We start from the raw sequence: 229,625 nt of genomic DNA, 5'->3' as shown, positions 1-229,625 counted from the left end.
ATTTCTTTTCCTTCCAAGTGCTCTAATAGTTCGGAAATGTAAGTTGAACTAATATTATGGCCTGCATAATAAATTTGGGTATTTCCTTCCATTTGGTTATGAAAGGTATGGGACAATGCATCAATTACTGCCCTGGCACCCAAATAAGAGCCGCCAATTCCAATGACAATTAGAGCATCGGAATTTTTTCGAATCCAGCCTGCAGCTTCTTTTATTCCCTCAAATTCTTCTTTATCATAAGAAATTGGCCAATCTACCCAGCCAAGAAAGTCAGATCCGGATCCGTGCTTTTCATGTAACATGGAATGGGCTGTTTTCACAAATTCACTTAAATGTTCTACTTCATTTTTTTTCATAAATGTTAATGCTTTGGTATAATCAAAAGAAATTGCCAATTTTTATCTTCTCCTCCCCCAAATTTATATATCAAATTGGTGATAAAATATTATTTACCACCAATGAAATCCATCCTCGGCTAATAATTGCTGTGATTCATCCGGACCCATTGAACCCGACTGATAATGATGCAATGGGAGGATATTTTCTTCAAATGCTTTCAAAATTGGTTGTACCCACTTCCAAGATAATTCCACTTCATTCCAATTCGCAAAGAATGTCTGGTCGCCGCGCAGTGCATCAAAAATTAACATTTCATAGGCTTCCGGCACATTTTTTTCTGTAGATAAGAAATCCACTGTAAAAGGCTCTAACTTTCCATTATTTAATGGATTTTTACTATTCAGTTGGAAGGAAACACCTTGATTCGGACTAATCTCTATCATTAAAAGGTTTGGAGGGATTTCTTCATTGCGGTCCATGTATATATCCTTTTTCGGATTTTTATATTCAATTACAACCCTTGTCGATTTGTCCCGCATTCTTTTACCTGTCCGAATATAAAAGGGGACACCTCCCCAAAAAGAATTATCAATCCACAATCGTGCTGCAATAAATGTATCGCTAGTGGAAGAATCTCGAACCCCCGGTTCTTCTTGATATCCTACAACCGGGTCACCATCAATTTTCCCCGCAACATATTGTCCGCGAACTACATTTAAACCCACATCACTTTTTTGTAAAGGTCTTAATGATTCGATAACCTCTCTTTTAACATTTCGGATTTCCTTTGAGTTCATCCGGTTAGGCAGGTGCATGGCTGTCATCATCAAAATTTGCAGCATATGATTTTGAAACATATCCCGAATTGCCCCTGCCTGGTCATAATAGCCCGCCCTCTCTTCTACCCCAACTGTTTCACTTGCTGTTATTTGAACATTTGCAATGTGTTGGTTGTTCCATAAGGTTTGCAGGACTGGATTAGCAAATCCTAAGGCCTCTAAGTTCTGAACCATTGGCTTTCCAAGGTAATGATCAATCCGAAAAATCTCTTCCTCTTGAAATGCTTTCCTTAATTTTTGATTAAGGATTCTTGCTGACTCTAAGTCATGTCCAAACGGCTTTTCAATTATGAGACGTTTCCAGCCTTTTGATTCATCGAGTCCACTTTCCTTGATATTAGTTGTAATGATATCAACAAATTTTGGTGCAACAGATAAATAAAATAAACGATTTTCCGGAATATTAAACTCTTCCTCGCGTTTTTGAATGGCATCGATTAGCGTTATATACCCATTTGTATTCGTGACATCTAAAGAGCAAAAATGAAATAATCGGAGAAACTTTTCCGTTTTCGCAGTATCATTTTCAAAACGTCTAGAAAACGTTCGCAAGGATTCTTTTACATAATTTCGAAATATCGCATCAGACCAATCCCTCCTGCCTATTCCAACAATAGAGAACGAGTTAGGCATTTTTTCATCTAAAAATAAATTATAAAGCGCAGGGTATATTTTCCGCTTTGCTAAGTCCCCCGATGCTCCAAATAGAACAAAGGTCATCGAGTCCAGTTTCAAATTCTTAATGTCATCGAGAGCATTTTCATCACAATAAACGTCTCGATGAATTGTTACGTCATTCATTCGATTCCCTCCTAATTTTTTCTTAAAAGGCTAAGAAAGTGATAGTTTTGTAAAGTTTCTTACCTATTAAGTTTTCAGCATATTCAGTATAATTTGGTTATGAAAGATTTGTAAGTACGCACTTTAATCTCATATAGTGACAAAATGTATACCATTAAGAAAATTAGGAGGGAATAAAATGGGTCATATTTGTGGAAAATCATATAACTGTGAAAAGGAATTAACACTCGCTATTATAGGGGGTAAATGGAAAATGCTTATTATGTGGCATTTAGGCAAGGAAGGAACAAAGAGGTTTAATGAATTAAGATCACTTATTCCTGAAATTACGCAAAGAATGCTTGTAAACCAATTACGAGAACTGGAAGAAGACCTCATTGTTTCTAGAAAAGTGTATCCTGTTGTTCCTCCTAAAGTGGAGTATTCACTAACAAAACAAGGGGAAACCTTATTGCCCATTCTTGAGTCAATGTATAATTGGGGGAAAAATTATTTGGAGAATGTCATAGAAAATCCAGAACCATTGAGAAAGTCTATGAAAAAAATTTAAATCTAAAAAACCACATGCAGCTAATCTGATATTAGCAAACATGTGGTTTTTTTGTGTCTATAAAGCATACGTCTTTATATAATTTTCATCAAAAAACACCTCTAACTTCTTAATATTCCACTTCTCTAGGTATACTTTTTAGCACTATATGAGTTTAAAGTGCGTACTTCCTTTTTCGAAAAGTCAAATCTAAAATAAAGGTGTGCTAGAAGATTTTGAAAAATAAAAAAACAGGAGTGAAGAATTCATGGAACTACAATTAGCTTTAGATCTTGTTAATATCCCAGAAGGTATCGAGGTGGTAAAAGAAGTAGCAGCGCATATTGATATCGTCGAGATTGGTACACCTGTTGTCATTAATGAAGGGCTTAGAGCTGTAAAAAAAATTAAACAAGCATTTCCATCTTTAAAAGTTTTAGCCGATTTGAAAATTATGGATGCAGGTGCATACGAAGTAATGAAGGCTTCAGAAGCAGGTGCTGATATTATCACTGTTCTAGGTGCTACAGACAATTCAACCATTAAAGGTGCTGTAGAAGAAGCAAGAAAGCAAGGTACCAAAATCCTTATCGATATGATCAATGTTAAAAATCTAGAACAACGGGCAAAAGAAGTTGATGAATTAGGTGTCGATTATATTTGTGTGCACACAGGCTATGACCTTCAAGCTGAGGGAGAAAGCCCGTTTGAACAGCTTCAGACTATTAAGCGCGTTGTAAAAAATGCAAAAACAGCTGTAGCAGGCGGCATTAAATTAAATACACTGCCTGAAGTTGTACAATCCCAGCCAGACCTTGTTATTGTCGGTGGCGGTATTACAGGCCAAGAAGATAAAAAAGCAGTGGCTGCCAAAATGCAAGAATTAATCAAAGAAAAAGCTCATGCATAAAAAGGAAGATGAGTCATATGCAAACGACTGAATACTTAAGTGAAATTATTCAAGAGTTACATCAAACCTCTTCCTTAATCGCAGATGAAGATGCCGAAAAGTTAGTAAAGGCTATTTTTGAATCTAAGAAAATTTTTGTAGCAGGAGCAGGCAGGTCTGGATTCATGTCCAAATCCTTTGCAATGCGGATGATGCATATGGGGGTAGATGCCTATGTGGTCGGGGAAACTGTAACAGCAAACATGGAAAAAGATGATTTATTAATTATTGCATCCGGCTCAGGAGAAACAAAAGGTTTGGTTTCAATGGCTGAGAAAGCAAGGAAAATTGGAGGAAAAGTCGCTGCTGTAACGATTTTTCCTGATTCAACGATTGGAAGTTTAGCGAATTTCGCTGTTAAATTGCCCGGGGCCCCAAAAGACCAGTCCGAAAGCGACTTTAAAACAATTCAGCCGATGGGATCATTATTTGAACAAACACTTTTATTATTCTTTGATGCCGTTATTTTAAGATTTATGAACAAAAAAGGTCTCAATTCTCATACAATGTATGGAAAACATGCTAATCTTGAATAAAAATTAACTCTTTACAAAAAGCTCTCGCTAAAAAGCGAGAGCTTTATTTTATACGGCGCTGACTATATATTTTTGTATCAAAACCTCTTTGGTTTAACCAATGGTAGGTATGCCCGGTAATCATTACAGGAGCACGTTGTAATTCTGAAATAGATTTTGCCCCAATTGCGGTCATAATCATCACTAAATCCTGGTGAAAGCGATGAATCTCTTCCTGTAGTGCTTCTCTCCCGTTCTTTACGAGTAATCGCAAAAAATGACCAGACATCCCAACTGCATTAGCTCCAATAGCGAGCCCTTTTGCAATGTCATGACTGGAGCGAAAACCACCCGAGCCAATAATTGAAATTGGGTTTGAATGGTTAGATGCTTCAAGGATTGAGATAGCCGTAGGGATCCCCCATTCATTGAAAAAAGGAAGCGGTTTCCTATTACGCTTATTTTCGATTTCTGCAAAATTTGTCCCGCCAAAACCGCCTACATCTACAGCTGAAACCCCAATAGATGAAAGCCTTTCAACTGTTTCTTTACACATTCCAAAGCCAACTTCTTTCGCAATTACAGGTACACCAACCGCTTCCACGATCATTTCAATCCGTTTCATCGCACCAGAAAAATCCCTGTCTCCTTCGGGCATGGCTAATTCCTGGATAACATTTAAATGAATTTGCAAGGCATTAGCATCAATCATTTCAACAGCTTCTTTTGCCTGTTCTGGTGTGGCTTCACTGCCAAGATTGGCAATAATAATCCCTGTTGGATTTTCCCTCCGAACAACCTCATAGGTATATTGCTGCTGTTTGTCTTTTAACGCAGACATTTGCGATCCTACAGCCATTGCTATACCCGTATTTTTTGCTACAGCAGCGAGCTCTTTATTAATTTCAAAGGTTTTTTCACCGCCACCGCCCGTCATGGCATTGATAAAAATTGGCGAACTTAAAGAAAGTTCGCCAATTGAATGGTCTATTCGAACATCGGACACATTTATATCCGGTAAGCTCTGGTGAATAAAATGAATATCTTCAAATGCTGCTGAGCGTTCCTGCCTGTTATCTAAGGCATAGCGTATGTGGTCCCATTTTCGTTCAAATCTAGACAAGTAAAATCACCATTATTTTCTAAGATTCTTTAATTGTTCTCCAATTACTTCTCCAAGCTGAAAACCTTTTGACTCCTCAGGAAGTTCATAGTCGAAGTTTTCTTCGACATCTTTTTCAAGAAGTTCTTTAATGCTTAAAGATAGACGCTGTTCTTGTTCATTTACTTCAAGAACTTTAACTTTCACTTCCTGGCCTTCTTTTAATACTTCATGTGGTGTGGCGATATGCTTATGGGCAATCTGGGAGATATGAACAAGGCCCTCCACTCCAGGAAAAACTTCAACAAATGCACCATAAGATACAATTCTCTTCACTGTACCTTCAAAAACACTACCCTTTGGCGCTCTTTCTGAAATATTAGCCCAAGGTCCAGGCAATGTTTCTTTAATGGATAAAGAAATTCGTTCATTATCACGATCAACGTTTAGTACCTTTACTTGGACCTTTTGCCCTTCCTGAACAACATCTGTTGGTCTGTCAACGTGTTCGTGCGACAATTGTGAAATATGAACAAGTCCATCAATACCACCGATATCAACAAAAGCACCGAAATCGGTAATTCTTTGAACTGTTCCATCAATCACTTGTCCTGCAGTTAAGGAGTCAAGTAGATTTTGCTTTTTCTTCCCTTTTTCTTCCTCTACCACAGCACGATGAGAAAGGATTAAGCGATTCTTTTCTTTATCAAGTTCAACAATTTTAAAGGTAAGATTTTTTCCTTTATAATCCGAAAAATCTTCCACGAAGTAAGCCTCTACTAATGAAGCTGGAACAAAACCACGAACTCCAAGGTCAACAACAAGTCCACCCTTAACAACATCTTTAACCTCGGTTTCAATAATCTCGCCATTTTGGAATTGCTTTTCGAGTTGATCCCAGGCTTTTAGAGCATCTACTTTTCTTTTGGAAAGAATCAAGGCATCCTCTTCCACTTTGAGTACCTCTAGTTCGAGTTCATCGCCTTCTGAAACAACATCTGAAGCTTTTTCAATATGCAGGCTAGAGAGCTCACTTATTGGAATAATTCCATCAAGTTTACTGTCCCGAAGGTTTACTACTACCTGCTTTTCTTCTACTTTTGAAACTTGTCCTGTAACTTTATCACCAACTTCAAAAGATCTTACTTCTACTTGATTCATTTCTTCCGACATATGTATTCCTCCTTAATCCAATTACTGCAAAAATCTATAGATTGGGGTGTTTTCTCCATCCCATTAAAAAAACACACTTCATAAAATAAGCTTGAGAATATTCAAAAAAAAATCTCTTTTATTTAACTTCTTATAAATAGCTTATTTTGTCAAGTAGAACCTATCGGTACTCTATAATAAGTTTATGAATTTCAGCCATAATCAATTCAGTCACTTCTTCAGGGGATGCTTTTGCCTTTCTGAGTTCATCCATTTGCATTGGCTTTCCATAAACAACTTTTAATTTCCGAAAGGCTTTATATGGACCAATCACCGCACATGGAACAACCTGTGCATTCGATCTTAGGGCAAAAAAACCGACTCCTGCAAGACCTTTTCCCAATTCCCCTGTTTTACTCCTTGTTCCCTCAGGGAAAATCCCAAGAATATGCCCTTCTTTTAAAACACTTAGACCTTTTCTTAAGGCATCTCGATCACTCATACCTCTTTTTACCGGAAAGGCATTACATCTCCTTATAATATCCCCTAATATTGGAACCGCAAATAATTCTTCCTTTGCCATAAAATAAACCGTTCTAGGAATCATAATACCGACAACGGGTGGGTCAAAGTTATTGATGTGATTAGAACATAAAAGAACACCACCCTCTTTAGGAAAGTTTTCGGTTCCAATCGCTTCTATCCGATATAAAGGCTTTAAAATTGAATAGGCGACAGACTTAGCGAAAGTATAAAATTTCACCCTTAACCAACCCTCTCCTGCACTAGTTCCATTATTTTTTCAACTACTTCAGGAATGGTCATCGAGGTCGTATCTATTTCAACTGCATCGTCCGCTTTTTTCAGTGGTGCAATCTCTCTTTCAGAATCAATTTTATCTCTAAGAGCAATTTCCTGCTTTAATTTTTCCAAATCGGAAGAAAAGCCCTTTTCAAGATTTTCTGCATGACGTCTTTCAGCTCTTTCATCCACACTGGCCAGTAAAAATACTTTTACTTCTGCGTGGGGCAAAACATGTGTTCCAATATCTCTTCCGTCCATCACAACACCGCCATTTGAAGCAAGTGCCTGTTGTCTTTTTACCATTTCTTCACGAATTTTTTGTTGTTTCGCAACGATTGAAACGGAGTTGGTAACTTCGGCAGAACGAATGGCGGTTGTAACATCGCTCTGGTCAAGATAAACTAATTGACCATTTTCAGACGGTGCCAATACAATTTCGGTTGTGAGAAGTGTATCGTATAGGGCTTCTTCATCTTCCAAATTTAATTTTTTCTGGATTGCTTTATATGTTAAAGCCCGATACATTGCGCCTGTGTCTATGTATATATACGATAATTTTTCTGCTGCAATTTTTGCTACTGTACTTTTTCCGGCTGCAGCAGGACCGTCAATTGCGATTGAAATCTTCTTATTGTCCATAAATCCTCCTAAAACTTCATGATCCGTTAGGATCTCTACTATTATTTATTTTACCATAAGAAAATAAGATACTTCCCTTTTTTACTCCTTAATATTTGAATTTCTTACAAGAGCTATTCTTTTATAAATAGAAAAAGAAAGCAAGTAAACCTGCTTTCACAGATTTTCGAGAAAGGGAATTTTTTATTATGTTTGAATCTAAACTACCGTTTTTTTTATAAATATATGTACATGCTAACTGGCCTGTTGAAAAGCATATATATTAATATATGTTACAATAAATTAACGCGGTGTATTATTAAATAAGAGGAATAAAATAAAAGACTATCGAATATTTTTCGACAGCCTGAGAAAGCAAGTCAACCTGCTTTCATTTTCCGGATAGGGTTTGAATAATTTCAGTAAATGAATTTTCACTAACACCTTCATATTTTGTTAATTGTGTTAACTCTGGAAAGATACCATATTGGTGTAATAAAATCTGAGTTAAGATAAGGAACACAAATTGGATTATTACCATTTTTATAAGTACTCTTTCTATTACTTTCATAGAATCACTCCAATAATAACTTATTCCTATTATTGGAGTGATTATTAACTTTTATTCAGTTATCGTTTTCCTAACTTTACAGGACATCATTATAAACCGCTTCTGCATTTTTCAGCTTTTCTACATCTTCCTCAATTCCGTTTTTTGCATTGATGAAAATTCGGTACGTGTCATCCCCAATTGTGCCGAGGAACTCATAACACAATACCTCTTTATTTAGATCGTTCACTATAATGGCCTCACGGTCTTCCATTACCTTAAAATTAGGATTGACCTTTGAACGAGCTTGTTTCATTGTAATCGCAGGTGAAGGAATTTTTCGATCATGATGTGTTTTTAAATACTCTTCAGCAGAAACGCCGATAATATCTCCATTATCAAGGGCAACCTTAACCTTAATGGATTCTGAATAAACCCTTACCTTGTTAAGATTTGTTACAAAATTTAAAACACCGATATTATCATACTGTGTGCTTTCAAACAACTCTAAATTTTTAAAGCCCTGATCCTTTAAAAATTTTGCTGCTCGATTTCCCGCATCATTTAAGCTAATCGCTTGTTTTTTTACATCCCGGTGATTAATAAACCAAATCGGAAATCCACCCTTTTTGGTAACATCCATGCTTGCCTCTTGACCTGTCCTGCTATTTTTAATGGAAACACTATAAAATCCATAATCTGAACCCTTTCCATTTTCAGTAACCTTTACCTGAGAGTTCCCATCAAAATTCATATATTTTTTTGCTTCACTTACTGCTTCAGATCGTGTAATTTTCTTTCCTTTAATATTTTTAAAATTTTCATCCTTTTTTTGCATATTGGCAAAGGTTGGCCCTAAATCCGTTTCATCATAGCCTGTAACTGTTTTTTCCACTGTTTTAAGACCATCAATAATAGTATTGTCTGTCATTTCCTTGCCGGAAGCTAATGCGAGTTCAACATCCATCCAGCGTAGATTGTTTTTTAATACCATTGCTTGAACATTCCGAAGTTCGTTTTGAATTTCTCCTGACTGTTTATAAAGAACCTTCAAGGAGTTATATTCTTTATCCGTAAGTGGTTCCTTATCTAAATCTCTAATCGCTGTACGATAACTAAAATTCCCTATATTCGCTAAGAATTCTTCCGTTTTATTGAAGGGAAGCAATGTTAGTGGCAATTGTCCAACGTCATTATGGGCCTCTGAAGTAATTCTCCATACCTCTGCAAGAGATGGAGATAATGAGTGTCTTGAATTCATCGCAAGGGTGGTTCCGATTTTATCGTGCAATAGATCTACTTGATAGGTAAGACCATGAAATGCTCGTTGGTAGTTATTTTCAGCATTTAAAAGGACTGCATTTTTTTCCTGGTGTTCTTGATACCCCCAAAAGGCAGTTCCGGCAACACCAATGGTCAAAACCCCGATTAAAATTCCTCTAATCATCTCTACACCTCCTTATTTGCAGAAAATATGTTTCCCAATTCTTTTAATTTGTGGTCGTGACCAAATCCAAGGACTTGTTGCCGTTGCAGGATTAAAATAATACAAGGCTTCACCTGTTGGGTCCCAACCATTGATTGCATCGATAACCGCTTTTTTCGATGTTTCATTCGGGGTTAGCCATATCTGGCCGTCTGCTACTGCTGTAAAGGCCCCAGGTTCAAATATTACCCCTGAAACCGTATTGGGGAAATTCGCGCTATTCACTCGATTTAAGATCACTGCTGCGACGGCAACCTGACCAATAAAGGGTTCTCCCCGTGATTCACCATGAACAGCATTGGACATCAACTGTATATCATTTTGAGAAAATCCATTTGGAGTATTCGATGCAGTTGGCTTTTGGGTAGTATTTTTTTTTGCCGGTGTATTGTTTTGATCAACATTCGATCGATTATATTTAGTTGATTTGACCAATTTAGCTTTCGTTGATTCACCTGCAAGCCCATCAATAGGAAGCCCAAATTCATATTGAAAATTCCTTAAGGCCCAATATGTACTCCATCCAAAAACTCCATCAATTTTACCGTGGTAGAAACCGATATATTTAAGCCGTGATTGAAGCTCAATTACATCTTCCCCTGCTGCTCCTTGCTGGATGACTTGGTTGCTAAAAGCTTTCGTTTTGTTCGGTTCCATCAACGAAAATATCATCATAAAAAAAAAGCTAAAAATGAAAATTTTCATTAGGATTTTTTTCTTTTTCATGGAATTGTAACCCCCAGATGTAAATCTTTTTACAGTAATCCTATTTTTTGTATTCATGGAAATTTTATTCATAGAATTGTTTGGCTACTTCTATGCAAAAAAAATCCCTTCATTAAGACTGAAGGGATTTTTCAACAGAGTATTTCTTTTTAAAATGATTTGCACTAAGTATTTTCGCCGTTTTAACCTTCCTTAACCCAAACCACCAAAGAAAAATCATAAAAGGAAAGATAATATAGATCCAGTTTTCTTGGGTTAATAAAATATAATCATAAACACCATGAAGAATAAAAGGTAAGAGCAATGAAAGAATGATCCATTTCATCTTCAAACCCTCTATAAATTTTGCCTTTCCAATATAAAAACCCATAATAACACCAAAAAGGGCATGGCTTGAAACCGGGAGTAATGCCCTTGTTACAGCATGCTCTATTCCATTAGCAACTAAATAAAAAATATTTTCTACAGTGGCAAACCCTAAAGAAGCTGCAGCTCCATAAACGATTCCATCAAAGGGTTCGTCAAATTCAACATGTGAGTATATGGCATAAAAAAGAATAAACCACTTGAAGAATTCCTCCAATAGGCTTGAACTCAAGAAAGCATCAATCACTTCAGACTTTATGAGGTGTTCCGTTTCAAATACGTGCTGGATAAACATAATAGGGAAAACAAGAAGAGCTCCATACATAAAGGTTCTCAGAACAACAGAAATAGGTTCCGTTTCATATTCATCTTTTAAATAAAAATAACTTAATAAGGCTAACCCGGGAGCAATTCCCGCTGATAAAATTGCCAGCATCGAGGATCCTCTTTTCAATCCGTTTTTTATATCGTATCATGTAACGAACGTAAATGAAATGAAAGATTCTTCTAGTTAAGTATAATTATTTGTTTTCTTTTTTCATAATGGATTTTGCAATGAGCCCCCCGTGGAAACGGCCATTTTCAATAAATATTTCATTTGCATTGTTACCCGCAGCAATGACTCCAGCGATAAAAATCCCGCTTATGTTTGTTTCCATCGTATCTGGATTATAGCAAGGCCTCCCAGATTCGCTATCAATATCAATCCCCATCGTTTTTAGAAAATGATGGTCCGGATGGTAACCGGTCATAGCAAAAACAAAATCATTGTCTATTGTATGCTCTACACCATCCTTTACATAGATCACTTGCTTTTCAGTAATTTCTTTTACATGTGCCCTAAATTCCATCGAAATCATTTCATTACGAACCAATGCTTCGAATTCAGGAAGGATCCAAGGTTTAATACTTGGAGAATATTCATGCCCTCGGTATAAAACTGTAACTCTTGCCCCGGCTTTTTCAAGTTCGATCGCAGCGTCCACACTGGAATTTTTACCACCGATTACACAAACTTCTTTATCAAAATAAGGATGTGCTTCTTTAAAATAATGAAAAACCTTTGAAAGATCTTCACCAGGCACATTCATATAGTTGGGATGATCGTAATACCCCGTTGCAATGATTACGTATGGAGCCTGGTAGGTGCGTTTATCCGTCTTAACGATAAACCTTTCTCCCTGTTTCATGACATTCGCTACTTTTTCGTATGCATGAACACGTAACTTTTTTCTTTTTACAACCTCCCTATAATAAACCAATGCCTGATTACGGCGCGGCTTATAATTTTCTGTTAAAAAAGGAACCTCACCAATTTCTAATTTCTCACTTGTACTAAAAAAAGTCTGATGTGTTGGATAATGATAAATCGCATTTACAACATTCCCCTTTTCAATTACAAGTGGATTTTTTCCTATTTCTTTTAATGAGATGGCTGCAGCCAGGCCGCATGGACCTCCTCCGACAATGATTATATCTTCATTTTGCATAATGAATGCACTCCTTAACGAGAAAAGCGGAAGCGCCTTGCCCAGGGGCGACGAGCATAAGTCGAGCCGGCGAGAAGGTTGCTTTTTAACCTTCTTAACGGATTGGCTTAGACCAAAGAGCCCCTAGGCGCTGAAGCTAGACAATTCTCAAAGTCATTTAATTTTAAATAAAAAAACTCCCATCGTCTATGATAGGAGTTTTTTTATGATGTTTCAATGTTTAAACTTAAATCCAGCCTCTGAAACGGCTTGCCTCCGCCATTTTTCTTACGCCAACCATATAGGCTGCAAGGCGCATATCGACACGACGTGTTTGTGCTGTATCATAAATACTGTTAAATGATTTTACCATGATTTTTTCAAGCTTTTCTTCTACTTCTTCTTCAGACCAGTAGTAACCTTGGTTATTCTGTACCCACTCAAAGTAAGAAACTGTTACACCGCCGGCAGATGCTAATACGTCAGGTACAAGCAGGATACCGCGATCTGTAAGGATTTCAGTTGCTTCAAGTGTTGTTGGACCGTTTGCTGCCTCAACAACAATCTTAGCACGAATATCGTGAGCATTATCCTTGGTAATTTGATTTTCAATTGCAGCAGGAACAAGAATATCACATTCAAGTTCAAGCAATTCTTTATTTGAAATCGTATTATTAAATAATTTAGTCACTGTTCCAAAGCTGTCACGGCGATCCAATAGATAGTCAATATCAAGTCCATTTGGATCGTAAAGAGCTCCATATGCATCTGAAATCCCTACTACTTTAGCACCCGCATCATGCATGAATTTTGACAAATAGCTTCCTGCATTACCAAAGCCCTGAACAACAACCCTTGCACCCTCGATTTGGATACCTTTCTTTTTCGCAGCTTCGCGAATACAGATTGTTACGCCCTTCGCTGTAGCAGAATCACGGCCATGGGATCCTCCTAGAACAAGTGGCTTTCCTGTAATAAAGCCAGGTGAGTTAAATTCATCAATTCGGCTATATTCATCCATCATCCAAGCCATAATTTGCGAATTCGTAAATACGTCTGGAGCTGGAATATCTTTTGTAGGTCCAACGATTTGACTGATTGCACGCACGTAGCCACGGCTTAATCTTTCAAGCTCTCTAAAAGACATATCGCGTGGGTCACAGACGATTCCGCCTTTACCGCCGCCATATGGAAGGTCAACAATACCGCATTTCAAACTCATCCAAATCGAAAGGGCTTTCACTTCTGTCTCTGTCACACCTGGATGGAAACGAATACCGCCCTTTGTAGGACCAACAGCATCATTATGCTGGGCACGATGGCCAGTAAATATTTTTATTGAACCGTCATCCATACGAATTGGAATTTTCACTGTCATCATGCGTAACGGTTCTTTTAATAGTTCATATACCTCTTCAGGATAACCTAGTTTTTCAAGGGCTTTGTGAATAACGGTTTGTGTAGATTTTAACACATTATTCGTTTCCTCTTGATTAGTCTTTTCAGTACCATTTTCGGCTACCATTTGTAAACCTCCTAAGAAATCTCTTTTACGAATGTTGTCCGCTTTCAGACACAAGTATACACTACTAAATGATTAATGCAAGAAGAAAAATATACTTTTCCTCTTTCTCAAAAGAATTTTTTGTAAACGCTGCCACTTTTATGTATTAGGGATTTTTTGGAATCTGAATATCCAATTCACAATTTGGGCAGAAAGAAGCGGTGGCCCCCCTCCTAAACAGGCTAAAAACCTATTTAAAAAAATGGAGGATGGTTTCCACCGCTTTTTTTTCAATTATTTTTTTGCCGTATTCCTCAAGCATATATGGACTAAGTATAGAAGGCTCTCCATATTCAGATAGCAGAGATGCTGCTCGTTCATTTGTTATCGCATCCAATTTGTTGATAAGTAAATAATAACGGTCATTCATCGAAAACAATGTACCAGCCAAAATATTAATTAAACTAAGCCTTTTCGAAAGATTTATGATATCTTCAAAACTTGCAAACTCATACAAAAGATCTTCAGATCCTTCAACCCTAACCTGCATTTCAATAAAGCCATCGAATAATGCTTCCTCATCTTCAGCCGTTTCATCGACGGTAATAATCATAATCATTCCCTGAGCCTGTAAAGAAAAAATTTCCACTGCAACTGAACCCTGTATCTCTACATCAAATTCCTCACTTGCCTCTTCCAGCATATCATGAAAGAGCTGATGCCATTTTATCGAGTCCTTCCAAATATCCTCCTTGGAAAGGCCTCTTTCAAATAAATCATCAGAGGTTAAGAAAATTTTAATTTTATTGGCTGTTAAGCGTTCTAAGCGCATGCTTTTGCCCCCTGCCGTGACCTAACTCTTGTGTTTAGTGTATGTCATCGCCGTTTAATGGTGAATTGTCTACCTCACCAATCGCTTAGATTCCTTTTTTCAGTGTAATTAAATGGCTTTCTGCAGGTGCCCCCAGCCTTAATGGAACAGTTGTTGTCCCGTAACCGTTACTGATCAGGAGCGTGGTATTCTCTAACCTTTTCAATTGCCCTTTTTTGAATGGACTATATCCAAGAATATGAATTTGCCCACCATGGGTGTGTCCGCTTAAAACCAGTCTAATTTCATGTTGGTCTTTAATTTTATCCGTTATATTTGGATAATGACTGGCAAGAATTTTAAAGCTATTTGGATCCGCATCCATAAGTGCAAAATCCAGCCGGTCACGATCTTGACTTAAATCATCAACACCTAATAAACATAATTTATCTCCTTCTCCTGATTCAAAAGTTACAGCTGTATTATCGAGAACCTTAACCCCTAAGTCCAAGAAGAGCGCATCTAACTCATGATAATCCACTTCATAATCATTATTTCCCCAAACAAAATAAACTGGTCCAAGGCTTTTTAATTTTTTCAGATTTTCCTTTACTTTTGAAAAAGGTACACCTTTTTCTGTTAAATCCCCTCCGATAATGACAATATCGGTTCTACCTTTTACTGCATGAATAATTTTGTCCGAAATACTGCGCCGGTGTATATCGGAGATAAAGAATAAAGAAACCTTACCAAATGATTTTGGAAAATCACTGAATTCAATTTCCTCTTCCCTTACTTGATTTAGAAATGCTTCTCTGAACATATATAACAAAAGGCAAATTCCTACTAACAAAACAATAATAATTATAACCATTTTCAAAGCTTCCCCTTTACACGTTCTAACGTTCTACGGAAATCATACCATAAAGAAAACTTAAACTAAAAAAGAGAAGGGTCAGCTCAGGTCCTATATAAAAAAGCACAGAAAAGATTAGCAGTAAGCCTTTTAATGCAACAAGTACTTCCCATCCCCTGCGTTTTTGCTCTTGAAGCTGTTTTTTCTTCAATATGGTCTCACGTATGTATCGAGCATTCACAACGAGCCCAATAAAAAATGCAATCGATCCCGCAAAAAATTCTAATGGCTTAACGATAAATCGAATAAGGAAATCAGTTAAAATAAAGGGGTGGTTTATTGGAAACCATTTATTTATAAGGTATCCACAAAAAAAAACTATGCAAAGCTTCCAAATATTCGCTGCCAAAAAAATCCCTCCCATACCAATGTATGAGAGGGAAATAATTTCTTTACTAAGACCATATTATTCATCTTCTTGAATATTTAAAATTCTAAACCCATGCTCTTCCAGTTTCTTTGTAAACTTATCTATATTATCCTTCTTTTCAACCTTCATTACTATTCTGCGAACAAGTTTATCGGTTTCATCAAATGTAACGAGAGAGATAATGTGCTCGTGGAAATGATGGGCAATTTCTGAAAGGCGGGCGATTCGGCCCTCCGTTTCGACCGATGTAAAGGCAATTCGGACACCTGGGCGTTGTACGCCAAATGCACTTTCAAATGCACTTAACACATCTGAACGTGTGACAACACCAAGAAAGTTACCACTTGAATCTACAACGGCCAGTAGTGGAAAATCTTTAAGTTCCAGAAGTGTCTTTTCAAATACTTCTCCACCTTCCAAGAAATCATCTTGGTGTGTTGCAACTTCATTTACCGTCGTGGTAGATAGATAGTCATCACGCTGTTGATTGGATTTAAAAAAGTTTTCGTATATCCCATATCGAGTGACAACACCTGCATACTTTGCTCCATTGAGTACCGGTAAACCATCAATTTGCTGTTCTTCTAATTGCGTCAATGCTTGTTTCAATGTTTGATTATGTTGAACCGTAAAACACTCGTGTTTAGGTATCATCATATTTTTTACGAACAATTCCATCACCTCGAGACTTTTAATCCTACATCATTATTATAGTTCAACAATCCCGTCCAAAACCCTACTTTGTTGTTAAAGTTTAGTGTCATGTTTCCCAATTAACATCATATATTTATCTATGATGTTAAAACAGGGAGGGTTAATATGAATACTCATAACAAAACCTATCATCCTTATGCAAGCCCGTTCGACCCTTGTACTCCGATTACAGTAAAAACCTATTCGACCCCGCCACATTTATATATGGGATTTCAACCGCCAAATTTACCACAATTTTCACCCATGGAGGCGCTTAGGGCAGGGACATTATGGAAAGATTTTTATGACCCATACTATAACTCTTATGAAAAATCTAAAGGAGGAATGCCTTCATGAAACAGGTCCCTCCTGAATACTATCAATTGATGGAGCAGCTGCAAGCAGTGGATTTTGTTTTAGTAGAACTCACACTTTACCTTGATACACATAATGACGATCTTGAAGCCATTAACCAATTTAATCACTATGCAAAAGAAAGGAAGCGTTTGAAAAAAGCCTTCGAAAGCCAGTTTGGCCCACTATTGCAATTTGGCAACAGCTACTCCAGTCACCCCTGGAATTGGGATGATACACCTTGGCCATGGCAAATTTAAAAGCGGAAGCGAAGCAACTTCTTGAAAATCATCATGTAATACTTCAAAGAAAATGCTTCATGCAGCTTTGCGACGAGCTGAACAGCAGCTTCTTCGAATATGCTATGGCGCAGGAGCACTTTAAGCAAATTTGTTGATGACTTACTATTAGGATAGCAATTTACGCTGGAGCTAGATAGTGATCTAAGTTCAAAGTGATAACCAATTTCAGCACATGAGGAGGGTGATTACATGTGGATTTATGAGAAAAAATTGCAATACCCCGTAAAAGTAAGTACCTGTAATCCAACATTAGCAAAGTACTTAATTGAACAATACGGAGGCGCTGATGGGGAATTAGCTGCTGCCTTAAGATACTTAAATCAACGGTATACCATTCCTGATAAAGTAATTGGCCTTTTAACAGATATTGGAACAGAGGAATTTGCCCATCTCGAAATGATTGCCACAATGGTGTATAAACTAACAAAAGATGCCACACCTGAACAATTAAAAGCAGCCGGGCTCAGTGGCCATTATGCGGATCACGACGGGGCATTATTCTACCATAATGCTGCAGGGATACCTTTTACCACTCAATATATCCAAGCAAAAGGAGATCCCATTGCAGATTTGTACGAAGACATTGCTGCAGAAGAAAAAGCCCGGGCTACCTATCAATGGTTAATTAATTTAAGTGATGACCCGGATATTAACGACAGTCTTCGATTTCTGCGTGAACGGGAAATTGTACACTCCCAACGTTTCCGAGAAGCAGTAGAAATCCTTAAAGAAGAACGTGACCGTAAGAAGATTTTCTAATCTAGATAAGAAGCAAGCCTATTGGCTGCTTCTTATTTTTTCGCATGATAAAGATTAATGTCATAGGTTTTTTTTATGATTTCAAAATCAACATGGCGATTTTTCCATTGTTCTTCCTTTTTCCATAAATCCTTACTTCTGTCTACAATTTCACATCGTAAATCATGATATTCTTTTTCGAACTTGTCTTTTTTTTGCTTTAATACATTCATCCATCCATACATTAAGATGGTCATGGCTAATAAAATTAAATTTTTTAAATCGCTGACTGAAACAGAAAACATGGCAAAAAAGGAATAAGAATATTGTTTTCCTATCGTAATATAGAAGTAATACAGATATATAAATGACACGACAAGGGTTGCCATGATCCAGTAATTATGCAGTTTTTTTGCATCGTCAAACTTTTTCTTTCTTTTTCGGACATTTTCAAGAATTTGTTTCGTGGTTTCATCAGTATATTGTAATTTAAGGATTGGAGTATCCAATTCATCCCCTCCATTTCTCTTTATAACAATATGAACTTGTCCTTCCATTTATGTTTGAAATATTAAAAAACCAATCAGTTTTTCTCTGATTGGTTAGTTATTTAATGGGATTTTTAGAACTTGTCCCGTATAAATTTGATTATTCTGAAGATGATTCGCATCTCGAATGATGTTAATCCCTGACTTAGAATGATAATAGTTCATCGCAATTCTAAAGAGTGTTTCCTTTGGTTGAACGGTATGATAAACTAATTTACTTTTCTCAGCCGGAGCAGCCGTTTTAGGCTGATCAGTTTTATTTTTTTCCATTTCATTTTGCCCAGTTTGACGCTCAACTGTTGTGTTCTGTTCAGGTTTTTTGGGCTCTTCACTTTTTTCCGGCAACTGGCTGGATGCTGGTTCCGTTTTATTATCGTCACTTTTAGTGGTTGAGTCACTACTATCTTTTTTTAATTCCTGCTTTTCAGACTCGGAAATGTTCGAATCAGCCTCTTTATCTTGCTGTGACGTTTCCAGTTTGATGGATTCAAACCCTGATTGATTCCCTGAGACTTTCTCTGCTCCGTTTATCTTTTTTCCATGATAGTAAGAAATGATGCTGAAACAGGTGATTGGGAGAAGGATAAACAATAAAACCAATAGTCGGATTATCGGATATTTTAATTTTACCTTGGTTTTCTTCGGTTTTTGACGGTGAAGCTGGCCTCTTGGAGGTAAACGTTCTCCATTTTCCGGCTTTTCATTTATTTTTTCAATTCGGCGTTTTAATCGCTCAGCCTGATCTCGATATGGTTCCTCTGGATTCATGGTGCGTCCCCTTCCCATTCGTCATACTTCTTCTGTCTAATTTTTATATACATCCCCAATAGAAAATCGATTATGAAATGCATCACAATTGTAACCGCAAAATTATTTGTCCACTCATATATAAATCCAATAAAAAAGCTTAACAATACTATATTAGAAAATAAATACCAATTAAATAGATACCGATAGTGAATCACGGCAAAAATAACACTTGCAAAAATCAATCCAATCTTTGTTTGAATAATCCCCCTGAATAATAATTCCTCACTAAAAGCCACAAGTGCAGCAATCCAGATAATTTGAAGTATATTTTTATTTTTAAATATCCGCTCATTGAGCCCGCCATCGTCATAAAAAGAAGATGGCAGCCATTTCATTAAGATAATATCTACGATTACAACCAGGATTCCAGCGGGCAGGCCTATATTGACAATCCTAATGTCATTCAAGCGGAAATAGCTTAAAAAAGAAAAATGATCAAATAATAAAATACCTAAAATAATTGAAATGGTTAATAGAATAATTTGAGTCATATACAGATGGAATAGTAATTCTCGATCTGTTAACCCCCTGATTAAATCATTATACTTATTTTTCATTCACTCATCTCACTATTGATTAAAATTTTCTCAAGATATTCTTTCCACTTCTTTTGGTTTTTGTCCTTAGAATCCTTTTTATCAAAGGATTGATAATTGAAAAGGTCCATCCCACAACAATCACAACAAGGCTTTACCTTGTTTGGAATCGGTGTCTCCTCAAAATAGTTTAAAATAAATTCCCTTCTGCAAGTGTCGGTTTCCACCCATTTTTTCATTAGATAAATATTACTTTTTTTAAATGTTCGTCTTTCCATTACATAATCCGATATGATTCCCTTTAATTCATCCGGTCCTGTTACTTCCTTGTATTGCTTAATGAAGGTTTGAATGATTCGCCACTGAATTTCCGAAAATCCACCATTTTCCATTAATTGATGACTCTTATCTGAAAAATCCGGATAAGTATTAAAATCTTGTCTTATCCTGGTGAACAGCCAGTCCAGCTGCTGTTCTGAAGGAAGTTCTCCTTCTGCGAGCTGTAACGGAAGCTGTTCATCCCAAGGGGAGTATAAAAATATCGCAATACTTGGTAAACCGTCTCTCCCTGCCCTGCCGATTTCCTGAAGATACGACTCAAGCTGCATGGGCATATGAAAGTGTATAATAAACCTAATATTTTCTTTATTTACTCCCATTCCAAATGCACTCGTAGCACAGATGACATCTAGTTGACCGTAAATAAATTGCTGTTGTATTAAAATTCTCTGCTCGTGATCCAGCCCACCGTGGTAAGCCATTACTTTTGCTACACCATTCTCCACCAAATAGGACACCATTTTTTCTGCAGCTTTTTTACTTGAAAAATAAATTATACCTGGTGTTTGCAGTTCTGAAACGAGCTCTAGCACCCGCCGTTGTTTTTCAGAGATATCTGCTATTTTTTCTACATAATAGGCAATATTTGGGCGATCAACTGTGGACTCAATTATTTCAACCTCTTGAAGATTCAGGGATTGGACGATATCTTCCTTGACCTTCTTGGTAGCAGTTGCAGTGAGAGCAAGCGTAAGGGGATTCCCTAATTTCTTTCTAATATAACCTATTCTTGAGTAATCAGGTCGAAAATCATAACCCCATTGGGAAATACAATGTGCCTCATCAATAACAAATAGCGAAATTGAAAGCTCTTGAAGTTTACGAATCATAAAATCAATGCCGAGCATTTCCGGTGAAATAAAAATATACTTGTATTTTCTTAGGTTTTGTAGAACATTTTTTCGCTCTTCAGGGGAAAGAAAGGAATTTAAGGCTACTACTCGTTTTTCACCCATCTGCATTAACTGTTCAACCTGATCCTGCATAAGCGATAAAAGCGGCGATATAATAATAATTTGTCCGTTTAGGACATATCCTGGGAACTGGTAGCAAAGAGATTTTCCCGTACCGGTAGGAAGAATACCTAAAGTATCATTGCCGGCTAAAATCGATGAAATAACTTCCTTTTGTCCCTTTTTAAAAGTATCAAATCCAAAATGCTTTTTTAATAATGTTTCTAATTCCATTGCAATTCACCATACTTTGCCAACACAAGGCGAATTTGAAAATAACTTGCCTGGGTCAAACTATTCCTGATTATTTTCAACTGCCTTGTGTGTAATTGAAAAGCAAGATTCATGATTTTATTCTGCAATTCTTTATCCACATATCTTTCGATTGAAAAATCATCTATATTTAAGGCAAATTCCACAAGATGATCTTCAATTGTACTTTGTTTTAAATGGCGCAGCTGTACAATTTCATCGATGCTATACCCTTTTTTCAATAAGTCCCAAGTTTTACGTGCAGAGATCGTTAACGAATCATTTTTCCTAAGTCCATGAAAAATGGATGATAAAAGTGGATAACGTTCAAAATTGGCCTCAATCGTTTGGATTAAATAATGAATGATATTGATAAATTCAATATGATACTCAAGGTTTTCCATATTTAACATTTTTGCGTTTTGTCCTGCTGTTAAACCAATTTGCCGATAACCAGTTAATCGATATATCAGTACATCCGGATTAATGTCCGGCGATGTTTCAAAGACATCAGTTAATTCTAAAAAAAGCAATTTTCCTAAGTCATCTCGAGAATGTTTAAATTTTTTTACAACCGCTTTCAACCATAAATGAGTATCTTTGTTTTTTTGTATAGGAATATAGCGGCTTTCTTGATGAACTAGATTGGAAATAACCTGAACAAGTAAGGAAAGTCTTTCCCAAACAGGATAAGAAAAGTGTTGATATTCCCAGCCTTTCAAATAGCAAGGCAAGGGATGATTTTTCAAATGAAGTTCACCGGTGGATGTAAGTAAAAAGTGATGGTCACCACTCGGATTAATCCATCCTGCTTCAAGAAGCCTTTGAATAATGATATCAAAGGATTCTCTTGGAAAAGGTTCAATAATCCTAAAAAATCCTTTAAGTGAATATAGGTGTGCATCTTGGATGGTTTGTGATGTTTTTTTTCCATTTAACAGATGGTAAATGGAATAAATGGTCCGTTCCCCATTTAATTGCTTTAGGCAATAAAGAATAATGTTTTCTAAGGATTGCATCCGGCTCCACCACTTTTTTGAATTCGTCGACAATTTTAGTCATTTTTCTTTTATATTCTACCATGAAATGAACAATCTGGTTTCATGAAAATGTTGAAGAATATTGGGCATGCTAAAACAGCCATTGATTTGTAACCATTTTTCTATTGAAAAGTTACACATACAGTTTTACAATAGGAATGAGAAATGCTTTTCCATTTATAGTGGAAAAGAGTAATATTAATTTTTGTTATTTTTTGGGAGGTTTTTTTTCATGGCGAAGTACACAATTGTTGACAAAGAGACTTGCATTGCTTGTGGTGCTTGTGGAGCAGCTGCACCAGACATTTATGATTATGATGATGAAGGCATTGCATTTGTAACTCTTGACGATAACGAAGGGATTGTTGAAATTCCGGATGTATTAATCGATGACATGATGGATGCATTTGAAGGCTGTCCAACTGATTCAATTAAAGTTGCTGAAGAGCCATTCGATGGCAATCCAACTAAATTTGAATAAACCAGTTAACATTGGTTAAGCTACTAACCCTCTCTAGAACAGAGAGGGTTTTATGCATGAAAAAACCCGCTGGTTTGCGGGTTTTTTTATTCCGGAACAATCAATATTTGTTTTGGTTTAATTAAATCTGATTTAAGCTGATTCAGATTTTTAATTTTTTCAATGGAAAGGTTTCTTTTTTTGGCAATCGAGGTCAAGGTGTCACCTTTCTTGACAATATATTGATATACATTTACCCGGGATTCACGCAGGTAATTTGAGCTTGCGGCTACGATACTGTCCCGACTGCTTGCAATCCCCCCTTGGACGTTTTCGCCTACCTCAGCCTTTCCTAATAGCCTTTCAGGATCAAAAGCATTTTTTTTATCATAGGTCCAGGCTGATTCATGTGTTTCAAAATGAAGGTGAACACCAGTAGCCTGCCCCGTTCTACCCATTTTCCCAAGCATTTTTCCTTGTTTGACAGCTTGTCCTTCTGTTACAAAACGCTGTAGTAAATGAGCATAAACGGTAACCAATTGATTTGGGTGTTTAATAAAAACCACATTTCCATATGTATTAGAGTAGTAGGATTTGACCACTACTCCATCGTCAACAGCTAAAACAGGAGAATTTAATTTACCTGCTATATCAATCCCTTTATGTTTCCCAAATCTTGTTCCATATGTATCAGAAATAACACCATCTGCAGGCCAAATCCAATCAATTTTTACTTCATTTGCCTTTAGCATGCTAGCTTCAGTATGCCTTCCCCCTAAAAATAACAAACTGACACAAACCGCCAAAATAGCTGCAATCAAAAACCTTTTAACATAATCCAACATTACTAACTTTCCTCCTTAAATCTGTTCCTCTCCAACACACCATATGTTATTTAGATTCCATTTAGAACCTCCTTGTGAGAGGAATGGTAAAGCATACTTGTTATAATTTGGATTGGTTTATCTTTTTATACATTGAAAAAGATCAACCTATTGGGTTGATCTTTAATACATTAAGGTGTAGACCGTAAATTGGGCGCCAGGGGCACCTTAATTTCTTTTGTTAAATCAAAGTTGCCTACTCGTTTTAATGGCGCATTAAGTATGAAAACGGATTTTATTCCAAACTCTTTTGCCGTTAATAATAAAGCCTCAATCGAATAAATCGTATTCTGTGAATCCTCCAGCATTGATTTTTCTTTTAGTGTTAGAAGTAGGGTATTCTTTCTTATTAACATCTTCTTAAATTTTATTGCAGGTAAAATAGAAGCCTTTAATCCCCCTTCAGATTGATCCTTTTTCATTGCCACAAATGCCGCTTGTAAGGTATTATATTGTCCTTGTGAGGGAACTAAAAAAGGTTTATCCTGATTTTTGGGAACATAAAGGAAAAAAGCCCTTTGCCTTTCATTTTCAGCATTAAGTTCTTCCAAATGACCATAATTACCTAATTCAATGCCGGGTTGACGATTGGTTGAAAATCTTATTCTTTTTACATTACTGTTCGTGGAAATATCCTTTTTTATTGCGTTTACAAAAATAGTTTCATTTGCCCCTTGGCCATATGGATGGTCTTTCGGAACGTCTACATTCACACTATCGCCCTTTTCATTTAAGGATAGCGTTGCATTCATAGGGTAAAAATCACTTAACCCCCATTTTTCCTCTTTTAACTGAACCATATTTTCATTGAATAGGCTCATCCATGATTGCTTATTCTTTCGATTCACGATTGTGGAAACAGGAATCAAAATTTGACCTTGATGGTCTGGTATCCAATAGGTTAAAACCTTTCTATTTCCAACATCCCCTTCATAAGCAGCTGTATTCGGATTCATCCCTCTCATAAGTTCATACTTCTCTGTCCCTGATGAATCCAATGCTTTCGAAGAAGATTCGCCTTTTTTCATCTCAATTGTCTTTTCTTGTTTATCTGATAAAAGTTCCATTTTTTTGCTGGATTTTTCATCTGCTTGATTCATGGGAATCTGATTACCAACAAGGATTTTAGGAATTAAAATTACGATGAGCAGTACTGCTGCTGCTGAAGCTATTGCGGGTAAAATCCAAGCTGGCTTCTTCCGCCTTTTTAAAGAAAGGTTTTGGTAAATGTCACGAGGATTGCGATCATCTTTTATTTTAGGCATTTGCCGTAGTAGTTCTTCGAGCTGCTTATCGCTCCACTCTGACTTTTTCACTTTTTAATCCCTCCTTTTCAGAAAGTAAATCCATCTGTTTCTTTAAAATCTTTAAGGAACGGTGCTGGGTAGTTTTGACCTTGCTTTCCGTCCAGCCAAGTGTTTCGGCGGTCTCTGCAATTGATAAATCATGGATATAACGAAGAATAATAACAGCTCTTTGATCGACAGTGCAATATTCCAAACATTGGTATACACTCATGATTTCTTCTTTTTGAACCGTTATCTCCTCCGGAATAGGGTATTCGTCCCTCACTTGGCTTGTTGACCAATCAAACTTTTCTAATAAACGGTCCTTCCAGCCTTTTTGCTTACGGAAAAAGTCGATGGCAACATTTCTGGCAATTGAATATAGCCATGTCTTTTCACTGCTTTTCCCCTCAAAATGGCTATAAGATTTATATACGCGAATATAGACCTCTTGGACAAGATCCTCGGCATGTTCTTTATTTCTAACCATATAAAATAGAAATTGAAATACGTCATGATGGTATTTATGATATAACTCATCGAAAACGGAGTCCATCTATTCCCCTCCCCGTTCAAAAGATTAGTCGACATTTATGTATAAAAAGTTTCATTATTAAATATAGACTTTTTCCCGTAAAAATGGAAGGAATTTCGTAGAGGTTAATACCTATTACAATTCTGTTAAAATAATTTTTCGAAACAAAAAACTCATCCATTTTTGATTGGATGAGTTGAAATGTTTCTTGTGTATCAAGAACAATCGTCAAAATATTCACTCTCTTCCCTGTTTTTGGGGAAGGAAGAAGGAAAATGTCGTTCCTTGACCGATTTTACTATGAACGGAAATATGTCCGCGATGGGCTTCAATAATATTCTTGGCAATAGCAAGTCCTAACCCAGTCCCAGATCTTCCACGAGTACGGGCTTTATCCGCCTTATAAAAACGTTCAAAAACGAACGGTAAATCCTCCTCAGGAATACCAGAACCTGAATCAGCAACTTCCATGACAATTCTATTATTCTCCTCGGAAACTTTTAATGTAACTCTTCCATCCTTTGGGGTATGCCTGATGGCATTATCAATCAGATTGGTTAACACCTGTTCAATGCGATCTGGGTCGAAAGAAATTGGACTGACTATATTTCCGATATTTGAACTTAATAAGATTTCATGATCTTTAGCAAGACCTTGGAATTTATGAATAATCCTATTTATAAATGAAGAAAGATTAACTTCCTCTATCGTTAATTGAATATGTCCCGCTTCCATCCTTGCTAAATCAAGAAGTTCATTCACAAGGCGTCCCATTCTTAATGATTCGTCATAGATTACTTTTGCCATCTCTTTTTTCTCTTCCTGTGTTTCCGCAATATCATCGACAATTGCTTCACTATACCCCTGTAGCATCGAAATAGGTGTTCTTAGTTCATGTGATACATTAGCAATAAAATCTCTTCGCATTTTTTCAAGCAGCCGTTCTTCCGTCATATCACGCAAAACCGCGACAGCCCCCCGTATAAACCGGTTGCTGTATAGCGGACTAACTAATATGACCCAATGCCGGCCCTGAAGAGAAATTTCACCAATTTTCTCTTTTTCGGTATCAACAGCTTGTTGGAAAAGTTCCATAACTTTCGACGGAATTGCCTCTGAATGGGACGATAGACCTTTTTCATAGTACCAGTATTGAAGAAACCGGTCTGCAGGCGGATTGGTAATTAAGATGGTTCCATCACGATTAAAGGTAATAACCCCATCTGCCATACTGCTCAGGATGCTTGCAAGCTGTTCTTTTTCTTGGTTAAGTGCATTCATGTTGAATTTTAATTGTCTTCCCATCTGATTAAAAGCCGTTGCTAACTCACCAATTTCATCATGGGTGAGTATTGGAACCTTTGTATCAAACTTCCCTCTCGCGACTTCAAATGCCGCCTCTCGCATCTTTCGCAGTGGCGCTGTAATTCGCGTTGATAAAAAGAATGCAAATATAGTAGTTAAGATAATAGCAACTCCAGCGACAAGTAAAATAAATCGTGTTGTCGAATGGGTTGTTTCCTGCATGTCCTTTAAGGACTGATAGATGAAAACTGCGCCCATTTTTCCATTTGGTAAATGAAGCGGCACTCCAATAATGGAATAGCTCGCCTCTTGATTATCGTCACTTTGGTCTCCCGCAAAATCCGAAATCTTTTCTACCGTTTTATTTTCTTTAAAAACCTTTGCCAATTCAGTGTCTTTTTTAATATCCGTAATGGTCAATTTCGTTGCTTTTTTTGTATTTGGTGAGTAGTAAATCTCATGATCATTTTTAACAATGATTACTTTTGTAACGTCATCGATTATTTCCCATGATATCTCCAATGCAAGCGAAAATTGATCATTTGGATGCTCTTCCAATACACGGGCAATTTTTTCTGCAGAATGGGTTAATTTATCCTTTGTTTCAAGAATGTTTTGGTTTTGAAAAAATTCGAGGAGCATCACTGTTAAAATAAACAGTACAACTGACACCAGTAATAGAATGGTAATCCAAAGTTTACCTACTACACTTCGTAGAAAGGTCATCCATTTACAACCTCGAATTTATATCCGACACCCCAAACGGTTACAATCATTCTGGCAGCCTGTTCAGATACTTTGTTTAATTTCTCTCGAAGACGTTTTACGTGAGTATCCACCGTCCTCAAATCTCCAAAAAATTCATAATGCCATACTTCTTTTAATAATTGTTCTCGGTCAAAAACTTTATCGGGAGCTTTTGCTAGGAAATAAAGTAATTCATACTCTTTTGGTGTTAAACTAACTTCTTTTCCCTCTGCAGTCACTCTATGTGCATCATTATCAATTGTTAAAAATGGAAATACAATAACGTCTTTTGTGGTCGTTTCGGTTTGTAAATAAGTTGTTTGCGACGATCTTCTTAATAAAGCTTTTACACGCAGGACAACTTCCCTAGGGCTAAAAGGTTTTACAATATAGTCATCTGTCCCAACCTCGAAGCCTTGCACTCGATTGATCTCTTCACCTTTTGCCGTTAACATAATGACAGGGGTCGCTTTCTTTTCCCGCAGTTCACGGCAGACCTCAATACCATCCTTACCAGGCATCATAAGGTCAAGAAGAATTACGTCATAATCATTCTCTATCGCTTTAGACAAAGCTTCTTCTCCATCTTCAGCTTCGTCAATCATATAATTTTCACGCTCTAAATACATTTTTAAAAGTCGGCGAATTCTTTCCTCATCATCTACAACTAAGATTTTCACGTCTTTTTCCATTAAATAATCCCCCCATGTTGTTATTTTACAAAATGAGTTTATATTTTGCTATATTTTCAAAAGAAATGCTTTCCTAAAAGTGTCAAAATTATGACAAGGTATAATAATTATTATTAAAAATAGCCTTCACTAACCAATCGTGAAGGCTATAAGATTAAATCTAATTTTTATTTATTAGCCAGCATATGAATGAAGACCTGCAATTACTAAGTTAACCGCTACAAGATTAAACATGATAATTACAAAGCCAATGACTGCAAGCCATGCTGATTTTTCACCATGCCAGCCTTTTGACAGACGGAGATGTAAAAAGGCGGCATAGAATAACCAAGTAATTAGAGCCCATACTTCCTTCGGGTCCCAGCCCCAGAATCTTGTCCATGCGACCTGCGCCCAAATCATTGCAAAAATGAGAGCACCCAGTGTAAATACAGGAAAACCGATTAATACAGAACGATAGCTAATTTCGTCAACAAAATCGAGCTTAATATTTCTTACAAACGGCTGAAGTGCTGCAGCAATCCGTTTTCGAAGCACTAAGCGAATGATACCGTAAAGAATCAGTCCCCCAACAAAGGACCACATAACCGTGTTCATTTTTTTAGCATTGATCATTGCCGGCATTTCTACAACTGGTTCAAAACCACTCTTTGTTACTAATTCTCCCTTATGAGGCCCAATAACAGCAGGCATTGTGTATTCAACTTGCACCTGATTTTTATTTTTATCAACCCAGTTGAATTTCTCATGATAACCGATTCCTGAAAAAACGGAAGAAACTAAAACAAATCCCAATGTGGTAACAAGCCCAAACATGACAATTTCAAGCCAAAAGGTTTGTTTACTAGATTTCGATTGATTAACCGCCTTTACAAGATAGATTAAACCTGCCGCAAAGCTAATGGCTAAGATCGCTTCACCAATTGCAGCTGTGGTCACATGGATATAGAGCCAATAACTTTGTAATGCTGGTATTAATGGCGTTATATCACGCGGAAACATACTTGCGTAAGCAATGACTAGAATAGCTACTGGCATGGTAAACAATCCAAGAAGGACGGCTCGGTAAATAAAAAAGATAACAATAAATGCCCCGACAAGAGCCATACCAAAAAAGGTTGTAAACTCAAACATATTACTTACTGGTGCATGTCCAGAAGCAATCCATCTTAGAATAAAGTAACCCAATTGAGAGATGAAACCAATAATCGTTAAAGTTACAGCAATTTTCCCCCACTTATTGGTTCCTTTTTTCTCATTTATATTTTTTTTCGCTTTAATCGCTCCCCCATAAAATAAGGTAGCAATTAAGTAAAGAATAAAAGCAATAAACAGCAAATTACTACTTAGTGATACCAACTATGCTTCCTCCTTCTCCGTCCTATCTTTTTGCAGCTGATCCTCAGGCATGGTAAAATGTGTATCCGCTAAAACCGTTTCCATTTCGCGTTTAAGACCGTACCAGTTTTTATTTGTATGGGCTGCAACCCATACCTCGCCATTTTTATGTTGAATCCAGATTCTACGATGATTCCAATAAGCGCCTTGGACAACCCCAATCATAAAAACAATACCGCCCAAGATAATGGCCCAAATCGTTAAATCCTTTCTAACTGTTAAACCGGAAACATTTTTTGTTTCGATGCCTCTAAATGTCATTTTATACTTATTATTACCAAAAGGCTCAATATTTTGTCGGATTGCAACAAAACTCGTTTCCCCTTTTGGTTTATCTGGTGTAATCATTCGAAACACAAATGCAGGATTGTTGGGAACTCTCGATTTCGTAGTAGGTTCCCCGCCTTTTTCAAACTCAAAATCGGGAAAATAGCTTAGAATTTTCACAGAATACCCATTACCAAGATCATAAACAGGCTTAGGATTATAAAGATTGATTTTTAAATCCCCATAGGATTTTCCGGTCGCTTTATTCGTCAATGCAAAAGACATAGACTGCAGTTCATCAAGCTTGTAATCGACCTGATAGACTGAATACCCGTTAAAGGATAATGGATCATTAACACGAATACCATAGTCTTTAACCTTTTTTAGCTTCGGCTTTTCACCCGGAATGTTTTCGCCGACTCTTTCGTAGAGAACAACATTAGATTGATAATTTTTAGCCACTTGGTTGACTCTATTAAGAGCCTGATTAAATTTTTTGTCTTTGTCCTTATCATATAGCTGTAAAATAAATTTTTCATTCTTCAGATAGTATTTACCATCTGTTTCAGGAATGACAGCTGTTTCTCCTTCGCGAATCCACAAGGATTTATCAATATACATTCCAGGAACAAAACGAAGCATTGCACCAATTAAAAAAATGATCAAACCTACATGGTTTACATATGGGCCCCAGCGGGAAAACCGTCCCTTTTCTGCTAACAAATCCCCATTTTCTTCACGAACATGATAGCGCTTCGCCTTTAAATGTTCTTTTACCTTTGTGAAATCATCTGTATTAATGGATGTATTGACTCCGAAAACACGTTGACGGTTTAAAAAACCTTCATGTCTTGTAACATTTTGAGCTTTTAAAGCTTTATATAAAGGCACAACCCTGTCAAGACTGCAAATAACCAAGGAAATCCCAATCATCGCAATCAATAATAAATACCACCATGAACCATATAAATCATTAAAGCCAAGCTGGTAATATAATTTCCCCATCCAGCCATATTCCTTCTGATAATACTCATCTGCCGGCATTATTTGCGGTATATACTCTTCCTGTGGAAAAATCGTCCCAACTGCAGAAGCAATTAAGGTAATGACAATAAGCCACACCCCTACCTTTACGGAAGAGAAAAAGTTCCATATTTTGTCAATAAAGGTTTTATTGTAGGTTTGCGAGCGGCGTGCACTTCCTTCATAGCGCATGTCAACTAATTGTTTTTCTTTCTCCTGTTCGTCCAATACCTTTCCGCACGCTTCACACAACACGGTTCCATGGGGATTCACATGTCCACATTCACATTTTACATCTTTCATGATAAAAACTCCCAACAACCTTAAGGTTTAATTTTCTCCATAAATTCCCTTACCCTGTCCTCCGTTAATTGACCAGTGAAATATTTTACTACATTTCCATCTTTATCAATTAAAAATGTCGCTGGAAGCGGATCAATACCATAGACGTTCATCACTTGTTTATCCTTATCAATGACGATAGGAAAATCAAGGCTATAGCGGTCCGCAAATTGGTTTACGGCAATATTCGACTCGTTAATATCAACCGCGAGAACCTGTACACCTTTGTCTTTAAATTGCTGGTATTGATTATTTATGTAAGGCATTTCTCTTTCACATGGTTTGCACCAGGTTCCCCAGAAATTTAGAAATACTCCCTGTCCTTTATAATCGGATAAACGATGTTTTTTCCCCTGCATATCGGTCAAAACAAAATCCGGTGCAGGTTTTCCAATTGCTACTTTTTGCTGATCGTCCTTGGTTAAATTTTGATATAGCGTATAAGCAACAGCTAACCCAAGAACAAGCAGTATAATGGTTCTCATCACTAAACGCCGTTTTTTCATTTATACCCCTCCAGAAACCCCTTTTGACGCAGTTTGTCTAAATTATATCATTTTCCAACACCGTGCTATTGTTAACAAAAACGAGCAAATGTGAAACTTCTATGAATTTTTTTTTGTAGATTCCATTGCAAGTGCCCTTAGCTGCTTAACTTCATGCGGAGTTAATTCTCTTGCATCACCTGCACTTAGTCCATTTAATGTTAGAAAGCCATAACGTTCACGTTTCAATTTTATTACCTCATGTCCAATTGCTTCGAACATTCTTTTAACTTGGCGGTTTCGGCCTTCATGGATAATAATTTCAACAATGGCTGTTTGTTTCTTTTTATCTAATGAAAGCATTTTCACCTTTGCAGGAGCGGTTTTCCCATCCTCGAGACGAATGCCCTTTTCTAATTTTCTTAAACTTTCTTTTTGTGGAATCCCTTTTACTTTTGCAACATAAACCTTTTCAATTTCATTCCTTGGATGCATCAATAAATTAGCAAATTCTCCATCATTCGTCATTAGTATAAGACCAGATGTATCATAATCTAGACGCCCTACAGGATAAATTCTCTCATTAAATTCTGAAAAAAAATCTGTAACCACTTTTCTTCCCTTATCATCACTAACGCTTGAGATCACACCGCGCGGTTTGTACAATAGAAAATAAACTGGCACTTCCCTTTCAATTGGTATTTCATTAACTTCTACTTTATCGTTTGCAGAGACCTTTAAACCAAGTTCGGTAACAATTTTACCATTTACCTTCACTTTTCCTTCTTTGATTAATTCTTCTGATTTCCTTCTTGAAGCAATACCTGCTGCGGCCATTACCTTTTGCAATCGTTCCATTTTATATTTCACCTCGGGGATTTTACTTTAAAACAATTAATAAGGAAGCAATTAGTTTTATTCCATCCTAATGAATTATGACATAACTTCGACATTTTTCAAAGCTAATGATATACCAAAATAAAGAAAGCAAGCCCCTCTCGCAGGAACTTGCTTTCTTTATTTTTATTTTATCCCTATTTTGCTCCAAAAATAAAAGCAACCACAATGATGGCAACAACAATTCCAACTACATCAGCTAAAAGGCCCACCTTTAAGGCATCCCCCATTTTTTTGATTCCAACCGCACCGAAATAGACGGTTAAAACATAAAAAGTAGTATCCGTGCTTCCCTGCAAGACGGATGCCAGCCTGCCAATAAAGGAATCAGGACCGTAGACTTTGATTAAATCACTTGTCATTCCCAGCGCCGCTGTTCCGGAAATGGGTCTGATAAACAATAAGGGAACAATCTCAGCAGGGATTCCGATTGCTTCCATTGCCGGTCGAATCCATTTCATTAAGGCATCCAGCGCACCTGATGCCCGGAATACCGTAATGGCAACGAGCATCCCAACGAGGAAAGGAATAATTGAAACCGCAATTTTGATTCCTTCCTTTCCCCCTTCTACAAAGCTTTCATAGGTAGGAACCTGTTTGAACGTTGCATAGAGTAAAATAAAACCTATTAAAATAGGAATAAAACCAAGAGAGATACCCGAGATCAGCTCCATGTCCTTTTCATCCTTTTCGGCTTCTTCGATAATAAAAATAACGGTCAATCAGGATTGCACCAAATGCTGATAAAATAGTGGCAATTAATGTTGGAACAACTATTTCTGTAGGGGATGCTGAGTTGTAGGTCATTCTGATGGCAATAACTGTAGTGGGTATAATCGTGATACTTGCTGTATTTATTGCTAAAAAGGTAACCATAGACCTGCTGGCTGAATTCTTGCCGCCATTTAATTTTTTAAGCTCCTCCATTGCTTTAATTCCAAGAGGAGTTGCCGCATTTCCCAGTCCAAACATATTGGAAATCATATTGGACAATATATACCCCATTGCCGGGTGATTAACTGGAACCTCGGGAAACAAGCGTTTTACCAACGGCTGGAATAACTTGGATAGTTTCTCAAGAAGCCCTGCTTCTTGAGCAATCCGCATCATTCCGAGCCAAAACACGAGGATACTAATTAAACCAATACAAAGAGTTACAGCATCTTGCGCACCTGAAAAGATCGCCTTATTTACATCCTCCATTTTCCCGTTGATCAATGCAAACACAATACCAATGATGGTCATACCAACCCATATATAGTTAACCATTTGTTTTCACACCAATAATCGAGAGAAAGATCTCTTTCACAAACTCGAATAATCCATCCTTATTAACCTTGATGCCCTTATAATAGATTGGTACTTCTTTCACAACCCTGCCATCCAAAAAAACCATCGCTTTACCGATTTTTCTGGTTTTCTTCGAATCCAACCATTTTTTAGATGGCTTGTTCAATTTATATTTAACACTAAATAAATCCATTTCTTCACTTGTAGCTGGATAGACAACTGAATTTTTTATATACAAATGGTTCTTATAGATTTTATTAGTAGAAATATCAAGCTTTCCTTTAGGGATAACCTCTGTCATATCAAAGCCTTTAAAACCACTTTCATACATGGCGATATGATCGTCCCAGTCATTTGAGTCATTCAATGTTACTGCAATGAGGTCCATATCTCCTTTAGTTGCTGATGTAACGAGCGTTCTTTTCGCGAGCTTTGTATACCCGGTTTTTCCGCCTGTGCAATATTTATATTTTGTTAACAAACGATTTTTATTTTTCCATACGCGGTCCCAATCTTCTGTTGGATTTGGCGCCCGATGTACCTTTGTACCGGAAATTTCTCTGAACTGTTTATTGTTCATTGCGTAGCGCATAAGCAACGCCATATCATAGGCAGATGAATAATGTTCCGGAGAATTATCGAGTCCATGTGGATTCGAAAAATGGGAATCAAACATGCCGATTTCTCTTGCTTTTTCGTTCATTAAGAGTGAAAAGCCTTCAACGCTCCCACCAACATTCTCTGCAATCGCTACAGCTGTGTCATTCCCGGACCTAAGCATTAAACCATAGACTAAATCCTTTAATTTTATTTTTTCGCCCGGTTTTAGGTAAACAGATGATCCTTCTGTCCTGACAGCCTGATCACTTATCTTCACGTATTTATTCATTTTTCCTGATTCAATCGCTAGAATCGCCGTCATAATCTTGGTTATACTGGCAATCCTTCTCTTTGTGTGTGCATCCTTTTCATAAAGGACTCGACCCGTTTTTTGTTCCATTAAAACCGCACTGGCAGCACCTACGGAAACGGAAGCATCCACCTTTTGAGGAATGTTAGCAATGAATAGTGTGACCACGAGAGAAAAAATAACTAGCTTCCATATCATTCTCATTAGATTTACCTCGTCCCCTTCTTTAATTTCTTTTACAATTTTATGCAGGACAAGGCTTGTTATGCATCAATGAGAAAAAAAACGAAAGCAATCGCTGGATATGCGATTGCTTCTATAAATTAAATTGCTGTCCATTTAATATCTGCCGCTTTTTCGAAGCGCATTCCTACGTCATGCCAGTTGACGATGTTCCACCAGTTTTCCACATACTCAGCACGCTTATTTTTATACTGGAGATAATAAGCATGCTCCCATACATCAAGAACGAGCAATGGAATGGTATTCCATTGAGTTAACAGCATGTGTCGCTCTGTTTGCAGTACTTCGAGATGCCTTGCCATCGGTGACCAAACGAGCAAGGCCCAACCTGATCCCTCAACCTGTTTTGCAGCCTCGCTAAAATGCTTCTGGAAGCTTGAAAAACTCCCAAAATAGTTCTCAATCTCGTCCTTTAGAGGTCCCTGTGGTGTGCCCCCACCATTTGGACTCATATTCTTCCAAAAAATCGTATGAAGATAATGCCCCGAACCATGAAAAGCTAGTTCTCTTGACCAATGCTTAATTAGAGAAAATTCATTACTTTCCCGTGCTTTTTTTAGGTTTAATTCAGCATTATTTAAGCCATTCACATATGATAGATGATGCTTTCCATGATGCAGCCTCATAATCTCTTCAGAAATGTATGGCTCAAGTGCATTATAGGGGTAGGACAGTTCCGGAAGTGAATGGCCTCCAGGAGCGAGTGACTTCTCTAATAACCAAATATTTCCAACATCCTGTTTTCTTTGAAAATAAATTTCCAATTGTTCATGAATGGACTCAGCCTTCGACTGCAAGCTAAGAAGTTCAGCATCCGATAACTCCCGATTTGTGTTCTCGATTAAATCACTAAAGTCATCAAGATTCTTCCATAAATCTGAATCTGCTTCAACCTTTTCCATTTCTAAAAAATCTCTCATTTGCTCATTCCATTCAAAGAGCTCATTTACATATTTTCTAAATTTGCTCATGGTCTCCCTCATTTCAAACAGATCATTTATAGAATCGAATCGAAGTCTATCTAAATGGTATGTTCCGAAACTCTTAATAATGCAAAAAAGGCTATTCCTAAATATAAGGAATAACCTTTTCTTTTATTTAGACTGGGCCATTTTTGTACGATAATCTGTTTCGTAAAATTCCAGCTCTTCTCGAATCCGTTGGAAATCACCTTCTAAACCTTTAATTAGATTTTGAATGGTTTCCGGTACGGGTTGATAATATTTAATTGAATTTTTTCCTGTATACGCAGATCTGCTGTCCTCATACCATGCATCGTTTTTTGGAGAAAAGAATTCTTCGATACATTGATGATAAATACGGTACAGTGTTTTTTCTGCTGCAGCCTTTTGAAACGGCTCACTTTGAAGGATTAACGCACATGTCTCGATGCTTTCCTCACTGTACACGAGCAGTTTCCGCATATTTGAAACAATTAATTTAAGGTAATTTCGTTTTTCCTCAGTTTCGGGATTAAATTGTGAAATCGTTGTTTCATTTAAGAAACCTTCCAGTGTCTGAATAGTCTCTTTTAAAAACCCCTTGACATCATTAAGTTGTGATTCTACTAAAGTATTCCCCATATTTACACCCCCGGATTTTGTCCAATCTAATATTATTTTGGCTGCATAATAAAGGCAAGCGGTGATTTTAATTCATAACTTTTGTTTTGTTTAAGAGATTGAAAAATTTCAGGCAGCTTATTAAAATCAATATCCTGGAAATAGGCTGCAAACTCATGCTTAGAATTAATGTATACACGTTTACGATGGCGCAGTCCTGGATTTTTAATTAGGCAAACAAGGGCAACAATTTCCTTGAATTCTACTTCATCAAAAATCGGGTCCTGTTGATAGGGAGTGAATTCATTGAACATTTCATCAAAGTACCTTAGATAGAGAACGTGTAGGGTTTTTTCCTCTCCCTCATCCACAAAAGTTACTTCACTTCTGTTAAAGAAATCTTCAGAGGTATTTGATTTTTCCTTTTCTAATTCATACCCGCCGGATTGATTAATTAGCACCTTAATCCCACTCCTAAACAATAAGAAATTAATGAAATTTGAAAGCTATTTCTATTTTAACATAAATATTCCTTTATGTTTCCTATTTATTCTATGATTCAAGTGTTTCTTGAAACTTCTCAAAAAATAAATCCGCTTCCTCTTGGACAAATTCTTCTTCTGCTTTTTCAGGCAGCTTTGGTAATTCCTTAAGACTCTTTAAACCAAAATAGTCGAGAAATTCCTTCGTTGTTCCATATAATATGGCTCTACCTGTACCTTCTGCACGTCCAACTTCTTTAATAAGTGCCTTTGAAACAAGAGTATGAAGCGGCCTCTCTGTTTTTACCCCCCGAATTTCCTCTATTTCAGCACGGGTTATCGGTTGTTTATAGGCAATAATTGCAAGTGTTTCTAATGCTGCCTGTGATAGCGCGGACGTATTTGGAGAGTCAACCAATTTTTTCAAATATAATGCATTTTCTTTCTTGGTAGCTAGCTGAAACGTCCCGGCAAGCTGTACAATCGTAACTCCTCTTTGTTCGTTACGCTCATATTCTTGGATCGACTCTTCTATTATTTCACCAGCCTTTTGCTCGTCTACCTCTAAAACCTCGGCAATTTGTTTTAATGTCAATCCTTCATCACCGGCTGCAAACAATAGACTTTCTAAAATACTGCTCCAATTAATGATTTCCAACCACTTCTCTTCCTTCCTTAATTGCCTCTACAAAAATATCACCAAAGTTTTCCTGTTGTTCAACATCAATTTCTTTTCTTTTAATCAGTTCTAAGATAGCCAAAAAAGTTACCACAACATGCTCTTTCTCCGGGTTGGGAAAGAGGTCATTAAAGTTTTTGCGCCCTTTTAAATGCTTTAACTCATCCATGATTTCGGACATTCTTTTCTCAATCGAAATTTCCTGACGTGTAATTTTTGTTGACATTGGACGCTGAAGCTTTTTTCTTCTTAGCAGTTTTTGAAACGCTGCCAGCATATCATAAAGCGAAACATTAAGCTCTGCTTTTTCCGGCTGTTTTTCTTTTGCAAAATCCGATAAATCACTAGGCGGCTTAGTATACATGAGGCCGCGTTCTTCTTCCATTGATTTTAAATCATTGGCTGCTTCTTTAAATTTTCGATATTCAATCAGCCGTTCAACAAGTTCGTCCCTTGGATCTTCTTCATCATAGTGTGCTTCGGTATCCATATCTTCCATTATCTCTTCATTTTTTGGTAAGAGCATCTTGCTCTTGATTGCCAACAATGTAGCAGCCATTACTAAAAATTCACTTGCTATATCAAGTTTCAGTTCCTTCATTGTATGAATATATATTAAGTACTGCTCTGTAATTTGGGCAACAGGGATATCATATATATCAATTTCGAGCCGATTTATTAAATGCAGTAATAAATCCAAGGGCCCTTCAAACGCATCAATTTTAACCTTGTATGGCATTGTTATTCACCAGTATTCCTGAAAAATTCGTCGGACTTTTTTCGACTATTATAAGTATAGAGGAATCAGTTTCGTTATCCAATAGAAAAATCCCCCTTCTAGAAGCGATATTAACCAAAACGTGATGATTGCCCAAACACTGGACAAATTCTCTACATATGATGTCATTGAACAAAGCAAATAACATTTAGGAGGTATTGAATATGGCTGACGGTTTTGGTGCAGGATTTGCGTTAATCGTAGTTCTATTCATTTTATTAATTATTGTTGGTGCTTCTTGGGTTTGGTAATGAATTAGAATAGCGGAAGCGCCCAGCCTGCCATTTGGCAGGCTTTTTTATTTTAACCCTATAAAGCTTCTATAAAGCAAGGATAACCTTAAATATGATAAACTAAAAAGACGAAAAAGGCTAAGGGGGATGAAAGTTGTATCCAAAAGAATTTATTGAATACATGGTTCATTTTCATGGTGACCGTGATTATTTTGAATGCCATGAAATTCTTGAAGAATATTGGAAAAGAAAAGACCCGGGGAATAAAGAATCCATTTGGGTTGGATTTATCCAACTGGCTGTAGCAAATTACCACCATCGACGGACCAATTTTATTGGAGCAAATCGAACTTTGGAAAAAGCCATTTCCATTTTTAAAAGCCAACCTGAAGCAGTTACCCAAGCGGGCTTGAAATATACCCTCTTAATTAAGGAATTGAATGACCGCTTATCAGAGATTGAAAAAAGAGCCCCCTATGTTAGCATGCTGCTTCCTATTCAGGATCCCATCTTGCTGAATCAATGTATACATCTATGTAGACAAAAAGGATTCAACTGGGGGAGACATAGTGATCTTACAAAAGCTTCATTGGTCCATCGACATAAATTGCGTGATCGAACAAGTGTAATTGCAGAAAGAGAACATGCAATTAAATTAAAGGCTGTGTTAAAGGACAATGTTGATTTTGAAAAACGTTAATTGGAGCGGAAATCAACAACCAAGTTTAACAGAGCTAAATTAAAAAAAGGCAACGATAAAATGTAATCGTTGCCTTTTTTTGATGATTTAACATATATCACATTTTTCAACAAAAGCTTGAGTTTGTTCATTAGAAGTAATGTTTTTTTCAGGGTACATTTCCTTGAGTGCTTTAACCATTTTTTTACCGACCCCTTGATAACGATGAGAAGGGTTCACAGAAATATGCTGTATCTCTAATTCATTCGATGTATCAAGATTAATTACCCCAAGAAGACCAATAATGTCTTCTTCCTTCCACAAAAACAACTGCCTAAATTCTTCTGTCTCATATTCCTTCATTGTTTGCTGGAGTTTTTTTAAGTCCTTTTCATTTGGCATAAAGGACAATAAACCCATCGCAATTTTTTCGAAAGCTTTTTTATACCGAATTAACATATTGATCCCTCATTATATTAAATAAACCCCGCAATTATGTTCTATCTCTACAAAAATTCACTAATTACAATTTATGTATTATATGTTTTAACAGCCCTGGTTGCGCTCTTGTCAATCATACAAAATAAATGCTTATTCATCAATCCCAAATATTAGGGATGTTTCGGACCAATAAAAACCCAATAAATAATCCCCCATATTATAGATAGGGCAATTAGGATACCAAACAATAGCCAATTACTTTTTTTCATTCAAGACTTCCTCCAAAAGATTGAAGATGCTTTCTACATTCTACACTATTTGACAAAAATAATCTATTTCTCTTTTGAACCGATAAAGGAATAAGCCGCCCGAAATGGGCAGCTTATCACTTGAGCGGCAAATCCAGTCTGATTAAATCTTCATAGGTTTCCCTTTTAACAACAAGTGCAGATTTGCCGTTTTCAACAAATACAACGGCCGGTCTTGGCAGACGGTTATAATTGTTTGACATAGAATAGCCGTAAGCACCTGTACAAAAAACTGCAAGGATGTCTTCATCCCCCTGTTTTGGAAGTGGTAAATCCCAGATGAGCATATCACCAGACTCACAGCATTTTCCAGCAATAGAAACGGTTTCATCCGCTTTCTCCAATGGTTTATTTGCCAGCACCGCTTCATACTTGGCTTGATAGAGTGCAGGTCGAATATTATCACTCATTCCCCCATCAACAGCCAAATATTTTCTAACTCCCGGAACTTCCTTTGAGGATCCGATTTTGTATAAAGTAATCCCAGAATCTCCTACAAGTGACCGACCCGGTTCAATCCATATTTCCGGCATTCTGAGCGAATAGCCGCTTACTAAGCTTTTTACTTCTTTAATAATTTCACTTACATATTGATAGGGAAGTAATGGTTCATCTTCCTTCGTATAGCGGATTCCGAAGCCTCCGCCTAAGTTCAGAACCTTTGCTTCGAAAGATAATTTGTTTTTCCACTCACTTAATTTTTCAATTAATTTTTCAGCTGCCAATAAAAATCCGGTTGTCTCGAAAATTTGTGAGCCAATATGACAATGGATTCCTAAAACATCAAAGTTTTTAAATTGAAGTGCTGCTGATAATGCCGCCTCTGCTTGCCCATTTTGGAGGTCAAACCCAAATTTAGAATCTTCCTGCCCTGTTAAAATATAATCGTGTGTGTGAGCTTCAATACCCGGGGTAACCCTTAATAAAATCTTGACCATCGTATTTTTCTCATTACAAATTAATTTCAAGAGATCCAACTCATAAAAATTATCGACGACTATGCAGCCTATCCTATTTTCCAAAGCCATTTCCAATTCTTCTCTACTTTTGTTGTTTCCGTGAAAATGAATTCGTTCAACCGGAAACCCGGCGGCTAAAGCTGTATACAATTCACCACCTGAGACAACATCAAGTGATAAACCTTCTTCCTCTGCAAGCTGAAGCATGGCAATCGTCGAAAAAGCCTTGCTGGCATAAGCAACCTGAGCTTGAACCTTTTGCTCCTCAAAGGCCTGCTTAAATCCCCTGGCTCTTTCTCTAATTAATGCTACATCATAAACATAAAGAGGGGTACCGTACTCTCTTGCCAAATCAATTGCATCGAGGCCGCCTATCTCTAAATTCCCCTTACTATTTATACCCGTAGAACCATAAAAATGCATTATCTCCCTCTCCCCGCAATGACTCAAATTCAAATGGCATCAATAAATAAATAGACAGGATCTGCAAAAGATACTGCCTATTTTTACAATTTTAAATTAAAATTACTTTAGCATAACAACGAAAAATCTGCAATTTTTTTTAATTTATACATTCCTTCACTCTGGGGGCTGGCGATACCTGTTGCGCGGATGAACAATACTTGGTCTAAGTAATGAACCTGGAACGGCCCTTCGTAAAATAATTTGTAAAAACCCTTTAGGTTCAAATGGCAGGAATGGCCAGAAATATGGTGTATTAAACGCACGCATTTTAACAAGGAAAAGAAATAAAAGTGTTGCACCAATAACAAACCCGGGTGTATGAAAGAAAGCAACCAGCAACAGTAGCGTAAGCCTACCAATTTTATTCGCAACGCTTAATTCATAACTAGGTGTCGTAAACGTGCCTATCCCTGAGACCGCTACATAAAGAATAACTTCCGGTACAAACAGACCGACACTAATTGCAATTTGTCCAATTAACACAGCTGCAATTAAACCCATTGCTGTTGATAGCGGTGTCGGAGTATGTATGGCAGCAATCTTTAAAAATTCAATCCCAAAATCCGCTAAAAATATTTGAATAATTACTGGAATATTGGTCTGATCATTGGGACCAATAAACGAAAGCTTTTCAGGCAATAATGATGGCTCCAGTACGAAAAGCAGCCATAAAGGCAGTAAGAAAATAGATGTCAGGACACCTAAGAACCTGGTCCACCTTAAAAAGGTACCCATAGCAGGAGATTCGCGAAATTCTTCAGCATGCTGCACATGATGAAAAAAAGTAGATGGCGTTATGATTACACTAGGTGATGTATCTACAATAATAATTACATGACCTTCTAATACATGTGCAGCAGCCACATCAGCCCTCTCAGTATACCGTACAAGTGGAAAAGGGTTCCACCCCTGCTTTAAGATAAACTCTTCAATCGTTTTATCAGCCATTGGGACTCCATCTACGTCAATCGACTTTAATTCTTTTCTAAGAATATTTAATAAATCAGAGTCTGCCACATCTTCTAAATAGCATAAAGAAACATCTGTTTTTGAACGTTTCCCAACCTTAATCATTTCATATCGAAGACGTTCGTCCCTTATTCTCCTTCTAATTAAAGCAGTATTAAGAATAATATTTTCGACAAAGCCATCCCGTGCTCCCCTTACAACCTTTTCTGTATCTGGCTCCTGCGGAGAGCGTCCAGGGTAACTTCTTACATCGACAACAAATCCGGTACTTTCCCCATCGATTACTACAACAATTAATCCAGAAAGGATATAGTCGACCATTTCGGTTAGTAATGTGATTGGTTGTACCGATTGGTTAACGAGTCTGTTTTCAATAATTTTAAAAAGATCTGTAGATAATTTTTCATGGTCATTAATTTCAACTAATTCTTCAACCAATTCAATCGCAAATCGGGTATCAACCAATCCACTTACAGAATATATGTGTACATCTTTTTTCAAAACCTTTAACTTTCGAATATTTAAATCGAAGCTTACTCCTAAACCAACCTTTTGTTTCATATAATGTTCAACTTCACTCACTGATTTCGGGATTGGCCATTGTTGCTCCGTACTATTTGTCATGAAAACCACTCCTTTCGAGAATAAGATCCACCGCTTTTTTCGTAATCGGTGAGCCGATCCTGTAGTCGTCCCGCCTTGCCATTTTTCCGATATCGCCGATTCCAACAATTAGCGGGACATCCAATTCGTCAAGACAGTAAACGGTATCTCCATTTATTCTGCCAATTTCAAGTTCCGGTATACCAAATTTATCTACTCCATAGGGAGTTATTTCACCATCGCGGTCAATACTTACATCAATCCTCGCCCATTCTTCATGTCTTGACTTTGCAGCTACTGCGATAATACCCAGTACCTCAATATCCTTATGTAATGCAACAAATTTCAGGGCATTTTCACCCGCACCCTCACCCACAATTCCACTATCATCAAACATCACCAACACCGGATCATTTGGAGCTTTTTTTATTAAATGGATAAGTTCAGGACCTTTTAATTTGGAAGGATTCCCATGAGACATAGAAATGCAGCGACCGCCCACTTCCTTAGCAACATGCTCGACAGCTCTTCTCGCATAATCATCTCCATCAGTAATTAAAATGACACGCCTCCGAATGCTCATGATTGTGATGTCCTTTCATGGCTAGATTCATGTTAATGATGAATAAAATAAACCCATTGAAATAGGGAGCCTGCAACTTTCCCAAGAACTATAGCCATTATTAAATAGATAATTTCTTCATCCAACCGGATTCTTTTTGCAAGAATTGGAAGCACATTTAATACTTCAGTTAATGCACCTGCAAGCATTCCCACATAGACTCCCTCAGTTAAACCAAGAGGAATCAAAAAATAAGCTGAAATTCCTAAAGTTGGATCTCTGAGACTTATAGCAACCCCTGCAAGGGCACCGATGACAACAGCCCATTCATATTGTTGTATCATTTTTTGTGTTTTTGATAATTGTGTTAATCTTGGAATAATCCCAAGTACAGTTAAAAAAGCTACAAAGCCAGAACCAACAGCCAATCCGCTTGCTAAACCAAAAAAGAGTATGGCTAAAATTTTAATTGTCATCAAGTTTCTTCATACTTTCTTTGTTTTCATGAATGACTAGGTAATTATCTAAATCCATTTGATAATTAAACATTTCGACTTCGAGTGGACTGGGCTCATCATTGATTCGCTTTTTAAACACATGATTAAAAAATAAAATCATCCCCAATCCTAAACCAATGGAATAAGGAATTTGAAATAACCATGGCTTTGCAACTTTTCTACCGGTAATAATGGTATAAATTTTTTCCTGAACACTTCTCATGCTGACATCATCATGAAAATTCATGATGGCCATAGCTGAACCAAAGAATAATAAAAACCAAATTAACAGAAATAAAGGAAGAGAAACTCCTTTTTTCTTTGTAATCACTTCGATAATCGTTTGTGCTGGTCCAACTGTTTGGACTTCCATTTCAGGAAATTTTGCCGTTATTTGAGTAATTACTTTCATTACATCAATAACGACGATATTCCGATCTTTATCAGATATTCGATGTATGACGGTATTTTCCAATTTAGTCATATCAGTTTCCGGGGCAATGATTTGAGCCACATCCTTCAGTATAATTACATCTTCCGGATTAGTTTTCACACGATTCCGCATGCGGATGTAGATTGTTTTTTCCAAAACATTCACTTCCCACACATTGATTTCCTCGTATAAGTAGTATGGTTAATTGTTTCCCTTTTAATGAAACCCAAAAAATGGTACAAAAAAAAGACCGGATGAATCATTGATCCATTCGGTCTTTCATTTGCATCAATATTTTTTTCTCGAGCCTTGAAACTTGAACCTGAGAGATTCCCAGCCTTAATGCGACTTCTGATTGAGTTTGATCCTTATAATATCTTAAATAAACAATTAATCTTTCGCGCTCATCCAATTCACGAATTGCTTCTTTTAAGGCAATTTTATCAAACCATTTTCCGTCGTTGCCATCATCAATTTGATCAAGGAGAGTGATGGGATCCCCGTCATTTTCATAGACTGTTTCGTGTATAGAAGATGGTGTCCTGCTGGCTTCCTGGGCAAGAATGACGTCTTCTGGTGATAAATCAAGGTACTCCGATATTTCATTCACTGTCGGTATCCTGCCGAGCGTCTTCGATAATTCGTCTTTTGCCTTTCGAATTCGGTTGCCCATTTCTTTTAACGATCGGCTCACTTTAACCGTTCCATCATCACGGATAAATCGTTGAATCTCGCCAATAATCATCGGAACAGCATAAGTTGAAAACTTTACATCATAAGAAAGGTCGAATTTATCCACTGACTTCAATAAGCCAATACAACCAATTTGGAAAAGATCGTCCGGATCATAGCCCCGATTTAAGAAACGCTGAACAACAGACCAGACAAGACGCATATTTTTTTCAACAATTAACTCCCTGGATTCCTGGTCCCCATCTTGGCTCTTTTTAATCAATTCTTTTACTTCATGATCCTTTAAATACGGCCTGCTTTTATCGTTTTTGACCTCCACATCCATCGGCAAGTCTCCTTAATTGCACAGCATTTTGCGAGATTGTAAATGCTTTCGTAATCTTACTTCGGTTCCTTTACCTGGCTGCGTGAGAACCTCGACCTCATCCATGAAATTTTCCATGATGGTGAATCCCATACCGGATCTTTCCAAGTCCGGTTTTGTTGTAAATAATGGCTGACGAGCTTCCTCCACATCTACAATTCCAATTCCTTTGTCTCGAATCGTCATATCAATTACATTATCCTCGATGCTAACGTCAATATAGACAATTCCTTTTGAATCATTTTCATAGCCATGAATAATTGCATTCGTTACCGCTTCTGATACAACTGTTTTAATTTCAGTCAGTTCATCCATTGTCGGATCAAGCTGAGCAATGAACGCGGCAACGGTTACACGCGCAAAAGATTCGTTTTGACTTAACGCACTAAATTGAAGATTCATTTCATTTTTCATTTTTATGCAACCCCCAATTTTTGCAATGCGCAGTTTTCAGTCGGTTCCATTTTAATAATCTTAAATAAACCCGACATATCGAATAACCTTTGTATTGCAGGGGAGATTGCACAAACAACCATTTCACCGTGCACCTGCTTAATTTGTTTGTATCTTCCTAAAATAACTCCAAGTCCTGAGCTATCCATAAAGGTCAACTGTTCCAAATTTAAAACAATATGACGAATTTCATTTCTTTCAATCGTATTTGCAGCCTGCTCACGGAGTTCGTCTGCTGTATGGTGATCTAGTTCACCGCTTAATCGAATACATAAAACATCATGTTTTATTTCTAATTCAATGTTAAGACTCACTATCCCTGGCCTCCTTAATCTGGTATAGTGAGTCAATTCGATGGAGGGGCATACATTTCCTCCTATCGGGACAAAACTAGTCGTAATTCGCCAAAACTAGTGAATAATTCTTTATTTTCGACATATGTTTATTTACCGGATTTTGTAAACATCCCAAATGCACGTTTATAAAGAGTCCACCAGCTTGCTTCTTTAACATCCGTTTTAGCCACTAGAGGACTTTCCAAAACTACTTTTCCATCCTTAATCAGTTTAATGGTTCCTATTTTGTCACCTTTATGGATAGGAGCATCTAAACCTTTCTCTAGAATGACCTTTTGTTTTACATCTTTCGTTTTTTCACCCTTTTTAGTCAATAAAGAAAGTGGCTCACTTGTTACGGCCTCCACCGTCTTTTCCTTCCCTTTACTTACATGTGTTTTGCTTATGACCTGATTCCGCTTATACATTGGATGGGTTTGATATTGATTGAAAGCATAATTTAGCATTTTTGTTACCTGAGCATTCCTATCCTTCGATGTTGGAGCACCAAATACAACGGCTATGACGCGCATTCCATCCTTTTGGGCTGTTGCTGTTAAACAATATTTGGCTTCTGCGGTAAAGCCAGTTTTTAAGCCATCCACGCCGGGATAAAAGCGGACAAGTTTGTTCGTGTTAACGAGCCAAAATTTTTTGTCTGTATTTTCGCGAAGATATGCTTCGTACATTCCCGTGAATTTTGTGATGTCCTCATATTTTAATAGTTCTTTTGCCATAATCGCCATATCATATGCTGAACTATAATGACCGCTTACTGGAAGCCCCGTAGTATTTTTAAAGAAAGTATGTTTTAATCCTAACTCTTTAGCTTTTTTATTCATCATGTCGACAAATGCTTCTTCAGACCCACCGATTCTTTCGGCCATTGCTACAGAAGCATCATTTCCGGAACCAATTGCAATTCCTTTCAGCATTTCCTTTGTAGTCATTTCTTCGCCTGGCTCAAGAAAAATTTGTGAACCTCCCATAGAGGCAGCATATTCACTTGCTCGAATTTTTTCATTCCAGCTCAATTTTCCTTGATCAATTGCTTCCATAATTAACAGCATTGTCATGATTTTTGTCATACTTGCCGGCGGTAGCTCTTCTTGACTATTTTTCTCAAAAAGGACTTTTCCCGTATCACGTTCAATTAATACCGCTGATCTAACATTATTAACGAGCTCGGTGCTATTCTTTTCTTCAGCCGCAAAAGCGGAAGGAATCCATAAACTTGTAACCAAAAAAGATATCATCATTAAAGAGACGATTCGTTTCATCGCATAACCCTCCATTCTTTATATAGATAACATTTTTTCCAAATCAAACAACTTTATACAATAATTTCCTACGTATACAATAAAAAAAGTCCAGGTTTCCCCCGGACTTTTCAAACCAAACATTATTCAGTAATCTCTTCGTGAATTAGGATTGGCGCTTCTATTATTGAAGATGAAATCTTGATATTTTCGTAAAGTTTATTTTTCACTTCACGCACATCTTCAAAATTGCTGTAAATCGTAACCAACGATTGACCTTTTTTCACCTCGTCGCCGATTTTTTTCCTTAGGACTAGCCCGACAGCTAAATCAATTACAGATTCTTTTGTTGCTCTGCCGGCACCTAACAACATCGCAGCTGTTCCAACTTCATCAGCAATAATTTCGGATACATACCCATCTTCTTTTGCTTCCAATTCAAAAATAAATTTTGCCTGAGGCAATTTGGAAGGGTCATCCACGACAGATGCATCCCCGCCTTGGGAACTTAAAAATACCTTTAATTTTTCAAGTGCCTCTCCGTTTTTAATCACGTTTTCAAGCATTGTCCGGGCTTCTGTTAAAGAATCTGCCTTTTCAGCTAAATAAACCATATGGCTTCCAAGTGTTAAACAAAGTTCTGTTAAATCATCAGGGCCTTCCCCTTTTAACGTATCAATGGCTTCTTTTACTTCAAGCGCATTGCCAATGGCATATCCAAGCGGCTGACTCATGTCTGAAATAACCGCCATTGTTCTTCTACCAACATTATTCCCAATTCGAACCATTGCTTTGGCCAATTCTCTGGAATCATCCAATGTTTTCATGAACGCGCCTGCACCTGTTTTTACATCTAGGACAATGGCATCAGCACCTGCTGCAATTTTTTTACTCATTATGGAACTTGCTATAAGAGGAATGCTGTCGACTGTAGCTGTTACATCCCGAAGAGCATAAAGCTTCTTATCAGCAGGGGTCAGATTTCCACTTTGACCAATTACCGCGATTTTATTATTATTGACGAGATCAATAAATTCCTTGTTTTCAATTTCCACATGGAATCCCTTAACTGCCTCCAATTTATCAATGGTGCCTCCTGTATGGCCAAGGCCGCGCCCGGACATTTTGGCAACCGGTACTCCAAGGGCAGCCACAAGCGGACCGAGGACGAGTGTGGTGGTATCACCAACACCGCCGGTGGAGTGTTTATCTACTTTGATTCCTTCTATTTTTGATAAATCAATTTGATCACCGGACTCCACCATTGCCATTGTTAAATCTGCTCGTTCTTTTTCTGTCATCCCTTGAAAATAGATGGCCATTGTCCATGCACTGATTTGATAATCGGGAATAGAGCCATCCGTGTAACCATTTATAATAAATTTAATTTCTTCTGTTGATAATTCATGCCCATCGCGCTTTTTTTCAATTAAGTCGACCATTCTCATTATTCATCACCACTTTACGAGTTTAAAATACAGGAAATTAAGCGATCCCTTTCACAATTTCCTTTATATATAAAAGAAAGTTTGCTTTTACCTTTTCAGTCGTCTCAATCACTTCATCATGGCTTAATGGCTGATCTAGGATTCCTGATGCCATGTTAGTGATACAAGAAATCCCCAAAACCTTTAAGCCGCCGTGGCGTGCCACAATTACTTCCGGAACTGTCGACATTCCAACTGCATCACCGCCAAGCACCCTAGCCATTCTTATTTCAGCAGGGGTTTCATAAACAGGGCCAGTAAAGCCCACATAAACACCTTCCTTGACCTCGATTTTTAGACTGCCGGCAATTTCCTTTGCAATCGCCCGTAATTCTTTTGTGTACGCCTCAGACATATCCGGGAAACGAACGCCAAGCTTGGAGTCATTCGGACCAATTAACGGATTTGTTCCCATAAAATTAATATGATCCGTAATAATCATTAAGTCTCCTGGAGAGAAGCTTTCATTGACACCACCCGCTGCATTTGTCACAATCAGCATTTCAACTCCAAGTTCTTTCATCACCCTTACTGGAAATGTCACTTTATCCATACTGTATCCTTCATAAAAATGAAAACGTCCCTGCATGGCGACAACCTCTGCCCCGCTTAGGGAACCAAAAACTAATTGTCCTGCATGGCCCTCAACCGTGGAGACCGGAAAATCCGGAATCTCATGATAGGGTATTTTAACCGGCTGGGCGATTTCATCTGCTAATACACCAAGACCTGAACCCAATATAAGGCCAATTTTTGGGGTTTTTGAATATTTTCCTTTTAAAAATCCTGCCGCATTTTGAATCTTTTCAATTTCCATTTTTCATTCCCCTTCTATTTCAATTCGCTTAAAAAGCTTTGACCATAGTTCGGCATCTTCACATGGAAGTTTTCAGCAACCGTAGCCCCAATATCTGCAAATGTTTTTCTTAATGGAAGTTCTCTTCCTTGTTCCATGTTCTTAGCGTATACAAGTAATGGGACATATTCTCTTGTATGGTCTGTTCCGGGTGCTGTTGGGTCGTTTCCATGGTCTGCTGTAATGAGGAGCAAATCCCCTTCTTTCATTTTTGCAAACACTTCAGGCAGACGTGTATCATACTCTTCTAATGCTTTGCCGTATCCCTCAGGGTCACGGCGGTGTCCATAAAGGGCATCAAAATCAACTAAATTCAAAAAACTAATTCCAGTGAATTCCATATCCAGGGTTTGAACTAACTTATCCATTCCATCCATGTTAGAAACGGTCCTTAAGGATTGTGTTACCCCTTCCCCGTCATAAATATCGGAAATTTTCCCAATCGCAATTACGTCAAACCCAGAGTCTTTTAACTCACTCATCACTGTTCGGTCAAATGGTTTTAATGCATAATCATGGCGATTTGCGGTACGCTTAAAATTACCAGGTTCGCCTATAAACGGACGAGCAATGACCCGGCCCACCATATATCTTTCATCGAGAGTTAATTCGCGTGCAATTTTACAAATTTTATATAATTCTTCAAGAGGTACCACCTCTTCATGGGCAGCTATTTGAAGCACGGAATCAGCAGATGTATAGACAATTAGTGCTCCCGTTTTCATATGCTCTTCCCCAAGTTCAACTAAAATTTCTGTTCCACTCGCAGGTTTATTTCCAATTACCTTTCTTCCCGTTCGTTTTTCCAGTTCTGAAACAAGTTCATCCGGAAAACCTTCAGGGAATACACGGAAGGGGGTCTGAATATTTAAGCCCATGATTTCCCAATGTCCTGTCATCGTATCCTTGCCGTTAGAGGCTTCCATCATCTTGGTATAAAAAGCAAGTGGTTTTTCCGCTTTTGGGATACCTTTGATTTCGCGGATGTTGCTTAAACCCAACTTTGCCATGTTTGGCATATGAAGACCGTTCATTTTTTCTGCAATATGACCATAGGTGTCAGCCCCTTTGTCGCCAAACCGTTCGGCATCGGGAGCTTCGCCAATTCCTACTGAATCCATCACGATTAAAAATATCCGTTTATATGTATTTGCAGTCATAAATTTTCCTCCTTGTTTCGTGGTAAACGGTTACACTCAAAACAAAATAATAAGCAATCATATGTTGCCCTTTTTCATCCAGATTAACCATGAAAGCACATTCATTCGTCAGAAGTCTGACATCTCTATTTTACTAAAAGATTAGGAAAATACAAGAAAAAGAACTGCCTAAAATTAGACAGTTTTTTGAACAAGAAAACTATAATTCTATTATGCACGGGGAAAGAATTTACTATAAACATCCTTTAATCTTGTTTTGCTCACATTTGTATAAATTTGTGTCGTGGAAATATCAGCATGTCCGAGCATTTCCTGCACTGCTCTTAAGTCTGCTCCATTTTCAAGCAGGTGTGTTGCAAAGGAATGTCTAAGTGTATGAGGGGTTAACTCTTTCTCAATTCCCGCTTCTTTTGTGAGCTTTTTTAATATTTTCCAAAAGCCCTGCCGTGTTAACCGTTTTCCTTGATGATTTAAAAATAATGCGCTATCCTGATTTTTTTGGGTAACAAAATGCCCTCTCCCATACTCTAGGTAACGCTTAATAGCTTCTGCAGCTGTTTTGCCGATTGGTATAATCCGTTCTTTTTCCCCTTTTCCGATGCATCGAACAAATCCCATTGTTAAATGAACATGGTCAATATCAAGATTAATCAGTTCACTGACACGGATTCCGGTTGCATAGAGGAGTTCCAGCATGGCCTTATCTCTAATTCCAAAATGATTATTTTCCTTAGGCGAATCCAACAATATTTCTACTTCTTTCAGACTTAATACCTTCGGAAGCGACCTTTCTAATTTTGGAGTTTCGATTAGGACAGAGGGGTCTTGGTCTGTTGCTTTATCCCTTAATAAAAATTGATGCAGGGCTCTTACGGAGGCAATATGTCTCGCAATGGTTTTTGATGATTTCCCTTGTTCTTTTAAAAAACCGAGAAATTGAACAATATGCACACGCTGGACAAGATTAAAAGAGGAGATCCTTTCAACATGTTGTAAAAAGCGGATATAACTCTTCAAATCTCGTTCATAAGACATAATCGTATTCTTGGCCAAGCCTTTTTCTACTATTAAAAATTCTATAAAATCTTTTAATTGATTCTCCATCATCTATTTACTCCCCATTTAAATAAAACAATATCAACCGGTTTAACCAGCCTGGATTTTCATCCTTTACCTCACTGGATACCTTTAACGCAGCTCCCTCAGGCGCATCATAGTGATGGTAATTTTGATATTCCTGACTTACCCACATAATACCATAATAAAAGAGAATCGTGCATCCAGTGAAAATGATAAAAACCTTTATGGTTTGAAGTGCGACTTTTATAAAAGAAACCATTCTCTTCTTCCCCCAAATTGCTTCATAATAGTAAAAGGTATGCCAAATTGTACAAGTTTTATACCTTTACAGTAAGAAATGGGGAAATTTATTTATAATAGAAAAAGTCCTTTTCATTAAAAAGGACTCGTTTATTCTTATTCTGTTTTTTCTTGTTCCGTTTTTTTATCTTGGCAGCGATAGCAGATGCCATGAAAGGTGAGGCGATGATCTTTAATTTTAAAATTCCATCTGCGTTCAACCGTTTCTTCAACATCTTCAAGAAGATCCTCTTGAATTTCATCCACTGCACCGCACTCAATACATACGAGATGATGATGAAAGTGTGCTGCTCCCTCCTGACGAAGGTCGTAGCGTGATACTCCATCACCAAAATTAATTTTATCGACAATTTTTAATTCCGTTAGAAGTTCCAAAGTCCGATAAACAGTTGCTAAGCCAATTTCCGGCGATTTTTCTTTAACGAGGAGGTACACATCTTCCGCACTCAAATGATCCTCTTCATTTTCAAGTAAAACTCGAACGGTTGCTTCTCGTTGAGGTGTCAGCTTATAGCTCGATGAGTGCAACTGTTTTTTTATTCTTTCTATTCTAGTTTCCATCCCGAAGTCCCTCCCTCGCCACTGTTAATTCTCATTATAACAGATGGGAAAAGAGATTCAAAATAAAATAATTATAAACAAGAGTTTATATCGATTATTATTATATAATTATTTTAAATTAGCAGAACTAATGATTGTTTTCATTAACCATGGCGACATATAAGCTTCAATTCCAGAAGCGGCGGAGATGAAAATGACAGCTGCCAGTAAAGCAAAAATATATCGTTTGAAAAAGGGCATAATCGGCTGTCCATACTTTTTTAAAAACTGCTTTTTAATCATCCTAATTGAAAAAATAACTGAAAATGCCGCCATTATGATAAATACCGGAATGATAATCAAATTTTGCGGAAGGATGGATACAAATGCAAGTAAAAATCCATTCCAGCCCATTTGACTGACTAAAAAACCAACCGTAAAACCAACTACCATACCCTTTAAAAATAAAAGAATGAGAATGATTGGTAAACCAATAATGGAAATCCCCAAGATCCACATGAGTCCAATAAATTTGCTGTTATGAAAGAAGCTTTGGAAAAATAAATCATTTGTTTCTGCCACTTTCCCATTAGAAATCTGGCCAAAAAATTGCGACAAATAGTAGAATAGATCTTCTTTTTGCGTAATTCCCATGCTATTTACGACAATAGCTCCAAAAATAACACCCATTAAAAATAACACGATAATAAATAAAAAAATTGAGGAATGCTCACGGAAATAACTGGCGGCATCGGACTGGTACAATCGTTTCTTCATTTGCGTTTCCTCCCTATTCGGACAATCAATTATTACATACTATGCTTGTCTATCTTTTCTATGACCAAAAATTATTAGATAATATAAAAGGGTCTGACCCTATGGAGTCAAACCCTAATTATTTATTGATCCGCGATTTTCCCGTATTTGCCACCGCCGCCTGCAGATAGATGAATTTCTCCTTCTCTCGCCTTCATAATTAATTCAGCAATTTTGGGAGGAACGACTTCTTTTAATGATTCTGCCGGGACTTCATGCAAAATCGCCATTTCACTTCCAAAATGATTGACAAGTTTTTCAAGCAGCTTCGGCCCTAACCCTGGGATAAACTCCAGCGGTACTTGGTGAACATATGGCGGTCTATTTGAAGGGCCCTCTTCTGCTGTTTTTAATTCTAAAATCCTATCTGCTACACCTTTAATGATTTTTTTGTTCCCGCAAAGTGAACAAATTTGATCATCTTCACCCGCCGGATGTAAGCATTCTGCACAAACAGTTTTATGGTATTTGCCAAGGAGCGGATCAAGCCCGTAATTGGCAACAATTCCACGACCATCCTCACCGTTTAATGCTTTTTGCAATTCCTTAAAGGTCGGCTCTTCCATTGCGATTACTTGATATTCTCGGGCAATCTTTGCGAGGGAATGGGCATCCGAGTTTGTAACAAACGTATATTTGTGAATTTCCCCAATTTGATCCGCCATGTCAGTGTCTGAACTTAAACCAAGCTCAATCCCATCAATTAGGTTTGGGTCAAATACCTCTGTTAAGGAACGATTAACCCCTTTCCCATATAAGCTTTTAAACGGGGTAAAAACATGGGCCGGGATGAAAATCCCTCCTAAGTCTTTAATCTTTTTTTGCAGTTCGAGACCTGTAGCATATACCCGTTGTGAGCTTAGCTGGACATTTTTTAGATTTTTTGAAAGCCAGGATGAAAATTCCCTCATGATGGCTAGTGTCGGGAAAAAACCTAGTATATGGATTGGCCCATTGCACTGTTCATCATAAATCTCCAATTCTGACCCAGGAATCACCGTTAAATCTCCAAATACTAAACCGCCATCAGGATGTTCGAAAAGATCTCCACTTTCAATTAGACTTTCCATTTCCAAAATAACCTCCGGGGAATGGCTGTCAATAATCCCCACCATATTTAAACCTTTTTCATGCCTCGCATGTTCAATAATATTTGTAAAGGTTAACGATTTGGCACCGGTAATTTTGACAGGCTTACCCGTCCAGGTTCTGCCAATATGAATATGTAAATCCACATAATAATTTTTCATTATTTTGCTAGTGCCTCTTGTAATTGCAAATATTGAATGGCATAAATTGTTTTGGCATCGTAGATTTTTTGATCTTTCATATATTGAATGGCCTCATCAAGGGTCAATTCCTCAATATTTACAAATTCATCTTCATCGAGAGCGGCTGAATTCTCTTTTTTCGAAAGTCCTTTTGCAAGGTAAACATGAATGATTTCATCGGCAAAACCTGGTGAGGTATAAAAAGATGTCAGCAGTTCAAGGCTTTCACATACATAGCTTGTTTCTTCCTCAAGTTCCCTGTGGGCACAAAGGGCCGGGTCTTCTCCTTTTTCAAGCTTTCCCGCAGGAATTTCAACGATCGTTCTTTCCAAGGCTTTGCGATATTGCTCTACCATGACGATTTTATTTTCATTGGTGATGGCGATGATCGCCACTGCACCAGGGTGTTTGATAATTTCACGTTTCGACTTTTTTCCGTTAGGTAGTTCAACCTCTTGTATTTGCAGGCTGACGACCTTGCCAGAAAAAATTTCTTCACTATGGATTGTTTTTTCTTCAAGATTGCCCATAATTGTCACTCCTGTTCTAATCCGCTATTCATTGCTCATACATTTTACCATACTTTATTTGGAGGGGTATGGGATGAAGGTGTACGTACACGAAAAGGGCGTCATCCTTGTCGGCAAAGGCTGGGAAGTACTGCAAAAGCTTAAGGTATATAATAAAGAATTTGTTAATGTTTCGGATTGGGTAAAGGATGTTTCCCAAAAATAATCGTTCCATTTGTAGTCTCCCCTATTCTTTTATAAAATTGTAGGAAAAAGAACGGGGTGGTTTTTTGAAAAAAAGACAACTTGGGAACTCTGATTTGTTTGTGACTGAATTGGGCTTAGGGTGTATGTCAATTGGCACCGATGAAAAAGCAGCCCGCTATATTATTGATACTGCTTTGGATGAGGGGATTAACTACTTTGATACCGCTGATTTATACGATTTTGGAGTAAATGAAACACTGGTCGGTGATGCTTTAAAGGCTGTCAGAGATAAGGTGATTCTTGCTACAAAAGTAGGTAATCGCTGGAGAAAGGACCGGGCCGGCTGGTCTTGGGACCCATCCAAGTCTTACATAAAGGAAGAAGTAAAATACAGCTTGAAACGACTTGGTACCGACTATATTGACCTTTACCAGCTGCACGGCGGGACCATTGAAGACCCAATAGAAGAAACCATTGAAGCATTTGAGGAATTGAAGGCAGAGGGCTATATTCGCTATTATGGGATTTCATCGATTCGACCAAATGTCATTCGTGAATTTGTAAGGAAATCCAAAATGGTTTCAGTAATGATGCAATATAGTATTTTGGATCGCCGTCCTGAAGAAGAGGCATTGCCACTGCTTGCTGAGCATGGGATTAGTGTTGTTACCCGTGGTCCTCTCGCCAAAGGTCTTCTCAGTGATAGAATGCTTGAAAAGGCTTCGGGAAAAGGCTATTTGGATTATAGCCTGGAGGAGTTGCAAGAAGTATTGCCATTGTTGAAGGAAAAGGTTGCTTTGGGACGTTCTTTTACAGAAGTCGCACTCAAATATAATTTAACCAACCCAACTGTTGCATCAGTGATTACCGGTGCGAGCAGTCCGGAGCAGGTGCGAAGCAATGCGGCGGCGGCAAGGAGCCGGGCACTGTCAGATGAGGAGATTAGCTTTATTAGAAAGCTGACAAAGGCAAGCGTTTATCAGGAGCATCGGTAAAAGAAATCCCACTGGGAGTTGTCCAGTGGGTTATTTGTGGGTGGATTATTGATACTAGAAGAATATGAAGGACGTTTTGTTGGGAACCTTGGTGAGTTTTGGCCTTCATCGACCTTATGAAGGACGTTTCACCGGGGCCCTTGATGAGTTTTGGCCTTCATCGATCTTATGAAGGACGTTTCACCGGATCCCTTGATGGGTTTTGGTCTTCATCGACCTTATGAAGACCATTTCGCAGGTTCCTTTACGAGTTTCGGCCTTCATCGACCTTATGAAGACCATTTTCGCAGGTTCCTTTACTAGTTTCGGCCTTCATCGACCTTATGAAGACCATTTCCGCAGGTTCCTTTACGAGTTTTGGCCTTCATCGACCTTATGAAGACCATTTCCACAGGTTTCGCTACGAGTCTTGGTCTTCATAGCGAAGAATAAGGACATTTCTATCATTCTCAGATCACATTTTGGCCTTAAAAAACTTTTTTGGAACATTTCTCTCGCTGTCAGATTGAATTTTGTCCTTAAAATTCTTTTTTAGGACATTTTCTCCGCCCACCAACCAAATTTTGTCCTTAAAATTCTTTTTTAGAACATTTTCCTTGCACTACCACCAAATTATGTCCATAAACCTGCAACAAAGACAGTTTCCACTTTCTAAGAGCCCTATTTAAATTCTTTCCAGTTCATTCCGCTTTCATTTAACAGCTCTTCAAAGGATTTGTTCTTTTCCTTTAATCTTCTTTCTTCTCGCTTTTTAAACTCCTCTTCAGCTCTTTTATTCTCTTCCTCTATCTTTAGCTTCTCCTGCTGCTCTTTTAGCTGCTTTAGTAAATTGGGATCCATCATATCCTTCAGCGTAACGACGGATTCATCTTTTTTCGGTTTCTGTTTCGGCTGCTTTTTCACGGTTTTGGCTCCCCCTTCATAATGAATTTGCCACTATTATACCACTTGACGCAATAAAACAGCTTTAGATTTACCTCAAAAAATAGGCGGGGAATTAGAAATTCCTCCCTCCCTATTAATAGCCTGCTTTCTTTTTCTTAATAAGCCTCAAGTAACACATTCTCATCCACCCTTAATGCCGCTTCTGTTGAATTTATAACCTCTTCAACCGTGAATCCTTTTGCCACTTCAACAAGTTTTAGCCCGGAATCGGTCACGTCCATTACCGCCCGCTCTGTAATAATACGATTGACAACTCCTTTTCCTGTTAACGGAAGTGTGCATTTCTTTAAAATTTTCGATTCCCCGCGTTTATTGACATGTTCCATTATAACAATGATTTTTTGAGCCCCATGGACAAGATCCATTGCCCCTCCCATGCCCTTAATCATTTTTCCAGGTATCATCCAATTTGCTAGATCACCGGTTTCAGAAACCTCCATTCCCCCAAGAATGGCTAGATTAATATGCCCGCCCCGAATCATCGCAAATGATTCAGCACTGTCAAAAAAAGCGGCGCCGCTAATGGTCGTTACCGTCTCTTTTCCGGCATTAATTAAATCTGGGTCGACCTCATCCTCCTTTGGATATGGGCCAATTCCAAGCAAACCATTTTCCGATTGCAGAACCACCTGTTTATTTTCTGACATGTAGTTGGCTACAAGAGTTGGCATACCGATTCCTAAGTTGACGTAGAAGCCGCTTTCGATTTCTTTCTCCGCCCTTATCGCAATTCTCTCCCTGACTGAGGCCTTTTCATTTGCCATTTCTCTCTCTCCTTTCGATTTCACTAGTTTTACTAAAGGATACTCCCCTTTGCCCCATCCAATTAAATTTAACTCCTTATATGAAAGTATGAATGTTAGAATGGGAAAATGATGCTGAATTTCCTTTAAAAAATCACATTGATTGAATCTATACCTTTTATGAATAATCATACTTCCATTCATGCATCTTATAAGGTGAAACCATCTTGAAGGGAGTACCAATGATGAGCAAGAAACGCGAAAAAGGAAACAGCCAAAAGGGAAAAAACTATGCTGACTCTGCAGGCGGGGGCCAAAGAATGATTGCCGCGGAAGAAGTGGAAAAAGCAACACACCCAACCAAGAGGCAGAATGCCGAACAATAAAATAGTAAAAGCCGCGAATGGAGTTTGCGGCTTTTTTTATGTTAATATAACGCTAATAGGAAAATATTGTTGAAACATTTCGGGAGGTGCCCTGTTTGAAAAAGGCATTTCGGACCTTGTTTATTTTGTTATCTTTTTGGCTCGCACTTGCAATTTATTTTACCAACCGGCTGATGTATATGAAAAAAAAGGATGAAGAATTTATTTTAATGCGGGAAAAAGAAGCCGGCAGATATAATCCTACACAATTAAAAACACTGCCGAAACGAAAAATCGAGATTCCTTCACCCTTTGGTTACGAGATTAAAGCAGTTCTTGTTGAACCGCACCAAACAGACCGTTATATTATTATTTCACATGGTGTAACCGAAACGAAAATCAATTCAATCAAATATATGAATCTGTTCCTTGAGCGCGGTTTTAATGTGCTAATTTATGATCACCGGCGCCACGGAGAATCCGGGGGAAGAACCACGAGCTTCGGTTATTACGAAAAATTCGATTTAAAAGCCGTTGTTGACTGGCTGAAAGAGGAAAAAGGAACGAATCTTTTGCTGGGGATTCACGGTGAATCCATGGGAGCTGCAACGATGCTGTTGTATGCAGGAATGCTTGAGGATGGTGCTGATTTTTACATCGCCGACTGTCCATTTTCAGATTTCAGGGCTCAGCTTGCTTATTTGATTAAAAAGGATTTTAAGCTTTTTCCTGGAATTTTATTACCGATTGGAGACCTTATATTACGGCTTCGGGATAAATATTCAATCCGGAATGTCTCACCGATCTCGGTTATTGAAAATATTCAACATCCAGTCTTGTTCATTCATAGCCGTAAGGATGATTATATCTTGCCCTCGATGACGCAGGATTTATTTGAACATAAAAAAGGGCCTAAAATGCTCTATATTGCAGAAAAAGGGCGGCATGCCCAATCCTTTAATGAAAACCGCACTGATTATGAACGAGTGATTGATGAGTTTTTACAAAAATATGTAAATCCGGAGCCTTCTCGTTAAACAGACTGTCCAATTGGAGCAGTCTGTTTTTTTATTTGATGATAAGGCTCATATGCCCGTTTAAAATTTGCTGCGGGCTTTTTAATTGAAAGCAATTTGATACAGTTGAAAAGTCAATTTTCATTTTTTCATCAAAGAAAACCGCTTTTGCTTTTTCGATATAAACCGGTACGTCATTCGATTCAATCTGAATGTCGTTATCATCCAATTCTGCTACAAACCACAATACTGCTACGCCATTTACCGCACAACCGCAGCCGTCTGTATCATATTTTAGCTTTAAATAGCCCGTGCGGCCCTCTGTTCTCGTTTTTATTTTTTCAGCAGCCGCTAAGGTAATTTCTATTTTCATGTTTAAAAGCCCCCTTTGTTGACATATGATGATTGTATCATATGTTTTTTTAAGCTCTTATTTTTCTGCCTAAGGTTTTTCAAGTTACAAATATAATAAATATTTCTTAGGGAGTGTTGGGAATGTCAAAAGTTCAAATCAAAGTAAATGATAACGGATCCTATCGAATTACAGGTGATGTGGAATTAATTGATGGTTCAGGAAATATTTATACAACAAAGCCATCCTTTTCCCTTTGCCGCTGCGGATTATCGAAAAATAAACCTTTTTGTGACGGCTCACATAAAGGTAATTTCGAATCCCAGGTTCGGGTTCCTCAAGAAGATTAATTATTGAGAGCGGTTGTCATCAGCCGCTCTTTTTTATTTCGTTTGAAACTACACATCGGTCAACCGGATGTCGGCAATTTCGCGAATGGGGATACGATGCGCTCCTTCAAAACGGTCAACGACATGGAGCTTTTGGGTCATTTCGTCCCAGTAATGGATTTTCCCGATAACAATTTCATAGTTGCGATTCCGGTAATAGGTAATCGTAACAAACTGATCGAACTCAATTGCCTCGAGCAGGATTTCATTCATTAGCTCAAGCTGCTGCTCATCCATTTCTTTTCTATTTTCATATCCGTCTTCCTTTACCCAATCCCTTAGCAGTTTGACATGCTCGGGAAGCATCATCGATGTCCATTTGATTCTTCCACGGTCACGAATCATCCGCCTCTCCTTCTTTCATAGATAAATCAAAATAGTATTTTTACATTTTATGCCCGCCAACGAGTGTAGCCCGATGCTTGGCGGTTCCTGCTGCCGTGTAGGAAACAGCCCGCAATAAGGAACCTGCCCCAAAACGGCTGCGAATGGAGTCTACTACATAACCCAAATCTCGCTTTTTGTATGCATCCATATCAAACAAATCAAGCTGAAGCTCCTTGTCATCGACAATATTGCCGAGTGCGAGCGAAATTTGCCTTACGGTTTTTCCATTATAATGCTCATGAAACAACTCAAGACAAACGCGGTAAAGCTCCATTGTCACATTCGTCGGCTGTGCAATCGTTCTTGAGCGGTAGAATCCTCCCCCCAATTCATCCTGACTGTAACCAATTCCAAGGCTAATCGTTCGCCCGACCTTTCGATGCATTCTAGCCCTTCGCGCCACTTCCTCACACATTTCTAAAATCACATGCTTGATTTCCTCTTCCTCTTTATAATCCCTTAAGAGAATTTGGCTTTTTCCAAAACTGATTTGTCCTTCGACAATTGGTGCGCCTAACTCCGAAAGGTCAATTCCCCAGGCATGATAGTAAAGCTGGTTGCCCATAATGCCGAATTTCTTTTCTAACTTTTCTAAATCATAACGGGCCAGCTGTCCGACTGTAAAAATGCCCATTCCATTTAATGTTTTTTCAACCCTTCTGCCTATTCCCCACATTTTCCTAAGCGGCGACACACTCCACAGCTTTGTCGGTACATCTTCATACGTCCATTCTTCAACCCCTTTTTTCTTTGCATCCAAATCAAGACAAAGCTTCGCCATTAACATATTCGGCCCGATTCCAACCGCACATGGCAGCTGGAACTCCCGCTCAATGTCACTCTTTATTTTTTGGGCAATGGTATGGGCATCCCCCCAAAGATGGATGGCACCATCCACTTTTATAAAACTTTCATCCACGCTATACGTATGAATGGCTTCCTTTGGAACATAGCGATTGAAAACACGGCTAATTTCTGTGGAAATTCGTAAATAAGTAGCCATTTTCGGCTCAACTACTTGAATACGCGGATCATTGGGAATCTCGAACAGCCTAGAGCCAGTTTTAATACCAAATTCCTTTTTCACCCTTGGTGAGGCTGCAAGTACCACACTCCCCTGCCGATCATGATTGCCGGCCACAACTAAATAGCACTGCATCGGATCAAGGCCGTAAATGACAGCTGAACAGCTTGCATAGAAGCTCTTCATGTCTACACATAGAATTTTATTTTGCGGTGCTGTGCTGTAATCGACCATATTTCTTCCCTCCATGGTCATAAATACGAACGTTAGTTCCTTTATATTATACTCTTTATATTAAGCGAATATGCGTTCGTATTCAATGGGAATTTAATGACAATTTTCCAATGTGGTGATGAAGCAAAAAAACAGTATAATGGGATTGAGGTGCATAGCCGTGGATAAAAAACTGGTAATCAAAATGATAAAAAATTGTTTTAAACAGTACTATACCGAGGTAGATTCATTGCCAATGAATGAAAGAGAATTAGAAGAGCTTTATTATCGGGTACTAGAGATGAAAACAGCAGAACCGGAAGCGGATTTGTATGAGGTAATCAATGATACGGTGTATGAATTTTTAACAGGTTAATTGGAAAAGAAAAACCGCTGGACGCAGCGGCTTATTTTTGATTAAATGCCTTTTTCCCAATTCGTTCAAATAGCCTTGGAAAAAGAACGTAGACAACGCTGCCCATATTCATCCAGCGCGGTAGGTTAATTTCTCTCGTTTTTGTAAGCATGCTGTTAACCACTTTCTCAGCAACGTACTCCGGTTTAAGCATAAATCGCTGAACATTTTTCACATAAGTTCCTTTTTCGTCAGCAATATTAAAAAAGTTGGTAGCAATCGGACCTGGATTCACCGAAGTGACTTGAACATTATAATCAGCTAATTCCATCCTTATCGAATTCGTATAACCAAGAACAGCATGCTTTGTTGCCGAATAAACGCTTGATTTTGGTGTGGCAATTTTCCCTGCTTGGGAGGCAATGTTGATAATATGGCCGAAACGCCGCTCACGCATTTTCGGCAGCACCATACTTGTGCACGCCATTAACCCAACCACATTTACCTCAAACATCCCCTTGATTTCATCCATTGTCGCCGCGTGGGCTTCACGAAAAACTCCAAAGCCGGCATTATTCACAAGAATATCGACCGAACCAATTTCCGCAAAAATGTGCCGAAAAACTTCTTGAACTTTTTCGGTATCAGACACGTCAAGCTGAAAAATAACCACTTTGACATGATGTTTCTGCTGTAATTCACTTTGCAGCTGTTCCAGCTTTTCGATGCTTCTTGCCAAAAGGACAAGATTGGCTCCGCTTGCAGCGGACAACTTAGCAATTTCCGCACCAATCCCCCCAGAGGCGCCTGTGATGATAATATTTTTTCCTTTTAAATGTTCCCTAACCATTTTATCACCTCATCTGGCCTGAAAAAGAACAGGCTGCGTGTCTTTATTAGTAATTTCACCAATGGATGATAAATAGTCAAGCTGTCCAACGGTCTCTGATATCGTCAACATCAATTCACGTTTATAGACGGCCGGAAAAAGCCGTTTGCAAATTTCAAACACACTTAACTCATCTTCCCTTAACCAGTTAAGAACCGTCATGGCCCGTTCATGCTGCCGGGTAAGCCTTTTTTCGATTAGCTCCTTTAATTGGGAAACCTCTTCCCCATGCCCTGTGTACACAACTGAAATCGGATAAGATAACAATTTTTTCATGGATTCATTATGCTGCAAGAGTGGCTTGGGCCTTTCTGTTTCTCCCAACAGCGGCGGCTCAAGCAGCGGATTTGGGGAAATATGGGCTAAAATAAGATCTCCGCCAATTAAAACACCGTCCTTTTCACGAAAAAGCGCAATATGACTTTGAGCATGGCCAGGAGTTTCAATAACCTTCCAATCGGGAAGTCCCGGAGGTGTCATCCCTTCATGTAAATGTCCGGTCAGTGAACGATTGCATGAATATTTTAACGTTTTTCGCAAATTTTCAAGAGAAGGTAAAAATTCCTTGGGCAACCCAAATTGATGGAACAACGCAGTAAAAAATTCCTCCTGCACCTGAAAAAATTCTTCTGTCGGATGAATCCATCGCTCATTTAACGGGTGGCCGAGCAGTTCAATTGAATCGGGTAAAAAATCAAGCATACCGACATGGTCGGGGTGATGGTGAGTCAAAATGACTTGTTCAATATCATCAGGACTTACATGTAAATCAGCCATTTGCGCTTTTAGCGAATTCCAGCATTCTTTCGTTTTTACTCCTGCATCAACAAGCGTTAACCGCTCTCCCTTAATCAAATAGGCATTTACATCTCCTACCTCAAACGGAGTCGGCAGTGTAATTTTAGCAATACCCTCTTTCCATTCTGTCATTTTCAGTCCCCCTTAACATTATTGTTATAAAATTTCCGAATGTTAAAATTTGATTATAAAATAAAGTGTACCGACTTTTTCAGAAAATGTCATTATTTTCACATAACTTTTTAGAAAAAATAAAAAATTCAATAAATTAATTTCTTGACAGACAGGCTATTTATAATGCATAATCACAATTAAAATTTGATTCGTTTAAAGCGATGAATAAGACCAGTAAATGAGAAACGGTGAAAGAGAGTGAAGCTCTAAAGGCTGGAAGGCTTCACCACCCTCTTAATCATTGAACCTACCTTATGAGCTTTTAGGAAAACCTAACGCAAATCCGGCGTTATCGGAGTCGAGTGACCTTTTTGTATTTTAAAAGGGGTCAATGAAGGTGGTACCACGGAAGATAGACCTTTCGTCCTTTACGGATGAAAGGTCTTTTTGTTTTTTAAAACGTTATCGTAGACAACAAATTAAGAAGGAGGATTAACATGAGAAAAATGGCAGTTATTGGAGCAGGTTCTATGGCTGAAGCATTTATTTCGGGCGTTCTGGAAAATGGGTTAATCGAAAGGGAAAATATTTGGGTAACTAACAACTCAAATGAGGAAAGGCTGCACAAGCTTCGTAATCGTTATGGGGTAAGTGCTTCTTACGACATGTGTGCACTCTTTGACGGAGCGGATATTGTAATTTTAGCAATGAAACCTAAGGATGCCGCAACTGCAATAGCTAAGATTCGCGACTACCTAACGGAACAAATGCTGGTGATTTCAGTTCTCGCCGGGGTTTCAATCAAAACAATAGAGGTTTTAGCTAAAAAACCAATGGCGATTATCAGATCGATGCCAAACACGTCAGCAACAGTTGGATTATCAGCGACCGCCATTGCAGTCAATGAACGTGTGTCAGATCAGCAAATGGAAATGGCAAAAAAACTTTTCAACACAGTGGGATTAACCACTATTGTTGAAGAAGAACATCTTGATGCTGTAACAGGACTTTCAGGAAGCGGCCCTGCCTATATTTATTATCTGATTGAAGCGATGGAAAATAGCGCAGTAGAAATCGGCCTAAATAAGGAAACGGCTCAGGAGCTAATTGTGCAAACGTTAATTGGAGCGGCAGAAATGGTCCGGAAATCGATAAAACCACCTGTACAGCTGCGCAAGGATGTAACCAGTCCGGGGGGAACGACTGAAGCCGGTATTCGAGTCCTTGAAGAAAATGGCGTTCAGCAGGCATTTATTGAGTGTATAAAAACAGCCACTGCTCAATCAAAAAAAATGGGGAAAGCATTAAGCACCCAGCTGGAAACAGCAGAACAGCTCCTATAAATTGGATGTTTCCCGAGAGTTCTTATAAAATGTAAAAAAAGGACTGGGAAGTGTCATACATGTTAACCACGTTACTTTCATTGGGGATTGTTGTTTGGATTGCGTTTATATTGGATGCCTGGGCCGGTTTACGAAATTTAGATTTTCTCGAAAATGAAACAGGTCTAGTAGATGGGGAGTTATTGACAGTCATTGTCGCAGCAAGAAACGAAGAACAACAAATAAAGTTAAGTATCCAAAGTCAATTGCAGCAAACCTATGAAAATGTCGAATGGATTCTGGTAGACGACCGTTCAACAGATCATACTGGAAAAATTATTGATGAGTTAGCTAGATCGGACCAAAGAATAAAGGTCATTCATATACAAGAATTACCGGAAGGCTGGCTTGGTAAAAACCATGCATTATATACAGGTGCCAAACAGTCTTCCGGTAAATGGCTTTTGTTTACGGATGCAGATGTTCGCTATGAAAAAGAAGCATTTGCAAAAGCGCTGCATTACTTTAATAAAAATAAACTTGACCATTTAACCGCAGCACCGAATTTAAATGCCCGCAGCTTTTGGCTCAAGTCATTTGTTGCCTTTTTCCTGTTTGGATTTTCCTATTTTAAACGGCCTTGGCGGGCGAATAACCCTAAATCCAAAATCGGTACGGGAATTGGTGCTTTTAACCTTGTATCAAACAAGGCTTATGAAGCGTTCGGCACCCATGAGAGGATTAAAATGCGCCCAGACGATGATCTTCAATTGGGAATGAGAATGAAAAAGGAAGGCTTTTCGCAGAGGATTGTCACCGCCCTCCATTTAATTGAAGTAGAATGGTATGGCAGTTTAAAGGAGGCCTTTGTCGGGCTCGAAAAAAATACGTTTGCAGGATTGAATTACCGTATCAGTATGATTTTTTTATCAGTTTTCGGAATCCTATTAACCCACTTTCTTCCCTTCTTTACCATTTTTTCAAACAGCAAAACCATTGCCCTGCTAAGCTTAGGTAATATTATAACCAGCGGGATTCTTTATGCTATTGTAATCAAAAGAATGACATTATTTTCTCCAATCCTATTTCTTGTTTTCCCAATCACTGCGTTATTTTTTATTTATTCTATCATTCGAGCAAGCCTATTAACTTTTATACGGGGCGGTATTGTCTGGAGAGGAACGAAATATCGCTTAAGAGATCTTCGAGAAAAAGAGTGAAGCAGAGTTTTTCGTTTAAATGAAACCTTTTGATATACTAAATTATGGATTTAAATAGGAATTCAGGAGGTTTACAAATGTCGGTAGAATTATTCTCTCCCTATACAATTAAAGGGGTTACGTTAAAAAACCGTATTGTTATGTCCCCCATGTGCATGTATTCCAGTCATAACGAAGACGGGCATATTCAAAACTGGCATCTTACCCATTACACAAGCAGAGCGGTGGGTCAGGTTGGACTGATAATTGTTGAGGCCACTGCTGTTACTCCACAAGGCCGCATCTCCCCTCAGGATTTAGGAATTTGGAGCGATGAGCATGTTAAGGGATTTAAGGAACTAGTTGGTCTGATGAAAGAGCACGGAGCTAAAACGGGGATCCAACTCGCCCACGCCGGCAGAAAAGCTGTTTTAGAAGGGGAAATCCTTGCGCCTTCAGCACTTGCTTATAATGAAAAAAGTAAAACCCCAAAGGAAATGACCGTGGCAGAAATTGCCGAGACTGTTGATGCATTCAAAAAAGGGGCAGAACGGGCGGCAAACGCCGGATTTGATGTGATTGAAATTCACGGGGCTCATGGATATTTGGTTAATGAATTTTTATCACCTCTCTCTAATAAACGAACCGACGAATATGGCGGTTCAGCTGAAAACCGCTACCGCTTCCTCCGCGAAGTGATTGACGCTGTTAAGACTGTATGGGATGGCCCATTATTTGTGCGAGTCTCCGCTCATGATTACAATGAGGAAGGCTTGATACCGGAGGATTATGTAACCTTCAGTAAATGGATGAAGGAGCAAGGTGTTGATTTAATCGACGTTAGTTCCGGTGCTGTTGTACCTGCTCGCATTAATGTTTACCCTGGTTACCAAGTGAAGTTTGCTGAAACGATTAAGCATGAAGCAGTGATTGATACAGGTGCAGTCGGGTTGATTACCTCGCCGATTCAAGCTGAGGAGATTTTGCAGAATGACCGAGCTGACTTAGTTTTCTTAGCACGGGAATTGCTGCGTGATCCTTACTGGCCAAGAACGGCAGCCAAAGAGCTGGGCGAAGAAATTGAAGGGCCTGTACAGTATAAACGTGGCTGGCTATAAATGAATAGAAATGTCCTTCACCCACAGGATGAAGGACATTTTTAATTACTTGGGATTGTTTTCGTTCATTTTAATGGAATATTAATTTCTTTAAAATCTTCCGCAATATCCGTATTCGGAAAAATCTCACGTGCCTCTTCTACTAATTCCCTTGATGCTTGCCGGTCATAACGTGAACTGATATGGGTCAGGCATAGCTGTTTACACCCTGACATTTTCGCAATTTTCGCTGCCTGGTGTGTGGTGGAATGAAAATAATCAAATGCAAGCCTTTCCTCTCCTTTTGAGAAGGTAGCTTCGTGCACTAACAAGTCTGCATGTTCCGCCAAGGAAATCGCCTGTTCACAATACCTGGTATCCCCTAAAATGGTTATAATCCTTCCCTTTTGGGGCTGACCAAGGAAATCTGCCGGATGAATCGTTCTCCCATCTTCAAGAGTAACCGTTTCGCCATTTTTGATTTTCTTAAAAACTGGCCCAGGACGAACACCTATTTCCACCAACTTATCAGCAAGCAATGTTCCCGGCCGATCCTTTTCAATAATTCGGTAACCATAGGACGGAATCCCATGTTCTAAAAGGCTGGCTTCTACGATAAACTGTTCGTCTTCAAAAATAACCCCATCCTCAATCTCAATGACAGTGATATTATATTTTAAATAGGTTTGACTCACAGAAAGACTCACATCAATAAATTCCTTAATTCCCTTTGGACCATAGAGAGTGACTTCCGATTCTCCCCCCTGAAAAGAACGGCTCGATAGAAGCCCGGGCAGACCATATATATGGTCACCATGAAGGTGAGTAATAAAAATTTTTTCAATTCTTCGCGGTTTAATTGCAGTATGTAAAATTTGATGCTGGGTTGCTTCTCCAGCATCAAATAGCCAGATTGCCCCCCGCTCTTCTAGTAATTTTAGGGCAATGGATGTAACATTGCGAAGCTTTGCCGGCATTCCTGCGCCCGTTCCTAAGAAAAAAATATCCACTCGAACATACTCCTTTCAAAAAACCCCGTACTTATTATTAGCTTTACTATAGCACAAACCAGTCTTTGAAAATAAATTGATTTTTACATGATTGCTTTTTATTTGCGAATTATATAGTAAACAGATAAAATTTAATACTTGGTAAGACGATGTTATTTTTTACGATACATACTGGAAAAGAGGTATTTTTAGTGGAACATACTGGAAGCACATCTTCACTTATAATGATTTTTGGTGCAACTGGCGATTTAGCCAAACGGAAGTTGTTTCCTTCGCTATACCGGCTATTTGAAAAGGGCCGACTATCCGATCAATTTGCCGTAATTGGTGTGGCAAGAAGGTCAATTTCGAATGATGAATTTCAACAATCCGTAAAAGAATCTGTTCTTTCTGCTCTAGGAAGAGATAAGAATATTGATGAATTTATTTCCCATTTTTACTATCAGGCACACGATGTGCAGGATTCTAGTTCCTACCTTGCTCTGAAAAAATTAGCAGATGAGATAGATGAACATTATAATTTAGAAGGAAACCGAATTTTTTACCTCGCCATGGCACCTGAATTTTTTGGACCGATTGCCCTTCATTTAAATTCAGACGGTTTAACAGATGTAAAAGGATACAAACGACTTGTCATCGAAAAACCATTCGGACATGACCTTGCGTCTGCAAAAGAATTAAATAAGCAAATTAGAACAGCTTTTTCAGAGGAAGAAATTTATCGGATCGACCACTATCTTGGTAAAGAAATGGTACGAAACATTGAAGTAATCCGTTTCGCCAATGCCATTTTTGAACCATTATGGAATAACCGATATATTTCCAATATTCAAGTCACTTCAAGTGAGACACTTGGAGTAGAGGAACGAGGACGCTATTACGAAAAAAGCGGTGCATTAAGGGATATGGTCCAAAACCACATGCTGCAGATGGTAGCCCTCCTTGCAATGGAGCCTCCGATTAAGCTTACAACGGATGAAATTCGTTCCGAAAAAGGAAGAGTATTCAGAGCCATTCGTAAGATTGAAGGCGAAGAAGTAAATGATTATTTTGTTCGCGGGCAATACGGCGAAGGGGAAATGGATGGAAAAAAGGTTCCGAAATACCGGGACGAACCAATGGTGGACAAAGAGTCCAATACAGAAACTTACGTAGCAGGGAAAGTTATGATTGATAATTTTCGCTGGGCTGGAGTACCTTTTTATATCCGAACAGGAAAAAGACTTAAGGTAAAATCCACCAAAATTGTCGTGCAATTTAAAGATATACCAATGAATTTATACTATCAAACGGAAAAAATGTTAAACCCTAATCTCCTTGTTATCCATATCCAGCCGGAAGAAGGAATTACGTTACATTTAAATGCCAAAAAGGCAGGCGGTCATCTCGATGCCCAAGTGGTGAAATTAAGCTTTGCCAATACGGGAATCCATGCGATGAATACTCCGGAAGGTTATGAAAAGCTTCTATATGACTGTATGCAGGGAGACGCAACAAACTTTACCCATTGGGATGAGGTAGCTTATTCCTGGAGCTTTGTTGATAAAATCTCTGAAGCCTGGAAAAATAGTAAGGACGAAAGCTTTCCAAATTATGAATCAGGTTCAAGAGGCCCTGATGCAGCAGATCAATTATTAGAAAAAGACGGTTTCTCCTGGTGGCCAGTTACCGAACTTGAAGTAGAAAGTTGCAATTAAAAAATTCAAAAAGCTCCGCTTTGTTATCACAGCAAAGCGGAGCTTTTTTATATTTCGAAAAGTAAAAATTTTGTAGGTCGAAATGTAAATATTCCTCTGATTTTTCGACAGAGTCTTTAATAGATTAAAATTACAATAGAATTGCATTAGAATTTAATGAGAATACGGAGGTGAATTAGCATACATAGGTTCCACCTAGTGCTTTAGTATTCAATTATTCTAAAACTATTATAGGGGCGGATGAAAAGAAATGAAGAGAAAGAAAACGGTTGCTAGTCTTTTAACAATAGGCTTATTTACAACAACGATCCCTTTTACTGCAAGTTTTGCCGAAGGACCGAAGTGGACGAATGTCAATGTTTATGAAGAACAAGATGGAAGCAAGTTTAATAGTGAAACCTATAAGTTTGTGAAGTTCTCTCAAATCGGCGCAAAACTAAAAGATATTGAGAAACAATCAAACCGTGTGAAAGTTGAGGTCCGAGGAACATCAGCTAAAGGGAATCCGCTTTATGTCGTAACGATCGCAGATCCGACAACACAAGGAAAATTCGGAAAAATTCAAGCGCTAAGAAAACAAATGTTTAAAAACCCGGGCAAGGCTCAAGATTGGATTGAAAGTAATCCTGATTTTAAAGTTCCTATCATGATAAATGGATCTATTCATGGTACAGAATTCGTGGGAAGTGATGCCATTCTTCAATTAATTGAACGCTTTGCCAAACAAAATGACCAGGAAACGAAAAACATTTTAGCGAATAATATCCTTATATTTAATGTAGTGCAAAATCCTGACGGGCGTGTCGATGCTACAGGTTTTAACGGTGAGGGAATTGACTTGAACCGTGACTTTATTACCCAGTCTCAGCCAGAGACAAGAGAAACCGTTGGACTAATTAAGGAATGGAACCCGATGGTCTTCCTTGATACCCATGGATATGTAAAAAATTACGCTCCAAACCGCCAGGGCTTAATTGAGCCATGTACACCACCACATAATCCAAACTATGAGTATGATCTCTATAATAAGTGGGCTTATAAGCAAGCTGAGGCAATGGAAGCGCAAATTATAAAAGAAAAAAATAAATTCTCAAGTAATAGCCTCTATCAAGATATGCAAGGTGTATATGTTCCGCAGCGTGATGATGCTGCAGGCTGGGACGATTATCCGCCAATTTTCACACCGATGTATGCAATGTATCATGGTGCTTACGGTCACACACTAGAAGCACCAACAAATGATTTGGACGGGGTACTTTGGCAATACAACGCCATAATGGGAGCACTCCAATTTGCAACAGAAAACAAACAGGCAATGATTACCGATCAAATTGAAATGTTTAAACGTGGTATAAATTTTGACCATCCTTTTCATCCGGATGGATTTTTCCCGAAAGCTTATATCCTCCCTGTTAATGAAAAGGACCCAACTGTAACTCAAAAAGCTGTGAATCACTTACTCAACAATGATATTGAAGTGGAACAAGCTGTTAAAGCATTTACAGTTGAAGGAGTGACATACCCTAAGGGGACGTATCTCGTAAAAATGGACCAAGCAAAAGCGGGATTGGCCAATACTATGCTTTGGGATGGAGAGGATATCACAGACGATACCCCAGCAATGTATGATATATCTGCCTGGAGCTTACCGGAGCTTTGGGGCTTTGAAGCAGTAGCAACACAAAATTCTATTAATGTAACTGCTACAAAAGTGAATCAGGTTACTGGCCAAGGAGCTGTAACAGGCAAGGGTCCATTCCTAATTCCTAATAGTTCTGTAAAAGCTGTTAATCTAGTAAATACATTACTTCAAGAAGGGGTACCTGTAAAAAGGGATGCTGAAGGTAATTTCTACGTTGAGGCAGCCGCAAATGCTATTTCTGCTGCTGTAAAAGAATCCGGCCTTCAGATAGAATCAGTTGCTACAGTTCCAGCAGAAGCATCAGCATTAACGAGCTTAAAGGTTGCAATCTTAAAGGATGGCGGTATGGGTAAACAACAATCCCACAGCGGAACAAAGCTAGCTCTTAAGAGACTTGGATTCCAGGTGACAGAGGTGACGCCTGTCGAGGTAGCTAAAAATAGTCTAAGTGGTTTCCATGTATTTGTATACAGTGGAACAGAAAGTCTTATTTCTACAAATTTATCTGCTGCTAACAAAGAATTTGGCTTCCAAAGTGAAGACCAACTAAATACCTTTAAAGATCATGTTTCAAACTTTGTTGATCAAGGAGGAAAGTATTTAGCTATTGGAGCAGGAGCATCAAGAGCAACAAAAACATTAGGTTTAACTGACGATTCAATCAATGTTGGCGGATCCAACTATAATGGAATCGTAAAAGTTGACTACGAAGGAACTGGTTTAACAGCTGGCTATAGCCAAGATGATTTAGGATTTGTTTACCGTCCAGCTTGGTATACAGGCACTGAAAATGATAAAGTAACTGCAACCCTAGCAAACTCTGATGATTTCTTCGTAGCAGGCCACTGGAAAAATAATATTGCGGCTAAGGGGAAAGCAGTGATTGTAAGAGAACAAGATAAAGACGTAACCCTAATTGGCCTAGAAGCAGGTTTCCGTGATCATACCGATTACCTGTTCCGTCTACTATCCAATGCTATCTTTGAAAAATAAGCTGCATACTTGCTAAATTTTAATAAAAATAAAAGCTCCGCTTTGTTATCACAGCAAAGCGGAGCTTTTATTCGTCTTTATGTTTTTCCGGAAACGACCGTAAAAAATCCTTATTGAAGCTTGTTTCAGTTCCAACTTTATGGTCGGGGTCAATCGGTCTTTGCGATGAGGCCGTTTCGACAATGTGCTTGCCGTATTTTTCTCGAAGGGTGGATATTGTATTAAGTAATGGCTCCTTTTTCGCATCCTTTTCATAGGAAAATAGGTCAAGCTGCTTATAGGCATCATCATGATCCAGTATATCAGATCCTGTAATCCCCAGTAATCTTACAGGGTTCCCATTCCAATGCTTAATAAATAACTGCTTCGCAGCAGATGAAATAGCATCCTTTTGATGAATAGGATTCGAAAGCTTTTTGCTTCTTGTAATCGTTTTGCGATCTTTGAAACGAATGGTAATACCCAACGTAGAGGCAAGAACATTTTTCCGCTTCAGTCTCACAGAAACCGTTTCGGCTAATGAATCTAAAACAGCAAAAAGCTCTTGCTGATTGCTTATATCCCTTGGGAGAGTCGTAGAATTGCCAATACTTTTAAACTCTGCGACTGATTCCGGATCAACGGGCCTTGAGTCAATTCCATTTGCACGATCTTTTATCCGAAGACCATTTATTCCTAACAGCGTTTTGAGCTGAAATTCATTTCCCTTTGCCAAATCACCAATCGTATGAATGCCAATTGTTGTTAGCTTTTCTGCTGTCTTTCTGCCAACCCCATGCATCTCATTTGTATTTAACGGCCAAAGAACTAAAGGAATATCCCTTTTACGAAGAATCGTAATCCCCATTGGCTTTTTCATATCAGAAGCCATTTTGGCTAAAAATTTATTAGGGGCAATTCCAATGCTGCAGGGTAAATCAAGCTGCTCAAGAATTCTTTTTTGAATACTTTCGGCTATTCCAATAGGACTGCCAATCTCATAGGATTCTGTAATATCCATATAGCCTTCATCAATCGAAACAGGTTCAACCAGCTCTGTGTATTGCCTTAGGATTTCAAACATCCCCATCGAAGCAGCCCGGTATCGGTCAAAATTAGGAGATTTTACAATTAGCTTCGGGCATAGCTTTTTCGCCTCCCAAAGCGGCATCGTCGTTTTCACTCCAAATTTTCTTGCCTCATAGCTGCAGGTGACAATAATCCCTCTTCGTTCTTCCACATTCCCGGCAATTGCGAGTGGTTTCCCCTTCAACTCCGGGTCATAGGCCATTTCCACAGAAGCGTAAAAGCTATTCATATCAACATGTAAAATGACCCTTCCGTTTTTCGGATACATTTCCTTCATGTCCCGCACTTCCTAACAACCTTTTATACCTAAAGTATAACAAAAAGGAGAGCTGCCCGCTCCCCTTCAAGCCATACTATTGATTTGTCACTTCATCAATGATGGCAAGTGTCATTTCCGCCAATTTGTATAATTCCTCAACCGGCATCCGTTCGTTTGTGGTATGAATTTCTTCATAACCAACAGCAAGATTGACTGTTGGAATGCCAAAGCCTGCAATCACATTGGCATCACTTCCGCCACCACTATGCTGTAATTCACAGCTGCGGCCAATTTTTCCTGCAGCTTTACAGGCAATCTCAACGACTTGATCTCCCTCACCAAATTTAAAACCTGGATACATAACTTCGACGTTAACTTCTGCTTTTCCGCCCATTTCTTTCGCTACGGTTTCAAAAGCATCTTTCATTTTTTGAACCTGTGCCTGCATTTTTTCAGGGATTAACGACCGGGCCTCTGCTAAAATATCCACTCGGTCACACACGATATTTGTCGCCTGCCCACCTTCAAACCGGCCAATATTTGCAGTCGTTTCTGAGTCGATTCTTCCTAAAGGCATTTTTGCAATGGATTTAGCCGCAATGGTGATGGCGGAAACCCCTTTTTCAGGTGCAACACCAGCATGAGCTGTTTTTCCATAGATCACCGCTTTCACTTTTGCCTGTGTAGGAGCAGCAACGACAACATTTCCAACTAAACCATCACTATCTAGGGCATAGCCAAATTTTGCCTTCATTAGGGAAGGATCTAATGCCTTTGCCCCAACAAGACCTGACTCTTCTCCAGCCGTAATGACAAATTGGATTAATCCATGGTCAATATTTTGTTCTTTTAAAACACGAATCATTTCAAACATGGCAGCTAAACCAGCTTTATCATCAGCACCAAGAATGGTCGTACCATCGGTTACCACATAGCCGTCCTTAATCGATGGCTTTACACCTTTTGCTGGAACTACTGTGTCCATGTGGGATGTGAAATAAATCGGGTCTACACCTTCTTTTGTGGCAGGAAGGGTACAAATTAAATTCCCTGCTCCATGACCAGTTTGTGCTGTCGTATCATCCTCGAAAACTTCAAGACCTAATTCTGAAAACTTCTGCTTTAAAACTTTCGCTATTTCCGTCTCATATTTCGTTTCTGAGTCGATTTGTACCAGTTCCAAAAATTCGTTCAAAAGACGCTCTTGATTAATCATCTAGCCGAACCTCCATTATATGTACTTCATTCACTATTTTAGTATACCTTTTCGTATAGATGTCATCAAATGAAAGAATTGCGAAAACACAAGATTAAAGCGGTATATTTCCATGTTTTTTATAAGGCCTTGACTCTTTCTTTGTCCGCAGCATTTCTAGTGATTGAATAATTTTTATTCTTGTTTCACGAGGATCGATGACATCATCCACCATTCCCCTGCTTGCTGCCACATATGGATTCGCAAATTTATCACGGTATTCCTCAATCTTTTGTTGTCTGAGCGCCTCAGGATTCTCGCTATTTTGAATTTCTTTGGCGAAAATAATATTTGCCGCCCCCTGGGGACCCATCACGGCAATCTCTGCATTTGGCCATGCAAAGACAAGGTCAGCACCAATTGACTTACTGTTAAGCGCAACATAGGCGCCGCCATATGCTTTTCGCAATATAATCGTAAGCTTAGGAACGGTAGCCTCAGAATACGCAAATAAGATTTTAGCTCCGTGGCGAATGATTCCTCCATGTTCCTGCTTAATACCTGGGAAGAAGCCGGTAACATCTTCAAATGTAATGATTGGAATATTAAACGAATCACATGTGCGAATAAACCGCGCTGCTTTATCAGAAGAATCAATATCTAATCCCCCGGCCATTACCTTTGGCTGGTTGCATACAAGACCCACGGTTTCCCCTTTAATTCTTGCAAACCCAATAACAATGTTTTTTGCAAAATCCTTTTGAATTTCCATAAAAGAATCTGAATCGGCAACCTGCTCAATCACTTTTCTCACATCATAAGGACGAACGGTATCAAATGGAATCACATCCGTTAAGTCCGGACGATAATCGTCTTCTTTCTCAACCTCAAGTATTGGCGCCTTTTCCTCATTATTTTGCGGCAAAAACAAAAGCAGCTTACGAACGTTTTGTAGAACCTCGGCTTCTGAATCGGATTGGAAGTGAGCATTACCGCTGATGGTATTATGGACATTCGCCCCCCCTAAATCCTCTGCAGAAATCTTCTCCCCTGTAACGGTTTCAATGACCTTTGGACCGGTAATAAACATCTGGCTCGTTTTTTCAACCATAAATACAAAATCTGTGATTGCCGGTGAATAAACGGCACCACCCGCACAGGGCCCCATAATCACAGAAATTTGCGGAATCACCCCTGAATATATAGCGTTACGGTAAAAAATATGACCGTATCCATCTAGTGAAACGACCCCCTCCTGAATGCGGGCACCACCGGAATCATTTAGACCCACAAACGGTGTACCGTTTTTAGCCGCTAAATCCATAACAGTGGCTATTTTTTTTGCGTGCATTTCTCCCAAGGCACCACCAAATACAGTGAAATCTTGGGAGAAAAGATAGATTGGACGACCGTTCACTTTCCCGTAACCTGTTACAACCCCATCACCGGGTCCCTTTTGTTCATCAAGTCCAAAATCATGCGTTCGGTGCTCGATAAAAGGATTTAATTCGACAAAAGTTCCCGGATCCACTAAAAGCTCGATTCTTTCTCTGGCCGTCAGTTTTCCTTTTTCATGCTGCTTCTCAATTCTTTCATCACCGCCGCCAAGTTCGACCTCTCTGCGCTTATCATATAATTCATTTATTTTTTCATAGATGTCACTCATGCTATCCCTACTTCCCCTTTTTTTCACAAAGTTCGTACAATACACCGAAGGTCGATTTTGGGTGCATAAAGGCTACATGCGCCCCTCCTGCCCCAATCTTAGGCTCATCCGATATCATGCGAATCCCATTTTCCTTCATTTCCCTGATGCGTTCCTCAATCGATTCAACCCCAAGTGCGACATGATGAATACCCTCACCGCGTTTTTCGATAAACTTAGCAACCGTACTCTCCGGTGATGCCGGCTCAAGCAACTCTATTTTTGTTTCACCAGCACTTAAAAAGGCTACTCTTAATTTCTCACTTGCCACTTCCTCAATAGCGATTAAAGGCAGTTTAAGTACCTCCGTATAGAAAGGAAGCGCTTTCTCAAGCGATTGAACTGCAATCCCAATATGGTCGACTTTTTTAATCATTCTTATCCCTCTGATCCACTATTAAATTAATTCGACAATTATCTTATTCGCTAAAAAGTTCATAAATCCTTCCTAAAATTGAGCAGTTGCTCAGTTGTCCAATTGGGCTTTTCCCTGTAAAATAAGAATATAGTAATCATAAGGGAGGAATTCTCATTGTCTAAAAAGAAGAATCAAAAAATAATTGTTTTTTTAATGCTTTTTGCCATGCTTGCCTCAACCCTCCTAATTGGAATTGGACAATTTATTCGTTAGACATATAAAAAGGGACTGTAAACAGTCCCTTTTCTTCACTTAATTGCTCCATTTTCTACCGCTAACTTTTCAAATGATTTTTTTGTAGATATCACTAAAATTTTTGTTCCAAGTGGAATGAGAGGAAATAGTGATGTAATAACCTCATTTTGCATACGAATACATCCCTGTGAAACATACTTCCCTATTGATGCTGGTTGATTGGTCCCGTGAATTCCATAGATTCGTCCATCGGTACCCTTCGCATCAAATCCAATCCATCTTGACCCTAGTGGATTTTTAGGACTTCCGCCGGGAATATCTTTTTTACGATAATAGGGATCTTTTGCTTTGACTGTTACTGTGAAAAGCCCCTCTGGTGTGAGTTCCTGTATTTTACCAGTTCCAACACTAACCACCGTTTGCACCTTATTATCATCAATAAAAGCCATTTCATTTTTGCTCTTATTTACAATAATAAAGGGATCTCCTGACAATGGGTTGGGACCTAATGGCCAGAGCGGCGAAATGAAAAAAGCAATCAGGATGGGTGAAAAGATTTTTATCATAAATATTCCACCTGCCTTTTTCTTCCTAGTTTGCATCTTTTTTCTGCCCTTCATGCACAAATAAAAAAAAGATGATCGAGTGATGACCATCTTTTTTTTACATATTAAACTTCTTCACAGTATTGATCGAATTCTTTTTGCAATTTGCCAACGACATTCATTGGATCAAAACCTTCGATTTGATGTCTTTCAATCATTGTGATAATTTTACCATCTTTTAATAAGGCAAAAGACGGAGAGGATGGTGGATAGCCGGTGAAATAGCTTCTTGCCTTTTCGGTAGCTTCCTTATCCTGACCGGCAAAAACGGTAACAAGCTGATCAGGACGCTTATCATAATGAAGGGCATGTGCTGCTGCAGGACGAGCCACACCACCTGCACAACCGCAAACAGAATTAATCATGACAAGAGTTGTCCCCTTTTGCTCAAGGGCCTTTTCCACTTCTTCAGGTGTTTTTAATTCTTGATAACCAGCTGACACGATTTCTTCGCGTGCTTGGCGGACAATATCATTCATAAAAAAATTAAAATCCATGCTCATTTTATCACTCCTAACTAAAATATACCTATATCTACATATTAACAGTAAAAATGTAGGGATATCAAATGATAAATTTCACTCAATATAAAGAAAAACAAGGAGCCTTCCTTTTGACTCCCTGTTTTTACTATTTTTACATTATTTTTTCTCCGCCTTGAAAGTGATTGACACTTTGCCGCTTTCTGCATGTTTAGAGCGGATGATACTTACATATACCTTACCTGATTTTTTTCCTAGTTGCTTTACAGTTAAAACAGCAGTTCTGCCTGTTGACTCTTTTGCAGCAATCAATGATCCTGTTTTGCTGTACACCTTAATTACTTCACCTTTTTTAAGGCTCTTGACTGTGATTTTATCCGCTTTTTTACCTTTATTATTGGTTACTTTGACCTGTGACTTTTTCAATGCTTTAGATGGTGAATACATTAACGATGTCATCGCAGAATAAAGAACACTTTTCTTTTTATCTAGAGTCGCTAAAAATTGTTCTGGAGTTGCATTTTCGTTAAGATACTTGGAATATTTTTTGATTTTTGAAGCTTTTACCTTTTTATTAATATTCCAGGTTTCATTTTTGATTTTTAGCGTAACACCAGTTAGACCTTCACCATCAGGAATACTGCCAATATTTAGGGTTGTATATGATTTTCTCTCATAATAATGTTTGTCTAAGAAAATATCTGTTTTTACATTATTTTTGCTTGTTAACAATGCTTTAAATTCTGGGTCAGTTTTAAGTTCCGGCAGCATTTGCTTAAACTCTTCAATCCCAGCTTTGAGATTCTCCACGGTCATTTTTGTGTCATCGCCGGCTACTTTATTAATTTCATTTAAAGCATTTACGATATCCGCGATTGCCTTTTCATCCTTTGATAAATTGTCAAGGAAAGACTCAAGTAGCTTTGGTACTTCATTTGCGTATACCTTTGCTTGAACACGATGACCTTTTACTTTAACTCCATGGACTTTATCCGTGGTATTTGCCGTTACCTTAAGATGGGCCGGGAAAGGATTTGGCAAATTCCTTACAACCGGAGCCATTAACTTTGTTTGCACATCTTTAATCAATTTTTGATCTGGTGAAGTTCCATTATCCATCGGAACACGAACTGGTTTCTTGGCATTATCAAGTTGAATCACCGTATATTTTTTGTCCATATATAATCGTAATGGAATTTTGCCTTTATTATGAAGAATGATGTTTCCGGTAATGGATACAGTGTTGGCATCTTGCATTTTTGTGTAAACTTCTAATTTTGCATTATCGAGAAGGGTAAGTACTTTTAGAAAATCCTTATCTTTTACTTTCGATTTTGCGTATTTTAAATCTAATGAAGCAGTTGTTTTGCTCTCAGCGGAATTAATTTTTGAACTGCTAAGAACCAACTTGTTCAAATCTACACCCTTAACCGCTTGGCACCCAGTAATAAATAATACGGAGGCCATGATCAATAATATAAGTTTTTTTAACATGTTTCACTCTCCAACTATCATTCTATTTTCTCTGTTTTAAATAAACAATTCTTTATGTATCCCCGCTATTTTCCCTATCAATCCACCATTCTATGTTTTGTTCTTGAAACTAGAATATTACCAAATTAATATTACCACTTTTTGTATGAAATGGGTGAATATTTCACTATTTTTTCAAAAAGTTCATAAGAAAAAAGACGGTAATCAGCCAATACCGTCAAATCGTTGAATCAAAGAATGTCCGAAAAAGACTTTCCACTGCCGAGGCTACTGTTTTTTCTCCGGCAATCACTTCATTTTCCAATTTTGGCAGTTGGTTCTTTACCCCTGGATGATGGTAAAAATGGTAATGAAGCTGATCACTAATTAATGCATAAAGCCATTCCCGTGATTGCGCCTTTCTGCGCTCGTTAAAAACTCCTGAGGATTTACCCTTCTGCTCGAAAGATTGAATCATTTCCCAAATTCGACTTATGCCCTCCAAGGTTAACGAGGAGCAGGTATATGCTTTGGTGGGCCATCCTTTTGTTGCAGGCTGAAGAAAATGAAGAATGCGGTTATAGTCATTTCGTGTTTTTTCCGCTATGGGCTTATTCTCACCATCTGCCTTATGAACAACAATGGCATCGGCCAGCTCCATAATCCCTTTTTTCATTCCCTGCAATTCATCACCGGCACCTGTTAATACTAGAAGCATGAAAAAATCGACCATATCCCTGATAATGACTTCACTTTGCCCAACGCCAACCGTTTCGATTAAAATCACATCAAAACCGGCTGCCTCGCAAAGCAGCATGGATTCCCTTGTTTTTCGGTGCACACCGCCAAGCTTTCCTGCAGATGGCGACGGCCGGATAAAGGCGCGAGGATTTCTTGATAATTGCTCCATCCGTGTTTTATCGCCTAAAATACTGCCGCCGCTAATGCTCGAGCTCGGATCAATCGCTAAAACCGCCACCTTTAAGCCTAAGCTGCAGAGATACTCTCCAAACGCTTCAATGAAAGTACTTTTCCCGGCACCGGGCACTCCGGTAATTCCAATCCGAATTGAGTTTCCAGAACAAGGTAACAGCTTCTGCAGCAGTTCCTGTGCTTTTTGAAAATGATGTTCGGCATTACTTTCCACAAGCGTGATGGCCCTAGCAAGAATGCTTCGATTTCCCTTCAATACTCCGTTATACAAATCATCTACGGAAACCTCTTGAGTATTGCGCTTTTTGAAACGAGAACTTTTTTGAAGGGATGTCGCTTGACCTTCAAGCTCTTGCCCCTTTCTTACTACACTTGAACATAAATCTGGATTTGATGGATCGCTCCATTCCGGTTTTTGATCAGCCGCCATTTATTCCGCCACTTCCTCATAGCCGAGCTGTTGATAGATTGCCTTAATAACCTTTTGTGCTGCTACCGGAATGACGGTTCCAGGTCCAAAAATTGCTGCAGCACCGTGATCATATAAGAATTGATAATCCTGGGCCGGGATGACTCCTCCTGCAACAACTAAAATATCCTCCCTGCCCAGCTTTTTCAATTCGGCAATGAGTTGTGGGAGTAATGTTTTATGTCCGGCAGCAAGTGAACTCATCCCAATAACGTGGACATCATTTTCTACTGCCTGCAAAGCGGTTTCTTCCGGTGTTTGAAACAATGGACCGATATCGACATCAAACCCAAGGTCTGCAAAGGCTGTTGCAATCACCTTTGCCCCCCGATCGTGGCCATCCTGACCCATTTTGGCAATCAAAATTCGTGGTCTTCTTCCTTCATTTTCAAGGAACTCGTCGGCCATATCCTTCACAACCGTGATTTCCTCTTCGTTGCTAAAGGCTGAGCTGTATACACCGCTAATGGAATAGATGATTGCTTTATGCCTATTGGCCACTTTTTCGATGGCATCAGAAATTTCTCCGAGCGTTGCTCTTGCACGTGCTGCCTTTACCGCGAGCTCTAATAGATTTCCTGCACCTGCTTCTGCTGCTTTCGTCAAGGCATTAAGTGATTCCTGTACCTTTTGATCATCCCTGCTTTGCTTTAACGTATTTAATTTTTCGATTTGCTTCAAGCGAACAGCCGTATTATCAATATCTAAAATATCAATTGGCTCTTCTTTCTCTAAACGATAACGGTTTACACCAATAATGGTTTCTTTACCGGAATCAATTTGCGCCTGTCTGCGTGCGGCTGCCTCTTCAATTCTCATTTTTGGAAGACCAGTTTCAATCGCTTTCGCCATTCCGCCAAGCCCTTCAATTTCTTCGATATGCATCCAAGCTCTCTGTACCAATTCATCAGTCAGCTTCTCAACATAATAGGATCCTGCCCAAGGGTCAATTACCTTCGTAATTCCTGATTCCTCCTGAAGAAATAGCTGTGTGTTCCGAGCAATTCGCGCGGAGAAATCAGTCGGCAAAGCAATCGCTTCATCTAGTGCATTGGTATGCAGGGATTGTGTATGCCCCATAGCTGCAGCATGCGCTTCAATCAATGTACGAGTCACATTATTAAATGGGTCTTGTTCTGTCAAACTCCAGCCGGAAGTTTGTGAATGGGTTCTTAAGGCTAATGACTTATCATTCTTAGGATTAAATGATTTCATCATTTTTGCCCAAATTAACCGTGCAGCGCGCATTTTTGCCACTTCCATGAAATAATTCATCCCAATTGCCCAGAAAAATGACAATCTTGGTGCGAATGAATCGATTTCAATCCCGGCTTTAAGTCCTGTCCGAACATATTCCAATCCGTCCGCTAGTGTGTAAGCAAGCTCCAGGTCAGCAGGAGCACCTGCTTCTTGCATGTGATAGCCGGAAATACTGATACTATTAAACTTTGGCATATATCTAGACGTATACTCAAAAATATCTGCGATTATTTTCATCGACATTTCAGGTGGATAAATGTAAGTGTTTCGCACCATATATTCTTTTAAAATATCATTTTGAATCGTTCCGGAAAGCTTTTCCTGACTTACTCCCTGTTCCTCGGCGGTAACAATGAAGAAAGCTAGAATTGGCAGGACCGCCCCATTCATCGTCATCGATACTGACATTTGATCAAGTGGAATTCCGTCGAAAAGTGTTTTCATATCAAGAATCGAATCAATTGCAACTCCGGCTTTTCCAACATCGCCGACAACCCGGGCATGGTCAGAATCATAGCCGCGATGGGTTGCCAAATCAAATGCAACCGACAAGCCCTTTTGTCCCATTGCCAAATTCCGACGATAAAACGCATTACTCTCCTCAGCAGTTGAGAATCCGGCATATTGCCTTACCGTCCATGGCCTGTTGACGTACATGGTTGGATACGGGCCACGTGTATACGGTGGAATCCCCGGCAGATCGTCTATATGCTCCAAGCCTTCCAAGTCCTCTTTTGTATAAAGAGCCTTCAACTTGATTTGTTCATTGGTTTCAAAAAGTAATTCTTCGATAGAAGAATCCAGCTCTTGTTTCACTTTTTCTTCCCATTGTTCTTTACTGTTGAGCGGTTGCTCAGTAAAAAGGCGCAGGTTTTGAAAATCAGGCTTTTGCATCGGCCTTCACCTCCATTTCGGTAAGTATATGAGAAAGTGTTTCATAGCAATTGCTTTTTACATGAACGAACTCTTCAATACCTTCATGCTTCCACTGCACTTGTTGATCCTTACCTGGTAATCCAGCTAAATAAAAGAGCTTATCCGGGAACTTAGCTTTTAGGAATTTTAAGATTTCATGACCAATTGTCTCATATTGTTCGTTACCGCCGCATAGACAAAAATGCTGCGTATCTTGACTTGCAACAAACTCTTCTGCTAATTCCCTTGAAAAAATTGGCTCACTTCCAACTGCTTTAATTCCTCCAGCAGATACGAATCCTCTCATAAAGTCAAATCTTGCTTTATATTGCTTTAATTCCCCAAGACAAATCATCGACATAATCGGTGCAGAACTCGACCTTTCCTCGATTTCCTTTGCCTTTTTCCTTAGTCCCTCATAAGGCTCTGCCAATCTTTGTTTCACTAAAGGATTCATTTCAATCGCAGACTCTATTTTATTTATCTGTAAAAATTGAGGCTCTGTCCCGTTTAATAAATCTTCGAATGATTGCGAAACTAGATATGCCGCTTCTTTTTCCTTTTTGAGAGCAGGAACGGTTTCATCCAGATTTGCATACACATTTGTACCTACAATACTCTGTTTTCTTGTAAAAGAATCTTGCATTCTTTTGTTTCTAACTGCTGCGATCTCATTTTGGAGCCAACCGGTTTGCAATACCTTCAGAATTCCGCCATTTATTTCAATCTGCTGAAAGAATTCCCATGCCTTTTCAGCCAATTTTGTTGTTAATTCTTCGACATACCAGGAGCCGCCCGCTGGATCAATAATATTTTTCAGATGGGCTTCATTTTTTAAAATTAGTTGTGTATTTCTTGCGATTCTTTCTGAAAAAGAATTGGAAGCTGTAATTTCATCAAAAGCACCAACATGCAAATACTGTATGCCCCCAATTACAGCTGCAAACGCTTCATTGCCGGCACGAAGAAGGTTAACATGTGGATCATAGATGGTTTTTGTGAATGTAGAGGTTTCTGCAGCAATTTCCATACCCCTGTTATTTTTATGTGTTCCATATGCTTCCGTTATTCTACTCCAGATCATTCGTGCTGCCCTGAGCTTAGCTATTTCCATAAAAAAATTGCTGCCAATGGAGAATTGAAAAATCATTTTTGAAAGAATTTTCTCAAGCTTCATACCACTCTCAATAAACTGTTGGAGATAGAATACCCCTGTGGCTGCAGCAATTCCCAGTTCTTGAACAGCATTTGCCCCGCTGTTCTGATAGATGGATGTGTTAATCAGGATCGTTCGTAAATTTGGAAAAACTTTTTCCGCTGTCTTGATATTTTCTACCCACGCAGGGAGCAATTCTTTTGAAAAAGTTCCTTCTTCGGCAAAAAGTGAAATGGGGTCAGAACCAATATATCCGGTAATTTTTTCGTTATTTCCTTTAGATAATTTTGCTAGTAAGGCTGCCTGCAAACCTTTTGAATCAATGGCAATTGGAAAGTTTTCGGCTAAATCCATGAACAAACTAGCTACATCAGCACCGGATTCAAATAAAGCTTTTGAAACTTCAAACGAAATGGCCGTTTGCCCTTTACTGACGACAGTTATGAGTTTTTCTCTTAGTTCATGAATAGTTGAATAAGAAATCCGCTGAGCCACCTTCCAATCATTCATTACATATCCAAGCGGGTATGTACCGCGTCTAAAATCCGATTCGCCCGGATACTCAGAGGGTGTTTTCTGATCTTCTTTAGAATAAAGCGGTTTCAAAATAATGTTTTCATATGTTGGGCTTTGCAAGGACTCAACTGTTTTTCCTTTCAAGGATTCTTCGGCTTTAGCTTTCCAATCAAGTTTTGTTTTTGAAGGAAAAGACTGATTGCACAAATTTTCCAAAATTCACAACCCCCCCATGTAAAATAATAAATATTCAATTAATTCTATTTTATGGTAACACGTTACAATCAATAAGAAAAGTACCGCCAGAAAACACTGGCGGCACATTTTAATATATGGATGTTGTAGATTGTGATATATTTTCAAGTATTTCTTTTACTCTCTGTAAGAATCTTCCGCAAACAAGTCCGTCTAAAACTCGGTGGTCTAGAGACATACATAAATTCACCATATCACGTACGGCAATCATTCCATTATTCATGACTACCGGACGTTTCACAATTGATTCAACCTGCAGTATAGCTGCCTGCGGGTAATTGATAATGCCCATGGATTGAACAGATCCGAATGAACCGGTATTGTTGACGGTAAATGTTCCACCTTGCATATCATCGGACTTTAGTTTTCCGTTCCTAACCTTAACAGCAAGCTCGGAAATTTCACGAGCAATTCCTTTAATAGTTTTTTCGTCTGCCTGCTTAATAACAGGAACGTATAACGCATCATCAGTTGCAACGGCAATCGAAATATTTATATCTTTCTTTTGAATAATTTTATCTCCTGCCCACATTGAGTTGATTTGCGGGAATTCCTTCAACGCCTGAGCAACTGCTTTTACAAAGAAAGCAAAGAAAGTTAAATTGAAGCCCTCTTTTTTCTTAAACTCATCTTTAATAGAATTGCGGAAGTCTACCAAATTTGTGGCATCGACCTCAATCATTGTCCAGGCATGCGGCACTTCGTGTTTACTGCGCAGCATGTTAGCCGCAATCGCTTTACGGACACCCGTAACAGGTATTTCAATGTCTCCTGTCTCAACCGGCACATTTACGGTAGGAGCAGCCTGTTTAGGCACAGGTTGAGCCGTTTCCGGCAAGGCAGAAGGCTGAATATCATACCCCTTGATTGATTCTGTCTTTGAAGATGCAGCAGGTATGTTCCCGGACTCAATCAATTTTTGCAAATCTTTTCTAGTAATTCTGCCCCCGGCACCTGTTCCTTGAACTTGAGCCAAGTCAATTCCATGCTCCTGAGAGAGCTTTAAGACCGCGGGTGAGTATCGGCCAACATTTCCTTTATCCGCTGCCGTATTGCCCGTATCGGCTGATTTTTCTTCTACAGGAGCTGCTTTTGCTTTTGCCTCACCATTCGTTTCGCTGCCCTCTATCTCAATCGTACAAATAATTTCACCAACAGACAATGTGTCGCCTTCTCCGGCAATTAGTTCTTTAATCATCCCTGTAAATGAAGATGGGACCTCTGCATTTACCTTATCTGTCATAACCTCTGCAAGTGGATCATATTTATTTACCTTATCCCCAACAGAAACAAGCCATTTACTAATGGTACCCTCTGTAACACTTTCACCTAGTTGAGGCATTTTTATTTGTTCAACTGCCAATGCATAAAACCTCCTTAGTGCATTTACTACTGTGGATTATTCTTCAGCCAAAAAATTGCACTTTAAAATTCTGCTAATTCTCTCATTGCTTTTTCAACTTTATCAGGATTTACCATAAAGTATTTTTCCATCGTCGGCGCATATGGCATGGCCGGTATTTCCGGTCCTGCCAAGCGTTTAATAGGAGCATCTAAATCGAATAAGCAATTCTCAGCAATAATGGCAGATACCTCCCCCAAAATACTGCCTTCTTTATTGTCCTCTGTAACGAGCAGAACCTTCCCAGTTTTGGAGGCAGCTTCAATAATCGCTTCTTTATCCAGTGGGTAAACAGTTCTTAAATCAAGAATATGGGTTGAAATTCCGTCCTTAGCCAGTTTTTCGGCAGCTTGGAGGGCAAAATGAACACACAGACCATAAGTAATGACCGTAATATCATCGCCTTCACGTTTCACATCAGCTTTCCCAATTGGAAGCGTATAATCATCAGTCGGAACTTCTCCTTTAATCAAACGGTAGGCCCGTTTATGTTCAAAGAAAAGAACAGGGTCATTATCACGAATAGCTGCCTTTAATAAACCTTTTACATCATAAGGAGTGGATGGCATAACAATTTTTAATCCAGGTTGATTCGCAAATACTGCTTCAACAGATTGAGAGTGATACAATGCACCGTGAACCCCTCCGCCGTATGGAGCACGAATAACAATCGGACAATTCCAGTCATTATTTGATCGATAGCGAATTTTCGCTGCCTCTGAAATAATTTGGTTTACAGCAGGCATGATAAAGTCAGCAAACTGCATTTCTGCAATCGGCCGCATACCATACATGGCTGCACCGATTCCTACTCCTGCAATGGCTGATTCAGCAAGTGGTGTATCAATTACCCGCTCTTCTCCAAATTGTTCATACAATCCTTGGGTAGCCTTAAATACGCCACCCTTTTTCCCAACATCTTCCCCAAGTACAAACACCTTTGGGTCTCTTTCCATTTCTTCACGAATGGCCATTGTTACCGCATCTATATAAGAAATTACCGCCATGTTACATCCCCCTTACATTTCCCCATAAACGTATTTCATTGCATCCTCAGGTGCAGCATATGGGGCATTTTCAGCATAGTCAGTTGCCTCATTCACCAGTTTCATTACACGGTCATTGATTTCTTTTTCCAAGTCATCATTCAAGACACCCGTTTCCTTTAAGTAAGCACCAAATGTAATAATCGGATCCTGGGTTTTGGCTTTTGCTACCTCATCAGGTGCCCGGTAAGAACGGTCATCATCATCAGAGGAATGTGGTGTCAAACGGTAGGAAACTGTTTCAATTAAGGTTGGTCCAGCACCGCTGCGGCCGCGGTCAGCAGCCTCTTTCACTACTTTATAAACTTCTAACGGGTCGTTCCCATCCACTGTGAACCCTGGCATTCCATAGCCAATTGCACGATCTGAAACTTTCTCGCATGCTAATTGTTTTTCAATTGGAACGGAAATAGCATACTTATTGTTTTCACACATAAAAATAACAGGAAGTTTGTGTACACCGGCAAAATTTGCACCTTCATGGAAATCCCCTTGGTTGGATGAACCTTCACCAAATGTTACAAACGTAACAAGGTCTTTTCTTTCCATTTTCCCAGCCAAAGCAACCCCAACAGCATGAGGTACTTGTGTTGTAACAGGCGAGGAACCTGTAACAATACGATTTTTCTTTTGTCCAAAGTGTCCAGGCATTTGCCTTCCTCCTGAATTAGGGTCTTCTGCTTTCGCAAATCCGGAAAGCATAAGCTCCTTCGTCGTCATACCAAATGTTAAGACTACTCCCATATCCCGGTAATAGGGAAGCACATAATCTTTATCCTTATCAAGTGCAAAAGCTGCCCCGACTTGGGCCGCTTCCTGGCCTTGACAGGAAATAACAAATGGGATTTTCCCAGCTCGGTTTAATAACCACATCCGCTCATCAATCCGGCGGGCTAAAACCATTGTTTCATACATTTCTAAAACTTTTTCATCACTTAAACCTAATGCCTCATGTCGTTTTTCAGCCATTAATTTGTTACCTCCCTATTGTTCGCATTGATACCAAAATGGCGTAAGTTTAACCGTGTAGTGCTCTGCCATCAACTGCAAGTGCAGCTTCCCCAATTGCTTCTGACAAGGTAGGGTGAGGATGGATGGTGTGAGCCACTTCCCATGGGGTTGCATTTAATACCATTGCAAGCCCAGCTTCTGAAATCATATCGGTAACATGAGGACCAATCATGTGTACCCCTAAAATGTCATTGGTCTCTTCATCGGCCACAATTTTCACAAATCCATCCGATTCACCGAAAACCAGCGCTTTACCAATGGCACGGAATGAAAATTTGCCCACTTTTACTTTATGCCCTCTACTTTCCGCTTGCTCCTCGGTAATACCAACACTAGAAACCTCAGGATTACTATAAATACATTTTGATATTAAGTTATAATCGATGGGTGAAGGATCCTTTCCTGCTATATGCTCAACAGCAACAATTCCTTCATGGGATGCAACATGGGCGAGCTGAAGGCCGCCAACAACATCTCCAATTGCGTAAATATGGGATTCCTTTGTTTGGTAAAATTCATTTGTGACAATATTTCCTTTTTCAAGCTGAATCTCCGTATTTTCAAGCCCGATTCCTTCAGTATTCGCTTGACGTCCAACGGAAACAAGCAGTTTTTCAGCCTTAAATTCTTTTAAACTGCCTTTTACTTCAGCAGAGATTGCTACACCTTCACCTTTCACTATTGTTTCAGGAAGGACCTTTGCGCTCGTTACAATTTTAATTCCTTTTTTCTTCAATAACCGTTGCATTTCTTTTGAAATATCTTTATCTTCTGTAGGGATAATTCGTTCTGCGTATTCGATCACCGTAACGTCTACCCCAAAATCGGATAACATTGAGGCCCATTCAATCCCAATTACTCCGCCGCCAACAATGATAATAGAAGATGGTAAGTTTTCCAGTTCTAATGCTTCATCAGATGAAATGACCTGGTCGCGGTCAATCTCAAGCCCTTGAAGGGTTCTTGGCCTTGAACCTGTCGCAACAATTACATTTTTAGGGATAAGCATTTCATTTTCTTCACCGTTATTCATTTCAACAGATATGGTTCCTGGCATTGGTGAAAAGATGGAAGGACCTAAAATCCGTCCTAATCCTTCATAAACATCGATTTTCCCTTGTTTCATTAAGTGCTGTACTCCTTTATGAAGGGTATCGATGATTTTCGTTTTTCTTTCTTGAACTTTAGTAAAATTAAAAGTTACTTCGCCAGTTATCACGCCAAAGTCTTCACTATGTTTTGAAGTAGCATACACTTCTGCACTTCTTAGCAGGGCTTTACTTGGTATACAACCTTTATGTAAGCATGTTCCACCGAGTTTTCCTTTTTCAACAATTGCTGTTTTTAAACCTAGCTGTGAGGCACGGATTGCAGCAACATATCCACCAGTGCCACCCCCGAGAATAACCAAATCATACTCTTGTGCCATTTTATTTCCTCCCCAACTACTTAAATTTTTGCTGTTTTAAATGAACTAGGATATATTTTAACTTCCTCTTCGCCACGCAAGACGCGAAGGGCTCCTTCTGCTAAAGCTTGAAGTTCATTTTCCCCAGGATGAATGATACAATCAGCAATCCAGTTCACTCTATTGGTGATCGATTGTACAAAATCTTTTCCATAAGCGAGTCCGCCAGTTAAAACAATTGCATCTACCTTACCTGAAAGTACTGCACTAGCTGAACCAATTTCTTTTGCAACCTGATAGGCCATGGCATCATAAACAAGCTTGGCTTCTTTATTTCCGGCTTCAATCATCTCTTCTACCTTCACAGCGTTATTTGTGCCAAGGTAACCGACTAGACCGCCCTGCCCTACTAGCATTTTCATGATTTCTTCCCGGTAGTATTCACCAGAAAACGAAAGGGAAATTAAATCTCCGGCTGGAACAGTTCCAGCACGTTCCGGACTAAAAGGCCCATCACCGTGAAGACCATTATTAACATCAATAACCTTACCCATTTTATGGACACCGACAGTTATTCCGCCCCCCATATGGGTAACAATTAAATTTAATTCTGAGTATTTTTTACCTAATTCCTTTGCTACTCTTCTTGCAACAGCTTTTTGATTCAACGCATGAAAAATACTTTTTCGTTCAATTAATGGGAAACCGGATATCCTTGCAATCGGGTCAAGTTCATCGACAACTACTGGGTCCACAATATAGGACGGGATATTAAGACCAGATGCTATTTCATATGCTATTATACCACCTAAATTGGATGCGTGTTGTCCAGAATACCCATTTCTTAAATCCGTCAACATTTTGTCATTAACTGTATAGGTTCCGCCTTCGATCGGACGAAGCAATCCTCCCCGCCCACAAACCGCAGACAATTTTGAAATATTAATACCTTCTTGGTCCAATGTTTCTAAGATGGTGTTTTTCCTGAATTCATATTGATCTATGATATTTGGGTAAGAATTTATTTTTTCAGCTTCGTGGCGAATCGTTTTTTCCAAGATGGAAATTTCATTATCGAAAACCCCTATCTTAGTAGAAGTAGAGCCAGGGTTGATGATAAGTATTCGATATTCTCTTTCTTGCACGTTTTGACCCCCAATTTGGTTTATCGAAAGATTAAGACGGTAACTTTCATAAAATTTTTCCGTCGATTTACCCCACTTATTCAACTAAGTAATGTTCAATAATTGAGTGGTCACTATACTTAAAGTAATTTCTAAAATGATCAAATTTTAAACAATATGAGGTAAATCACTACCTAGGAAAGCGCTGAATTTTCATTCAGCGCTCTAATTTTATTGCAATTTTTTATTTTCTACGGCTTAAAATATGATGTCCATTTTGAAGGAATTGACTGCGGGAATTGCGCATTCTTTCAATCCGTTCCTCTACCATGCGATCTGCTGCAAGATAGGTTGGGATTCCATCACGCTTTGAAATTTCAATGATTCTTTCAATACTTGTGTAAAGCTGTTCAACCTTTTTCAGGGCACGTTCATGATTATATCCATAAAGCTCATCGGCTACGTTGATTACACCACCAGCATTTATTACATAATCCGGAGCGTATACAATACCCATTTCATGAATGATGTCTCCATGACGTGTATCTTTTAATTGATTGTTCGCAGAACCAGCGATTACTTTTGCCTTCAACTGCGGAATTGTGTCATCATTGATTGTTGCTCCAAGAGCGCATGGCGCATAAATATCGCATTCCACACCGTAAATTTCATTTGGGTCGACAGCACGCGCACCAAAGTCTTCCACTGCACGCCCGACCGCTTCCTTATTAATATCTGTCACAATCAGTTGCGCGCCTTCTTCATGCAAATGTTTACAAAGCGTATAAGCTACATTTCCAACGCCTTGGACAGCTACTACTTTTCCTTCTAGTGAGTCTGTGCCAAATGCCTCTTTGGCTGCCGCTTTCATTCCTAAATAAACACCATACGCGGTTACAGGGGATGGATTTCCAGATGATCCAAATGCCGGGGAAATCCCTGTAACATAATCCGTTTCTTCATGGATTAAATCCATATCCGCCACAGTGGTACCTACATCTTCAGCTGTTATATATCTTCCATTTAGCCCTTGAATATAACGTCCAAAAGCGCGGAACATTTCTTCATTTTTATCCTTACGAGGGTCGCCTATGATTACCGTTTTGCCACCACCAAGATTTAAACCTGCCGCAGCATTTTTATAGGTCATTCCTTTCGCCAATCTTAATGCGTCTTCAATCGCGGCCTCTTCAGATTCATATGTCCACATACGCGTTCCGCCTAATGCCGGTCCTAAGGTTGTATCATGAATTGCAATAATTGCTTTTAATCCCGAAGATTTATCCTGACAAAAAACCAATTGCTCGTAATCATATTTTTCTAAATACTTGAAAATTTCCATTTTAATATTCCTCCTAATAATGAAAAAACTAGTTTGCCACAGAACATATTGCTAATGCAAGAGAATACAACTTGCTCTCTGCGGAGTCGGCTCTAGAAGTTAACACAATCGGCGCTTTAGCACCGGCAATTACAGCACCAACCTTTGCATTGGCGAAATAAACTAACGATTTATACAATACGTTTCCAACCTCAATGGCAGGAACGACTAATATATCGGCTTTGCCCGCTACTTCACTTTGAATACCCTTATGTTCGGCAGCTAAGATCGAAACAGCATTATCCAATGCAAGCGGACCGTCAACGATGCAGCCATCGATTTGCCCGCGCTTGTTCATCACCGTTAATGCCGCTGCATCCACAGTCGCCTGCATAGCGGGATTAACCACTTCAACGGCAGCAATTGGTGCTACCTTTGGCGTTTCAATTCCAATTCCTTTAGCAACCGCAACAGCATTTCTAATGATTTGTGCCTTTTGCTCCAAATCCGGGTTAATGTTCATGCCCGAATCTGTTACGATTGTAAAACGGTCCCGATTAGGGATTTCAAATACAGCAACATGCGAAAGAATATTTCCTGTTCTTAGACCATATTCTTTATTCAATACAGCCTTTAGAAGAACATTCGTCGGGATATTCCCTTTCATTAGTACATCCGCTTCTTTATTTGAAACCGCCTTAACGGCTAATTGGGCAGCTAATTCATTTGTGTCCGCATGAACGATTCTGAGGCTTTTCACCGGATTTACTTTGTTTTGTTCAACCTCAATCATTCGATTAATGATTCCCTGATTTCCAAATAAAATAAAATGAGCAAGATTTCGTTCAATTGCATCCAGAACTGCTTTTATAACAACGATATCTTCCGCTACTGCGACAGCAACAGTATTCTTTTTAAGTTGGGTTGCTCTGTCAATTAGTGAATCCAGCAACAAGTTGTCATCAACCCTTCCACAGCAAAATCAAATTCCAATAAATTAACTAGCAAGATTCATGCCAACAAAAGTCCTTGTAAGCGCTTTATTTTACTGGTTTTGCGCCTGCAGCTTTTTTCATACTATGAAATTTACTGCATGCCGTTATTTTCAAGTTTATACTTTTCAAGTTTGTAATATAAATTTCGAACAGATAAACCAAGTGTTTTAGCTGTTAACGTTTTGTTTCCGTTTAAACGATTAAGTGTATCGCGGATGATCTTTGCTTCATATTCTTCGACCATTGCTGATAACGGCCGTTCTCGAAAATCAAAATTCTTTAATGTCCCTAATTCCCTGCTAATCGATTTATTATCGTTAAGTTCCGGCAGGTGTTTTACATCGATATAGAATTCGTTAAATTTCATAAAAATAATGGCCCGCCCTAGGATATTTTCTAGTTCTCTTACATTTCCCGGCCAATCATACTCCACTAGCCCTGCCATCGCAGCCTCTGTTACTCCTTCAACATTCCGTCCATAATCACGATTAATTTTTTGAATAAGCCGATGGCATAATAAAGGGATTTCCTCTTTTCTTCTTTTAAGCGGGGGAATATGTATCGGCATTCGATTTAAACGATAGTATAAGTCTTCCCTAAAAGTACCCTTAGCAATCCCTTTTTCAAGGTTCACATTGGTTGCAGCAATGACCCGGACATTAATCGCAACAGGCTTCGTTCCGCCAACGCGGATGATTTCATTTTCCTGTAAAACCCGGAGCAGCTTTGCCTGAGTATTTGCCGGAAGTTCACCAATTTCATCAAGAAAAATACTTCCGTTGTTTGCCTCTTCGAAAAACCCTGTTTTCCCGCCTCTCTTCGCCCCGGAAAATGCTCCTTCTTCATAACCGAACAATTCACTTTCTAACAAAGATTCCGATATAGCTGCACAATTAACACGAATAAATTTGTTGTATTTTCTGTCGCTTGCATTGTGAATTGCGTGGGCAAATAATTCTTTCCCCGTTCCGGATTCGCCGCGAAGAAGGACAGTAGCAGGAGTTTTTGCCCCGAGCTTCGCCTGCTCAATTGCCAGCAGCATTTCCTCAGACTTTCCGATAATATCCTCGAAGGTATATTTTGCTTCAAGTGTTCGGATGATTTGCCGTGCACGATGCAACTCCCTGCTCAGAGATTTAATTTCAGACATATCATGAATAACACCCACACTGCCCTTAAGTTTTCCCTTTACAATTACCGGTGCGACATTAACGATTACTTCCTTCTTGCTTGGCCCAACCCTCATAGCGACGCCGCGGACAGCTCTTCTCGTCTGTAAAACCTTCATATGCATGCTTTCACCTTCTGAGATATCGGTCGTCGCAGGCTGTCCAATTACCTGTTCTTCTGTCAGTCCGGTTAAACGGGTATAGGCCCGATTAATAAGGATCCCCCGGCCCTCTTCATCGACAACGGATATCGCTTCATCACTGGATTGGATAATCGCTTGCAGCATCGTTTGAATTTCTTTTAAATTCGTAATTTCTTCCGCTAAGTTAACAACTTCCGTGGTATCTTTAAACACGGCAAAAGCACCCATGAGTGTGCCATTTTCTTCAATGATCGGAATCCTTGTTGTAATAATTTTTCGTCCATTACCTAAAACCATCTCTTGGTTTGCTTCAATTCTTCTCGTCTCTAATATATGAGGGAGCCTGCTTTCCGGTATCACTTCACAGACATATTTTCCTACCGCATTCTCTTTTTTTACTCCCATCATTTCTTCCGCTCGACGATTAAAGAGAATGACCATACCGTTTTTATCAATTACCGCCATCCCATCATTTGTGGAGTTAAAAATCAACTCTTGTTGATAGGAATCATTTTGATGCCTTTTTACCAGATCTTCCTTTTCTTCCATTAGTTTTGAAACGAGGAAAGCAACACTTCCGGGAATTAAAATCGTACTACTTGGTTTTGTCCGCCTTATTTCGTGAAATGTAGTCTCATCACCTGTAACCTCAATAATTATATCGATGTTTTTAGATAAAAAGGGATGCCAGTCCGTTCCCGTTTTAATTCCTTCTTTTTGTGCCAATTGGATACCAGGTGCATCTGTATTTCGGTCAACAACTGCCTTTACATTTAAAACCTCTGTTTCTTTTAAAATTTTTAAAATCGCCGTTCCACCTTTTCCGGCTCCGACAATCATTACATTTTGCATTTTCTAGCCTCCATTCTTTAAATCAGGAAACTTTTTTCATATGCTCATAGTGAGTCATGCAATTTTTTTCATATTTATTGTATAGTGAATGGTTCAGCTTGACAAATATATTCATTGTACTATTATTTTCGTGAGAAGCTTTTTCTTTTCAATTGGCTCTGTTAAACTTAGTTGTTGATTTTCGCTCCAATCAACATTTATGTACTTTAACACAGCCTTTCAATTAAAATTCGGAAGGAATTTATTATGCAGCGGATTATTGCACTGATTATATTATTGATTCCGGGTTTCTTAGCTGCTTTCGGTATTAAGCTAATGCGTGATATGACCTTTGGAATCCTGCAGCCGCCTATTCCCTATTTATCTCTGCAATTTTTGATCGGACTCATACTCTTTCTTGGCGGTTTAGGGTTTGTTGCGGGATTTATTTTTCATCGTGACCGCAAAAGAAACAAAGTTCAATCACGTTTCAGAGGTCCTGGAAACCCACGGTCTAACGACGGTAAAAAACCCAACTAAAAAGAGACCGCTTAGGGTCTCTTTTCATACTGTTTTCTTATTCTCAACGCCTTGACAGGGTCATCGGTAATGACGGATGTACAGTTAATCCTAAATAACCGATGAAGATCAGCATCATTATTAACAGTATAAGGCCTTACGGCAATTTCATTCTCCATTGTCCTTGTAATGATTTCATCACTGAGAGTTGAATACTTAGGATGGATCCCTTTTGCTCTGATGGATTGTGCATAAACCCATGGCATAAATAGTCCTTCTAAAAAGAGCGGAGCGGTTTCAATTTCCGGGCCCAGCCTGTAACAATGAACAATACTGTAATGATTAAAAGAGGAAATAATGATTCTATCCGTTAAGCCGTAATTTTGGATAAGCTCAATTACTTTTTCCTCCATGCCTTCGTAGGCAATAAGACCATTTTTTAATTCGATATTACATAGCAGCGTATTTGTCTGCATCCATTCAAGAACCTCGATTAAGGATGGAATGGTTTCTTTTTTTATGCCTTTTTTATTGGCGTTGAGCTTTCGAATATCTTTAAATAAAAAATCTTTTACAAACCCGTTTCCACTAGTGGTCCTGTTCACCTTTTCATCGTGGATGACGACGAGTTCACCATCTTTTGTCAATTGTACATCGAGTTCTAACCCATCCGCTCCTGCCTTTTCCGCTTCATAAAAGGCACTCATGGTATTTTCTGCGAATAGGGAGGAATAACCACGGTGAGCAAAAATTTCTGTCATGCCGTCACTTCCTAACTACTTATTAAATTGGAGGAATTTTATATGAAACCTTTACAAATAACCCCTGAAACAGCGATTAAACTTTCGGAAAAATTAAACGTTCCCATTGAACAAATTATGCATATGCCACAGCATATCCTTATCCAAAAATTAATGGAATTGGACAAGGAGCAAAAAAAGTAATTTTTAATCTACAGTCCTATCATATGCATTAAAATTTTGATAACCACCATATAAGAACGAAAAAAGCCCTCATTTTCAATAAATGAAGGCTTTTATTTATAGTTTTAAACGTTTCATGAAGCCATATGCTCTAATCGCAACTTATCTGCTACCATCGCAATAAATTCAGAGTTGGTTGGTTTTGCTTTTGACATGCTGACAGTATAGCCAAAAAGTGATGAAATGGAGTCAATGTTTCCACGGCTCCACGCTACTTCAATGGCATGACGAATCGCACGCTCAACACGGCTGGCTGTCGTGTTATATTTTTTGGCAATATCAGGATATAAGACCTTTGTAATCGATCCTAAAAGTTCAATGTCATTATAGACCATGGAAATCGCTTCACGTAAATACAAATACCCTTTAATATGGGCAGGTACACCGATTTCATGGATAATGCTCGTAATGCTGGCATCAAGGTTTTTTGGCTTTTGTTCCGCTTGCACACGGTAAGCTGAAGAAGGAGGTGCTTTTCTTGTTATCGCAGCATTTCTGCCGCTGACTTGACGAATGTGGTTACCCAGGTTTTCCATATCAAAAGGCTTTAAAATAAAATAAGATGCCCCCAGTTCAACGGCCTTCTTGGTAACATCCTCCTGACCAAAGGCAGTTAACATGATCACATTTGGCAAGGCACCTTTCTTTAAATCACGAAGGCGTTCTAAAACAGCTAAACCATCCAAATGGGGCATAATAATATCTAATACTAGTACGTCAGGATCTACTGACCCCAATAAATCTAAACATTCTTGACCATTATGAGCAATCCCTGCAACTTCCATATCTTCCTGGGATGAAATATATTCCTCTAATAATCCAACTAATTCCCTATTATCATCAACGACGCACACCTTTATTTTCTTCAACACCGTATTCCTCCTCAAATCCAATTGGTAAGTTCCATCTGTAGTCTCTATTTTCTATTGTAAATTAGAAATTCGACAATGCAACTAAAATTCCTTTCCTTTTTTTAATATTTCTTAAAATAGTGAGGAAATCTCAGTTTTTCTTAATTTTTCTCTTATTTTCGACGAATTTCGCCTTTTTGTCGAAAAATCTTTAAACTCGTAAAAAACAAATAGGCGAAACCGCCTATTTGTTTTTTATTATCAACTTTACGCCAAGGCACTTCTGCTTTTTAGCTTGCTTTTTCTTTCGGTGTATCATATATGTTAATTCCTGCTTCATCCAGCATCCATTCTATATGCACTCCGTATCCAGAGGTAGGATCGTTTACAAAAACATGGGTTACAGCACCGACAAGCTTCCCATTCTGGATAATTGGACTTCCACTCATCCCTTGAACAATTCCGCCTGTTTTTTCTAGAAGCTTTGGATCCGTTACTTTTATGACCATGCCTTTTGTTGCTGGAAACTTTTGCGGAATTGTGTTCACAATTTCAATATCAAATTCTTCAACCTGATCATTATTAACAACTGTCAAAATTTTTGCAGGGCCTTCTTTTACTTGATTCGATAATGCAATTGGCAATGGCTTATCCATTATACCATTTTTCAACGGTTTATTTAATTTCCCAAAAATGCCAAATGGGCTATTCTTTTGTATATTCCCAACAATTTCATGGTCTGAAGAAAAACGTGCAAGTTTTTCACCAGGGTCTCCGTTACTACCTTTTTCAATCGACGTAACGGTTGAACGGACAATCTGACCGTCTTCCACCACGATTGGCTTTTTCGTATCCATATCTGAAATCACATGTCCTAATGCACCATATTTTTTGGAATCTGGATGAACAAAGGTCATCGTTCCGATTCCTGCTGCCGAGTCCCTAATATATAATCCCAGTTTGTATGTGTTTTCCCCTTTGTCCTTTAAGGGGGTAAGTTTTGTCGTAAATTTACCGCTTTCACGGCTGATCACCAAGTTTAAAGCTTTACCATTTTCTCCTGCATCCTGTACAAATGGTGCAACATCTGCCATTTTTTCAATTTTAGTTCCATTAATTTTTGTAATAATATCTCCAACTTTAATACCAGCCATTTCACCAGGAGATTTTTTTCCATTTAACGTATTCACTAAATGATGCCCGACCACTAAGACACCTACGGTATTTAGTTTCACGCCAATTGACTGACCACCTGGAATTACTCGAAAATCTTTTAAAACCTTTACATCGACCTTTTTAATGGGGATTCCTGCAAACTCTAAAAGCATTTCATTACTGCCTTTTTCCTTTGCCTTTAAAGAAACTGAATGTTTATCCTGTGCAAGTGCGATACTTGAATTGTGAGAAACTAAAGCGGCTGACACCGGAGCAGCCTTTTGAAAATTATAATCTTGCCCTTCAAAGACAGTGATTGTCTTTGGTATTTCGAGGTATTGTTTAAGCGGTTGATTGAAAATAAAACTGATTAATGAAACAAGGAGAATTCCACCAATGATTTTTCTAATTATATCTAAATTCAAATCTTTTCACTCTCCTCGCTTCTTGTCCACAACTTCGAAATGGCTACATCTATAATTTTGCCTCGTTGACAAGCATTTATAACCTTCCTTCAATATAAAAAAGCTCCCCCTATTGGGAAGCTTTTCAATTTTTCTTATTTTTTGCAGCCATTAACAATAATTCCTCAGCATGTTTCTTTGTGAGGTCGGTGATTTCGACTCCGGAAATCATCCTTCCGATTTCTTTTATTTTTTCTTCGGCTTTAAGCGGTGTCACAGATGTCTTGGTCCTGCCACCCTTCGTAACCTTCGAAATAAACAAATGGGTGTCAGCCATAGCAGCAACCTGCGGTAGATGGGAGATACATAAAACCTGCGATGAATGTGCGACTTTATAAATTTTTTCAGCTATTGCCTGTGCGACCCTGCCGCTAACTCCTGTATCCACTTCATCAAATATAATTGACGTGACACCTTGATGTTTTGAAAAGATACTCTTTAAGGCAAGCATAATTCGTGAAAGTTCTCCCCCGGAAGCAATTTTCGATAATGGTTTAAGCGGTTCCCCGGGATTTGTCGAAAGATAAAATTCGATATGGTCGGCACCATTTTTTGCAAAATGCTTTATATCCTTCTCAAAGCGAATTTCAAAAATCGTTTTTGCCATATATAAATCCTTTAGTTCCTTATGTATAAGCTTTGTCAGCTTTTCCGCATATTTTTTACGAAGCTCAGTTAATTGCTTTGCTTCAAGAACTAAATCCTTTTGGATAGAGGCTAATTCTTTTTCTAATTTGTTAATATGTGTTTCTTTATTTTGTAATGTTTCAATTTCTTCTTCAATTTTCGCTGCATATTCTAAAATTTCCTGGATTGTCTTTCCATATTTTCGTTTCAACTGGTTTATTTCATTTAATCTGTCTTCGATTTCATTTAATCTTTGCGGATCGTATTCCAATTCATCCAATTCATTTCTTAATGCATGTGCAGCATCCTCAAGCTGATAGAAGCTGTTTGAAACTGCCTCATATAAATCTTTGTATTCTGTGTCTAGCCCTGCTGCATCCTCCAGATGCCCCATTACCATACTAATCCAATCCAAGCCCTTTTGTTCACCACTTAAGGCTGAATAACTGGATTGTATCGCTTCGAAAACCCGTTCAAAGTTTCCAAGCTTCCGTTTTTCCTCAAGTAACTCATCATCTTCATTAAGCTTTAAATTGGCATTTTGAATTTCGTTCAATTGAAATTGAATTAAATCAAGACGGTGTGCTGCCTGCTGCTCATTTTCACTTAACGCCTTTAGCTTTTGTAAAGTGTGTTCATATCGATGGAATACTTCCTGGTACTCACGGAGGGAGGAAAGGATTTCCTCGGAGCCGAATTGATCAAGCAATGATAAATGCTTGGTTTCATCCATTAATTCTTGGTGCTCATGTTGTCCATGGATATCAATCAATGTCGAACCGATTTCTCTTAAAGTAGAAATCGTCACAAGCTTTCCATTTATCCTGCAAACGCTTTTTCCGGAACAAGAGATATCCCTCCGTAAAACTACCATCCCTTCTTCAATATCAATCCCAAACTCCATTGCCTTTAAATAGCAAGGATGCCCATCATGATCTAATTGAAAAAGTCCTTCAATCTCAGCCTTTTCTTCACCATGCCGTACGAATTCTGCAGAACCTCTCCCGCCAACCAATAAATGTATCGCATCAATGATGATGGATTTTCCTGCTCCTGTCTCACCAGTTAACACCGTCAGGCCTTTTTCAAATGAAATGGAAGAGGCTTCGATAATGGCAAAGTTTTTTATCGATAGTTCTGATAACAAGGAACATTCCCCCAATTAAAGCATATCAAGAAACCTGTTTGTAATGATTTCTGTTTGTTCAGGTGTTCGGCAAATTATTAAAATGGTATCATCTCCACAGATGGTTCCCAGTACCTCATCCCAATCAAGATTGTCTAAAAGTGCCCCAATAGCCATTGCATTACCAGGTAAACACTTCATCACCAGTAAATGTCCAGCCGAGTCAATTCGAATAAAAGCATCCATTAAGGATCTTTTTAGTTTTTGAAGCGGATTAAATCGTTGATCAGCAGGAAGGCTGTATTTGTAACGGCCATCCAGCAACGGGACTTTCACCAAATGCAATTCTTTTATATCACGGGAAACAGTGGCCTGTGTTACATTGACGCCCGAATTTCTTAGTTCATCCACTAAATCATCCTGTGTTTCAATGTCATTATTGGCAATAATTTCCCTAATTTTAATATGGCGCTGACCTTTATTCATATTTTTCACCCCATAAACAGTAAAAACCATTTAAATATTATGTACAAAAATGTCGCTTCTACCCTTATGTTAGCCGATTTTGTAAGAGTTGTCATTTATTTTCCCAAAAACAGAAGGATAAGCGTATATTGCCTATCCTTCACCCGTTTGCTTTGTATGGAATTCCTGATGTGCAAGTTTAACAACCTTTGAAGGGTCCACAGGTAAATGGGTATTTTCTTTGTTTTCCTCTCCCCACCAGGAAAGATGAAGAAGGAATTCAATATTCCCGTCTCCTCCAGTAATAGGTGAAAAAGATAAATTTTTAACCCGATACCCTTGCTCAAGTGAAAAATTAATGATTTTGGTTACAACCTGCAAATGGACCTTTTCATCGCGAACAATTCCCTTTTTGCCAACTTGCTCCCGTCCTGCCTCAAATTGCGGTTTAACAAGTGCAATGATATCACTTTGAGGTACTAAGAGAGTTTTGAGCACTGGCAAAATCAAGGTCAACGAAATAAATGATACATCGATGGTTGCAAAATTCGGCATTCCTGCTATTAAATCCGCCGGAGTCACATAGCGGAAATTTGTTCTCTCCATTACGACCACACGGTCATCCTGCCGGAGTTTCCACGCTAACTGGTTATAACCAACATCCAGCGCATAGGACATTTTTGCTCCGTTTTGCAGGGCACAATCAGTAAATCCACCTGTAGATGCACCAATATCCAATAAAATCTTATCCACAACTGAAACATCAAATACTTTCAGGGCCTTTTCAAGTTTTAATCCTCCGCGGCTTACATAAGGAATAAGGTTTCCCTTAACCGTAAGTGGGATATCTGTGTTTACTTTTTCCCCGGGTTTATCTAAGCGTTCCTCATTTGTATAAACAAGACCGGCCATAACTGCTCTTTTTGCTTTTTCCCGTGTTTCTATAAGTCCTCTTTCGACCAGTAAAACATCTATTCGTTCTTTATTTTTCATGATCTAAGCCCTTTGTTGTTTTTTTCGTGCCAGAATGGTTAATCTTTTAACGACTTCCTTGGTAGTCATGCCGATTTCCTCAAGCAGGGAACCAACATCTCCATGTTCAATAAATTGATCCGGAATTCCAATCCTATCAATTACGTGACTGTAATAACCATGGTCATGAGCGAATTCAAGTACTGCACTGCCAAAACCACCTTGAAGTACTGCTTCTTCTATTGTTAACAACGGTATATTTTTATCTAATAAATTTGTCAGTATTTTTTCATCAAGAGGTTTTATAAATCTTGCATTGACTACATTAACTGAAATTCCTTGTTTTTCAAGATTATCCGCAGCCTCCATTGCCATAGGAATTGTTGTACCAAAGGTTAATATCGCCGCATCATCGCCTTCCTTTAGTACCTCCCACGTTCCAATCGGGATATTCTTAAATTGTTCATCCATCGGTACGCCTAGACCATTTCCACGCGGGAACCTCATAGCAATTGGGCCATTATCATATTGAAGTGCTGTATAAACCATGTGCTGGCCTTCATTTTCATCCTTTGGCATCATCAAAACAATGTTCGGAACATGCCTTAAAAAGGCAATATCAAAGACACCTTGATGTGTCTCGCCATCTGCACCAACAAGACCAGCGCGATCTATTCCAATAAAAACATTTAAGTTTTGACGACAAATATCATGAACCACTTGATCATAAGCACGCTGTAAAAAGGTCGAATAGATTGCTAAAAAAGGCTTCATATTTTGTGTTGCCAATCCTGCAGCAACTGTTGCGGCATGCTGCTCGGCGATTCCCACATCATACATCCGTTCAGGGAATTCACTTGCAAATCCTTCCAGTTTGGACCCAACAGGCATTGCCGGGGTAATTGCCACAATTCTTTTATCTTCCCGTGCCAGCTTACGCACCGTTTCACTGACCAAGCTGCTCCATGCCGGAGGTGCTTTGTCCGGTTTGACAAACGCTCCAGTGTCCATTTTATATGGGCCAGTTCCATGCCAAGTCCCTTTTGTATCTCGTTCTGCAGGGGTATACCCTTTCCCTTTTTTTGTAATCACATGGAGAAGGACTGGTCCCTCTGTTTTTTTAGCATAACTAAAATTATCGAATAAATCTTCAAAGCTATGACCATCGACTGGACCCAGATAGGTAAAGCCGAGTTCTTCAAAAAACACTCCAGATACAAGCAAATATTTTAAGCTGTCTTTAATTCTTTCGGCAGTTGCCGCAAGTACACCGCCAACAGCAGGAATCTTTTTCAATAATCCTTCAAGTTCGTCCTTAGCCCATTGATATTTTCCAGCTGTGCGTAATTGTCCAAGAATATTGTGAAGTGCACCAACATTCGGTGCAATGGACATTTCATTATCGTTCAAAATAACAATCATATCTTTCTTTTCGTGGCCAATATGATTTAACGCCTCTAAGGCCATACCGCCTGTTAATGCGCCGTCCCCAATCACCGGTACTACAAACGATTTTTCCTTTTTTAAATCGCGAGCAATCGCCATACCCATAGCGGCAGAAAGTGATGTCGAACTATGCCCGGTTTCCCAAACATCATGTTCACTTTCCACACGCTTAGGGAATCCACATAATCCTTTAAATTGTCTTAATGTATCGAAATCACATGCCCTGCCGGTTAAAATTTTATGAACATAGGACTGATGTCCGACATCCCAAATAAGTTTATCTTTAGGACTATCGAAGCATTTGTGTAATGCAATGGTTAATTCAACTACACCTAAATTCGGTCCAATATGGCCTCCCGTAACAGACAGCTTTTCAATCAAGAATTGGCGAATTTCTTGACTCAAAACCTCCAATTCTTTATTTGACATCCCTTTTAAAAAGGAAGGGTCTTTAATTGATAACAGATCCATTTGGGACCACTCACTTTCATCCTTTTTCTATCTAAACATTTTAGTAAGGTTTGTTTTCACTAGAAATTTTCAACTATTTAAAAATAGCCGCTAACACACAAGTGATAACGGCATTGTCAACGTTTTCTTCATTAAAACACATTATATCATAACGAAAAGAATGCCTCAAATACCTATAACGACTCACGATGCTGCTGCAGCATCTCCGCTTTTTAATGGTCTCTAGAAGCCACTAAATCGGTTATTTCAATAAGAAGGGATGTATTCAAGCCCGTTCGTTCCAAGTAACGCTTCGACTCGTCAATATGATGATGCAATGCCTTTTTTGCCCCATCCATTGTTAATAATTGTGGATATGTGCTTTTATGGTTGGACGTATCACTTCCGACCGGTTTGCCTAGTAATTCCGGATTACCTTCTAAGTCCAAAATATCGTCCTGAATTTGAAACGCCAATCCAAGATGATGCGCAAAAGCTCTCAAATTCTCCAATTGATCCTCGTCTGCTTGTGCAAGTAATGCACCAGCATGAACACTGAAGCCTAAAAGCTTACCTGTTTTATGAATATGTATATACTCCAGTTCTTCAAGAGAAAGCTCTTTATTTTCCCCTTCCATATCAGCGACTTGCCCGCCTACCATGCCTTCCGCTCCCGCTGCTTTCGCAAACTCAACCATCAATTTTAATTTTGTATCTGAACTGGCCGCTTCATTTGGAATCATTCCCAATACTTCAAAGCTATAGGTTAAAAGAGCATCCCCTGCCAAAATCGCAGTAGCCTCACCAAAAACCTTATGATTAGTCAGTTTACCGCGCCTATAATCATCATCATCCATACTTGGCAGATCATCATGGATTAAGGAATAGGTATGAACCATTTCAACAGCTGCTGCAGCTAGCAGCCCTTTTTTCGGGTCATTGTCAAATGCAGCGAGAGTTGCAAATAATAATAGCGGACGAATCCTCTTTCCTCCAGCTTCGAGGGAATAGTGCATTGCCTTTTTTATGATAGGGGGTGCTTCAAGCCAGTCAACTAATTTGCGGAGTTCCGCTTCAAGCAGATTTTTATATTCATTTGCAAATTCATCGAGTAACCGATTTCCCACAATTTATTCCTCCTCTTTGATTGAAAAATTTTCCGTTCGCCCATCCTCCGTAATGATCTGTGTTAATTGTTCTTCAACATTTTTTAATTTGTCGTGACATAACTTAGAGAGTTCCATTCCCTCTTTATAAATAAGAATGGCCTCTTCTAACGGAACATCTCCTTCTTCAAGCCTATCCACAATTTGCTCTAATTTATTCATTGCTTCTTCAAAGGATAATTGTTTTTCATTCACCACTTTTTTCACTCTCCCTCTTATCCTCAACCTTACAAACTAAACTTCCATCCGCTAATTGGATTTCAACTGATTCATCTTTATTTACCTGATGAACACTCTTAACCAGTCTGTTGTCATCTGTATAAACAAGACTATAACCCCGTTCCATTATTTTTAAAGGGCTTAAAGCTTTTAATGTTGAAATCATTCGATCAAATTCTGTTTGTTTTTTCATTAAGATTTGCATCATCGCTCGATTGATTTCTTTTTGTGTCCGGTTAAATTGTTTTTCCGCTTCCAGTACTAATACTTTCGGAGATTTTAGCTGCAGTCTCTTATAAACCGTTTCGTATTGTCCTGATTTTAATGCTGACAGACGGGTAAGACCACGTTCAAGCGATTCCGTTAATTTATCCACTTGCTCCAGCTTTTGTTCATAAAGTCGAAGTGGATATCGAAAAGCGTAGGATTTTTGCACACGAGAAAAACGCTGCTTTTCTGTCCGGAATTTTTCATTCATTGCTCTTAAAAGCCGGGTTTGACGCTGCAGAACCCTTTCCATAAGCTCCTCAATATGAGGGACTGCGAGTTCCGCAGCAGCCGTTGGTGTAGGTGCGCGCAGGTCGGCCACAAAATCTGCGATGGTAAAATCCGTTTCATGTCCTACAGCAGAGATAACCGGTATAGAAGAAGCATAAATCGCCCGGGCAACTAATTCTTCATTAAAGGCCCATAGCTCCTCAATCGAACCTCCGCCACGGCCGACAATGAGTACATCAATCGCTTCGAGTTTATTTGCTTTTTCAATCGCTCCAGCAATCGAGGGTGCAGCGTTTTCACCTTGTACAAGCGCTGGAAAAACAAGGATTTTGACTATGGGATAACGCCTTTTTATGGTGGTAATAATATCCCTGATGGCCGCTCCTGTTTGGGAGGTGATGACCCCAACCGTTTTTGGATAGGCTGGAATCGGCCTTTTTTTATCTATTGCAAATAATCCTTCCGATTCAAGCCTTTTCTTCAGCTGTTCATAGGCTAAAAATAGTTCTCCAATACCGTCAGGCCGCATTTCCTTTATATAAATTTGATATTGTCCGCTTGGTTCATAGACAGATATGTCCCCTTTTACAATAACCTTCATCCCGTTTTCAGGTGAAAATTTCATCGCTCTTGAATGGCTAGAAAACATAACAGCCAGAATGCGTGCTTTTTCATCTTTTAAAGTAAGGTACATGTGTCCGCTTGAATGCTGCTTAAAATTCGAAATTTCACCGCGAACATGAACATCCTGTAAATGGGGATCAGCATCAAATTTTCTTTTTATGTATTTGGTTAAGGCATTAACTGATAAGTACCTTTGCTCCTGCATAGCTAACTCCTTTAGAGTTTTTAACATAACCATAAAACTGTCCTTACCCATTATATATATAGTTCTCCATTTTGTCCGCAATCTACGGGAAATGAAGGAAAATATACATGAAAGATAAGGACCATTGGGTATATTCTTTTATTTACTTTGTTTTGTAAACTTATTCATTCGGAAGCTTTTCTTTCACTTTTGAAAGAACGCCATTGATAAAGCGGCTTGATTGTTCATCACCGTAAATTTTTGAGATTTCAATTGCTTCATCTAAAATGACATTTTCCGGAACTTCGTTTCGTGCAAAGTTTAATTCGTATACAGCGATTCTCAGTAGGTTTCGGTCAACAACAGCCACGCGGTCTAATGTCCACTTTTCTAAGTTTTCTTTAATCAATTGATCAATCGTATTTTTTTGTTCTACGACTCCTAAAACAAGTTTGTTTAAATAGTCGTCATTCGTTTCCCCGTCCAAAACATGTTCGATTGCCGATTCCGGGTCCACATTGCTTACATCGATTTGGAAAAGGGCTTGTAATGCCTTTTCTCTAGCTGTTCTTCTTTTCATTATACAGTTAACTCCTTTTAGAGACATTGATAAAAGTCTGTCCATTCATGTTCCATTATTTTAGTTTGTAATCACATAAAAAATATAATAGCATAACTAAAAATGATTCGCACTGTACGAGCAAATTTTTTTAAAATTAAGCTCTGTTAATAGTTGTTGATTTCCGCTCCAATCAACGTTGTTCAAAAATCAACATTGTCCTTTTCACAGCCTTAAATTAAAAAACCAAAGGATTTCTCCTTTGGTTTTGGCTATTATAGTTCTTGTTCGATTTCTGGTTCGCTTTTTTGATTTTCAAATTGGATACCAACTACGTGAATGTTGATTTCTTCCGCATCTAAGGCGGTCATATTTAACAAGGCTTGTCGGATATTATCTTGAATCTTTTGTGCAACTGCAGGAATGGACACCCCAAATTTCATCACACAATAGACATCTACTTTGATTCCTGATTCGGTTAATTCGACTTTAACACCTTTTCCATGATTCTTTTTCCCTAACCGCTCTACTACACCTGCGGCAAAGTTTCCTCTCATGGAGGCTACGCCTTCTACCTCTGAAGCAGCAATCCCTGCAATTACTTCAATCACTTCCGGTGCAATTTCCACTTTACCAAGTCCGTTGTTTCCTTGCTCCATTTCCAAGATACTAAACTCACTCATTTTTAGAACACCTCCAGATTTTAGACTGACTTCATCACATCGTGCAATTCTAAAAACTTCGTATTGAACTGGCCTTCTACAAATTTTTCATGTTCAAGAAGTTTTAAATGAAACGGAATTGTCGTATGGATTCCTTCAACAATAAATTCGCTTAATGCCCGTTTCATTCTTGCAATTGCCTCTTCCCTGGTGTTTCCATATGTGATGACTTTCGCAATCATGGAATCGTAGTAAGGCGGAATTGAATATCCCGGATATGCAGCAGAATCAACCCGAACCCCTAAGCCGCCAGGAGGTAAATACATATGGATTTTTCCTGGGGATGGCATAAAATTCTTCTCCGGATTTTCTGCATTAATTCGGCATTCAATTGCCCAACCCGTGAAGGTAACATCCTGTTGTTTCAAAGATAATTTTTCTCCGGAAGCTACTCGTATTTGTTCTTTAATGAGATCTGTTCCAGTGACCAATTCAGTTACAGGATGCTCTACCTGTATTCTTGTATTCATTTCCATAAAATAAAATTTTCGATTGCGGTAGTCATATATAAATTCTACCGTGCCTGCACCAGAATAATCAACTGCTTTCGCCGCTTTTACTGCTGCATTACCCATTTCTTCACGAATTTCCCCGTCCAAGGCAGGTGAAGGGGTCTCTTCAAGTAATTTCTGCAGTCTCCGTTGGATGGAACAATCCCTTTCACCCAAATGAATGGTATTGCCATAATTATCTGCAAGCACCTGTATTTCAACATGGCGGAAATCCTCAATATATTTTTCAATATATACACCAGGGTTACCAAATGCTGTTAGGGCTTCCTGCTGGGTGATATTAATTCCCTTAATTAATTCTTGTTCATTCTTGGCGATCCGAATTCCTTTTCCACCGCCCCCGGCTGTTGCTTTAATGATGACCGGATAATTTATCTTTTCTACAAGTTCAAGCGCCTGTTCAATATCCTCTATGATTCCAGTTGAGCCGGGAACAATTGGAACGCCTGCTTCCCGCATGGTTTCTCTTGCGATGTCCTTTGTTCCCATTTTTGTGATGGCTTCAGGGCTTGGGCCGACAAATGTGATATTGCAATCACGGCAAAGCTCAGCAAAAGCTGCATTTTCAGCAAGAAAACCATAACCAGGGTGAATCGCATCACAGGCAGTTAATTTTGCTACACTTATAATATTTGTAAAGTTTAAATAACTATCTTTTGATGAGGTGGGTCCAATACAATAGGCCTCATCCGCTAATTGTACATGCAGTGCTTCACGGTCTGCTTCGGAAAAAACGGCAACTGTTTCAATCCCCATTTCCCTGCAGGCGCGAATAATTCTAACTGCAATTTCTCCTCTGTTTGCAATTAACAGCTTTTTTATCATTCTGTTACCGCTCCTTATTCAGGCTTTACTAAAAATAATGGCTGTCCGTATTCCACTAATTGTCCATCTTTCGCAAGAACTTCGACAATTTCTCCGTTTACTTCTGCTTCAATTTCATTGAATAATTTCATCGCCTCAACGATACAAACAATGGAATCCTTAGAAACCTTTGAACCTGCTTTAACATAGACATCAGCATCTGGTGATGGGGAGGCATAGAAAGTCCCTACCATTGGAGAAGTAATTTTGTGAAGGTTGGAAGTATCCGCTTGAACAGGAGCTTCTGTTACCGGTTCTTGTTTGATTTCTTGCACCGGTGTAACTGGTGCTGCCGGTTGTACAGGCGCTGCTTGAACAGGTTGTGCTGCAGGAACTTCAGTATGTACGACTGGTTGAACCGTAGTGACGACAGAAGTCACATTTTTCTTCATTTGAATTTTTGAACCTTCATTTTCATAAACAAATTCATCAATACTGGATTGATCAACTAATTTAATTAACTCACGAATTTCTTGTACCTTTAACATTGAGTAACACTCCTTGTACCACTATATTAAGACTAGCTACTAATACTATACGATACTATCTTATAAAAGTTCAACAATCTATATTTTTTCTCCTTCTTCAATAACCTTCAAATTCATTTTAATCTTTATTTAACTAAAAGTAAAAAAAGGGTGGGAAAGTGGGTGACAGGCACCGCCCGTGGACTTTTCAGCAAAAGTGTCCGCACCAGGTGGACACTCTACAAACCAAAAAGAAGGAAAGCTTTGTACTTTCCCTTCTTTGGTTTGGTTCTTATTTTGTTGGCTGGAATTCAACGGCAACGTAATTGGTATCGCCAATTTCCTTTTTAACCTGTTGAATGATATCGTTTGCTGCAGTTGCTGATGGTTGTTTCTTTGATTTTACTGTCACGCGGACTTGGTTTCCTTCGGCTCTGACAAGAGCATCCTCATATCCCATCGTTTTAATTAGTGTTTCAAGAATTTCTTCTTTTTGAGCTGTTTTATTTAGTTCTTTCATTTGATCCATCGCTTCGCTTCTTTTATCGGCAGGAAGATCTGTACTAGCCATTTGAGCTGTTAAATCTTCTTGTAATTGACTGCGTTCATCTTGCAATTTTAAACGAAGTGCTTCAAATTCATCATCACCGGCAATCTGGGAGATAATGGTCTTATCATCTTTAGCATTTGTTTTAGCCGTGGATTTTGAATTCATTTCTTTTTGATCCATTTGATCTTTTGCTTTTTGTTGTACAGCTGTAAGTTCATTACTATTTTTTTGCTCTGGTGAAGTAATATAATACACCGATAATACAACCACCAAACTTAACATTGTTAATAACCAAACCGTTTGTTTTTTCAATAGCATGAATAAATCCCCCTCTTATTTTTTTGGCATGACAGCAACTCGGTGGCTTGGAACCCCAAGCGCCCTTGTTACTGCTTCAATAATCCATTTTTTCACTTGAATATTTTCTGCACCTCGGGCAACAACTAGTACACCGCGAATTTCAGGCTTTTTTGTTTCTGTCACAATTGGAGTCTCTTTTTCGCCGTCTCGGATGATAACAAGCTGTTCATCTGTAGAAGATTCCTGAACCTTTCGTTGTCCACCTTCACGATCGGTTTCTTCTGTTGTTTGCGATTTTGTAACCCTATTCTTTTCAAGCACTCGCTGATCTGTAGAGTCAATATTTACAACGACAGTGACATCTTTGACTCCAAGCATATTCTCTAGAGCCTTCTTCAACTGCTCCTCATAAGCTTGTTCATATTCATGGATGGTTTTATTTCCAGTTGATTTTCCCAATCCAAAGGCCGGTACATCACTCGCTGGCTGGTTATCACTTTTCATAGCTGGAACATCCGGTGCCGCTGAGTCCGTTTTAAATAGGACATTCCCAACAAGCATAAAGGCTGCTCCGATACAGAGAACCAGGAGCATATACTGATATTTGCCTGCTTTTTTATTAGTGCTTCCGTCTTTTTTAAGTAAATTCTTTAACCATGTTAATGGTCCTTGGTTTTTATCCATTTTTGTTATTAATCCCCCCTTCAATCGAAACTTCTAGTGATTTCTCAGCAACATCCCATTTCTTAGAAAGAAATGCAGCAACCTTTGCTGTGTCTTCTGCTGAAACATTGGATGAAAGAGGTGTTTCTGTGTTGATGTCCACTTGTTTGATCGCTTCGACTGTCTGTTCCGATGTTTCTGGATGCTTCAGAAGAACCGTTATCTTTTGGATGTTTTCAGGGAAGGCTTGGTCACTTTCTTTATTCGTTGCAATGTCTATGTCTGCAATTTCTAATCCGTAGTTTTCCATCAACTCCTCCTTAACGTCCTTTTTTAATTGGACACGCATTTGTTCTAAAATATATGCATGTTGAGAGTCTTGTATTTCTTTTTTCTTTGAATCTATTAAATTTTTTATATTTTTTTCTCCAGGCGTTTGATTTGATGGGATGGACACAAGCGTTGTTTCAAAGTCCTTGGAGATTAATTTAAAAATGGGGGTAAGGATAATGGCGATTAACAATAATCCTGTTACCATCTTTACGTACTTTTGCATACTGGAATTGGGTAGAAGCATATCGATTACAGTTGCCAGGAGGACAAATAGAATAATATTTGTTACCCACTCTTTTATAAACTCCATATCGCTCCCCTCCCTATCGCATCATCATGGTCAGATTTCCTGCCGCCACTATTACCGTTATACTTAAAAAAAACATCAATGAAACAATACCCAATGCAGCAAAAACATAGATTACACTTTTGCTGATAATATCAAGACAGCTGATTATTGGACCGCCGCCCAATGGCTGTAAGATAGCAGCTGCAAATTTATAAATAAACGCAATCATTAGTATTTTTAGAGCCGGGAATGCGACGATAATTAACAGGATTGCCACACCGGCTATTCCGACCGTATTTTTTAGCAGAGTTGAAGCACTGATGATTGTGTCAGAAGCATCAGTAAAAATTCTGCCAATGACGGGGATAAAGTTCCCCGTTATAAACTTTGCTGTTCGAATTGCGACACCGTCAGTAACTGCAGCCGATGCCCCTTGTACGGAAATAACTCCAAGAAAAACCGTTAAAAAAAGACCCATTAATCCAATACTCCAGTTTCGAAGCAGCTGCGCAAGCTGAGTGACCTTATATTGATCTGACATGGTGCTAACAATACTTAGCAATGTCGCCAAAAAAAGAAGCGGAAGAATCACATATTGCATAAACAAACCACTTGTATTCATTAAAAAAAGGATCACCGGATGAAAAAATGCTGCTGAAACAACCCCGCCTGTAGCGGCAATTAGAGCTAATAGAAGCGGAATAAGGGCCAGTACAAATGAAATCATCGTCCCAATGGCTTCGTTTGTATAGTTGATCACAACATGAAAACTATTTAAAGCAAGAATCACCATGACCATATAAACGATCGCATAAGCTACTTTACTGATGGCACTTTTCTCAAAAGCATTCTGCATGGACTGTAGAAACATACTGAAAACGGTAAGCATGATGATTGATCCAAGGAGCTTCCCGTTGGCAACAAATTCATGGAATGCAAACTTTAAAACTCCTTGTCCCCATTGCTTGAAAGAAAACTTTTTTTCTCCTTTGATAAAATCATATAGGCTGCCTTTTTGGCTTTCTGGCAGAAATCCGTCATATTTGGTTTGAATATCTTCCCAAAATTGCTTCAACTCTGTTAAATCCATTGATTTTAACTGGGAATCTACCAATTCTTGAGGTGCAAGAGGTGTTGACGTTTCTTTTGTATCCTGCGATGGATCCTGTGAGGCTTGGACATTTGGAACATGTAAAAAAAATACGAAAAGAATAATAATAGGAATAATCTGCCACCATTGCTTCATTTAGAATTTCACCTCAATTTAATGGCATCTTTAACTGGGAATCAGTTTTATAATCGTTTCAATCATGACAGTTAGAATCGGTATGGCCATAGCAAGGATCAAAATTTTCCCTGCTAATTCAATTTTTGAAGCGAGTGCTCCTTGGCCTGCATCCTTTGTAATTTGCGAAGCAAATTCAGCAATATAAGCAATACCAATGATTTTCAAAATGGTTTCCACATAAACCAGATTTACATTTGCATTTACAGCCAGCTTCTCAAGCATATGGATAATTTCGTAAATCTTGTCTACTAAAAATAAAAAAATGGTACAGCCAACAAATACGATTAAGAGAAAGGCAAAATTGGGTTTCTGCTCTTTAATGATTAAGGCAAGAAAGGTTGCCACTAGAGCTAACCCGACTATTTTTACGATTTCAATGGCAGAGCCCCCCTTTCTATTGGAACAAGAAGACAGATTTTATTTTTTGGAAAAGATCATCCACGATGGATGCCACTTGAAATAAAATATAGATAAAACCAAATAACGTCACCCACTGGGCGTATTCCTTTTTACCAACCTGGTCTAGGACTGTATGCAAAAAGGCAACAACAATCCCCACCCCAGCGATTTTAAAAATAATATCCACTTCTAACCCCATTGCAGCTCCCCCTAGAATAATAAAATGATTAATAATAATCCTGACAGGAATCCCAGGCTTTTTACCATTTTTTCGTATTTTGACTGTCTATCAAGCGCATCTGCTTCTTCTCTCTCTAAATGCGAAAGAGTCAGCATGATATGTTTTTGCTGGGAATAGCGGTCGTGTCTGCCAAGCGTTTCCCCAAATTGCTTCATAATCTCAAATTCACCTTGCTTTAAGGCTGTTGATTTCCATACCTCTTTCAAACTTGATTCCCAAGCCTCTTTTACTGTTGTTTCCGAATCTGTAAGCTTCTTTGCAAAGGATTCGAAAAAACCGGATAAAGGTTTTGAGAGCTGATCAGAGAGTCTTCTTGCCGCTTCATGCAATGGTGTGTGCCCATACATAATTTCAGCTTCTAGTGATTGCAGACTAGAACGCAGCATTCGAAGCTGCCTTGGTCTTTCGCTGAAATTTCGTGATGCTTCAAAACCTGTCCAAGTGGTTGCAATAATAATGAAAATGGCACCAATAATTTTAATCATTTATGTCACTCTCACTTTTTGAATCAGTTCTTTTCCTTCTCCATCCAATAGATGTGTAACCGTTCCGGGTCCTTTATCCCTGCTAAGGACAATGAATCGGCGAAAGATGTTTTGCTCAAGTATTCCTTTAAGTGAGGGCCTATTTTTTATTTCTTCAAGACTAGTTCCATGCGTGGTCATCATCAGTTTTATTCCTGCATGAACTGCCTCCTGAATCGCCTCCGCATCTTCCTTTCGGCCAATTTCATCCACAATTAAAACATCCGGACTCATCGAACGAATCATCATCATCATTCCCTCTGCTTTTGGACAGGCATCTAAAACATCCACACGATTCCCAAAGGTCAACTGCGGAACACCGTTAACACACCCAGCTATTTCACTTCGTTCGTCCACAATACCTACCTTGTTTGCCTGGATCCCTTTTGTATAAACCCCGGTGGAAATGATTCGGGCAAAATCACGCAGCAAGGTTGTTTTCCCTGTTTGCGGGGGCCCAATCACCATCGTATTCATCCAAGTATCCTTATAAATAAAGGAAATAAATGGATCAGCAATTCCCACCTTCTCTCTGGCAATTCGAATATTAAAAGAAGAAATATCCCTAATTGCCTTGACCCTGCCGTCCTCAAGAATGACCTTTCCAGCAAGTCCAATCCGATGCCCTCCAGAAACGGTTATATATCCCCGTTTAAGTTCTTCCTCAAGGGTATAGATGGAAAAGTGGCTTATTTTATTCATTAAATGGAAGGCATCCTCCTGCTGAATTCGATACGATAGGAACTGGGGAGCTCCTTTCGTCGTAATTTCAATCGGCCGATTTATGCGAATTCGGATTTCTTCTAGCTCTTCTTTTTGATTAGGAGGGAGTTTACTGATTAGGTCTGCAATATTTTTTGGTAAAAAGTGAAGAATTGTTTCCACAATGTATCCTCCTTGTTGTTGCTTGTCTCATTATTTAAAATGTATGCCTTTTAAGGCGCAATATGACTTTCAAATCAGGCTATTCTTTCAAAATTTCATTTCCTTCTATTTTTTTCAGCCTAAATGATAGACGGTAAGAACCCCTTAAGGAATACTTCCTGCTTTGCAACAGTATTTTATAAAAAGAACATTGGAGGGGGGAGTCAACAAATGTATCGTTACCAACAACCGGATCGTATAGGTAAAAACCATGTCATAAAAGTTACCGGGGAAGGGGAGCTTGCAGTGCAGCCTGATATGGCCAACGTAAATTTAGGTGTCATGACCGAGAATAAGGTATTGATGGAGGCACAGCAGCAAAATTCAGAGGCGGTTAACAAGTTAATTCAATCACTATTATCCTTAGGGGTTCCTCGAAAGAATCTACAAACCTTTGATTATAGAATTGATTCCGAATATGATTTTGAGCAAGGGAAACAAACTTTTCGCGCATATAAAGTGACCTATATACTTAAAGTGAAATTAGAGGATTTAACATCAATTGGCAGGGTAATCGATACCGCGGTTCAAAACGGGGCTAACTATGTAGCAAATGTTCAATTTTCATTAAAAAATAAAGATGGGATTTATCAAAAAGCGCTTTCCCTCGCAATAAATAAGTCTATTGAAAAAGCTAAAACCATTGCAAACACGTTAAGGGTAACATTGAATCCAACTCCTAATTTGGTCATTGAAGACGGAACGCTTCCACCTCCTATTTTGAATCCTCAAATGACCTATGTGAAAGGGATTAGCTCCACTCAATTTGAACCCGGCGAACTTATAGTCAAAGCAACGATTTCAGCTGAATTCGAATATTAAAAAAGGATGGAATCGGGATATAGACGATTCCATCCTTTTTTCATTTACTAGTCATACTTTTTAACAAAATTATAAAGCTGCATTTCGGTTACCGGGCCATTATAGTGTTCACGGATCACACCATTTTTGTCAATCACAAAGGTTTCAGGCTGTCCTGTGACATTATATAATTTTGATATTTTAGCATTGTAATCAAAGACATAGGTTGCGGGTGTATTATATTTTTTCAAAAACTTCTTAACCCGGTCGATTGTTTCGCCTCTGTTCACCATAATCAATTTATATTGATCACCGTAATCTTTTGCAAAAGCTTCTAGTTCCGGTGCTTCCTCCTTACATGGTGCACACCATGTTGCAAAGTAATTCAAAACAACCACTTGACCGCGAAAGTCAGAAAGCTTTGTATTACTGCCTGCCAAATTTGGCAATTTAAAATTATAAGCTTGATCCCCTACATCTGTATGCTTCGCCTTACTCACTAAACTATAGGCGAAGAAGGCAAACATTCCAATTAAAAGGATCAACACGACTGATTTGATGACACGCTGGTTCATCGCATATCCTCCAAATTCCTACTTATTTATCCAGCTGTTTCAAGAACTCGATTTCTTTTTTAAGCTTGCTTTGTTTCTTGTCAATCACAAACAAATATGAAAATATAATCACCCAGGCAACCGAATAAGCAGCATACATAAATTCATAATTCATTTTACATTCCTCCTAATTTTCAATGCTTTCTCTTAATTTTTCTTTATATTGATCTACTTTAATTTTCATATTTTCGAGTGTTACGCCTTTGTTAAGTAAATAGGAATAAAGAAGAGTAAACGTCGCAATCGTAACCAACAAAGCTACAAGCATCGTTGGGGCAATCCCCTCTCCTTTTTGAGAAGGGCCCTCCCCAAAAACAATCGGATGAAGTTTTGTCTGCCACCAGCGAATTGCAAAGAATACAATCGGAACATCAACAAAGCCAATGATTCCGAATACAGCAGACAGCCTTGCCTTTTTATCCCAGACTCCATCCATATGACGAATCATGATGTATGCAATATATATAAAGAATAGGATTAACGTCGTAATTAAACGGGGCTCCCATACCCACCAAGTATTCCATGATGATTTTGCCCAAATGGGGCCAGTTGTTAGTACAATAAGAGTAAATACTACCCCAATTTCCGCGGAAACATAGGCATATGTATCAAAGATTCTTTTCCGCTTGATCAAAAACAATATGCTAAACAAAAAGGTGATAAAAAAGGCAAAAAAGGCCACCCATGCGGAACTCACATGAAAATAAAAGATCTTTTGTGCCGCACCCATTGTTTTTTCTTCCTCTGCATATAAGAAGATAAAATAAAGGGATAAAAGCATTGCAATAACCGTACTGCCAAATAATATTTTAGGTAACCTCGAGCCCTTTGCTTCGTCCAATTGAGGTAAAGGAAGCGTGACCTTTTCCCGTTCGAGATTCATACTCATTTCTTAAACCTCCAATACATAATCGATTAATAAAAATGAAACCACGAAGAAAATAATATCGTATGCTGTGACCATTTGCGTCCATGAAAGCGCACTTGATAATTTGCTCATATCCGTTAAAATAATCCTGGTTGCTTGGGTAACCCCAATTAAGATCGGACTTGTAATCGGAAATAATAATAATGGCAACAGCATTTCGCTGCTTCTGGAATTAGCAGCCAAGGCAGCTAAAAAAGTACCGATGGAAATAAACCCAAAGCTGCCGACAAAGATTACTAGAATAAAATAACCGACACTTCCAAGCATTTTGAAATCAAATAATAAGAATAAAAACGGGATGGAAACCAGTTCAACAATTAGAATCATCGTGAAATTTGCGATGAATTTTCCTAAAAAAATACTAGCAGCTTCCATCGGCGCCACCAATAAACCCTGAATCGTATCATTTCGCTGCTCGGAAATAAACGAACGGTTAAGGCCTAAGATACCGGCAAAAACGATAATCACCCAAATAATCCCAGGGATAACAGCCTTAGTTGTATTATTAGCCGGATCAAAGGCGAAGCTGAAAACCACGATGACAAGCCCGGCAAAAATAATCTGGGTTACTAATATTTGCTTTGTTTTTAATTCTGAGAGTAAATCTTTTTTTGCTAACATGAGCGCTGTTCGAAAAAGGTTCATGATGCTCCCTCCACCTGCAGCTCATATTTTTGAGAAACGATGCTAAGGGCCTGATCCTTGATGCGAAAATCATCGACAATTTTCCCATTTTTCACAATGATAATCCGGTCACAAATTTCAGCAGCTTGTTTAAAATCATGTGTAACCATCAAGGTTGTTGCCCCTTTTTCTTTCATGGAAAGGATTGCTTTGTTTAATATCGTTATCGCCCCTTGATCTAATCCAGTATGCGGCTCATCGAGTAGCAGGATTTCCGGATCATGAATAATCGCTCGGGCAATTGCAACTCTTTGGATCATCCCACGGGAAAAATTCTTTACCGGTTCATTTAAAAAGAATGACAATCCTACCTCTTTTACCAGTTCAACCGCTTTTTTTTCGACCTCTTTCACACCATAAACATTTCCATAGAACACAAGATTTTCTAAAGGTGAGTAATGATCATAAAGTAAGCTTGAATGGGGCAGGTATCCTAATATTTTTTTAATCTCCGTTTGGTTCTTTTTTAAATCCAAACCATTTACTTTGAGAATTCCCGAAGTGGGTTTTATTAGGGAAGCAAGCACCTTTAACAGGGTACTTTTCCCCGCACCGTTTGGTCCAAGAATGGCTACTGTTTCTCCTTTTTTAATAGAGAGGTCTATTCCGCGTAAAATTAATTTGTTGTCCGCTTGCTTAGTAAGTTTTTGTATTTCTATCATTGCAGTCCCCCCAAACTAGAAGCTTACTCTATATATTTCCGTAAACTCAATTTCACTTGGACCAAATGCTGTTTATATGCATTGAGTTTTGCCTGATAATCATCCTCAGACAGGCTTCCATCCCCGAAGGTTTCTTCGAGCTCAATCATTTTATCCAAAATAGCCTTTTGTTTTGCCATTAACAGCTTAAACGCTTTTTCTTCCTTATCTGCACCAAGCCTTTCCTCTTCCAATCTCGCTTTTCTTTTAAAGTAGGCAAAATAAGAGACTCCCGCGATGATCATGGCAAGCAATACGATTAAAAAGATGTGCGGGTTGAAGCGCCTTAGTGCAGATTGCTCCCACATGCGAATATGTCCAGGATTATGAAACGCAGGTGCCGTTCGTGTAACGGATGTTGTTTTAGCGCTATTTTTCTCTACCGCCGCCGCAGTTCCTTCTGTGGAAGGCTGTTTATCCTTGTTATAAAAAAGCGTAAAGGACTGGTCCACTTTAATTCCTTCGACGCTATAACCCCAATAGTTTTGATTTTCAAATTTAAAGAGTCCCTGTTCTGTTGCTTCCACACCCTTAAATTCAACACTTCCCATGCCTTCAGGGACTAGAACCTGCATCGTTTGCACAGGATAATCAAACGAAAGGGTAATTCCCTTCCCCTTTGGCATCCGATAACTGTAGGGAAGAACCTGTGTTTGATTAGCCGGGATTGAATCCTTTGTAATAAACCCTGTATCCATCTGTTTTATTGCTATTTTACTATCTAAAAAATTTAAATCTGTAGCTCCTGCCGGTAAAGTTGCCTTTAATACTCCGTCACTTTTTCCATCCCCGTTAAATTCCTTGGCAGTTTCATTCGAATAATTGACCATATTCATCATATTCGTGGAGCCATCTTCTGCAGGGCTTACTACAAGATAATGCATATCAATTGAAATCTTTGAGTTGGATGCTGCCATCCCATTTAAGGGAAGAAGCAGCAACAACCCAAGGAAGAAAATGGTGATCTTCTTAATCACTTCCCTTCCCCCTTTTTCTTTTTATAGCTTTTCATAGTTGCTTCAATTTCTCGTTCTATTTCAGCCATTAGCGCTTGATCCATCTTCTGTTCATCGACATGCTCGTCTTCTTTCATCAAAACGGCAATCTGAATCTCGTACTGCTTCTTTAAGTGGTGATAATCGGTTTGCGATATTTTATCCATTTTGTACTCAAATTCTAATTCATTGAGTGTTGTCAGCAGTGCTTCTTTCGTCCCAGCCATTTCCTGCTTTGCACTGCCCGGTAAATAAGCATCCCATTTAAAAAGTGGTGATATGGTTAAAAATAAACAGAGCAGTAATAATGCAACTGTAAAAATGATTGATATGATTGAGATATCGTGCATTTTGTTCACATCCTAGAGATACTTTTTACGTTCCTCATCAATCATGGAGGAAAGGATTTCTCCTTCAACCTCATCCTTATTTGCTTCAGCTTCAAGGACAGGTTCATCCCCTTCCTTTTTCCTCACCCATTTTCTAATGACGAAAAATAATGAAGCGGCAGCAAGTCCTAACACGACGAAAGGAAGAATCCAGGCAGTCAAGCTAAATCCACTTTTTTCGGGAGCAGTTAAGATTTCTTCACCGTAGATATTGACGTAATAATCGCGGATTTTATCCTTGTCCCAGCCCTTATTCATCATGCCAACTAGATCCTTCTTAAACTCTTTCGTAAGACTGCATGTATTTGGATCGCACTCAAAATGATCCTGTCCACAGCCGCATGTGCAGGAAAATTGTGAAGCTACAGCTTTAAATTCAGCTGATTTATAGTCGATGGTTTTGGCATCTACACGAAAGAAAGATGCTTGAAAGATAAATGCTATGAGGATAAGCCCAATAGAATATTTGTATTTCATACTAAGCCACCTCTTTACGTACTCCTGTGTATCTAGGAGTAATATTTTGATATTTTCCATTCCATACAGCAAACAATGCCCCAATCACAATCATGAAAGACCCAAGCCATAACCAATCCATCATAGGATTAACTTTAACGACAAATGTGGCCTTGCCATCATCTTCCCAGGCACTTAGGACAATATATAAGTCTTCTTTTAAAGAAGAAATAATTGCTACCTCAGAAGAAGGTTCTTCCCAGTTACCGTAAAAAACCTTTTGTGGTTCAAAGGAGCCAAGCTTTTTCCCATCCTTAAAGACAGTAACATCCGCGTAGACAATATCATTAATTCCTTCTTTTTTCTGATCCAGCCGTTCATAATTGATACGATAATCTTTAATGTCAATAGAGCCGCCTAAAGGAACCGTTTTCATCGTCTGCAAATCATAGTTTTGCGAACCTATAATCCCCATTGTGATAAAAGCAATCCCAAGGTGAACAAGATAGCCTCCATAGCGGCGGCGATTTTTAATCATTAAACGGTAAAGTGCGACGAATGGACTTTCCTTCGTCATTTTTCTCCTTGCTTTTACGCCTCGATAAAACTCTAAATAGTGGGTAATAAATAATAGAATAATAACTCCATAGCCGATAACCGCCCATGCTTTCTGGATACCGAGCACAATCATTAACACCATACCAGCCACTGCAAGGATAGCAGGAATCATAAAGTTTTTCTTTAAATTTTTTACAGTAGAACGTTGCCAGGCAAGCATTGGACAAACAGCCATCACAAACATCATCGATAAAAGAATTGGCGCTTCTACTTTATTAAAGAAAGGAAGCCCAACCGTTACCTTCGTTCCACGAACAGCCTCTGAAACGAGCGGAAAGATGGTTCCCCAGAACACGGCGAAAGCTGCTCCAACTAATAATAGATTGTTAACTAAGAAACTGCTTTCCTTTGAAACAAATGATGTAAATTCTCCTGCACTTCTTTTAAGGAGGTTATAACGGCTCATCAGCACGTATAATGCCCCAATGACGGCTACCCCCATAAAGATTAGGAAGTATAATCCGAGATTTGAGTTTGCAAACGCATGGACAGAGGTAAGAACTCCACTTCGGACCAGGAATGTTCCGAATAGTGTCAATGCATAGGAAACAATAATTAAGCTGATATTCCAAACCTTTAACATATTTTTTCGTTCTTGAATCATAACAGAGTGTAAAAAAGCGGTTGCCATTAACCACGGCATAAACGAAGCGTTCTCTACCGGATCCCATGCCCAGTATCCGCCCCAGCCTAGTTCAACATACGCCCATTGCCCCCCAAAGATATTGCCTAAGCTTAGAAACAACCAAGCAATAATCGTCCACCGTCTTGTCATTTTAATCCAAAAATCATCGACATTTTTCAGGATTAAGGCAGCCATAGCAAATGCAAAAGGAACAGCCAATCCAACATAGCCAAGATAAAGGGTCACAGGATGAATAATCATACCTGGATTTTGAAGCATTGGATTTAGGCCCTTACCTTCCGCAGGTATTTCTGTCAGTACGGCGAACGGTTTTGCTACAAAGCCAAGGATGAAAAAGAAGAAAACCGCATTGGCTAATAGAATCGCAGAAATATATGGAACCATTGGGTTCCCTTTCATTTTTTTAGAAAAAACAATCATGATCGAATACAATGTTAAGAAAAAAGTCCATAATAGCAGGGAACCGGAATTTCCTGCCCATAAAGCCGTGAGTTTATAAATAATCGGAAGCTCACTGCTTGTATAGTCTGTTACATATTCATATTGAAATTGAGAAGTTGCTAATAGATACAGTAATGAAATCATGGCAAAAGCTGCGCAGGTAAATAGGGCAACCATTGCCCCCTTACCACTATTGATAAACCGCTGATTCTTTGTGCTAATTCCTAGTGTCATAATGAGAAGAGCGTATATGGCAAGTGCTAATCCAATATAAATTGTGGCATTCGCGAATAAATACATTTTGTCACCTTCTTATGTCTCTCTCTTAGTTTTCTTTTGGTGGCTTGTTTAACATTTTTGCGTGTTTTTTAGGATCATAGTTTTTCATATCTTTTCCCTCATATTTAGAAGGGCATCTCGTTTTTACCGATTCCGCTTTGAAATGGTCCTTTGTTGTCGGTGACCCTTGGAGAATGACAATGACTCCTTGAGAGAAATTATCCGGTTTTGGTCCGTTATGAATGACATGAAGCGTATTACCTTCGTTATCCTTCAAATCAAACTTCAATTCAATTTTGTCGGGATTCCATTGAATGGTCTTTTCTTGTAATAAGCCTTCGACGGTGACAAAATCATCTTTATGTTGGTCCTGTGTGGCAAGTAATTGTTTCATCGTTAATTCAATCCCGCTTGACCCCGGCGTTGCGGCCATCAAGAGAAAAATAATCGCCCCTGCAATTACAAAGCCTCCAAGCAATACGAGTGTGTTTTTCTTCATTCTCAGCACCCCATCAAATTAATTTTTTCATTTGTTCGTCGTATGTCTCTTGATCAATTTTTCCAGTCAATAGCTTTTTACGAAGCTCCTTTTTTTGTTCTACATTTGCAGACTTACTATCTTTTTTTATGGTTTGTTTCGATTGTTGCTGTTTATTTTTAATGGCTCCCTTTGCTTCTCTTTGCGGTCTACCTTTGAATCCCATATATACAAGAGCACCTGCAATGATAATTGCTAATCCGATTATAGTAGCACCGCCAACCCCGATAATCGGTTTTGGATTTGGATTCTCGGTGCTTGTACTGTTATTGAGCACTTGATAGGTTGAAGTAGAACCGCTTACCTCTTTATGGTTTTCATCATTTGGGGCTTGCTGTTTATTAATGGCAGCCATTGTTGATTCAGTTCCAGATTTCTTATAAGAGAACGAATATTTCATTGAATCCCCAATTTTAACGTTTTTGTATTGGTAGTAGAAAAGATCCTCTCCATACTCACTTTTTTCTGTATTTTGTGGTTTAGGATTCATTTGAATTTCTTTTGCCTTCATTGGTGCATAAAAAATTACGTCAAGCTGCTTAATTTCCGCATTATTTTTTAGTTTGTATGTAAAGCTTTTCTTATCCGCAACTTTTATTGAATTTGTGTAATATTCGATGACGAATCGATATGTTTGGTTATTTTTTATTGGATTTTTCGGTTTCCAGGTAACGATGCCTTTTTCTTGATCAACATCATATGGCCGCTGAACCTCCGGCTTATTTACATCAGGAAATTCTGCCACTAAATAAGCCTGAAAGTTTTTTTCCTTTGCAGGGACAGGAATTTCAACTTTACCGTTAAAATCTTGCCCGCTTTTATTAGTAATCGTTCCGTATTGACCCACTAGTAAGGATGGAGTGTCTTTTGGCCAATCCTCCGGGTAATCAAATTCCGGCATTACCTGTATTTGCATTTCTTTAAACGGAAACTTTTCTGCCTTAAATTCCATTTCCGCACTTGCATTTTGTAAACAAAAGCTGGACAAAAACGAGGCAAAAATGAATAAGACAAGCCATTTCTTTTTTAGCATTTAGATCCCCCTTAATTGGAAAACTCATCACCAGAAAGTACTATTTTCCACCATAGCCCTCTTCGGAATAAATATAATCCGTAATAGCTCCCGATGGTTGATTCACTCTTGAACATTTTGTTAAAGGAGGAAAATCGCCCTGTTTTTGACAAAAAAACAACACAAAATATTCACATGTAATGAATAGGGAATAAAAAGAACCTGAATCCAATTGATTCAGGTTCTTTACTCTTCCATATCTAATGACCGAATATAGGAAACAATATCGGTGATATCTTTCTCTTTTAATTGTCTTACCCCTTCAAGTCCTTTTAAGGATGGGCCCATCCTAGTGCCTTCACGGCCATAAGCCGTACTAATCCAAATTTGCTTATTGGAAGTGAATTTTAAATATTGTGGATTTGCAAGAGCTGTCCCCATTTTTAATTTTCCCGCGCCTGACTCTCCATGACAATTAAGACAATACAGATTATATTGTTTCTCTCCACTCTCGATATTTCCAGAGATCGTTTTTGGCACAGCAAATTTAATTCTGTTGGTTTGCCAACTTCGGATAAAGGTAACGAGTTGGTTTATATCTTTTTCGGACAATATTGTTCCGTAGGCTGGCATATCTGTCCCATTTCTGCCAGATTTCACATACTCATATAGATCACGATTTGTCACCGTACTTAAGAATTGCTGATTATTAAGAGCTGTCCCGACCTTTGTGCCTTCACCCTTACCAGTTTGTCCGTGACAGGCAAGACAATGTTGACGATAAATTTTTTCACCTGCTACTATCGCTTTAGAGTCCTTCTGAACGGGAATAAATCCCTTTCCAAGGAAAGCAGCAGCAATTAAAATCAAAGCAAAAAATCCAACAAATAATTTCTTCAAAGGCTATCCCTACTTTGGTTCAGGTGTTGGTGTTGGATCCCCATATTCTTTATATTTTTCATTTATTAATCGATAAATTTCTTTTGGATTTTTACCATCCAGATGCATTTGTACCGCCTCCCGGGCGATATTGATACAAATGTCTCACGATATACTCATCGAATCCCATTGTTCCACTTTCATATTCGAATCAAATTTATCAATATAACAACTTAAATTACTATCATGCCCATCCGTACCACAGCCGCAAAAACACGGGACCTGTGCCAATACCTTTGGATAGTTCGAGGCCATTACATAGGTTTCTTTTATTTTTGCAGATGAGTTTAAAACGTAATCCGGTAAAGGAGCATTTTTTTTATCAAATTTTGTGTTGGCTTGATTCGAACTGCATCCGACAGCAATAAATACAATTATTATACTCATCAAAAATAATGAGCCAATTCGCTTCATTTTCAATTTCCTCCTTCCTAATCCTAATTTCATGTTCATTTTAGCAAAACATTTTTTTGCAAACGGCCCTTAATTCTTACTATTTAGTGAAGTTTTATGGTTTTAATCGTTTTTATAGTGATTCTGTTCAGCTGGTCATGACCCTTTTTGCAGCCAGCCTTCCTGGAATGCAAAGGCCGCTGCCTGGACACGATTATTCATGTGAAGCTTTTCCATAATATTTCTTAAATGATTTTTAACTGTATTTTCGGAAATAAGTAATGCTAGGCCAATTTCGCGATTCGTCAAACCTTTCATAACATGGACTAATATTTCTTTCTCACGCTTTGTCAAAAGGTCTTTTTTGGTAAAGAATAATCCCACTTGCCTTCGGCTGTATTTTTGCTCCCCTGACAGGTTTTCAATGATTTTTCCCGTCATTTGCCCAGTAATGACGTTTTCCCCCCTAAAAACCATATGTACAAATGTCAGTAATTCATTAGGAAGTAAATCCTTTAATAAATATCCTTTAGCTCCAGATTTAAGTGCCTCAACTAATAACTCTTCCTGGTCATTCATCGTTAGCATTAAAACTTTTACTTCTTTCAATTCGGTTACAATCATTTTCAATGCTTGAAGCCCATCGATAACGGGCAAATTCATAGCTAATAAAATTACATCAGGTTTTTTTTCTCTAGCTATTTCATATGCTTCTTTTCCGTTATACGCCTTTCCAACAATTTGTAGAGATGGATCTTCTGAGAGAATACTTTCCATGCCACGAATAAACACATGATGATCATCAGCTAAAAGAATTTTTATTTTATCCATTAGACTCCCCCTAATCTTAAAAGGCAAATTAATATCTCTATATAGGAACTGGTTACACAACTTCATTTTATTCTTCCAACGAAGTACACACTAGTAAGGGAGGATTAGTTTAATAAATTGTTCAAAACTTTCTTTGCAAGATTTCACAAAATTTTCATATATAGAAGAAATCTAAAGAAAAAACAAAAAGGCCTTAGACGCTATATACCGTCTAAGGCCTTCTATAAATTTCTTAAGCTCTTGATACGTAAGAAGCTTCTGTAGTATTGATGATAAGCTTGTCACCTTGGTTTACAAAGAATGGAACTTGAACAATTAAACCAGTTTCAAGTGTTGCTGGTTTTGTACCGCCCGACGCCGTATCACCCTTAATTCCAGGCTCCGTATCAGTCACTTCAAGTTCAACTGTGTTTGGCAATTCAACCCCAAGAGTTTCATAATTAAACATCATAATATGAACTTCCATATTTTCTTTCAAGAACTTTAATTCATACTCGATGCTAGTTGCCGGAAGCTCAACTTGCTCGTAAGATTCCATATCCATAAATATATGTTGATCTCCGCTTGCATAAAGATACTGCATCTTGCGGTTATCAATTTGGGCTTTTTCAACCTTCTCACCGGCACGGAACGTTTTTTCTTGTATAGCTCCGTTACGAAGATTACGCAGCTTGGAACGAACAAAAGCTGCACCCTTACCTGGTTTTACGTGTTGGAAGTCAATGACGCGCCAAATACCGCCATCCACTTCAATCGTTAAGCCTGTTTTAAAATCGTTAACAGAAATCATGCAATAAATCCTCCTATATACATTACAAAATAATTAGATCTTTTGTTGAGTGAGTCAGAGCTTCATTACCAGTCTTCGTGACCAATGTGTCATCTTCGATTCGGACGCCGCCAAGCTCTGGAATATAAATTCCCGGTTCACATGTAACCACCATTCCTGGTTCTAAAACAAGGTCAGAACGAAATGAAAGAGCAGGACCTTCATGAACTTCAAGACCAATTCCATGGCCAGTTGAATGTCCAAAATATTCACCGAATCCTTTTTCAGTTATGTAGTCTCTTGTTATCGCATCAGCTTCTTTACCTGTCATCCCAGGTTTAATGCCTTCCATTCCTCTGAGCTGCGCATCCAGAACAATCTCATAAATATTCTTAAGCTTTTCATCCGGCTGTCCCACTGCTACTGTCCTTGTGATATCGGATACATAACCTTTATAATATGCACCATAATCAAGGGTAACAAAATCCCCCGTTTCAATTACTTTATCACTTGCTACACCATGTGGAAGTGCAGAGCGCTGCCCTGAAGCTACAATTGTATCAAATGAAGAAGATGTCGCTCCAGCCCTTCTCATAAAGAACTCTAATTCATTCGCTACCTCAAGCTCAGTCTTCCCAGGGCGAATAAAATCTAAAATATGTTTAAACGCAGCATCAGCAATATCTGCTGCTTCCTTTAATATCTTAATCTCTGCATCCGTCTTAATCAAGCGTAATTTTTCAATTACTCCTGAAACCGGCAGCAGCTCCCCTTCAATTTCTTTCTCATAGGATTTAAATTCAGAAAAAGTTAAATAGTCCGCTTCAAAACCAAGCTTGTTGATTCCAAGCTGTTTGACCTGTTTCGCCACTTCCTCTGGAATCGTAGTTGAAAATTTAATAATTTCGAATCCTTGACATTGCTTTGAAGCCTGCTCAATATAGCGAAAATCAGTTATAAATAATGCTTTTTCAGAACTAATTAAAACGACACCTGCGGTTCCGGTAAAGTTTGAAACATATCGGCGGTTGTAGGAGCTTGTAATTAATATTCCATCAATCCCGTTTGCCGCAAAACTTTCTCTTAATTTCTCTAATTTCACCATGGGTTTCTACTCTCCTTTTAAAAGGCAGTTTTAGAACTATGTACTTGGTTTTGCACAACAAAATTATTTTATCATAATAGATTAAATCCGCCTAATCATGATGATTAACTAGCTGTCTCTTTTCGCTTCATTACGGTATTTTGGTACTCATAATTAATGGAATATCCTATAAAAATTCCATATACGATATATAAACAAACTGAAGAAATCAAGGTATCTCTGTTTAAGTCCACAATAGGATCCATACTCGGAAAAAGTGGGTTTAATACAAAGAATACCAATAAAAATAAGACAATCCCATAACCTAGTCCAAACCAAAAGCCAGTAAACTTTCTTAATGCAGCATAATAAATAAATGCAACCACAACGGAAATGCATCCAAGTAATAGTATGGAGATTAGCGTTCCAATCCAACCGTACTTCCAACTGCCAAGGGCCCATGGCTCTAGAAGGATATTTGGGCGAATCTCCGTAAAATTAAAATAGTAAGCTAACCAGCCGATTGTACTCCAAAAAAGTCCCCCAATTAGCCCTGTCCAAAAAACCATCATTGGGAAGGACATTGGTTTTGGATACGTTTTTTCCTTGCGATCATTTTCCATGGAATAGACCTCCTTTTATCTTTTATCCAATGGATATACTGAGTTTTTTTGAGTATGCTCCCATAATGTTCTTACTTTTTATTATGTCCTTCGGATTTCATTCCCTTGCATATAAAAATTTTTTTAATTTAAATGGAAAAATTATTACATTCATAGAGGTTTTTTCTTTTTTCTAGTAGAATAAATTTAAGTACATACAGATTTACTTTCTGCTAATGTGCAACTTTGTTAAGGTTGGTGTAATGTACATGTCTAAAACTCAAAAACCAGTTTACGGCGGCCAGGCGGTTGTCGAAGGCGTTATGTTCGGCGGAAAGCATCATTATGTTACCGCCATTCGCAGAAAGGACCATTCTGTTGAATATTTCCGTTTACCTCGAAAGGTAAACCCTCAATTGGCAAATCTGAAAAAGATTCCATTTCTCCGTGGAATCATTGCGATCATTGAAGCTAGTGCAAATGGTTCCAAGCATTTAAATTTTTCAACCGAAAGATATGATGTGGACCCTAAAGATGATCATACAATAAAAGAAAAAGAAGGTTCGAAGCTTAGTATGTACCTGGGGGTTGCTGTAATTGGTGTTATTTCCTTTTTGTTTGGGAAATTTGCTTTTACGTTAATCCCTGTCTTCCTAGCCGAATTAACCAGAACCATTTTTCCATCCGATTTTGCACAAGTGCTTGTTGAAGGCTTTTTTAAGCTAATCTTATTACTTTGCTATATTTATTTTGTTTCCCTTACACCTTTGATTAAAAGGGTGTTTCAATATCATGGTGCTGAGCATAAAGTAATCAATACCTTCGAATCAGGAGCGGAACTAACGGTGGAAAATGTTCAAGCACATTCCCGGCTTCATTACCGCTGTGGCAGCAGTTTTATCTTGTTTACGGTTATTGTTGGGGTATTTGTTTATATGCTTGTCCCAACTTCGCCTTTATGGTTACGCATTGTTGATCGGCTGGCATTAATTCCTGTTGTGCTTGGAATTGCTTTTGAAGTCTTACAGCTTACCAATAAGCTTAGAGATATTCCTGTATTAAAGTATTTAGGTCTCCCTGGTTTATGGCTTCAATTGTTAACAACAAAAGAACCAGATAATGACCAGGTGGAAGTGGCGATTTTGTCCTTTAAGGAACTGTTAAGTATGGAAGAGGCAACAGAGAAGCAAGTAGAGATAGAGGAAATTGTCTAATCTTTGCCTTTTCCGTGTTTAAAAGATAAAAAAAATGCTTAAGATGCTCATAGGGAGGTGGCTTTCTTGAAAAATCGGACACCCGTTATCATTGTTGGCGGGCTAATACTTCTTGCTTTATTGGGGATTTTTGCAACATTTACTAATAATCCTTCTGCTTTTCTTCAGAATATACTTGTCATTGCATTGGTTGGTCTCGTTATCTTTTTCCTTGTTCGAAGGTTTTCAAATTCGAGCCCTCAGAAAAAAGAGCAGCGGGCATTTCTTAAGGCAGCGAAAAAGTCAAAAAAACGCTTGCAGCATAAAGGGAAGGACTCAGTAATTAAGAGTTCTTCTCTTGGGACCCTCTCATCTTTAAAGAAAAGCAATCGAATCAAAAAGAAATCTCCTGCTCACTTAACCGTCATTGACGGAAAAAAAGGCAAAAAGAAAAATCGAGCGTCACTTTAACGCTCTTTTTTTTTGCCTAATATGCCCATGCTTTTAAAAATCTTTCTGCATGTGCTCTCCCGATCTCAACTATTTTTTGCTTTTTTTCATCAGTCAAGCTAAATTCAATTAAGTTTACCCCCTCTGCAGGAATAAAAATAATATTCCTTGCATGCTTTTTGGATATATACCGGGCATCGTGGGCATCCTTCATTGTTTCAAATAATGCGCTAAATAGCTGGATACCATTTTGGATTTTATGTTTTTGGTGTTCATATTCGCTTGTACTTAGTTTGATTCCGATTACAGGCCTCTTAATCTTACCGTCATCTGTATCAAACAGCCACATTGGAAAGTTGCTTAGGACTCCACCATCTACGATGACGTCTATACCCTCAATGGAACGCATTTTTACCGGTTCAAAAAAGTAGGGAATGCTGCAGCTCATTCTAATTGCTTTTGCTATAGAAAAGGAACCTGGTGTGATACCGTATTTCTCCAAGTCATCTGGCAGGACAATTAACCGGCCATTTGAAAGATCTGAGGCAACCACTCTAAGTTTTTTTGGAGGAATATCTGAGAATGTCCTTATTCCTTTTGCCTCTAATTTTTCTGTCATCCATTTTTCAAATGCATTTCCTTTATATAGTCCAAGTTTGAAATAGACAAGCAGCCATTTCGCCAATGAAAAAGGAAGTAAGGTTTTTCTTGCATCCAGCATGGTTGTAATATCTAACTCTTCGAGCAATTGATAAATTTCTTTACTTGAGTATCCAGCAGCAAGTAATGCAGCCACGATTGAGCCTGCACTTGTTCCGGCTACCCGTTCAAATTGAAATCCTTGGTTTTCAATTTCCTCACATGCACCAATTAGTGCAAATCCTTTAATACCCCCTCCAGAAAAAACGCCGTCTATTTTCATGGCAGCCACTCCCAAAGTTGATATACTCACTGTTACATCTTTAAGCGCGATGTTAAAAAAATAGTACGGTGGACAGGGAGAAAATTTGTGTAGGGATAGTCGTGGCAACGAAATGGCCGCAAAATTATAAGAAACATCGTGGCGTCCCCGATGTTTCTTTTTATATTTATATACGTTTTGCCCCAATAAATCTTGGCTTCCAATAGCTATTGGTTGTATAGGTAATGGAAACACCATTTGATGTGACGGACTGAATCATTTTTCCGCTGCCAATGTAGATGGCAACATGGGTTGGACGGCTTGCTTTATTTGGACCAAAAAACATTAAATCTCCGACTCTTAAAGATGATTTAACTCGTTTTCCTTTTGTGTAAAACATTTGCGCTGCTGAATGTGGTAAATTCTTTCCTGCTTTACGATAAGAGTAACTTACAAGTCCTGAGCAATCGAAACCTCTAGAGCTCATGCCGCCCCATCTATATGGAACACCAAGATTTGCTTTTGCTACTGAAATCGCTTTCTTATGATAGTATGCCGCTTCTGCTTTATCCCCCATAGGTGTAAACAATGAACTTATTGTAATGGCCATAACGAAAACTGCGATAAGTTTTTTTAACATCTTGTTTGATCCCCCTGTGAGGTGTTTTGTTATTTTTAATATATAAAAAAAAGATAACGTTTACATCACAGGTAGATTACAGTTATATTACATTTTTCGACGTTTCTTGTAAAAATGTCATAAAGAAAAATGTCTAGTTTGTTATAAATGTAGGAGATTTTGTCATTTTTTATGTACTTTGATTCGTTTTTTCGACTAAAAAATAGAAGAGGGCTGCCTCAAAATTGAGACAACCTCCTTGGGTATCTTATAAACCACATTTCAATTGTGCACCACAATTTGTACAGGTGTTACAGCCGCCGATTTCTTTTACTTTTCCTTTGCGGCAAACCGGGCATGTGTTGCCTACTTCAGAACCAATTGTTACATCTGTAGAACGAAGATCAGTTATTGTATCGACTAGGACAACATGCTGTTTTGGTTTATCTTCAAACATGGATAATTGTTCTTCTGTGTTTTCTTCGGCTTTAAGGGTTAGTACTTGAGAATCACGTGAACCATCGACGTAGACGGTACCACCTTTGGCACCACCACGATATAGGCGCTCATAAACCTTTTCTACCTGTTCAACACTATAGCCTTTAGGCGCGTTTACCGTTTTACTGATTGAGCTATCAATCCAGCGTTGGATGACACATTGTACATCTGCATGGGCTTCCGGTGCCAGTTCCATCGCTGTTACGAACCAATTTGGAAGATTGTTCTTATCTGCTTCTGGATTCTGTTCAAGATATTCTTGAACGATATCAGCATTTACTTCAATAAATTTACCAAGACGTCCACTTCTGAAGTAAGAGAAAGAGAAGTAAGGTTCTAATCCTGTAGAAACCCCAACCATGGTACCGGTGGATCCCGTAGGAGCGACAGTTAGTAAGTGTGAATTTCTAATTCCGTTCTTTAAAATAGACTGGCGAATATCTTCCGGCATTTTTTCCATGTAACCTGTTTCGATAAATGCCTGTCTTAAACGATTTGTTGCTTCATGTGTTTCACCTGTTAAGAATGGGAAGCTTCCCTTCTCTTTCGCCAGTTCTACAGATGTTCTGTAAGCTGTTGTAGCAATTGTTTCAAAAACTTCATCTACAAGTTGGTTTCCTTTTTCGGAGCCATACTCGGTTTCACAATAGATAAGTAAATCGTGTAAGCCCATTACACCTAAACCAACGCGGCGTTCTCCGAGTGCTTGCTTTTTGTTTTCTTCTAAGAAGTAAGGAGTCGCGTTTATAACGTTGTCTTGCATCCTTACTCCGACTGCAACTGTTTTCTTAAGTTTCTCAAAATCAACCGTTTTTGTTTGCTTATTTGCCATTTCTGCAAGATTCACAGCGGCAAGGTTACATACGGAAAACGGTGCAAGTGGTTGTTCCAGTTTGTTATCCTATCGGCTTTTTATCCGATAGTTCTTACGGTTGACTTCCCGTAAGTTCAGCATATCTTTTCATTACACAATGTAATGCTGCGGCCTCGTGGATGGGTTATATTCTCTTTCGAGGTTCACCATCTATGCGTTGCCCCTGACTGAACCTTTACATCCAGCCTTCGGTTCGGATTCTCAATCTCAGAGTCCCCGCTTTATTCCGCAGTTTTTAACGTGAGGCAAACTAAGCCACTTTACCACACGGATTTGTTGCAACTACTTTCTGTCCATATGCCTTTGCATTTGTCATATCGTTGGCATTGTCAATAAAGAAAATTCCTGGCTCTGCTGAATAGGTTGCACAAATGTTAATTAAGTTCCAAAGTTCTTTTGCCTTAATCTTTTTGTATGTCCGTATTTTATAGCCAAGTTTTTCCCAATCACGAACGTCTCCAACTTTATGCCATTCTTCATTGTAAACCTTCATTTCTTCTTCATTATAGTGCTCAACATATGGGAAACGAAGTTCATAGTCACTATCATTTTCAACAGCTTCCATAAATTCTTTTGTTAAACAAACAGAAATATTTGCACCTGTTAAGAATTCTGAATTATGGACTGCAAAAGTACCTCCGACTTCTAACTTTTCTTCCGCATCAGCGATAATTCCTTCGCTAAATCCACCCATTCCAGGGATGTTTTTATAATTTACAATTCCTTGGTACATAGCAGTTTCTTGAAGTGTTAATGGCATAAACTTCAACTTATCTTTCGCATGCTTTTTGATCGTTTCATCTTTTGTATTTTCAATTAAAAACCGTAGAATTCTTGGATTTTGCATTTTTGAAATAATGAATTCAATAATATCTGGATGCCAGTCAGCCAGCATGATCATCTGGGCACCCCTGCGCGAGCCACCTTGTTCCACCAGATGCGTTAATTTCGCAATATCATCCAACCAAGATACAGAACCTGATGATTTACCGTTTACGCCTCTTGCCAAGGTATTACGTGGTCTAAGTGTTGAACCATTCGTTCCAACACCGCCTCCGCGGCTCATGATTTCCATTACCTGCTTTCGGTGATCCGAAATCCCTTCACGAGAATCAGCTACAAAAGGCATCACGTAACAGTTAAAAAACGTTACATCCGTATTCGCCCCTGCACCGTAAAGAACACGCCCCGCAGGAATAAAATTCATATTTACGAGCTCATTATAAAACCTTTCAAACCACTCTCTCCGCTTTTCCTCTGTCGTTTCAACGGAAGCAAGTCCTGTGGCATTACGTTTCGCAATTTGCTCATAAAAAATTTCTAAAGGTTTCTCAATAACATCAAGTGAGCGAGAAATAATACCTGTGCTCGCTTCTTCCGGATCATCTAATACTCCTCTGAATTCCTCTTCCACTAAAACTTTAGCCTTTTTATTCTCCCAGTCTATGTCTGTGATGTATCCAAGACCACGTGCTGGAAATTTTGGATCCTCTTTGATTGTAAGAACGACAAAGTCACCATTTTTGAGGGTAATTTTTTCAGTGTCTTTAAAGGTGTACCGGTCCAGCATGACCAAGCGTGAAACACCCTTGTGAGTTATTTTCATATCAGGGGTAACTGGGTGTACCTGGGGAAATAAGTGGATCTCCTCATTCAACCTCTCGAAATCAATATTCATTTTTTGTCTAAACACAACCGACATGAGAACAACTCCTTCAAATAATAAAATCAATCTATTGTGCTAGTTCTAGTAGTTTCATGCTAGACCTAGTTGCTTTAATACATTTAAGGTACCATATCGGCACACAAAAAATCAACATATAGTGTTCGTAATAATTTCGACACCACTACATATTGTAAATGACGCAAAAAATATTTATTTTGTCAAACTTAAAAAAAAATAGATTTTAAAGCAAATTAAAGTTTTCATTTGGTTTTCGAGGTAAAACGAGTAATTTTAACAAATTTCGCAGTTTGCTCTTAAATATACCCCTCGTATTTTATTCAAAAAAAGAAAAAGCGACATTCCGCCGCCTTTTAATCGGTTATCTCTTAAAATTCCATTCATCACTTTCATAGCGCTCTTTTGCTAACTTTTGAACGTATGCGAGCTCTTCTTCAGTTAATTGATAAGGCTCAAGATCAATATTGAGTCCTTCTGCAAACCCTTTATAAAATGCCTCTTTTGCTTCCTCTAAGGTAATTCTTCGCTTGCTAATATCATTGATGGCAACGGCTTTATTCTTGAATGCTTTTTGCATCCGTTCCTTTACTCTTTCACTTGGATATTTAAATAAGCTAAATAACTTATCTTCCTCTAAATCCAATAAAATCGAACCATGCTGTAAAATAACGCCCTTTTGCCTTGTCTGGGCACTGCCTGCCACTTTACGCCCTTCAACAACCAGCTCATACCAGCTAGGAGCATCGAAACAAACTGCAGAACGGGGGTTTTTTAATGCATCCCTCTCCTCTGCTGTCTTTGGAACAGCAAAATAGGCTTCTAAACCTAAATGATGAAATCCCTTCAAAATCCCCTCAGAGATGACCCGGTAAGCCTCTGTTACCGATTGGGGCATTTCAGGATGGTCTTCAGAAACAATAACACTATATGTAAGTTCATGTTCATGAAGAACACCACGTCCGCCAGTAGGTCTTCTGACAAAACCTAGTTGATGTTTTTTTACTGCCTCCATATCAATTTCTTTATCTACCTTTTGAAAGTAACCAACAGAAAGTGTTGCCGGATTCCAACCATAAAAACGAATGACAGGGGGAATTTTCCCTTCACTGTGCCAATCAAGTAAGGCTTCATCAAGAGCCATATTGAATGATGGAGAGCCATTCCCTGAATCAATAAAACGCCATACTTCTTTTTCCATTTTCAAGACCTCATTTTTATGAATAATAATTTACTTTGGCGATTCTTAGTCTACCAAAATCTGATATGAATTCAAAATGAAATATTTCTGCTATAATAATTTTTGCGGGCACAAAAAAGATTTTTCCTAATGTATCTTTACTGCAGTAGAGGTTGACTTATATAATAAAAATTAGTGCAGCAAGCTTGAAAGGAGCATTTTAATTGAATTCACTTATTAGTCTATTAATCATTATCGTCGCGGTTGCAATCTACGCTGTATTCAATTACCTTTATCAGAAAAAGATTGTCAAAACCGTCTCTGAAGAAGAATTCCGTGGGGGCTATCGCAAAGCGCAGTTGATTGATGTGCGCGAACCGAATGAATTTGATGCCGGTCATATCTTAGGGGCTCGAAATATTCCAATGTCTCAAATTAGAATGCGAATGAAAGAAATCCGCCCAGATATGCCTGTATACCTATATTGCCAAAGCGGAATGCGCAGCGGCCGGGCAGCACAGTTTTTATATCGTAAAGGATACAAAGACTTAACCCAACTTCAAGGCGGCTTTAAAAAATGGACAGGTAAGGTAAAAGCAAAATAATGAGCATTTTTCAAAGAGACCATTGTTCGCTGAAACGGTGGTCTTTTTATATTCCCTGTCCCATCATTATTCTTCACTTACGGAGCACTATGGGCCNGTCTTTTTATATTCCCTGTCCCATCATTATTCTTCACTTACGGAGCACTATGGGCCCCTGGATAGGTCCTGCATTCATGCTTTTTTCTCGTTCACGGGCACTATGACCCCTTGATAGTTCCCGCTCTCTTGCTTTTTCCCCGCTTACGGGCACTATGAGACCTGGATAGGTCCTACATTCATGCTTTTTCCTCGTTCACGGGCACTATGACCCCTTGATAGTCCCCGCTCTCTTGCCTTTTCCCCGCTTACGGGCACTATGAGACCTAGATAGGTCCTGCATTCATGCTTTTTCCTCGTTCACGGGCACTATGACCCCTTGATAGTCCCCGCTCTCTTGCCTTTTCCCCGCTTACGGGCACTATGAGACCTAGATAGGTCCTGCATTCATGCTTTTTCCTCGTTCACGGGCACTATGACCCCTTGATAGTCCCCGCTCTCTTGCCTTTTCCCCGCTTACGGGCACTATGAGACCTAGATAGGTCCTGCATTCATGCTTTTTCCTCGTTCACGGGCACTATGACCCCTTGATAGTCCCCGCTCTCTTGCCTTTTCCCCGCTTACGGGCACTATGAGACCTAGATAGGTCCTGCATTCATGCTTTTTCCTCGTTCACGGGCACTATGACCCCTTGATAGTCCCCGCTCTCTTGCCTTTTCCCCGCTTACGGGCACTATGAGACCTAGATAGGTCCTGCATTCATGCTTTTTTCTCGTTCACGGGCACTATGCCCCCTTGATTGTTCCCGCTCTCTTGCTTTTTCCTCGTTCACGGGCACTATAACCCCTTGATCGTTCCCGCTCTCTTGCTTTTTCCTCGTTCACGGGCACTATAACCACTTGATTGTTCCTGCTCTCTTCCTTTTTCCCCGCTTACGGGCACTATAACCCCTTGATCGTTCTTACTACACTGATTTCAACCCAATTACGGGCTCTAGGAGCCACTAGTGGTTCCTAGAGTCTTGACTTCCCTAGCACTTGGGAATAATTACTTTACTTCTATAAAAAGATGAGGGTGAATTCCTTAATAGAATCCACCCACCGAAAGATCAATTAATTCTTCTTATATCTTAACACAGGTTTACGTGCTGCTTTTGTTTCGTCCATACGTCCAACGATGGTTGTATGTGGCGCCTCTTGAACGATTTCAGGATTCTCCTCTGCTTCCTTGGCAATTTGAATCATCACATCACAGAAAGCGTCTAGGGTTTCTTTTGCTTCGGTTTCAGTCGGCTCGATCATCAAGCATTCTTCCACAATTAATGGGAAGTAAATAGTTGGTGGATGATATCCGAAATCAAGCAGACGTTTTGCAACATCTAATGTACGGACACCCAACTTCTTCTGGCGTCTCCCGCTTAATACAAATTCATGCTTACAATGCTTATCAAATGGAAGCTCATAATGATCTGCAAGTCTTCTCATCATATAGTTTGCGTTTAAAACTGCGTTTTCAGTAACAGCTTTTAAGCCGTCAGGACCCATTGAACGGATATATGTGTAAGCACGGACATTAATACCAAAGTTTCCGTAGAATGGCTTCACGCGTCCAATTGAGAGTGGACGATCATAATCAAGCACATAGTCTTCCCCGCGTTTTGCGACAACTGGCTTTGGCAGGAATGGAATTAAGTCAGCTTTTACACCGACAGGACCTGAACCAGGTCCGCCGCCGCCATGTGGGCCAGTAAAGGTTTTATGAAGATTTAAGTGAACAACGTCAAATCCCATGTCCCCCGGTCTTGCTTTTGAAAGAACAGCGTTAAGGTTTGCTCCATCATAATAAAGCTTTCCGCCTGCATCATGAACAATTTCAGCTAGCTCTACAATATTTTCTTCGAAAAGTCCGAGTGTATTTGGGTTCGTCAACATTAGCGCTGCTGTATCTTCGCCAACCACTCTTCTTAAATCCTCAAGGTCAACAAGACCGTTTTCATTAGACTTAACTGTAACGGTTTCAAAGCCAGCAATCGTTGCAGACGCAGGATTTGTACCATGGGCTGAATCCGGAACAATAACCTTTGTCCGGTTGAAATCACCATTAGCCTCGTGGAAAGCACGGATTAACATTAACCCGGTCCACTCCCCGTGGGCACCTGCAGCCGATTGCAGAGTTACTTCATCCATCCCTGTAATTTCGATTAAATGTTCCTGAAGGTCGTACATTAATTCCAATGCACCCTGTACAGAGTCTTCATCCTGAAGGGGATGAATATGAGCAAAGCCATTATAGCGGGCAACATTTTCATTAATTTTTGGATTATATTTCATCGTACATGATCCTAATGGATAAAATCCTGAATCAAGGCCATGGTTTCGTTTTGAAAGTGCTGTATAATGACGCATGATATCAAGCTCAGAAACTTCAGGAAGCTCAGGCTCATCTGCGCGTAAATATCCTTCAGGAAGAAGGTCATTTAATTCTAATTCCGGAACATCCATCTCTGGGAGGCTGTATCCGACTCGGCCAGGTGTACTAAGTTCAAAAATGAGCGCCTGATCTTGATTATGCATGCAAATCCCCCAATTCTTTTACAAGAGTATCGATTTCTTCCTTCGTTCTTTGTTCAGTCACAGCAATCAGCATATGATTGGTAAGTTCTGAATAATCACGACCTAAATCATAACCGCCAATGATTCCCTTTTGTAAAAGCTGTTTATTTATTTCTTTTACCGGGTGATTCAATTTAATTACAAATTCATTAAATGAAAAACCATCATTGACAATTTCAAAGCCTGCCGCTTTAAAGGCATTTTTCGCATATTGAGTCTTTTGCATATTGTTTGCTGCCATTTCACGAACACCTTTTTTGCCAAGAGCGGTCATAGCAACGGAAGCTGCAAGTGCGTTTAAAGCTTGGTTAGAACAAATATTTGAAGTCGCTTTTTCACGGCGAATATGTTGTTCGCGTGCCTGCAGGGTTAAAACAAAACCACGGCGTCCTTCGTCATCTGTTGTCTGTCCGACAAGGCGACCCGGAACTTTTCTCATTAGTTTTTCAGTAACAGCAAAGTATCCACAGTGCGGACCGCCAAATGCGGATGGAATACCAAAAGGCTGTGCATCCCCAATGACAATATCAGCACCAAATTTGCCCGGAGGTGTTAATACTCCAAGAGATAGTGGATTGCTTGATACGACAAACATTGATTTATTGGCGTGAATGATTTCTTCTAGTTCTTTTAATGGTTCGATTCTGCCAAAAAAGTTTGGATATTGAACAATAACTGCAGCAACATCGGCATTTACTAAGCCTTTTAATTCATTTAAATCTGTTAGACCGTCTATTACTGGTACTTCAACTACGCTTAAGTTCTGACCCTTTGCATAGGTTTTAAGTACGTCACGATATTCCGGATGAACCGCATTTGAAACTAAAATTACTTTTCGTTTTGTATGACCGGCACTAAGCATTGCTGCTTCAGCTAATGCTGTTCCGCCATCATACATAGAAGAGTTGGCAACGTCCATTCCCGTTAATTCGCAAATCATCGTTTGGAATTCAAATATTGCTTGAAGCTCCCCTTGAGAAATTTCAGGCTGATATGGTGTATAGGCTGTATAGAATTCTGAACGTGAGATAACATGGTCGACAATAACAGGCATATAATGGTCATAAACGCCTGCTCCTAAGAAAGAAACATTTCTTTTCAAGTCTGCATTACGATCTGCCATTTTAAGTAGTTCTTTCATTAAAGCAGGCTCTGATTTAGCAGCTTTAATGTTGTATTCACCTTTATAACGTACTTGCTCCGGGATATCGCTAAAAAGTTCATCAACGGAGGAAACGCCAATGGTTTCAAGCATTACTCTCTTATCTTCTTCAGTCATAGGTAAATAGCGATGTTTCATAAACCTAACTCCCTTCCATTATTTCTTTTCTTTTTTATAAAAAGGTGTTGGAATTACTTTTGCTTTTAAACGTTTTCCGCGAATTTCAACCTCAACTTCACCATCTAATTCGGCATATTGTGTTGGAATAAGTGCAAGCCCGATATTTTTCTTTAATGTTGGGGACTGCGTACCTGTAGTAACCTCACCAATGAGCTCTTCCCCTTTATAAACGGAATACCCATGACGTGGAATACCACGGTCAATCATTTCAATCCCAACCGTTTTTCTAGGAAGACCAGTTTCTTTTTGTTCTTTTAATGCCTCTTTACCAATAAAATCTGCTTCCTTATTTAACTTTACAGCGAAACCAATTCCTGCTTCTAGTGGTGAAATTTCAGGAGAAAGTTCTTGACCGTAAAGCGGTAAAACGGACTCAAAGCGTAACGTATCACGTGCGCCCAATCCGCAAGGAAGAACTCCTTCTTCCTTACCTGCTTCCAAAATAGCATTCCAAAGGTCAACCGCATCGTCTGACTTACAATAAATTTCGAACCCATCTTCCCCAGTATAACCAGTTCTAGAAACAAGGGCCGTTTTGCCATTAATTTTTACTTCCTGCTGAAATTTGAAAAAGCCAATTTGACTTAGGTCGGATTCTTTAACCAACTTCTGTAGTACCTTTTCTGCAAGTGGTCCCTGAATGGCCAGTTGAGCTGTTTGTTCAGACAAGTTTTTAAGGGTAACATCACCTTCAAGATGGTCTTCAAGCCACTTATAATCTTTTTCAATATTGGAGGCATTTACCACGAGTAGATAATGATTATCTTCCATTTTATAAACAAGCAAATCATCCACTGTACCGCCGTTTTCGTAACACATCGCTGTGTACTGAGCGCCGCCATCCTTCAGTTTAGAAACATCATTCGTCATCATTTTTTGCAAATAGGATAAGCTGTCAGGTCCTTTAACCTCAACTTCCCCCATATGAGATACATCGAATAAACCTGCTTTTGTACGAACGGCTTCATGTTCTTCCTTAATGCTTGAAAATTGGACTGGCAGCTCCCAGCCGCCAAAATCGATTGTCTTACCCCCGTATTGCTTGTAGGTTTCAAATAATGGAGTGCGTTTTAAATCAGCCATATTGAATTCCCCTTTTTCAGAAAATTTTATTAAAAAAATAACAAGATGGTGCGTAGAGAAAACATACCCATAAGAGACGTTATATCTCTAGAATAAGTTTTACATTTTTTCTAAGATATTTTTCCCCAGAAAAAAAGACAGAGCCCCCCCTTTTTAAATTAAAGAAGGTCTCTGTCCTTGCACCTGAAAGTTTACCGATATTGGCTTTCCCCTTTGGTGGCTCCTATATAACTGAAGCACTCTCCAGAGCTGCGTCAAACAAGAGTTCTTTTGCCTGAGAGATTCACATTTCTGTTTGCTCCTTCGGCGCTACACGAGTAGTCTCTCCCCTTGTTATCATCCGCATTTATAATATTTTCCATATGGGTAATACTAAAATAAATACATCTTCAAAATCATTTACTTTATTACAAAAATTTAAAACTTTCTAAGCTACTAACATCCTACCCTAAAATGATATTTTGAGCAATAGGTATCTGACAGAAAAGGAGCTGGAAAACCATGTCTGTTCACATAGAATTCGATTCCTCCTGGCAGGATGACTTTTTACATAGGATTGAACATGATGGTCCATGGGGAAATTGGGATCTTTTTAAACTTGCAATTGAGGTTGAAAAACATCTTGTCATCCCCGAATTTGAGGGACTGCAGGCACCCAGCCATCTGCCGCATTTAACTCCCCTTCCCCATCAGCTCGAAACAGCTAAACAAGTCATTGAAAACATGAATGGAAAAGCAATTCTCGCTGATGAGGTTGGGCTAGGTAAAACCATCGAAGCTGGTCTTATTTTAAAAGAGTACATGATTCGCGGTTTGGTTAAAAAGGTATTGATTCTAGTCCCTGCTTCCCTGGTTACACAATGGGCAATGGAACTAAATAGCAAATTTTTTATTCCGGCGATTTCGCAAAGAAAAAGTTATGTATGGGAACAATGTGATGTGGTGGTGTCCTCCATTGATACCGCAAAACGAAATCCGCATCGCGATATTATTTACAATCAAAACTATGACCTTATTATCATCGATGAAGCCCATAAGCTGAAAAATAACAAAACGAAAAACTATGAGTTTGTTCAAAATTTAAAAAAGAAATTTTGTTTATTGTTAACAGCAACCCCGATTCAAAACAGAATTGAAGAAATCTTCAACCTAGTATCCCTTTTAAAACCGGGGCATTTGGGAAGCGAGACAGCCTTTTATGAAAAATATAAACGGGACGCCCGTTCTTTAAATGATAATGAGCATTTAAAGGAATTAGTCAATAAAGTAATGATTCGTAATCGGAGAGCTGACACCGGGATTGAATGGACCAAAAGGCATGTTGAAACCATTCCAATTGAATTTTCATCATCAGAAAAAGATCTATATGAGGCCATTAATGATTTAAGAAGTGAAGGAGATTGGGTTCAAACAAGTGCCTTTTCTGTGATGACATTACAAAGAGAAGCATGCAGCAGCCGCGAAGCCGTTTTTTATACACTAAAAAACATGCTGCAAAAAAAGGAAAATCCATCTCCTGCCTTTGAAGAACAAATTAATTATTTGATTAAAAAAGTTGAGGCCGTCCAGCAAAACTCAAAAGCTGAAAAAGCGCTAGAATTAATTCAGAAGGTAAATGACAAAGTCATTATTTTTACAGAATATCGGGCCACACAATTATATTTGCAATGGTATTTAAAACAGCATGGAATTTCTTCCGTACCGTTCAGGGGAGGTTTTAAACGCGGTAAAAAAGACTGGATGCGTGAACTCTTTCAAAAGCATGTTCAAGTCTTAATTGCAACAGAAGCCGGTGGAGAAGGGATTAACCTTCAATTCTGTAATCATATCATTAATTTTGATTTACCGTGGAATCCTATGAGACTGGAACAGCGAATTGGCAGGATTCACCGTCTCGGCCAAGAAAAAGATGTGATGATTTATAATTTTGCCATCAAAAATACGGTCGAAGAACATATTTTAAAACTTCTATACGAAAAAATTGATTTATTTGAAAAGGTAATTGGCGAACTTGATGATATTTTAACAAAACTTGATTTTGGTAATATCGAGGACCATTTAATCGACATATTTGGGCAATCTTCTTCCGAAGGGGAAATGAGGATAAAAATGGAAAACCTCTCATCGATGATTGAGTTCGCAAGAGACATAAAGGAAGGAGATTCACATGCAGCAGCAGGAAATTCATAACTTTTTAATAAAGTATTTTGAAGCCAACGAATGTGAAATTGTCGAAAACCAACCTGGATATTTAACTACTCAATTAACGATTGAACTTGATAAAGAATTGATGAATCGCCCCTTTTACTGGCATTATCTTGAGAAAACAGGCGGAATTCCGAATCCGATGAAGCTTACCTTTATTACAGACCAACAGCGGGCACCTGATCATGTAAAAGGGGAAACCATATATTTGGGATCACCTAGATTGCATCAAATATTTACTTCTACAAAAAACCTTGCAGGTTATATTCGGCTTTATGAAAATCACAGCTTGCATAATAGACAAACACCATTATTACCTTGGCTTTGTATGAATGTGAAAATATCCTACCAGTGTGATCGAAAAAGAGATATTTTTAAATCGATTGGTTTGCAGCTAATAAATGGTCAAATGGTCGAAGATTTCCATGAGCGCTTATCGAAAATAAAGCTAACGCCCAAAATTCCGGATTACTCCTTTACCTTATCTCCATTAGTTAAACCAAAAAGCGGAATGACCAGAATTGAAAATTATCTAAGAAATGTTATTGATGGTGATGATCATACATGGGCAGAGGAAGCCCGTAAAAGATGGGATATGGACCGAAAGCTTTTAGACCATTTTTATGAGGATTGTGAAGAAGAAAATGAGAGCTACGAAACAGAAAAAAAAGCACTGCAGGAACAATATGAACCAAAAATTAATATCTCGTTTATCAACGGCGGACTGTTTTATTTGACAGAAAAAGCAATCTAAAAAGGTAAAGAAGCAGACATACATCTGCTTCTTTACCTTTTTCTTCTTCTTTTCATTTCAGAGTAAAAAATATAAGGAAGGATTCCGAACCACCGGTACCACAAGGATGCTTGTGCTTGCTTACGCTCTGTACGCATTCTTTTTCGTTCATCCTTTGGTTGGTCCGCATATTTTACAATGGTTTGCGTCATATATTTTACATAATCATTTGTTTTCATCGACACACCTGCCTTTATCCTTCAATACAAGTATGTCCATGTTTTACAAATTCAAACGACCTTTTTCAAGCTCTACTTTCTGCCCACTTGATAATCCTTTTTAATTTAATATCAAAATAGCCAATTCCAATAACAGTTATTCCTGAACTAAAACGGAGTGTGAAATTAACCTTTTGAACACTACTTATAGGAGCCTCAGCCTGATAATCCATCGCCCCGTTTATATACTTAAAAGATCCTTTTGTCTGAATGGTTCCGGTGGATGTTAGCATGTTTTCCACCTTTTTGATTGAGCTAAGGAAATAGTACTCTTCTTGCAACAGTATCGCAGTTTGATTTGCAACCTTCCTCTCAGCTAACAGCTGTTCAACACGTATGGATAAAAATAAGAAAAAAACAAGGAGGACACACAATGTAAGGGGATAGGTAAAGCCTGCCTGATTTTTTTTCATGGACTTGAATTCCAACTAATAAAGGAGTAGATAACAATTGAATATTGTTTTCCCCATGTGTCCTTTACAGTAACCTTTACAGCGTTATTTAATAGTACAAAAACTACATCAGATACATTTTGTAACACGATTTCATTTCCAGTACTATTAACCCTTCTTCGGACGTTAGTGCCGTACCTTTCATATTGAATGGTTTCTGCATCCTTCGTTAAAAATAGTCTTCCTGAAAGGACCTCTACCTTCATGTAAGATCGGACTTCCCTCTTTAATTGACTGCTAAAAACCTCCCACTCCAATGGTTGGTCTTCCCCTTGAATTGCTTTATTATTTAAAACTATTTGCATTAGTGGAGCCATGAAAAAGACAAGGATAGAAAATATGGCTAGGGCAAAGAGAGATTCAATCAATGTAAAAGCTTTTTCATTCTTGCATACCGCAAATTTCTGTTTTGGAAAGAAAGGCGGTTTCCTCAACATTTACACACACCTCTTTTTCTCCGGAAAATGCAGGGTCTTTCCAGCTGATTTTGTATTCTATTCCATCCTGTAATACAGAATAATTGGTGTCTAATTTTCCCTCGATAATTTTAGCCTCGAGTTCCTCATATACCAGCTGCCTGGCCATTTTTTCGATTTTGAGTTTTTTGGATTGACTGTTTAAATCAATGACAATCGGCATAAAAAACAGACACATCATAAACCAGGCCGATAGCGACAATAATAGCTCGAGTAAAAAGAAGCCTCTATTCTTCCGTGACATAAAACCTTCCCTTTCCAATCAAAAACGTAACACGATATTGCTTATCCTTCGTTACAATCGTGAACGAACCAAATTTACTTATATTTCCATCCGGTAGAAACCGAAAATATAACGATAGTGTCCCCGGATATACATGAATATCGTTTGAATAATATCGCTCGACCAGCCGTGGAAGATCATTGCGCTCATAAATATAATAGTTATATTCGTTTTCCGAAAAGCCTACATAGACCTCGTGTTGATGGGAAATAGCATATTGTTGGGCGAAATATAAGTCTGTTTTGAGCTGGGAAATGAAGGTTTCATCTTCTATACGATTCGCTTGTGGCTTTACAGAAAAGACAGTAATCGAGGATAGGATTAAAAAGATCGCGAGAACCAATAATGATTCGATTAAAGTAAATCCATTTTGGTTATTTTTCATTCAGACGTATTTGCCACCGCTACAACTTTTCCGTCGGCTTGTATTTCTACCTTTGTTTTTCCATCAGGACAGCCCTTTGCATCCTCTTTTAAATAATCAGCAGCAACTAAATCCTCAACACTTGTAGGCAGTTTTTTCTTTTCCATTTCATAAGCCTGAACTTGGGCCTGTACCATTTTCACAAATGCCTGACAACCTTTGTCATTGATATTTGAATTATGTTTTGTGATGTTCGGAATTGTGATAATTAACAATACAGAAATAATTAACATAACAATCATCATTTCAATTAGTGTAAAACCCTTTTGATTTTCAAATTTTTTCAGCATCTTTTTCAACCTCCAGTTTTTAAATTCCATCCATTAGATGGAACATCGGTAATAGAATAGCTAAATACATCGACACGACAAGAAATCCGATAAAAAGATATAAAATAGGCTGAATCATTTTAAAGCTTTTTTCAATTATTTCTTCCATTGTATTTACACAATGCCGGCTAAAAAATTGCAGTTCTTGTTCTAACTTTCCATTCGCTTGTCCATGCTTAACAATCATAGGAAATTCTTTTTCAAAAAAAGAAAATGCGGCTAAAATAGACTCGAGTTTTTCTCCGGTTACCAGCTTTTCTTTAATCTCCTTCCCAAGTTGGCTGTAAAAGGGTTGTCTGTGGTTCTTTTCAAAGAGCAGTAAGGCTTCAGAGACTGAGATTCCCCCTGCAAGTAAAAAGCTGAGCTGAATGGAAAAATAGTGAGTAAATAACAATCTGAGAACCCTTCCTGCAATTGGGAGACGAACTAACTGAGATCGTTGAAGAAGGATAGACATATTTCTGAAAACAAAAAAGTAATACATAGCTGCTAGAAGAAAAATAGTAAATATCCCCAATAGAATCTTAGGGAAATATTGGTCAAAAGCATAAATTACTTTCGTGAAAAAATTAGCCTCAAGTCCCATTGATTTAAAAAGGGTTGTAAACCTTGGCAGCAGTGTATTTTCAACAAAGACAAACAGAAAGCCGGTAATGAAAATAAGAAGCAGCGGATACTGGAGCAGTTTTAAGAGCTTCTGCAAATCCTTTTCCTTTACCAAAGCCATCCCGCTGCCTTCTAAAAGTGCCTCCGCAAAATTGCCGTGTTGTTCAGCAAAATAAACAAAACCAACTAAATCTTTGTGAAAGCCAAGCTTATCTAAAACCTCATGAAACGATAAACCAGTTTTTAAACCAATTAAGCATTTATGAAGCTCCTCCTTTCGATTAGTGGAAAGGTGAAGGGAAATGGACTCAAGAGCCTCAGAAATCGGATATCCTCTCGCCAATAATTCACCTGTTCTTTTTAAAAGGGTTGCTTGTTCATTTACCGTCCATTTACGATGTTTCATAATTGTATACCAGCCGTTCATATTCTGACTCTTTTATATAACCTAGTGCAATTCCCTTATTGATTACTTGATTGATCGTCTTATAGCGTGGTTCAATATTTTCCCCCTTTGCAGCCCTCATTGCTGATTGTAAATTCCTCCCTGATAAGAGTTCAAACACACTTGCTCTTTTCCATCTACCATATGAATAACAAAATGGCGAACAGTCGTCCTGGCAAAATGGACAGGTCAATTCCACCAAGCGCTGTGCCGTTACGGCAATAAGTGTTTGCTCTACTTCCAGCCAATTCACTCCGAATTCATGAAGCCGATAAACCGCTCCCTTCGCATCCCTTGTATGCATTGTGGATAGAACTAAATGCCCCGTAAGCGCTGCCCGAACAGCAATTTTTGCTGTTTCACTGTCCCTTATTTCTCCTACCATAATGATATCCGGATCATGCCGCAAAATAGCTTTTAATCCGGTGGCATAGGTGACCCCCGCTTTTTCGTTTACTTGGACCTGCAGGACGGAATCATAATTTTTTTCGATAGGGTCTTCTAGTGTAATGACGTTCCGATGGAATAAGTGTGCGGTTTCATTGAGGAGTGAATATAAGGTAGTGGTTTTTCCACTGCCTGTCGGCCCGGTAAAAATAATTAACCCGTGGGCGTGTTTAAGAAGGGCAAGTAATTTTCTCGTCATTGAAGGGAATAAGGATAGCTGGTGAAATGGAATCTGTTCTTGTTGAGGTAAAAGCCGGATAACAAGGCTTTCTCGATTGTTTGAAGGCAGGGTGGATAATCTGAGCCCCATCAATTGACCGTTGACATCGCAAAAAATTGAACCGCTTTGCGGGCGTCTTCTTTCCCCAATATCCATGTTTGCGGTAAATTTAAAATGTGAAATTAATTTGTCGCATTCTTCTTTTGGAAGGGATAATCGAGGAATAAGTTTATTCGTAAGGCGGATTTGAACGAGTGTATCATTCTTTCGCGGAATGATATGAATATCGGTTGCTTGGTTTCGAGTGGCATCTTTAATAATTCGATTGGCTAAAATTTCGATAGCGCTGACAATGAGAATAACCTCCTTTTAGTATTACTGCAGATAGGATAAAACATGTTTCAACAGGATTCCCCCTTATTTTTAATTTGTTAACCATTATTAGAATAACTCAATGGACACCATTCAGGTACAAGAATTTCGAGCTAAATATTACAAATTTATGACGATAATTGTGAACATTTTCTAAACTTATAGTGTTTATGTTGTTAACCTCATTCCCATGTTAGTATCGCTGTATTATAATGAGTGTAAATTATGGGGGTTCGAGGTGAAACCAGATGGAACAAACGTTTTTTCGACTTCCATCAAGGTGAAATTATAGGTTTTCAACAGAATTGTATTTCTAGTATACCATGTCCAATATTGTTGACTTCAATGATATTTAGCCACAATAAAAAGAGCAACTTTTCAGTCACTCAAAGGATCTCTCTAATAAAAAATTCCTCTATTGCTTCCATTGCTTCTTCATGTTCTTCTTGATTTTTTGTAAACGTAATATTTATAAGAAAACCATCCTCGTTACGTCTTTTCGCTTTAAGTATAATTGAATCTTCTGTTTCAGTTCGGATGAAATCATTTTCGAAATCAATGGTTTCTTTCATTTCTCTTTCTCCAGTAATTTTTGTATCTCTAAATTTTCTTGAAGTTTAATTATTGCTTTGGCGACTAATGTAATATTAGGTTTATTTTTTACCCTTACCAAAGCATTAACAATATTTGATTTGTAAACCATTTGGTATTGCTCCGTTCTAGTTGCCATTATCTTCATCTCCATAATCAGCATTCTTTATTTTAGTGTGCATGTAATCAATTGCAATTTCTTGAAGATACTCTTTGAATGTGATTTTATTTAAATAAGATACGTTTACCTTATTTCCTTTATAGGTGTAGGATTTATCGTATTTCTTTTTCTTCATATCATCATCTCAATTCAAGTACTGTTCTCCCGTATTTTCCATTAACATAATCCACAAACAATTCACATATTAATTCTTCTGCTTTAATTATAAATATTTCTTCATCTATATTGATTATGGTATCTTCAGTAATAAAACTTTTTCTTTTTTTCATAAATGCACCTCTTTTACCTAATCAAAACAAAAATAAGTAAACATACCTTAAATTATTAAAAAGTCACCATCTTTTCTTTGGTGGCTTTGTTTCTCCCTTAAGCCAATTCTCAAACACTTCTTTATGAACCATATACTTTCTTCCAACCTTAACAACATGAAAAGCTCTACTGTTAAAGATTTCGTATGCTTTAGGTTTACAAATCCCCATCATTTCCATTACATCTTTAACATCAAGCATTACTTTTTTATAAGTTGTCACACTTAAGTTTGCACCCTTCAATTAGATCAATTTTATTACCATCTTTTTTTGGGTTTCGTTTCGCCCTTTAGCCAATTTTCAAAAACTTCCCTATGGACTAAATATTTGTTACCTATTTTCCTTACTTTAAATTCACCATTCTTCATTAATCCATATGCATTGTTTCTCCCTATACCTGCAATAGCCATTACATCTTTTACATCTAGCATTACTTTTTCTTTATTAGTCACACTTATAGTTACACCTCCAAGTCACGGAAACGATTATATCTAAACTAAGTATTGTTGTCAAAATATTCTGTCAATCAAAATTAAATTGATATAAAGTAAAAGTTCCGTTAATCAATAATGTTGGTTTCTTGTTCCACTAACAGGGCAGTTTAATTGAAGAAGACAGTAAATCGTAGAATTCATCTAATTTTTTTTGAGCAGTATTACATAAATAAAACTATATGCAAAATAACAGCCAAGAAAACACGTATAATAGGTAAACGTCTATTCCTCTTTAAACATGGACACATACACTATTTTTGAAACAATTTGAGGAGGAGATAAAAAATGGAAAGACAATTCTTTGGCGGTATGGGTTATGGAGGCTATCCTGGTTTCGGTATGGGATACGGAGGTTATCCCGGTTATGGCATGGGCATAGGTTATGGAGGCTATCCTGCCTATGGTATGGGATATGGAGGTTATCCTTTCCATCATTATGGGTATGGAGGCTATCCTTTCCACCACCATGGATTCCATCACGGCTGTTGTTAACCTACAAAAAGTTTATAATCCTGGAGCGATTTCTTAGCGGTTTTAAACTATCTAAGGATTAAATCTTTACATGTATTTTAAGTAATAATCTACTAATAACTTCAATCACGAATTAGGTTAGAGCGTTTTCTTAATTTTTATTTGGATTCGTCCTTATTCCACTAACAGGTGCTTTAATTGAAGTAGACCATCGAAATGATGGTCTATTTTTTTATGTCTTAAAGCACTTTTGTTTAACCGAGTTAAAGTAAAAAAGAGCGACTTTTACTAAAAAATTTAAGCCTTTCTTCTCTGTAACAATATTAAGATTTTTAGTAAAGTTTTAACAAAAGGAAAATTATTGATTCAAGGGTCTTGGAGGATACGATGCCAAATGTAATTGTAAACAACAGACATAAATGTTTTCTACAATATCATATTGCTTTTTTCACTAAAAATAATAAATCACTCAAACTCCATGAATTTGATTTTATTAAAAATTATTTTAATAGCGTTTCACATACACATGAATTCAAAATTATAAAACTGGAGTTCGGTTTGAATAATGTAAGACTTTTAATCAACTGCAAAACTTCTCACTATATTCCAAATATCATAAAAGCTCTTAAAGGTGGATCAGCAAGGTTTTTATATAAGGAATTTCCTGATTCTAAAATAAATCATGGTGGTAGCCTTTGGGAAAGTCAGTACATAATCTCAACAGATAATGAGTTATTTAAACAAATGATTCAAAATTATAAAGATAACTAAATAAAAAAGAGCAGCTTTCTGAACTGCACCCCAAATTTTAGACACATTCTAAAATCTGGGGTGCTTTTTTATGACTAAATTTACAGAAAAAGATAAATTAAAAGCTGTAAGATACTATTTTAAACATGGAATAAGTCAAAGTGAATTAGCTAGAAAGTTTGGGGTTGTTACAGCTCGTTTACAATATTGGATTAGACTTTATGAATATCATGGAGAAGAAGCCTTTAAGAGACGCTATACAAACTTTTCTGTACAAGATAAACTAAATATAATTCAATACATGAACGATCATGGGACGTCTATCTTTGATACAGCTGCTCGTTTCTGTTTGCCTAGTGATTCAACTTTATGGAGATGGGATTATCTATGGAGAAACCAAGGAATACACGCCCTTGAATCAAAGAAAAAGGGGCGTCTATCCATGAAAAATGAAAACCAGAAAAAAACTACAAAGCCAACTGAAGGTTCGCTAGAAGCATTACAGGCTGAAAATGAACGGTTACGTATGGAAAATGCTTATTTAAAAAAGTTGAATGCCTTAGTTCAAAACAAGGAAAAATCACCAAACAAGACAAAGCGCAAGTAGTCTTTGAATTAAGGCATGAATTTCCGGTGAAATCACTTATCCAGGTCGCGGGGATTCCCCGCAGCACCTATTATTATTGGGTGAAAAATCTTAATCGTCCTGATTCAAATGCCGAGTTGAAAGAATTAATTCAATCTATTTTTGACGAACACAAAGGCCGTTATGGTTACCGTCGTATTCGTGATGAACTGATAAATCGTGGGCACCAAGTAAACCATAAAAAAGTTCAGCGTATTATGAAAGAACTTGGATTAAAATCGTTGGTTCGCATGAAAAAATATCGCTCGTACAAAGGAACAGTTGGAAAGATTGCATCTAACATTCTAGAGCGTAATTTCAAAGCGAACAAGCCAAATGAGAAGTGGGTGACAGATATTACTGAATTTAAATTGTTTGGTGAGAAACTCTATTTATCTCCTATTCTCGATTTATATAATGGGGAGATTATTACCTATACACTAGGCTCTAGGCCAACATATTCTTTAGTATCACAAATGCTGGAGAAATCATTTGAACGGTTAAAAGACACAGACAAGCTAATCCTCCACTCCGATCAAGGTTGGCATTATCAAATGTGGCACTACCGTGATGCACTTCAAAAGAGAAACATTACACAAAGTATGTCCCGTAAGGGTAACTGTTACGACAATGCGGTTATTGAAAACTTTTTTGGTATTATGAAGTCTGAATTCTTATATTTAAATGAATTTGAAAGTGTAGAACACTTTAAACAGGAACTAGCAAAATACATAGATTATTACAATAACAAACGGATTAAAACAAAATTAAAGGGCATGAGCCCGGTACAATACCGTACTCATGCCCAAGCCGCCTAAAAAAATAACCATGTCTAACTTTTTGGGGTCACTTCATTCCAGCCACTCTAACTAACCCATTCAACGAAACTAGGGATTCTAAGAAGTCCCTTTTTCGTTAAATTCCTATATTTAACTTTAAGCTTGATTTTTGGATCAAGATAAATGAATTTATCATTTTCTTCTATAAAATAGTCCCTATACTGTTTATAAAATTCTTTACGATTTGGGATAGGCATAAACTCCATTAATCCAGCATATTTGCCATTCTCAAAGTTAAGAAGTAATCCAAACTCATCTTTTCTTACCCCTGAAACATAAACATCTTGATAGTGATAATTAATAACCTTAAGCCAATCACTTGAACGTTTATTGATTTGGTACTTAGAGTCGGCTTTCTTTTGAACTATTCCCTCAAGTTGGTGCTGCTTTATTAATTCGAAATACTGATTAGCATTACCCTCAACCCACTGTACTTTATTTAGTAATTTACTATCTTCAGGTATGACTTCTTCAAGTAATTCTTTACGTTCCAGTAAAGGTAAGTTGGATATCTTAGTACCGTTACAATATATAATATCAAAAACACTATAAGAAATTTCAAGCCCCGATTTACTCGACATAAATCTTTCCATTACAGCTTCAAAATCTGGTTTACCTTGATTGTCAGTAACTATAATCTCTCCATCCAAGATAGTTTAACTATACTATAATAATTACTGGATGATATGTTTAATATATAACGTTTTATCCTCTTTTCTATCTATTAATATACTGAATATCTATACTAAATTAATCTTGTATATTATGTTTAAAATATTATATTTTTTTACGAGGGCGTAGCCCACAGCGAGAGGCGCAGTGAGGTCGTTAGACCGAGCGTTAAAAAACAGGAGGGGAAATTATTTTTGAGAGTTCAAGAAGTTATCTTAGAAGGTCGAAGGAAGCGATACATGCTAATTGATCAACATGGATTCCCGGTAATACCTGTTGTGAAGTATTTAAAGTACTTGGACATTACAGAGAAAAGCAGCAATACACAAAAAACATATTGTTATGCTTTAAAACACTACTTTGTATTTTTACAGGATAATACCAAAGACTACAAAGCTATTTGTTTAGAAGATTTTGTAGAATTTATTGGATGGTTAAGAAATCCTTATCAAAACATTAGAATATCATCAATACATCCCCCTAAAGCAAAAAAAACGGAAAAAACAATCAATTTAACAATCACTGTTATTTTAAATTTTTACGACTACCTTTTCCGTAATAACACTATCAGCAACAATATAGTTGACCCTACATTTAAACAAGTTTTCTCAGGGGGGAGGAACAAATTTAAAGATTTTCTTTTCCACGTCAATAAAGGTAAGCCTGTTAACAAAAACATACTTAAATTAAAAGAACCGAAAAAAAGACTTACTGTTTTACTTAAAGACGAAGTTCAGCAGCTTATTGAAACAACGAAAAATATCCGCGATAAGTTGTTAATTCAATTATTATTTGAAACAGGATTACGTATCGGAGAAGTGTTGTCTCTGTTTTTGGAAGATTTTATATTTGACCATAGTAAAGGACATAGAATTCTGCTGGTTGATCGTGGAGAATTAGAAAATGGAGCAAAGTTAAAAACTGGTGAAAGAGAAATTTATGTTTCTCAAGAATTAATGGATTTGTATGATGATTATTTATACGAGGTGCTAGATGAGCTAGAATTAGATACCAATTTTGTCTTCATCAAAATTCGTGGTGCTAATGTTGGAAAACCTATGAATTACCAAGACGTCTCCTCATTATTTAAACGTTTACGAAAAAAAACTGGTATGCCCAAAATTCACCCTCATTTACTACGTCATACACACGCAACCATGTTTTATAAACAGACCAATGACCTTAAACAAGTCCAAGAACGTTTAGGTCATGCACATATTCAGACAACAGCAAATTTATATTTACATCCCTCAGAAGATGAAATTCGTGAGAATTGGGAAAAAGCAAAAAGTTCATTTATTGTACACCCAACGGAGGCTTAAGTATTCATATATGACAGATCAGCACATTCTTAATTACATTACAGACGATTATAATCGTATTTTTCGACAGCATATTTCTAAGATCATTCACGAAAATTTAGTCGAAGTTCCCCCCTTCAACCACATAGATGAAATCATTAACTATTTTGTAGATACGGACATCTGGAATATAAGGACTTTTGGGACAATCTCGAACTTTATCATTGATTTTCAGAAGTATAACGGATTAAAAGTAAATATAAATTTTAAGACCAAAAATGAAAATCTTAAATTAGAATTAAAATATTTTTGTATAAAAAAATTATTTACTACCGAATGGGCGCTAGGGACTTTTATGACCGGCCCTTCTAATTACATGACAAACCTAGAAACTTTTATTGATGAAGAGTTTCCTAATATTGAATCAATACTATCAGTAGAATTTTCTGTCTTAAATGAAAGATGGGGAGCATGGTTAGAAAAAAACAATTTTAAAACAATAAAGAATGAATGGAAAGAGGTATCAGACAAGGTTTATCAAATAAAATCTCCGATTTTTATGTTTTTGAGCCGATTTTATGAGGGTATTTCAGCTGTCTTCGACGATCGAGATGAATGGGAAAAAGATATTTGGGATATTAGGATATTAAGAAAGAAGTATGACATAGAATATAATCCCAGTAAAAATGAGTATTTAGTAAACTTTTCTACAATTGATAACCCTTATTATAGAAAAGCAGTAAAGTCCTATTTTAAACAAAGAATTTTAGCACAAAATAATTTTTCGTGGTCTACAGCTAGAACTTATGTGGGTTGGATAGGAAAATTTCTTAATTATGTATCTGACATGGAACCTACTTGGAAAGATTTAAAACAGCTTGGTAGACAACATATTGAAGGGTATATTGACTGGCTAAGTAAATATGTAAAAGGACAAACCAGAAAAGATGCAAATCCAAATAGATACAAGCGTCAATCACTTACCGCTGTAAATCAATTTATTAGAGACTTGCACTTTTATAACAACAGTCACATGGCTCCAAATTTACCTGTCGATCTTTTGATTATGCCAGGCGATAAACCCAGGAAAGTAAAAAAATCGCATGAAACCATCGATTACATACCTGAGTTTGTACTGGAACAGTTATTTAATAACCTAGACGCTCTACATAAAGAAGTTCAGCCAATTGTGTGGATTGCATTTAAAACAGGTTTGAGAATATCTGATGTTTTAGGTTTAAAGCAAAACTGTTTGGTTTTACTAAATGGGAAATACAGCATTGTAACAGACATAGAGAAAACATATATAAAAGGACACATGGTTCCAATCGATGAAGAATTAGCAAACATAATTGCAGTTTTAATAGATAATGCGAAAAAACGCAGCAAAAAAGATAATAATCCTGAAAAATTTATTTTTGTTAGATATAGGGGCAAAAGGCTAGGGAAAGCATATGAACAAGGATGGGTTTCTGACCAGTTGAATCTCCTAGCTAGAAGAAAAAATATAACCGACGAACTTGGTAACCTATTTCATTTTAAAATGCATCAATTCCGACATACCTATGCAATAAAACTGTTAAATAACGGTACCGATATTTTCACAGTGCAAGAATTACTCGCCCACTCGTCACCTGAGATGACAATGGTTTATGCTAAACTTTTGGATGAAACAAAGCGTAAAGCATATGAAAAGGCTGTTACTGACGGAGTTTTTAGTTTCGATTTAAACGGGAATATTTATGAACTTAATAAAAATGAAGAGATGCCAGAAGAAATCAAGGAAATGCTTTGGCTAAACCACAAGTTAACTGCAATAGATAATCCTTACGGATCATGTAGGGCAAGATTGAACGGAAATTGCCCATATGCGGAGGAACCTCCTTGCTTAACGTGTAATGGTGGAAGTCCTTGTAAAGACCTAGCGGTAGGTCTTTCAGAGATGGATGTAGCAAAATATGAATTTCACATACAATCTACATCAAAAATGGTGGAAGTAGCCAAACAGTATGGACGTGAGGAAATTGCACAAAAAAACCAGAAGAATTTAGATAGACTTCAGGATATTTATAATACTATTAAACAAGGAAATATAATCTTTGGACGAATTGAAAGAATAAAACGTAAGCAAGGGGTATAATATGGCCACATATGACCGCAAAAAACACCTAAAGCAAATTCACGAAAGTAGGAAAGCAATTACCATGAGTAAAGTAGATGAGGCTATTAAAAGGCTCGTTAGAGCCAATCAAGGTATTAATTTTAATAGTGTGGCCAGTGAGGCCGGAGTGGCAAAGGCTACGCTATATAATAATGCGACATTACGTGAGCGAATTGAAACACTACGTAAGCAGCAGATAAAAAGCCCTTCTGCAAAGCAGGTTAAGTATGAAATGAATGAAAATAATAAAGACGCGATAATCGATTCTTTAAAGCGGAAAGTTAAGCGATTAGATCATGAGAACAAGGATTTACGGGACCAATTAAAGGTAGCGTATGCAGAAGTCTACAAGAAGATATAAGTTCAGGCACCCTCCCTTTCTTGATCAATTAAAGGGCCATTTAGTGAAATACTCCTTGCTTATTCACATAAAAACCATCCTCTAAAAAAGTATATAGTTTAGGATGGTTTTTAAGATGTTTTATTTAAGGTTTTTCTAATAATTAATCCAATTATTATTCCAGGAAAAACAAATGACATTGGGAGCCAAACAGGACCCAATAACACTCCAAATATCGTAAAGTTTGAGGAAAAAATCAATCCAACAGTTACAAAAAACGCTGCGAACACATAAGGAAGAAAAGAATAGGGATCTTTCCCTCCGCCTGCATCCTTCACCGAATCCCATATAGAAAAAAAGTACAAACAAGGATAGAACATCAACCACCGATAATCTGCATATTTTATTGCATCAACAATTTCTCCATGAAAACTTAGAAGTATGACCTGATTAAAATTGGCTTGTACATTAATCAAAAATTCAAGTCCCAATAAAACTGTACCTTTAAAATACTGTCCGTTTAAAAATTGTCCAAATCCAGGAAGTGCGATGCTCCACATGAGTTTTTCAAATGTGCTCTTATTCAATTAACTAAACCCTAATAATTGTTTTATTACACTTCTTTTGCAATTTCTTCTCTATTAGGAGCAAGTGGTGGTTGTTCTAACCATTTATTTTGTACCATCAAATCAAACCATTTTTTTGTAACCAGTAGATTTTTTAAAATGATCCCTTCATAAGTCGCTACAAGGTCCGTTCTCATGGCTGCTGCTAACCCTGCTCCATGATAGTTTTGTGCAGCTTGGTATAAGAAACCAATATGATACAACATTAACTTATCGGAAAATGGAGAATCCGTTGAATTTGTCACTTCTGTTTCCCAAGATTTTGGAACTGGTAAATTATCCGTCTGCATGATTTTTGTAAAGTCTTTTATTTGTTGATCAGCCGTTTTCTCAGAATCCGTAAAAAACTTTCTTACTTCTTTTGTTTGAGCAACTTGACTGAATGCAATAGAAAGAGTTTTAGCCATAATACTCTTTTTAAGGTTTAAAGAGATACTGATGATCTCTATCGCAGTTAAACTTCTCCCTTTTCCGAAAAATCCATCTGTGAAATCTTGGCTAGTAATAAATTCGGGGTTCTTGGCAGGATAAAATAAAGGGTCTCTCTGAAAACTTCCTTTCTCAAGTAATAACTCAATTGTTTGATGATACATCCTTTTCGCATCGTTATCGCATGAATCGTAAAAATCCCTTAAGTCTTTTCGAACAGAAACACCTAATGCAGTGCTGTGCCCTAGCAACCCATGTAATGTCATGATATGTAAATAATTTAGGCAAAATATATCTGTGAACAATCTCTGTTTACCTTTAAAGAGGTCAGATTCAGTAAACCCAATTGGAACTGGAAATCCATCGTTCGCCATAAAAGTTATGATTTGTTGCTTTTGTTTTTCGAACGTCTTAATAGCATCGTCAAAAATAGCTTTAATGGACTCGTCCTCAATAATAGAAACCATATATCTATTTACCACATCTGCCATGGTTCCGTTTACATATTCTCCCCACAGTGTTCCTATTTCAGAAGATGTGAGCTTTAAATTATTCTCATTCACATTATCACCTCTAAGGTATTATTTGATAATTTGGCAATAAATATGAATTTTTTTGTACTAAAGGGTAATTTTAATAAAATAACTGAAAGAGACATTTTTGCAGAACTTTCGGATTTTAAAGTATTCCGCAATCGGGCGCATTTGTTGAACAAGAATTAAAAGGGTGAAACATATTAGCCATGTATAATATGTTTCACCCTTTATTTTTTATGGCTTTTTACGATTTAGGTATTGATAAAACCGTACCATCTGGGATAGGAAGGTTTATCAATTCAGGAAATTTAGATGTAATTTCGTTATTATGACGAGTATATATTCTTACTTTATTTTCAAACTTAGTCCAAATGGTACGAAATCCATCAAGCTTTAATTCAGTTATATAGTTATCATCGTCAAATGGATGATCAATTTTGTGTAGTAACATTGGTGAAATAAACATTTTAAACACCTCATGATAAATTGTACCATGAGAATTTTTCAAGATTTGGTGGTAATTAAATGTAAATCATTTACCATTTGGTGAAATAAAAAGAAGTGAACTCCATCCTTAACCTTATTGGTTGCAGTTTTTTTGTTAAATTGGTTAAGGATGGATTTTTAAAGTAGGAACCAAGGTTTAGGTGACCTGGCTAAAAATAATATTGGCTATAACTTCCAAAAATATACATTCAAAAAAGAGTGATATTTTAAGCTGTAAAATTTTAACAAAACGTTATTCAACCCTCGTTAGTAAGTAACTCATTTATTGTCTTTATATCCGTTAAGCAGCATTAACTTCTTGTTGTTTTTTGACACCTTTTGTCGAAGTTATTTTATTTATCAGAAATTTTCTCTATAATGGGTTTTGTGTGTTTTTTATTATTAATTTTTACTAGGAGTTTTTACCTATTATGAATGAAGATTTGTTTGAATTGTTGCTATTGAACCAAATAGACCAATTGAAAAAGAAAATGATTAACCTTGCCAATGGTACTGGTATTAATAGCTATGAAACATTAAGATGCAGCCAAGAATTAGATTCCGTCCTAAATCTACACATGAAGCATTTTTCTAATAAAAATAAAATTAGTAATGTTTCTTGAAGTATAGAGCTTTAGTTAGGAGTTTCCTGACTTTTTAATATCTTAAAATATTTTATTGTACGCACTTGTCCCTTTCCTTATTTTCTTATTTACATAAAATAAATTATTAGTTCATACCACAACCTTACTCTAATTGAAAGCGTCAATATGACGCTTTTTTTTTATTTGTTCCACATTAGTCCATTTCAATTTTGAAGACCATTACATAAACTACTGTAGGCAAGCATATTTTTCACTCTCTTGTAAAGCGTCATTATTGACGCTTTTTTTATTTACTTTACACTTTTCATTAAATATTCCGCACTTACTCTCTGTTTAGGTTTGAACGGCTTGGATAGCTGCATGGTTTTAGTGATTTGCCAGCCATTAATTTTATCCCCCGAATAAAAAAGCACCCAATTGGATGCTTCAAACATTCTATACACCTGGCTTTGGTTCTGCATAACTCATTGGAAAACCACCCGGTCTTGGTGAACCACCTGGCTTAGTACCTGTCATTCCCACGGGTGGATCACCTAAACGATAGCCACCAGGATTAATACCAGTAAATTTCACTCTTCCTCCACCTGGATCATTTCTCATAGAAATCCCTCCTTCTCGTTTTAATAATTATATACGACAGAGACAGGAACATTCCTTGTTAGCCAACATCAGTTGTACAATTATTTTATTGTACCTAGAATTATTTCTTTTCAATTATCGTTGCTATAATCATTATCATACCTGAATCGTCTTTTCCTACTTCTTTACCTGAATTTAGTCCACCAACAGTACCATAAATTCTAACTTGGTCACCTTCTGAATATTTAGTATCAGTTGTATTAAATAATGTGACATGATACATTCCGTATCCATTACCTTCTTTTGATGTTATTGTAAATTCATCTAGTACTCCTTTTGTTAAAACTGATACTTTACCATCAATGTAAACTTTCTTTCTCAATGGTGGATTATCAACATTTAATTCTACAAAATCAGCTTGAACTGCTTCAGATTTTAGCTTATCATTTAATTCCTGCTGTGTAGGTTCATCTTTCTTTTCTTGAGCTGTTTTAACTACTGGTGTATCCTTTTGCTCTGTTTTTAGTTTCTTGATTACCACATGCTGTTAGTAAAGCAATTGCAGCGAATAATAAAATTATCTTCTTCATTGTTATATCCCCTTTAAATATATTGCCATCGTACTGTTTATACTTACAATAGAGTCGTTTTGTTTCATTCCTTTGGTAAATATTTGATATTACTTTTAGGCTTACTCTGTTTCTTTATCTTATATTGCTGAATGAGTTCCTTTAAATCATCAATACATCTAATCTGTTTTATTATAAAAGGGTAATCATCAATATCTAATTTCATGTTAATCTTACCAATGATTAATAACCTTTCTGCCCCTTCCCAATACCCATTCTCATAGTATTCTTTGTATTTATTGATTTTGTGGTGCAGTCTGCCCTCTACAACGTCTAAAGCATATTGAATTGCCCTTTGTGTCACTTCTTACCACCACCGAATTTGTCAAACTTGCTTGGTGGTTTGGTTTCTTTGGGTTGAGGAACAACTAATTTGCATCGTGAGGAAATAGTTAAACCTAAATCTGTAGCAGCAGTCCTTGCTTGTTTGAAAAATCGTTCAGTCATTTTAGACAATTTATCGTAATGCTCATTGGCAATTAAGTTTCCATTTTCATCATAAGCAGTAGGTGACATTTCATTTAAAGCTTGATAACATTTAAGCCATTCATCCTGTGCAATCAAGTATCTGGATAAAGCATCAACATCTAAATTAGACATGATCTCAACACGAATTAATTCCGTTGCTATTTTCTTAAATTCCTTTTTCAACTTTGCAGGAAGGTGTGAAGGCGGTTTAATTTTATCCACATTATTTTTGATTTCTTCAGCTTTCCTACGTTCAATTTCTTCTTTTGTCATGTGTGATTTTCCATTATTCACAATTAAGCTAATGGGTTGTTTTTGACCTGCCATATCTACACCTCCTGTTCTGTCAAATATTGGGTCAAATAGATTTTTCGTGAGGAGATTTTGCTACAAAAGGGGACGTCGGGGGTGTATTGTCTTTTTTAAAAAAGTTTTTTACCCCTCCCCTACTACTCCTTTTGAAATTATTTCTCTTAACTCATTTTGTAATTGTAATTTTCTTACATTATTAATTTCATAGATTGCATGTATTTGTTGATGGCAGCTTGAACAGACACTAATCAAATTGTTTGGATTATAAATATATTTTCGATTAACGTCATCTTCAACAGGGATAATATGATGGACTGTTTGTACTGACTTAATCCGCTCATTACTATAACAAAGCAAACACATATACAAGTCTCTTACCTTAACCAAGTGTCGGACATCTCTCCACTGCTTACAGTTGTACACACTAGATGATTCCTTATTCCTCCTGGTCTCGTCATAGTCAGTGTGTCTTGTCTTAGCTTTACTTGCACACCTATCACACATTGAACCATTACCTTGTTCTATTACTTCACCACATTTACTGCAGGCTTTTAGTAATGCCATTACTTATCACCTTTATATCCATTTAATATCTATTCGATTGAAACAGCTTATCTCTTAATCGTTTATTTTCCTTTTTAAGTTGGTCAATTTGGTACTGAAATTTTTTATCAATTCCATCTAAAGTAACGGCTACAATGAATAATCCAAATATCATCAAAACAATTCCAATTATTAATCCAGTCAATTATCATTCCTCCAGTACAAAATAAAAAGACACTCGTAATTAACGAATGCCTTAAAACATTACTTATTTATGCTTTTTTCCTTTTCATCAATATCATCTTGATGTTTTTCCATTTGTTCAGGTGTCAATGAAACACTAATACTTGCAATTTCATTTTTATTAACCCAGCGTACATTTAAACCATTTAAATCAATAAACGAATACCACTGATCATTAACTTGATTACTAATTGCATTGAATACTTCTTTTTGAGTTTCTTTAAAAGCAAAAAAGGAGTATTCTTTTCCATTGTTTAAACCAATATTAACTTGAAATTTGTTCATAATTCTCACCTCCCATAGGACTAGCATACTACAAACCTATGTTCCTTGGAAGAATTATGAAATATTAAGTTTTCGACAAAGTAAAAACAGTCCCCGAAGGAACTGCCTATACTAGATTAGTTATTAAAAATAATAATCGCAACTATCGTATTATTATCAATTGTTTGAATTTTAATATCAAATAGTTCTCTTTTCACATTTGAAGTCAAAACATCATTTATTTTACCCTCTAATAAATCGATGTTACTTTCTTTAACAATCTTAACGGATCTCATCTTAGCACCTCCCTTCACCCATATACTTCTAGATGATTGGAGATAATCCTGCAATATTATATTATTTCAAAAATTAAACAAAATAGAAAAAGACACCCGAATGAACGAGTGCCTTACATAAATTTTCTATACTTTTGTTTGTATGAAATATTACTAATTAGTATTGTGTTTCCTCTACAACCGTTAATTATTAATTGCCCTTTAGTATTTATTGTTAAAACGCAAGGATACCATTCATTACCTTTTTCATAAAATACTCCAAATGTTTTATCTTCAGTTGGACTAATATTTTTAATAATATTTCCTATAACGGTTCCATCTGAAATTATACCTCCATCAATAAGCCCGTGTATTAAGACATTATCAAGAAGATCAAAAGAATAAGTTAATTTTTCTTGAAATTTCCATCCATTAACCAATGTGACAGGGAATTCTTGAAATTGAAACACAGATTCCTTTAAGTCCGATTTGATTTTTTCCATTTCTTTATCAACTTTTGAAATAACCATTTGTTTTACGATTATGTATAAAGATGCTCCAATAGCGGCAGTAATAACACCTAGTACAACCCATACAACATTCATGTTATAGAAAACAGTATCCTTTAACATATCCAAATTTGATTGTAAACTCCCTATATTGTTTGTTAATTCATTAATTTTTTGTTCATTGTTATTCATTTAATCCTGCCCCCATTTCTTCCTGTATTCTACCATATTTTGAGAATAATAGGGAGAAAGTTGGAGTATTATGTAAAAGTATGTAATTAATTATATAAGTTATGCATTTATCTTAAACAATTTTGTATGTATTTCCTAAAATAACATTTTGTATTGACCTAGCTGTAACCCCAAGTTCCTGCCCCTTCATCAAATACCATTCAACCTTGCTACCAGTCCATTGATTAAAATCTTCTCTAAGCTGGACAGCAGTATCCTTAGTCAATCTAATCTTATTCCAATGTCGGTCACTTGAATTTTTCTTATTAGCAGCACTTGTAGCCAGTCTTAGATTTCCAATTGAACAATCCTTTGTGTCCTTAGAAATGTGATCCACTTCTAACCCCATTGCTCTCCAATCTGCTTTCTTCATTCCCATGTAACTAGACATTACAATTTCATGTAAATACATTGGATGGTAATTACCCTCTGAATCTCTAAGACTTGTCATTAAATATTGTCCATTGTCACCTGTTCCCCGTGGATTTCCTTGCAATAACCATTTGGCCGATACTATGGAATAAACATTTCCACTGGGACAATGGCAAAGATACATTTCAGGACTGAACCCAGGAATTGGTGTCATTTCCCCATTCGCTTTCAATTCTTCATAATTTAACTCTTTCTGCATTTTACTTCCCCCTTAAAATTTTCTCTAAAACGCAAAAAAGCACCGGAATTAATCCGATGCTCATTGGAATTCTTTTATTAATTTATTTATCTTTTGCTGCACTTCAAATGAAGGCTTATGTTTTCTTTTTATAATCAAGTTATATAGGCTTTGACTAATCGATAACTTCTCCCCCATGGTACTCTGATTGTAGTCATTTAAAGCCTGAAATACCTTGAGCTTATCAATATAATCAAGTTCCTTAAAATTAATCTTCATAAATTATTAACTCCCAATAAAAAAATAGACACCTTTTCAGGTGCTTAGATGGGAGAAGGAGAGAATATCATATCCTCTCATATTTAATTCACTTTATGTATAAGTATAATTTATTCAAATATTTAATTATATCACCATTTACGATACTTTGTAAAATACTTTATTTCTGTTATCTAAACCATTTTCCACTAAATATCCATTTGCATTATGTATAACTTTTTGAATATCGCTTATGTATTGATTGAAAACCTTAATAACATCAATTACAAATTTATCTTGTGCATTATCCTTTATTCTCGGTTCCATCTTTTCGGATAGAGCCTTGATAATCATGTATGTAGGCTTATTACACCTGTCAATGATAACATCAACCACAGTGTCAATATAACTTTCTTTGTTACGGTTAAAGTAATCGTAAATATCTTGTTCAGGCTTATAAAAGTCCATCTCCATTGTGGATTGATTTTTAACCACTTCATCCTTCACAAATTCTAAAACATAGTTGTAATAATCAAAGCTGTCTGTAACATCAAATTTAATTATTTGATTATAGTTATCTAAGAAGCTCTTAATCTTCTGATATGTATCCGGCTTACTGCTCAATGCTTTGTATGTACGATAATTTAAATATTACTTTTTGATCCGATTATTAATGGCTTTAACATGCTGACTAATATTTTCCTGGGAACAACCAAGTTCAGCAGCGATATCGGATTGTGTTAACTCTTCATTATGTAATAATTGATATACCTTTCTTTGATGCGCGGACAAAATTCTTTCAATCCCACCAACGAATTCAATAAACTCCTTGTATCCTGAAGTATCATTAATTAATTTGTATTGTTCAATAACAGCTTGATCTAAACGAGTTTTATCAAATTGTTCATCATCTTCACTGTAATTATCATTCTTAGCTGGATCATGAAGGATATTATCATGATACTTTTTGTTCTCTGAATCAATTTCATTTTGAACAAGTCCATTAAGCCGTTGTCTAAACCATTTAATAATTTGTTGTGGTTCTTTGGTTGTATCAACTTTATCAAGTAATTTTGTAATTCCAGCTAATACATAAGAATCAATGTCTTTCCCATCAATGTAAGTATGTTTATGTAAAATATCTAAATAAATATTATGTAATGCTTTATCAGCAAATCTTAAACGGTAAACAGTATCAATATCACCATTGTTATTCTTTTCTTTTGTTTCTCTAAGCCCGATAAGTTTATTTAATACTTCTTCATTTCCATTTTGATACTCAACAATATAGTCCTTTAAAGTTTTGATTTGATTCATAAATAACATCTCCCATTCTGATTATTAGTTTATTTTTGATTTTTACTAACTTGTTCATTACGAACTCTCCTTTTAATCTCCGTTTTTGTGGTCAACTCGTTGTTCAGCACACTTGATCCATACTCCCATTTGGATACATGGTGCAATCTAAGATGAAAATAAATATTAAACTTGAAAACAATGCCTTTTACATTACATTTAAATCTCCCCTTTCATTATTAATTATAGCACAAAACACGAACGATTGTAATTAATTTAACGTTCAATTTAATCGAAACACGAACGTTGATTCAGATGAATCCGTTTTTAAATTTAATTATTCGTAAATCATAGGTAAACATAAACAACTAACTGAATAAGTTATATATTGGGGATATATTTAATATAGATTTAATAATTTGATTTAATATTAAATATATAGACTATATATTATATGTATGGTCAAAATGTAACTTATTCGAATTTCAATTTAATATGGTAATAATTCTTCTGCAATGTCCGTTTTCTTTCCCCAAATATATACCTGGTCTTCACTACCCTTAAAGTAATCCTTTGTTGTTACAACTTTCATTTTCTGGATTTTTTGCGGACTGCTGGTAAAATACTCAAAATCATTTATTTGATATGTACAAGCTTTCCTTTCTTCTAATCTCATTGCCAATGTAAAAACCTCTTGATTGTATGTAACAGTTATCATGTTATATCTTCTCAATTCATCCATGTATCTTTCTAATGTTGAAGCTGGAATTCCTGATACCTTTGCAAGTTTGTAAATTGGTACATCCCATCCGTTAGGAAAGATATCGTTCATTCTCTTGATATAGGAATATAAGTAAAAACCAGTTGTTCCAATTTTGTCTTTACTCATACAGAAAATGAAAACTTCAAAAGGAATACAATGAGTGTTTTCAAATTCATAATATGTACCGTCTAAGACTTCTTTATCGTATCTGTGAATGGCTTTAACAGGTAACTTAACGGAAAACTTCCTCGACAAGATTAAATGACTCAATTCCTCTTTAAATTCACTGTACATTGTAAAATCTAATTCACCATCTTCAAATGACCATAATGTAGGAAAATCTTTCACTGTTTCGGTATAACCCATTTGATCTAGCACTCCATTTTTCTTAATCAGATAATCTAATTTCTTATAAGTTGGATTGTAACCCAACATTTCTTTCATCCTCCCATTGTCAATGAATCCTTCAGTTGGTGAGATGTGTTTAGCATATCTGTAAATCCATGTAGCAAGGTATGTATAGGAATAAGCGAATGCAATATGCGGACTATCAGGGATAGCCCCTTTTAATTCTTCATATATTTCATTTGGCATAAAGATTTTTGATTCTTTTTCTTGGTATTCCAATAATTCTTCAATTTGTTCGTATTTCATTTTCATTTTCCCCTTCCGTTTAATTCATTTAACTTACAACCGTTTAGCATCATGAATCCTGCCATAGTTTGCGAAAAAATTACAAAGTCCTTTTCCACCTTTACACCCCCTTTCAAGTCGCTTAAAATGTTGCTTTTATTTGATTAAATCCTTGATAAAAATTTGCTTTTATTAGAAATGACAATTCCTTAATTAAAAGCGACATTTTATTTGTAATGCATTATCCCTATTAATTAACAAAACCCTGAGTCACGTCATACATTAATCAAAAAAACAATGGAGTGATATTTCTTGGCGAAATGGATTGACGTATCAACATCAAAACATCAATTGAAACTTTTTGATCGTCACAGACTTTTAAAAACTTACCCAGTTGCAATTGGAAAAATATTGTCACCAACGCCTACAGGAACATACACAATTATCAACAAGGATCCTCACCCTGGTGGACCATTTGGAGTGCTTTGGATGGGATTGTCAAAACCTCATTACGGTATACACGGAACAAATAATCCATCTTCTATAGGTAAGAATGTTTCACATGGATGTATTAGAATGTTTAACCATGATGTTCTAGAATTATCATCTCAAGTTCCAATAGGGACTCAAGTTTTCATTCATAAATGAAAGCCAATTTTTCCATTCCAATTTTTCTTTTTTTAATTTTTGGATTGATTTTTCATTAAACTGTCTATATAATATCCTTATAGGACGATAGACTATTAAATTATCAATGAACAAAATATGCGTTGAAAAAGCAGACAAAGCCTTTATTAGGATTGTCTTATTTGTGTTTATGAAAATAGTACGCCTATGCTTAATTGTAGCCATTTATTTCGATTTGGCAAATACGTTCTCTAAATTTATTTTAATTTTAGATAAATTGAACCAGCAAAGCTTAGTTCCTTTTCCTCTTTTTTACATGGTTAAAATTGGTATTATTAAATTACCCCTGATTTTCCGAGATAAATTGCTACTGAATGGGACTCCTTATTGGAGTTCTTTTCGTTTTAAACAATGGAAAAACACCAGAAATTAGATATTTCCATGTGAAAATCCTAATGAAGTCAAAAAAATAAGAATTGTATCTTATTGCAACCGATTGTATAATTATAAATAACTTTTCTATCTCTGATAGGTTACTACTGCAATTAGACTCCCAAAAACAGGGAGTCCTTTTGTATTTTTATAAAATTACTTCATCATTCAGCCGCTTCAAATTGCAATTGTAATAATTCACTAACATCAATTGCTACTACTTCACCTTCACATGTTAAAATGCTTAATTTAGCATCAATAAGGGTATCTTTATTGATTAAATTTTGGAACCTTTGAACGTTATCTGTAAAAGCCATTAGATTTAATTTTGCTTCCCCTTGCATTAATGTTTTTGTTTGAGTTGTCATTAGCTATCTCTCCCTTTGAATTTTATTTTTTAGTCCTGGGAGTCGATTCTAAGATGTAATTTTGACTACACATCGTAGTCGTTAGTTCCATTATAAATCGACCACAACTCGTTGTCAATAACATTCAACTACATTTTGTAGTCAATTTTTGTTATACTCTAATCAAGATGAAGGAGTGATATATTTTGGTTAAAACCGTTAAATCAGAACTAAAAAAAATTCTGAATGAACGAAAAATATCTATTAGGCAATTAGCAAACATGTCTACAGAAAAGTATGGTAAAGATGGAGAACTAAAGTTTGAAACCCTTAGAAGGTTATACAATGATGACACAAAACAATATCAACGGGACACATTGGGTAAAGTATGTGATGTCTTAGAAATTGAATTAAGCGATTTACTTATACTTATAGATGAAGAGGATAAACAAAAAGACGATGCTCACTAAATGGCATCGTCCCTATTTTTTATATCTTATGATTCAGCAGCTTCAAAACGGAATCCTACAATTTGTCTACAATCGACAACGATGACTCCAGGTTCTGCCTCACTATCACAGAAGAATGCACAACAAGTATTTTTATCGAAGCTAACGAACTTGGTATCCTCGATTACTGTTCCGCCTTTTAAAAATAAATCTACTTCAGTACCTGCTTGTAATTTTCTGAGTTGTCTGCATACACATCCTTTACATCTACTACAACTGGACTTACTTGAGCAGGAATTGCTTGAGCTTGACCTACTTGAACTTCCCATATTACCAATCACTCCTTAATTTTTGTTAACACTCACTTTATATAAATTATTAAGAAGGGAATAAAAATGATTGGACAAACTGTCTTTTTTAGAAGGTAAATAATGTTAAGAATAGATTAAGGAGTTCTAAATGTGTTGAAGACGAACAAAAAGAGCCGACTAAATGAATAGTAGCTCTTTATTTTGTAGACTGCTTATTTGTCTATTCAGATTGATATAAGGGCGTTTCAGGTATTGTACGTCTATTTAATCTAAATCACCTGAGAATTGAAATATATAAGTCTGGTGAGGCGTGTTAATAGCTTATCCTATGTTGATAATGGACTATGTTTAGATGCTCTTTCCAATGTTCTCTTATCAGCAATTGATTCCAAATAAATTTGCGTAGTTTGAATTTTCGAGTGACCAACCGTCTTTGAGAGTGTATAGATATCAACCTTTTCAATCATGTTTTGAATGTAGAACCGTCTAAAGTTATGAATGGTGTTTGCTACGTCGATATCTAATGCTTCCCCCATTTCTCTTATCATCTTGACTAATGCAAATCTTGTTACTTCCCTTCTGTACCTGCTAACAAATAACAGATCAGACTCATATCCATCCATATAAACCTTCCGTATCCTCAGATACTTAGTTAGCTGCAACTTTAATACCTTGCTTATTGGTACATATCTAACCTTGTTACCTTTTCCTAATATCCTAATGGCATTTTCCCCTATGTCATCAAGTTTAATTTTCCTCATTTCTGAGTTTCGAATTCCAGTTTCAGCGAGTATCGTTATAATAGTGCGATTGCGAACAGGTATAAATTTATTACCCTTCCAATAATCCAACATTTTGTAAATATCGTCCTTATCATACGCTGGAATTATTGGCTGTGGTGATTTCAAAAGCTTTATTTTAGCCCAAGGATTTTTATCAATAATCTCTTCCTCCATAAGCCAATTAAAGAATGGACGAATATGTTGAATTTTACCATTAATGGTATTAGCTTTACATCTTTTCTTTTCATCAATTATCCATTTACGTAAAAAAGCAGAAGTTATTTCTTCAATGTCCTCTATTTCGTTTTGGTTACAGTACTTAAAAAATTGATTCAAAAGTGCCCTTTTTTGATATATTGTTTGTTCGGTGTAACCATCTGCTTCACATACTAATAAGTACTCTTCTGCTAAATCTTTCATTGTACCATCTCATCTCCAATATTATTAACTTGAATAGCACAATTCTGTGAAAACCGCATAACACCAAGGTTTTTGTGAACATTTTCTAAACTTATAGTGTTTATGTTGTTAACCTCATTCCCATGTTAGTATCGCTGTATTATAATGAGTGTAAATTATGGGGGTTCGAGGTGAAACCAGATGGAACAAACGTTAAAAATAACAAATGTTTTATCAGATCCAACGCGTTATTATATTTATCAATACATTACAAAAAGGCACCAAGAGGTAACTGTCCAAGAGGTCGCTGAAAATTTTAATATCCATCCCAATGTGGCAAGATTGCATCTCTCCAAGCTGGAAGATGTGAACATGTTAATTTCTGAAACAAAGAAAACAGGTAAGGGCGGCCGTCCTAGCCGGTTATACCGCTTATCAGATGATGTGATTCAACTGCATTTTCCATTCCGCGATTATATGCTGTTATCCAAAGTAGCCATTCAAACCATGCTTACACTTGGTGAGGAAGGAAAAAAAGCATTATATATAACAGGAAAACGTTTTGGAACTGAAATTATAGAACAAGAAATGGCAAAAAGATCTTTCGGTGATGAATTAGATTTTAACGAAAAGCTAAATATATTAAAGAGTGCTTCAACACTTGCAGGCTTTTATCCGGAATTTGATGTGAACGGGGATCAAACCAAAATCTATTTTCAGATTTATAATTGCCCTTTTAAAGAAGTGGCAGAGGAACACGAAACCGTTTGCAGTATGCATCGTGAATTTCTTAAGGGGATGTTTGAGGTCTTATTCTCTTCCGTCGATTTGATTGAAAAAGAGAATATGTTTAATGGCTGTGAAACATGTTCCTACCAAGCATTTGTCACAAACTAATACCAAACCATTATTTACATTACCCTAACTTTTACCTTATAATATTGTAATGATGGTATTCGTAGGGTAAAAGGAGGGATACATATGGATCGCATGTTCAGAGTATTGGGTTTCTGGACGGGTATTTTTACCGTTATGTTTTATTTAGGAGATCTGGATAAAACGGCAATGTTATTTTTAGCCCAAACAGGTTTCTTCGTTCTGCTCAGCTATCTAAAACTTTCCGAACGTATGTACATGTACGTTTTCGGAGCATATTTAACCATTTTCTTTGCAGGTTTCACTTATTGGTCAACTTTCATGATGCCTCTAGGTGCAGCAGAATAAGAAATAAAAAACACTGGGAATGCCTCCAGTGTTTTTTTCTTTAGGCTATGATAAAGGAGAATGTTGATTTTTGAACAACGTTGATTGGAGCGGAAGGCACGAAGACTCCTGTGGGAGTACGGGGCAGGGGAGACCCCACAGGAGCGAAGCGACGAGGAGGCTCCCCGAACCGCCCACGGAAAGCGAAGTGCCTGGAGCGGAAATCAACAACTAGTTTAACAGTGCCTTTCTTTAAAATATTCTCGTAAAATCTACGTTCAAACCTTTTTGTTGAATAATCACATGAAAATAGGAACTTATCCCCGATGGCATAATTAAACTTCGTATTGCCCGGTTCCGCTTGCTTTGTTCAGAAAATGGGTTAGGATCAAAATGACTTTGTAATTCTTCAAGAATGCCTGCTTTTAATAAAAATTCATCCTGCCTAAGCATCGTAACAAAATTCAGGCCAACATTTTCCCCCTGTTGAATAAGCTGATCAAATTGAATATGTGTTGTAATATCGATTTCCCCGGGATGCTGCAAAATATTATCGAGCATTTGATGCTGATGGTATCCCCGTAAACTCCCCCTAGATCTCGCAGGCTGCATCCATTCCTGATTGGTATAACCATAGTCAGCACTGACAACAAGACCCTTTGTAATAAATTTCGAAATATCCCCAATCATTTTTTCCATTGCTAGAGGAACTTCAAACCGTTGTTTCTCCTTTAACTCCAATTTATTCTCTGATAAAAACTGAACAATTTCCTGATTCGATAACGGAACCCTTTTCTCAAACAATTTATTATTTTCAATTCCAATCATCACTTCGAAAATTCTGCCATTCTCCCTCTCGATTACATGGACAGGAAGTGCATCGAAAAGCTCATTTGAAAAAATCATTCCTGCAAAGCCTCTAATTTCATCGAGCGTTTCTAACTGGGTAACAGAGAAGGCAGAACCGAAAAGCTCTTTTTGTAATTTCCTATGATATGGGCTGCTTTCGACAATCATATATTCAATGGGAATTTGAACTGATTTATACCATTCCGTTAAAAAAGCGTTAGCAAAGCGGCCGTTTCCTGCCCCAATTTCACAAAATACAGCCGGTAATTCATATTGCTTATATATTTTTGAAAACCATTTTGCAAAAAGCCGGCCATAAACATCTGAAATATTGCTGGTTGTGATAAAATCACCATTGCGCCCGATTTTCACCTTTTCTTTCATATAGTAGCCAAAATCGGAATGATAAAGGGCTGCACTGATGAAATCTGCATAGGAAATATAATGATTGGGTGATTCCGAAATGATTTTTTTTAAATATGTAATCATCTTTTGCTCCTTTTTGATTTTCCACTATTGACATAGTGTTTACTATATATTATTGTTAAGTCAGTAGCTTAACTATATCCCCTCCCATTATATGAATAGAACATCCCCCGAAAAGCCCTTCTCCTCGTGAGAAGGGCTTTTCTATTTGAGTAATCAAAAACCATTTAAAAAAGGATTGCTATCCATCTCTTCGATAATAGTGGTTTCAGGACCATGCCCCGGTAAGACCACTGTCTCCTCCGGTAAAAATAACAACTTATCGTGAATGCTTTTTAAAAGCTGTGCTTGATTTCCCTTTGGCAGATCTGTTCGACCAATGCTCCCTTTAAATAAGGCATCTCCAGAAACGACAAAACCGTCATTTTCAAAATAATAAGAAACACTGCCCGGTGAATGGCCTGGAGTTTCAAACAGTTTAAATTCAAAACCAGCTATTTTTATATCTTCTTCCTTTTTCAAAATAAACTCAGCAGGTTTCGCGTTAACGCTTTCCTTCATCATAAAGAATTTTGAACCATTTAATTTTGGATCACTAAGCCACTCTTCTTCCTCCTCATGAACATAAACAGGAATTTTAAAAAAATCCCTTACCTCATCTACTGCCCCAATATGGTCAAAATGTGCATGAGTCAGGAAAATGGCCGCCGGCTTTAATTCACGCTTGGTCAACCAATTAATCAACTTTTTCCCTTCACTACCTGGGTCAAAAATAAGACATGTTTGATCAGGATTTTCCACTATGTAACAGTTTGTTTGCAGAACCCCTAAGGGGATTTGCGACCACTTCATTTTGTATACCTCCAGTTAATAAATGCAATAATAACATTTTACACTATTCTTTAATTGTAGATAAAGAAACGAACGATATTCTTAATACCAATTTAAAACCTCGAACATAAAGTTGTCTCTTTTTTGCCCTCGACAAACGAATGAAAAAACTATAAAATAGGAAACGAATGTATATAATATTCTTACATAACTATTTTAAAATGTTAGGCATACTGCCTGGTAAATAACCAATAAAGGGGGATTTGTTCATGGGTTTAGTTATTATCTTTGCTTTAGTAACCATCCTTGCTTTTTTTGCTGGACTTCGTGCACTAAAAAATAAAAATTTATTAGCTGCATTTTGGGGAGTCGCTTCATTCTTGGTCTTTGGCTGGTTTGTAGTCATGACCATCATTCACCACGGAATTCCGACTGGAACGCACTAAGACAATATAGAGAAGACTGCCCTTTAGGCAGTCTTTTTTATTAATCTTGTAAAAGGCTATTTACTTTATCTACCTTATACTCCATGCTTCTTTTTACATCCCTGCGGTCATCCACACGGATATTTGTTGCTACCCGCTGAATCCCCTCTGAAAATGGAGCTTCGTGCATCGCCTGAATCACTTCAAATAAAACGGGCAGGTCCCCTTCAATAATCGTATTCATAGGGGTCAACTGATAATGAATTTTCCCTTCTGCCTCATATCTTTTTAATACCTTTTGTACACTAGCCACATATTTACTCACACTGGGTGTTTCAGTCCCCAGTGGAATGACAGTAACATCAACAATTGCCATCCTGATCACCTGCTTGGTCTATTAATTTTTGGTACAGTGTGATTTTATCATACCTGGCAAAGTAAGAAAAAAAGAATGACTCTTTACAGTCATTCTTTCAGCAAATCGTAAATTTTTTTGGTTTTTAGATCAATCAGCTTTTCAAAGCTGTTCCCGTATAAGCAGGTATTCCCCAATGGTGAACAACTTAGTGGGGCATCGTCCAACCCAGTGAGGATTAACTGGTGCTTCCCATCCTTAAAATTATACGTAACAAGATTAAACCCCTCTGTATACGAGTCAGCCTCGGTACTTTCTAATGGACTAAAAGCAATAAATTCCTTTTTATTTTCGATATAATCATAATTGGGCACGACCCAATCTGAATAGTTGGTAAGCTGTGGAATGGAAAATGAGAAAATACGCTTTAATTTTTTGTCAAAAAACGTATATGTCGAGTTTGTTTTATCCTTCGCTTCGATGGTTAAAAGCAAATCAGGGAACACGGTAAAATGAAACACACCAGGGAACACAGGCCTTTCCTCTCCATCCTCCAAGCCCTTAAAAACTAGAGGTGCAGATAGTGTTGATTTTTTCTCATCCCATTTTAAATAGGCAATCTCGTCTCGATTTACCCATTGAAGAAAAGGCTGGAGCACAGAAATCTCTTTCATTTTTGAACGCTTCATTTCAATTAGAAAAAGTTTAAAGGTCCAGTCTTCATTAAAGTTTGAAACAAGGATTTTTGACTCGTCATAGGGATTCCATTCAAACTCTAATTCATACGATGCCATGGAGTGTTTCCAAGATACTTTCCCTTTTTGATTAATAATCTCAATCATACCTTCATAGGTGGAAGGGGAGGACTGCACTAAGAAGTACTTTTTAGAAGGACTTATTTGAACATTAACAATTGGGGAATCTGTTTTAAAAACAAACTTACTTTTCCCCGTTAAGAAATCATAAATATAAATATTTGAGGATTGTTTAATATTCGTAATGTATAGGATTTGATTTTCGGAAATCCAGCCTGCGATCTTAAAAAACTCACCCTTCGAGACAGTAAGCGGGAGCTTCCAATCCTTTACAGAGAAATTAGTTAGATTTTTTTTGGCGGGATTTTGATTAGATCTTTTTTGCGTTTGAAGATTACATGCTCCAAGGAGGAGGGAAAGAAACAAAATGATTGGAAAAATATATCGAACCGCTTTTTGTCTTTCAAATTGAATCAATCCAAACCCCTCCATTTAAAAATTCTATATATAATTTAAGACGTTCATATAAAAAGAATGTTTCAATCCCAAGAAAAATGAAAAAGCCGTTTTTAACGGCTTTCCAAAGTGAATAAAAAGAACCATTACCGATTATTTTAATGAGAATTTTTTAATTTTACAAGGCGTGTTTTTTAAATTATGAATGAAGCAGCGCAGCTAAAAAAATCGCCTCTGCCCGCGAGTATATATCTTTATATTTTGAAAGAGGAAGCGGATTAATCCCCCTTCCCAGCTCAATCGTAAAGCCAGGACGTTTAAATTCTTGAATATACCAATCCTTATACCCTGCATGACTGTCAACATACTGAATGGCTTTATACCCGCTTAATCGTTCCATTTCTTTTGCAATCTTCTCAGCTTCAGGTGGTTCCAAACCCTCATATCCCCAATAAAATTCTTCTCCCTGGGTATGAAAAGCGACAACACAGTCAAATAGAGTACTCTTCGCTAATTTAGCCATGGCAATCGCTTCAGGTTCAGTTAACGGAGCATTCCCGGGAAAGTCTCTTGAAGCCGGCAGCTTCGGCAGCTTCCGATCTTTTTCAATCTCCCATTTTGCTGGATATTGATTATTTAAATCCACCCCGCGAATATTCGCTTTCCAGTGAACGAAATCATCGCTGTCATTATTAATTTTTATCACTTTCTTGCGAACCGATTCAGGCGGCCCATTTATAACAAGGTCAACCCCATCCGGATTAACCATGGGTACAATAGAAAGCTCTACACTTTGGTACAATTGTAAAGAAGAAACTTCCCTAAAGATCATTCCATTTGTGATCGAAAGTAAATAATGATTTAACAAATCCATCAAAATCAAGGTAGTGATCCATTCATTTGCGTGAAAGGATGCATTCATATGAACTTTTTTTGTTCCTTTCCCAATTCTGATTTCATGGATTGGGTTTCCTAAGACACTTTTCCCTATGATTGACACTTTGATAAAAGGGTAAACCCTTTTAAGTGAGGTGATAGCATCGTAAAGGATTGCAGAACAACATGGCTTCATGGTGCTTAAAAAAGGCATTGTGACTCTTTCAGGTAGTAGGATGGTTTCATTTGGGAGCAATTGATCAGGTTTTTGTGTTTGATTAAGTAAAAGTATGGCATCTGGTGAAACATTCTTTGAAGTTGCTATTCCGGCTAACGTATCCCCGTTTTTAATTCTGTATGGGACTGCTTCATACCCCGGAATGATTATTTTCTTTGAGGTTTCTATATTCTTCGGATTTATATCACGATTTGAGTCCTCAATCACATTTAGCGGTACCATAAATAGCCTGCTATAATACCATAAGGAGTCTTCAGATCGAAACAGGACCTCCATTTTTTCTCCCTCCCATCATAAAAATCATATGAAAAGAAAAGAAAAAGATGAATTTTAAAAACAAAAAACCTGCGATGGCAGGTTTCCTATGATTTATAAATTTAATTTATTTTTAATCAGCCATGCTGCACCAATGACACCTGCATCATTTCCTAATGTTGCTAATGCGAGCTCTGTTGATTCTTTTACAGAAGAAAATGCAAATTGATTAAATTGTTGTTTCACAGAGTTTAATAGGATATCACCAGCTTTTGAAACACCACCGCCTATAACAATTTTTTGCGGATTCAGGGTATTTCCGATATTCGCTAAAACAAGACCTAAATGAAATGTTACCTCGTCTAATACTTTTACAGCCATCTGGTCTCCATTTCTTGCAGCGTCAAAAACATCCTTTGCATTTATTTTACCGTTTGCAGCCTGTTTCTCAGCTAATTCACCTTTTAAATCGCCTTTTAAAATTTCTTTCGTTGCTAACCGGACAATTCCCGTTGCTGAAGCAACCGTTTCAAGACAACCGGTTTTCCCGCAATTACAAGGTGCACCGCCATTTGGAACAGCCGTTATATGCCCGATTTCCCCTGCAGCACCATTTGCACCTTGGACAATATTCCCGCCTATAATGACTCCACCGCCAACACCGGTACCAAGCGTGACACAAACCAAATCTTTTGCTCCACCTCCTGCACCTTTCCACATTTCACCTAGCGCTGCACAATTCGCATCATTTTCAATTGCAGCAGGAAGATCGGTCGTTACTTCTAGTTGTTCCTTAAGCGGATAGTTCTCTTTCCATCCTAAATTAACAACATTCAAGATTACTCCATTTTCATAGTCAACCGGGCCTGGGGCACCCATTCCAATTCCAATTAATCTATTTTTATTTTCACCGAGGCTTGCTAATTTTTCATTAATCGCCTTGGCAATATTACCGGTAATATTTCGGCCTTCATCTGAATTATCAGTTGGTATTTCCCACTTTTGAAGGATTTCTCCACTAGTAGTCAGAAATGCTAATTTTGTCGTTGTGCCGCCAAGATCCACGCCTACAATCCATTTATCTTGCAATTTATTCACCTATCTTCGACTTTTTTCTTTTTGAAATTGAATCTCTTGTCTTAGGATCAATAACGCTGTTTGGTATTCCTTTGGTTCAATTAATTGAGATTGATAAAGTTCTTTTAATTCAGTTTCCATCAGTTCCATATCGGCCACTCGATCACCAATATAAATAATCGTTCCAAATTGTTTTAAAAATTGCTGAATCTCGTAAACTGTTTTCATTTTCTGCCCCTTAAAATTCTATAAATTGGAGATACAATGAATCGTACAAAAAAAGTATACCTTATGCCAATTCCCGCCTCAAGGAAATATTTTTGTAACGGCAATTGTAAAATCCGAATCATTCCGGACAATAGATTATTGAAGATGTTGGTTAATTTTTCGAACTAAATCAGAGTAATCCTTGCGGTCTGGATTTAACTTAACGGCCTTTTCTGCATTTACCTTCGCTTCCTTAAAGTCCCCTTCCTCAATATTAATCAGCGCAAGATTATAATAGGCTTCTTCAAAATCAGGGTACAATTGGATCGCTTTTTGTAAATGAATTTTTGCCTTCGAAAGCATTCCCTTTTTAATTTCCGTATAGGATAGAAGAAAATAAACATTTGCCGAAGGGCTCTTTAATTTTTTTTCTGTTTCCCTTAATACCTGATAAGCCTGATCATTTTTATCCTGCTTAATATATTCCTGGGCAAGGGCTAAACTGGAGCTTTCATCTCTTGTCCTTGCGCCGGTACTATAACCATAAGATAAGGACCCCCAAATAATAGCAGCAGCCAATAGGAAAAATACTGCTTGGAGGAATACTTTTTTCTGCTTTGGAAGGTAAACCACTCCGGCTGCAAGAAATCCTCCTGCTAAGCCGCCCAAGTGACCTGCACTATCGATACCCGAAGCTGTAAAACTAAAAACAAGATTGATTCCCAGAACGACAATTAAATTGATGCCGATTGTTCTGAAAAAAAGCTTCGGCTGTATCATTCCAAAATAAAGCAATGCCCCGAAACATCCATAAATGGCGCCGCTGGCTCCTGCTGATAGATTTGAACTAAAAATAAAACTGGCAATAACCCCAGCAATACCAGCGAACAAGTAAATAAAAAGGAATCGTAGATTACCATATAATCTTTCAACGGCAACTCCTAAATAATATAATGCAAGTGTATTCATGGCTAGATGTAAAAAACCAATATGAAGGAAAATTGGTGTAATAAAACGCCACCACTGACCTTCATAGATAAGAGGATTAAATTTGGCCCCATACTTAATCAATGTGGAATTGTTGGTACTCCCTCCGTGCATTTCCAGCCAAAAAAAGACGAGAATTTGAACAATCATGAATAAATAGGTAAATAACGGCCTACCATTTTCAAAAACGGCTTTTTCCGCTTCTGCCTGATTTAAAGCAGACTCAAGTGTTGATTTTTTTAAAGCATGGATGGTTTCTTCCGAATAAGATTCATTAATATCGAAGAATACTTGCTTCTCTAGTAAATGTGAAAGAGTTTGAAAGCCTGTTTCATAATTTTCATTTGCAAATAAAATAGAGACAATTGCGGTTTTATTTCCCTCCGGATAAAAATAAGGCTTCTCGAGACGATATTCATATTCATCTACTGGTGGATAGGAACTGACATAAATATTCGTCATATTCAAATCACCTCGACGAAGCTGTTTACGGATATTCTCTCCATTCGCTGCGGTAAATTCAATATCCCTTTGCATCGAATTACTCCAATTAAGGTCTTGATTGAATAAGCGTACTATAGGTGCTTTCTTATTTTCTAATTTTTCGAGCCATAGCTCTTTTTGATTATCAAATAATTGAATGATGCGATAACCTTGTTCTGTAATAAAGAAATGAGCTAAGCGCCAAAAGATGAATTCCTCTCTATTCAATACTCCTCCCACTTTCTATCTAAGTAATAGCTATATATAATTAATAATTATTGGATGGTTTCATTATAACCGAATTCCATTCAAATCAATGCCTAAACGGCCTCATTTCCGGCAATTTTATTATGGATTCTACAGGACAAATAAAAAACCATCTGCGGTTTTCACCTTTCAGATGGTCCTCCAAAAACAGTTTGCAGCATTTTATTTTTTACTCCCGGGAAACTCATAATGGAACCTACCGCAAGGCGGCGTAGCCAGCCGGATGCCAGCAATAAATTAATAAGCCGATATCGATAACGAAATCCAAAATACCCGATAGAACCAATTAAAAAAATAGATGTAATAACACGAGACATAATAAATCCCTCCTACATCTATTCTGTGTAATAAATATAAGTTTTATCCATTGTTACCAATAATCATGGACTGAAATTATGGAGAATATAAACCCATAAGGTTAAATGTTATTTAACACCGGCCCCATTGTTTTCTTTAAAACAGCGACTGAATTAGAAAATTTATTCTCTTCTTCCTCACTTAAGTCCAACTCTACAACTTCTCGAATACCATTACGGTTAACCACTGCAGGAACCCCGATATATAGATCTCTATGCCCATATTCCCCATCGAGATAAGTTGAAACGGTTAGGACAGAATTTTCATTTTGTAGTATCGCTTTGGTTAACCTTACAAGTCCCATAGCAATTCCGTAAAAGGTTGCTCCTTTTCGTTCGATGATCTGGTAGGCAGCATCCCGAACATTTAAAAAGATTTGATTAAGGGCATCTTTTGTGTAGCCTTCTTTATTTTTTGTCCATTCTGAAATGGAGATACCCGCGATATCGGCATGACTCCAGACAGGTAATTCCGTATCACCATGTTCTCCAATAATATAAGCGTGTACGTTACGGGCATCCACACTAAAATAATCGCCTAATAAATACCGGAATCTAGCGGTATCGAGAATTGTGCCTGAACCAATAACCCTTTCCTTCGGGAGACCGGAAAATTTCCAAACAGCATAAGTTAAGATATCTACAGGATTTGTTGCAACAAGAATAATCCCATCGAAACCGCAAGACATAATCTCATGGACAATGCCTTTAAAAATCTTTGTGTTTTTCTCAACAAGATCCAGTCTTGTTTCACCAGGTTTTTGATTAGCCCCAGCGGTAATGACTACAAGATCAGCTTGATCACAATCTTTATAGCTTCCATACCAAATTTTTGTATGTGAAGGGGCGAAAGGCAGGCCGTGATTTAAATCCATAGCATCACCCTCAGCTTTTTCCTTATTTAAATCAATCAGGACAAGCTCTTCTGTTATCCCTTGATTTAAAAGAGCAAAAGCATAACTTGAACCAACAAAACCTGTTCCTATAAGCGCAACCCGATTCACTCGATTAACCATTTCAAACCCACCTTTAAAAAATAATTTTTACACCACTAAAAACACTATACTCAATGCCAATAAAGCTGCAATAAAACCCGATAAAAAGTTAACCATGTCATTATCAATATAGCTAATACCTTTTATCCGTAAAGTTGCCTTTTGACAATGAATTCGTCTTTCCGTCTCAATCCCGCACTGACTGCACATGTATAATTGTTGATAAAAAGCCCCAAATAATGTATCAATCACATTACCCAAAAAACCGAATAGAAAAATAAGGAAGGCAAGAAAAATATGTAAATGAAAAAGCCATAAACTAAAAAGAGCGATTAACAGCGCACCTGCCAATGCAGCACTCGTTCCCAAAAAACTAATCGCACCCGAGGTCCCTCTTTCCACTGGCTTAAATGTTCGAATAAAAAGCGGATTTTTTTTACTTAATGACCCAATTTCCGATGCCCATGTATCTGAATTAGCACTTGCAAGTGAAACAGCAAAAGCAATCAGCCAAATGACGTTAGGTTGAAGGAAGTTAATTAGACTGAAAAGAGCTGCAGCCCCGCCATTAGCAGCAACCTGCCTCCAATCCCTTGTTGCCCCTTTTGCTAATTTTTCTTCCATGGTTTTCTTTACGGATTTCTTGTATTCAGACCATATACTTGAAGAAACAAAGAAAATTCCAAGTAGAAAAAGACCCTTTAAATTAAAACCGAGCATGACTGCCGCCCCAACAAATATGGCGGCTAGTGCCCCAGATTTAGTAAGTGCTTTAACGAGGTAGGCGAGTAATCCAGCAGCAATGATAATGACAAAAATAATCCACTTTTCTATCATTTGGTGATAATAACCTCATGGTTCGTAATAATTTTTGAAACAGGTAAATCATGTTCCTCAATGCTAAAATCAGGAACTACTTGCATATCGAAAGCAAGTGAGGAAGTTTTGCCGCTATAATTTGATAAGAATCGATCATAATACCCTCCACCAAAACCAATTCGATATCCTTCTTTTGTATAGGCTAAACCCGGTACAATTAATAAATCAATTAAGCCCGGTCTAACCTCTTTGGTCAGTTCCTCTTTTGGTTCAAATAAACCATAATATACCGATTCAAGCTGGGAAAATTCAGTCAAGATTCGGAATGATAGAAGTTTTTCGTTTGGAAGACACTTCGGAACAGCTACTTGTTTGCCCAACTCCCAAGCCTTTCTAATAATTTGATAGGTATCTACTTCTGGCACCTTAGAAAGGGTGATTCCGATTATATTGGCATTTTTAAAATCTTGGTCGTCAAATAGCCGATTGGCAATTTTATAAGAGAGGTCTTCATACATAGGTTTTGAAACTTGCGATAATGTTTCCATCATTTGTTTTCGAAGGGATTTTTTATCGTTCATTATTGGATTCCTCCTTATTTTTGGACAACAAAAAAAGCAGCAGGAAGCTCCTACTGCTTATTTTGTTTCGCGGTGTGCGGTTGTACGTTTTTCTCTTGGGCAATATTTCTTAAGCTCAAGACGATCTGGGTTATTACGTTTATTTTTTGTTGAAATATAGTTACGGTCTCCACACTCAGTGCAAGCTAGCGTAATATTTACACGCATGTTGATTTCCCTCCAAACCAATAAGCTAGTTCGTTCATACGACTTTTCTATAATATCATTTTTCGAAAGGAAATGCTAGTGTATTTTTTAAAAGTGCACATTCCATGTTTAGGAGTTCATTTTTACTACTTCCATTAATTGCCCAAGTACTGATTTTATTGGTATCACGAGCCCCTATGGACATTTTCATCGTAAAGATACTTGCAGCCGGACCCTTTGCCATAGGCTGGTACACTAAGCTGCCTTTATTTAAATTACTCCATAGTTTATCAGTAAAAATATTCCATGACGAATGAACGGTACATTCTTTCATTTCAGAACCATTGTATTTTCCATTTACGAGGATTAGCTTTTCATTGGCAAGATGAAAAATACGATTCTCCACAGGTGAGATAAACGTAAAATTCTCCCCCGTTAAATTCGGATTATGATGCAAAACTAAAACTTTGATTTCTTTTGTTGTTTTGCTGTGATTACTAATGTAGATTTTTGCGAAGGAAATTTTCGAATGGATATGCTCAAGTTTTATTTTAATTACCAACTCTTCATCGTAAATTACCTTTTCCGTACAATTTTGCATCCAATAAACTTTACCATTTACCCAAATCCCCGGAATTAGCTGCAGCTGCTCGATAACGAAATGATTAAGGGAGGTTGGAACAATCTCTATCGGCTCCATTAAACTCATCGGATTAACACCACCTTTTTGCCCTATAGGGTATTTACTTAGCACTCTGTTGCGTCTACTAATTGGGTTAATAATGTATCTTCGATTATTCTGCTTGTCTCCAATGCAACGCGTTTCCAGCTATACAAGCTTTTCATCACCAGCTGACCTTCTTTCGCCATCTCTGCTGCCTTTTCAGGATTTTTGTAAATAAATAAAATTTGTTCCAATAAGCTTTTGGCATCTCCAGGAGTCATTACCATCCCCGTTTGCAAATGCTTCACAATCCCTTTTAAACCGCCTGTTTTTGAAACAATTGTTGGCTTTCCAAGAGCCATTGATTCAAGTGCAACAATTCCAAAAGGTTCATACAAGCTTGGAACAACGACCATTTCACAATTTTGAATGAAAGTATTGCGTTGCTGCTCGGATACAAAGCCAATAAACGTGATCTTGTCTTCTAAATGTTTTTCTTGAATCAGCCTACGATAGGTATCAAGCATCGGGCCTTTTCCGGCAATTACAAAGGAGTATTCAAGCTTTAGCTCCTTTGCAATGGCTGCCGCCTCGATTATCGTTTCGAATCCCTTTTCCTTCACTATTCTTCCCATTGAAAAGATATATTTTTTATCTTGGAGATTAGGGGAAAGTTCAACAGATTCTTCTTCCCTATTGTTTAACAAATCTACCCCATTTGGTATAATCGCTAATTTTTCAGAAGCCGCATCGAAAATAGAGGTTACTTCCTCAACCATATAATCGCTGCATACAATAACTTGGTCAGCCTCGGTTACAAGCTGCTGCTCTTTGCTATGAATAAACTTCTGCATTTCAGTATAAATCCCATTATTTCTTCCATATTCTGTAGCATGAATGGTAGCTAGTAATGGAATCGATAACGAATCCTTTAAGGCAATGGCAGCGGTACCTACGAGCCAATCATGAGCATGAATAATACTGAAGCTGTATTCATCAGCCAATTTTTCCACTTTATACGCCATCGCTAGGTTAAGTCCGCCGATCCATGATAGAAAATCTTCATCCTGTTCGTTTAATGGCTTAACGCGATGTACATGAACACCATTTATTTTTTCATAAGAAGGCAAGTCATTTCTTAGCAATGAAACAACATGAACCTCATGACCTAATTCAGCAAGATGAACAGATAATCCATATACATGTCTAGAAAGCCCGCCCACTACATGAGGAGGGTACTCCCAACTTAACATCAAAATGTTTAATGGGCAATGAATCGTAGATACCCGCTCCAAATCAGCCGGCATGCGTATTTTTTTATCCATTGTTCTCCTCCAAGTTTTCTGTTTGTGCATAGTAAGTATAAGTACTTACATGATCAATCCATTTTGGAGTTTGTGTCTCTATTTTTTGAAGCTGGTTTAGGTTATCACTTATTTGATAACCGCTTTCTGTCTCCATTGATGGAGTTTGAATGGTATTGGAGCGAATCAGCGGAAAAAATCCTGTGCTAAGTTTGACACCAAGTTCAGTAATATAATGACGATTAGAAAGTAACCCTTTAACATACCAATGAGCATTTTGGTACGGTACGGCTATCTCATAGAAATGATGTGCATTGCTGCCATTAAAGATCATGTCTGTTACATCGTAAATCCGAACAACAGATACGAAATCATCAAATGGCTGATCAAAGAAGAGTTGAATTACATTTCGAGGTAATTCGGAAACTTCCCAGAATAGGATCATTTTCTGTGGTGTAACAAGCCTTGCTGTCAACTCACCCTTTACGGGAACAAAGGCCGAAGGAGACCCACTTGCAGAGGATTGATTTTCCTTATTGTTTTGCATATCCGGTTCATCGTTCGTATTTCTTTCATTATTATTAATCCATTTATTCCAGCGATATTGGACTCTTCCTACCGTTGTGTCTAGTTCTGAGGCGATTTTTCTAAACGATAATCCTTCCTCTCGTAGTTTTATTATTTCATCAATCATAATGTCCTCCTAATGGTAAACAATCATTTTATGCTTAAAATTCCAAATTATTCATATTTTTAATAATTTTATCGTATCACTTGAACGGAAAAGGCACAATAAACGCATTTTGTCGTATCTTGCTATTCCTTATGACATAGTTATTTAAGGCTTGGAAAAAATTTATTTTTGAAAACAAACACCTTCTATCAATAAGAAATCGACATTTTCCTTCCAAATCTGAACAAAAAGTTTCGACAAATTTTCTTTAAGTGAAAATAAAAAAGATGAGGGAATATTTATGACCTCATCTTTGGTAATTTTTTATTGTTTTTATGCATTCAAATTATAACGTTTTCCTGTTACAAGGAATATTACATTCTCGGCAATATTCGTTGAATGGTCTCCAAGTCTTTCGATATACCGGCAAACAAACGCCAGCTGAGTAATTTGGTTCGTTTGATTCGGATATTGAGGGATATATGCTAAAAGCTCTTTAACCAATTTTCCATACATTTCATCGACTTGGTCATCTTTTGCAGCGCATTGGGTTGCAAGTTCAGTATCTTCGGAAATAAAAGCATTTAACGACTCAGCAAGCATTTCCAAGGCCATATCCATCATTTTGGGAATATCGACAATTTCTTTGATATGTTTTTCACTGCCAATATGCAATGCTGATTTAGCAATATTTACAGCTTGGTCACCCACACGTTCCACTTCTGAGGATATTTTTAAAGCGACAATAATCCTTCTTAAATCAGTTGCTACCGGAGATTCTTTTGCAATTAGGATAATCGCTTTATTATTGATATCCTGTTCCAAATCATCAATGACATTATCAAATTCAATGACTTGGTTTGCTTTTTCAAGGTCTTGATGGATGAGTGCTTCCATAGCTTCTTTGATGGCATTTTCAGCCTTCTGAGCCATGTTCAATAATAATTTTTTTAATTCCAATAATTCATTGTCAAAATTTGATCTTGTACTCATTTGATCACCTCTATCATCCGAATCTTCCTGTAATATAGCCCTCTGTGCGTTCATCTGACGGCTTTGAAAAAATTTTGGAGGTTTCATCCAGCTCAATCAATTCCCCCATTAAAAAGAAAGCTGTTTTATCTGATACTCGTGAAGCTTGCTGCATATTGTGAGTTACAATCACTATTGTATACTTTTCTTTTAACTCTAGTATTAATTCTTCGATTTTTAGAGTAGAGATTGGATCTAGTGCAGATGTTGGCTCATCCATAAGTAATACATCGGGTTTTGTTGCAAGTGCTCTGGCAATGCATAACCTTTGCTGCTGTCCTCCTGAAAGACCAAGTGCAGGTGCATGTAGACGGTCCTTTACTTCATCCCATAACGCTACATCCATTAATGCTTTTGTGACAATTTCTTCTAGATGTACTTTTCGTTTAACTCCATGGATTCTAGGTCCATATGCTACGTTATCAAAAATCGATTGAGGAAAAACATTACCTTTTTGAAAAACCATTCCAACATTTTTTCTCAGGTCTACAAGGTCCGTTTTTTCATTTAAGATATTTTGGTCATTATAATTAATTTCCCCAGTCATTTTTACATTTGGTACATAGTTAATCATTAAGTTTAAGGTCTTAATAAACGTTGATTTCCCGCATCCTGAAGGACCAATAATCGCCGTTACTTCTTTTTTGTTAATCGGAAAGTTTATGCTCTTTAGTGCGTGGTGATCTCCGTACCACAAGTTTAAATCATTTATTTGAAAAGCTTGTCTGTGAACTGTTATTGTAGTCATAATATCCTCCTTAGCCAAACCTTCCTGAAATATATTCCTCTGTCTTTTGTACTGAAGGATTAGTAAAAATCTTTTCTGTTGCATCGTACTCGATTAAGTCACCACTTAAAAAGAAGGCTGTTTTATCGGAAATCCGTGATGCCTGCTGCATATTATGGGTTACAATGATTATGGAGTAATCTTTTTTCAATTCAACAATCAAGTCCTCTACCTTTGCATTCGAAATTGGGTCAAGCGCAGAAGAAGGTTCGTCCAAAAGCATAACCGTTGGCTTCATGGCAATCGTCCGTGCAATGCAAAGACGCTGCTGCTGTCCACCTGAAAGAGAAAGAGCTGATTTGTGAAGTCTGTCTTTCACTTCATCCCATAGAGCTGCTTTTTGTAGGCTCTCCTCTACGATCTCGTCGAGCTGACTTTTCTTTCTTATTCCACTAAACTTTAGTGCATGGGTAATATTTTCGTAGATTGATTTTGGAAATGGATTTGGCTTTTGAAAAACCATTCCAATTTCTTTTCTCAATGCAACTACATTGATTTGATCCGATAAAATATTGAGACCTTCATAATTAATTTTCCCTTCTGCCCGCGCTCCTGGGATAAGGTCATTCATTCTATTAATACTGCGTAAAAATGTAGACTTTCCGCACCCTGAAGGACCTATTAGTGCTGTAACCGAGTTTTTTTCAATATCCATTGAAATACCGTTCACTGCACGTTTTTCACCGTAAAAAATTTCAAGATTATCTACCTTTAGTATGTTTTCTTTTGGTATTGGAGTAATATAATCTTCTTGGTTTGCTGCAGTTTCTACTGTTTCTCTTTCTTTCATGGCTGTAACCATCCAATCTCACCTTTTTCTTTATTTAGTAGCAGTAATCTTTTTATGAATTAGACTGCCAATCCATCTGGCAAGCAGGTTGAAAATTAAAACAGAAAGTACTAAAACAGCTGCTGAACCGTTTGAAACGTCTTTAACATCCGGAATTAACCCTTGGGTATTAACCGACCAAATATGAACTGCCAAAGTTTCAGCAGGACGGAAGATATTCAATGGTGACACATCAGAAAAAGGATTCCAATCCGTATAATCTAATCTTGGTGTTGATAATCCAGCTGTGAACAATAAAGCTGCTGCCTCACCAAAGACACGACCTGAAGCAAGGATTGCACCCGTCAAAATAACCGGAAAGGCACTTGGCAATAAAACCGTCTTAATCGTATGCCAATGAGTGATTCCAAGTGCAAGGCTCGCTTCCTTTAACTCCCGTGGAACCGTACGAATCGCATCTTCACTAACCCTTACCATTACAGGTAAGTTAAAAACAGTAAGTGCAAGTGCTCCCCCTAAAATGGTGTAGCCCCAACCTGTTAAGGTAACAAACATTAATAGACCGAACATCCCAATTACAATCGAAGGCATGGAAGCCAAAACCTCGATACAAGAGCGAATAAAATTTGTCACTTTCCCCGGTTTAGCGTATTCAGCCATATAAATCCCGCCGCCAACGCCTAGAGGAATAGTAATTAACATCGTAATAAACAGGACATAAAATGAATTAAATAATTGATCGCGAATTCCTCCGCCCGCCATCATATTACTTGATGGGGTGGTTAGAAACTTGAAAGAAACATGCTGCAAACCGTGAAATAAAATAAAACCAAATAAACCCACTAAAACTGCAATGATAATGACGGCAATCAGAACAAAAACACCTGTTGCGATCCGATCGGCTACTCTCGAATTCATTAAATCTTCCTCCTAGATGAAAGGTAGCGAATCAAAAGAATAAAAGCGAATGACATTATTAATAAAATTAACCCCAAAGACCATAAAACATTATTTTCAGGGCTTCCAAACGTCGTGTTGCCCATATTTAAAGTAATAATCGTTGTTAATGTGGCTGATGCATCTAAAAGACTGTGAGGCATGGTTTTCACATTTCCAATAACCATTTGTACGGCTAACGCTTCTCCAAATGCTCTAGACATCCCTAGAACAACTGCTGTCAATAAATTTGGCAAGGCTGCCGGAATTAACACTTTTCGAATGGTTTGCCAACGAGTTGCACCTAGCGCATATGATCCTTCTCGAAGATTATTCGGAAGAGAACTCATAGCATCTGTAGCAATTGTTGTTACAGTCGGTAAGATCATAATCGAAAGCACAATCATTCCTGAAAGTAAACTAAACCCGAGTCCACCAACATGTCCTCTTATAAATGGTACCAATACTGTAAGTCCAATGAATCCATAAACAACAGAAGGAATACCTACTAAAAGTTCTATTACGGGTTGTAGTATTTTTCTTCCCCAAGATGGTGCAATTTCAGTCATAAAAATGGCTCCGCCAATTCCTAATGGTGCAGCAATAAGTGCCGAAAGAAACGTTACTGCGAAAGATCCCAAAATAAATGGAAGTGCTCCGTACAGCGGCTTTGCTGGGTCGGTAGGATTCCAAATCTTACCGGTTACGAAATCAAAAAGATTTACACCATCTTTGATAAAAGATTGCAATCCTTTTTGCCCTAGAAAAATTGTAATCGCAATCGTTGCTGATATCATGATAATCGCACATATAAAAACAATGATCTTTCCTCTTACTTCCCCGTTCATCCAATTCTTTTGTGATTTTAATAATCTATCTTTTGCTGGAATCACTTTTTCCATATAAAAGTAAAACACCCCTATCTTACGTTTTAACAGGGTACCCCCTGATACATTTACTGTTTGCCTTACTTGTTACATATTAACGTCAAAGTGTTAATCTAATTTGAATTCAATGTAAAGGATAGGTAAAGTAATATTAAGTTTTTGTAAAGATGATTAATTTTCCTCAATGTATTTCATGATCGGTATATGAAATGTAAAAAAAGGTGCGCACCAAAAGGTTTACTTTTGATGACACACCCTTTTCATTTAGTATTTCAATTACTTGTTCGAAACATTCCCTTTTGCATCACGTTCTACTTTCATTTGTGTTACAGGAATATAACCTTGTTTAGTTACGATATTCGTTTGAACTTCATCGCTCATCATGTAATCTAAGAACGCTTTTGCTGCTCCAGTTGGCTCACCTTTTGTATATGCATGCTCATAAGCCCAAACTGGGAATTTACCAGTTGTAACATTTTCAGTAGTTGGTGCTACTCCATCGATTGAAAGAGCTGTTACTGTGTCATCAGTTAAATATGAGAAAGCAAGATATCCAATTGCGCCCGGAGTTTCATTAATAATCTTTTTAACTGTATTTGAAGCATCTTCTGTAATTCCTTCAGCAGGAGTTGCACCATCTAAAGCCAATTTATTGAATACTGCACGAGTACCTGAAGAATCCGGACGGTTTACAAGCGTAATTTTTTGGTCTGCACCGCCAAGTTCTTTCCAGTTAGTGATTTTACCAGTGAAAACTTTGATAAGATCCGCTTTTTTAATATCTTTGATTCCGACTTTAGGGTTTACTGCAGCTGTAATTCCAACTACAGCGACTTTATGGTCAACTAACTGACTTGCATCCATTCCTTTTTCTTCAGCAAAAAGGTCAGAGTTACCAATTTGAACCGCACCCTGTGCAACCTGTGATAGACCTGTACCAGACCCACCGCCATTTACTTGGATGCTTACTTTTGAATTTTTGTTCATAAATTCCTCAGCCGCTGCAGACGCTAAAGGCTGCAATGCTGTCGAACCGGAAATTACTAAAGAACCAGAAAGTTCTTTTGTGTTAGCTCCGTCATTATTCTTTGATTGATCTTTATTTGTTCCGCCTCCACAGGCAGCCATTACTACCATTAAAGCTGCTAAAATTGTTACAAGGCTAAACTTTTTTATGCTTTTCATTTATTCATTCCTCCTAAGGATTTTGATTACTTGTCTGCCTTACATATTACATATTAACGGTGAAGTGTTAACTGCATTTAAATTCTGTGTAAATGCTACGTAAAGTAATATTAAGTTATCGTAAAAATATTTACATAAGTTTACAATTCTGATGAAATGGAACACAAATAGTCTTTAACAAATAACAATAATCCATACGTTGGTAGTGAGTATAAAAAGTTAATAATATATCCCGAAGCAGAGAAGTATAACTATGGAAAAAAGGAGGAATTAAAGTGAGGGAAGATCGTCAATTTGAAAATGAAGCAGAGGAAGCAAATCGAGAAATGAATAAAGGATTTAAAGACTATGGTGCTCGGAGTTCTGCATTTGTAAGCTCAGAGGCAGAAGAGGCTAATCAAAAAATTCAAGAGCTGTTCTATGGTAAAGAAAAAGGAATAAACTCATTACCCTTTCATGTCGATGTAAACAACCCTCCCATTAAAAAATAATTGATTACATAAGAAAAATGGGGTACCCAATTACTGGGTACCCCATTTTTCTTTGTATTGATTACTTATTCGTAACATTTCCTTTTGCATCACGTTCTACTTTCATTGATGTTACAGGAATATAGCCTTGTTTAGTTACAATATTAGTTTGAACTTCATCGCTCATCATGTAGTCAAGGAATGCTTTTGCTACTTCGTTTGGCTCACCTTTTGTATAAGCATGCTCATAAGCCCAAACTGGGAACTTACCAGTTGTTACATTTTCTGTAGTTGGTTCTACACCATCGATTGAAAGAGCTGTTACTGTGTTGTCAGTTAAATATGAGAATGCAAGGTATCCAATTGCACCTGGAGTTTCGTTAATAATCTTTTTAACTGTATTTGATGCATCTTCTGTAACGCCTTCGGCAGGAGTAGCTCCATCTAATGCTAATTTATTGAATACTGCACGTGTACCTGAAGAATCAGGACGGTTTACAAGCGTAATTTTTTGGTCTGCTCCGCCAAGCTCTTTCCAGTTTGTAATTTTACCAGTGAAAACTTTGATAAGGTCAGCTTTTTTAATATCTTTAATACCTACTTTAGAGTTTACTGCAGCAGTAATACCAACTACAGCAACTTGATGGTCAACTAATTGGCTTGCATCGACACCTTTTTCTTCAGCGAAAAGGTCAGAGTTACCAATTTGGACCGCACCTTGGGCAACTTGTGATAGACCAGTACCGGATCCACCGCCGTTTACTTGGATGCTTACTTTTGAGTTTTTGTTCATAAATTCTTCAGCCGCCGCAGACGCTAATGGCTGTAATGCAGTTGAACCGGAGATAACTAATGAGCCGGAAAGTTCTTTTGTATTCGACTGATCATTCTTTGCAGTTTCTTTTGTTTCCTTGGATGTTGTGCTTCCACAGGCAGCCATCACTATCATTAAAGCTGCTAAAATTGTTGCAAGACTAATTTTTTTAAAGCTTTTCATTTTCTGTAATTCCCCCTAAGAAATTTGGTGGTTTTTTGTTTTGCTTACATGTTTCATGATAATACCTGACTGTTAACTGTGTTTTAAGGGAATGTAAACCTTTTGTAAATCTATGTCGAATTATTCATTTTTACCAATGTGTAAAAAGCAAAAAAACTTGCCTCATAATGAGACAAGTTTTTTATTAGCCATTATTTTTACCAGCCGATAAAGCCTTTTGACTTTTCTTAGCCCGTTCTTTCTTTAAATCAAAATAAGCATCTAATACTCGGCGGCCAATATAGTTATTTACACTTGGTCCGCTATTGCCTTGGTAAACCCATGGAACTAAAACAGCCATAGCGACCTCAGGATTATTAGATGGAGCAAAACTCACAAGACTTAAGTTCATTACCTCAGGAGGAATCTTTCCAAATTTACTACGGTCAGGTCCATCGTAAAACGCTTGAGCCGTTCCAGTTTTCCCTGCAGGACTGTAATCAGCACCTTTAAAATAACTGTAAGCTGTACCTCCTGTTGTCTGCATGACCATTCTAAATCCTTCTTTTACACGATTAATCCACGAATCCTTTTCATCTATCCGATTTAATATTTTCGGTTGAATTTCTTGAACAATCGGCCCCAATTGATTTTTTTCCATAATTGGTTCACGTATTTCCTTTACAAGATGCGGCTGTACGCGGTACCCACCATTAGCAATAGTAGAAATATACTGAGCAAGCTGCATTGTGGTATACGTATCAAACTGACCAATTGCAAGGTCAAGAAGGTTACCCGGCTGCCTGACAATTCCTTTAAACCCGGCACTCTCGTTAGGGAGGTCAATCCCCGTCATAGCCCCCAAGCCAAATTGATTAAAGGATTGCCGAATCGTATTAACTTTTGTTAAGTCTAATGGCAAAGGCTGCCCGGGAGCATAATGTCCTCCTGCCATGGCAATCACAGTTTTCCACATATATACGTTAGAAGAGACTTGAAGTGCTTGTAAATCATTAATCCACCCAAAGGTTTTCCATGAAGCTTTAATTGGCGTGCTGGCAATTCTTAATGGTTCATCTAGTTGCATTGACCCGGGATGAATCGCACCAGTTTTATATCCAGTTAACACCGTAGCACCCTTTACTGCAGAACCAACGTTATAAGATGTTGTTATATTTCCTAGAGCAAAATCTCTCATTACCGCTCTACCGGTTTTCTCATCGTGGGCAATTTGTTTACCGGCCATGGTTAAAACCTCACCAGTATGCGGATCCATCAAAACAACAAAGGCACGGTCCAGTAATCCGGTTCTCGGATAGGCTTTTGCTTTCCAAAGTTCTTCTTCAATGATTTTTTCAACTTTAAGCTGCAAATCCATGTCGATGGTTAAAACGAGGTCTTTGCCGCGTTTACCTTGCGAAAGAAGCTCTGTAGATAAAACATTTCCAGATTTATCGGTCTGGTTTTTCACTTTGGCCTTTTGACCATGAAGTACATCTTCATATTCGGCTTCAATATAACTTTTTCCCACTCGGTCGTTTCGGCTGTAATCCCGGGCGAGATACTCATCAATCTGTTCCTTAGGAATACCTTCCTCAGAAGAAGTGACATTGCCTAAGACTGTTCTTAACGTTTTCCCAAATGGATATTTGCGATCCCAATCGGTTGTCGTATCTACACCAGGTAGATTCTCCAAATTCTCACTTACGACCGCAAACTCTTTGTCTGATACCTTTTTATTTTTCACAATTTGCGGTGTTAAAGCATAACCGCTGTTAAATTGCCGATAAATCGCCAATGTTTTTAGATCTTCATTCGAAAAACTGCTGAGGTCTTTAGCAGTGATTCTTTCTAATTGTAATTTATAAAGATCCTTATCATCCAATTTTTTCTGTTCAAATAATGCCCATTCTTTTTTTGTTATTTTTTCTTTCGCCTTTTCTGGATTCTTGATCATCCAAAAATCCTTCTTATCACGGTCACGAATTTTAGACGTATCCACTTTAATTAATCTAGCCAGCTTTTCAGCTGTTTGGATCATTTCTTCTTGGTTTGTATTTTGATATTTCGTATAGGTGATCGCATTTAATGGCTTGTTATCAACAATAACCTTCCCATTTCGATCAAACATTTTACCGCGGGGGACAGGATTATTGACTGTAATATCTTCCGTCCGCTGAATTTCCCGTTTAAAATCGTCCCCATAGACAATTTGGACTACACCAAGACGCAGGATTAGTATAGAAAAAAGTAAAAATACCACAAAGAATAACATATTTAACCGAAAGGGAACATGTGTCTTCTTCTTTTTCTTTTTTTGATTCAAAATCGATTCTCACTTCCTTATTGCTCAACATAACATTCTCTATTTTATAAGAAAAAGCTCACTTTTACTATTATCAACCCTTACCAATTTACAACAATCGACTAAAGTCACAGTTTCTTTATAAAAAATGGAAAAAGCGATGAGTAAATTTCTTCTCATCGCTTTAGGCAGTAGGTATTTGAACTCGTTTGATAAACCAATAAATACATGTATGTCCCGCCCCTAATATTAATAGGAGGATTGGGATACTGTTTTTCTCATTAAACCAAGTAATAGCGGCTAAGAATAACAAAATCGAAACAATTCTGCCAACATTTAAGAAAATTTCCCGAACAACAATATATTCAATCCTCATTTCAGCTGCTTTCCACCCTGTACCAATGACATCATATGTAGTTGAAATGTATGGTACCAGTAAAAGTGGGTAAGCAATCGCAATAGTGGCTGCATAAATTAACAGTTTAACGAAATTCACATCCCAAACAATCAACAAGATCGCTAAATAAAGAAGGATGCCGCCAATGAGAATCGCTTTTTTTCTGGCTCTTTTTTTAATTAACCTTGAGGCAAAGTAATAGGCAATAAAGGAAATACCGGAATTAAGGAGGCCATAGGTTCCTAAGGCCAACTCACTGCCGGTTGAAATGTACACGAATACAGAAATGACAAACAAAAACGTCCCTTCTCTTAAGCCCTGAAAAAAATGAGCATTCGTTACGAGACGCCAATTTTCATTTTGTTTTCTTTCCGCCAAAATTCTCGTAAAACAATACTTTCCATGTGCTGGCCTGCGTTTCAAAGAAAAGCTCAAGAAAACGGCGAGAGCAAATAAACTAAGTGATAAGCCAAAGACAATAGAATAACCAGCAAATTTCTCAAATCGTGTGATGATAATCCCTGCTGCTAGAGGACCAATCATTCCTCCGGCGGATGATAAAATCCCTAGAAAACCGTTAAAAAAATCTCGAGTTTCCGGCTCTGTTATTTCAAATGTTAAAACATTATAAGCGAGCCAATAAAACCCGTAGCCAATCCCCAAAAGGCTTCCCAAAAGAAGAAGATAGGTTGATGCGTGTTTTCCGGCTACTAAAACAGTAACATAAAAGAATGTCAGAAAGATTACACCAATTCTAAGAACAATGACTCGGTCAATTTTCTTCGCCCATTTTCCGGCTAAAATAAACGTCAATGGCTGAAGGACAACAATTGATAGGTTGTACAATGCCAAGTCAGAATATTGTCCTGTTTGCTTCCATAAGTAAATGTTCACAAATGTGTTGGAAAGAGCAACGCTTAAAGAATATAGCCCACCAATTAACAGCAATAATGTGAGATCCTTTGTTAGTTCTACTTCACCCAAAAACTTAAATTTTTTTGCCATAAAGACTCCCCTTTTTCATAAGGGTAGTCTTTAACAAGCAAGATTTTCTTATTCACCTTTCTGTAAACAATTCCATAAAAAAAGACAGCAAAGATAGCTGTCTTTTTTCAATACATAATTATTTCGCTTCGCTGTAACGCTTCGATACTTCATCCCAGTTTACTACATTCCAGAATGCACCGATGTAGTCAGGGCGTTTGTTTTGATATTTTAAGTAGTAAGCATGCTCCCAAACATCAAGACCAAGGATTGGAGTTTTACCTTCCATTAATGGAGAGTCTTGGTTAGGAGTACTTGTAACTTCTAATTCTCCGTTATTTACAGCCAACCAAGCCCAGCCGGAACCGAAACGAGTAGTTGCTGCTTTAGCAAATTCTTCTTTGAAAGCTTCAAGGCTGCCAAATTTGCTGTTGATGGCATCAGCTAGTTCACCAGATGGTGCACCGCCGCCGTTTGGTGAAAGAATTGTCCAGAATAAAGAGTGGTTTGCATGTCCGCCGCCATTGTTGCGTACAGCAGTACGTGCAGCTTCAGGAACTGCATCTAAGTTAGAGATTACTTCTTCAACAGACTTAGATAATAACTCTTCATTTCCTGCTAAAGCGTTGTTTAAATTGGTAACATAAGTATTGTGGTGTCTAGTGTGGTGAATGTTCATTGTTTCTTTGTCGATGTGTGGTTCAAGTGCATCTTCTGCATAAGGTAATTGCGGTAATTCGAATGCCATGTTACATCCTCCTATGTATACGTTTTTATTTTGGGCCTTAGTAAACTAAAATCATAATGATATTAGAATATTTCTAAAGCTTTTCTCCTTAAGATTACCAAATATATTAGCCGGTTTCAAATGAAATGCCTACGCTAATACCACAAAGATACAATCCCCTGAAAATCAGTTTATATTCACAAAAAAGAAAAATAAAAAAACACATTGATATCCCTAGAATTTTTCGAAAAGTTGTCATGATTTCAAAAGGTTGTTCTATCAACCTTTTGAGCTAAATGAGAAAAAACTGCCTCCAGTTAATGGAAAACCTCTTATTGACAGGATATCCTTTCCGCATTTAAATCAAATTGAGGAGTGGAGAATATGCAAAAATCAAATAGGATGATCTATCAGTTATTACATAATTTTTTTTCAATTAATGAGCCCATTCAAAAAGTAAAAGGTGGCACGGTTCTATTTCAAGAAAAAGAGCTTGTAAACTATATTTACTTAATCGTTAAAGGAAGTATCGCTATTGGGAGGGTTCATGAAAGCGGCAAGGACTTCACTCTAAAGATTTTAAGTCATCATGAAATTCTGGTAGAGTATCAGCTTTTTTCTAAAAACCCCTATTATCAATTTAACGCAAAAACACTCACAGACTGCGAACTAATCATGATTAATAAGGAGCAATTTGAAGAGTTTGTTTCCCTAGATCCAGATGCCACGAATGCTCTTCTCGCTTGGATGAGCGTCTGTCATATCAAGGCCCAAATAAAATGCATGGATTTAATTATGAATGGAAAAAAGGGCGGCTTATATTCAATTTTAATTCGTCTTTGCAATTCCTACGGGGTTGCAATTCCTGATGGAATTCTCATCGACATCCCCATAACCCATCAGGAGCTCGCCAATTTAACGTTTGGAACACGGGAAGTCATTCAACGATTATTAAAAGATTTGCGAGAAAAAGAAATCATTTCATATGATCAGCAAAAATTCATTATCAAAAAATTAAGTTACCTGAAACAAGAAGTCGACTGCCAGAATTGTAAACATGAAATTTGCGGCCTTAATTAAGCGGGGAATTTTCAATTACCTTTGTTAACTTGATCATTCTTGTATATAACGCTCTAAGCGGCTACAATAGAATGGTGAATCAATGTAAAGGTGGTCATTATGAATATTTTTAAACAATTTTATAAAAGTTTATATTCCCCTAAGGATATAGCCCTTTTTCGGTTTCAGGGTATTGGAAAAACTATCTTATATGTATTTTTCCTTACTTTCATTTCTATTCTCCCGTCTGTCTATTATTTAAGTACTTCCCTTGCAAACGGAATTGACACGGCAAAGACTGTTATTAAAGATGAAATCCCTTCATTTGAAATTAAGAACGGTAAACTTGATGCAGATACGAAAGTTCCCATTACCATCAATAAAAATCAATTCACCATCATGCTTGATCCGACTGGAGCTGTCTCTGAACAGGATGTTGCCGATGAGGAAAATGCCTTTGCCTTATTAAAGGACGAGTTTGTATTAGCCTCCGGCGGAGAAGTCCAAACCTATCCTTATTCAATGCTTCAAGGATTACACGTAACTCAAAATGATTTAATGGACTTCATTCAAGCTTTAGATGATATGAAGACGATTATTATTCCAATCGCGGCTCTTCTAATTTATTTATTTTCAAGTGCGGCAAGTTTTATTGAGGTCTCCGTTTTAGCCTTTATTGGATTAGCATTAAAAAACCTTTTAGGAAGAAAATTAAATTACCGGCATTTATGGAGAATGGCTGCTTATAGTGAAACATTGCCGACCATATTCTTCACCATTATGGCTGCATTAAAAACCACTGTACCAAACAGCTTTTTAATTAACTGGTTTGTCATCATCATTGTGTTATATTTAGCAATCAATGAAACACCAAAACCGAAAAAAATCGACTAAACACGCCATTTTTGGTGTGTTTTTTTGGTCTATTTAAAAGTGGACAAGCATAAAAATGTACAAACTTTCCTTTTGGAGGTCTGTACATATGAAAAAATTATTAGGTCTAGTGATTACTGCTTTGATTATATATGTTATATACATTGACTTAACGATTGGTACCCTGCCAAGCGATTCGATTCAAACAGTCGAGGCAAAGGTTGAACCTAATTCACAAAAAAAATCAGCTATCCCTTCTTTTGAAGCAACCGTTGAACCAGGTGAAACGGTTATATCCATTGTTGAACATCAATTAAAGAAGCCGCTGCCCGTGTCGATCACCGAATTAGTAAAAGATTTCCAACTTTTAAATCCTGGATATTCACCTGAAAAAATTCAAGTTGGGGCCACCTATCAATTTCCTGATTACTCGAATTAATCAGGTTCTGATTAATCTAAGTAATCGGGATAAAACCGTTTGTCTTGTCAAGATTAGTAAATGACTGATAAAATAAGTTGATTTGATTATTTACCTTTTATTCGAATTCCAATTTAAAGGAGCGAATTCCACGTGAGTGAAATTATACATCGTACGAAAACCCGGCCAATTAAAGTCGGTAATTTAACGATTGGCGGAAACAATGAAATCATTATACAAAGTATGACAACCACTAAAACGCATGATGTTGAGGCTACTGTAGCCGAAATCAAGCGTCTAGAGGAAGCTGGATGTCAAATTGTCAGGGTAGCTTGTCCGGATGAGCGTGCTGCAAATGCTATTTCTGAAATAAAAAAAAGAATCAATATTCCGCTTGTAGTTGACATCCATTTTGATTATAAATTGGCATTAAAGGCGATTGAAGGCGGAGCAGATAAAATCCGTATTAATCCCGGTAATATTGGAAAACGAGAAAAAGTTGAAGCTGTTGTAAAAGCGGCAAAAGAACGCGGAATTCCAATCCGTATCGGGGTAAACGCCGGTTCTCTTGAAAAACGAATCATTGAAAAATACGGCTATCCAACTGCTGATGGAATGGTCGAAAGCGCCCTTCATCATATCAAAATTCTTGAAGATCTCGATTTTCACGACATCATTGTTTCCATGAAAGCATCTGATGTCAATCTTGCAATTGAAGCATATGAAAAAGCGGCTCGTGCTTTTGATTATCCACTTCATTTGGGGATTACAGAATCGGGGACGCTCTTTTCCGGAACAGTGAAAAGCGCAGCTGGATTAGGAGCAATCATCAACAAAGGGATTGGAAACACCCTTCGAGTATCTTTAAGTGCGGACCCTGTTGAAGAAGTCAAAGTAGCACGAGAACTTTTAAAGGTATTTGGACTTTCCTCCAATGCCGCAACACTCATTTCATGTCCTACATGTGGACGGATTGAAATCGACTTAATTAGTATTGCTAATGAAGTAGAAGAATACATTCAGAACATTAAGGCCCCTATCAAGGTTTCTGTGCTTGGATGTGCTGTCAATGGTCCTGGTGAAGCACGTGAAGCTGATATCGGGATTGCCGGTGCCCGAGGTGAAGGCCTGTTATTTAGAAAAGGCGAAATCGTCCGTAAAGTTCCGGAGGATCAAATGGTCGAAGAATTAAAAAAAGAAATAGACCAAGTTGCAGAGGAATATTTCAGGAAAAAGGCTGAAGAAGAAAAAGTGACGAAATAAGAAAAAACCCGGTAGTTAAAACTACCGGGTTTTTTTATCAATTGCCCCTATAGCAGGTTATTGGTTAAAAAAATGGGAGGATAAAAATACCGATGATAATCGATACGACACCAATCCCGATTGCCCATGCACCGAGACCAGTTGCTCCTCTGCCTCTGGCAATGAATCCTAACACAATACCTGCTGCACCAAAAAGAATCGGCAATACAAACAGAGATAAAATCGATAGTGCTAATGCAACATAACCAGTACCCGTACCACCCTCTGCCCGGCCTCTAATATCATCATGTTCCCTTCGCCTAGCAACAGGTATAGGTGCAGCAATTTCTGCTGCCGTTTCTTCTCTATAGTCTGAAGGGTTATTTGGGATGTCTTGTCCAATGTATGCACTTTCGGTATTTTCACGCACCCCAGTGTCTCTATCTTGGTCTGCCATCTTGATCCCTCACTTTCAGTTATAGGAGCCTTATTAGTATTTGTTTTCTTTTTCTTTTTAGTTTGTTAATGTTTGTCTGCAATAGGGTTTTTCTTCAAGTACTTCAAAAATATTTAGCTTTAGTGTGATAACTCTCTTTGGTACAATAAAATAAGATACTAATTAGCAATGTAGGTGACAGCAATGAGAAAAAAATTTGGCATAGACATTGATGGAACGGTAACAAGTCCTTCTGCGCTTTTACCCTTTATAAATAAAGACTTTGGGTTAAATCTTCACCTTTCCGATATAAACCAATACGATTTAACTCCTTTTGTAAATGTTCCGGAAGAGGAATTTTCAAAATGGTTTAGTGAAAACGAACCAAAGATCTATGAGGAATCACCGCTTGCAGATGGGGCTGACCATATTCTAAATACGTGGAAGGATCAACATCAACTATATTTCATTAGCGCCCGCGGCCCACATTTACTGGAAAATACAAAAAATTGGTTCAGAAAAAAAGGGTTAACCTACCATAACATTGATTTAATTGGATCACATGATAAAGTTGAGACGGTAAAAAAACATCGGGTCGACATATTTTTTGAGGATAAACACGATAATGCTGTGATGATTCATGAAGAATGTCATATCCCGGTTATTTTATTTAATACCCCCTATAACCAAGATCCAATTCCATCTGGAGTGATCCGTGTTAACAATTGGTTTGAAGCATTTAAATGGGTTGAACGTTGGTTAAAAACAAATCATGAAGAAAAAAAAGCGATACTTACAACCCTTTAATGTACAAAAAAAAACAGTTTGTTATACAAGCTGTTTTTTTATTATGGCTCTGTTAAACTTGGTGGTTGATTTCCGCTCCAGGCACAAGCGGTTCGTGGGCGGTTCGGGGAGCCTCCTCTGTCCGGTACTCCCACAGGAGTCTTCGTGCCTTCCGCTCCAATCAACGTTGTTCAAAAATCAACATTCTCCTTTTACATAGCCTTTATTATAGTTATTGAATACAGTCCGGGCATCTTCCGTAAATTTCAAATTTATGGCCCGATATATCATACCCAATTAAATCCTCACTTAACTCATTCATTGGACAAGTTTCAATCTCTTTTGTCTTTCCGCAGTCAAGGCAAATAAAATGATGGTGGTGGCTATGATGTGAGCAGGTAAAACGAAAATGCTTTTCCCCCGACAATTCCGTCATTTCCAGGATTCCCATTTTTACAAATAAAGAAAGATTGCGGTAGATGGTATCAAAACTCAATCCAGGATACCCTTCCTTTAATCGGTCTAACACATCCTTAGCCGTTAAATATTTATCACTATCCGCAAATAATTGCAGCATTTCTTCCCTTTTCCCTGTGTGCTTAAAACCTTTTTCTTTTAAATATTGTATTGCCTCATTAACGTTCACGTGTTTCACCTCTATTGCACCTGTTTATGAACCGTCATTTTTTTAGAAAGAATAGAAAAAATTAAAATAAGAACTGCAATCATGACAATCGTTCCACCTGGTGCCAAATCTAAATAATAAGCAGTAAAGAGTCCTCCCATTACAGCGATTTCCCCAAAGAGCACTGAAAAGAAAATTGTCTGTTTAAACCCCTTGGCAATTCGAATACTTGCGGCAACAGGTAAAGTCATTAACGAGGAAACCAATAGAATCCCGACAATGCGCATCGAAGCCGCTATGACAAGTGCGACCATTACGATAAAAATAAAATGAATACTTTTGGCTGCAATTCCAGATGCCTTGGCATGCTCTTCATCAAATGATAATAAAAACAATTCTTTATACAATAAAATAATCGCAAGAACAACTAAAAGACAAATAATAAAAATAACCCATAAATCAGTACGGCTAACAGCAGATACACTGCCAAACAAATAACTAAATAAATCTGTATTGAATCCATTGGCAAGTGAAATAAAGATAACTCCTAGTCCAATCCCGCTTGAAAGGATAATCGGAATCGCTAATTCTTGGTAATGTTTATAAACTCCTCTTAGCTTTTCAATAAATAAGGAGCCGCCCACCGAGAAGGCCATCCCCAAATAAAGTGGATTTAACCCCGCCATCACCGTGAAGTATTTTTCGATTAAAAGGCTTGCTGCAATTCCTGCCAGTGTAACATGGCTTAAGGCATCGGCAATTAAGGAAAGTCTTCTTACTACAATGAATACACCTAATAAAGGAGCGAGGAAGCCAATCATGATTCCGGTTAAAAAGGCATTTTGTAAAAATTCATAATGAAAAATTCCTTGAATCACTCTGACTCGCCTCCGTGATCATGTTGATGGGACAGCATGTGAACACCATGTCCATAGAAATCCGAGATACCCTCTGTTCTATACCTCTCAAATTCCTCTGTATTCCCGTGAAAATGCATATGTTTATTTAGGCAGGCGACTTGTGTTACCTTTTCTGATATCGTCCCAATATCATGGGTCACCAGTAAAAGGGTAATCCCCCGCTTCGTATTTAAATTTCCAAGCATTTGATAAAACGAATTTACATTTTGTGCGTCTACTCCGACCGTCGGCTCATCAAGGATTAAGAGCTTTGGCTCACTGACAAGTGCACGAGCTATAAATACTCTCTGCTGTTGACCACCTGAAAGCTCACCAATATTCCGCCTGCTGAATTTATCCATTCCGACTGCCTCGAGAGCCTCCATTACCCTTTGTGAATGCTCTTTCTTAAAGAACCGGAACATCCCAATTTTTTTTGTTAGACCGCTTGAGACGACTTCGAATACGGTTGCCGGGAAACCAGTATTAAAAGAATTGGCCTTTTGGGAAACATAACCAATCTTTTGCCAATCTTTAAATTTACTTAGCTCTTGATTGAATAAATAAATTTCCCCTTTTTGCGGTTTCAAAAGACCTAGAATTAGCTTTAAAAGCGTTGACTTTCCTGAACCGTTTGGTCCGACAATCGCTAAAAAAGAGCCATCTGGCACCAAAAGATTAATGTCCTCAAGGACCGTGTCTTTTTCATAACGATAAAAAAGATGCTTAATTTCAATGATTGATTGCATATGCTGAACTCTCACCTTTAATTTTAAGAATCATTCCGATTTAACATCATGTAGTATACAATAGGTCTTCCCAGTTGTAAAGTAATTCAAAATAAGCCCATAAAATCTTTTTGGATGAGTCACATTCTTCCTCCTTTTTCATACATTAGCACAGAGGAGTGATGAGGGTGAGGATATTTGAAAACATCATTAATCATAAAATTAATACCATTACTGCCGAAGAATTATTAAAGTATGCCAAGCAATTTAATATTTCGGTAAACAGAACCCAAGCGAAAAAAATCGCTGAATACTTACGAGGAAAAAATATTAATATTTTTGATGACCGTGAACGCGCTGCATTAGTAAAAGAAATAGCCAAAGCTGCCGGACCGGAAACAGCACGTGAAGTAAATAAACTATTTATGCAATTAACAAAAGCTAATTAGGATTCAAAAAAGCTGTGCAAAGTCGCACAGCTTTTTTTCTTATGATTGCATAATTTCATCCAGAAGGTTGTCGTTAAACTTCTGTTCACGAAGCATAGCAATTTCAAATTTATAAGGCGCCTTTTTATTATTTTTATCCTCGCCGACAAATGGAGTTTCTAAAATTTTAGGAATGTCTGTAAGCTGCGGATGGTGAATAATATAGTTCAGGGCATTAAAACCAATATGCCCAAATCCAATATTTTCATGACGGTCCTTTCTCATCCCGACAGCATTTTTACTATCATTAATATGCAGAACCTTTAAGCGGTCAATTCCAATTATTTTATCAAATTCATTTAATACGCCATCAAAATCTTCGACAATATTATAGCCGGCATCGTGGGTATGGCAGGTATCAAAACAAACCGAAAGCTTATCACTATAGGTAACTCCATCGATGATCATCGCAAGTTCCTCAAAGGATTTCCCGCATTCTGATCCTTTCCCCGCCATTGTTTCCAATGCTATTTGTAGGTTTTCTTTTCCTGTTAATACTTCATTTAATCCTTCAATAATTTTTGTAATACCTGCTTCTGTTCCCTCACCGACATGTGCACCGGGATGGAGAACAATTTGCTTTGCTCCGAGTGCTTCTGTTCGCTCAATTTCTGACCGAAGGAATCTTACACCTAATTCAAAGGTATCTGGATTTGTTGTATTCCCAATATTAATAATATAGGGGGCATGAACAACAATTTCAGAAATGCCGTTCTCTTCCATATGTCTTCTTCCTGCTTCGATGTTCAAATCCTCAATCTTTTTTCTTCGTGTGTTTTGTGGAGCGCCGGTATAAATCATAAACGTATTTGCGCCATAAGATACAGCTTCTTCACTTGCAGCCAGAAGCATATTCTTGCCGCTCATGGAAACGTGAGATCCAATTTTCAGCATTTTTCCCTCTCCATTCACTCGTTATTTTTTTCTCTGGTTTAATTTTCGCTGCCGTTTTTTAATTTTATCCATTTCCCATTGCATTTTCTTTTTATATCCCGGTTTAACCTTTTGCGGTTTTTTAATCATTGACTTCGCAACTTTATCCGCCGCGTCTTCTTGCTTAACCCTTGTTTTTCGTCTATTTCGATCCTCGATCTCAACAAATTCTTCATTTTTAAGATCTACATATTTAAATTGTATCCCCATTTTTTCTAAACGGATAAGGGCATCTTCATCGGAAAGATCGTAGATGGTAAGAGCAATCCCCGAATTTCCAGCTCTTGCCGTTCTCCCTACCCGATGAACATAAAAATCTAAATCCGTCGGCAATTCATAGTTAATGACGTGACTGACGCCTTCGATATCAATTCCTCTTGCAGCCAAATCAGTGGCAACAATATATTGGAATTCAAGGTCTTGAATTTGTTTCATCATTTTCTTACGTTCACGCGGATTTAAATCCCCATGGACCCTGCCAACCTTTAACCCTTTTTCAATTAAAAAACCAGCGACTTCTTCTGCCATTTTTTTAGTATTCGTAAAAACAATGGCTAAATAAGGGTTGTATGCGAGTAATGCATCATGAACCAATTGTTTTTTATTTCGATGTCTTGATGGTAATAGAAGATGCTCTAAATTAACTGCTGCCCTTTGTTTTGAATCAATTTGGATAATCTTAGGATTTTCCATATATTTTTTAAGAAACGGTTTCAGCTTTTCGGGAATGGTTGCAGAAAAAACTAACATTTGTAATTTTTCCGGCATTTTCGCGGCAACTTGATCCAAATCTTCAATAAATCCCATATCGAGCATCATATCTGCTTCATCGACAACGAGAGTATCCGCAGTATGAACAAATAAGGCTTGCTCGGTCATAAGATCCTTAATTCTTCCCGGTGTCCCTACCACAATATGAGGCTGTATTTTTAATTTATCAATTGTCCTCTGCTTGTCCGTTCCACCTATATAGCATCTAGTCATGATTGATTGATCTGCGCTGCAATGTTCTGTCATTTTTAAAATTTGATGATAAATTTGTGAGGCTAGTTCCCTTGTTGGCGCCGTAATGACCGCTTGAACCTGCTGAACCTCCGGCTTAATTTTTTCAAGAATAGGCAAAACGAAAGCATGTGTTTTACCCGTTCCGGTTTGTGATTGTCCAATGGCGCTTTCTGATTTTAAAACCAGTGGAATCATCTTTTCTTGTATTTCGGTTGGCTTATAAAAACCTTGTTGATTTAGTGCTTCTATAATAAAAGGTTGAAATTTAAAACGATCAAATTGATTTTCCTTCATTTAATTGCTCCTCATTAAATTAATCTGTTTTAGGAATGGTTTTCTTGCTTTTACAAGAGTTTCCGCTTTTCGTCCATCATGCAATTATAGTAAATATTCATCCAAAACTCCAGTAATCTTTTTTCTATTTACATCATTTACCTTTTAACACATTTTAAATCAGAAAATTTCCTGTTGTCCTGTGCATTAGACCTAAACCAAAATTGGTTATAAGCATATTTTAAAGCATGAAGACGTTTTTGGGGGGGAGGTATAGAGATGCAACCAGGACCTATGAACGGAATGCAAGGGGGAATGGGCCCCCGAATGATGGGACCAGGATCAAGTCCATTTGGCGGAGGCGGACCAATGATGAACCCGTTTGGCGGCAGAAGCCCAATGGGTGGACCAGGTGCTAGTATGTTTGGCGGCAGAAATCCGATGGCTGGACCAGCCGCTAATATGTTCGGCGGCGGAAACCCTATGATGGGTGGGGCCGGACAAATGGGAAGAAGCGGAGGCGGTGGATTGCTATCAAGGATTTTAGGAAGAGGCAATCCAGCTGGCGGAATGAATGGACTTGGCGCTATCCAGGGCGCAGGCAGAGCAGCTTCCGGTGGTGGTGGAGGTCTACTGCAGTCCTTAAGTAATCCAGGTGGTATTAGCGGCTTATTAAACAATACCCAGCAAGTGTTAAAAACGGCTCAAACCATTGGCCCGATGATCCAGCAGTATGGCCCGCTAGTCAAAAATTTGCCGGCCATGTGGAAATTATACAGGGGTTTAAAAAATGCACCTGACCACACGGAAGAATCAGCAAAAGTTGACGAAAGCACAGACAAGAATGAATCGAGTTCAAAAACTACCTCTAACACTACTAAAGGAGGTAAAAAACGGACTCAGCAAAAAAAACAGCACACAGCGAGTAAACAGTCCAGCAGTCATAAATCTGAACAACAGCATACATCAAGAAAACGCCCAGACCACCAGGAAACAAAGCGTCAGAAAGGTACCTCAGTTCCTAAACTATATATATAAACCAAGAATGCTGGGAACAGCATTCTTTTTATTTTTATTGTGGAAAAAAGTACAGTGACGCCTCGACCTTAATAAAAATAAAGGAAAAATGTATCTTTGTTTTATTTCTATTAGTTTTATATAATAAATACATAGATTGTGAATTTCATGTTCTTTTTAGGAGGACTTACTTATATGGAAATAATAAAAATATCACCACGTGGTTATTGTTATGGTGTTGTCGATGCCATGGTCATTGCTAGAAATGCCGCACTAGATAAAACATTGCCGCGTCCGATTTATATTCTTGGAATGCTTGTTCATAATAAGCATGTCACCGATGCTTTTGCTGAGGAAGGAATTATTACCCTTGACGGAGAAAATCGTAAGGACATCCTTGATAAAGTTGAATCAGGTACCGTAATTTTTACAGCCCACGGTATTTCTCCAGAGGTTCGTCAGATTGCTAAAGAAAAAGGGCTTGTTACGATTGATGCTACATGCCCGGACGTAACAAGGACCCATGATTTAATACATGAAAAAGCTAGTCAGGGTTACCAAACAATCTATATTGGAAAAAAAGGACATCCAGAACCAGAAGGTGCTGTCGGCGTTGCTCCGGGATTTGTCCACTTAGTACAGACTCCTGAGGATGTAGAAGCATTGAACATCGATAGTGACAAACTAATCGTTACAAATCAAACTACGATGAGCCAATGGGATGTCGCAGATACAATGAAGAAGGTTCAGGAAAAGTATCCGCATGTAGAGGTCCATAATGAAATTTGTCATGCTACACAAATTCGTCAAGAGGCGGTGGCTGGTCAAGCAACTGAAGCGGACGTGACAATTGTTGTTGGCGATCCAAAAAGTAATAATTCAAATCGTCTTGCACAGGTTTCAGAGGAAATTGCCGGAACAAAAGCATATCGTATTGCGAATATCGAAGAGCTGGAAATTGAATGGGTTAAGGACGCTAAAACAGTGGCTGTAACAGCCGGTGCATCCACACCAACCCCAATCACCAAAGAGGTGATTAGTTTTCTTGAACAATTTGACCCAAATAATGAAGCCACATGGGAACGAAGAAAAAACGTCCCATTGAACAAGATTCTTCCTAAAGTGAAAAAAAGTTAAAAAAACCGGTCAATGGACCGGTTTTTTCACTTTCTAAGGCTTTCATTGCTTAGACCTTCACACTTAAACAAAAGTAAAGGGATCGGTATTGATTTCAGACGGAAAGATCTCTACTTGGTAGCCGGATTCTTCACACATTTTTTGAAGCACGGCGGTAACTCCTTTTTTCATCACCTTTTCAACATTATGACCTGGGTCAATCATATTCAAGCCCAACATCATGGCATCATGTGCAGTGTGATAATAAATATCTCCGGTAACATAAACATCTGCACCACTAAACTTTGCCTGTGTAAAATATTTATTTCCGTCGCCACCCAACACTGCAACTTTTTTAATCTTAGCGGTTATATCACCAACTACTCTTACCTGATCTACCTCAAGAGCGTTTTTTACTTTCTCGGTAAATTCCTTTAATGTCATCTCTTGAACTGTTCCAATTCTACCCAATCCCAGTACTTCACCAGTATTTTCAACCGGATAGACATCATAGGCAACCTCTTCATATGGATGAGCTTTAATCATCCCCGAAATGACTTTTTTAAGCAGATGCTCCTGAATAATGGTTTCAATTCGTACCTCGAGTGCTTCTTCTAATTGTCCAGGTACTCCCAAATACGGTTTTGTATCTTCTCCAGGTAAAAACCTTCCTGTACCATCTGTTGTAAAGGAACAATGGCTATAATTTCCGATAAAGCCTGCACCTGCATTTCCAAGTGCCTTTCTCACTTGCTCCTCATGGCTTCTCGGTACAAAAACAACTATTTTCTTTAACGGGGTTTCATAGGTAGGGACAAGGACTTTTGAATTTTCCAAGCCAAGAGCAGCTGCAAGTAAATCATTAACCCCACCTTTTGCCACATCAAGATTGGTATGAGCTGCATAAACAGCAATATCATGCTTTAACAGTTTTTCAATCATTCTTCCCTGAGTTGTATCTGTAAGCAGATTTTTTAGCGGCCGAAAAATTGGAGGATGATGAGCAATAATGAGCTGAACATTTTTTTCAATTGCCTCGTCAATGACTTCCTCCAGAACATCAAGAGCAATCATGATTCGGTCTATTTTTTTATTAAGCCTGCCAATCTGCAGACCAATTTTATCGCCCTCCATCGCTAAACCTTTTGGAGAAAACCGTTCAAATAATTGGATGATTTCATGACCGTTCGCTATTTTCATCCCCTAATGCCTCCTCTACCATTTTAATTTTCTCTAAAAGCTCCTGTTTTTTCTGTTCAGTTTCTTCGGTAGCTGCCGCCCCTTCAAGCTGGGAATAAATTCTTTTCCAATTTTCCTTTTCCATATGCCATTTCTTTTTAAATGTTTCATCTTTTTTATGTAATAAAAAGGGACCGACTAAAAGCCCAAGTTCTAATTGGGTGTTTTCATATGGTTTAAAAGTGTCGCCATTTTCAGCTACCAAAACCTCGTATATTTTTCCATCTTCCTCTAGAATTTCTTCCGCAATAAGCTCCCATTGGTGCTCGATAAGCCATTTTCGTATGGAAGAAGCACTTATATTCGGTTGTAAGATTAGTCGCTTAACGGTCTGTAGCTTCTCTTTCCCATTTTCTAATATATTTGCAATCAAGGCTCCGCCCATTCCCGCAATGGTTATGCAATCGACTTCACCAACCTCGATGACTTCTAAGCCATTACCTAAACGAACAGAAACTATATCCGACAGATCCTCTGATTGTACATTTCCGACGGCAGATTTAAATGGTCCCTCCACTACTTCACCGGCTATAGCGAATACAATTGCTTCGTTTTTTGCAAGGAAACAAGGTAAATAGGCATGATCAGAGCCGATATCGGCAAGTTTTGCTCCATTAGGAACATATTTTGCAACCGTCGCCAAACGGTTAGATAATTTATCTGTGTTCAAAAATCTTCACCACACCTTTTAGAATTCCATCTTATAAATAATCTGAATAAATAACATTCTACTTCGAGAATTGTCCAGCTCCAGGCGCCATCGGCTCTATGGTCTACAGCCACTCCGTCAAGAAGGTTAAAGAACAACCTTCCTGCCGGCTCGTCTTATGCTTGTCGCCGAAAGCTAAGCGCCTATCCGCTTTTCTAAGTATAAAAAAAGTCCTTTACAGATGCAAAGGACTTTCTTAATAAAACATTTTTTATTTAATCTTTGATACCCACTCTGCCATTGCTTCGGCTTGTTCTTGTGGAACTAAGTTTGGTGGCATGTTGCCTTTACCTTTTGTGATGATGTGAATAATCTCATCCTTAGATAACTTACTGCCGATACCTTTTAGTGAAGGACCCACCACACCTTGGTATTGGTCACCATGACAGCCAATACATGTTTGTTTATAAATATCTTCTGGTTTAGTAGCAACCGTTTCTGTCTTTTCGGCGCCTCCACCACCATTTTTATCCTTCGCAACCTCTTTCATATCACCGAGGCCCTTAAAGGATAATAAGAATGTTAATCCGATTCCAAAAACAAAGATCAAAATGTAAGGAATAACCGGATTTCGCTTCATGCTATAACCTCCCTTATGTATGTACTGCTGTTAAATAATAGAACGTCTACAAACAACTACTATTTTACTTGAAAATCGACAGAAGGAAAAGTCCTAATCTTACTTTGTCCAATATTCTTTATAAAAAAGATAAAAGAGACCGAAATTTTATCCCCGCTCAGCCTCTTTCTATTTTTCCCTATTTTCTTTTTAACAACCAATTTTTCTGGTAATTAAATCAAAATTCCATTTTAAACTCCTCTTAAGCAATTCCTTGTATACGCTTTCTAATTTTATTATACAGAGGATTTTTTATTTTCCCACTTCTTAAATATTTTGTATAGATAATATTATATAAATATAAGTGAAATTAGAAGTGTTACCTGCTCCCGTTTAACAAAATCCAAATAATTCCTTTTCCAGAAAAACATTTAACCAATTTAATGGAAAAAAGAATTTTGGAGTCTATTTGCAAAATGAAAGACAATTCAGTAAAATAAAAAACAAAAGTCTTTTAAGTCAAAAAAATAGTTTACTTCAATAAAGAAGTAAACTATTTAGAGGGATTTTATTCTAAAAAGTCTTTAAGACGCTTACTACGGCTAGGATGTCGCAATTTACGCAAAGCTTTTGCTTCAATTTGGCGGATACGTTCTCTAGTTACACCGAAAACCTTACCAACCTCTTCTAAAGTACGTGTACGTCCATCATCTAAGCCGAAACGCAAACGAAGAACATTTTCTTCTCGGTCGGTTAATGTATCTAAAACGTCCTCTAGCTGCTCTTTAAGCAATTCATATGCTGCATGCTCAGACGGCGAGGTTGCGTCCTGATCCTCGATAAAATCACCAAGATGCGAATCGTCTTCCTCACCAATTGGGGTTTCGAGGGAAACGGGTTCCTGCGCAATTTTAAGGATTTCTCTTACCTTATCAGGAGTTAAATCCATATCCTCACCAATTTCCTCAGGAGTTGGTTCGCGGCCAAGATCCTGCAGTAATTGTCGCTGGACTCGAATTAATTTATTAATGGTTTCGACCATGTGAACCGGAATACGGATTGTACGTGCTTGGTCGGCAATAGCGCGAGTAATAGCCTGCCGAATCCACCAAGTGGCGTACGTACTAAACTTAAAGCCTTTGCGATAGTCAAATTTTTCTACCGCTTTAATAAGACCCATATTTCCTTCTTGGATTAAATCAAGGAATAGCATTCCACGGCCTACATAACGTTTGGCAATACTTACAACAAGTCGCAAGTTGGCTTCTGCGAGACGTCGTTTCGCTTCTTCATCACCTTGTTCAATCCGGTTTGCCAATGAAATTTCCTCTTCAGCTGAAAGTAAATCAACGCGGCCAATTTCCTTCAAGTACATACGGACAGGGTCATTAATCTTAACTCCAGGAGGCACGCTAAGATCATTTAAATCAAATTCATCATCATCTTCTTTTGCTAATTGATTAACATTAGGGTCTTCCTCGTCACTATCTCCGACTAATTCTATTCCTTGATCACCCAGGAATTCATAAAATTCATCCATTTGATCAGATTCTAGATCAAAATTAGCCATTTTTTCAGCAATATCATCGTAGGCAAGGACACCAATTTTTTTTCCCAGCTCGGTAATCTGGTCTTTTACTTGTTCAAGGGTTAATTCATTTTCAACCTCTTTTGAACGGGCAGATTTTTCAGCCATATGTCCCCCTCCTTCCAAAAATCAAAGACACTATAATGAGTACTAAAGTGATTTTCGTAATTGAATAATTTCCATTGCAATTGCAGCTGCCTTCTTGTAATCCTTATTTCGATCAGCTTCTCTTTCTTCAAGTTCTTTTTCTTTTATCTTTAACATTTTTTGATAATTCAACACCTGTTTGATATAATCATTTAATTCTTGGCTGCTTAATTCATCATTAATGGACATCATTTCAATGTTTGCAACCAAACTTCTGAGATTATCATCTTGGATATAGGATAAAAAAGCACTTGAGTCAGGCTGGAGATGTTCTTCATAAAATCCAAACAGATAGGTTATTATTGCCTGATGTTCATCCACATTAAACGCTTGCCCCTGCAATAATTCCTGTACCTTGTAAGCAACATCTCTATTTTTAAGCATATGGGCTATTAAGTACCGTTCTGCATTGATGTGTGCAGGTTTTAAATCATTCACTTTCACCGGCTTAATGTTTGATTTATTAAGCGGCACATTGGTCGCATTTGTTTTCTTTTTTTCTGCAAAAAAGATTTGTTTTTGCTGTTGCTTTAAAGCATCCAGCGATAACGAAAATTCAGCCGCAAGCTGTCTGAGATAATGATCCCTTTCAACAGCCATTGGTAATTTGCTTATTTCCTTAATTATTTCTTCGATATAGGTAAGCCTATCTCCTTCAAGCTGAAGATTTTTTCCTCTTCGAAAATAAAGGAATTTAAAAGACATCCAGGTTAAGCTTGCGCTAATCACTTCATTGCGGAACTTTTCAGGGCCAAATTTTTTAATATATTCATCTGGGTCTTTGTTTTCAGGCATCGTTGCTACTTTAAGCTGAAGACCCGCATCGCCAAGCAATCTCCCTGCACGATAGGCAGCTTCAATTCCAGCCTTGTCGGAATCATAGCAAATCAAAACAGATTGAACATTTTGCCTTAACAGGGATATATGTTCCTCTGTCAGCGCCGTACCCATGGTAGCAATCCCATTTTCAATTTCGGCCCGGTCTGCAGCAATTACATCTGCAAAGCCTTCAAATAAAACAGCCTGCTGAGCTTTTTTCATACTTGGCCTAGCCAAATGAAAATTATATAAAATTTTACTCTTATTAAAGATTGCCGTTTCGGGACTATTTAAATACTTGGGCTCGTCAGCCCCTAGAGATCTCCCTGAAAAAGCAATCGTTTTACCATTTCGATCAAAAATTGGAAACATGACACGATCCCTAAATCTATCGAAATAGGTTCCGTCCTTTTCACGCTTGATAATCAAACCGGCTTTCTCCATCCATTCTGGTGGAAAATCTCTTTTTGCAAGAAATTTATAAACAAAATCCCAAGAATTTAAAGAATAGCCTATTTGAAACTTATCAATCGATTCCCTGGTAAAGCCTCTTTTAAGCAAATATTCTAATGCATGCTGACCCTCTTTTGTGTTTACAAGCAAGTGATGATAAAATTTACGTAAAAGTTCATGAGCATCTTGCATGGATTGGAGCTCTTTAGAAATTCGTTTCTCTTTTCCATCATGGGAGAAATTCACTTGAAGCTCAATATTCGCCTTTTCTGCCAACTTCACAGCAGCTTCCTGAAAAGAAATACCTTCAAGCTCCATTAAAAATGTAAAAGCATTTCCGCCCGCACCACATCCAAAGCAATGAAAAATTTGTTTATCGGATGAAACGGAAAATGATGGGGTATTTTCTCCATGGAATGGGCATAATCCAAAATAATTTCTACCCTGTTTTTTAAGTTGAACATAATCACTGATTACTTCAACAATATCAACAGCCTGACGAATTTGGTCTATTTTTTCATCTGCAATTCGGTCAGCCATGAAAAACAACTCCATTTGTTCAAACAATTATTCTATAAAGAATAATTAAATTCCTGCAATTTTCGACATTTTTTTGTTAAATACATGATAAATTTTGCCCATTCTTGTGAACTAATAGGTTTTGGTCCTTTCCCAAATCAGCGGCTTCTATCCTAGAATCAACATATTTCCAAGCTGAGTATGTAGAAACCTTTATTCCATGTTGAATCATAGGAAGCGACAAAAGAACTTTAACAGAAAAGTCGGAAGCAAATTCGACAATTTCCTCTATACTGGGCAAGAGTCGCATCGACATAAATAGTCGGATTGCCGTTAATAGTAGTATTAATTCTACATCAACCCACATATTCCTTCTTTAGCCGGTAACTTTTATAAAAGGATTTATGTCGAATTTTTTTAAAAGAGTTCCCTTGACATCTAACAATAAATAGTTTATTCGTTCACATGCAAGTCTAAACCTAAAAGATTCATTTTTATCACAATTTTTTATTATAGTATATTCATTTTGATTTTACCATCATTTTATTTTCTTTTTTTCAAGCCAATTGTTTACAGAAAAAACACATAATCAAGAGAGATTATGTGTTACCGTCTATTTTTATGAAAGTAATTTAAAATGACATTCGCCGTTTCTTCTACTGCCTTATTGGTTACATCAATCACCGGACAGCTGATTTTCTGTACAACATGATCAAAGAAAGATAATTCTTCCTTAATCCGCTCAATGTTCGCATAGCTGGCACTATCATTTAACCCTAAGGCAATCAAGCGTTCTCTTCTAATATTATTCAATTTTTCAGGGCTGATTTTTAGTCCAAAGCATTTCTCGGCGGGAACCTTATATAATTCTTCAGGAGGGTCCACTTCTGGTACTAAAGGGACATTGGCAACCTTTAGCCGTTTATGCGCAAGATACTGCGATAAAGGCGTTTTTGAAGTTCTTGATACCCCAATTAATACGATATCCGCCTTTAGTATCCCGCGTGGGTCCCTTCCATCATCATACTTTACAGCAAATTCAATCGCCTCAACCTTTTTAAAATAATCTTCATCCAATTTTCTTACTAACCCTGGTTCACATAAAGGTGTTTTCCCGCTAAAAACCTGAATTTGATCCATCAATGGACCCATTAAATCAACCGTATGGATTCCCGATTCATTTGCCTTTTCCATCATATATGTACGCATTTCGGGTTTTACCAACGTAAAGGCAATCATCGCTTGATCCATTAATACCAGCGAAATCACTTCATCAATATGTTCCTTATCTTCAACATAGGGATATCTTTTTAAAACCATCCCTGATCCATTAAATTGGCTAATTGCTGCTTTGGTTACCAATTCAGCTGTTTCCCCCACTGAATCAGATACAACATAAATAATCGGTATATTCATTCCCCTTAAACAGCTCCTCTGCAAATTCTTTACCTTATTCATTCCCAAGAGCAACAAAAGCTTTTGCAATATTCGTTTTCGTAACTCTGCCAATTACTTCGAAACCTTTGTCAGTCCTTCTTACTACCGGTAAAGCGTCAATTTGTTTATCAATTAATTTTTGGGCAATATCAATTAATAGGTCTTCTTTTTCACACATTGTAATATTGGGCATTCTTGTCATGATGATGTTTACAGGTATGGATGACAGCTCTTGCTTCCCTATGCTCGCCCGTAATAAATCCTTCCGGGACAAAACTCCTACCAAAAGGGTGTTTTGATCCACTACAAATAATGTACCCACATCCTCAAGGAACATTGTACAAATCGCATCATATACAGAAACATTCTCATTCACTACAACGGGAATAGACTGGTAATCCTTTACTAAAAAATTTTTCAAATTTTCCGTTAAAAGCTGAGTTCCTGATTTGCCTGTATAAAAATAACCAACGCGAGGCCGTGCGTCTAAATACCCAGCCATCGTAAGAATTGCTAAGTCCGGTCTAAGCGTTGCCCTTGTCAGATTTAACTGTTCAGCAATATGTTCTCCCGTTATGGGACCATTATCCTGAACGATTTGTAAAATGTGCTCTTGCCTTTTTGTCAGTTCGATTTTCCTCACCGCCTTACTCGCTCATGAATATAGCGACAATTAATCTTTGTTAGCAATATTATATACGATTTTTATCTTAAGTTAAAAAGATAACATTTCAAAAAGGTGCGGAATCCCGCACCTTTTTAATTTTTTTAAAACACCATCTTTTCTTGTAAAAAGCTTACAAGTTCAGCAATTGAAATACGTGTTTGTTCCATAGTATCCCGATCTCTTACTGTAACCATCTGATCTTCTTTTGAGTCAAAGTCATAGGTAATGCAGTAAGGCGTTCCAATTTCATCATGGCGGCGATATCTTTTACCAATTGAACCTGCTTCGTCATAATCCACAGTAAAATATTTCGATAATGTGCCAAACACTTCTTTTGCTTCTTCAGAGAGTTTTTTCGATAACGGAAGAACCGCAGCCTTAATTGGAGCTAACGCCGGATGGAAATGCATCACGGTACGTGACGTTCCATCTTCAAGCTGTTCCTCATCGTAAGCATCAATAAGGAATGCAAGGGTTACACGATCAGCGCCTAAAGAAGGCTCAATACAAAACGGAATATATCTTTCATTTGTTTCTGGATCAATATAATTAAAGTCTTCACCGGAAAATTGCATATGTTGTTTTAAATCATAATCCGTTCTTGAAGCTACGCCCCATAGTTCTCCCCAGCCGAACGGGAATTTATATTCAAAATCAGTGGTTGCATTACTATAATGTGAAAGTTCATCTTCGGAATGATCGCGAAGACGCAAGTTTTCTCTATTTAAGCCTAATGAATGCAGCCATTTTTCAGCATATTCCTTCCAATAATCAAACCATTGCAACTCTTCTCCCGGTTTACAGAAGAACTCTAATTCCATTTGTTCAAATTCCCTTGTACGGAAGGTGAAATTACCTGGAGTAATTTCATTACGAAAGCTCTTGCCAATTTGCGCAATACCAAATGGAAGTTTCTTCCTCATTGTTCTTTGCACATTTTTAAAGTTAACAAAAATTCCTTGGGCAGTTTCAGGACGAAGGAAAATTTCATTTGTACTAGTTTCAGTTACCCCTTGAAAAGTTTTAAACATTAAATTAAATTGACGAATACCGGTGAAATCGTGGCTTCCACAGTCAGGACAGGCAATGTTATGCTCTTTAATTAGCTCTTCCATTTTATCAAAAGATAGACCGTCTACAATCATCTCGATACCCTTTTCATCAAGAGCATTTTCAATTAATTTATCTGCACGGTGTCTAGCTTTACAATTCTTACAGTCAATCATTGGGTCATTAAAGTTACCGATATGGCCGGAAGCTTCCCATGTTCTAGGATTCATTAAAATGCTTGCATCTAATCCTACGTTATAGGGAGATTCCTGTACAAACTTTTTCCACCAAGCTTGTTTAATATTGTTTTTAAATTCAACACCTAATGGGCCGTAATCCCATGTGTTTGCAAGTCCCCCGTAAATTTCAGATCCCGGAAAAATAAAACCTCTATGTTTAGCGTGGGATACAATTTGCTCCATTGTTACACTCATTTTTTTCGTCTCCTTTTTTAATAAAATGGCTGTGTTAAACTGGTTGTTGATTTACACTCCAGGATGCTCGCTTTCCGCGGGGCGGGCGGTGAGCCTCCTCGGCGCTAAAAGCGCCTGTGGGGTCTCACCTGTCCCGCTGCTCCCGCTGGAGTCTCGCACCTTCCGCTCCAATCAACTTTGTTTAAAAATCATCATTGTTCTTTAACAAAGCCAATAAAATAAAAAACTCCCGTCTCTATGCTCTTGAATAAGCATAGGGACGAGAGTTAACCCGCGGTTCCACCCTATTTGCTGAAAATAAAGTCAGCCTCTTTAAATTGTGCATTTCAGCACATGATTGCTCAGGAACGCCCTTCCTTGGAATTCTATACCCTAGCTTTCACCATCCTAGGTTCGCTTTTATAGAAGGTTCTAAGTACTCTTTTCCATCATAGCAACTATTTATTTTAAAGAAAATATTACCTAAAACAAGTTAAAAAGTCAACAAAACAATTATAGAAGATTTCGAAACTGATCCATAGAATTTAAAAATTTTTTTGTTTTTAGATGAAGTCCGGAAAATTCGTCATAATAAGTTGATATGACCTTTTTTAATTCCGCTTTTGTTTCAGGTTTCACTGATATATTGCCTAGCCTTGATAAATCAAAGTAATAAAATAAGCGCAGTAATTTTACCGTAGCCTGTGAAATTTTCAAATGATACGGGTCTTTTTCCAAGCAGCGATGGCAGATCAACCCTCCCTCTCGAATCGAAAAAGAAAAAATTCCGTCTGTACTGCCGCAAACGGAACATTGATTTAATGTAGGATATAAACCCAAGACATTTAACATTTTCATCTCATAAATATTCATTAAAACATCAGGGTCATAGCCTTCATTTAAATAATTTAATGTTTGAAATAATAATTCAAAATGAAAAGGATTTGGCTTTCGGTCCTCTGTACATTTATCCGTTAATTCAACAATATAACTCGCATATGCAGTTAAAAAAATATCTTCACCAATTGAACGCATTGAAGTAACCAACTCGCCCTGTTGCAAACTCCCCAGGCCGTTACCCTTTTGGATAAGAAAATATCCATGAGTAAATAGCTGGGTAATAGAGGATAGGCGGCTGTTAGGCTTTTTTGCTCCTCTAGCCATAACGCCAACCTTCCCCCATTCCCTGGTATATATGGTTACAATTTTATTTGTTTCACTGTAATCAGTCGTTCTAATGATGATGCCTTCACATTTCTGAAGCATGATATCACCATCCAATGGATGCGAAAGACGTGCTTATGAAATGGGAAAATCAAGTTCCGCTAGATCTTCATTCTGATTTCCGGGTATTTCTTGGTTTTCCTTCTCAAGCTCTTTAAAGAGAAGATATGTGTTAATATTACCTGTTTGGGTAAATACTTTCCACGTAAAATCCATCATCGAAAACCCCACCTTTCATTATTTAGACTAGCCTTAAATATCCCAAACCTTACAATTATCATAGCCTGCCTTTGCCAAAATCATAAGACGAAAAATTTGTTAATGTTGTCCATGCATAATTTGAATGAAAGTATAATATTTTAGTTAGGGTGATTCGTTCAATATTCATCTTCATTAAAGCCAAAATCGCGAAGCTGGGACATTTTATTCCGCCAATCTTTTTGGACTTTTACCCATAACTCTAAAAACACCTTTGACCCAAGGAGATTTTCAATATCCACCCGGGCACGTTTACCAATTTCCTTGAGCATACTGCCTTGTTTTCCAATAATAATCCCTTTTTGCGAGTCCCTTTCGACAATAACGGTTGCCATTACATTGATAATATCTTTCCCCGCTGGACGCTCAATTTTATCGAGAACCACTGCGATGGAATGAGGGATTTCTTCTCTTGTTAAATGAAGCGCTTTCTCTCTTATCAACTCTGTAATAATAAACCTTTCCGGATGGTCAGTTACCTGATCCGCTGGATAATATTGCGGTCCTTCCGGCAAATATGTCTTTATTTGATCCAAAAGACGTTCGACATTGTTACCTTCTAGGGCTGAAATTGGAACAATCTCTTTAAACGGATATTTTTCTTTATAAGACTCAATAATTGGCAATAAATCATCAGGGTGAATTTGATCAATTTTATTAATCACAAGAAAGATCGGTGTGTTGACAGTTTGGAATTTTTCAAGAATAAATTCCTCGCCTCGGCCAAATCCTTCTTCTGCATTTACCATAAATAAAACTAAATCCACTTCTTTTAGTGTATTTTGAGCAACCTTCATCATAAAGTCGCCTAATTTGTGTTTCGGTTTATGAATACCAGGTGTATCGATAAAAACCATCTGGGTATCATCGAGTGTGAGCACACCCTGAATTTTATTTCGAGTCGTCTGCGGTTTGTCACTCATAATGGCAATTTTTTGACCAATAACTCGATTTAGAAATGTTGATTTTCCTACATTTGGCCTACCTATGATGGAAATAAACCCTGATTTATAGCCTTTGTTTTCGTTCCAATTATTCAGCATACAGATCCTCCTGTGAAAAAGCACCAGGCAGTAAGTCTTCCACTGTAATTTCTAAAGTATCACCTTTTAGATTCGTTAATACGACTTTCATGTCCCTAGGGCATAGCTCAGAAATAACTTGGCGGCATGCACCACAAGGAGAGCATGGACGGTCGGTATCTGCAACAACTGCCAGCAATTGAAAATCACGATCTCCTAACGCATAGGCACTAAATAGGGCCGTTCGCTCAGCGCAATTACACATGCTATATGCAGCGTTTTCGATATTACAGCCATGATAAACTTTTCCATCGGTTGTCAGCAGTGCTGCACCAACGCCAAATTTCGAATAAGGAACATAGGCTTTTTCTCTTGCTTTTTTTGCTTCTTCAATTAGTTGCTGAATGTTCACAAATCTTCTTCCTTTCAAGCAGGAAATTCCTGCTTACTTTATTTTAACTCATTTTCCAATTAAAATCATTACTTGTAGCAAAAACGTAATAAAAAAATTTAGAATTTTCCCAAAAATCAATTATCTGTAAACAACTTCACAATTCCCTCAATTTTTTTTTGGCTCTGTTAAACTTGGTTGTTGATTTCCGCTCCAGGCACAAGCGGTTCGTGGGCGGTCTGGGAAGCCTCCTCGTCGCTTTGCTCCTGCGGGGTCTCCCCTCCCCCGTACTCCCACAGGAGTCTTCGTGCCTTCCGCTCCAACCAACTTTGTTTAAAAATCAACATAGCTATTTTTTTAGGAACAGTTGAAAAAGTTTACAAAAATAACTTTCGGATATATGGGAAAAATACAACGATTCCAATGATAACCGAAAATATGGCGTAAATGAAGACAGCCCCCGCAGCAAGGTCCTTAGCTTGTTTGGCAAGCGGGTGATATTCCTCCGTCACAAGGTCAACAACACGCTCAATCGCTGAATTGATTAGCTCTAAGGCAAACATGCCGCTAATCGCTAAAATTATAAGCAGCCACTCTATTCTCGTTATCGAAAAGAAAAATGATCCTCCCATTACAAGGAAAGAAAAAAGGAGATGAATCCGCATATTTCTTTCAGCTATTATAGCTGTCCTAATCCCTTCTATTGCATAGGCAAAGGAACGTAGTAATGGAATCGGTTTACCCTTACCTTGTGAGTCCATATTCATCTAAAATTTCCTTTTGCAGCGTAAACATTTCCTTTTCATCTTCCTCCGTCATATGATCATAGCCTAATAAATGCAAAAATCCATGAACAGAGAGGAAACCAAGCTCCCGTAAAAAAGAATGCCCATATTCCTCAGCTTGTTCCTTCGCTTTTGGAATCGAGATGATAATATCACCCAAAACGCGCGGCATTTCCATACCTGCTAATTCAATTTCACCTTCCCCTGGCTCCTCCATTGCAAAGGATATGACATCTGTTGGGGAGTCTTTATGGCGATATTCACGATTTATTTCTTGTATCCTGTCATTCAAAACAAATGTTACAGAAACTTCGCTTCCCTCTTCAATCTTCTGTTTATTAGCAGCAAAGTTTAACAGATTTTCAATCTCTTTGATTTGTTCATCAGACAATTCATTCGTTTCATCTAAAAAATCAATCACTAAATTCATGCTTGCTTCACCTTCTTAGTCATTTCTGGATACTCAATTCTCGAGTGAAAAATCCCCTTCAATGTTTCACATAGAGTATGGGTTACCGCTTCAAGTTCTTTTAAAGTTAAATCACATTCATTTAACTGCCCATCTTGGAGGCGATCCGCGACAATTTTTTTAACAAGGGATTCGATTAATAGTGGAGTAGGCTGTGTAAGTGAGCGGACAGCGGCCTCAACACTATCGGCAATTCCAACGACAGCCGATTCTTTTGTTTGTGCTTTTGGACCAGGATAGCGAAAATCCTCTTCCTTAGGTTCCTCATCATTTTGCAGTGCCTTATGATAAAAGAACTTTAGTAATGAGGTTCCATGATGTTGCTCTGCAATATCGATAATTTCTTTTGGCATATGATATTTCTTTAATTCATTGGCCCCATCCGTCACATGGGCAATAATGATATTCGCACTTTTTTCCGGTGGCAGTTTGTCATGCGGGTTTTCAAGATGCAGTTGATTTTCAATAAAAAAGTTGGGCCGCCGAGTTTTCCCAATATCATGATAATAACTACCGACTCGTGCTAACAAACCATTTGCCCCAATCGCTTCACAGGCTGATTCTGAAAGGTTTGCAACCATGACACTATGATGATAAGTGCCCGGTGCTTCCATTAATATTTTTCTTAAAAGCGGATGATTCGGATTTGATAATTCTATCAGCTTCATGGTTGTGAGAATCCCAAAACTTGCTTCAAATAAAGGAAGCAAACCAATGGTTAAAACAGCAGAGGCAATGCCTGAAACGAGTGCAGTTAAAAAGTAATACCCATATTCCAGACCGGAAAATTGGCCATTTGGAAGAAACATTAATGCCCAAATCGTGATAAGATTAACACCCGCTGTAATCGAACCCGCCTGTAATATTTTTGACCTTTGATTATGAGAACTTAAGAACAAAATCCCTGCAAGTGAGCTAAAAAGGATATAAATTCCTTCTGAAAAATTCAAGGTTCCGGTTACACCTTCATTGAAGACAATACTGCCGCAGACTGCCATAATGATCGATGTTAGAATCGCAAGCTTTTCATCAATTAAAATCTTAATCAGCATCCCGCCCATTGCTGCCGGGAATAAATAGCCAATCCCTGAATAATTAAAGATTTGCAGCATGCTAATGACCTTTAATATAAAGATGGACAGGACAAAAATAATCCCAAACAAAAGCAGGTTTGTCTGCCGTTTTTCCTGCTGGGTTTTTGTTTGATAAAAATAATAGTTAACAGCTAAGAGAATAATGGTAATCAGAATAAATAATCCCAGGAATGGTTTATAGGATTTTTCATTATCTAATAAACCAACAAGCTTTAACTGCCGATAAATTTCCTGATTAATTAATTCCCCTTCCTCCACGATAATTTGCCCTTGAAGGATTTTCACAGATTCCACACCTTCTGCAGCCTGCTTTCTTAAATCCTCCGTTGCCACTGGATCATAAAATTCATTCTGAACGACTGCATATCTGCCAAGCTCTATGGCTGCACTTTTAAGGTCATCATTCAACGTCGAATATTTTAATTCCTCTTCCACCCTTTTTTTCGCATTCTCTACATCATTTGTAGAAATTCTTTTCGTCATAACATTATTAATCGCAGTAACGGTTAGATCCTTGGTGATGGAGAGTTCATCTTTATCAGCCTGAACAAGTGCAGTAAAAACAGAATCAGGTATATCCTTGGTAACATTTTCAGTTAAATTATCCTTTAACTTCGATACCTTTTCAGAAACACTGGGTTCCTCGTCATGAGTAGTTTTTACATCATTCTCTTTTTTTGTGCTCTTACTATCCTCATCATTAATTTCTGAGGCCGTATCAAAAATGGAGGTAATTAAATCCACCCTGTTTTGCGTATATTCCTTCTTTAGGGTATAGACATCCTGAACTTGGTCCACTGCTTCTTGCCGCTTAATTTCTGTACTTTTCTTATCCTCAATGGTCGCCGGAGAGCGGATTGTTTTTTCAGCAACAGAAAACAAACTTAAGTCCAATTTTTCAGGTTTTACATTACTGTACATTGAAGCATATAAAGCTAATCCTAATACAAGAAAAAATAATACACGAAAAAACGTATAATCTAACAGCTTACGTATTCGAATAAAATGTTGCTGCATTTTTTCCATCTTTATCCTCCCTAGAAGACCCAAATGCAAGGTTTCTTTACCATTATTATGGGTTTTTAAAACCATAAAAATCAAATCGTTATGTACGTTTCATTTTAATCGGATAAAAATTGATCAATAACTAGCTGTTTTTTCTTGAAGCAAGCTTTATGTAAAATGATAACAGTTTTTAAGTTAAGTTTCATCTGCAAAATAGAATGGATTAATCATTATAACAAAATAAAAAAAAGGGATAAACCCATTTTTTAAGGTCTATCCCCATTTTTAATGTTTAATTGTTTTCTTTTCATATGCTTCAATGATCCTGCCTACCAATGGATGGCGGACAACATCACTTTGTTCTAAGAAAATAAATGAAATACCCTTAACATTTAATAAAATTTCCTCTGCAACAATTAAACCCGATTTAACCCCTTTTGGAAGGTCAACCTGTGTTTGATCTCCGGTAATAACCATCTTCGAACCAAACCCAAGACGGGTTATAAACATTTTCATTTGGGCATTCGTTGTATTTTGTGCTTCATCTAAAATAACGAATGCATCTTCTAATGTCCGTCCCCTCATATAGGCAAGCGGAGCGATTTCAATTGTACCGCGCTCAATCAGCCTTCCAGTATGCTCTGCTCCCAAAACATCATGAAGCGCATCATACAGCGGCCTTAAATACGGGTCTACTTTTTCCTTTAAATCACCGGGTAAAAATCCTAAGCTTTCGCCCGCTTCAACAGCAGGTCTGGTTAAAATAATTTTATTTACTTGACCATTTTTTAGCGCGTTGACTGCCATGACAACCGCTAGGTAGGTTTTACCGGTACCTGCCGGACCAATTCCAAACACAAGGTCATTCTTCTTGATTGCTGTTACATACTGCATTTGACCAATTGTTTTAATCCGAATAGATTTTCCTTTTACTGTCCTGGCAATTTCTTCATCATAAATATTGACGAAGTACTCTAGTGTTCCTTTTTCAGCCATTCGAAGGGCATACAAAACATCCCTTTGGTTAATGTTTATTCCTTTACGAATTAATACAACTAATTTGTCAAGAACCTGCCCCGCAAGAATAACCTTCTCTTCATCCCCAGATAAGCTAACAGATTCCCCTCTAGTAACGACTGAAACATTTAACTCTTGTTCGATAATTTTAATATTTGCATCTGCATTTCCTAAAAGCGCAATCGCCTCATTTGGATTTTCTAGCTGCATATTAATTGTTTTTAGCTTTACTGTCATTCAT

Annotated in this window: 261 protein-coding genes, 3 pseudogenes, 1 riboswitch and 2 other annotated features (2 of these 267 running past the window's edge); of the genes and pseudogenes, 50 read left to right on the top strand and 214 right to left on the bottom strand. The window is 37.7% G+C overall.

The genetic code is table 11. The annotated features are described in order from the left end of the window. On the bottom strand, window positions 1-395 hold the start of the coding sequence (locus ACFQZ9_RS19235) for a glucose-6-phosphate isomerase (RefSeq protein ID WP_498944954.1). 937 nt of this gene lie to the left of the window's left edge; 395 of the gene's 1,332 nt are visible here — the first part of the coding sequence; the start codon lies at window positions 393-395; its stop codon lies off the left edge, out of view. A gap of 54 nt (window positions 396-449) precedes the next feature. Continuing rightward, window positions 450-1,907 (bottom strand): glucose-6-phosphate dehydrogenase, encoded by a 1,458-nt coding sequence (gene zwf, locus ACFQZ9_RS19230; RefSeq protein WP_498945188.1) that lies wholly within the window; start codon window positions 1,905-1,907, stop codon window positions 450-452. Between the two features lie 250 nt (window positions 1,908-2,157). Here zwf (ACFQZ9_RS19230) and ACFQZ9_RS19225 point away from each other — a divergent pair, with 250 nt between their 5' ends. The 3 genes from ACFQZ9_RS19225 (at window position 2,158) to hxlB (ending at window position 3,993) form a co-directional block, all read left to right on the top strand. After that, window positions 2,158-2,529 (top strand): winged helix-turn-helix transcriptional regulator, encoded by a 372-nt coding sequence (locus tag ACFQZ9_RS19225; protein ID WP_198309042.1) that lies wholly within the window; start codon window positions 2,158-2,160, stop codon window positions 2,527-2,529. Window positions 2,530-2,776: 247 nt separating this feature from the next. After that, a complete protein-coding gene (hxlA, locus tag ACFQZ9_RS19220) occupies window positions 2,777-3,418 on the top strand; it encodes a 3-hexulose-6-phosphate synthase (RefSeq protein WP_498944953.1) in 642 nt (213 codons plus the stop codon). A gap of 17 nt (window positions 3,419-3,435) precedes the next feature. After that, window positions 3,436-3,993, top strand: coding sequence for a 6-phospho-3-hexuloisomerase (gene hxlB / locus ACFQZ9_RS19215; RefSeq protein ID WP_498944952.1), 558 nt, complete (start codon window positions 3,436-3,438; stop codon window positions 3,991-3,993). Window positions 3,994-4,036: 43 nt separating this feature from the next. Here hxlB and fni read toward each other — a convergent pair whose 3' ends face one another. From fni to ACFQZ9_RS19145, 14 genes are all read right to left on the bottom strand, one after another. Beyond that, window positions 4,037-5,095: a type 2 isopentenyl-diphosphate Delta-isomerase gene (gene fni / locus ACFQZ9_RS19210; RefSeq protein WP_498944951.1), complete on the bottom strand. Its 1,059-nt coding sequence runs from the start codon at window positions 5,093-5,095 to the stop codon at window positions 4,037-4,039. A gap of 12 nt (window positions 5,096-5,107) precedes the next feature. Continuing rightward, window positions 5,108-6,247: a 30S ribosomal protein S1 gene (rpsA, locus tag ACFQZ9_RS19205; RefSeq protein WP_498944950.1), complete on the bottom strand. Its 1,140-nt coding sequence runs from the start codon at window positions 6,245-6,247 to the stop codon at window positions 5,108-5,110. 160 nt (window positions 6,248-6,407) lie between these two features. Then, the gene (locus ACFQZ9_RS19200; protein WP_198309047.1) at window positions 6,408-6,989 is read right to left on the bottom strand and encodes a lysophospholipid acyltransferase family protein; all 582 of its coding nucleotides are present in this window, start codon (window positions 6,987-6,989) and stop codon (window positions 6,408-6,410) included. A gap of 2 nt (window positions 6,990-6,991) precedes the next feature. After that, the gene (gene cmk, locus ACFQZ9_RS19195; RefSeq protein ID WP_498944949.1) at window positions 6,992-7,669 is read right to left on the bottom strand and encodes a (d)CMP kinase; all 678 of its coding nucleotides are present in this window, start codon (window positions 7,667-7,669) and stop codon (window positions 6,992-6,994) included. Between the two features lie 370 nt (window positions 7,670-8,039). Then, window positions 8,040-8,219 carry a YpfB family protein gene (locus tag ACFQZ9_RS19190; RefSeq protein WP_198309049.1) on the bottom strand — a complete coding sequence of 60 codons (180 nt, stop codon included), beginning with the start codon at window positions 8,217-8,219 and terminating at the stop codon, window positions 8,040-8,042. 76 nt (window positions 8,220-8,295) lie between these two features. Further along, window positions 8,296-9,645 (bottom strand): germination protein YpeB, encoded by a 1,350-nt coding sequence (gene ypeB / locus ACFQZ9_RS19185; RefSeq protein WP_498944948.1) that lies wholly within the window; start codon window positions 9,643-9,645, stop codon window positions 8,296-8,298. Between the two features lie 12 nt (window positions 9,646-9,657). Continuing rightward, complete coding sequence (gene sleB / locus ACFQZ9_RS19180; RefSeq protein WP_232489993.1) at window positions 9,658-10,359, bottom strand: spore cortex-lytic enzyme; 702 nt, start codon at window positions 10,357-10,359, stop codon at window positions 9,658-9,660. A gap of 163 nt (window positions 10,360-10,522) precedes the next feature. Further along, on the bottom strand, window positions 10,523-11,212 hold the full coding sequence (gene prsW, locus ACFQZ9_RS19175; RefSeq protein ID WP_498944947.1) for a glutamic-type intramembrane protease PrsW: 690 nt from the start codon (window positions 11,210-11,212) through the stop codon (window positions 10,523-10,525). 85 nt (window positions 11,213-11,297) lie between these two features. Then, window positions 11,298-12,266, bottom strand: coding sequence for a YpdA family putative bacillithiol disulfide reductase (locus ACFQZ9_RS19170; protein ID WP_498944946.1), 969 nt, complete (start codon window positions 12,264-12,266; stop codon window positions 11,298-11,300). Window positions 12,267-12,492: 226 nt separating this feature from the next. After that, window positions 12,493-13,770 carry a Glu/Leu/Phe/Val family dehydrogenase gene (locus ACFQZ9_RS19165; RefSeq protein ID WP_198309054.1) on the bottom strand — a complete coding sequence of 426 codons (1,278 nt, stop codon included), beginning with the start codon at window positions 13,768-13,770 and terminating at the stop codon, window positions 12,493-12,495. Between the two features lie 229 nt (window positions 13,771-13,999). After that, window positions 14,000-14,581 (bottom strand): genetic competence negative regulator, encoded by a 582-nt coding sequence (locus ACFQZ9_RS19160; RefSeq protein ID WP_498944945.1) that lies wholly within the window; start codon window positions 14,579-14,581, stop codon window positions 14,000-14,002. Window positions 14,582-14,666: 85 nt separating this feature from the next. Beyond that, window positions 14,667-15,434 (bottom strand): metallophosphoesterase, encoded by a 768-nt coding sequence (locus ACFQZ9_RS19155; protein WP_198309056.1) that lies wholly within the window; start codon window positions 15,432-15,434, stop codon window positions 14,667-14,669. 25 nt (window positions 15,435-15,459) lie between these two features. Continuing rightward, window positions 15,460-15,825, bottom strand: coding sequence for a hypothetical protein (locus ACFQZ9_RS19150; RefSeq protein ID WP_498944943.1), 366 nt, complete (start codon window positions 15,823-15,825; stop codon window positions 15,460-15,462). A 57-nt stretch (window positions 15,826-15,882) separates the two neighbouring features. After that, entirely contained in the window at window positions 15,883-16,518 is a 636-nt protein-coding gene (locus ACFQZ9_RS19145) for a CBS domain-containing protein (protein ID WP_498944942.1), read from the bottom strand. Between the two features lie 147 nt (window positions 16,519-16,665). Here ACFQZ9_RS19145 and ACFQZ9_RS19140 point away from each other — a divergent pair, with 147 nt between their 5' ends. The 3 genes from ACFQZ9_RS19140 (at window position 16,666) to cotJC (ending at window position 17,954) form a co-directional block, all read left to right on the top strand. Further along, window positions 16,666-16,896: a spore coat associated protein CotJA gene (locus ACFQZ9_RS19140; RefSeq protein ID WP_498944941.1), complete on the top strand. Its 231-nt coding sequence runs from the start codon at window positions 16,666-16,668 to the stop codon at window positions 16,894-16,896. Continuing rightward, a complete protein-coding gene (locus ACFQZ9_RS19135; RefSeq protein ID WP_498944940.1) occupies window positions 16,893-17,153 on the top strand; it encodes a spore coat protein CotJB in 261 nt (86 codons plus the stop codon). The genes ACFQZ9_RS19140 and ACFQZ9_RS19135 overlap by 4 nt, the downstream gene beginning before the upstream one ends. 231 nt (window positions 17,154-17,384) lie before the next feature. After that, the gene (cotJC, locus tag ACFQZ9_RS19130; RefSeq protein WP_327834453.1) at window positions 17,385-17,954 is read left to right on the top strand and encodes a spore coat protein CotJC; all 570 of its coding nucleotides are present in this window, start codon (window positions 17,385-17,387) and stop codon (window positions 17,952-17,954) included. A gap of 32 nt (window positions 17,955-17,986) precedes the next feature. On the opposite strand, the gene ACFQZ9_RS19125 is transcribed toward cotJC, so the two are convergent. From ACFQZ9_RS19125 to ACFQZ9_RS19105, 5 genes are all read right to left on the bottom strand, one after another. Continuing rightward, the gene (locus ACFQZ9_RS19125; protein WP_498944938.1) at window positions 17,987-18,442 is read right to left on the bottom strand and encodes a YpbF family protein; all 456 of its coding nucleotides are present in this window, start codon (window positions 18,440-18,442) and stop codon (window positions 17,987-17,989) included. A 93-nt stretch (window positions 18,443-18,535) separates the two neighbouring features. After that, on the bottom strand, window positions 18,536-19,249 hold the full coding sequence (locus ACFQZ9_RS19120) for a LysM peptidoglycan-binding domain-containing protein (RefSeq protein WP_498944937.1): 714 nt from the start codon (window positions 19,247-19,249) through the stop codon (window positions 18,536-18,538). Further along, window positions 19,246-19,848, bottom strand: a complete 603-nt coding sequence (locus tag ACFQZ9_RS19115) for a CPBP family intramembrane glutamic endopeptidase (protein WP_198309062.1) — start codon at window positions 19,846-19,848, stop codon at window positions 19,246-19,248. Before ACFQZ9_RS19115 ends, ACFQZ9_RS19120 begins: the two co-directional genes overlap by 4 nt. After that, window positions 19,845-21,353: a RecQ family ATP-dependent DNA helicase gene (locus tag ACFQZ9_RS19110; RefSeq protein ID WP_498944936.1), complete on the bottom strand. Its 1,509-nt coding sequence runs from the start codon at window positions 21,351-21,353 to the stop codon at window positions 19,845-19,847. The genes ACFQZ9_RS19115 and ACFQZ9_RS19110 overlap by 4 nt, the downstream gene beginning before the upstream one ends. Beyond that, entirely contained in the window at window positions 21,344-22,390 is a 1,047-nt protein-coding gene (locus ACFQZ9_RS19105) for a YpbB family protein (protein WP_498944935.1), read from the bottom strand. Before ACFQZ9_RS19105 ends, ACFQZ9_RS19110 begins: the two co-directional genes overlap by 10 nt. 253 nt (window positions 22,391-22,643) lie before the next feature. Between ACFQZ9_RS19105 and ACFQZ9_RS19100 the strand changes: the two genes are divergently transcribed. After that, entirely contained in the window at window positions 22,644-22,892 is a 249-nt protein-coding gene (locus ACFQZ9_RS19100; RefSeq protein ID WP_026573327.1) for a ferredoxin, read from the top strand. A gap of 86 nt (window positions 22,893-22,978) precedes the next feature. Here ACFQZ9_RS19100 and ACFQZ9_RS19095 read toward each other — a convergent pair whose 3' ends face one another. From ACFQZ9_RS19095 to ACFQZ9_RS19015, 17 genes are all read right to left on the bottom strand, one after another. Further along, window positions 22,979-23,716: a peptidoglycan DD-metalloendopeptidase family protein gene (locus ACFQZ9_RS19095; RefSeq protein ID WP_498944934.1), complete on the bottom strand. Its 738-nt coding sequence runs from the start codon at window positions 23,714-23,716 to the stop codon at window positions 22,979-22,981. A 170-nt stretch (window positions 23,717-23,886) separates the two neighbouring features. Then, complete coding sequence (locus ACFQZ9_RS19090) at window positions 23,887-25,071, bottom strand: RsiX family anti-sigma factor (RefSeq protein WP_498944933.1); 1,185 nt, start codon at window positions 25,069-25,071, stop codon at window positions 23,887-23,889. After that, a complete protein-coding gene (sigX, locus tag ACFQZ9_RS19085; RefSeq protein ID WP_498944932.1) occupies window positions 25,046-25,597 on the bottom strand; it encodes an RNA polymerase sigma factor SigX in 552 nt (183 codons plus the stop codon). The genes ACFQZ9_RS19090 and sigX overlap by 26 nt, the downstream gene beginning before the upstream one ends. 216 nt (window positions 25,598-25,813) lie before the next feature. Then, complete coding sequence (locus tag ACFQZ9_RS19080) at window positions 25,814-27,607, bottom strand: ATP-binding protein (protein ID WP_498944931.1); 1,794 nt, start codon at window positions 27,605-27,607, stop codon at window positions 25,814-25,816. Beyond that, on the bottom strand, window positions 27,604-28,320 hold the full coding sequence (locus tag ACFQZ9_RS19075; protein WP_198309068.1) for a response regulator transcription factor: 717 nt from the start codon (window positions 28,318-28,320) through the stop codon (window positions 27,604-27,606). Before ACFQZ9_RS19075 ends, ACFQZ9_RS19080 begins: the two co-directional genes overlap by 4 nt. Before the next feature lie 174 nt (window positions 28,321-28,494). After that, entirely contained in the window at window positions 28,495-29,679 is a 1,185-nt protein-coding gene (ccsB, locus tag ACFQZ9_RS19070) for a cytochrome C assembly family protein (protein WP_498944930.1), read from the bottom strand. Then, window positions 29,680-31,311 carry a cytochrome c biogenesis protein ResB gene (gene resB, locus ACFQZ9_RS19065; RefSeq protein ID WP_498944929.1) on the bottom strand — a complete coding sequence of 544 codons (1,632 nt, stop codon included), beginning with the start codon at window positions 31,309-31,311 and terminating at the stop codon, window positions 29,680-29,682. It lies immediately after the preceding gene. A gap of 20 nt (window positions 31,312-31,331) precedes the next feature. After that, window positions 31,332-31,856 carry a thiol-disulfide oxidoreductase ResA gene (gene resA, locus ACFQZ9_RS19060; RefSeq protein ID WP_198309071.1) on the bottom strand — a complete coding sequence of 175 codons (525 nt, stop codon included), beginning with the start codon at window positions 31,854-31,856 and terminating at the stop codon, window positions 31,332-31,334. A gap of 99 nt (window positions 31,857-31,955) precedes the next feature. Next, window positions 31,956-32,693 carry a 23S rRNA pseudouridine(2605) synthase RluB gene (gene rluB, locus ACFQZ9_RS19055; protein WP_498944928.1) on the bottom strand — a complete coding sequence of 246 codons (738 nt, stop codon included), beginning with the start codon at window positions 32,691-32,693 and terminating at the stop codon, window positions 31,956-31,958. A 176-nt stretch (window positions 32,694-32,869) separates the two neighbouring features. Next, window positions 32,870-33,406: a spore maturation protein gene (locus ACFQZ9_RS19050; protein WP_198309556.1), complete on the bottom strand. Its 537-nt coding sequence runs from the start codon at window positions 33,404-33,406 to the stop codon at window positions 32,870-32,872. A gap of 7 nt (window positions 33,407-33,413) precedes the next feature. Beyond that, on the bottom strand, window positions 33,414-34,001 hold the full coding sequence (locus ACFQZ9_RS19045; RefSeq protein WP_198309073.1) for a nucleoside recognition domain-containing protein: 588 nt from the start codon (window positions 33,999-34,001) through the stop codon (window positions 33,414-33,416). Then, window positions 33,994-35,136 (bottom strand): D-alanyl-D-alanine carboxypeptidase family protein, encoded by a 1,143-nt coding sequence (locus ACFQZ9_RS19040; RefSeq protein WP_198309074.1) that lies wholly within the window; start codon window positions 35,134-35,136, stop codon window positions 33,994-33,996. Before ACFQZ9_RS19040 ends, ACFQZ9_RS19045 begins: the two co-directional genes overlap by 8 nt. Window positions 35,137-35,255: 119 nt before the next feature. Beyond that, window positions 35,256-36,146 carry a superoxide dismutase gene (locus tag ACFQZ9_RS19035; protein WP_498944927.1) on the bottom strand — a complete coding sequence of 297 codons (891 nt, stop codon included), beginning with the start codon at window positions 36,144-36,146 and terminating at the stop codon, window positions 35,256-35,258. A 123-nt stretch (window positions 36,147-36,269) separates the two neighbouring features. Beyond that, the gene (locus ACFQZ9_RS19030; RefSeq protein ID WP_498944926.1) at window positions 36,270-36,758 is read right to left on the bottom strand and encodes a YpuI family protein; all 489 of its coding nucleotides are present in this window, start codon (window positions 36,756-36,758) and stop codon (window positions 36,270-36,272) included. A gap of 32 nt (window positions 36,759-36,790) precedes the next feature. Continuing rightward, window positions 36,791-37,198 (bottom strand): hypothetical protein, encoded by a 408-nt coding sequence (locus ACFQZ9_RS19025; protein WP_498944925.1) that lies wholly within the window; start codon window positions 37,196-37,198, stop codon window positions 36,791-36,793. Window positions 37,199-37,289: 91 nt separating this feature from the next. Further along, window positions 37,290-37,877, bottom strand: coding sequence for an SMC-Scp complex subunit ScpB (gene scpB, locus ACFQZ9_RS19020; RefSeq protein ID WP_198309078.1), 588 nt, complete (start codon window positions 37,875-37,877; stop codon window positions 37,290-37,292). Then, window positions 37,864-38,637, bottom strand: coding sequence for a segregation/condensation protein A (locus ACFQZ9_RS19015; RefSeq protein ID WP_498944924.1), 774 nt, complete (start codon window positions 38,635-38,637; stop codon window positions 37,864-37,866). Before ACFQZ9_RS19015 ends, scpB begins: the two co-directional genes overlap by 14 nt. Before the next feature lie 203 nt (window positions 38,638-38,840). On the opposite strand from ACFQZ9_RS19015, the gene ACFQZ9_RS19010 reads away from it, so the two are divergent. Next, complete coding sequence (locus tag ACFQZ9_RS19010; RefSeq protein ID WP_035423899.1) at window positions 38,841-38,927, top strand: YjcZ family sporulation protein; 87 nt, start codon at window positions 38,841-38,843, stop codon at window positions 38,925-38,927. Window positions 38,928-39,063: 136 nt separating this feature from the next. Beyond that, window positions 39,064-39,609: a DUF309 domain-containing protein gene (locus ACFQZ9_RS19005; protein ID WP_498944923.1), complete on the top strand. Its 546-nt coding sequence runs from the start codon at window positions 39,064-39,066 to the stop codon at window positions 39,607-39,609. Between the two features lie 87 nt (window positions 39,610-39,696). Here the strand turns inward: ACFQZ9_RS19005 and ACFQZ9_RS19000 are convergent, their stop codons facing one another. The 19 genes from ACFQZ9_RS19000 to ACFQZ9_RS18910 all read right to left on the bottom strand — a co-directional run bounded on the left by ACFQZ9_RS19000 (window position 39,697) and on the right by ACFQZ9_RS18910 (window position 55,969). After that, window positions 39,697-40,047, bottom strand: a complete 351-nt coding sequence (locus ACFQZ9_RS19000) for a GNAT family N-acetyltransferase (RefSeq protein WP_198309081.1) — start codon at window positions 40,045-40,047, stop codon at window positions 39,697-39,699. 367 nt (window positions 40,048-40,414) lie between these two features. Beyond that, window positions 40,415-41,719, bottom strand: coding sequence for a diaminopimelate decarboxylase (gene lysA, locus ACFQZ9_RS18995; RefSeq protein WP_198309082.1), 1,305 nt, complete (start codon window positions 41,717-41,719; stop codon window positions 40,415-40,417). Window positions 41,720-41,875: 156 nt separating this feature from the next. Next, the gene (locus ACFQZ9_RS18990) at window positions 41,876-43,354 is read right to left on the bottom strand and encodes a spore germination protein (protein ID WP_198309083.1); all 1,479 of its coding nucleotides are present in this window, start codon (window positions 43,352-43,354) and stop codon (window positions 41,876-41,878) included. Continuing rightward, on the bottom strand, window positions 43,344-43,916 hold the full coding sequence (gene spoVAEA, locus ACFQZ9_RS18985; protein WP_133335801.1) for a stage V sporulation protein SpoVABEA: 573 nt from the start codon (window positions 43,914-43,916) through the stop codon (window positions 43,344-43,346). The genes ACFQZ9_RS18990 and spoVAEA overlap by 11 nt, the downstream gene beginning before the upstream one ends. Window positions 43,917-43,948: 32 nt before the next feature. Continuing rightward, window positions 43,949-44,371: a stage V sporulation protein AB gene (locus ACFQZ9_RS18980; RefSeq protein WP_498944922.1), complete on the bottom strand. Its 423-nt coding sequence runs from the start codon at window positions 44,369-44,371 to the stop codon at window positions 43,949-43,951. Then, window positions 44,361-44,981, bottom strand: a complete 621-nt coding sequence (locus ACFQZ9_RS18975) for a stage V sporulation protein AA (RefSeq protein WP_498944921.1) — start codon at window positions 44,979-44,981, stop codon at window positions 44,361-44,363. Before ACFQZ9_RS18975 ends, ACFQZ9_RS18980 begins: the two co-directional genes overlap by 11 nt. A gap of 103 nt (window positions 44,982-45,084) precedes the next feature. Next, a complete protein-coding gene (gene sigF / locus ACFQZ9_RS18970; RefSeq protein WP_198309087.1) occupies window positions 45,085-45,843 on the bottom strand; it encodes an RNA polymerase sporulation sigma factor SigF in 759 nt (252 codons plus the stop codon). Between the two features lie 12 nt (window positions 45,844-45,855). Then, window positions 45,856-46,296: an anti-sigma F factor gene (gene spoIIAB / locus ACFQZ9_RS18965; RefSeq protein ID WP_026573354.1), complete on the bottom strand. Its 441-nt coding sequence runs from the start codon at window positions 46,294-46,296 to the stop codon at window positions 45,856-45,858. 2 nt (window positions 46,297-46,298) lie between these two features. Then, on the bottom strand, window positions 46,299-46,649 hold the full coding sequence (spoIIAA, locus tag ACFQZ9_RS18960; RefSeq protein ID WP_198309088.1) for an anti-sigma F factor antagonist: 351 nt from the start codon (window positions 46,647-46,649) through the stop codon (window positions 46,299-46,301). 128 nt (window positions 46,650-46,777) lie between these two features. Further along, entirely contained in the window at window positions 46,778-47,950 is a 1,173-nt protein-coding gene (locus tag ACFQZ9_RS18955) for a D-alanyl-D-alanine carboxypeptidase family protein (protein WP_498944920.1), read from the bottom strand. A 122-nt stretch (window positions 47,951-48,072) separates the two neighbouring features. Further along, on the bottom strand, window positions 48,073-49,377 hold the full coding sequence (locus ACFQZ9_RS18950) for a pyrimidine-nucleoside phosphorylase (RefSeq protein WP_498944919.1): 1,305 nt from the start codon (window positions 49,375-49,377) through the stop codon (window positions 48,073-48,075). A 37-nt stretch (window positions 49,378-49,414) separates the two neighbouring features. Then, window positions 49,415-50,233, bottom strand: a complete 819-nt coding sequence (locus tag ACFQZ9_RS18945) for a purine-nucleoside phosphorylase (protein ID WP_198309091.1) — start codon at window positions 50,231-50,233, stop codon at window positions 49,415-49,417. Between the two features lie 14 nt (window positions 50,234-50,247). Continuing rightward, the gene (deoB, locus tag ACFQZ9_RS18940; protein ID WP_198309092.1) at window positions 50,248-51,432 is read right to left on the bottom strand and encodes a phosphopentomutase; all 1,185 of its coding nucleotides are present in this window, start codon (window positions 51,430-51,432) and stop codon (window positions 50,248-50,250) included. A 210-nt stretch (window positions 51,433-51,642) separates the two neighbouring features. Continuing rightward, window positions 51,643-52,536 (bottom strand): site-specific tyrosine recombinase XerD, encoded by an 894-nt coding sequence (gene xerD / locus ACFQZ9_RS18935; protein ID WP_198309557.1) that lies wholly within the window; start codon window positions 52,534-52,536, stop codon window positions 51,643-51,645. Window positions 52,537-52,543: 7 nt separating this feature from the next. Continuing rightward, a complete protein-coding gene (locus ACFQZ9_RS18930; protein ID WP_198309093.1) occupies window positions 52,544-52,771 on the bottom strand; it encodes a YqzK family protein in 228 nt (75 codons plus the stop codon). 137 nt (window positions 52,772-52,908) lie between these two features. Continuing rightward, window positions 52,909-53,373: a ferric iron uptake transcriptional regulator gene (gene fur / locus ACFQZ9_RS18925; protein WP_198309094.1), complete on the bottom strand. Its 465-nt coding sequence runs from the start codon at window positions 53,371-53,373 to the stop codon at window positions 52,909-52,911. A 108-nt stretch (window positions 53,374-53,481) separates the two neighbouring features. Beyond that, the gene (spoIIM, locus tag ACFQZ9_RS18920; protein ID WP_026573363.1) at window positions 53,482-54,129 is read right to left on the bottom strand and encodes a stage II sporulation protein M; all 648 of its coding nucleotides are present in this window, start codon (window positions 54,127-54,129) and stop codon (window positions 53,482-53,484) included. Between the two features lie 122 nt (window positions 54,130-54,251). Beyond that, window positions 54,252-55,418 carry an endonuclease Q family protein gene (locus ACFQZ9_RS18915; RefSeq protein ID WP_498944918.1) on the bottom strand — a complete coding sequence of 389 codons (1,167 nt, stop codon included), beginning with the start codon at window positions 55,416-55,418 and terminating at the stop codon, window positions 54,252-54,254. After that, a complete protein-coding gene (locus ACFQZ9_RS18910) occupies window positions 55,418-55,969 on the bottom strand; it encodes an NUDIX hydrolase (protein ID WP_198309097.1) in 552 nt (183 codons plus the stop codon). Before ACFQZ9_RS18910 ends, ACFQZ9_RS18915 begins: the two co-directional genes overlap by 1 nt. A 73-nt stretch (window positions 55,970-56,042) precedes the next feature. Here ACFQZ9_RS18910 and mciZ point away from each other — a divergent pair, with 73 nt between their 5' ends. Next, the gene (gene mciZ, locus ACFQZ9_RS18905; RefSeq protein WP_498944917.1) at window positions 56,043-56,174 is read left to right on the top strand and encodes a Z-ring formation inhibitor MciZ; all 132 of its coding nucleotides are present in this window, start codon (window positions 56,043-56,045) and stop codon (window positions 56,172-56,174) included. 64 nt (window positions 56,175-56,238) lie between these two features. After that, window positions 56,239-57,150, top strand: coding sequence for an aldo/keto reductase (locus tag ACFQZ9_RS18900; protein ID WP_498944916.1), 912 nt, complete (start codon window positions 56,239-56,241; stop codon window positions 57,148-57,150). Window positions 57,151-57,810: 660 nt separating this feature from the next. Here the strand turns inward: ACFQZ9_RS18900 and ACFQZ9_RS18895 are convergent. Beyond that, the gene (locus ACFQZ9_RS18895; protein ID WP_133335775.1) at window positions 57,811-58,053 is read right to left on the bottom strand and encodes a YqkE family protein; all 243 of its coding nucleotides are present in this window, start codon (window positions 58,051-58,053) and stop codon (window positions 57,811-57,813) included. A 137-nt stretch (window positions 58,054-58,190) separates the two neighbouring features. Beyond that, a complete protein-coding gene (locus tag ACFQZ9_RS18890; protein WP_498944915.1) occupies window positions 58,191-58,859 on the bottom strand; it encodes a 3-oxoacid CoA-transferase subunit B in 669 nt (222 codons plus the stop codon). Window positions 58,860-59,083: 224 nt separating this feature from the next. Between ACFQZ9_RS18890 and ACFQZ9_RS18885 the strand changes: the two genes are divergently transcribed. Then, window positions 59,084-59,224 (top strand): hypothetical protein, encoded by a 141-nt coding sequence (locus ACFQZ9_RS18885; RefSeq protein ID WP_498944914.1) that lies wholly within the window; start codon window positions 59,084-59,086, stop codon window positions 59,222-59,224. A 95-nt stretch (window positions 59,225-59,319) separates the two neighbouring features. After that, the gene (locus ACFQZ9_RS18880) at window positions 59,320-60,240 is read left to right on the top strand and encodes an alpha/beta hydrolase (RefSeq protein WP_498944912.1); all 921 of its coding nucleotides are present in this window, start codon (window positions 59,320-59,322) and stop codon (window positions 60,238-60,240) included. A 31-nt stretch (window positions 60,241-60,271) separates the two neighbouring features. On the opposite strand, the gene ACFQZ9_RS18875 is transcribed toward ACFQZ9_RS18880, so the two are convergent. Further along, window positions 60,272-60,592, bottom strand: coding sequence for an iron-sulfur cluster biosynthesis family protein (locus ACFQZ9_RS18875; protein ID WP_498944911.1), 321 nt, complete (start codon window positions 60,590-60,592; stop codon window positions 60,272-60,274). A 122-nt stretch (window positions 60,593-60,714) separates the two neighbouring features. Here ACFQZ9_RS18875 and ACFQZ9_RS18870 point away from each other — a divergent pair, with 122 nt between their 5' ends. Continuing rightward, entirely contained in the window at window positions 60,715-60,921 is a 207-nt protein-coding gene (locus tag ACFQZ9_RS18870; RefSeq protein WP_133335767.1) for a CDGSH iron-sulfur domain-containing protein, read from the top strand. A gap of 48 nt (window positions 60,922-60,969) precedes the next feature. Here ACFQZ9_RS18870 and ACFQZ9_RS18865 read toward each other — a convergent pair whose 3' ends face one another. Both ACFQZ9_RS18865 and ACFQZ9_RS18860 read right to left on the bottom strand, forming a co-directional pair. Then, the gene (locus ACFQZ9_RS18865) at window positions 60,970-61,305 is read right to left on the bottom strand and encodes a YolD-like family protein (protein WP_198309104.1); all 336 of its coding nucleotides are present in this window, start codon (window positions 61,303-61,305) and stop codon (window positions 60,970-60,972) included. A gap of 40 nt (window positions 61,306-61,345) precedes the next feature. Continuing rightward, window positions 61,346-62,605 (bottom strand): Y-family DNA polymerase, encoded by a 1,260-nt coding sequence (locus ACFQZ9_RS18860; RefSeq protein ID WP_498944910.1) that lies wholly within the window; start codon window positions 62,603-62,605, stop codon window positions 61,346-61,348. 160 nt (window positions 62,606-62,765) lie between these two features. Between ACFQZ9_RS18860 and ACFQZ9_RS18855 the strand changes: the two genes are divergently transcribed. Next, window positions 62,766-62,960, top strand: coding sequence for a YqzH family protein (locus tag ACFQZ9_RS18855; protein WP_498944909.1), 195 nt, complete (start codon window positions 62,766-62,768; stop codon window positions 62,958-62,960). A 31-nt stretch (window positions 62,961-62,991) separates the two neighbouring features. Here ACFQZ9_RS18855 and ACFQZ9_RS18850 read toward each other — a convergent pair whose 3' ends face one another. Both ACFQZ9_RS18850 and ACFQZ9_RS18845 read right to left on the bottom strand, forming a co-directional pair. Then, window positions 62,992-63,789, bottom strand: a complete 798-nt coding sequence (locus tag ACFQZ9_RS18850; RefSeq protein WP_198309107.1) for an SDR family NAD(P)-dependent oxidoreductase — start codon at window positions 63,787-63,789, stop codon at window positions 62,992-62,994. Between the two features lie 9 nt (window positions 63,790-63,798). Then, on the bottom strand, window positions 63,799-64,758 hold the full coding sequence (locus tag ACFQZ9_RS18845) for an MBL fold metallo-hydrolase (protein WP_498944908.1): 960 nt from the start codon (window positions 64,756-64,758) through the stop codon (window positions 63,799-63,801). A gap of 194 nt (window positions 64,759-64,952) precedes the next feature. Further along, window positions 64,953-65,172 (top strand) — a binding site (T-box leader). A 65-nt stretch (window positions 65,173-65,237) separates the two neighbouring features. Between ACFQZ9_RS18845 and proC the strand changes: the two genes are divergently transcribed. The 3 genes from proC (at window position 65,238) to namA (ending at window position 68,379) form a co-directional block, all read left to right on the top strand. Then, the gene (proC, locus tag ACFQZ9_RS18840) at window positions 65,238-66,083 is read left to right on the top strand and encodes a pyrroline-5-carboxylate reductase (protein ID WP_498944907.1); all 846 of its coding nucleotides are present in this window, start codon (window positions 65,238-65,240) and stop codon (window positions 66,081-66,083) included. Window positions 66,084-66,142: 59 nt separating this feature from the next. Then, complete coding sequence (locus ACFQZ9_RS18835; protein WP_498944906.1) at window positions 66,143-67,282, top strand: glycosyltransferase family 2 protein; 1,140 nt, start codon at window positions 66,143-66,145, stop codon at window positions 67,280-67,282. A gap of 77 nt (window positions 67,283-67,359) precedes the next feature. Further along, window positions 67,360-68,379 (top strand): NADPH dehydrogenase NamA, encoded by a 1,020-nt coding sequence (gene namA, locus ACFQZ9_RS18830; protein WP_498944905.1) that lies wholly within the window; start codon window positions 67,360-67,362, stop codon window positions 68,377-68,379. 65 nt (window positions 68,380-68,444) lie between these two features. Here the strand turns inward: namA and rnz are convergent, their stop codons facing one another. Beyond that, on the bottom strand, window positions 68,445-69,368 hold the full coding sequence (rnz, locus tag ACFQZ9_RS18825; protein WP_498944904.1) for a ribonuclease Z: 924 nt from the start codon (window positions 69,366-69,368) through the stop codon (window positions 68,445-68,447). 224 nt (window positions 69,369-69,592) lie between these two features. Between rnz and zwf (ACFQZ9_RS18820) the strand changes: the two genes are divergently transcribed. Beyond that, entirely contained in the window at window positions 69,593-71,065 is a 1,473-nt protein-coding gene (zwf, locus tag ACFQZ9_RS18820; RefSeq protein ID WP_498945187.1) for a glucose-6-phosphate dehydrogenase, read from the top strand. Between the two features lie 250 nt (window positions 71,066-71,315). Next, on the top strand, window positions 71,316-73,700 hold the full coding sequence (locus tag ACFQZ9_RS18815) for a M14 family zinc carboxypeptidase (RefSeq protein ID WP_498944903.1): 2,385 nt from the start codon (window positions 71,316-71,318) through the stop codon (window positions 73,698-73,700). A 67-nt stretch (window positions 73,701-73,767) separates the two neighbouring features. Here the strand turns inward: ACFQZ9_RS18815 and ACFQZ9_RS18810 are convergent, their stop codons facing one another. From ACFQZ9_RS18810 to mce, 4 genes are all read right to left on the bottom strand, one after another. Beyond that, complete coding sequence (locus ACFQZ9_RS18810) at window positions 73,768-75,045, bottom strand: DNA polymerase IV (RefSeq protein ID WP_498944902.1); 1,278 nt, start codon at window positions 75,043-75,045, stop codon at window positions 73,768-73,770. Between the two features lie 76 nt (window positions 75,046-75,121). Then, window positions 75,122-76,243 (bottom strand): tripeptidase T, encoded by a 1,122-nt coding sequence (locus tag ACFQZ9_RS18805; protein WP_498944901.1) that lies wholly within the window; start codon window positions 76,241-76,243, stop codon window positions 75,122-75,124. 94 nt (window positions 76,244-76,337) lie between these two features. After that, window positions 76,338-77,888 carry an acyl-CoA carboxylase subunit beta gene (locus ACFQZ9_RS18800; RefSeq protein ID WP_198309115.1) on the bottom strand — a complete coding sequence of 517 codons (1,551 nt, stop codon included), beginning with the start codon at window positions 77,886-77,888 and terminating at the stop codon, window positions 76,338-76,340. 7 nt (window positions 77,889-77,895) lie between these two features. Then, window positions 77,896-78,303 carry a methylmalonyl-CoA epimerase gene (mce, locus tag ACFQZ9_RS18795; RefSeq protein ID WP_198309116.1) on the bottom strand — a complete coding sequence of 136 codons (408 nt, stop codon included), beginning with the start codon at window positions 78,301-78,303 and terminating at the stop codon, window positions 77,896-77,898. 156 nt (window positions 78,304-78,459) lie between these two features. Here mce and prli42 point away from each other — a divergent pair, with 156 nt between their 5' ends. Further along, window positions 78,460-78,558: a stressosome-associated protein Prli42 gene (prli42, locus tag ACFQZ9_RS18790; protein WP_198309117.1), complete on the top strand. Its 99-nt coding sequence runs from the start codon at window positions 78,460-78,462 to the stop codon at window positions 78,556-78,558. Window positions 78,559-78,593: 35 nt separating this feature from the next. Here the strand turns inward: prli42 and ACFQZ9_RS18785 are convergent, their stop codons facing one another. The 14 genes from ACFQZ9_RS18785 to ACFQZ9_RS18720 all read right to left on the bottom strand — a co-directional run bounded on the left by ACFQZ9_RS18785 (window position 78,594) and on the right by ACFQZ9_RS18720 (window position 97,075). Further along, the gene (locus ACFQZ9_RS18785) at window positions 78,594-79,106 is read right to left on the bottom strand and encodes a L,D-transpeptidase (protein WP_498944900.1); all 513 of its coding nucleotides are present in this window, start codon (window positions 79,104-79,106) and stop codon (window positions 78,594-78,596) included. A gap of 104 nt (window positions 79,107-79,210) precedes the next feature. Next, window positions 79,211-79,648: a BrxA/BrxB family bacilliredoxin gene (locus ACFQZ9_RS18780; protein WP_198309119.1), complete on the bottom strand. Its 438-nt coding sequence runs from the start codon at window positions 79,646-79,648 to the stop codon at window positions 79,211-79,213. A gap of 138 nt (window positions 79,649-79,786) precedes the next feature. Continuing rightward, window positions 79,787-81,121 (bottom strand): hypothetical protein, encoded by a 1,335-nt coding sequence (locus ACFQZ9_RS18775; RefSeq protein WP_498944899.1) that lies wholly within the window; start codon window positions 81,119-81,121, stop codon window positions 79,787-79,789. Between the two features lie 217 nt (window positions 81,122-81,338). Then, window positions 81,339-82,463 (bottom strand): methylmalonyl Co-A mutase-associated GTPase MeaB, encoded by a 1,125-nt coding sequence (gene meaB / locus ACFQZ9_RS18770; protein WP_498944898.1) that lies wholly within the window; start codon window positions 82,461-82,463, stop codon window positions 81,339-81,341. Next, complete coding sequence (gene scpA / locus ACFQZ9_RS18765; RefSeq protein WP_198309122.1) at window positions 82,464-84,656, bottom strand: methylmalonyl-CoA mutase; 2,193 nt, start codon at window positions 84,654-84,656, stop codon at window positions 82,464-82,466. It lies immediately after the preceding gene. After that, the gene (locus ACFQZ9_RS18760) at window positions 84,643-86,565 is read right to left on the bottom strand and encodes a methylmalonyl-CoA mutase subunit beta (RefSeq protein ID WP_498944897.1); all 1,923 of its coding nucleotides are present in this window, start codon (window positions 86,563-86,565) and stop codon (window positions 84,643-84,645) included. Before ACFQZ9_RS18760 ends, scpA begins: the two co-directional genes overlap by 14 nt. Before the next feature lie 109 nt (window positions 86,566-86,674). Next, complete coding sequence (locus tag ACFQZ9_RS18755) at window positions 86,675-87,967, bottom strand: dihydrolipoamide acetyltransferase family protein (RefSeq protein ID WP_498944896.1); 1,293 nt, start codon at window positions 87,965-87,967, stop codon at window positions 86,675-86,677. Window positions 87,968-88,029: 62 nt separating this feature from the next. Further along, on the bottom strand, window positions 88,030-89,013 hold the full coding sequence (locus ACFQZ9_RS18750) for an alpha-ketoacid dehydrogenase subunit beta (RefSeq protein WP_498944895.1): 984 nt from the start codon (window positions 89,011-89,013) through the stop codon (window positions 88,030-88,032). A 12-nt stretch (window positions 89,014-89,025) separates the two neighbouring features. Next, the gene (locus ACFQZ9_RS18745) at window positions 89,026-90,021 is read right to left on the bottom strand and encodes a thiamine pyrophosphate-dependent dehydrogenase E1 component subunit alpha (RefSeq protein WP_498944894.1); all 996 of its coding nucleotides are present in this window, start codon (window positions 90,019-90,021) and stop codon (window positions 89,026-89,028) included. 49 nt (window positions 90,022-90,070) lie between these two features. Further along, the gene (gene lpdA, locus ACFQZ9_RS18740; RefSeq protein ID WP_498944893.1) at window positions 90,071-91,492 is read right to left on the bottom strand and encodes a dihydrolipoyl dehydrogenase; all 1,422 of its coding nucleotides are present in this window, start codon (window positions 91,490-91,492) and stop codon (window positions 90,071-90,073) included. A 20-nt stretch (window positions 91,493-91,512) separates the two neighbouring features. Further along, the gene (buk, locus tag ACFQZ9_RS18735) at window positions 91,513-92,616 is read right to left on the bottom strand and encodes a butyrate kinase (RefSeq protein ID WP_498944892.1); all 1,104 of its coding nucleotides are present in this window, start codon (window positions 92,614-92,616) and stop codon (window positions 91,513-91,515) included. 223 nt (window positions 92,617-92,839) lie between these two features. Next, window positions 92,840-93,937 (bottom strand): branched-chain amino acid dehydrogenase, encoded by a 1,098-nt coding sequence (gene bcd, locus ACFQZ9_RS18730; protein ID WP_133335721.1) that lies wholly within the window; start codon window positions 93,935-93,937, stop codon window positions 92,840-92,842. A gap of 28 nt (window positions 93,938-93,965) precedes the next feature. After that, complete coding sequence (yqiS, locus tag ACFQZ9_RS18725) at window positions 93,966-94,871, bottom strand: phosphate butyryltransferase (protein WP_198309128.1); 906 nt, start codon at window positions 94,869-94,871, stop codon at window positions 93,966-93,968. A gap of 131 nt (window positions 94,872-95,002) precedes the next feature. Beyond that, window positions 95,003-97,075 carry a sigma-54 interaction domain-containing protein gene (locus ACFQZ9_RS18720; protein WP_498944891.1) on the bottom strand — a complete coding sequence of 691 codons (2,073 nt, stop codon included), beginning with the start codon at window positions 97,073-97,075 and terminating at the stop codon, window positions 95,003-95,005. A 246-nt stretch (window positions 97,076-97,321) separates the two neighbouring features. Here ACFQZ9_RS18720 and ACFQZ9_RS18715 point away from each other — a divergent pair, with 246 nt between their 5' ends. Further along, the gene (locus ACFQZ9_RS18715; RefSeq protein ID WP_198309130.1) at window positions 97,322-97,594 is read left to right on the top strand and encodes a DUF2627 domain-containing protein; all 273 of its coding nucleotides are present in this window, start codon (window positions 97,322-97,324) and stop codon (window positions 97,592-97,594) included. Window positions 97,595-97,605: 11 nt separating this feature from the next. On the opposite strand, the gene ACFQZ9_RS18710 is transcribed toward ACFQZ9_RS18715, so the two are convergent. Next, a complete protein-coding gene (locus ACFQZ9_RS18710) occupies window positions 97,606-98,334 on the bottom strand; it encodes a glycerophosphodiester phosphodiesterase (protein ID WP_498944890.1) in 729 nt (242 codons plus the stop codon). 42 nt (window positions 98,335-98,376) lie between these two features. Here ACFQZ9_RS18710 and ACFQZ9_RS18705 point away from each other — a divergent pair, with 42 nt between their 5' ends. After that, window positions 98,377-98,517 carry a YycC family protein gene (locus ACFQZ9_RS18705; protein ID WP_133335711.1) on the top strand — a complete coding sequence of 47 codons (141 nt, stop codon included), beginning with the start codon at window positions 98,377-98,379 and terminating at the stop codon, window positions 98,515-98,517. A gap of 113 nt (window positions 98,518-98,630) precedes the next feature. Here ACFQZ9_RS18705 and spo0A read toward each other — a convergent pair whose 3' ends face one another. The 21 genes from spo0A to spoIIIAA all read right to left on the bottom strand — a co-directional run bounded on the left by spo0A (window position 98,631) and on the right by spoIIIAA (window position 117,399). Continuing rightward, complete coding sequence (spo0A, locus tag ACFQZ9_RS18700) at window positions 98,631-99,425, bottom strand: sporulation transcription factor Spo0A (protein ID WP_198309559.1); 795 nt, start codon at window positions 99,423-99,425, stop codon at window positions 98,631-98,633. A 272-nt stretch (window positions 99,426-99,697) separates the two neighbouring features. Then, a complete protein-coding gene (gene spoIVB / locus ACFQZ9_RS18695; protein ID WP_498944889.1) occupies window positions 99,698-100,987 on the bottom strand; it encodes a SpoIVB peptidase in 1,290 nt (429 codons plus the stop codon). Window positions 100,988-101,111: 124 nt separating this feature from the next. Next, window positions 101,112-102,800 carry a DNA repair protein RecN gene (gene recN / locus ACFQZ9_RS18690; protein ID WP_498944888.1) on the bottom strand — a complete coding sequence of 563 codons (1,689 nt, stop codon included), beginning with the start codon at window positions 102,798-102,800 and terminating at the stop codon, window positions 101,112-101,114. Between the two features lie 15 nt (window positions 102,801-102,815). Beyond that, the gene (gene ahrC / locus ACFQZ9_RS18685) at window positions 102,816-103,265 is read right to left on the bottom strand and encodes a transcriptional regulator AhrC/ArgR (RefSeq protein WP_026572571.1); all 450 of its coding nucleotides are present in this window, start codon (window positions 103,263-103,265) and stop codon (window positions 102,816-102,818) included. Window positions 103,266-103,397: 132 nt separating this feature from the next. After that, window positions 103,398-104,237 carry a TlyA family RNA methyltransferase gene (locus ACFQZ9_RS18680; RefSeq protein ID WP_498944887.1) on the bottom strand — a complete coding sequence of 280 codons (840 nt, stop codon included), beginning with the start codon at window positions 104,235-104,237 and terminating at the stop codon, window positions 103,398-103,400. A 3-nt stretch (window positions 104,238-104,240) separates the two neighbouring features. Continuing rightward, window positions 104,241-106,133, bottom strand: a complete 1,893-nt coding sequence (gene dxs, locus ACFQZ9_RS18675) for a 1-deoxy-D-xylulose-5-phosphate synthase (RefSeq protein WP_498944886.1) — start codon at window positions 106,131-106,133, stop codon at window positions 104,241-104,243. A gap of 212 nt (window positions 106,134-106,345) precedes the next feature. After that, on the bottom strand, window positions 106,346-107,239 hold the full coding sequence (locus tag ACFQZ9_RS18670; RefSeq protein WP_498944885.1) for a polyprenyl synthetase family protein: 894 nt from the start codon (window positions 107,237-107,239) through the stop codon (window positions 106,346-106,348). 3 nt (window positions 107,240-107,242) lie between these two features. After that, window positions 107,243-107,476 (bottom strand): exodeoxyribonuclease VII small subunit, encoded by a 234-nt coding sequence (locus ACFQZ9_RS18665; RefSeq protein ID WP_198309135.1) that lies wholly within the window; start codon window positions 107,474-107,476, stop codon window positions 107,243-107,245. After that, on the bottom strand, window positions 107,466-108,824 hold the full coding sequence (gene xseA, locus ACFQZ9_RS18660) for an exodeoxyribonuclease VII large subunit (protein WP_498945186.1): 1,359 nt from the start codon (window positions 108,822-108,824) through the stop codon (window positions 107,466-107,468). Before xseA ends, ACFQZ9_RS18665 begins: the two co-directional genes overlap by 11 nt. Window positions 108,825-108,984: 160 nt before the next feature. Then, window positions 108,985-109,383 carry a transcription antitermination factor NusB gene (nusB, locus tag ACFQZ9_RS18655; RefSeq protein ID WP_198309136.1) on the bottom strand — a complete coding sequence of 133 codons (399 nt, stop codon included), beginning with the start codon at window positions 109,381-109,383 and terminating at the stop codon, window positions 108,985-108,987. Window positions 109,384-109,637: 254 nt separating this feature from the next. Then, window positions 109,638-110,045, bottom strand: a complete 408-nt coding sequence (locus ACFQZ9_RS18650; protein WP_026572564.1) for an Asp23/Gls24 family envelope stress response protein — start codon at window positions 110,043-110,045, stop codon at window positions 109,638-109,640. Window positions 110,046-110,065: 20 nt separating this feature from the next. Next, window positions 110,066-111,421, bottom strand: a complete 1,356-nt coding sequence (accC, locus tag ACFQZ9_RS18645; protein WP_198309138.1) for an acetyl-CoA carboxylase biotin carboxylase subunit — start codon at window positions 111,419-111,421, stop codon at window positions 110,066-110,068. Between the two features lie 14 nt (window positions 111,422-111,435). Then, window positions 111,436-111,948: an acetyl-CoA carboxylase biotin carboxyl carrier protein gene (gene accB / locus ACFQZ9_RS18640; protein ID WP_198309139.1), complete on the bottom strand. Its 513-nt coding sequence runs from the start codon at window positions 111,946-111,948 to the stop codon at window positions 111,436-111,438. A gap of 271 nt (window positions 111,949-112,219) precedes the next feature. Then, on the bottom strand, window positions 112,220-112,795 hold the full coding sequence (locus ACFQZ9_RS18635; RefSeq protein WP_198309140.1) for a SpoIIIAH-like family protein: 576 nt from the start codon (window positions 112,793-112,795) through the stop codon (window positions 112,220-112,222). A gap of 15 nt (window positions 112,796-112,810) precedes the next feature. Then, window positions 112,811-113,461, bottom strand: a complete 651-nt coding sequence (spoIIIAG, locus tag ACFQZ9_RS18630) for a stage III sporulation protein AG (protein ID WP_498944884.1) — start codon at window positions 113,459-113,461, stop codon at window positions 112,811-112,813. Continuing rightward, complete coding sequence (gene spoIIIAF, locus ACFQZ9_RS18625) at window positions 113,454-114,083, bottom strand: stage III sporulation protein AF (RefSeq protein WP_498944883.1); 630 nt, start codon at window positions 114,081-114,083, stop codon at window positions 113,454-113,456. Before spoIIIAF ends, spoIIIAG begins: the two co-directional genes overlap by 8 nt. A 13-nt stretch (window positions 114,084-114,096) precedes the next feature. Continuing rightward, the gene (gene spoIIIAE, locus ACFQZ9_RS18620) at window positions 114,097-115,308 is read right to left on the bottom strand and encodes a stage III sporulation protein AE (protein WP_498944882.1); all 1,212 of its coding nucleotides are present in this window, start codon (window positions 115,306-115,308) and stop codon (window positions 114,097-114,099) included. A 30-nt stretch (window positions 115,309-115,338) separates the two neighbouring features. Beyond that, entirely contained in the window at window positions 115,339-115,728 is a 390-nt protein-coding gene (spoIIIAD, locus tag ACFQZ9_RS18615) for a stage III sporulation protein AD (protein ID WP_133335686.1), read from the bottom strand. Between the two features lie 16 nt (window positions 115,729-115,744). After that, complete coding sequence (spoIIIAC, locus tag ACFQZ9_RS18610; protein WP_007084610.1) at window positions 115,745-115,948, bottom strand: stage III sporulation protein AC; 204 nt, start codon at window positions 115,946-115,948, stop codon at window positions 115,745-115,747. Window positions 115,949-115,959: 11 nt separating this feature from the next. Further along, window positions 115,960-116,475 (bottom strand): stage III sporulation protein SpoIIIAB, encoded by a 516-nt coding sequence (gene spoIIIAB, locus ACFQZ9_RS18605; protein WP_198309144.1) that lies wholly within the window; start codon window positions 116,473-116,475, stop codon window positions 115,960-115,962. After that, window positions 116,476-117,399 (bottom strand): stage III sporulation protein AA, encoded by a 924-nt coding sequence (gene spoIIIAA / locus ACFQZ9_RS18600; protein WP_198309145.1) that lies wholly within the window; start codon window positions 117,397-117,399, stop codon window positions 116,476-116,478. A 210-nt stretch (window positions 117,400-117,609) separates the two neighbouring features. Here spoIIIAA and ACFQZ9_RS18595 point away from each other — a divergent pair, with 210 nt between their 5' ends. Further along, window positions 117,610-118,260, top strand: a complete 651-nt coding sequence (locus ACFQZ9_RS18595) for an SIMPL domain-containing protein (protein WP_498944881.1) — start codon at window positions 117,610-117,612, stop codon at window positions 118,258-118,260. A 47-nt stretch (window positions 118,261-118,307) separates the two neighbouring features. On the opposite strand, the gene ACFQZ9_RS18590 is transcribed toward ACFQZ9_RS18595, so the two are convergent. The 17 genes from ACFQZ9_RS18590 to ACFQZ9_RS18510 form a co-directional block, all read right to left on the bottom strand. Continuing rightward, window positions 118,308-118,814, bottom strand: a complete 507-nt coding sequence (locus tag ACFQZ9_RS18590; protein WP_498944880.1) for a TlpA family protein disulfide reductase — start codon at window positions 118,812-118,814, stop codon at window positions 118,308-118,310. 22 nt (window positions 118,815-118,836) lie between these two features. After that, complete coding sequence (locus ACFQZ9_RS18585; RefSeq protein WP_081810626.1) at window positions 118,837-118,968, bottom strand: CcmD family protein; 132 nt, start codon at window positions 118,966-118,968, stop codon at window positions 118,837-118,839. Window positions 118,969-118,980: 12 nt separating this feature from the next. Beyond that, complete coding sequence (locus ACFQZ9_RS18580) at window positions 118,981-119,742, bottom strand: cytochrome c biogenesis protein (RefSeq protein ID WP_198309149.1); 762 nt, start codon at window positions 119,740-119,742, stop codon at window positions 118,981-118,983. Window positions 119,743-119,745: 3 nt separating this feature from the next. Beyond that, on the bottom strand, window positions 119,746-120,426 hold the full coding sequence (locus ACFQZ9_RS18575; RefSeq protein ID WP_498944879.1) for a heme exporter protein CcmB: 681 nt from the start codon (window positions 120,424-120,426) through the stop codon (window positions 119,746-119,748). After that, window positions 120,423-121,127: a heme ABC exporter ATP-binding protein CcmA gene (gene ccmA / locus ACFQZ9_RS18570; protein ID WP_498944878.1), complete on the bottom strand. Its 705-nt coding sequence runs from the start codon at window positions 121,125-121,127 to the stop codon at window positions 120,423-120,425. The genes ACFQZ9_RS18575 and ccmA overlap by 4 nt, the downstream gene beginning before the upstream one ends. Before the next feature lie 23 nt (window positions 121,128-121,150). Further along, window positions 121,151-122,143: a hypothetical protein gene (locus tag ACFQZ9_RS18565; protein ID WP_498944877.1), complete on the bottom strand. Its 993-nt coding sequence runs from the start codon at window positions 122,141-122,143 to the stop codon at window positions 121,151-121,153. Further along, entirely contained in the window at window positions 122,140-122,511 is a 372-nt protein-coding gene (locus tag ACFQZ9_RS18560) for a hypothetical protein (RefSeq protein ID WP_498944876.1), read from the bottom strand. The genes ACFQZ9_RS18565 and ACFQZ9_RS18560 overlap by 4 nt, the downstream gene beginning before the upstream one ends. A gap of 12 nt (window positions 122,512-122,523) precedes the next feature. Then, window positions 122,524-123,027: a cytochrome c-type biogenesis protein gene (locus tag ACFQZ9_RS18555; protein ID WP_498944875.1), complete on the bottom strand. Its 504-nt coding sequence runs from the start codon at window positions 123,025-123,027 to the stop codon at window positions 122,524-122,526. A 1-nt stretch (window position 123,028) separates the two neighbouring features. Beyond that, the gene (locus tag ACFQZ9_RS18550) at window positions 123,029-125,011 is read right to left on the bottom strand and encodes a heme lyase CcmF/NrfE family subunit (RefSeq protein WP_498944874.1); all 1,983 of its coding nucleotides are present in this window, start codon (window positions 125,009-125,011) and stop codon (window positions 123,029-123,031) included. Window positions 125,012-125,036: 25 nt separating this feature from the next. Further along, the gene (locus tag ACFQZ9_RS18545; protein WP_198309156.1) at window positions 125,037-125,489 is read right to left on the bottom strand and encodes a cytochrome c maturation protein CcmE; all 453 of its coding nucleotides are present in this window, start codon (window positions 125,487-125,489) and stop codon (window positions 125,037-125,039) included. A gap of 13 nt (window positions 125,490-125,502) precedes the next feature. Next, entirely contained in the window at window positions 125,503-126,561 is a 1,059-nt protein-coding gene (locus ACFQZ9_RS18540; RefSeq protein WP_498944873.1) for a hypothetical protein, read from the bottom strand. A gap of 225 nt (window positions 126,562-126,786) precedes the next feature. Then, window positions 126,787-127,440: a c-type cytochrome gene (locus tag ACFQZ9_RS18535; protein ID WP_498944872.1), complete on the bottom strand. Its 654-nt coding sequence runs from the start codon at window positions 127,438-127,440 to the stop codon at window positions 126,787-126,789. A gap of 9 nt (window positions 127,441-127,449) precedes the next feature. Beyond that, a complete protein-coding gene (locus ACFQZ9_RS18530) occupies window positions 127,450-127,893 on the bottom strand; it encodes a PCYCGC motif-containing (lipo)protein (RefSeq protein WP_498944871.1) in 444 nt (147 codons plus the stop codon). A gap of 135 nt (window positions 127,894-128,028) precedes the next feature. Beyond that, window positions 128,029-128,703 carry a response regulator gene (locus ACFQZ9_RS18525; protein ID WP_498944870.1) on the bottom strand — a complete coding sequence of 225 codons (675 nt, stop codon included), beginning with the start codon at window positions 128,701-128,703 and terminating at the stop codon, window positions 128,029-128,031. 232 nt (window positions 128,704-128,935) lie between these two features. Further along, a complete protein-coding gene (gene efp, locus ACFQZ9_RS18520) occupies window positions 128,936-129,493 on the bottom strand; it encodes an elongation factor P (RefSeq protein ID WP_198309161.1) in 558 nt (185 codons plus the stop codon). 22 nt (window positions 129,494-129,515) lie between these two features. Further along, the gene (locus ACFQZ9_RS18515; protein WP_498944868.1) at window positions 129,516-130,577 is read right to left on the bottom strand and encodes a M24 family metallopeptidase; all 1,062 of its coding nucleotides are present in this window, start codon (window positions 130,575-130,577) and stop codon (window positions 129,516-129,518) included. A 104-nt stretch (window positions 130,578-130,681) separates the two neighbouring features. Next, entirely contained in the window at window positions 130,682-131,179 is a 498-nt protein-coding gene (locus ACFQZ9_RS18510) for a YqhR family membrane protein (RefSeq protein WP_498944867.1), read from the bottom strand. A gap of 248 nt (window positions 131,180-131,427) precedes the next feature. Here ACFQZ9_RS18510 and ACFQZ9_RS18505 point away from each other — a divergent pair, with 248 nt between their 5' ends. Together ACFQZ9_RS18505 and ACFQZ9_RS18500 are read left to right on the top strand one after the other, a co-directional pair. Next, the gene (locus ACFQZ9_RS18505) at window positions 131,428-132,372 is read left to right on the top strand and encodes a DUF1385 domain-containing protein (protein ID WP_198309164.1); all 945 of its coding nucleotides are present in this window, start codon (window positions 131,428-131,430) and stop codon (window positions 132,370-132,372) included. 57 nt (window positions 132,373-132,429) lie between these two features. Next, a complete protein-coding gene (locus ACFQZ9_RS18500) occupies window positions 132,430-132,822 on the top strand; it encodes an SA1362 family protein (RefSeq protein ID WP_498944866.1) in 393 nt (130 codons plus the stop codon). Between the two features lie 16 nt (window positions 132,823-132,838). Here ACFQZ9_RS18500 and ACFQZ9_RS18495 read toward each other — a convergent pair whose 3' ends face one another. From ACFQZ9_RS18495 to ACFQZ9_RS18475, 5 genes and pseudogenes are all read right to left on the bottom strand, one after another. Continuing rightward, window positions 132,839-133,723 (bottom strand): patatin-like phospholipase family protein, encoded by an 885-nt coding sequence (locus ACFQZ9_RS18495; protein ID WP_498944865.1) that lies wholly within the window; start codon window positions 133,721-133,723, stop codon window positions 132,839-132,841. Window positions 133,724-133,889: 166 nt separating this feature from the next. Continuing rightward, on the bottom strand, window positions 133,890-134,342 hold the full coding sequence (locus tag ACFQZ9_RS18490; protein ID WP_498944864.1) for a C40 family peptidase: 453 nt from the start codon (window positions 134,340-134,342) through the stop codon (window positions 133,890-133,892). 247 nt (window positions 134,343-134,589) lie between these two features. Further along, a pseudogene (locus ACFQZ9_RS18485) lies at window positions 134,590-135,708 on the bottom strand (ribonucleotide reductase barrel domain-containing protein); the annotation flags it as partial. A gap of 247 nt (window positions 135,709-135,955) precedes the next feature. Beyond that, window positions 135,956-137,395 (bottom strand): annotated as a pseudogene (locus ACFQZ9_RS18480) (vitamin B12-dependent ribonucleotide reductase); the annotation flags it as partial. 343 nt (window positions 137,396-137,738) lie between these two features. Beyond that, a complete protein-coding gene (locus ACFQZ9_RS18475) occupies window positions 137,739-138,575 on the bottom strand; it encodes a lipoate--protein ligase family protein (RefSeq protein ID WP_198309168.1) in 837 nt (278 codons plus the stop codon). 203 nt (window positions 138,576-138,778) lie between these two features. Here ACFQZ9_RS18475 and ACFQZ9_RS18470 point away from each other — a divergent pair, with 203 nt between their 5' ends. Further along, window positions 138,779-139,159, top strand: coding sequence for a rhodanese-like domain-containing protein (locus tag ACFQZ9_RS18470; protein ID WP_198309169.1), 381 nt, complete (start codon window positions 138,779-138,781; stop codon window positions 139,157-139,159). Between the two features lie 1,148 nt (window positions 139,160-140,307). On the opposite strand, the gene gcvPB is transcribed toward ACFQZ9_RS18470, so the two are convergent. From gcvPB to gcvT, 3 genes are read right to left on the bottom strand one after another with little or no spacing between them, the layout of a single operon-like run. Further along, window positions 140,308-141,768, bottom strand: a complete 1,461-nt coding sequence (gene gcvPB, locus ACFQZ9_RS18465) for an aminomethyl-transferring glycine dehydrogenase subunit GcvPB (protein ID WP_198309170.1) — start codon at window positions 141,766-141,768, stop codon at window positions 140,308-140,310. Beyond that, window positions 141,761-143,107 (bottom strand): aminomethyl-transferring glycine dehydrogenase subunit GcvPA, encoded by a 1,347-nt coding sequence (gene gcvPA / locus ACFQZ9_RS18460; RefSeq protein ID WP_498944863.1) that lies wholly within the window; start codon window positions 143,105-143,107, stop codon window positions 141,761-141,763. The genes gcvPB and gcvPA overlap by 8 nt, the downstream gene beginning before the upstream one ends. Before the next feature lie 18 nt (window positions 143,108-143,125). Next, window positions 143,126-144,232, bottom strand: a complete 1,107-nt coding sequence (gcvT, locus tag ACFQZ9_RS18455) for a glycine cleavage system aminomethyltransferase GcvT (protein WP_498944862.1) — start codon at window positions 144,230-144,232, stop codon at window positions 143,126-143,128. A 252-nt stretch (window positions 144,233-144,484) separates the two neighbouring features. Next, window positions 144,485-144,572: riboswitch (glycine riboswitch) on the bottom strand. Between the two features lie 161 nt (window positions 144,573-144,733). Between gcvT and ACFQZ9_RS18450 the strand changes: the two genes are divergently transcribed. Both ACFQZ9_RS18450 and ACFQZ9_RS18445 read left to right on the top strand, forming a co-directional pair. Then, the gene (locus ACFQZ9_RS18450) at window positions 144,734-146,422 is read left to right on the top strand and encodes a DEAD/DEAH box helicase (RefSeq protein ID WP_198309173.1); all 1,689 of its coding nucleotides are present in this window, start codon (window positions 144,734-144,736) and stop codon (window positions 146,420-146,422) included. Then, entirely contained in the window at window positions 146,400-147,191 is a 792-nt protein-coding gene (locus ACFQZ9_RS18445; protein ID WP_498944861.1) for a YqhG family protein, read from the top strand. Before ACFQZ9_RS18450 ends, ACFQZ9_RS18445 begins: the two co-directional genes overlap by 23 nt. A 32-nt stretch (window positions 147,192-147,223) precedes the next feature. Here ACFQZ9_RS18445 and ACFQZ9_RS18440 read toward each other — a convergent pair whose 3' ends face one another. From ACFQZ9_RS18440 to ACFQZ9_RS18375, 14 genes are all read right to left on the bottom strand, one after another. After that, a complete protein-coding gene (locus tag ACFQZ9_RS18440) occupies window positions 147,224-147,409 on the bottom strand; it encodes a YqzE family protein (protein WP_198309175.1) in 186 nt (61 codons plus the stop codon). A gap of 65 nt (window positions 147,410-147,474) precedes the next feature. Further along, entirely contained in the window at window positions 147,475-147,861 is a 387-nt protein-coding gene (gene comGG, locus ACFQZ9_RS18435) for a competence type IV pilus minor pilin ComGG (protein WP_198309176.1), read from the bottom strand. Next, on the bottom strand, window positions 147,858-148,337 hold the full coding sequence (gene comGF, locus ACFQZ9_RS18430; RefSeq protein ID WP_498944860.1) for a competence type IV pilus minor pilin ComGF: 480 nt from the start codon (window positions 148,335-148,337) through the stop codon (window positions 147,858-147,860). Before comGF ends, comGG begins: the two co-directional genes overlap by 4 nt. After that, entirely contained in the window at window positions 148,282-148,620 is a 339-nt protein-coding gene (gene comGE / locus ACFQZ9_RS18425; protein WP_498944859.1) for a competence type IV pilus minor pilin ComGE, read from the bottom strand. The genes comGF and comGE overlap by 56 nt, the downstream gene beginning before the upstream one ends. Further along, window positions 148,604-149,044, bottom strand: coding sequence for a competence type IV pilus minor pilin ComGD (gene comGD, locus ACFQZ9_RS18420; RefSeq protein ID WP_198309179.1), 441 nt, complete (start codon window positions 149,042-149,044; stop codon window positions 148,604-148,606). Before comGD ends, comGE begins: the two co-directional genes overlap by 17 nt. After that, complete coding sequence (comGC, locus tag ACFQZ9_RS18415) at window positions 149,041-149,373, bottom strand: competence type IV pilus major pilin ComGC (RefSeq protein ID WP_498944858.1); 333 nt, start codon at window positions 149,371-149,373, stop codon at window positions 149,041-149,043. The genes comGD and comGC overlap by 4 nt, the downstream gene beginning before the upstream one ends. Window positions 149,374-149,392: 19 nt before the next feature. Further along, on the bottom strand, window positions 149,393-150,424 hold the full coding sequence (gene comGB / locus ACFQZ9_RS18410) for a competence type IV pilus assembly protein ComGB (RefSeq protein WP_498944857.1): 1,032 nt from the start codon (window positions 150,422-150,424) through the stop codon (window positions 149,393-149,395). Beyond that, entirely contained in the window at window positions 150,411-151,490 is a 1,080-nt protein-coding gene (gene comGA / locus ACFQZ9_RS18405; protein WP_286179865.1) for a competence type IV pilus ATPase ComGA, read from the bottom strand. The genes comGB and comGA overlap by 14 nt, the downstream gene beginning before the upstream one ends. 398 nt (window positions 151,491-151,888) lie before the next feature. Continuing rightward, complete coding sequence (locus ACFQZ9_RS18400; RefSeq protein ID WP_498944856.1) at window positions 151,889-152,074, bottom strand: hypothetical protein; 186 nt, start codon at window positions 152,072-152,074, stop codon at window positions 151,889-151,891. Next, complete coding sequence (locus ACFQZ9_RS18395) at window positions 152,071-152,232, bottom strand: hypothetical protein (protein WP_498944855.1); 162 nt, start codon at window positions 152,230-152,232, stop codon at window positions 152,071-152,073. The genes ACFQZ9_RS18400 and ACFQZ9_RS18395 overlap by 4 nt, the downstream gene beginning before the upstream one ends. After that, entirely contained in the window at window positions 152,222-152,389 is a 168-nt protein-coding gene (locus ACFQZ9_RS18390; RefSeq protein WP_498944854.1) for a hypothetical protein, read from the bottom strand. Before ACFQZ9_RS18390 ends, ACFQZ9_RS18395 begins: the two co-directional genes overlap by 11 nt. Window positions 152,390-152,393: 4 nt before the next feature. Further along, window positions 152,394-152,543, bottom strand: coding sequence for a hypothetical protein (locus ACFQZ9_RS18385; RefSeq protein ID WP_498944853.1), 150 nt, complete (start codon window positions 152,541-152,543; stop codon window positions 152,394-152,396). Window positions 152,544-152,606: 63 nt separating this feature from the next. Next, window positions 152,607-152,804 carry a helix-turn-helix domain-containing protein gene (locus ACFQZ9_RS18380; protein WP_498944852.1) on the bottom strand — a complete coding sequence of 66 codons (198 nt, stop codon included), beginning with the start codon at window positions 152,802-152,804 and terminating at the stop codon, window positions 152,607-152,609. Between the two features lie 35 nt (window positions 152,805-152,839). After that, window positions 152,840-153,034, bottom strand: a complete 195-nt coding sequence (locus ACFQZ9_RS18375) for a helix-turn-helix domain-containing protein (RefSeq protein WP_498944851.1) — start codon at window positions 153,032-153,034, stop codon at window positions 152,840-152,842. Window positions 153,035-153,361: 327 nt separating this feature from the next. Here ACFQZ9_RS18375 and ACFQZ9_RS18370 point away from each other — a divergent pair, with 327 nt between their 5' ends. The 3 genes from ACFQZ9_RS18370 (at window position 153,362) to ACFQZ9_RS18360 (ending at window position 155,740) form a co-directional block, all read left to right on the top strand. Beyond that, window positions 153,362-153,568, top strand: a complete 207-nt coding sequence (locus tag ACFQZ9_RS18370) for a hypothetical protein (protein WP_498944850.1) — start codon at window positions 153,362-153,364, stop codon at window positions 153,566-153,568. 366 nt (window positions 153,569-153,934) lie between these two features. Further along, on the top strand, window positions 153,935-154,318 hold the full coding sequence (gene tnpA / locus ACFQZ9_RS18365) for an IS200/IS605 family transposase (RefSeq protein ID WP_498944849.1): 384 nt from the start codon (window positions 153,935-153,937) through the stop codon (window positions 154,316-154,318). 70 nt (window positions 154,319-154,388) lie between these two features. Then, window positions 154,389-155,740 (top strand): IS3 family transposase gene (locus ACFQZ9_RS18360; protein ID WP_498944848.1). Its coding sequence is split into 2 segments (ribosomal slippage): window positions 154,389-154,839 and window positions 154,839-155,740, totalling 1,353 coding nucleotides; the frame shifts between segments, so codons are not numbered across the junction. A 47-nt stretch (window positions 155,741-155,787) separates the two neighbouring features. On the opposite strand, the gene ACFQZ9_RS18355 is transcribed toward ACFQZ9_RS18360, so the two are convergent. Further along, on the bottom strand, window positions 155,788-156,411 hold the full coding sequence (locus tag ACFQZ9_RS18355; RefSeq protein WP_498944847.1) for an ATP-dependent DNA ligase: 624 nt from the start codon (window positions 156,409-156,411) through the stop codon (window positions 155,788-155,790). 216 nt (window positions 156,412-156,627) lie between these two features. Between ACFQZ9_RS18355 and ACFQZ9_RS18350 the strand changes: the two genes are divergently transcribed. Genes ACFQZ9_RS18350 through ACFQZ9_RS18340 form a run of 3 tightly spaced genes read left to right on the top strand, consistent with a single transcriptional unit; the run spans window position 156,628 to window position 160,256 of the window. Then, complete coding sequence (locus ACFQZ9_RS18350) at window positions 156,628-157,755, top strand: tyrosine-type recombinase/integrase (RefSeq protein WP_498944846.1); 1,128 nt, start codon at window positions 156,628-156,630, stop codon at window positions 157,753-157,755. Window positions 157,756-157,765: 10 nt separating this feature from the next. After that, a complete protein-coding gene (locus tag ACFQZ9_RS18345; RefSeq protein ID WP_498944845.1) occupies window positions 157,766-159,874 on the top strand; it encodes a tyrosine-type recombinase/integrase in 2,109 nt (702 codons plus the stop codon). A gap of 1 nt (window position 159,875) precedes the next feature. Then, window positions 159,876-160,256: a DUF6262 family protein gene (locus ACFQZ9_RS18340; RefSeq protein WP_498944844.1), complete on the top strand. Its 381-nt coding sequence runs from the start codon at window positions 159,876-159,878 to the stop codon at window positions 160,254-160,256. 110 nt (window positions 160,257-160,366) lie between these two features. On the opposite strand, the gene ACFQZ9_RS18335 is transcribed toward ACFQZ9_RS18340, so the two are convergent. From ACFQZ9_RS18335 to ACFQZ9_RS18325, 3 genes and pseudogenes are all read right to left on the bottom strand, one after another. Next, window positions 160,367-160,822, bottom strand: coding sequence for a hypothetical protein (locus ACFQZ9_RS18335; protein ID WP_498944843.1), 456 nt, complete (start codon window positions 160,820-160,822; stop codon window positions 160,367-160,369). Window positions 160,823-160,848: 26 nt separating this feature from the next. Next, entirely contained in the window at window positions 160,849-161,853 is a 1,005-nt protein-coding gene (locus tag ACFQZ9_RS18330; RefSeq protein ID WP_498944842.1) for a DUF3231 family protein, read from the bottom strand. A 235-nt stretch (window positions 161,854-162,088) separates the two neighbouring features. After that, window positions 162,089-162,292: pseudogene (locus tag ACFQZ9_RS18325) on the bottom strand (ATP-dependent DNA ligase); the annotation flags it as partial. Between the two features lie 451 nt (window positions 162,293-162,743). Here ACFQZ9_RS18325 and ACFQZ9_RS18320 point away from each other — a divergent pair. Further along, window positions 162,744-162,935 (top strand): Spo0E family sporulation regulatory protein-aspartic acid phosphatase, encoded by a 192-nt coding sequence (locus ACFQZ9_RS18320; protein ID WP_498944841.1) that lies wholly within the window; start codon window positions 162,744-162,746, stop codon window positions 162,933-162,935. A gap of 417 nt (window positions 162,936-163,352) precedes the next feature. Here the strand turns inward: ACFQZ9_RS18320 and ACFQZ9_RS18315 are convergent, their stop codons facing one another. The 14 genes from ACFQZ9_RS18315 to ACFQZ9_RS18250 all read right to left on the bottom strand — a co-directional run bounded on the left by ACFQZ9_RS18315 (window position 163,353) and on the right by ACFQZ9_RS18250 (window position 170,551). Next, window positions 163,353-163,517, bottom strand: a complete 165-nt coding sequence (locus ACFQZ9_RS18315) for a hypothetical protein (protein ID WP_498944840.1) — start codon at window positions 163,515-163,517, stop codon at window positions 163,353-163,355. Between the two features lie 100 nt (window positions 163,518-163,617). Beyond that, window positions 163,618-164,037, bottom strand: coding sequence for a hypothetical protein (locus tag ACFQZ9_RS18310; RefSeq protein WP_498944839.1), 420 nt, complete (start codon window positions 164,035-164,037; stop codon window positions 163,618-163,620). Window positions 164,038-164,150: 113 nt separating this feature from the next. Further along, window positions 164,151-164,429, bottom strand: a complete 279-nt coding sequence (locus ACFQZ9_RS18305) for a hypothetical protein (protein ID WP_498944837.1) — start codon at window positions 164,427-164,429, stop codon at window positions 164,151-164,153. Next, a complete protein-coding gene (locus tag ACFQZ9_RS18300; protein ID WP_498944836.1) occupies window positions 164,426-164,920 on the bottom strand; it encodes a phage terminase small subunit P27 family in 495 nt (164 codons plus the stop codon). The genes ACFQZ9_RS18305 and ACFQZ9_RS18300 overlap by 4 nt, the downstream gene beginning before the upstream one ends. Window positions 164,921-165,028: 108 nt before the next feature. After that, a complete protein-coding gene (locus ACFQZ9_RS18295; protein WP_498944835.1) occupies window positions 165,029-165,469 on the bottom strand; it encodes an HNH endonuclease in 441 nt (146 codons plus the stop codon). A 22-nt stretch (window positions 165,470-165,491) separates the two neighbouring features. Then, window positions 165,492-165,653 carry a hypothetical protein gene (locus ACFQZ9_RS18290; protein ID WP_498944834.1) on the bottom strand — a complete coding sequence of 54 codons (162 nt, stop codon included), beginning with the start codon at window positions 165,651-165,653 and terminating at the stop codon, window positions 165,492-165,494. A 59-nt stretch (window positions 165,654-165,712) separates the two neighbouring features. After that, window positions 165,713-165,976 carry a hypothetical protein gene (locus ACFQZ9_RS18285; RefSeq protein WP_498944833.1) on the bottom strand — a complete coding sequence of 88 codons (264 nt, stop codon included), beginning with the start codon at window positions 165,974-165,976 and terminating at the stop codon, window positions 165,713-165,715. 116 nt (window positions 165,977-166,092) lie between these two features. Beyond that, on the bottom strand, window positions 166,093-166,251 hold the full coding sequence (locus ACFQZ9_RS18280; protein ID WP_498944832.1) for a hypothetical protein: 159 nt from the start codon (window positions 166,249-166,251) through the stop codon (window positions 166,093-166,095). A gap of 113 nt (window positions 166,252-166,364) precedes the next feature. Further along, window positions 166,365-166,931 carry a hypothetical protein gene (locus tag ACFQZ9_RS18275; protein WP_498944831.1) on the bottom strand — a complete coding sequence of 189 codons (567 nt, stop codon included), beginning with the start codon at window positions 166,929-166,931 and terminating at the stop codon, window positions 166,365-166,367. A 112-nt stretch (window positions 166,932-167,043) separates the two neighbouring features. After that, a complete protein-coding gene (locus ACFQZ9_RS18270; protein WP_498944830.1) occupies window positions 167,044-167,601 on the bottom strand; it encodes an HNH endonuclease in 558 nt (185 codons plus the stop codon). Window positions 167,602-167,661: 60 nt separating this feature from the next. After that, window positions 167,662-167,859, bottom strand: a complete 198-nt coding sequence (locus ACFQZ9_RS18265; protein WP_498944829.1) for a hypothetical protein — start codon at window positions 167,857-167,859, stop codon at window positions 167,662-167,664. Window positions 167,860-167,997: 138 nt separating this feature from the next. After that, entirely contained in the window at window positions 167,998-168,333 is a 336-nt protein-coding gene (locus ACFQZ9_RS18260; RefSeq protein WP_498944828.1) for a hypothetical protein, read from the bottom strand. A gap of 156 nt (window positions 168,334-168,489) precedes the next feature. Next, window positions 168,490-169,155 (bottom strand): sigma factor-like helix-turn-helix DNA-binding protein, encoded by a 666-nt coding sequence (locus tag ACFQZ9_RS18255; protein ID WP_498944827.1) that lies wholly within the window; start codon window positions 169,153-169,155, stop codon window positions 168,490-168,492. A gap of 469 nt (window positions 169,156-169,624) precedes the next feature. After that, window positions 169,625-170,551 (bottom strand): hypothetical protein, encoded by a 927-nt coding sequence (locus ACFQZ9_RS18250; protein ID WP_498944826.1) that lies wholly within the window; start codon window positions 170,549-170,551, stop codon window positions 169,625-169,627. 291 nt (window positions 170,552-170,842) lie between these two features. On the opposite strand from ACFQZ9_RS18250, the gene ACFQZ9_RS18245 reads away from it, so the two are divergent. Beyond that, entirely contained in the window at window positions 170,843-171,178 is a 336-nt protein-coding gene (locus tag ACFQZ9_RS18245; RefSeq protein WP_498944825.1) for a L,D-transpeptidase, read from the top strand. Window positions 171,179-171,753: 575 nt separating this feature from the next. Here the strand turns inward: ACFQZ9_RS18245 and ACFQZ9_RS18240 are convergent. Further along, the gene (locus tag ACFQZ9_RS18240) at window positions 171,754-171,957 is read right to left on the bottom strand and encodes a hypothetical protein (RefSeq protein ID WP_498944824.1); all 204 of its coding nucleotides are present in this window, start codon (window positions 171,955-171,957) and stop codon (window positions 171,754-171,756) included. Between the two features lie 185 nt (window positions 171,958-172,142). On the opposite strand from ACFQZ9_RS18240, the gene ACFQZ9_RS18235 reads away from it, so the two are divergent. After that, entirely contained in the window at window positions 172,143-172,406 is a 264-nt protein-coding gene (locus ACFQZ9_RS18235; RefSeq protein ID WP_498944823.1) for a helix-turn-helix domain-containing protein, read from the top strand. A gap of 190 nt (window positions 172,407-172,596) precedes the next feature. Here ACFQZ9_RS18235 and ACFQZ9_RS18230 read toward each other — a convergent pair whose 3' ends face one another. Both ACFQZ9_RS18230 and ACFQZ9_RS18225 read right to left on the bottom strand, forming a co-directional pair. Continuing rightward, window positions 172,597-172,722: a hypothetical protein gene (locus ACFQZ9_RS18230; RefSeq protein ID WP_498944822.1), complete on the bottom strand. Its 126-nt coding sequence runs from the start codon at window positions 172,720-172,722 to the stop codon at window positions 172,597-172,599. Window positions 172,723-173,022: 300 nt separating this feature from the next. Continuing rightward, on the bottom strand, window positions 173,023-173,898 hold the full coding sequence (locus ACFQZ9_RS18225; protein ID WP_498944821.1) for a tyrosine-type recombinase/integrase: 876 nt from the start codon (window positions 173,896-173,898) through the stop codon (window positions 173,023-173,025). 180 nt (window positions 173,899-174,078) lie between these two features. On the opposite strand from ACFQZ9_RS18225, the gene ACFQZ9_RS18220 reads away from it, so the two are divergent. Both ACFQZ9_RS18220 and ACFQZ9_RS18215 read left to right on the top strand, forming a co-directional pair. After that, entirely contained in the window at window positions 174,079-174,774 is a 696-nt protein-coding gene (locus ACFQZ9_RS18220) for a helix-turn-helix transcriptional regulator (protein ID WP_198309182.1), read from the top strand. Between the two features lie 84 nt (window positions 174,775-174,858). Then, window positions 174,859-175,101, top strand: a complete 243-nt coding sequence (locus tag ACFQZ9_RS18215; RefSeq protein WP_198309183.1) for a DUF2626 domain-containing protein — start codon at window positions 174,859-174,861, stop codon at window positions 175,099-175,101. Between the two features lie 231 nt (window positions 175,102-175,332). On the opposite strand, the gene ACFQZ9_RS18210 is transcribed toward ACFQZ9_RS18215, so the two are convergent. Next, complete coding sequence (locus tag ACFQZ9_RS18210) at window positions 175,333-176,418, bottom strand: class I SAM-dependent methyltransferase (RefSeq protein ID WP_498944820.1); 1,086 nt, start codon at window positions 176,416-176,418, stop codon at window positions 175,333-175,335. Between the two features lie 153 nt (window positions 176,419-176,571). Beyond that, on the bottom strand, window positions 176,572-177,207 hold the full coding sequence (locus ACFQZ9_RS18205; protein ID WP_198309185.1) for an MBL fold metallo-hydrolase: 636 nt from the start codon (window positions 177,205-177,207) through the stop codon (window positions 176,572-176,574). Window positions 177,208-177,455: 248 nt separating this feature from the next. On the opposite strand from ACFQZ9_RS18205, the gene ACFQZ9_RS18200 reads away from it, so the two are divergent. Continuing rightward, window positions 177,456-177,632 (top strand): DUF2759 domain-containing protein, encoded by a 177-nt coding sequence (locus ACFQZ9_RS18200; protein ID WP_026572464.1) that lies wholly within the window; start codon window positions 177,456-177,458, stop codon window positions 177,630-177,632. A 40-nt stretch (window positions 177,633-177,672) separates the two neighbouring features. Here the strand turns inward: ACFQZ9_RS18200 and ACFQZ9_RS18195 are convergent, their stop codons facing one another. From ACFQZ9_RS18195 to ACFQZ9_RS18100, 20 genes are all read right to left on the bottom strand, one after another. After that, window positions 177,673-177,987: an MTH1187 family thiamine-binding protein gene (locus ACFQZ9_RS18195; RefSeq protein WP_198309186.1), complete on the bottom strand. Its 315-nt coding sequence runs from the start codon at window positions 177,985-177,987 to the stop codon at window positions 177,673-177,675. A gap of 89 nt (window positions 177,988-178,076) precedes the next feature. Further along, a complete protein-coding gene (locus ACFQZ9_RS18190) occupies window positions 178,077-179,198 on the bottom strand; it encodes a YqgU-like beta propeller domain-containing protein (protein WP_498944819.1) in 1,122 nt (373 codons plus the stop codon). A 178-nt stretch (window positions 179,199-179,376) separates the two neighbouring features. Further along, window positions 179,377-180,567 carry a M14 family metallopeptidase gene (locus ACFQZ9_RS18185; RefSeq protein WP_498944818.1) on the bottom strand — a complete coding sequence of 397 codons (1,191 nt, stop codon included), beginning with the start codon at window positions 180,565-180,567 and terminating at the stop codon, window positions 179,377-179,379. 93 nt (window positions 180,568-180,660) lie between these two features. After that, window positions 180,661-181,635 (bottom strand): ROK family glucokinase, encoded by a 975-nt coding sequence (locus ACFQZ9_RS18180; protein WP_498944817.1) that lies wholly within the window; start codon window positions 181,633-181,635, stop codon window positions 180,661-180,663. 9 nt (window positions 181,636-181,644) lie between these two features. Further along, window positions 181,645-181,851, bottom strand: coding sequence for a YqgQ family protein (locus tag ACFQZ9_RS18175; RefSeq protein ID WP_198309190.1), 207 nt, complete (start codon window positions 181,849-181,851; stop codon window positions 181,645-181,647). A gap of 135 nt (window positions 181,852-181,986) precedes the next feature. After that, window positions 181,987-183,528 carry a rhomboid family intramembrane serine protease gene (locus tag ACFQZ9_RS18170; RefSeq protein WP_498944816.1) on the bottom strand — a complete coding sequence of 514 codons (1,542 nt, stop codon included), beginning with the start codon at window positions 183,526-183,528 and terminating at the stop codon, window positions 181,987-181,989. A 161-nt stretch (window positions 183,529-183,689) separates the two neighbouring features. After that, entirely contained in the window at window positions 183,690-183,884 is a 195-nt protein-coding gene (gene yqgO, locus ACFQZ9_RS18165; RefSeq protein ID WP_026572457.1) for a protein YqgO, read from the bottom strand. 101 nt (window positions 183,885-183,985) lie between these two features. Further along, complete coding sequence (locus tag ACFQZ9_RS18160) at window positions 183,986-184,939, bottom strand: L-lactate dehydrogenase (protein ID WP_198309192.1); 954 nt, start codon at window positions 184,937-184,939, stop codon at window positions 183,986-183,988. 27 nt (window positions 184,940-184,966) lie between these two features. Beyond that, window positions 184,967-185,755 (bottom strand): DUF92 domain-containing protein, encoded by a 789-nt coding sequence (locus ACFQZ9_RS18155; RefSeq protein WP_498944815.1) that lies wholly within the window; start codon window positions 185,753-185,755, stop codon window positions 184,967-184,969. After that, the gene (locus ACFQZ9_RS18150) at window positions 185,752-186,318 is read right to left on the bottom strand and encodes a 5-formyltetrahydrofolate cyclo-ligase (RefSeq protein WP_498944814.1); all 567 of its coding nucleotides are present in this window, start codon (window positions 186,316-186,318) and stop codon (window positions 185,752-185,754) included. The genes ACFQZ9_RS18155 and ACFQZ9_RS18150 overlap by 4 nt, the downstream gene beginning before the upstream one ends. A gap of 57 nt (window positions 186,319-186,375) precedes the next feature. Next, window positions 186,376-186,525, bottom strand: a complete 150-nt coding sequence (rpmG, locus tag ACFQZ9_RS18145) for a 50S ribosomal protein L33 (protein ID WP_015594975.1) — start codon at window positions 186,523-186,525, stop codon at window positions 186,376-186,378. Between the two features lie 55 nt (window positions 186,526-186,580). Next, complete coding sequence (locus ACFQZ9_RS18140) at window positions 186,581-187,213, bottom strand: hypothetical protein (protein ID WP_498944813.1); 633 nt, start codon at window positions 187,211-187,213, stop codon at window positions 186,581-186,583. Between the two features lie 38 nt (window positions 187,214-187,251). Then, window positions 187,252-188,493: a glycosyltransferase family 4 protein gene (locus ACFQZ9_RS18135; RefSeq protein ID WP_498944812.1), complete on the bottom strand. Its 1,242-nt coding sequence runs from the start codon at window positions 188,491-188,493 to the stop codon at window positions 187,252-187,254. Then, a complete protein-coding gene (locus ACFQZ9_RS18130) occupies window positions 188,486-189,166 on the bottom strand; it encodes a DUF4912 domain-containing protein (RefSeq protein ID WP_198309196.1) in 681 nt (226 codons plus the stop codon). Before ACFQZ9_RS18130 ends, ACFQZ9_RS18135 begins: the two co-directional genes overlap by 8 nt. 312 nt (window positions 189,167-189,478) lie before the next feature. Continuing rightward, window positions 189,479-190,138, bottom strand: a complete 660-nt coding sequence (gene phoU / locus ACFQZ9_RS18125) for a phosphate signaling complex protein PhoU (protein ID WP_198309197.1) — start codon at window positions 190,136-190,138, stop codon at window positions 189,479-189,481. A 13-nt stretch (window positions 190,139-190,151) separates the two neighbouring features. Beyond that, a complete protein-coding gene (gene pstB, locus ACFQZ9_RS18120) occupies window positions 190,152-190,925 on the bottom strand; it encodes a phosphate ABC transporter ATP-binding protein PstB (protein ID WP_498944811.1) in 774 nt (257 codons plus the stop codon). Between the two features lie 10 nt (window positions 190,926-190,935). Then, on the bottom strand, window positions 190,936-191,754 hold the full coding sequence (gene pstB / locus ACFQZ9_RS18115; RefSeq protein ID WP_498945185.1) for a phosphate ABC transporter ATP-binding protein PstB: 819 nt from the start codon (window positions 191,752-191,754) through the stop codon (window positions 190,936-190,938). 30 nt (window positions 191,755-191,784) lie between these two features. Further along, window positions 191,785-192,672, bottom strand: a complete 888-nt coding sequence (gene pstA / locus ACFQZ9_RS18110; RefSeq protein ID WP_133334540.1) for a phosphate ABC transporter permease PstA — start codon at window positions 192,670-192,672, stop codon at window positions 191,785-191,787. After that, window positions 192,672-193,592: a phosphate ABC transporter permease subunit PstC gene (pstC, locus tag ACFQZ9_RS18105; RefSeq protein WP_133334539.1), complete on the bottom strand. Its 921-nt coding sequence runs from the start codon at window positions 193,590-193,592 to the stop codon at window positions 192,672-192,674. Before pstC ends, pstA begins: the two co-directional genes overlap by 1 nt. Before the next feature lie 261 nt (window positions 193,593-193,853). After that, window positions 193,854-194,762 carry a phosphate ABC transporter substrate-binding protein gene (locus ACFQZ9_RS18100; RefSeq protein WP_133334538.1) on the bottom strand — a complete coding sequence of 303 codons (909 nt, stop codon included), beginning with the start codon at window positions 194,760-194,762 and terminating at the stop codon, window positions 193,854-193,856. A 275-nt stretch (window positions 194,763-195,037) separates the two neighbouring features. Between ACFQZ9_RS18100 and ACFQZ9_RS18095 the strand changes: the two genes are divergently transcribed. After that, on the top strand, window positions 195,038-195,253 hold the full coding sequence (locus tag ACFQZ9_RS18095) for a hypothetical protein (protein WP_198309201.1): 216 nt from the start codon (window positions 195,038-195,040) through the stop codon (window positions 195,251-195,253). 61 nt (window positions 195,254-195,314) lie between these two features. Here ACFQZ9_RS18095 and ACFQZ9_RS18090 read toward each other — a convergent pair whose 3' ends face one another. From ACFQZ9_RS18090 to ACFQZ9_RS18075, 4 genes are all read right to left on the bottom strand, one after another. Further along, entirely contained in the window at window positions 195,315-196,229 is a 915-nt protein-coding gene (locus tag ACFQZ9_RS18090; protein WP_198309202.1) for a phosphate ABC transporter substrate-binding protein, read from the bottom strand. 184 nt (window positions 196,230-196,413) lie between these two features. Beyond that, entirely contained in the window at window positions 196,414-198,483 is a 2,070-nt protein-coding gene (locus tag ACFQZ9_RS18085; RefSeq protein WP_498945184.1) for a peptidoglycan D,D-transpeptidase FtsI family protein, read from the bottom strand. 214 nt (window positions 198,484-198,697) lie between these two features. Continuing rightward, window positions 198,698-199,915 carry an MFS transporter gene (locus tag ACFQZ9_RS18080; RefSeq protein WP_198309203.1) on the bottom strand — a complete coding sequence of 406 codons (1,218 nt, stop codon included), beginning with the start codon at window positions 199,913-199,915 and terminating at the stop codon, window positions 198,698-198,700. A gap of 118 nt (window positions 199,916-200,033) precedes the next feature. Beyond that, window positions 200,034-200,642 carry a superoxide dismutase gene (locus ACFQZ9_RS18075; protein WP_498944810.1) on the bottom strand — a complete coding sequence of 203 codons (609 nt, stop codon included), beginning with the start codon at window positions 200,640-200,642 and terminating at the stop codon, window positions 200,034-200,036. A gap of 363 nt (window positions 200,643-201,005) precedes the next feature. Here ACFQZ9_RS18075 and ACFQZ9_RS18070 point away from each other — a divergent pair, with 363 nt between their 5' ends. From ACFQZ9_RS18070 to ispG, 4 genes are all read left to right on the top strand, one after another. Then, window positions 201,006-201,701 (top strand): Crp/Fnr family transcriptional regulator, encoded by a 696-nt coding sequence (locus ACFQZ9_RS18070; RefSeq protein WP_498944809.1) that lies wholly within the window; start codon window positions 201,006-201,008, stop codon window positions 201,699-201,701. Between the two features lie 99 nt (window positions 201,702-201,800). Next, complete coding sequence (locus ACFQZ9_RS18065; RefSeq protein ID WP_198309206.1) at window positions 201,801-202,574, top strand: DUF1189 domain-containing protein; 774 nt, start codon at window positions 201,801-201,803, stop codon at window positions 202,572-202,574. 88 nt (window positions 202,575-202,662) lie between these two features. Further along, window positions 202,663-202,992, top strand: coding sequence for a protein YqfZ (gene yqfZ / locus ACFQZ9_RS18060; protein ID WP_198309207.1), 330 nt, complete (start codon window positions 202,663-202,665; stop codon window positions 202,990-202,992). A gap of 141 nt (window positions 202,993-203,133) precedes the next feature. Further along, window positions 203,134-204,234: a flavodoxin-dependent (E)-4-hydroxy-3-methylbut-2-enyl-diphosphate synthase gene (gene ispG / locus ACFQZ9_RS18055; protein ID WP_197031364.1), complete on the top strand. Its 1,101-nt coding sequence runs from the start codon at window positions 203,134-203,136 to the stop codon at window positions 204,232-204,234. A 64-nt stretch (window positions 204,235-204,298) separates the two neighbouring features. Here ispG and ACFQZ9_RS18050 read toward each other — a convergent pair whose 3' ends face one another. Next, window positions 204,299-204,670 carry a hypothetical protein gene (locus ACFQZ9_RS18050; RefSeq protein WP_198309208.1) on the bottom strand — a complete coding sequence of 124 codons (372 nt, stop codon included), beginning with the start codon at window positions 204,668-204,670 and terminating at the stop codon, window positions 204,299-204,301. 183 nt (window positions 204,671-204,853) lie between these two features. Between ACFQZ9_RS18050 and ACFQZ9_RS18045 the strand changes: the two genes are divergently transcribed. Further along, a complete protein-coding gene (locus ACFQZ9_RS18045) occupies window positions 204,854-205,456 on the top strand; it encodes a hypothetical protein (RefSeq protein WP_498944808.1) in 603 nt (200 codons plus the stop codon). Between the two features lie 211 nt (window positions 205,457-205,667). On the opposite strand, the gene zur is transcribed toward ACFQZ9_RS18045, so the two are convergent. Genes zur through ACFQZ9_RS18030 form a run of 3 tightly spaced genes read right to left on the bottom strand, consistent with a single transcriptional unit; the run spans window position 205,668 to window position 207,708 of the window. Beyond that, window positions 205,668-206,081, bottom strand: a complete 414-nt coding sequence (gene zur / locus ACFQZ9_RS18040) for a Fur family transcriptional regulator (protein WP_498944807.1) — start codon at window positions 206,079-206,081, stop codon at window positions 205,668-205,670. A gap of 11 nt (window positions 206,082-206,092) precedes the next feature. Further along, window positions 206,093-206,938, bottom strand: a complete 846-nt coding sequence (locus ACFQZ9_RS18035) for a metal ABC transporter permease (RefSeq protein WP_026572435.1) — start codon at window positions 206,936-206,938, stop codon at window positions 206,093-206,095. Beyond that, window positions 206,935-207,708, bottom strand: coding sequence for a metal ABC transporter ATP-binding protein (locus ACFQZ9_RS18030; RefSeq protein ID WP_498944806.1), 774 nt, complete (start codon window positions 207,706-207,708; stop codon window positions 206,935-206,937). The genes ACFQZ9_RS18035 and ACFQZ9_RS18030 overlap by 4 nt, the downstream gene beginning before the upstream one ends. A gap of 167 nt (window positions 207,709-207,875) precedes the next feature. On the opposite strand from ACFQZ9_RS18030, the gene ACFQZ9_RS18025 reads away from it, so the two are divergent. Next, the gene (locus ACFQZ9_RS18025; protein WP_198309211.1) at window positions 207,876-208,136 is read left to right on the top strand and encodes a DUF2624 domain-containing protein; all 261 of its coding nucleotides are present in this window, start codon (window positions 207,876-207,878) and stop codon (window positions 208,134-208,136) included. A gap of 39 nt (window positions 208,137-208,175) precedes the next feature. Here ACFQZ9_RS18025 and ACFQZ9_RS18020 read toward each other — a convergent pair whose 3' ends face one another. Continuing rightward, on the bottom strand, window positions 208,176-209,069 hold the full coding sequence (locus tag ACFQZ9_RS18020) for a deoxyribonuclease IV (RefSeq protein WP_198309212.1): 894 nt from the start codon (window positions 209,067-209,069) through the stop codon (window positions 208,176-208,178). A 21-nt stretch (window positions 209,070-209,090) separates the two neighbouring features. Then, the gene (locus ACFQZ9_RS18015) at window positions 209,091-210,407 is read right to left on the bottom strand and encodes a DEAD/DEAH box helicase (protein WP_498944805.1); all 1,317 of its coding nucleotides are present in this window, start codon (window positions 210,405-210,407) and stop codon (window positions 209,091-209,093) included. Window positions 210,408-210,665: 258 nt separating this feature from the next. On the opposite strand from ACFQZ9_RS18015, the gene vrrA reads away from it, so the two are divergent. Continuing rightward, a complete protein-coding gene (vrrA, locus tag ACFQZ9_RS18010; RefSeq protein WP_498944804.1) occupies window positions 210,666-211,424 on the top strand; it encodes a VrrA/YqfQ family protein in 759 nt (252 codons plus the stop codon). A 174-nt stretch (window positions 211,425-211,598) separates the two neighbouring features. Beyond that, complete coding sequence (locus tag ACFQZ9_RS18005) at window positions 211,599-212,540, top strand: 4-hydroxy-3-methylbut-2-enyl diphosphate reductase (protein WP_498944803.1); 942 nt, start codon at window positions 211,599-211,601, stop codon at window positions 212,538-212,540. Window positions 212,541-212,603: 63 nt separating this feature from the next. Here the strand turns inward: ACFQZ9_RS18005 and ACFQZ9_RS18000 are convergent, their stop codons facing one another. The 17 genes from ACFQZ9_RS18000 to yqfD form a co-directional block, all read right to left on the bottom strand. Continuing rightward, complete coding sequence (locus tag ACFQZ9_RS18000) at window positions 212,604-213,719, bottom strand: Nif3-like dinuclear metal center hexameric protein (RefSeq protein WP_498944802.1); 1,116 nt, start codon at window positions 213,717-213,719, stop codon at window positions 212,604-212,606. Further along, complete coding sequence (locus tag ACFQZ9_RS17995; RefSeq protein ID WP_498944801.1) at window positions 213,697-214,428, bottom strand: tRNA (adenine(22)-N(1))-methyltransferase; 732 nt, start codon at window positions 214,426-214,428, stop codon at window positions 213,697-213,699. The genes ACFQZ9_RS18000 and ACFQZ9_RS17995 overlap by 23 nt, the downstream gene beginning before the upstream one ends. A 250-nt stretch (window positions 214,429-214,678) precedes the next feature. Then, window positions 214,679-215,047, bottom strand: coding sequence for a cytochrome c550 (cccA, locus tag ACFQZ9_RS17990; protein WP_198309218.1), 369 nt, complete (start codon window positions 215,045-215,047; stop codon window positions 214,679-214,681). Between the two features lie 547 nt (window positions 215,048-215,594). Next, window positions 215,595-216,722 carry an RNA polymerase sigma factor RpoD gene (gene rpoD, locus ACFQZ9_RS17985; protein ID WP_198309219.1) on the bottom strand — a complete coding sequence of 376 codons (1,128 nt, stop codon included), beginning with the start codon at window positions 216,720-216,722 and terminating at the stop codon, window positions 215,595-215,597. Window positions 216,723-216,764: 42 nt separating this feature from the next. Then, the gene (gene dnaG, locus ACFQZ9_RS17980; RefSeq protein WP_498944800.1) at window positions 216,765-218,573 is read right to left on the bottom strand and encodes a DNA primase; all 1,809 of its coding nucleotides are present in this window, start codon (window positions 218,571-218,573) and stop codon (window positions 216,765-216,767) included. Between the two features lie 585 nt (window positions 218,574-219,158). Then, window positions 219,159-219,968, bottom strand: coding sequence for a pyruvate, water dikinase regulatory protein (locus ACFQZ9_RS17975; RefSeq protein ID WP_198309221.1), 810 nt, complete (start codon window positions 219,966-219,968; stop codon window positions 219,159-219,161). Between the two features lie 34 nt (window positions 219,969-220,002). Beyond that, a complete protein-coding gene (ccpN, locus tag ACFQZ9_RS17970; RefSeq protein ID WP_198309222.1) occupies window positions 220,003-220,632 on the bottom strand; it encodes a transcriptional regulator CcpN in 630 nt (209 codons plus the stop codon). A gap of 125 nt (window positions 220,633-220,757) precedes the next feature. Next, window positions 220,758-222,140, bottom strand: a complete 1,383-nt coding sequence (locus tag ACFQZ9_RS17965) for a glycine--tRNA ligase (RefSeq protein ID WP_198309223.1) — start codon at window positions 222,138-222,140, stop codon at window positions 220,758-220,760. 252 nt (window positions 222,141-222,392) lie between these two features. Further along, window positions 222,393-222,581: a binding site (T-box leader), on the bottom strand. Window positions 222,582-222,632: 51 nt separating this feature from the next. After that, window positions 222,633-223,385 carry a DNA repair protein RecO gene (gene recO, locus ACFQZ9_RS17960; RefSeq protein ID WP_198309224.1) on the bottom strand — a complete coding sequence of 251 codons (753 nt, stop codon included), beginning with the start codon at window positions 223,383-223,385 and terminating at the stop codon, window positions 222,633-222,635. 33 nt (window positions 223,386-223,418) lie between these two features. Continuing rightward, window positions 223,419-223,562, bottom strand: coding sequence for a YqzL family protein (locus tag ACFQZ9_RS17955; RefSeq protein WP_310175055.1), 144 nt, complete (start codon window positions 223,560-223,562; stop codon window positions 223,419-223,421). A 158-nt stretch (window positions 223,563-223,720) separates the two neighbouring features. Next, window positions 223,721-224,644 (bottom strand): GTPase Era, encoded by a 924-nt coding sequence (era, locus tag ACFQZ9_RS17950; protein ID WP_133334515.1) that lies wholly within the window; start codon window positions 224,642-224,644, stop codon window positions 223,721-223,723. Continuing rightward, window positions 224,634-225,035, bottom strand: a complete 402-nt coding sequence (locus ACFQZ9_RS17945; protein WP_498944798.1) for a cytidine deaminase — start codon at window positions 225,033-225,035, stop codon at window positions 224,634-224,636. The genes era and ACFQZ9_RS17945 overlap by 11 nt, the downstream gene beginning before the upstream one ends. A gap of 356 nt (window positions 225,036-225,391) precedes the next feature. Next, entirely contained in the window at window positions 225,392-225,781 is a 390-nt protein-coding gene (locus ACFQZ9_RS17940; RefSeq protein ID WP_498944797.1) for a diacylglycerol kinase family protein, read from the bottom strand. Beyond that, window positions 225,759-226,229 carry an rRNA maturation RNase YbeY gene (gene ybeY, locus ACFQZ9_RS17935; RefSeq protein WP_498944796.1) on the bottom strand — a complete coding sequence of 157 codons (471 nt, stop codon included), beginning with the start codon at window positions 226,227-226,229 and terminating at the stop codon, window positions 225,759-225,761. The genes ACFQZ9_RS17940 and ybeY overlap by 23 nt, the downstream gene beginning before the upstream one ends. Next, on the bottom strand, window positions 226,226-228,388 hold the full coding sequence (locus ACFQZ9_RS17930; RefSeq protein WP_198309228.1) for an HD family phosphohydrolase: 2,163 nt from the start codon (window positions 228,386-228,388) through the stop codon (window positions 226,226-226,228). Before ACFQZ9_RS17930 ends, ybeY begins: the two co-directional genes overlap by 4 nt. 264 nt (window positions 228,389-228,652) lie before the next feature. Next, window positions 228,653-229,621: a PhoH family protein gene (locus ACFQZ9_RS17925; protein WP_198309229.1), complete on the bottom strand. Its 969-nt coding sequence runs from the start codon at window positions 229,619-229,621 to the stop codon at window positions 228,653-228,655. Continuing rightward, window positions 229,618-229,625 carry the 3' end of a sporulation protein YqfD gene (gene yqfD, locus ACFQZ9_RS17920; protein WP_198309230.1) on the bottom strand. It continues 1,186 nt past the right edge of the window, so the window shows 8 of its 1,194 coding nt (coding positions 1,187-1,194); its start codon lies beyond the right edge, outside the window; its stop codon occupies window positions 229,618-229,620. The genes ACFQZ9_RS17925 and yqfD overlap by 4 nt, the downstream gene beginning before the upstream one ends.

The sequence above is a fragment of the Neobacillus sp. GCM10027624 genome, assembly GCF_042675345.1.
GTDB classification, from domain to species: domain Bacteria; phylum Bacillota; class Bacilli; order Bacillales; family Cytobacillaceae; genus Neobacillus; species Neobacillus cucumis_D.
The sequence above is the reverse complement of the archived record's forward strand: the minus strand, read 5'-3'. Positions and strand labels throughout refer to the sequence as shown.

Bases quoted from the DNA above. Each gene is read 5' to 3' on its own strand.
- ACFQZ9_RS19225 (WP_198309042.1), top strand. From the start codon at position 2,158: ATGGGTCATATTTGTGGAAAATCATATAACTGTGAAAAGGAATTAACA.
- hxlA (WP_498944953.1), top strand. From the start codon at position 2,777: ATGGAACTACAATTAGCTTTAGATCTTGTTAATATCCCAGAAGGTATC.
- hxlB (WP_498944952.1), top strand. From the start codon at position 3,436: ATGCAAACGACTGAATACTTAAGTGAAATTATTCAAGAGTTACATCAA.
- rpsA (WP_498944950.1), bottom strand. From the start codon at position 6,247: ATGTCGGAAGAAATGAATCAAGTAGAAGTAAGATCTTTTGAAGTTGGT.
- cmk (WP_498944949.1), bottom strand. From the start codon at position 7,669: ATGGACAATAAGAAGATTTCAATCGCAATTGACGGTCCTGCTGCAGCC.
- ACFQZ9_RS19190 (WP_198309049.1), bottom strand. From the start codon at position 8,219: ATGAAAGTAATAGAAAGAGTACTTATAAAAATGGTAATAATCCAATTT.
- ypeB (WP_498944948.1), bottom strand. From the start codon at position 9,645: ATGATTAGAGGAATTTTAATCGGGGTTTTGACCATTGGTGTTGCCGGA.
- sleB (WP_232489993.1), bottom strand. From the start codon at position 10,359: ATGATGATATTTTCGTTGATGGAACCGAACAAAACGAAAGCTTTTAGC.
- prsW (WP_498944947.1), bottom strand. From the start codon at position 11,212: ATGCTGGCAATTTTATCAGCGGGAATTGCTCCCGGGTTAGCCTTATTA.
- ACFQZ9_RS19170 (WP_498944946.1), bottom strand. From the start codon at position 12,266: ATGCAAAATGAAGATATAATCATTGTCGGAGGAGGTCCATGCGGCCTG.
- ACFQZ9_RS19165 (WP_198309054.1), bottom strand. From the start codon at position 13,770: ATGGTAGCCGAAAATGGTACTGAAAAGACTAATCAAGAGGAAACGAAT.
- ACFQZ9_RS19160 (WP_498944945.1), bottom strand. From the start codon at position 14,581: ATGCGCTTAGAACGCTTAACAGCCAATAAAATTAAAATTTTCTTAACC.
- ACFQZ9_RS19155 (WP_198309056.1), bottom strand. From the start codon at position 15,434: ATGGTTATAATTATTATTGTTTTGTTAGTAGGAATTTGCCTTTTGTTA.
- ACFQZ9_RS19140 (WP_498944941.1), top strand. From the start codon at position 16,666: ATGAATACTCATAACAAAACCTATCATCCTTATGCAAGCCCGTTCGAC.
- ACFQZ9_RS19135 (WP_498944940.1), top strand. From the start codon at position 16,893: ATGAAACAGGTCCCTCCTGAATACTATCAATTGATGGAGCAGCTGCAA.
- cotJC (WP_327834453.1), top strand. From the start codon at position 17,385: ATGTGGATTTATGAGAAAAAATTGCAATACCCCGTAAAAGTAAGTACC.
- ACFQZ9_RS19120 (WP_498944937.1), bottom strand. From the start codon at position 19,249: ATGAATCCAGAGGAACCATATCGAGATCAGGCTGAGCGATTAAAACGC.
- ACFQZ9_RS19115 (WP_198309062.1), bottom strand. From the start codon at position 19,848: ATGAAAAATAAGTATAATGATTTAATCAGGGGGTTAACAGATCGAGAA.
- ACFQZ9_RS19110 (WP_498944936.1), bottom strand. From the start codon at position 21,353: ATGGAATTAGAAACATTATTAAAAAAGCATTTTGGATTTGATACTTTT.
- ACFQZ9_RS19105 (WP_498944935.1), bottom strand. From the start codon at position 22,390: ATGCAATCCTTAGAAAACATTATTCTTTATTGCCTAAAGCAATTAAAT.
- ACFQZ9_RS19100 (WP_026573327.1), top strand. From the start codon at position 22,644: ATGGCGAAGTACACAATTGTTGACAAAGAGACTTGCATTGCTTGTGGT.
- ACFQZ9_RS19095 (WP_498944934.1), bottom strand. From the start codon at position 23,716: ATGTTGGATTATGTTAAAAGGTTTTTGATTGCAGCTATTTTGGCGGTT.
- sigX (WP_498944932.1), bottom strand. From the start codon at position 25,597: ATGGACTCCGTTTTCGATGAGTTATATCATAAATACCATCATGACGTA.
- ACFQZ9_RS19080 (WP_498944931.1), bottom strand. From the start codon at position 27,607: ATGACCTTTCTACGAAGTGTAGTAGGTAAACTTTGGATTACCATTCTA.
- ACFQZ9_RS19075 (WP_198309068.1), bottom strand. From the start codon at position 28,320: ATGGAAAAAGACGTGAAAATCTTAGTTGTAGATGATGAGGAAAGAATT.
- resB (WP_498944929.1), bottom strand. From the start codon at position 31,311: ATGAAAGATGTAAAATGTGAATGTGGACATGTGAATCCCCATGGAACC.
- resA (WP_198309071.1), bottom strand. From the start codon at position 31,856: ATGAAAAAACGGCGTTTAGTGATGAGAACCATTATACTGCTTGTTCTT.
- rluB (WP_498944928.1), bottom strand. From the start codon at position 32,693: ATGGAACGATTGCAAAAGGTAATGGCCGCAGCAGGTATTGCTTCAAGA.
- ACFQZ9_RS19050 (WP_198309556.1), bottom strand. From the start codon at position 33,406: ATGGAGCTGATCTCGGGTATCTCTCTTGGTTTTATTCCTATTTTAATA.
- ACFQZ9_RS19045 (WP_198309073.1), bottom strand. From the start codon at position 34,001: ATGGTTAACTATATATGGGTTGGTATGACCATCATTGGTATTGTGTTT.
- ACFQZ9_RS19040 (WP_198309074.1), bottom strand. From the start codon at position 35,136: ATGAGAATGATATGGAAGCTAGTTATTTTTTCTCTCGTGGTCACACTA.
- ACFQZ9_RS19035 (WP_498944927.1), bottom strand. From the start codon at position 36,146: ATGAGCAAATTTAGAAAATATGTAAATGAGCTCTTTGAATGGAATGAG.
- ACFQZ9_RS19030 (WP_498944926.1), bottom strand. From the start codon at position 36,758: ATGGGGAATACTTTAGTAGAATCACAACTTAATGATGTCAAGGGGTTT.
- ACFQZ9_RS19015 (WP_498944924.1), bottom strand. From the start codon at position 38,637: ATGCCATACAAGGTTAAAATTGATGCGTTTGAAGGGCCCTTGGATTTA.
- ACFQZ9_RS19010 (WP_035423899.1), top strand. From the start codon at position 38,841: ATGGCTGACGGTTTTGGTGCAGGATTTGCGTTAATCGTAGTTCTATTC.
- ACFQZ9_RS19000 (WP_198309081.1), bottom strand. From the start codon at position 40,047: ATGTTAATTCGGTATAAAAAAGCTTTCGAAAAAATTGCGATGGGTTTA.
- lysA (WP_198309082.1), bottom strand. From the start codon at position 41,719: ATGCATTTTTATGGTTCTACGGGTATAAATAGTAAGGGGAATTTAGAG.
- ACFQZ9_RS18990 (WP_198309083.1), bottom strand. From the start codon at position 43,354: ATGACAAATAGTACGGAGCAACAATGGCCAATCCCGAAATCAGTGAGT.
- spoVAEA (WP_133335801.1), bottom strand. From the start codon at position 43,916: ATGAGCATTCGGAGGCGTGTCATTTTAATTACTGATGGAGATGATTAT.
- ACFQZ9_RS18980 (WP_498944922.1), bottom strand. From the start codon at position 44,371: ATGACAATTAAAATTTTAGCCATACTCTTTTTTGGTTTAGCAAGCGGA.
- sigF (WP_198309087.1), bottom strand. From the start codon at position 45,843: ATGGATGTGGAGGTCAAAAACGATAAAAGCAGGCCGTATTTAAAGGAT.
- spoIIAB (WP_026573354.1), bottom strand. From the start codon at position 46,296: ATGAAAAATGAAATGAATCTTCAATTTAGTGCGTTAAGTCAAAACGAA.
- ACFQZ9_RS18955 (WP_498944920.1), bottom strand. From the start codon at position 47,950: ATGAAACGAATCGTCTCTTTAATGATGATATCTTTTTTGGTTACAAGT.
- ACFQZ9_RS18950 (WP_498944919.1), bottom strand. From the start codon at position 49,377: ATGAGAATGGTCGACTTAATTGAAAAAAAGCGCGATGGGCATGAATTA.
- ACFQZ9_RS18945 (WP_198309091.1), bottom strand. From the start codon at position 50,233: ATGGAAATTGAAAAGATTCAAAATGCGGCAGGATTTTTAAAAGGAAAA.
- deoB (WP_198309092.1), bottom strand. From the start codon at position 51,432: ATGACTGCAAATACATATAAACGGATATTTTTAATCGTGATGGATTCA.
- xerD (WP_198309557.1), bottom strand. From the start codon at position 52,536: ATGGAGAATCAATTAAAAGATTTTATAGAATTTTTAATAGTAGAAAAA.
- ACFQZ9_RS18930 (WP_198309093.1), bottom strand. From the start codon at position 52,771: ATGGTTTCTTTTATAAAAGTCGCACTTCAAACCATAAAGGTTTTTATC.
- fur (WP_198309094.1), bottom strand. From the start codon at position 53,373: ATGGAAACTAGAATAGAAAGAATAAAAAAACAGTTGCACTCATCGAGC.
- spoIIM (WP_026573363.1), bottom strand. From the start codon at position 54,129: ATGAAGAAACGATTGTACCAGTCCGATGCCGCCAGTTATTTCCGTGAG.
- ACFQZ9_RS18915 (WP_498944918.1), bottom strand. From the start codon at position 55,418: ATGAAAAATTATTATGTGGATTTACATATTCATATTGGCAGAACCTGG.
- ACFQZ9_RS18910 (WP_198309097.1), bottom strand. From the start codon at position 55,969: ATGGGCAATCTTGAAGAAAAAACAATCCATAGTGAAGAAATTTTTTCT.
- mciZ (WP_498944917.1), top strand. From the start codon at position 56,043: ATGAAGGTGTACGTACACGAAAAGGGCGTCATCCTTGTCGGCAAAGGC.
- ACFQZ9_RS18890 (WP_498944915.1), bottom strand. From the start codon at position 58,859: ATGGCAAATGAAAAGGCCTCAGTCAGGGAGAGAATTGCGATAAGGGCG.
- ACFQZ9_RS18885 (WP_498944914.1), top strand. From the start codon at position 59,084: ATGAGCAAGAAACGCGAAAAAGGAAACAGCCAAAAGGGAAAAAACTAT.
- ACFQZ9_RS18875 (WP_498944911.1), bottom strand. From the start codon at position 60,592: ATGAAAATAGAAATTACCTTAGCGGCTGCTGAAAAAATAAAAACGAGA.
- ACFQZ9_RS18870 (WP_133335767.1), top strand. From the start codon at position 60,715: ATGTCAAAAGTTCAAATCAAAGTAAATGATAACGGATCCTATCGAATT.
- ACFQZ9_RS18865 (WP_198309104.1), bottom strand. From the start codon at position 61,305: ATGATTCGTGACCGTGGAAGAATCAAATGGACATCGATGATGCTTCCC.
- ACFQZ9_RS18860 (WP_498944910.1), bottom strand. From the start codon at position 62,605: ATGGTCGATTACAGCACAGCACCGCAAAATAAAATTCTATGTGTAGAC.
- ACFQZ9_RS18850 (WP_198309107.1), bottom strand. From the start codon at position 63,789: ATGGTTAGGGAACATTTAAAAGGAAAAAATATTATCATCACAGGCGCC.
- ACFQZ9_RS18845 (WP_498944908.1), bottom strand. From the start codon at position 64,758: ATGACAGAATGGAAAGAGGGTATTGCTAAAATTACACTGCCGACTCCG.
- proC (WP_498944907.1), top strand. From the start codon at position 65,238: ATGAGAAAAATGGCAGTTATTGGAGCAGGTTCTATGGCTGAAGCATTT.
- ACFQZ9_RS18835 (WP_498944906.1), top strand. From the start codon at position 66,143: ATGTTAACCACGTTACTTTCATTGGGGATTGTTGTTTGGATTGCGTTT.
- namA (WP_498944905.1), top strand. From the start codon at position 67,360: ATGTCGGTAGAATTATTCTCTCCCTATACAATTAAAGGGGTTACGTTA.
- zwf (WP_498945187.1), top strand. From the start codon at position 69,593: ATGATTTTTGGTGCAACTGGCGATTTAGCCAAACGGAAGTTGTTTCCT.
- ACFQZ9_RS18815 (WP_498944903.1), top strand. From the start codon at position 71,316: ATGAAGAGAAAGAAAACGGTTGCTAGTCTTTTAACAATAGGCTTATTT.
- ACFQZ9_RS18810 (WP_498944902.1), bottom strand. From the start codon at position 75,045: ATGAAGGAAATGTATCCGAAAAACGGAAGGGTCATTTTACATGTTGAT.
- ACFQZ9_RS18805 (WP_498944901.1), bottom strand. From the start codon at position 76,243: ATGATTAATCAAGAGCGTCTTTTGAACGAATTTTTGGAACTGGTACAA.
- ACFQZ9_RS18800 (WP_198309115.1), bottom strand. From the start codon at position 77,888: ATGAGTGACATCTATGAAAAAATAAATGAATTATATGATAAGCGCAGA.
- mce (WP_198309116.1), bottom strand. From the start codon at position 78,303: ATGATTAAAAAAGTCGACCATATTGGGATTGCAGTTCAATCGCTTGAG.
- ACFQZ9_RS18785 (WP_498944900.1), bottom strand. From the start codon at position 79,106: ATGATAAAAATCTTTTCACCCATCCTGATTGCTTTTTTCATTTCGCCG.
- ACFQZ9_RS18780 (WP_198309119.1), bottom strand. From the start codon at position 79,648: ATGAGCATGGATTTTAATTTTTTTATGAATGATATTGTCCGCCAAGCA.
- ACFQZ9_RS18775 (WP_498944899.1), bottom strand. From the start codon at position 81,121: ATGTTAAAAAAACTTATATTATTGATCATGGCCTCCGTATTATTTATT.
- meaB (WP_498944898.1), bottom strand. From the start codon at position 82,463: ATGGCGGCTGATCAAAAACCGGAATGGAGCGATCCATCAAATCCAGAT.
- scpA (WP_198309122.1), bottom strand. From the start codon at position 84,656: ATGCAAAAGCCTGATTTTCAAAACCTGCGCCTTTTTACTGAGCAACCG.
- ACFQZ9_RS18750 (WP_498944895.1), bottom strand. From the start codon at position 89,013: ATGGCGGTAATTTCTTATATAGATGCGGTAACAATGGCCATTCGTGAA.
- ACFQZ9_RS18745 (WP_498944894.1), bottom strand. From the start codon at position 90,021: ATGGCTGAAAAACGACATGAGGCATTAGGTTTAAGTGATGAAAAAGTT.
- lpdA (WP_498944893.1), bottom strand. From the start codon at position 91,492: ATGGCACAAGAGTATGATTTGGTTATTCTCGGGGGTGGCACTGGTGGA.
- bcd (WP_133335721.1), bottom strand. From the start codon at position 93,937: ATGGAAATTTTCAAGTATTTAGAAAAATATGATTACGAGCAATTGGTT.
- ACFQZ9_RS18720 (WP_498944891.1), bottom strand. From the start codon at position 97,075: ATGCAAAATGTAATGATTGTCGGAGCCGGAAAAGGTGGAACGGCGATT.
- ACFQZ9_RS18715 (WP_198309130.1), top strand. From the start codon at position 97,322: ATGCAGCGGATTATTGCACTGATTATATTATTGATTCCGGGTTTCTTA.
- ACFQZ9_RS18710 (WP_498944890.1), bottom strand. From the start codon at position 98,334: ATGACAGAAATTTTTGCTCACCGTGGTTATTCCTCCCTATTCGCAGAA.
- ACFQZ9_RS18705 (WP_133335711.1), top strand. From the start codon at position 98,377: ATGAAACCTTTACAAATAACCCCTGAAACAGCGATTAAACTTTCGGAA.
- ahrC (WP_026572571.1), bottom strand. From the start codon at position 103,265: ATGAATAAAGGTCAGCGCCATATTAAAATTAGGGAAATTATTGCCAAT.
- ACFQZ9_RS18680 (WP_498944887.1), bottom strand. From the start codon at position 104,237: ATGAAAAATAAAGAACGAATAGATGTTTTACTGGTCGAAAGAGGACTT.
- dxs (WP_498944886.1), bottom strand. From the start codon at position 106,133: ATGGATCTGTTATCAATTAAAGACCCTTCCTTTTTAAAAGGGATGTCA.
- xseA (WP_498945186.1), bottom strand. From the start codon at position 108,824: ATGCAGGAGCAAAGGTACTTATCAGTTAATGCCTTAACCAAATACATA.
- nusB (WP_198309136.1), bottom strand. From the start codon at position 109,383: ATGAAAAGAAGAACAGCTAGAGAAAAGGCATTACAAGCCCTTTTCCAA.
- ACFQZ9_RS18650 (WP_026572564.1), bottom strand. From the start codon at position 110,045: ATGAGTGAGTTTAGTATCTTGGAAATGGAGCAAGGAAACAACGGACTT.
- accC (WP_198309138.1), bottom strand. From the start codon at position 111,421: ATGATAAAAAAGCTGTTAATTGCAAACAGAGGAGAAATTGCAGTTAGA.
- accB (WP_198309139.1), bottom strand. From the start codon at position 111,948: ATGTTAAAGGTACAAGAAATTCGTGAGTTAATTAAATTAGTTGATCAA.
- ACFQZ9_RS18635 (WP_198309140.1), bottom strand. From the start codon at position 112,795: ATGCTATTGAAAAAACAAACGGTTTGGTTATTAACAATGTTAAGTTTG.
- spoIIIAG (WP_498944884.1), bottom strand. From the start codon at position 113,461: ATGGATAAAAACCAAGGACCATTAACATGGTTAAAGAATTTACTTAAA.
- spoIIIAF (WP_498944883.1), bottom strand. From the start codon at position 114,083: ATGGAGTTTATAAAAGAGTGGGTAACAAATATTATTCTATTTGTCCTC.
- spoIIIAE (WP_498944882.1), bottom strand. From the start codon at position 115,308: ATGAAGCAATGGTGGCAGATTATTCCTATTATTATTCTTTTCGTATTT.
- spoIIIAC (WP_007084610.1), bottom strand. From the start codon at position 115,948: ATGGGGTTAGAAGTGGATATTATTTTTAAAATCGCTGGGGTGGGGATT.
- spoIIIAB (WP_198309144.1), bottom strand. From the start codon at position 116,475: ATGATTAAAATTATTGGTGCCATTTTCATTATTATTGCAACCACTTGG.
- ACFQZ9_RS18595 (WP_498944881.1), top strand. From the start codon at position 117,610: ATGTATCGTTACCAACAACCGGATCGTATAGGTAAAAACCATGTCATA.
- ACFQZ9_RS18590 (WP_498944880.1), bottom strand. From the start codon at position 118,814: ATGAACCAGCGTGTCATCAAATCAGTCGTGTTGATCCTTTTAATTGGA.
- ACFQZ9_RS18585 (WP_081810626.1), bottom strand. From the start codon at position 118,968: ATGAATTATGAATTTATGTATGCTGCTTATTCGGTTGCCTGGGTGATT.
- ACFQZ9_RS18580 (WP_198309149.1), bottom strand. From the start codon at position 119,742: ATGAGTATGAATCTCGAACGGGAAAAGGTCACGCTTCCTTTACCTCAA.
- ACFQZ9_RS18575 (WP_498944879.1), bottom strand. From the start codon at position 120,426: ATGAACCTTTTTCGAACAGCGCTCATGTTAGCAAAAAAAGATTTACTC.
- ccmA (WP_498944878.1), bottom strand. From the start codon at position 121,127: ATGATAGAAATACAAAAACTTACTAAGCAAGCGGACAACAAATTAATT.
- ACFQZ9_RS18560 (WP_498944876.1), bottom strand. From the start codon at position 122,511: ATGCACGATATCTCAATCATATCAATCATTTTTACAGTTGCATTATTA.
- ACFQZ9_RS18555 (WP_498944875.1), bottom strand. From the start codon at position 123,027: ATGAAATACAAATATTCTATTGGGCTTATCCTCATAGCATTTATCTTT.
- ACFQZ9_RS18550 (WP_498944874.1), bottom strand. From the start codon at position 125,011: ATGTATTTATTCGCGAATGCCACAATTTATATTGGATTAGCACTTGCC.
- ACFQZ9_RS18545 (WP_198309156.1), bottom strand. From the start codon at position 125,489: ATGAAGAAAAACACACTCGTATTGCTTGGAGGCTTTGTAATTGCAGGG.
- ACFQZ9_RS18540 (WP_498944873.1), bottom strand. From the start codon at position 126,561: ATGCTAAAAAAGAAATGGCTTGTCTTATTCATTTTTGCCTCGTTTTTG.
- ACFQZ9_RS18525 (WP_498944870.1), bottom strand. From the start codon at position 128,703: ATGGATAAAATAAAAATTCTTTTAGCTGATGATCATCATGTGTTTATT.
- efp (WP_198309161.1), bottom strand. From the start codon at position 129,493: ATGATTTCTGTTAACGATTTTAAAACAGGCTTAACGATTGAAGTGGAT.
- ACFQZ9_RS18515 (WP_498944868.1), bottom strand. From the start codon at position 130,577: ATGGTGAAATTAGAGAAATTAAGAGAAAGTTTTGCGGCAAACGGGATT.
- ACFQZ9_RS18510 (WP_498944867.1), bottom strand. From the start codon at position 131,179: ATGGAAAATGATCGCAAGGAAAAAACGTATCCAAAACCAATGTCCTTC.
- ACFQZ9_RS18505 (WP_198309164.1), top strand. From the start codon at position 131,428: ATGTCTAAAACTCAAAAACCAGTTTACGGCGGCCAGGCGGTTGTCGAA.
- ACFQZ9_RS18495 (WP_498944865.1), bottom strand. From the start codon at position 133,723: ATGAAAATAGACGGCGTTTTTTCTGGAGGGGGTATTAAAGGATTTGCA.
- ACFQZ9_RS18490 (WP_498944864.1), bottom strand. From the start codon at position 134,342: ATGTTAAAAAAACTTATCGCAGTTTTCGTTATGGCCATTACAATAAGT.
- ACFQZ9_RS18475 (WP_198309168.1), bottom strand. From the start codon at position 138,575: ATGGAAAAAGAAGTATGGCGTTTTATTGATTCAGGGAATGGCTCTCCA.
- gcvPB (WP_198309170.1), bottom strand. From the start codon at position 141,768: ATGCATAATCAAGATCAGGCGCTCATTTTTGAACTTAGTACACCTGGC.
- gcvPA (WP_498944863.1), bottom strand. From the start codon at position 143,107: ATGAAACATCGCTATTTACCTATGACTGAAGAAGATAAGAGAGTAATG.
- gcvT (WP_498944862.1), bottom strand. From the start codon at position 144,232: ATGGCTGATTTAAAACGCACTCCATTATTTGAAACCTACAAGCAATAC.
- ACFQZ9_RS18450 (WP_198309173.1), top strand. From the start codon at position 144,734: ATGTCTGTTCACATAGAATTCGATTCCTCCTGGCAGGATGACTTTTTA.
- ACFQZ9_RS18445 (WP_498944861.1), top strand. From the start codon at position 146,400: ATGCAGCAGCAGGAAATTCATAACTTTTTAATAAAGTATTTTGAAGCC.
- ACFQZ9_RS18440 (WP_198309175.1), bottom strand. From the start codon at position 147,409: ATGAAAACAAATGATTATGTAAAATATATGACGCAAACCATTGTAAAA.
- comGG (WP_198309176.1), bottom strand. From the start codon at position 147,861: ATGAAAAAAAATCAGGCAGGCTTTACCTATCCCCTTACATTGTGTGTC.
- comGF (WP_498944860.1), bottom strand. From the start codon at position 148,337: ATGTTGAGGAAACCGCCTTTCTTTCCAAAACAGAAATTTGCGGTATGC.
- comGE (WP_498944859.1), bottom strand. From the start codon at position 148,620: ATGTCACGGAAGAATAGAGGCTTCTTTTTACTCGAGCTATTATTGTCG.
- comGD (WP_198309179.1), bottom strand. From the start codon at position 149,044: ATGAAAAATAACCAAAATGGATTTACTTTAATCGAATCATTATTGGTT.
- comGC (WP_498944858.1), bottom strand. From the start codon at position 149,373: ATGCTGAAAAAATTTGAAAATCAAAAGGGTTTTACACTAATTGAAATG.
- comGB (WP_498944857.1), bottom strand. From the start codon at position 150,424: ATGAAACATCGTAAATGGACGGTAAATGAACAAGCAACCCTTTTAAAA.
- ACFQZ9_RS18400 (WP_498944856.1), bottom strand. From the start codon at position 152,074: ATGAAAGAAACCATTGATTTCGAAAATGATTTCATCCGAACTGAAACA.
- ACFQZ9_RS18395 (WP_498944855.1), bottom strand. From the start codon at position 152,232: ATGGCAACTAGAACGGAGCAATACCAAATGGTTTACAAATCAAATATT.
- ACFQZ9_RS18390 (WP_498944854.1), bottom strand. From the start codon at position 152,389: ATGAAGAAAAAGAAATACGATAAATCCTACACCTATAAAGGAAATAAG.
- ACFQZ9_RS18385 (WP_498944853.1), bottom strand. From the start codon at position 152,543: ATGAAAAAAAGAAAAAGTTTTATTACTGAAGATACCATAATCAATATA.
- ACFQZ9_RS18370 (WP_498944850.1), top strand. From the start codon at position 153,362: ATGGAAAGACAATTCTTTGGCGGTATGGGTTATGGAGGCTATCCTGGT.
- tnpA (WP_498944849.1), top strand. From the start codon at position 153,935: ATGCCAAATGTAATTGTAAACAACAGACATAAATGTTTTCTACAATAT.
- ACFQZ9_RS18345 (WP_498944845.1), top strand. From the start codon at position 157,766: ATGACAGATCAGCACATTCTTAATTACATTACAGACGATTATAATCGT.
- ACFQZ9_RS18340 (WP_498944844.1), top strand. From the start codon at position 159,876: ATGGCCACATATGACCGCAAAAAACACCTAAAGCAAATTCACGAAAGT.
- ACFQZ9_RS18320 (WP_498944841.1), top strand. From the start codon at position 162,744: ATGAATGAAGATTTGTTTGAATTGTTGCTATTGAACCAAATAGACCAA.
- ACFQZ9_RS18315 (WP_498944840.1), bottom strand. From the start codon at position 163,517: ATGAGAAATGATCCAGGTGGAGGAAGAGTGAAATTTACTGGTATTAAT.
- ACFQZ9_RS18300 (WP_498944836.1), bottom strand. From the start codon at position 164,920: ATGGCAGGTCAAAAACAACCCATTAGCTTAATTGTGAATAATGGAAAA.
- ACFQZ9_RS18295 (WP_498944835.1), bottom strand. From the start codon at position 165,469: ATGGCATTACTAAAAGCCTGCAGTAAATGTGGTGAAGTAATAGAACAA.
- ACFQZ9_RS18285 (WP_498944833.1), bottom strand. From the start codon at position 165,976: ATGAACAAATTTCAAGTTAATATTGGTTTAAACAATGGAAAAGAATAC.
- ACFQZ9_RS18280 (WP_498944832.1), bottom strand. From the start codon at position 166,251: ATGAGATCCGTTAAGATTGTTAAAGAAAGTAACATCGATTTATTAGAG.
- ACFQZ9_RS18275 (WP_498944831.1), bottom strand. From the start codon at position 166,931: ATGAATAACAATGAACAAAAAATTAATGAATTAACAAACAATATAGGG.
- ACFQZ9_RS18270 (WP_498944830.1), bottom strand. From the start codon at position 167,601: ATGCAGAAAGAGTTAAATTATGAAGAATTGAAAGCGAATGGGGAAATG.
- ACFQZ9_RS18265 (WP_498944829.1), bottom strand. From the start codon at position 167,859: ATGAAGATTAATTTTAAGGAACTTGATTATATTGATAAGCTCAAGGTA.
- ACFQZ9_RS18255 (WP_498944827.1), bottom strand. From the start codon at position 169,155: ATGAATCAAATCAAAACTTTAAAGGACTATATTGTTGAGTATCAAAAT.
- ACFQZ9_RS18250 (WP_498944826.1), bottom strand. From the start codon at position 170,551: ATGAAATACGAACAAATTGAAGAATTATTGGAATACCAAGAAAAAGAA.
- ACFQZ9_RS18240 (WP_498944824.1), bottom strand. From the start codon at position 171,957: ATGACAACTCAAACAAAAACATTAATGCAAGGGGAAGCAAAATTAAAT.
- ACFQZ9_RS18225 (WP_498944821.1), bottom strand. From the start codon at position 173,898: ATGAAAGATTTAGCAGAAGAGTACTTATTAGTATGTGAAGCAGATGGT.
- ACFQZ9_RS18220 (WP_198309182.1), top strand. From the start codon at position 174,079: ATGGAACAAACGTTAAAAATAACAAATGTTTTATCAGATCCAACGCGT.
- ACFQZ9_RS18215 (WP_198309183.1), top strand. From the start codon at position 174,859: ATGGATCGCATGTTCAGAGTATTGGGTTTCTGGACGGGTATTTTTACC.
- ACFQZ9_RS18210 (WP_498944820.1), bottom strand. From the start codon at position 176,418: ATGATTACATATTTAAAAAAAATCATTTCGGAATCACCCAATCATTAT.
- ACFQZ9_RS18205 (WP_198309185.1), bottom strand. From the start codon at position 177,207: ATGAAGTGGTCGCAAATCCCCTTAGGGGTTCTGCAAACAAACTGTTAC.
- ACFQZ9_RS18200 (WP_026572464.1), top strand. From the start codon at position 177,456: ATGGGTTTAGTTATTATCTTTGCTTTAGTAACCATCCTTGCTTTTTTT.
- ACFQZ9_RS18195 (WP_198309186.1), bottom strand. From the start codon at position 177,987: ATGGCAATTGTTGATGTTACTGTCATTCCACTGGGGACTGAAACACCC.
- ACFQZ9_RS18185 (WP_498944818.1), bottom strand. From the start codon at position 180,567: ATGGAGGTCCTGTTTCGATCTGAAGACTCCTTATGGTATTATAGCAGG.
- ACFQZ9_RS18175 (WP_198309190.1), bottom strand. From the start codon at position 181,851: ATGAAAACAGTTTACGAGATTCAGCAATTTTTAAAACAATTTGGAACG.
- yqgO (WP_026572457.1), bottom strand. From the start codon at position 183,884: ATGTCTCGTGTTATTACATCTATTTTTTTAATTGGTTCTATCGGGTAT.
- ACFQZ9_RS18160 (WP_198309192.1), bottom strand. From the start codon at position 184,939: ATGGTTAATCGAGTGAATCGGGTTGCGCTTATAGGAACAGGTTTTGTT.
- ACFQZ9_RS18155 (WP_498944815.1), bottom strand. From the start codon at position 185,755: ATGATAGAAAAGTGGATTATTTTTGTCATTATCATTGCTGCTGGATTA.
- ACFQZ9_RS18150 (WP_498944814.1), bottom strand. From the start codon at position 186,318: ATGAACGATAAAAAATCCCTTCGAAAACAAATGATGGAAACATTATCG.
- rpmG (WP_015594975.1), bottom strand. From the start codon at position 186,525: ATGCGTGTAAATATTACGCTAGCTTGCACTGAGTGTGGAGACCGTAAC.
- ACFQZ9_RS18140 (WP_498944813.1), bottom strand. From the start codon at position 187,213: ATGAGTTTAATGGAGCCGATAGAGATTGTTCCAACCTCCCTTAATCAT.
- ACFQZ9_RS18135 (WP_498944812.1), bottom strand. From the start codon at position 188,493: ATGGATAAAAAAATACGCATGCCGGCTGATTTGGAGCGGGTATCTACG.
- ACFQZ9_RS18130 (WP_198309196.1), bottom strand. From the start codon at position 189,166: ATGATTGATGAAATAATAAAACTACGAGAGGAAGGATTATCGTTTAGA.
- phoU (WP_198309197.1), bottom strand. From the start codon at position 190,138: ATGAGTACAAGATCAAATTTTGACAATGAATTATTGGAATTAAAAAAA.
- pstB (WP_498944811.1), bottom strand. From the start codon at position 190,925: ATGACTACAATAACAGTTCACAGACAAGCTTTTCAAATAAATGATTTA.
- pstB (WP_498945185.1), bottom strand. From the start codon at position 191,754: ATGAAAGAAAGAGAAACAGTAGAAACTGCAGCAAACCAAGAAGATTAT.
- pstA (WP_133334540.1), bottom strand. From the start codon at position 192,672: ATGAATTCGAGAGTAGCCGATCGGATCGCAACAGGTGTTTTTGTTCTG.
- pstC (WP_133334539.1), bottom strand. From the start codon at position 193,592: ATGGAAAAAGTGATTCCAGCAAAAGATAGATTATTAAAATCACAAAAG.
- ACFQZ9_RS18100 (WP_133334538.1), bottom strand. From the start codon at position 194,762: ATGAAAAGCATAAAAAAGTTTAGCCTTGTAACAATTTTAGCAGCTTTA.
- ACFQZ9_RS18090 (WP_198309202.1), bottom strand. From the start codon at position 196,229: ATGAAAAGCTTTAAAAAAATTAGTCTTGCAACAATTTTAGCAGCTTTA.
- ACFQZ9_RS18085 (WP_498945184.1), bottom strand. From the start codon at position 198,483: ATGTTATTCTTTGTGGTATTTTTACTTTTTTCTATACTAATCCTGCGT.
- ACFQZ9_RS18080 (WP_198309203.1), bottom strand. From the start codon at position 199,915: ATGGCAAAAAAATTTAAGTTTTTGGGTGAAGTAGAACTAACAAAGGAT.
- ACFQZ9_RS18075 (WP_498944810.1), bottom strand. From the start codon at position 200,642: ATGGCATTCGAATTACCGCAATTACCTTATGCAGAAGATGCACTTGAA.
- ACFQZ9_RS18070 (WP_498944809.1), top strand. From the start codon at position 201,006: ATGCAAAAATCAAATAGGATGATCTATCAGTTATTACATAATTTTTTT.
- ACFQZ9_RS18065 (WP_198309206.1), top strand. From the start codon at position 201,801: ATGAATATTTTTAAACAATTTTATAAAAGTTTATATTCCCCTAAGGAT.
- yqfZ (WP_198309207.1), top strand. From the start codon at position 202,663: ATGAAAAAATTATTAGGTCTAGTGATTACTGCTTTGATTATATATGTT.
- ACFQZ9_RS18050 (WP_198309208.1), bottom strand. From the start codon at position 204,670: ATGGCAGACCAAGATAGAGACACTGGGGTGCGTGAAAATACCGAAAGT.
- ACFQZ9_RS18045 (WP_498944808.1), top strand. From the start codon at position 204,854: ATGAGAAAAAAATTTGGCATAGACATTGATGGAACGGTAACAAGTCCT.
- ACFQZ9_RS18030 (WP_498944806.1), bottom strand. From the start codon at position 207,708: ATGCAATCAATCATTGAAATTAAGCATCTTTTTTATCGTTATGAAAAA.
- ACFQZ9_RS18020 (WP_198309212.1), bottom strand. From the start codon at position 209,069: ATGCTGAAAATTGGATCTCACGTTTCCATGAGCGGCAAGAATATGCTT.
- ACFQZ9_RS18015 (WP_498944805.1), bottom strand. From the start codon at position 210,407: ATGAAGGAAAATCAATTTGATCGTTTTAAATTTCAACCTTTTATTATA.
- vrrA (WP_498944804.1), top strand. From the start codon at position 210,666: ATGCAACCAGGACCTATGAACGGAATGCAAGGGGGAATGGGCCCCCGA.
- ACFQZ9_RS18005 (WP_498944803.1), top strand. From the start codon at position 211,599: ATGGAAATAATAAAAATATCACCACGTGGTTATTGTTATGGTGTTGTC.
- ACFQZ9_RS18000 (WP_498944802.1), bottom strand. From the start codon at position 213,719: ATGAAAATAGCGAACGGTCATGAAATCATCCAATTATTTGAACGGTTT.
- cccA (WP_198309218.1), bottom strand. From the start codon at position 215,047: ATGAAGCGAAATCCGGTTATTCCTTACATTTTGATCTTTGTTTTTGGA.
- rpoD (WP_198309219.1), bottom strand. From the start codon at position 216,722: ATGGCTGAAAAATCTGCCCGTTCAAAAGAGGTTGAAAATGAATTAACC.
- dnaG (WP_498944800.1), bottom strand. From the start codon at position 218,573: ATGGCTGACCGAATTGCAGATGAAAAAATAGACCAAATTCGTCAGGCT.
- ACFQZ9_RS17975 (WP_198309221.1), bottom strand. From the start codon at position 219,968: ATGAATATACCGATTATTTATGTTGTATCTGATTCAGTGGGGGAAACA.
- ACFQZ9_RS17965 (WP_198309223.1), bottom strand. From the start codon at position 222,140: ATGAGTGTAACAATGGAGCAAATTGTATCCCACGCTAAACATAGAGGT.
- recO (WP_198309224.1), bottom strand. From the start codon at position 223,385: ATGCTTCAGAAATGTGAAGGCATCATCATTAGAACGACTGATTACAGT.
- ACFQZ9_RS17955 (WP_310175055.1), bottom strand. From the start codon at position 223,562: ATGATGGATTTTACGTGGAAAGTATTTACCCAAACAGGTAATATTAAC.
- era (WP_133334515.1), bottom strand. From the start codon at position 224,644: ATGCTGAATAATTGGAACGAAAACAAAGGCTATAAATCAGGGTTTATT.
- ACFQZ9_RS17940 (WP_498944797.1), bottom strand. From the start codon at position 225,781: ATGAATATGGACTCACAAGGTAAGGGTAAACCGATTCCATTACTACGT.
- ybeY (WP_498944796.1), bottom strand. From the start codon at position 226,229: ATGAATTTAGTGATTGATTTTTTAGATGAAACGAATGAATTGTCTGAT.
- ACFQZ9_RS17930 (WP_198309228.1), bottom strand. From the start codon at position 228,388: ATGGAAAAAATGCAGCAACATTTTATTCGAATACGTAAGCTGTTAGAT.
- ACFQZ9_RS17925 (WP_198309229.1), bottom strand. From the start codon at position 229,621: ATGACAGTAAAGCTAAAAACAATTAATATGCAGCTAGAAAATCCAAAT.